The 230,686-nt window shown below is 71.4% G+C and carries 188 protein-coding genes, 3 pseudogenes and 4 riboswitches (2 of these 195 cut by a window edge); of the genes and pseudogenes, 73 read left to right on the forward strand and 118 right to left on the reverse strand.

The window, feature by feature from the left end:
- The 4 genes from BMY89_RS07110 to BMY89_RS07125 form a co-directional block, all read left to right on the forward strand.
- A protein-coding gene (locus tag BMY89_RS07110; RefSeq protein ID WP_170147743.1) for a FecCD family ABC transporter permease crosses the window boundary here: on the forward strand, positions 1-1,066 show its 3' portion. Its footprint begins 14 nt before the window's first position; only the last 1,066 of its 1,080 coding nucleotides appear in the window; the start codon falls outside the window, past its left edge; it ends in the stop codon at positions 1,064-1,066.
- Between the two features lie 35 nt (positions 1,067-1,101).
- Positions 1,102-2,088, forward strand: coding sequence for an ABC transporter substrate-binding protein (locus BMY89_RS07115; RefSeq protein WP_092376791.1), 987 nt, complete (start codon positions 1,102-1,104; stop codon positions 2,086-2,088).
- Positions 2,085-2,951: an ABC transporter ATP-binding protein gene (locus tag BMY89_RS07120; protein WP_092376794.1), complete on the forward strand. Its 867-nt coding sequence runs from the start codon at positions 2,085-2,087 to the stop codon at positions 2,949-2,951. The genes BMY89_RS07115 and BMY89_RS07120 overlap by 4 nt, the downstream gene beginning before the upstream one ends.
- Before the next feature lie 76 nt (positions 2,952-3,027).
- Positions 3,028-3,753, forward strand: a complete 726-nt coding sequence (locus tag BMY89_RS07125; RefSeq protein ID WP_092376796.1) for a class I SAM-dependent methyltransferase — start codon at positions 3,028-3,030, stop codon at positions 3,751-3,753.
- Here the strand turns inward: BMY89_RS07125 and BMY89_RS07130 are convergent.
- The 10 genes from BMY89_RS07130 to BMY89_RS07175 form a co-directional block, all read right to left on the reverse strand.
- A complete protein-coding gene (locus tag BMY89_RS07130) occupies positions 3,737-4,663 on the reverse strand; it encodes an ECF transporter S component family protein (RefSeq protein ID WP_232521102.1) in 927 nt (308 codons plus the stop codon). The genes BMY89_RS07125 and BMY89_RS07130 overlap by 17 nt on opposite strands.
- Complete coding sequence (locus BMY89_RS07135) at positions 4,660-6,291, reverse strand: ABC transporter ATP-binding protein (protein ID WP_092376799.1); 1,632 nt, start codon at positions 6,289-6,291, stop codon at positions 4,660-4,662. Before BMY89_RS07135 ends, BMY89_RS07130 begins: the two co-directional genes overlap by 4 nt.
- Positions 6,288-7,469 carry a CbiQ family ECF transporter T component gene (locus BMY89_RS07140; RefSeq protein ID WP_092377522.1) on the reverse strand — a complete coding sequence of 394 codons (1,182 nt, stop codon included), beginning with the start codon at positions 7,467-7,469 and terminating at the stop codon, positions 6,288-6,290. The genes BMY89_RS07135 and BMY89_RS07140 overlap by 4 nt, the downstream gene beginning before the upstream one ends.
- Positions 7,462-8,391, reverse strand: coding sequence for a hypothetical protein (locus BMY89_RS07145; RefSeq protein ID WP_092376802.1), 930 nt, complete (start codon positions 8,389-8,391; stop codon positions 7,462-7,464). The genes BMY89_RS07140 and BMY89_RS07145 overlap by 8 nt, the downstream gene beginning before the upstream one ends.
- Complete coding sequence (locus BMY89_RS07150; RefSeq protein WP_092376804.1) at positions 8,388-9,854, reverse strand: prenyltransferase/squalene oxidase repeat-containing protein; 1,467 nt, start codon at positions 9,852-9,854, stop codon at positions 8,388-8,390. The genes BMY89_RS07145 and BMY89_RS07150 overlap by 4 nt, the downstream gene beginning before the upstream one ends.
- A 147-nt stretch (positions 9,855-10,001) precedes the next feature.
- Positions 10,002-10,115: riboswitch (cobalamin riboswitch) on the reverse strand.
- A gap of 84 nt (positions 10,116-10,199) precedes the next feature.
- Positions 10,200-10,694: a hypothetical protein gene (locus tag BMY89_RS07155; protein WP_372433328.1), complete on the reverse strand. Its 495-nt coding sequence runs from the start codon at positions 10,692-10,694 to the stop codon at positions 10,200-10,202.
- A gap of 49 nt (positions 10,695-10,743) precedes the next feature.
- Positions 10,744-11,787, reverse strand: a complete 1,044-nt coding sequence (locus BMY89_RS07160; protein ID WP_092376810.1) for a prenyltransferase/squalene oxidase repeat-containing protein — start codon at positions 11,785-11,787, stop codon at positions 10,744-10,746.
- Between the two features lie 102 nt (positions 11,788-11,889).
- Positions 11,890-12,012: riboswitch (cobalamin riboswitch) on the reverse strand.
- Between the two features lie 116 nt (positions 12,013-12,128).
- Positions 12,129-14,378 (reverse strand): 5-methyltetrahydropteroyltriglutamate--homocysteine S-methyltransferase, encoded by a 2,250-nt coding sequence (gene metE / locus BMY89_RS07165; RefSeq protein WP_092376813.1) that lies wholly within the window; start codon positions 14,376-14,378, stop codon positions 12,129-12,131.
- Positions 14,379-14,495: 117 nt separating this feature from the next.
- Positions 14,496-14,708, reverse strand: a riboswitch (cobalamin riboswitch).
- Between the two features lie 126 nt (positions 14,709-14,834).
- Complete coding sequence (locus BMY89_RS07170) at positions 14,835-15,890, reverse strand: ribonucleotide-diphosphate reductase subunit beta (protein WP_175510318.1); 1,056 nt, start codon at positions 15,888-15,890, stop codon at positions 14,835-14,837.
- Positions 15,881-18,253: a ribonucleoside-diphosphate reductase subunit alpha gene (locus BMY89_RS07175; protein WP_175510326.1), complete on the reverse strand. Its 2,373-nt coding sequence runs from the start codon at positions 18,251-18,253 to the stop codon at positions 15,881-15,883. Before BMY89_RS07175 ends, BMY89_RS07170 begins: the two co-directional genes overlap by 10 nt.
- A gap of 146 nt (positions 18,254-18,399) precedes the next feature.
- A riboswitch (cobalamin riboswitch) is annotated at positions 18,400-18,605 on the reverse strand.
- A gap of 176 nt (positions 18,606-18,781) precedes the next feature.
- Here BMY89_RS07175 and BMY89_RS07180 point away from each other — a divergent pair.
- Positions 18,782-19,738: a LysR family transcriptional regulator gene (locus BMY89_RS07180; RefSeq protein ID WP_092377528.1), complete on the forward strand. Its 957-nt coding sequence runs from the start codon at positions 18,782-18,784 to the stop codon at positions 19,736-19,738.
- Here BMY89_RS07180 and BMY89_RS07185 read toward each other — a convergent pair.
- From BMY89_RS07185 to BMY89_RS07220, 8 genes are read right to left on the reverse strand one after another with little or no spacing between them, the layout of a single operon-like run.
- Positions 19,663-20,895 carry a vWA domain-containing protein gene (locus BMY89_RS07185; protein ID WP_092376819.1) on the reverse strand — a complete coding sequence of 411 codons (1,233 nt, stop codon included), beginning with the start codon at positions 20,893-20,895 and terminating at the stop codon, positions 19,663-19,665. The two genes, BMY89_RS07180 and BMY89_RS07185, sit on opposite strands and share 76 nt — an antisense overlap.
- Positions 20,892-21,593 (reverse strand): SRPBCC family protein, encoded by a 702-nt coding sequence (locus tag BMY89_RS07190; RefSeq protein ID WP_092376822.1) that lies wholly within the window; start codon positions 21,591-21,593, stop codon positions 20,892-20,894. The genes BMY89_RS07185 and BMY89_RS07190 overlap by 4 nt, the downstream gene beginning before the upstream one ends.
- On the reverse strand, positions 21,590-22,459 hold the full coding sequence (locus BMY89_RS07195) for an AAA family ATPase (RefSeq protein WP_092376825.1): 870 nt from the start codon (positions 22,457-22,459) through the stop codon (positions 21,590-21,592). Before BMY89_RS07195 ends, BMY89_RS07190 begins: the two co-directional genes overlap by 4 nt.
- Complete coding sequence (locus BMY89_RS07200) at positions 22,456-23,034, reverse strand: nucleotidyltransferase family protein (protein WP_092376828.1); 579 nt, start codon at positions 23,032-23,034, stop codon at positions 22,456-22,458. The genes BMY89_RS07195 and BMY89_RS07200 overlap by 4 nt, the downstream gene beginning before the upstream one ends.
- A 2-nt stretch (positions 23,035-23,036) precedes the next feature.
- A complete protein-coding gene (locus BMY89_RS07205; protein WP_092376829.1) occupies positions 23,037-23,921 on the reverse strand; it encodes an XdhC family protein in 885 nt (294 codons plus the stop codon).
- Between the two features lie 8 nt (positions 23,922-23,929).
- Positions 23,930-26,320 carry an aerobic carbon-monoxide dehydrogenase large subunit gene (locus tag BMY89_RS07210; RefSeq protein ID WP_092376832.1) on the reverse strand — a complete coding sequence of 797 codons (2,391 nt, stop codon included), beginning with the start codon at positions 26,318-26,320 and terminating at the stop codon, positions 23,930-23,932.
- Positions 26,317-26,865, reverse strand: a complete 549-nt coding sequence (locus BMY89_RS07215; protein WP_092376835.1) for a (2Fe-2S)-binding protein — start codon at positions 26,863-26,865, stop codon at positions 26,317-26,319. Before BMY89_RS07215 ends, BMY89_RS07210 begins: the two co-directional genes overlap by 4 nt.
- Positions 26,866-26,867: 2 nt before the next feature.
- Positions 26,868-27,740, reverse strand: coding sequence for an FAD binding domain-containing protein (locus BMY89_RS07220; RefSeq protein ID WP_092376837.1), 873 nt, complete (start codon positions 27,738-27,740; stop codon positions 26,868-26,870).
- A gap of 120 nt (positions 27,741-27,860) precedes the next feature.
- On the opposite strand from BMY89_RS07220, the gene BMY89_RS07225 reads away from it, so the two are divergent.
- Positions 27,861-28,934: an XdhC family protein gene (locus BMY89_RS07225; protein WP_092376840.1), complete on the forward strand. Its 1,074-nt coding sequence runs from the start codon at positions 27,861-27,863 to the stop codon at positions 28,932-28,934.
- A gap of 62 nt (positions 28,935-28,996) precedes the next feature.
- Here the strand turns inward: BMY89_RS07225 and BMY89_RS07230 are convergent, their stop codons facing one another.
- The 5 genes from BMY89_RS07230 to BMY89_RS07250 form a co-directional block, all read right to left on the reverse strand.
- The gene (locus BMY89_RS07230; RefSeq protein WP_092376843.1) at positions 28,997-29,836 is read right to left on the reverse strand and encodes a class I SAM-dependent methyltransferase; all 840 of its coding nucleotides are present in this window, start codon (positions 29,834-29,836) and stop codon (positions 28,997-28,999) included.
- Positions 29,837-30,043: 207 nt separating this feature from the next.
- Positions 30,044-30,676: an HNH endonuclease family protein gene (locus BMY89_RS07235; protein ID WP_232521103.1), complete on the reverse strand. Its 633-nt coding sequence runs from the start codon at positions 30,674-30,676 to the stop codon at positions 30,044-30,046.
- 148 nt (positions 30,677-30,824) lie between these two features.
- Positions 30,825-31,823 (reverse strand): NAD(P)-dependent alcohol dehydrogenase, encoded by a 999-nt coding sequence (locus BMY89_RS07240; protein ID WP_092377531.1) that lies wholly within the window; start codon positions 31,821-31,823, stop codon positions 30,825-30,827.
- A gap of 107 nt (positions 31,824-31,930) precedes the next feature.
- A complete protein-coding gene (locus BMY89_RS07245) occupies positions 31,931-32,605 on the reverse strand; it encodes a response regulator transcription factor (protein WP_092376850.1) in 675 nt (224 codons plus the stop codon).
- Positions 32,606-32,613: 8 nt separating this feature from the next.
- The gene (locus BMY89_RS07250; RefSeq protein ID WP_232521104.1) at positions 32,614-33,750 is read right to left on the reverse strand and encodes a sensor histidine kinase; all 1,137 of its coding nucleotides are present in this window, start codon (positions 33,748-33,750) and stop codon (positions 32,614-32,616) included.
- A gap of 167 nt (positions 33,751-33,917) precedes the next feature.
- On the opposite strand from BMY89_RS07250, the gene BMY89_RS07255 reads away from it, so the two are divergent.
- Positions 33,918-34,586: a DUF2306 domain-containing protein gene (locus BMY89_RS07255; RefSeq protein ID WP_092376853.1), complete on the forward strand. Its 669-nt coding sequence runs from the start codon at positions 33,918-33,920 to the stop codon at positions 34,584-34,586.
- A 74-nt stretch (positions 34,587-34,660) separates the two neighbouring features.
- Here BMY89_RS07255 and BMY89_RS07260 read toward each other — a convergent pair whose 3' ends face one another.
- From BMY89_RS07260 to BMY89_RS07290, 7 genes are all read right to left on the reverse strand, one after another.
- Positions 34,661-38,587: a ThuA domain-containing protein gene (locus tag BMY89_RS07260; RefSeq protein ID WP_092376856.1), complete on the reverse strand. Its 3,927-nt coding sequence runs from the start codon at positions 38,585-38,587 to the stop codon at positions 34,661-34,663.
- A 300-nt stretch (positions 38,588-38,887) separates the two neighbouring features.
- Positions 38,888-39,907, reverse strand: coding sequence for a right-handed parallel beta-helix repeat-containing protein (locus BMY89_RS07265; protein WP_092376859.1), 1,020 nt, complete (start codon positions 39,905-39,907; stop codon positions 38,888-38,890).
- Positions 39,908-39,910: 3 nt separating this feature from the next.
- Positions 39,911-40,990 (reverse strand): hypothetical protein, encoded by a 1,080-nt coding sequence (locus BMY89_RS07270; protein WP_092376862.1) that lies wholly within the window; start codon positions 40,988-40,990, stop codon positions 39,911-39,913.
- A complete protein-coding gene (locus tag BMY89_RS07275) occupies positions 40,990-42,678 on the reverse strand; it encodes a hypothetical protein (protein ID WP_092376866.1) in 1,689 nt (562 codons plus the stop codon). Before BMY89_RS07275 ends, BMY89_RS07270 begins: the two co-directional genes overlap by 1 nt.
- Before the next feature lie 149 nt (positions 42,679-42,827).
- Positions 42,828-43,442, reverse strand: a complete 615-nt coding sequence (locus tag BMY89_RS07280; protein ID WP_092376870.1) for a LutC/YkgG family protein — start codon at positions 43,440-43,442, stop codon at positions 42,828-42,830.
- On the reverse strand, positions 43,424-44,854 hold the full coding sequence (locus BMY89_RS07285) for a lactate utilization protein B (protein ID WP_092377537.1): 1,431 nt from the start codon (positions 44,852-44,854) through the stop codon (positions 43,424-43,426). The genes BMY89_RS07280 and BMY89_RS07285 overlap by 19 nt, the downstream gene beginning before the upstream one ends.
- Positions 44,851-45,624 (reverse strand): (Fe-S)-binding protein, encoded by a 774-nt coding sequence (locus BMY89_RS07290; RefSeq protein WP_092376872.1) that lies wholly within the window; start codon positions 45,622-45,624, stop codon positions 44,851-44,853. The genes BMY89_RS07285 and BMY89_RS07290 overlap by 4 nt, the downstream gene beginning before the upstream one ends.
- A 222-nt stretch (positions 45,625-45,846) precedes the next feature.
- Here BMY89_RS07290 and BMY89_RS07295 point away from each other — a divergent pair, with 222 nt between their 5' ends.
- Together BMY89_RS07295 and BMY89_RS07300 are read left to right on the forward strand one after the other, a co-directional pair.
- Complete coding sequence (locus tag BMY89_RS07295) at positions 45,847-46,362, forward strand: hypothetical protein (RefSeq protein ID WP_092376875.1); 516 nt, start codon at positions 45,847-45,849, stop codon at positions 46,360-46,362.
- A complete protein-coding gene (locus BMY89_RS07300) occupies positions 46,346-49,048 on the forward strand; it encodes a M48 family metalloprotease (RefSeq protein WP_092376878.1) in 2,703 nt (900 codons plus the stop codon). The genes BMY89_RS07295 and BMY89_RS07300 overlap by 17 nt, the downstream gene beginning before the upstream one ends.
- A 16-nt stretch (positions 49,049-49,064) precedes the next feature.
- Here BMY89_RS07300 and BMY89_RS07305 read toward each other — a convergent pair whose 3' ends face one another.
- From BMY89_RS07305 to BMY89_RS07320, 4 genes are all read right to left on the reverse strand, one after another.
- A complete protein-coding gene (locus BMY89_RS07305) occupies positions 49,065-49,313 on the reverse strand; it encodes a hypothetical protein (protein WP_092376881.1) in 249 nt (82 codons plus the stop codon).
- Between the two features lie 97 nt (positions 49,314-49,410).
- Positions 49,411-50,226: an SDR family NAD(P)-dependent oxidoreductase gene (locus BMY89_RS07310; protein ID WP_092376884.1), complete on the reverse strand. Its 816-nt coding sequence runs from the start codon at positions 50,224-50,226 to the stop codon at positions 49,411-49,413.
- Positions 50,223-51,575 (reverse strand): flavin-containing monooxygenase, encoded by a 1,353-nt coding sequence (locus BMY89_RS07315; RefSeq protein WP_092376888.1) that lies wholly within the window; start codon positions 51,573-51,575, stop codon positions 50,223-50,225. Before BMY89_RS07315 ends, BMY89_RS07310 begins: the two co-directional genes overlap by 4 nt.
- Before the next feature lie 56 nt (positions 51,576-51,631).
- Positions 51,632-52,273: a TetR/AcrR family transcriptional regulator gene (locus tag BMY89_RS07320; protein ID WP_092377540.1), complete on the reverse strand. Its 642-nt coding sequence runs from the start codon at positions 52,271-52,273 to the stop codon at positions 51,632-51,634.
- Positions 52,274-52,343: 70 nt separating this feature from the next.
- Between BMY89_RS07320 and BMY89_RS07325 the strand changes: the two genes are divergently transcribed.
- Both BMY89_RS07325 and BMY89_RS07330 read left to right on the forward strand, forming a co-directional pair.
- Positions 52,344-53,675: an MFS transporter gene (locus BMY89_RS07325; protein ID WP_092376891.1), complete on the forward strand. Its 1,332-nt coding sequence runs from the start codon at positions 52,344-52,346 to the stop codon at positions 53,673-53,675.
- 292 nt (positions 53,676-53,967) lie between these two features.
- The gene (locus BMY89_RS07330; protein WP_170147742.1) at positions 53,968-55,449 is read left to right on the forward strand and encodes a S1 family peptidase; all 1,482 of its coding nucleotides are present in this window, start codon (positions 53,968-53,970) and stop codon (positions 55,447-55,449) included.
- Between the two features lie 102 nt (positions 55,450-55,551).
- Here BMY89_RS07330 and BMY89_RS07335 read toward each other — a convergent pair whose 3' ends face one another.
- The 3 genes from BMY89_RS07335 to BMY89_RS07345 all read right to left on the reverse strand — a co-directional run bounded on the left by BMY89_RS07335 (position 55,552) and on the right by BMY89_RS07345 (position 58,829).
- Positions 55,552-56,799: a sugar ABC transporter permease gene (locus tag BMY89_RS07335; RefSeq protein WP_232521105.1), complete on the reverse strand. Its 1,248-nt coding sequence runs from the start codon at positions 56,797-56,799 to the stop codon at positions 55,552-55,554.
- A gap of 61 nt (positions 56,800-56,860) precedes the next feature.
- The gene (locus tag BMY89_RS07340) at positions 56,861-57,661 is read right to left on the reverse strand and encodes an ATP-binding cassette domain-containing protein (RefSeq protein WP_092377545.1); all 801 of its coding nucleotides are present in this window, start codon (positions 57,659-57,661) and stop codon (positions 56,861-56,863) included.
- A 40-nt stretch (positions 57,662-57,701) separates the two neighbouring features.
- Positions 57,702-58,829 (reverse strand): sugar ABC transporter substrate-binding protein, encoded by a 1,128-nt coding sequence (locus BMY89_RS07345; protein ID WP_232521106.1) that lies wholly within the window; start codon positions 58,827-58,829, stop codon positions 57,702-57,704.
- Positions 58,830-59,215: 386 nt separating this feature from the next.
- Here BMY89_RS07345 and BMY89_RS07350 point away from each other — a divergent pair, with 386 nt between their 5' ends.
- Entirely contained in the window at positions 59,216-61,462 is a 2,247-nt protein-coding gene (locus tag BMY89_RS07350) for a hypothetical protein (protein WP_092376897.1), read from the forward strand.
- Positions 61,459-62,970: a MocR-like pyridoxine biosynthesis transcription factor PdxR gene (gene pdxR / locus BMY89_RS07355; RefSeq protein ID WP_092376900.1), complete on the forward strand. Its 1,512-nt coding sequence runs from the start codon at positions 61,459-61,461 to the stop codon at positions 62,968-62,970. The genes BMY89_RS07350 and pdxR (BMY89_RS07355) overlap by 4 nt, the downstream gene beginning before the upstream one ends.
- Here the strand turns inward: pdxR (BMY89_RS07355) and BMY89_RS07360 are convergent.
- The 10 genes from BMY89_RS07360 to BMY89_RS07405 all read right to left on the reverse strand — a co-directional run bounded on the left by BMY89_RS07360 (position 62,915) and on the right by BMY89_RS07405 (position 72,458).
- Positions 62,915-64,375: a UbiD family decarboxylase gene (locus tag BMY89_RS07360; RefSeq protein WP_232521107.1), complete on the reverse strand. Its 1,461-nt coding sequence runs from the start codon at positions 64,373-64,375 to the stop codon at positions 62,915-62,917. The two genes, pdxR (BMY89_RS07355) and BMY89_RS07360, sit on opposite strands and share 56 nt — an antisense overlap.
- Positions 64,375-64,740, reverse strand: coding sequence for a chorismate mutase (locus tag BMY89_RS07365; RefSeq protein ID WP_092376906.1), 366 nt, complete (start codon positions 64,738-64,740; stop codon positions 64,375-64,377). Before BMY89_RS07365 ends, BMY89_RS07360 begins: the two co-directional genes overlap by 1 nt.
- Positions 64,737-65,084, reverse strand: coding sequence for an AraC family ligand binding domain-containing protein (locus tag BMY89_RS07370; RefSeq protein ID WP_092376909.1), 348 nt, complete (start codon positions 65,082-65,084; stop codon positions 64,737-64,739). The genes BMY89_RS07365 and BMY89_RS07370 overlap by 4 nt, the downstream gene beginning before the upstream one ends.
- Complete coding sequence (locus BMY89_RS07375; RefSeq protein WP_232521108.1) at positions 65,074-65,772, reverse strand: flavodoxin family protein; 699 nt, start codon at positions 65,770-65,772, stop codon at positions 65,074-65,076. The genes BMY89_RS07370 and BMY89_RS07375 overlap by 11 nt, the downstream gene beginning before the upstream one ends.
- A gap of 61 nt (positions 65,773-65,833) precedes the next feature.
- The gene (locus tag BMY89_RS07380) at positions 65,834-67,138 is read right to left on the reverse strand and encodes a TrpB-like pyridoxal phosphate-dependent enzyme (protein WP_092376915.1); all 1,305 of its coding nucleotides are present in this window, start codon (positions 67,136-67,138) and stop codon (positions 65,834-65,836) included.
- Positions 67,139-67,160: 22 nt separating this feature from the next.
- Positions 67,161-68,378 carry an MFS transporter gene (locus BMY89_RS07385; RefSeq protein WP_092376918.1) on the reverse strand — a complete coding sequence of 406 codons (1,218 nt, stop codon included), beginning with the start codon at positions 68,376-68,378 and terminating at the stop codon, positions 67,161-67,163.
- Positions 68,369-69,604 (reverse strand): ATP-grasp domain-containing protein, encoded by a 1,236-nt coding sequence (locus BMY89_RS07390; RefSeq protein ID WP_092376921.1) that lies wholly within the window; start codon positions 69,602-69,604, stop codon positions 68,369-68,371. The genes BMY89_RS07385 and BMY89_RS07390 overlap by 10 nt, the downstream gene beginning before the upstream one ends.
- Complete coding sequence (locus BMY89_RS07395; protein ID WP_092376925.1) at positions 69,601-70,413, reverse strand: B3/B4 domain-containing protein; 813 nt, start codon at positions 70,411-70,413, stop codon at positions 69,601-69,603. Before BMY89_RS07395 ends, BMY89_RS07390 begins: the two co-directional genes overlap by 4 nt.
- A 132-nt stretch (positions 70,414-70,545) precedes the next feature.
- Positions 70,546-71,130: an anthranilate synthase component II gene (locus BMY89_RS07400; protein ID WP_092376927.1), complete on the reverse strand. Its 585-nt coding sequence runs from the start codon at positions 71,128-71,130 to the stop codon at positions 70,546-70,548.
- The gene (locus tag BMY89_RS07405; RefSeq protein ID WP_232521109.1) at positions 71,127-72,458 is read right to left on the reverse strand and encodes an anthranilate synthase component I family protein; all 1,332 of its coding nucleotides are present in this window, start codon (positions 72,456-72,458) and stop codon (positions 71,127-71,129) included. The genes BMY89_RS07400 and BMY89_RS07405 overlap by 4 nt, the downstream gene beginning before the upstream one ends.
- Before the next feature lie 500 nt (positions 72,459-72,958).
- On the opposite strand from BMY89_RS07405, the gene pdxR (BMY89_RS07410) reads away from it, so the two are divergent.
- The gene (gene pdxR / locus BMY89_RS07410; RefSeq protein ID WP_092376930.1) at positions 72,959-74,383 is read left to right on the forward strand and encodes a MocR-like pyridoxine biosynthesis transcription factor PdxR; all 1,425 of its coding nucleotides are present in this window, start codon (positions 72,959-72,961) and stop codon (positions 74,381-74,383) included.
- Positions 74,384-74,390: 7 nt separating this feature from the next.
- Positions 74,391-75,119 (forward strand): HD domain-containing protein, encoded by a 729-nt coding sequence (locus tag BMY89_RS07415; protein ID WP_092376933.1) that lies wholly within the window; start codon positions 74,391-74,393, stop codon positions 75,117-75,119.
- 84 nt (positions 75,120-75,203) lie between these two features.
- Here BMY89_RS07415 and BMY89_RS07420 read toward each other — a convergent pair whose 3' ends face one another.
- Both BMY89_RS07420 and BMY89_RS07425 read right to left on the reverse strand, forming a co-directional pair.
- Positions 75,204-75,746: a hypothetical protein gene (locus tag BMY89_RS07420; RefSeq protein ID WP_092376936.1), complete on the reverse strand. Its 543-nt coding sequence runs from the start codon at positions 75,744-75,746 to the stop codon at positions 75,204-75,206.
- A 52-nt stretch (positions 75,747-75,798) separates the two neighbouring features.
- A complete protein-coding gene (locus tag BMY89_RS07425) occupies positions 75,799-76,731 on the reverse strand; it encodes an HNH endonuclease (RefSeq protein WP_092376939.1) in 933 nt (310 codons plus the stop codon).
- Positions 76,732-77,000: 269 nt separating this feature from the next.
- Between BMY89_RS07425 and BMY89_RS07430 the strand changes: the two genes are divergently transcribed.
- Positions 77,001-77,798: an SAM-dependent methyltransferase gene (locus BMY89_RS07430; protein ID WP_092376942.1), complete on the forward strand. Its 798-nt coding sequence runs from the start codon at positions 77,001-77,003 to the stop codon at positions 77,796-77,798.
- 22 nt (positions 77,799-77,820) lie between these two features.
- Positions 77,821-79,041 (forward strand): MalY/PatB family protein, encoded by a 1,221-nt coding sequence (locus tag BMY89_RS07435; protein WP_092376945.1) that lies wholly within the window; start codon positions 77,821-77,823, stop codon positions 79,039-79,041.
- Here BMY89_RS07435 and BMY89_RS07440 read toward each other — a convergent pair.
- Genes BMY89_RS07440 through BMY89_RS07485 form a run of 10 tightly spaced genes read right to left on the reverse strand, consistent with a single transcriptional unit; the run spans position 79,030 to position 89,197 of the window.
- The gene (locus tag BMY89_RS07440; protein WP_092376948.1) at positions 79,030-80,013 is read right to left on the reverse strand and encodes an LLM class flavin-dependent oxidoreductase; all 984 of its coding nucleotides are present in this window, start codon (positions 80,011-80,013) and stop codon (positions 79,030-79,032) included. The genes BMY89_RS07435 and BMY89_RS07440 overlap by 12 nt on opposite strands.
- Entirely contained in the window at positions 80,010-80,336 is a 327-nt protein-coding gene (locus tag BMY89_RS07445; RefSeq protein ID WP_092376951.1) for a TIGR04076 family protein, read from the reverse strand. Before BMY89_RS07445 ends, BMY89_RS07440 begins: the two co-directional genes overlap by 4 nt.
- On the reverse strand, positions 80,333-80,707 hold the full coding sequence (locus tag BMY89_RS07450; protein WP_092376954.1) for a nuclear transport factor 2 family protein: 375 nt from the start codon (positions 80,705-80,707) through the stop codon (positions 80,333-80,335). Before BMY89_RS07450 ends, BMY89_RS07445 begins: the two co-directional genes overlap by 4 nt.
- A gap of 4 nt (positions 80,708-80,711) precedes the next feature.
- A complete protein-coding gene (locus BMY89_RS07455) occupies positions 80,712-82,382 on the reverse strand; it encodes a DUF885 domain-containing protein (RefSeq protein WP_092376957.1) in 1,671 nt (556 codons plus the stop codon).
- Entirely contained in the window at positions 82,379-83,617 is a 1,239-nt protein-coding gene (locus BMY89_RS07460; protein ID WP_092376960.1) for an amidohydrolase family protein, read from the reverse strand. Before BMY89_RS07460 ends, BMY89_RS07455 begins: the two co-directional genes overlap by 4 nt.
- A gap of 10 nt (positions 83,618-83,627) precedes the next feature.
- On the reverse strand, positions 83,628-84,596 hold the full coding sequence (locus BMY89_RS07465; RefSeq protein WP_092376963.1) for an ABC transporter ATP-binding protein: 969 nt from the start codon (positions 84,594-84,596) through the stop codon (positions 83,628-83,630).
- Positions 84,593-85,573 carry an ABC transporter ATP-binding protein gene (locus tag BMY89_RS07470; RefSeq protein WP_092376965.1) on the reverse strand — a complete coding sequence of 327 codons (981 nt, stop codon included), beginning with the start codon at positions 85,571-85,573 and terminating at the stop codon, positions 84,593-84,595. Before BMY89_RS07470 ends, BMY89_RS07465 begins: the two co-directional genes overlap by 4 nt.
- A gap of 1 nt (position 85,574) precedes the next feature.
- Entirely contained in the window at positions 85,575-86,492 is a 918-nt protein-coding gene (locus BMY89_RS07475) for an ABC transporter permease (RefSeq protein ID WP_092376969.1), read from the reverse strand.
- Positions 86,489-87,580 carry an ABC transporter permease gene (locus BMY89_RS07480; RefSeq protein ID WP_175510319.1) on the reverse strand — a complete coding sequence of 364 codons (1,092 nt, stop codon included), beginning with the start codon at positions 87,578-87,580 and terminating at the stop codon, positions 86,489-86,491. The genes BMY89_RS07475 and BMY89_RS07480 overlap by 4 nt, the downstream gene beginning before the upstream one ends.
- A 9-nt stretch (positions 87,581-87,589) precedes the next feature.
- Entirely contained in the window at positions 87,590-89,197 is a 1,608-nt protein-coding gene (locus tag BMY89_RS07485; protein WP_092376972.1) for an ABC transporter substrate-binding protein, read from the reverse strand.
- Positions 89,198-89,523: 326 nt separating this feature from the next.
- Here BMY89_RS07485 and BMY89_RS07490 point away from each other — a divergent pair, with 326 nt between their 5' ends.
- A complete protein-coding gene (locus BMY89_RS07490; protein WP_092376977.1) occupies positions 89,524-90,060 on the forward strand; it encodes a helix-turn-helix domain-containing protein in 537 nt (178 codons plus the stop codon).
- A 105-nt stretch (positions 90,061-90,165) separates the two neighbouring features.
- Here BMY89_RS07490 and BMY89_RS07495 read toward each other — a convergent pair whose 3' ends face one another.
- The 4 genes and pseudogenes from BMY89_RS07495 to BMY89_RS07510 form a co-directional block, all read right to left on the reverse strand.
- Positions 90,166-90,357 carry a DUF397 domain-containing protein gene (locus BMY89_RS07495; protein ID WP_092376980.1) on the reverse strand — a complete coding sequence of 64 codons (192 nt, stop codon included), beginning with the start codon at positions 90,355-90,357 and terminating at the stop codon, positions 90,166-90,168.
- On the reverse strand, positions 90,348-90,641 hold the full coding sequence (locus tag BMY89_RS31515; RefSeq protein ID WP_408631991.1) for a Scr1 family TA system antitoxin-like transcriptional regulator: 294 nt from the start codon (positions 90,639-90,641) through the stop codon (positions 90,348-90,350). The genes BMY89_RS07495 and BMY89_RS31515 overlap by 10 nt, the downstream gene beginning before the upstream one ends.
- Before the next feature lie 124 nt (positions 90,642-90,765).
- A pseudogene (locus BMY89_RS31520) lies at positions 90,766-91,086 on the reverse strand (Scr1 family TA system antitoxin-like transcriptional regulator); the annotation flags it as partial.
- A gap of 173 nt (positions 91,087-91,259) precedes the next feature.
- Positions 91,260-91,739 carry an SRPBCC family protein gene (locus BMY89_RS07510; protein WP_092376983.1) on the reverse strand — a complete coding sequence of 160 codons (480 nt, stop codon included), beginning with the start codon at positions 91,737-91,739 and terminating at the stop codon, positions 91,260-91,262.
- Positions 91,740-91,777: 38 nt separating this feature from the next.
- On the opposite strand from BMY89_RS07510, the gene BMY89_RS07515 reads away from it, so the two are divergent.
- From BMY89_RS07515 to BMY89_RS07525, 3 genes and pseudogenes are all read left to right on the forward strand, one after another.
- Entirely contained in the window at positions 91,778-92,140 is a 363-nt protein-coding gene (locus BMY89_RS07515) for an ArsR/SmtB family transcription factor (protein ID WP_092376986.1), read from the forward strand.
- A gap of 9 nt (positions 92,141-92,149) precedes the next feature.
- Positions 92,150-92,265 (forward strand): annotated as a pseudogene (locus BMY89_RS07520) (transcriptional regulator); the annotation flags it as partial.
- 203 nt (positions 92,266-92,468) lie between these two features.
- A complete protein-coding gene (locus BMY89_RS07525) occupies positions 92,469-94,037 on the forward strand; it encodes a ricin-type beta-trefoil lectin domain protein (protein WP_092376988.1) in 1,569 nt (522 codons plus the stop codon).
- Between the two features lie 68 nt (positions 94,038-94,105).
- Here the strand turns inward: BMY89_RS07525 and BMY89_RS07530 are convergent, their stop codons facing one another.
- Positions 94,106-94,744, reverse strand: coding sequence for a hypothetical protein (locus tag BMY89_RS07530; protein ID WP_092376991.1), 639 nt, complete (start codon positions 94,742-94,744; stop codon positions 94,106-94,108).
- Between the two features lie 346 nt (positions 94,745-95,090).
- Here BMY89_RS07530 and BMY89_RS07535 point away from each other — a divergent pair, with 346 nt between their 5' ends.
- Positions 95,091-95,447, forward strand: a complete 357-nt coding sequence (locus BMY89_RS07535; protein ID WP_139217918.1) for a hypothetical protein — start codon at positions 95,091-95,093, stop codon at positions 95,445-95,447.
- 92 nt (positions 95,448-95,539) lie between these two features.
- On the opposite strand, the gene BMY89_RS07540 is transcribed toward BMY89_RS07535, so the two are convergent.
- Positions 95,540-96,469 carry an alpha/beta hydrolase gene (locus BMY89_RS07540; protein WP_092376997.1) on the reverse strand — a complete coding sequence of 310 codons (930 nt, stop codon included), beginning with the start codon at positions 96,467-96,469 and terminating at the stop codon, positions 95,540-95,542.
- A gap of 224 nt (positions 96,470-96,693) precedes the next feature.
- On the opposite strand from BMY89_RS07540, the gene BMY89_RS07545 reads away from it, so the two are divergent.
- From BMY89_RS07545 to BMY89_RS07555, 3 genes are all read left to right on the forward strand, one after another.
- Positions 96,694-98,808 (forward strand): glycoside hydrolase family 99 protein, encoded by a 2,115-nt coding sequence (locus BMY89_RS07545; protein ID WP_092377557.1) that lies wholly within the window; start codon positions 96,694-96,696, stop codon positions 98,806-98,808.
- Positions 98,809-98,939: 131 nt separating this feature from the next.
- The gene (locus BMY89_RS07550; protein WP_092377000.1) at positions 98,940-100,976 is read left to right on the forward strand and encodes a glycosyl hydrolase family 28-related protein; all 2,037 of its coding nucleotides are present in this window, start codon (positions 98,940-98,942) and stop codon (positions 100,974-100,976) included.
- 35 nt (positions 100,977-101,011) lie between these two features.
- On the forward strand, positions 101,012-101,389 hold the full coding sequence (locus BMY89_RS07555) for an MmcQ/YjbR family DNA-binding protein (protein WP_092377560.1): 378 nt from the start codon (positions 101,012-101,014) through the stop codon (positions 101,387-101,389).
- A gap of 49 nt (positions 101,390-101,438) precedes the next feature.
- Here the strand turns inward: BMY89_RS07555 and BMY89_RS07560 are convergent, their stop codons facing one another.
- Both BMY89_RS07560 and BMY89_RS07565 read right to left on the reverse strand, forming a co-directional pair.
- Entirely contained in the window at positions 101,439-103,205 is a 1,767-nt protein-coding gene (locus BMY89_RS07560) for a family 43 glycosylhydrolase (RefSeq protein WP_092377563.1), read from the reverse strand.
- Positions 103,206-103,796: 591 nt separating this feature from the next.
- Positions 103,797-104,063 carry a metal-sensitive transcriptional regulator gene (locus BMY89_RS07565; RefSeq protein ID WP_092377003.1) on the reverse strand — a complete coding sequence of 89 codons (267 nt, stop codon included), beginning with the start codon at positions 104,061-104,063 and terminating at the stop codon, positions 103,797-103,799.
- A 262-nt stretch (positions 104,064-104,325) separates the two neighbouring features.
- Between BMY89_RS07565 and BMY89_RS07570 the strand changes: the two genes are divergently transcribed.
- The 4 genes from BMY89_RS07570 to BMY89_RS07585 all read left to right on the forward strand — a co-directional run bounded on the left by BMY89_RS07570 (position 104,326) and on the right by BMY89_RS07585 (position 108,556).
- Entirely contained in the window at positions 104,326-104,916 is a 591-nt protein-coding gene (locus tag BMY89_RS07570; RefSeq protein WP_198413970.1) for a rhodanese-like domain-containing protein, read from the forward strand.
- Positions 104,913-106,676: a SulP family inorganic anion transporter gene (locus tag BMY89_RS07575; RefSeq protein ID WP_092377009.1), complete on the forward strand. Its 1,764-nt coding sequence runs from the start codon at positions 104,913-104,915 to the stop codon at positions 106,674-106,676. The genes BMY89_RS07570 and BMY89_RS07575 overlap by 4 nt, the downstream gene beginning before the upstream one ends.
- Positions 106,677-106,678: 2 nt before the next feature.
- Positions 106,679-107,095: a carbonic anhydrase gene (locus BMY89_RS30830; protein ID WP_232521110.1), complete on the forward strand. Its 417-nt coding sequence runs from the start codon at positions 106,679-106,681 to the stop codon at positions 107,093-107,095.
- 72 nt (positions 107,096-107,167) lie between these two features.
- Entirely contained in the window at positions 107,168-108,556 is a 1,389-nt protein-coding gene (locus BMY89_RS07585; RefSeq protein ID WP_092377012.1) for an MBL fold metallo-hydrolase, read from the forward strand.
- Between the two features lie 157 nt (positions 108,557-108,713).
- Here the strand turns inward: BMY89_RS07585 and BMY89_RS07590 are convergent, their stop codons facing one another.
- Complete coding sequence (locus BMY89_RS07590; RefSeq protein ID WP_092377014.1) at positions 108,714-109,094, reverse strand: MmcQ/YjbR family DNA-binding protein; 381 nt, start codon at positions 109,092-109,094, stop codon at positions 108,714-108,716.
- Between the two features lie 217 nt (positions 109,095-109,311).
- Positions 109,312-110,205, reverse strand: a complete 894-nt coding sequence (locus BMY89_RS07595) for a hypothetical protein (protein WP_092377017.1) — start codon at positions 110,203-110,205, stop codon at positions 109,312-109,314.
- A gap of 180 nt (positions 110,206-110,385) precedes the next feature.
- On the opposite strand from BMY89_RS07595, the gene BMY89_RS07600 reads away from it, so the two are divergent.
- Positions 110,386-110,616, forward strand: a complete 231-nt coding sequence (locus BMY89_RS07600; protein WP_092377565.1) for a hypothetical protein — start codon at positions 110,386-110,388, stop codon at positions 110,614-110,616.
- 193 nt (positions 110,617-110,809) lie between these two features.
- A complete protein-coding gene (locus BMY89_RS07605; RefSeq protein ID WP_092377020.1) occupies positions 110,810-112,264 on the forward strand; it encodes a cellulase family glycosylhydrolase in 1,455 nt (484 codons plus the stop codon).
- A gap of 89 nt (positions 112,265-112,353) precedes the next feature.
- Here the strand turns inward: BMY89_RS07605 and BMY89_RS07610 are convergent, their stop codons facing one another.
- Positions 112,354-113,790, reverse strand: a complete 1,437-nt coding sequence (locus BMY89_RS07610) for a glucose-6-phosphate dehydrogenase (RefSeq protein ID WP_092377024.1) — start codon at positions 113,788-113,790, stop codon at positions 112,354-112,356.
- A gap of 133 nt (positions 113,791-113,923) precedes the next feature.
- Here BMY89_RS07610 and pgi point away from each other — a divergent pair, with 133 nt between their 5' ends.
- A complete protein-coding gene (pgi, locus tag BMY89_RS07615; protein WP_092377027.1) occupies positions 113,924-115,558 on the forward strand; it encodes a glucose-6-phosphate isomerase in 1,635 nt (544 codons plus the stop codon).
- Positions 115,559-115,636: 78 nt separating this feature from the next.
- Here the strand turns inward: pgi and BMY89_RS07620 are convergent, their stop codons facing one another.
- A complete protein-coding gene (locus BMY89_RS07620) occupies positions 115,637-117,304 on the reverse strand; it encodes a sugar ABC transporter permease (RefSeq protein WP_139217919.1) in 1,668 nt (555 codons plus the stop codon).
- A 405-nt stretch (positions 117,305-117,709) separates the two neighbouring features.
- On the opposite strand from BMY89_RS07620, the gene BMY89_RS07625 reads away from it, so the two are divergent.
- From BMY89_RS07625 to BMY89_RS07655, 7 genes are all read left to right on the forward strand, one after another.
- Positions 117,710-118,756: an AAA family ATPase gene (locus tag BMY89_RS07625; protein WP_170147741.1), complete on the forward strand. Its 1,047-nt coding sequence runs from the start codon at positions 117,710-117,712 to the stop codon at positions 118,754-118,756.
- The gene (locus BMY89_RS07630; protein WP_092377032.1) at positions 118,753-119,736 is read left to right on the forward strand and encodes a DUF58 domain-containing protein; all 984 of its coding nucleotides are present in this window, start codon (positions 118,753-118,755) and stop codon (positions 119,734-119,736) included. Before BMY89_RS07625 ends, BMY89_RS07630 begins: the two co-directional genes overlap by 4 nt.
- A 76-nt stretch (positions 119,737-119,812) precedes the next feature.
- A complete protein-coding gene (locus BMY89_RS07635) occupies positions 119,813-120,763 on the forward strand; it encodes a VWA domain-containing protein (RefSeq protein WP_092377035.1) in 951 nt (316 codons plus the stop codon).
- 27 nt (positions 120,764-120,790) lie between these two features.
- On the forward strand, positions 120,791-121,729 hold the full coding sequence (locus BMY89_RS07640) for a S1C family serine protease (RefSeq protein ID WP_092377038.1): 939 nt from the start codon (positions 120,791-120,793) through the stop codon (positions 121,727-121,729).
- A gap of 7 nt (positions 121,730-121,736) precedes the next feature.
- Complete coding sequence (locus tag BMY89_RS07645; protein ID WP_092377041.1) at positions 121,737-122,432, forward strand: response regulator transcription factor; 696 nt, start codon at positions 121,737-121,739, stop codon at positions 122,430-122,432.
- Entirely contained in the window at positions 122,429-123,652 is a 1,224-nt protein-coding gene (locus BMY89_RS07650; protein WP_092377044.1) for a sensor histidine kinase, read from the forward strand. The genes BMY89_RS07645 and BMY89_RS07650 overlap by 4 nt, the downstream gene beginning before the upstream one ends.
- 251 nt (positions 123,653-123,903) lie before the next feature.
- Complete coding sequence (locus BMY89_RS07655; RefSeq protein ID WP_092377569.1) at positions 123,904-124,203, forward strand: BON domain-containing protein; 300 nt, start codon at positions 123,904-123,906, stop codon at positions 124,201-124,203.
- A gap of 60 nt (positions 124,204-124,263) precedes the next feature.
- Here BMY89_RS07655 and BMY89_RS07660 read toward each other — a convergent pair whose 3' ends face one another.
- The gene (locus tag BMY89_RS07660) at positions 124,264-124,812 is read right to left on the reverse strand and encodes an STAS domain-containing protein (protein WP_092377047.1); all 549 of its coding nucleotides are present in this window, start codon (positions 124,810-124,812) and stop codon (positions 124,264-124,266) included.
- Between the two features lie 212 nt (positions 124,813-125,024).
- On the opposite strand from BMY89_RS07660, the gene BMY89_RS07665 reads away from it, so the two are divergent.
- Together BMY89_RS07665 and BMY89_RS30270 are read left to right on the forward strand one after the other, a co-directional pair.
- Positions 125,025-126,131, forward strand: coding sequence for an L-dopachrome tautomerase-related protein (locus BMY89_RS07665; protein WP_092377050.1), 1,107 nt, complete (start codon positions 125,025-125,027; stop codon positions 126,129-126,131).
- Positions 126,132-126,235: 104 nt separating this feature from the next.
- Complete coding sequence (locus tag BMY89_RS30270; protein WP_170147740.1) at positions 126,236-126,406, forward strand: hypothetical protein; 171 nt, start codon at positions 126,236-126,238, stop codon at positions 126,404-126,406.
- A gap of 4 nt (positions 126,407-126,410) precedes the next feature.
- Here the strand turns inward: BMY89_RS30270 and BMY89_RS07670 are convergent, their stop codons facing one another.
- A complete protein-coding gene (locus BMY89_RS07670) occupies positions 126,411-128,051 on the reverse strand; it encodes a glycosyltransferase 87 family protein (RefSeq protein WP_170147739.1) in 1,641 nt (546 codons plus the stop codon).
- Positions 128,052-128,266: 215 nt separating this feature from the next.
- Here BMY89_RS07670 and BMY89_RS07675 point away from each other — a divergent pair, with 215 nt between their 5' ends.
- A complete protein-coding gene (locus BMY89_RS07675) occupies positions 128,267-129,592 on the forward strand; it encodes an extracellular catalytic domain type 1 short-chain-length polyhydroxyalkanoate depolymerase (protein ID WP_092377056.1) in 1,326 nt (441 codons plus the stop codon).
- 249 nt (positions 129,593-129,841) lie between these two features.
- A complete protein-coding gene (locus BMY89_RS07680) occupies positions 129,842-131,446 on the forward strand; it encodes an RICIN domain-containing protein (protein WP_092377059.1) in 1,605 nt (534 codons plus the stop codon).
- On the opposite strand, the gene BMY89_RS07685 is transcribed toward BMY89_RS07680, so the two are convergent.
- A complete protein-coding gene (locus BMY89_RS07685) occupies positions 131,433-131,621 on the reverse strand; it encodes a hypothetical protein (protein ID WP_092377063.1) in 189 nt (62 codons plus the stop codon). The genes BMY89_RS07680 and BMY89_RS07685 overlap by 14 nt on opposite strands.
- A gap of 33 nt (positions 131,622-131,654) precedes the next feature.
- Positions 131,655-132,275 carry a CGNR zinc finger domain-containing protein gene (locus BMY89_RS07690; protein ID WP_092377066.1) on the reverse strand — a complete coding sequence of 207 codons (621 nt, stop codon included), beginning with the start codon at positions 132,273-132,275 and terminating at the stop codon, positions 131,655-131,657.
- Between the two features lie 92 nt (positions 132,276-132,367).
- Between BMY89_RS07690 and BMY89_RS07695 the strand changes: the two genes are divergently transcribed.
- Positions 132,368-133,627 (forward strand): MFS transporter, encoded by a 1,260-nt coding sequence (locus BMY89_RS07695; protein ID WP_170147738.1) that lies wholly within the window; start codon positions 132,368-132,370, stop codon positions 133,625-133,627.
- A gap of 97 nt (positions 133,628-133,724) precedes the next feature.
- On the opposite strand, the gene BMY89_RS07700 is transcribed toward BMY89_RS07695, so the two are convergent.
- The 3 genes from BMY89_RS07700 to BMY89_RS07710 all read right to left on the reverse strand — a co-directional run bounded on the left by BMY89_RS07700 (position 133,725) and on the right by BMY89_RS07710 (position 137,541).
- The gene (locus BMY89_RS07700; protein ID WP_092377072.1) at positions 133,725-135,176 is read right to left on the reverse strand and encodes an endo-1,4-beta-xylanase; all 1,452 of its coding nucleotides are present in this window, start codon (positions 135,174-135,176) and stop codon (positions 133,725-133,727) included.
- Positions 135,177-135,448: 272 nt separating this feature from the next.
- Positions 135,449-136,489: an acetylxylan esterase gene (locus tag BMY89_RS07705; protein ID WP_092377075.1), complete on the reverse strand. Its 1,041-nt coding sequence runs from the start codon at positions 136,487-136,489 to the stop codon at positions 135,449-135,451.
- 20 nt (positions 136,490-136,509) lie between these two features.
- Positions 136,510-137,541 carry a LacI family DNA-binding transcriptional regulator gene (locus tag BMY89_RS07710; protein WP_092377078.1) on the reverse strand — a complete coding sequence of 344 codons (1,032 nt, stop codon included), beginning with the start codon at positions 137,539-137,541 and terminating at the stop codon, positions 136,510-136,512.
- A 300-nt stretch (positions 137,542-137,841) separates the two neighbouring features.
- Between BMY89_RS07710 and BMY89_RS07715 the strand changes: the two genes are divergently transcribed.
- From BMY89_RS07715 to BMY89_RS07745, 7 genes are all read left to right on the forward strand, one after another.
- On the forward strand, positions 137,842-140,241 hold the full coding sequence (locus BMY89_RS07715) for a beta-xylosidase/alpha-l-arabinosidase (protein ID WP_092377080.1): 2,400 nt from the start codon (positions 137,842-137,844) through the stop codon (positions 140,239-140,241).
- Positions 140,238-141,212, forward strand: a complete 975-nt coding sequence (locus BMY89_RS07720) for an ABC transporter permease (RefSeq protein WP_232521111.1) — start codon at positions 140,238-140,240, stop codon at positions 141,210-141,212. The genes BMY89_RS07715 and BMY89_RS07720 overlap by 4 nt, the downstream gene beginning before the upstream one ends.
- On the forward strand, positions 141,209-142,144 hold the full coding sequence (locus BMY89_RS07725) for a carbohydrate ABC transporter permease (protein ID WP_232521112.1): 936 nt from the start codon (positions 141,209-141,211) through the stop codon (positions 142,142-142,144). Before BMY89_RS07720 ends, BMY89_RS07725 begins: the two co-directional genes overlap by 4 nt.
- Positions 142,145-142,190: 46 nt before the next feature.
- A complete protein-coding gene (locus BMY89_RS07730) occupies positions 142,191-143,828 on the forward strand; it encodes an ABC transporter substrate-binding protein (RefSeq protein WP_092377085.1) in 1,638 nt (545 codons plus the stop codon).
- A 107-nt stretch (positions 143,829-143,935) separates the two neighbouring features.
- The gene (locus BMY89_RS07735) at positions 143,936-145,465 is read left to right on the forward strand and encodes a GH39 family glycosyl hydrolase (protein WP_092377088.1); all 1,530 of its coding nucleotides are present in this window, start codon (positions 143,936-143,938) and stop codon (positions 145,463-145,465) included.
- Positions 145,462-146,145, forward strand: a complete 684-nt coding sequence (locus BMY89_RS07740) for a YesL family protein (protein WP_092377091.1) — start codon at positions 145,462-145,464, stop codon at positions 146,143-146,145. The genes BMY89_RS07735 and BMY89_RS07740 overlap by 4 nt, the downstream gene beginning before the upstream one ends.
- Complete coding sequence (locus BMY89_RS07745; protein ID WP_092377094.1) at positions 146,142-148,166, forward strand: beta-galactosidase; 2,025 nt, start codon at positions 146,142-146,144, stop codon at positions 148,164-148,166. Before BMY89_RS07740 ends, BMY89_RS07745 begins: the two co-directional genes overlap by 4 nt.
- A gap of 47 nt (positions 148,167-148,213) precedes the next feature.
- On the opposite strand, the gene BMY89_RS07750 is transcribed toward BMY89_RS07745, so the two are convergent.
- Positions 148,214-148,645 carry a MarR family winged helix-turn-helix transcriptional regulator gene (locus BMY89_RS07750; protein ID WP_092377097.1) on the reverse strand — a complete coding sequence of 144 codons (432 nt, stop codon included), beginning with the start codon at positions 148,643-148,645 and terminating at the stop codon, positions 148,214-148,216.
- A gap of 93 nt (positions 148,646-148,738) precedes the next feature.
- Here BMY89_RS07750 and BMY89_RS07755 point away from each other — a divergent pair, with 93 nt between their 5' ends.
- A complete protein-coding gene (locus BMY89_RS07755; protein WP_092377100.1) occupies positions 148,739-150,532 on the forward strand; it encodes an ABC transporter ATP-binding protein in 1,794 nt (597 codons plus the stop codon).
- 38 nt (positions 150,533-150,570) lie between these two features.
- On the opposite strand, the gene BMY89_RS07760 is transcribed toward BMY89_RS07755, so the two are convergent.
- The 3 genes from BMY89_RS07760 to BMY89_RS07770 all read right to left on the reverse strand — a co-directional run bounded on the left by BMY89_RS07760 (position 150,571) and on the right by BMY89_RS07770 (position 154,260).
- Positions 150,571-151,236: a DUF6624 domain-containing protein gene (locus tag BMY89_RS07760; protein ID WP_139217920.1), complete on the reverse strand. Its 666-nt coding sequence runs from the start codon at positions 151,234-151,236 to the stop codon at positions 150,571-150,573.
- Positions 151,237-151,306: 70 nt separating this feature from the next.
- On the reverse strand, positions 151,307-151,975 hold the full coding sequence (locus BMY89_RS07765) for a class I SAM-dependent methyltransferase (RefSeq protein ID WP_232521113.1): 669 nt from the start codon (positions 151,973-151,975) through the stop codon (positions 151,307-151,309).
- Positions 151,976-152,109: 134 nt separating this feature from the next.
- On the reverse strand, positions 152,110-154,260 hold the full coding sequence (locus tag BMY89_RS07770) for an alpha-glucuronidase (RefSeq protein WP_232521114.1): 2,151 nt from the start codon (positions 154,258-154,260) through the stop codon (positions 152,110-152,112).
- Between the two features lie 176 nt (positions 154,261-154,436).
- On the opposite strand from BMY89_RS07770, the gene BMY89_RS07775 reads away from it, so the two are divergent.
- A complete protein-coding gene (locus BMY89_RS07775) occupies positions 154,437-154,841 on the forward strand; it encodes a DUF2267 domain-containing protein (RefSeq protein ID WP_092377106.1) in 405 nt (134 codons plus the stop codon).
- Here BMY89_RS07775 and BMY89_RS07780 read toward each other — a convergent pair.
- The 3 genes from BMY89_RS07780 to BMY89_RS07790 are packed head-to-tail and all read right to left on the reverse strand — an operon-like array spanning position 154,838 to position 159,068.
- On the reverse strand, positions 154,838-155,266 hold the full coding sequence (locus tag BMY89_RS07780; RefSeq protein ID WP_092377108.1) for a roadblock/LC7 domain-containing protein: 429 nt from the start codon (positions 155,264-155,266) through the stop codon (positions 154,838-154,840). The two genes, BMY89_RS07775 and BMY89_RS07780, sit on opposite strands and share 4 nt — an antisense overlap.
- A gap of 44 nt (positions 155,267-155,310) precedes the next feature.
- Positions 155,311-157,818 (reverse strand): helix-turn-helix transcriptional regulator, encoded by a 2,508-nt coding sequence (locus BMY89_RS07785; RefSeq protein ID WP_198413971.1) that lies wholly within the window; start codon positions 157,816-157,818, stop codon positions 155,311-155,313.
- Between the two features lie 5 nt (positions 157,819-157,823).
- Positions 157,824-159,068 (reverse strand): Hsp70 family protein, encoded by a 1,245-nt coding sequence (locus BMY89_RS07790; RefSeq protein WP_092377112.1) that lies wholly within the window; start codon positions 159,066-159,068, stop codon positions 157,824-157,826.
- A 298-nt stretch (positions 159,069-159,366) separates the two neighbouring features.
- On the opposite strand from BMY89_RS07790, the gene BMY89_RS07795 reads away from it, so the two are divergent.
- The 3 genes from BMY89_RS07795 to BMY89_RS07805 all read left to right on the forward strand — a co-directional run bounded on the left by BMY89_RS07795 (position 159,367) and on the right by BMY89_RS07805 (position 163,650).
- Positions 159,367-160,260 (forward strand): IniB N-terminal domain-containing protein, encoded by an 894-nt coding sequence (locus tag BMY89_RS07795; protein WP_092377115.1) that lies wholly within the window; start codon positions 159,367-159,369, stop codon positions 160,258-160,260.
- A 94-nt stretch (positions 160,261-160,354) separates the two neighbouring features.
- Positions 160,355-162,199 carry a dynamin family protein gene (locus tag BMY89_RS07800; RefSeq protein ID WP_092377118.1) on the forward strand — a complete coding sequence of 615 codons (1,845 nt, stop codon included), beginning with the start codon at positions 160,355-160,357 and terminating at the stop codon, positions 162,197-162,199.
- Positions 162,196-163,650, forward strand: coding sequence for a P-loop NTPase family protein (locus tag BMY89_RS07805; protein ID WP_092377121.1), 1,455 nt, complete (start codon positions 162,196-162,198; stop codon positions 163,648-163,650). Before BMY89_RS07800 ends, BMY89_RS07805 begins: the two co-directional genes overlap by 4 nt.
- Positions 163,651-163,671: 21 nt before the next feature.
- Here the strand turns inward: BMY89_RS07805 and BMY89_RS07810 are convergent, their stop codons facing one another.
- A complete protein-coding gene (locus BMY89_RS07810; protein ID WP_232521115.1) occupies positions 163,672-164,961 on the reverse strand; it encodes a YncE family protein in 1,290 nt (429 codons plus the stop codon).
- Between the two features lie 127 nt (positions 164,962-165,088).
- On the opposite strand from BMY89_RS07810, the gene BMY89_RS07815 reads away from it, so the two are divergent.
- Both BMY89_RS07815 and BMY89_RS07820 read left to right on the forward strand, forming a co-directional pair.
- Positions 165,089-165,583, forward strand: a complete 495-nt coding sequence (locus BMY89_RS07815; RefSeq protein WP_269766854.1) for an RNA polymerase sigma factor — start codon at positions 165,089-165,091, stop codon at positions 165,581-165,583.
- Positions 165,576-166,310: a hypothetical protein gene (locus BMY89_RS07820; RefSeq protein WP_092377127.1), complete on the forward strand. Its 735-nt coding sequence runs from the start codon at positions 165,576-165,578 to the stop codon at positions 166,308-166,310. Before BMY89_RS07815 ends, BMY89_RS07820 begins: the two co-directional genes overlap by 8 nt.
- 23 nt (positions 166,311-166,333) lie before the next feature.
- Here BMY89_RS07820 and BMY89_RS07825 read toward each other — a convergent pair whose 3' ends face one another.
- Together BMY89_RS07825 and BMY89_RS07830 are read right to left on the reverse strand one after the other, a co-directional pair.
- Complete coding sequence (locus BMY89_RS07825; RefSeq protein WP_139217921.1) at positions 166,334-166,795, reverse strand: DUF4760 domain-containing protein; 462 nt, start codon at positions 166,793-166,795, stop codon at positions 166,334-166,336.
- Positions 166,792-171,735, reverse strand: coding sequence for a DUF3710 domain-containing protein (locus BMY89_RS07830; RefSeq protein ID WP_092377133.1), 4,944 nt, complete (start codon positions 171,733-171,735; stop codon positions 166,792-166,794). Before BMY89_RS07830 ends, BMY89_RS07825 begins: the two co-directional genes overlap by 4 nt.
- Positions 171,736-172,499: 764 nt before the next feature.
- On the opposite strand from BMY89_RS07830, the gene BMY89_RS07835 reads away from it, so the two are divergent.
- The 3 genes from BMY89_RS07835 to BMY89_RS07845 are packed head-to-tail and all read left to right on the forward strand — an operon-like array spanning position 172,500 to position 175,697.
- The gene (locus BMY89_RS07835) at positions 172,500-173,795 is read left to right on the forward strand and encodes an ABC transporter substrate-binding protein (RefSeq protein WP_092377136.1); all 1,296 of its coding nucleotides are present in this window, start codon (positions 172,500-172,502) and stop codon (positions 173,793-173,795) included.
- A gap of 13 nt (positions 173,796-173,808) precedes the next feature.
- Positions 173,809-174,831: a carbohydrate ABC transporter permease gene (locus tag BMY89_RS07840; RefSeq protein ID WP_092377138.1), complete on the forward strand. Its 1,023-nt coding sequence runs from the start codon at positions 173,809-173,811 to the stop codon at positions 174,829-174,831.
- Positions 174,831-175,697, forward strand: coding sequence for a carbohydrate ABC transporter permease (locus BMY89_RS07845; RefSeq protein WP_092377141.1), 867 nt, complete (start codon positions 174,831-174,833; stop codon positions 175,695-175,697). The genes BMY89_RS07840 and BMY89_RS07845 overlap by 1 nt, the downstream gene beginning before the upstream one ends.
- A 157-nt stretch (positions 175,698-175,854) precedes the next feature.
- Here the strand turns inward: BMY89_RS07845 and BMY89_RS07850 are convergent, their stop codons facing one another.
- The 5 genes from BMY89_RS07850 to BMY89_RS07870 are packed head-to-tail and all read right to left on the reverse strand — an operon-like array spanning position 175,855 to position 181,362.
- Positions 175,855-176,172 (reverse strand): DUF4387 domain-containing protein, encoded by a 318-nt coding sequence (locus BMY89_RS07850; RefSeq protein ID WP_092377144.1) that lies wholly within the window; start codon positions 176,170-176,172, stop codon positions 175,855-175,857.
- Positions 176,169-177,530 (reverse strand): acyclic terpene utilization AtuA family protein, encoded by a 1,362-nt coding sequence (locus tag BMY89_RS07855; protein WP_092377147.1) that lies wholly within the window; start codon positions 177,528-177,530, stop codon positions 176,169-176,171. Before BMY89_RS07855 ends, BMY89_RS07850 begins: the two co-directional genes overlap by 4 nt.
- A 7-nt stretch (positions 177,531-177,537) precedes the next feature.
- Positions 177,538-179,148 carry an FAD-binding dehydrogenase gene (locus BMY89_RS07860; RefSeq protein ID WP_092377150.1) on the reverse strand — a complete coding sequence of 537 codons (1,611 nt, stop codon included), beginning with the start codon at positions 179,146-179,148 and terminating at the stop codon, positions 177,538-177,540.
- Positions 179,145-180,077, reverse strand: coding sequence for an NAD(P)-dependent oxidoreductase (locus tag BMY89_RS07865; RefSeq protein WP_092377153.1), 933 nt, complete (start codon positions 180,075-180,077; stop codon positions 179,145-179,147). Before BMY89_RS07865 ends, BMY89_RS07860 begins: the two co-directional genes overlap by 4 nt.
- 10 nt (positions 180,078-180,087) lie before the next feature.
- A complete protein-coding gene (locus tag BMY89_RS07870) occupies positions 180,088-181,362 on the reverse strand; it encodes an MFS transporter (protein ID WP_170147737.1) in 1,275 nt (424 codons plus the stop codon).
- Between the two features lie 101 nt (positions 181,363-181,463).
- Between BMY89_RS07870 and BMY89_RS07875 the strand changes: the two genes are divergently transcribed.
- On the forward strand, positions 181,464-182,153 hold the full coding sequence (locus BMY89_RS07875; protein ID WP_092377158.1) for a GntR family transcriptional regulator: 690 nt from the start codon (positions 181,464-181,466) through the stop codon (positions 182,151-182,153).
- Complete coding sequence (locus BMY89_RS07880; RefSeq protein WP_092377161.1) at positions 182,150-183,229, forward strand: tartrate dehydrogenase; 1,080 nt, start codon at positions 182,150-182,152, stop codon at positions 183,227-183,229. Before BMY89_RS07875 ends, BMY89_RS07880 begins: the two co-directional genes overlap by 4 nt.
- A 40-nt stretch (positions 183,230-183,269) precedes the next feature.
- Here the strand turns inward: BMY89_RS07880 and BMY89_RS07885 are convergent, their stop codons facing one another.
- From BMY89_RS07885 to BMY89_RS07910, 6 genes are all read right to left on the reverse strand, one after another.
- On the reverse strand, positions 183,270-183,737 hold the full coding sequence (locus tag BMY89_RS07885; protein WP_092377585.1) for an NUDIX hydrolase: 468 nt from the start codon (positions 183,735-183,737) through the stop codon (positions 183,270-183,272).
- Positions 183,738-183,990: 253 nt separating this feature from the next.
- Positions 183,991-184,698 carry a TOPRIM nucleotidyl transferase/hydrolase domain-containing protein gene (locus BMY89_RS07890; RefSeq protein WP_232521117.1) on the reverse strand — a complete coding sequence of 236 codons (708 nt, stop codon included), beginning with the start codon at positions 184,696-184,698 and terminating at the stop codon, positions 183,991-183,993.
- Between the two features lie 332 nt (positions 184,699-185,030).
- Positions 185,031-186,407: a GH1 family beta-glucosidase gene (locus tag BMY89_RS07895; protein WP_092377591.1), complete on the reverse strand. Its 1,377-nt coding sequence runs from the start codon at positions 186,405-186,407 to the stop codon at positions 185,031-185,033.
- Positions 186,408-186,442: 35 nt separating this feature from the next.
- Positions 186,443-187,282 carry a carbohydrate ABC transporter permease gene (locus BMY89_RS07900; RefSeq protein ID WP_092377163.1) on the reverse strand — a complete coding sequence of 280 codons (840 nt, stop codon included), beginning with the start codon at positions 187,280-187,282 and terminating at the stop codon, positions 186,443-186,445.
- The gene (locus BMY89_RS07905) at positions 187,275-188,306 is read right to left on the reverse strand and encodes a carbohydrate ABC transporter permease (protein WP_092377166.1); all 1,032 of its coding nucleotides are present in this window, start codon (positions 188,304-188,306) and stop codon (positions 187,275-187,277) included. Before BMY89_RS07905 ends, BMY89_RS07900 begins: the two co-directional genes overlap by 8 nt.
- A 65-nt stretch (positions 188,307-188,371) precedes the next feature.
- A complete protein-coding gene (locus BMY89_RS07910; RefSeq protein ID WP_092377167.1) occupies positions 188,372-189,667 on the reverse strand; it encodes an ABC transporter substrate-binding protein in 1,296 nt (431 codons plus the stop codon).
- A gap of 146 nt (positions 189,668-189,813) precedes the next feature.
- Between BMY89_RS07910 and BMY89_RS07915 the strand changes: the two genes are divergently transcribed.
- The gene (locus BMY89_RS07915) at positions 189,814-191,013 is read left to right on the forward strand and encodes an ROK family transcriptional regulator (protein WP_092377170.1); all 1,200 of its coding nucleotides are present in this window, start codon (positions 189,814-189,816) and stop codon (positions 191,011-191,013) included.
- A gap of 284 nt (positions 191,014-191,297) precedes the next feature.
- Complete coding sequence (locus BMY89_RS07920; RefSeq protein WP_092377174.1) at positions 191,298-193,502, forward strand: discoidin domain-containing protein; 2,205 nt, start codon at positions 191,298-191,300, stop codon at positions 193,500-193,502.
- 132 nt (positions 193,503-193,634) lie between these two features.
- On the opposite strand, the gene BMY89_RS07925 is transcribed toward BMY89_RS07920, so the two are convergent.
- The gene (locus BMY89_RS07925; protein ID WP_092377177.1) at positions 193,635-194,129 is read right to left on the reverse strand and encodes a molybdenum cofactor biosysynthesis protein; all 495 of its coding nucleotides are present in this window, start codon (positions 194,127-194,129) and stop codon (positions 193,635-193,637) included.
- Positions 194,130-194,224: 95 nt separating this feature from the next.
- Positions 194,225-195,595, reverse strand: a complete 1,371-nt coding sequence (locus tag BMY89_RS07930) for an extracellular catalytic domain type 1 short-chain-length polyhydroxyalkanoate depolymerase (RefSeq protein ID WP_170147736.1) — start codon at positions 195,593-195,595, stop codon at positions 194,225-194,227.
- 331 nt (positions 195,596-195,926) lie between these two features.
- Between BMY89_RS07930 and BMY89_RS07935 the strand changes: the two genes are divergently transcribed.
- On the forward strand, positions 195,927-196,751 hold the full coding sequence (locus BMY89_RS07935; protein ID WP_232521118.1) for an alpha/beta fold hydrolase: 825 nt from the start codon (positions 195,927-195,929) through the stop codon (positions 196,749-196,751).
- Between the two features lie 11 nt (positions 196,752-196,762).
- On the opposite strand, the gene fxsT is transcribed toward BMY89_RS07935, so the two are convergent.
- From fxsT to BMY89_RS07965, 7 genes are all read right to left on the reverse strand, one after another.
- The gene (gene fxsT / locus BMY89_RS07940; RefSeq protein WP_092377183.1) at positions 196,763-200,689 is read right to left on the reverse strand and encodes an FxSxx-COOH system tetratricopeptide repeat protein; all 3,927 of its coding nucleotides are present in this window, start codon (positions 200,687-200,689) and stop codon (positions 196,763-196,765) included.
- 5 nt (positions 200,690-200,694) lie between these two features.
- Positions 200,695-201,771 carry a hypothetical protein gene (locus BMY89_RS07945; protein WP_092377186.1) on the reverse strand — a complete coding sequence of 359 codons (1,077 nt, stop codon included), beginning with the start codon at positions 201,769-201,771 and terminating at the stop codon, positions 200,695-200,697.
- 199 nt (positions 201,772-201,970) lie between these two features.
- Complete coding sequence (locus tag BMY89_RS07950; RefSeq protein WP_198413972.1) at positions 201,971-202,771, reverse strand: AAC(3) family N-acetyltransferase; 801 nt, start codon at positions 202,769-202,771, stop codon at positions 201,971-201,973.
- Complete coding sequence (locus tag BMY89_RS07955) at positions 202,768-205,119, reverse strand: FxsB family cyclophane-forming radical SAM/SPASM peptide maturase (protein WP_232521119.1); 2,352 nt, start codon at positions 205,117-205,119, stop codon at positions 202,768-202,770. The genes BMY89_RS07950 and BMY89_RS07955 overlap by 4 nt, the downstream gene beginning before the upstream one ends.
- A gap of 12 nt (positions 205,120-205,131) precedes the next feature.
- A complete protein-coding gene (locus tag BMY89_RS30275; RefSeq protein WP_170147735.1) occupies positions 205,132-205,308 on the reverse strand; it encodes a hypothetical protein in 177 nt (58 codons plus the stop codon).
- Positions 205,309-205,550: 242 nt separating this feature from the next.
- Positions 205,551-208,994: a tetratricopeptide repeat protein gene (locus tag BMY89_RS07960; RefSeq protein ID WP_092377189.1), complete on the reverse strand. Its 3,444-nt coding sequence runs from the start codon at positions 208,992-208,994 to the stop codon at positions 205,551-205,553.
- Positions 208,991-209,311: a CU044_2847 family protein gene (locus BMY89_RS07965; protein ID WP_139217922.1), complete on the reverse strand. Its 321-nt coding sequence runs from the start codon at positions 209,309-209,311 to the stop codon at positions 208,991-208,993. The genes BMY89_RS07960 and BMY89_RS07965 overlap by 4 nt, the downstream gene beginning before the upstream one ends.
- 296 nt (positions 209,312-209,607) lie before the next feature.
- On the opposite strand from BMY89_RS07965, the gene BMY89_RS07970 reads away from it, so the two are divergent.
- Positions 209,608-212,487: a M36 family metallopeptidase gene (locus BMY89_RS07970; protein ID WP_232521120.1), complete on the forward strand. Its 2,880-nt coding sequence runs from the start codon at positions 209,608-209,610 to the stop codon at positions 212,485-212,487.
- A 135-nt stretch (positions 212,488-212,622) separates the two neighbouring features.
- Here the strand turns inward: BMY89_RS07970 and BMY89_RS07975 are convergent, their stop codons facing one another.
- The 3 genes from BMY89_RS07975 to BMY89_RS07985 all read right to left on the reverse strand — a co-directional run bounded on the left by BMY89_RS07975 (position 212,623) and on the right by BMY89_RS07985 (position 215,009).
- Entirely contained in the window at positions 212,623-213,366 is a 744-nt protein-coding gene (locus BMY89_RS07975; protein WP_092377197.1) for a cellulose binding domain-containing protein, read from the reverse strand.
- Between the two features lie 277 nt (positions 213,367-213,643).
- The gene (locus tag BMY89_RS07980; protein ID WP_092377200.1) at positions 213,644-214,162 is read right to left on the reverse strand and encodes a DinB family protein; all 519 of its coding nucleotides are present in this window, start codon (positions 214,160-214,162) and stop codon (positions 213,644-213,646) included.
- Positions 214,163-214,280: 118 nt separating this feature from the next.
- Positions 214,281-215,009 (reverse strand): DUF305 domain-containing protein, encoded by a 729-nt coding sequence (locus BMY89_RS07985; protein ID WP_232521121.1) that lies wholly within the window; start codon positions 215,007-215,009, stop codon positions 214,281-214,283.
- Between the two features lie 229 nt (positions 215,010-215,238).
- On the opposite strand from BMY89_RS07985, the pseudogene BMY89_RS07990 reads away from it, so the two are divergent.
- Together BMY89_RS07990 and BMY89_RS07995 are read left to right on the forward strand one after the other, a co-directional pair.
- Positions 215,239-216,630, forward strand: a pseudogene (locus tag BMY89_RS07990) (LVIVD repeat-containing protein); the annotation flags it as partial.
- A 444-nt stretch (positions 216,631-217,074) separates the two neighbouring features.
- The gene (locus BMY89_RS07995) at positions 217,075-218,418 is read left to right on the forward strand and encodes a glycoside hydrolase family 18 protein (RefSeq protein WP_092377206.1); all 1,344 of its coding nucleotides are present in this window, start codon (positions 217,075-217,077) and stop codon (positions 218,416-218,418) included.
- Between the two features lie 63 nt (positions 218,419-218,481).
- On the opposite strand, the gene BMY89_RS08000 is transcribed toward BMY89_RS07995, so the two are convergent.
- Positions 218,482-219,126, reverse strand: a complete 645-nt coding sequence (locus BMY89_RS08000) for a response regulator (protein WP_092377208.1) — start codon at positions 219,124-219,126, stop codon at positions 218,482-218,484.
- Positions 219,123-220,226, reverse strand: a complete 1,104-nt coding sequence (locus tag BMY89_RS08005) for a sensor histidine kinase (protein WP_092377606.1) — start codon at positions 220,224-220,226, stop codon at positions 219,123-219,125. Before BMY89_RS08005 ends, BMY89_RS08000 begins: the two co-directional genes overlap by 4 nt.
- A 110-nt stretch (positions 220,227-220,336) precedes the next feature.
- Here BMY89_RS08005 and BMY89_RS08010 point away from each other — a divergent pair, with 110 nt between their 5' ends.
- Complete coding sequence (locus BMY89_RS08010) at positions 220,337-221,074, forward strand: ABC transporter ATP-binding protein (RefSeq protein WP_092377211.1); 738 nt, start codon at positions 220,337-220,339, stop codon at positions 221,072-221,074.
- Positions 221,071-221,838 (forward strand): ABC transporter permease, encoded by a 768-nt coding sequence (locus tag BMY89_RS08015; RefSeq protein WP_092377214.1) that lies wholly within the window; start codon positions 221,071-221,073, stop codon positions 221,836-221,838. Before BMY89_RS08010 ends, BMY89_RS08015 begins: the two co-directional genes overlap by 4 nt.
- Before the next feature lie 80 nt (positions 221,839-221,918).
- Here BMY89_RS08015 and BMY89_RS08020 read toward each other — a convergent pair whose 3' ends face one another.
- Together BMY89_RS08020 and BMY89_RS08025 are read right to left on the reverse strand one after the other, a co-directional pair.
- Entirely contained in the window at positions 221,919-222,986 is a 1,068-nt protein-coding gene (locus BMY89_RS08020; RefSeq protein WP_092377219.1) for an NYN domain-containing protein, read from the reverse strand.
- Positions 222,987-223,021: 35 nt separating this feature from the next.
- A complete protein-coding gene (locus tag BMY89_RS08025) occupies positions 223,022-224,374 on the reverse strand; it encodes a PP2C family protein-serine/threonine phosphatase (RefSeq protein WP_198413973.1) in 1,353 nt (450 codons plus the stop codon).
- A gap of 108 nt (positions 224,375-224,482) precedes the next feature.
- Here BMY89_RS08025 and BMY89_RS08030 point away from each other — a divergent pair, with 108 nt between their 5' ends.
- A complete protein-coding gene (locus tag BMY89_RS08030) occupies positions 224,483-225,049 on the forward strand; it encodes a nucleosidase (protein WP_092377226.1) in 567 nt (188 codons plus the stop codon).
- Between the two features lie 63 nt (positions 225,050-225,112).
- Here BMY89_RS08030 and BMY89_RS08035 read toward each other — a convergent pair whose 3' ends face one another.
- Positions 225,113-225,916: a hypothetical protein gene (locus tag BMY89_RS08035; RefSeq protein WP_092377228.1), complete on the reverse strand. Its 804-nt coding sequence runs from the start codon at positions 225,914-225,916 to the stop codon at positions 225,113-225,115.
- Positions 225,917-226,118: 202 nt separating this feature from the next.
- On the opposite strand from BMY89_RS08035, the gene BMY89_RS08040 reads away from it, so the two are divergent.
- On the forward strand, positions 226,119-229,166 hold the full coding sequence (locus tag BMY89_RS08040) for a tetratricopeptide repeat protein (RefSeq protein WP_092377230.1): 3,048 nt from the start codon (positions 226,119-226,121) through the stop codon (positions 229,164-229,166).
- Positions 229,167-229,184: 18 nt separating this feature from the next.
- Here BMY89_RS08040 and BMY89_RS08045 read toward each other — a convergent pair whose 3' ends face one another.
- Positions 229,185-230,435, reverse strand: coding sequence for a vWA domain-containing protein (locus tag BMY89_RS08045; protein WP_092377233.1), 1,251 nt, complete (start codon positions 230,433-230,435; stop codon positions 229,185-229,187).
- Positions 230,432-230,686, reverse strand: partial view of an AAA family ATPase gene (locus tag BMY89_RS08050; protein ID WP_092377236.1) — the final stretch only. 978 nt of this gene lie beyond the right edge of the window; 255 of the gene's 1,233 nt are visible here — the last part of the coding sequence; the start codon falls outside the window, past its right edge; it ends in the stop codon at positions 230,432-230,434. Before BMY89_RS08050 ends, BMY89_RS08045 begins: the two co-directional genes overlap by 4 nt.

The following is a 230,686-nucleotide window of genomic DNA, read 5'->3' on the forward strand; positions in this document are numbered from 1 at the left end:
CCGGCCCGAGAGCCGGCCGGATCTGCTCGGCGTCGCGGCGCAGCGCCGCCGGACCGGCCTCTGGCTGCTCGCGCTGACGATCGGGCTGGTCCTCACCGGCGTGGCCGCCGTCGGCTCCGGGGCGGTCGGCATCCCGCCGACCACGGTGGCCCGGATCATCGGGCACCACCTCGTCGGCCTGCCCGCCGAGGTGACCTGGACACCGCCGCAGGAGGCCATCGTCTGGCAGGTCCGGCTACCCCGGGTGCTGCTCGGCATGCTGGTCGGCGCCGGGCTGGCCGCGTGCGGGGTGGCGTTGCAGGCCATGGTGCGCAACGTGCTCGCCGACCCGTACCTGCTGGGCATCAACTCCGGGGCCTCCAGCGGTGCCGCCGCGGCGATCCTGTTCGGGGTCGGCGCGGGGTTCGGGCAGTACGCCCTGTCCACCAGCGCCTTCCTCGGCGCGCTCGGCGCGTCACTGCTGGTCTTCCTGATCGCCCGCAGCGGCGGACGGGTGACCTCGATCCGGCTGCTCCTGTCGGGGGTCGCCGTCGGCTACGCGCTGTACGCCACCACCAGCTTCCTGATCTTCGCCTCCGGCTCCGCCGAGGGTGCCCGGTCGGTGATGTTCTGGCTCCTCGGGTCCCTCGGGTTGGCCCGGTGGAACGCCCTGCTGCTGGTGGCCGCGGTCGTGCTGGGCGCCACGATCGGCTACCTGACCGTCGTCGGCCGACGGCTCGACGTGCTGGCCATCGGCGACGAGACCGCGCAGACGCTCGGAGTGTCACCCGACCGGTTCCGACTCCGGCTGCTCGTGCTGGTGTCCCTCAGCGTCGGTGTGCTGGTCTCCGCCGCCGGCAGCATCGGGTTCGTCGGCCTCGTCGTCCCGCACCTCGCCCGGCGCATCGTCGGGGCCCCGCACGTGCGCGTGGTGCCGGTCGCGGCCCTACTCGGGGCCATCCTCCTGGTCTGGGCCGACGTGCTCGCCCGGGTCCTGCTGGCCCCGCAGGAGATCCCGATCGGCATCATCACCGCCCTGCTCGGCGCCCCGTTCCTGCTGGTCCTGATCCGTCGGCTGCACGCCTGATGCTCATGAGCCCGCCCGAGAAGTCGAGGAGAACGATGAAGGCGACACGCCTCGCGGTCACCGCCGCCGCGTCCACCCTCACGCTGCTGATCGCCGCCTGCGGCGGTACCGCCGAGAGGCCGACGGCGGCCGGCCCGGGCTACCCGGTCACCGTCACCAACTGCGGCGAGGACGTGACCTTCGACGCCGCACCGGAGCGGATCGTCCTGCTCAAGAGCGCGGCCGTGCCGTACCTGCAGGCGCTCGGCGTGATGGACCGGGTCACCGCCCGCGCCGGGCAGTACCCCAAGGAGTACTACGACGCGGAGACCCTCGCCGAACTGGACCGGATCCCGCTGCTGACCGACAGGACCGACACCAGCGGTCACCTGCAGATCTCCAAGGAAGTGGTGATCAGCCAGGAGCCCGACCTGGTGCTCGGCGAGGTCGACAACCTCTCCCGCGACACCCTCTCGGCCGTGGACATACCGCTGCTCGAAGAGCCCGCCATGTGCCCGGACAACACGGCCACGCCCAGCTTCGAGGACATCTACGCCCAACTGGAGACGTACGGCAGGGTGTTCGGCCGGCAAGCCGAGGCGACGAGCGCGGTCGACGCGCTCAGAACACGGATGACGAAGATCCAGTCGGAGGTGGGACCGTCGTCCGGACGTACCGCAGCGGTGCTCTACCCGACGATCGGCGGCGGCACCACGTACGCGTACGGCACCGCCAGCATGGCCCACCCCCAGCTGGAGGCGGCCGGCTTCCGCAACGTCTTCGGCGACACCCCGGAACGGGTCTTCGAGGTCACCGTCGAGGAGCTGCTCGGCCGTAACCCCGACGTGCTGATCCTGCTCTACGGCGACGGCGATCCCACCGCGGTCGAGCAGGGCCTGACCGGTCTTCCCGGTGCCGAGAAGCTCAACGCCGTACGCAGCGGAAACGTGATGACCCAGCTGTTCAACTTCACCGAGCCGCCGACCGCGTTGTCGATCGACGGCCTGGAGCGGATCGTGCAACGGTTCAGGGCCGCCGCATGATCCAAGCGACGAGGGTCTCCTGGCGCTACGGGTCCAACCTGGTGATCGACGGGGTCAGCGTGACCGCGCGGCCCGGCCGCGTACTCGGTCTGATCGGCCCGAACGGCAGCGGCAAGACCACGCTGCTGCGACTGCTCTACGGCGCACTGCGCAGCGGCACCGGGCAGGTCGCCGTCGACGGCGACGACCTCTCCGCCCTGCCGGCGCGGGAGGCCGCCCGCCGGCTGGCCGTGGTCGTGCAGGAGACCGGCGGCGAGACCGCCCTCACCGTGGCCGAACTGGTGCTGCTGGGCCGCGGCCCGCACCTGTCCACCTTCCAGCGCACCGGGCAGGCCGACCACGAGATCGCCGCGCATTGCCTGGCCCGGGTCGATGCCACCCAGCTGGCCTCGCGGGCGTTCGCCAGCCTCTCCGGCGGTGAACGCCAGCGGGTGCTCATCGCCCGGGCGCTGGCCCAGCAGGCCACCCACCTGCTGCTCGACGAACCCACCAACCATCTCGACATCCGCTACCAGCACGAGATCCTCCGGCTGGTACGCGACCTCGACACCTGCTCCGTCGTGGTGCTGCACGACCTGAACCTGGCCGCCCGCTACTGCGACGACCTGGTGCTGCTCGGTCAGGGCGGGGTCGCCGCCGCCGGCACCACCCACGAGGTCCTCGACCCCTACGTCCTCGAACCCGTCTACGGCATCGGCATCCAGCGCATCGAACTCGACGGCGCCATCCACCTGCTGTTCCAACCGAACGACCGGCGCACCGCCGAGAGGAGTGCCGGCATGAGCGAGCGTCAGCGAGCGAATCATCAACTCAGCGCGGTGGTGCCTCAGGACGGCACGCAGCGAAGCGGAGTGCCGGCATGAGCAAGCGTCAGCGAGCGAATCATCAACTCAGCGCGGTGGTGCCTCAGGACGGCACGCAGCGAAGCGGAGTGCCGGCATGAGCAAGCGTCAGCGAGCGAATCATCAACTCAGCGCGCAGGACCGCATCAACGCGTACTGGACCGGCCGCGCGCCCAGCTATGACGAGTACCAGCAGCGTCCCGACCGCCTCGCCGACGACCGGCGGGCCTGGTCGGAGGTCTGGGCCCAGGCCCTGCCGCCCGCGCCGCTGGACGTGCTCGACGTCGGCACCGGCACCGGGCAGGCCGCCCTGGTGCTGGCCGGACTCGGTCATCGCGTCACCGGCATCGACCTGGCCGAGGGCATGCTGGCGCAGGCCCACCGGCACGCCGCCGCGATGGCGGGCGGCCCGAGGTTCCGGCGCGGCGACGCCGTGCACCCGGACTTTCCGGCCGCCAGCTTCGACGCCGTCGTCAGCCGCTACCTGATGTGGACGCTGCGCGAACCGGCCACGGCCGTGGCGAACTGGATCCGCCTGCTGCGTCCCGGCGGCACGGTCGCGGTGGTCGACAGCACCTGGTTCCCCCACGGCCTCGACAACACCGCGGAGAACTTCGCCGACCACTACGACAGCGAGGTCCGGGCCGCGCTGCCGCTGGCCACCGCGACCTCCATCGACCAGACCGTGGCGGTGCTGGAACAGGCGGGCCTGACCAGGGTCACGGCCACGCCGCTGACCTCGATCTTCGAGCTGGACCGGCGGTTCGGTGTCGCCCCGAACCACGAGCATCAGATGCAGTACCTGGTCAGCGGCCGGGTCTGAACGTCTCCCGCGCGACGGCGGGTGTGATCGGGATCGGCGCCGGCCGGCTGAGGTCCGCCGTCGGCGGCGTCGGGCTCGGCGGCGTCGGGCTCGGCGGCGGCGTCGGGCTCGGCGGCGGCGTCGCGAAGGTGACCGGTGCGTCGAAGGCGGCCCGGCGGGCGGCCCGGCGCAGGGCGGCCAGGACGGCCGGCCCGACCAGCACGATGGCGACGGCGGTGGTGACCGCACGGCCGGTGTCCCAGCCGAAGGTGGAGGTCACGGCGGTGAACACCGCGAAGCGGTGCAGGTTCTCCAGGACCGGAGCCCCGGCCACGTAGGAGAGCTGGGTGTCCGCGCCGACGCTGAACGGCCAGAACCACAGGTTCATCAGCAGTCCGTAGGCGTAGGCGGCGACAGCGCCGTAGCCGGCCAGCACGACGATCTCGGCTCGGCCGCGCAGCCGGGCCGGCAGCAGACCGGCACCGAGGCCCACCCAGGCGGCGGCCAGCATCTGGAACGGCAGCCAGGGGCCGACGCCGGCGGTGAGCAGGGCGGAGGCGAACAGCGAGGTCGCGCCGAGCAGGAACCCGAAGCCGGGACCGAACACCCGGCCGGCGAGCACGAGCAGGAAGAACACGGTCTCGATGCCGGCGGTCCCGGCACCGAGCGGACGCAGCGCGGCGTTGACGGCGGCCAGCACGCCCAGCATCGCCAGCGCCTTGCTGTCGATGCCACCGGAGCCGAGTTCGGCCAGGACCACGGCCAGCAGCACCGGCAACACCACGATGAAGACCAGCGGCGCCTCGGTGGTGCGGGCCATCCCCTCCGGCTGGGCGGGCACCAGGAACGGCCAGGCGAAGGTCGCCAGCGCGGCGACCGAGGCGAGGACCAGGATGACGGCGGTACGCGGCGCCACCCGCAGCGCTGTCACGCGCGCTCCCCGACGCTGGTCAGCGCCGTGGTCACCTGCGCCACGGTCAGCCACGGCTGCGGCGCCAGGACCTTGGCGACCTGGGGCGCGAACGCAGGTGAGGCCAGCATGACCTCGGCGGCGGTGCCGTCGGCCACGATCTCCCCCTGGGCCATCACGATGACCCGCTCGGCGAGGCCGGCGACGAGTTCGACGTCGTGGGTGGCGACCACGACCGCCCGCCCCTCGCCGGCCAGCCGCCGGACGATCGCGGTGAACTGCCGCTTGGCCAGATAGTCCAGTCCCCGGGTCGGCTCGTCGAGCAGGACGACCGGTGGCGCGGCGGTGAGCTGGACGGCGAGCGCCAGCGCCAGCCGCTGCCCTTCCGACAGGTCGCGGGGGTGCTGGTCGGCGGGCAGGCCGGGGACCAACTGGTCGAGCAGGGCCCGGCAGGTGCCGGCCGGGGCCTCGGACTCCCGGTCGGCCTGGACGCATTCGGCGTCCACCGTCTCCAGGTAGAGCAGGTCTCCCGGGCTCTGCGGAACCAGCCCCACCTGGCGTCGGGCCCGACCGGCCGGCAACATCTTCGGATCGGTGCCGCCGTCCGGGCCGGTGACGGTGACCGTGCCGCCCTGCCGGGGGCCGCTGCCCTGAAGCGCCCAGAGCAGGCTGGACTTTCCGGAGCCGTTGCGGCCCATCAGGGCGACGATCCGGCCGGGGTGCAGGTCCACATCGACGCCGGCCACCGCGACGGTACCGGGATAGCGGACCACGATCCGGCGGGCGGTCAGCGCCGCAGCGCCGTGCGGCGACGACACGGCCGGCGGCGGTACCGCGTCGACGAGCCGCCGCCGCAGGTCCGCCGCCCGGCGGCGGGCGTCGCGTACGGACAGTGGCAGCGGTGTCCAGCCGGCGACGCGGCCCAGCTCGACCAGCGGTGGCGCGATGTCGATTCCGGCGAGTACGGCGGCCGGCTCCCCGTCTACGACGGTGCCGTCGCCGGCCAGGTACACCAGCCGGTCGGCGTACTGCACGACCCGTTCCAGGCGATGTTCGGCCACCACCACGGTGACGCCGAGGTCGTGTACCAGGCGGGTGACGGCGGCCAGCACGTCCTCGGCGGCGGTGGGATCCAGCGCGGAGGTCGGCTCGTCGAGGACGAGCACCTGGGGGTGGCTGGTGAGGACGGCGCCGATGGCGACCCGCTGCTGCTGGCCGCCGGAGAGGGTACGCAGTGGCCGGTCGCGCAGTTCGGCGATGCCGAGCAGGTCCAGGGTCTCCTCGACGCGCTTACGCATCACGGCTGCGGGCAGGGCGAGCTGCTCCATCCCGTAGGCGAGCTCCTCCTCGACGGTGTCGGTGACGAAGCCGGCGAGCGGGTCCTGACCGACGACTCCGACGACGTCCGCGAGGTCGCGTGGTGGGTGGGTGCGGGTGTCCCGGCCGTGCACGGTGACGGTGCCGTGCAGCGTGCCGCCGGTGAAGTACGGCACCAGTCCGTTGATCGCCCGCAGCAGGGTCGACTTGCCGGCGCCGGTGCGGCCGGCGACCAGGCACAGCTCCCCCTCCGCGACCCGCAGGTTCACCTCCCGCAGCGACGGCTCCCGGCTGTCGGCGTAGTGGACGGTGACCCGGTCGAACTCGATCATCGGTACGCCTCCGGCCGGATGTTGCCGCGATTCGGTGGCGGTGCCAGCCAGGCCGGCGCGACCGCGACCACGACGGCGAGCACCATCAGCGGGGTCAACTCGGGCCAGGTCAGTGGACTCACCGGCGGGTACAGGAGGACCGGGTCCACCGAGCCGGCCAGCATCGTCACGGCCGCGGTGGCCACGCCGCAGCCGGCGACGGCGAGTTCGGCGACGCGCCAGCGATCCGGCCGGTAGCGGCTGCGCCGCACCTGACGTCCGCCCGACAGCATGCCGACCACGGCAGTCGACAGCCCGATGAACAGCATCGGCAGACCCAGGTAACCGGGGACGCTGACGTCGAGCAGCCCGTAGGTGCCGACGCAGACACCGAGGAGCCCGGCGAGCACCAGCCCGCCGGTGAGGGCGCGTTGTCCGGCCGGGACCGCCGCGGTGCGGCCGTACCCACGTGAGTCCATCGCCGCGGCCAGCGCGAGGGAGCGGTCCAGGGCGTCGGCCAGCACCGGGAGGGCGACGCCACGCAGCGCCCGCAGACCGCGGCCGGTCGCGCCGCGCAACCGTCGGGCCCGCCGTACCCGCAGGACGCTCTCCACCAGTTGCGGAGCGACCGACAGCGCGACCACCACCGCCGTGCTGACCGCGTAGAGGGCTCCGGGAACCGCCTTGAGCAGCCGCCTCGGGTTGGCCAACGCGTTCGCGGCACCGAGGCAGATCAGCATCGCCGCCAACCGCAACCCGTCGTAGAACCCACCGAGGAGCTGTTCGACCGCGACCGGCCCGAACAGCCGGATGCCGGCGGCCACCGCCGGCAGTGGTATCTCCGGCAGCTGGAACAGCACGTGGTCGCCCTGACCGCCGCCGAAGACGAGCCGGAAGACGATCCGCATGGCCACGATCACCGCGCCGAGCACCAGGTACATCCGGAACGCCAGCGCCCAGGGCGCGTCGCCTCGACGGCGGACGACCACCAGCGCGGCGCCGGCGATCAGCATCGCCAGGGCGAGCGGATTCGTGGTGTGGCTGGCCGCCGTGGCCAGGCCCAGCGCCCACAGCCACCAGGCGACCGGGTGCAGGCCGCGCGGCAGGCGCGGGTACCGCGCCGAGGCGCGCCGACCGGCGGCCCACGCCTGGGTCTCCGACTCGGCGACCCGCTGGCCGGTCGCCACCCGGTCAGTCATCCGGTGCGGCGGTACGGCGACGGCGGGCCGCGACGAGCACACCGCCGGCGAGCGCCACGAGCAGGAGCAGACCGGCCAGGGTGCCCAGCGGTGGGCCCTCGGTGTCGCGGCCGGCGGTCACCTGGCTGGGGGGGACCGAATCCGTGGGGTCGGCGGGTGGTGCGGCGAGTGCCGCGGCGGTTGCCCCGGCGTCCGTCGCGCTGGGCGCCGGCGGGGTCGGGGTACCCGGACTGCCGGCCGGTGCCGAGCCGGCAGCGGTCGCCGGTGGCCCGGTCGTGCCGGCCGGTGCGGTGCCGGCGGGTACGCCGGGCGCGGCGTCTCCGCCGGGCGCGGGCGGCGCGACGACGGGCGGCGCGACCGGCGGAGGTAGCGGCGGCGAGGGACGCGGTGGCGGTGGTGCCGACGTCGGTGCGGGAGGCGGTGGCGGCGCCGGTCGGTGCGGGGCCACGGCCGGCCGGGGTGCGTTGTTGGCGGCCCGGTTCAGCGAGAAGGACCAGCCCTCGAAGCTGCCGGCCGGCGGCTTGCGGTTCGTTACGCCCTTGTCGCTGTACGCCCAGGCGCCGCCGTTGGGGGCGTGCCAGTACGACCAGTAGGCGCTGGCCGGCGGAGTGTCCACACAGTTCTCCGCGCCGGCGCCGGGTTTGCCCTCGATCCGGCAGATGAACCCCTCGCCCCAGCGCAGCGTGCCGGCGATCTGGAAGCCGGCGTTCTTCAACGCCGCCAGACCGGTGGCCTGGTCGCCCGGGGCGCACCGGATGACCGTCCCGCCGCCGAGTTCCTTGAAGTCGACCACGACGGTGACCCCGGAGGCGTCCGGGCAGTAGCCGGCGCTGCCGGCCGCCGTGGCCGGCACCGGCCCGACGAGGACACCGGCGCCGACCAGGGCGAGAACGAGGACGGTCCGGGCCCCCGCAGCGGTCATGTCGCCCGCCGGCGTCCGAGCACCAGCAGCACGGCTCCCCCACCGACCAGCAGCAGCGCGGTGAGCAGGTAGGTCACGAGCGCCGCGCCGGTGGTCGGCAGGTATCCACCGGCTGCGGGGCTGGTGGCGGGCGGGGTGGGAGTCACGGGCGGCTCGGTGGGCGTACCGCTCGCGGAGGCGCTCGGCGTGGCGCTGCCGGTGGGCGACCCGGTCGGCGCGGGTGATCCGGTCGGGGAGCTGGACACCGTGGGGGTGGCGGTCGGGGTGGGCGAAGCGGTCGGCGTGGGCGACGTGGTCGCCGACGGTGTGGGTTGGCCCGACGGCGGCGGGTCGAGGCCGATCCGACCCAGCGGCACCTGGGCCAGGCCGAGCAACGCCTGGGCGGTGGCCCGACGCCACTGGTCCCGGAAGTTGTCGGCGATGCCCTCCTGCACGGCCTCGGTGAACGCCTCGGTGTGGTAGGCGATGGCACCGGCGTCGCCGGCCGCAGCCCCGCCGGTGCTGGCCGTGAGCTGCAGGTCGGCCAGGGCCTGCGCGGCCCGCTCCGCCTCGGTGTCGCGGCCGGCGGCGGCGAGGGCCTGCCCGGCCAGGCCGGTGCTGTTGGAGTTCGCGCCGCTGGTCGGCCCGGAACCGCCGAACGAGCCGTCGGCGCGTTGCTGCGCCGCCAGCCACTCCGCGCCGCGACCGGCGGCGTCGGCCGCGCCGAGGGCGTCGGCGTCCGCGGCGGCCAGCAACGCCTGCACGGCCATGGCGGTCGAGTCGACGTCGAGCGTGGCGTCGGACTCGGCGTCGCAGGACGGCGACGGTCCGCCGGGGGCGTCCGGGTAGAGCCGGAAGCCACCGGCCGCGCACTGCTGCCGGACGAGGAAGTCGACGGTGGCCTGCGGCACGCCGCCGCTGCGGGCCAGGCCCAGCACGGTGAAGGACTGGTCGAAGGTGTTGCTCGGGTCGGGACCGGACTGCTCGGTGGTCCGGCTGGTGATTCGGCCCTGCTGGTGGCCGGTGTCCGCGCCGGCGACCAGATCCAGGGTCTCGGTGCGCAGGTCCCAGCCGCCGAAGTCGGTGGGGTCCACGCCGACGGCCGTCGCGACGAAGAGCAGCTTCGCGGTGGCTCCACCGTCGGTGAACCCCTCGATGCCCCACTGGTCGTAGCTGTTGTAGGCGCGCACGTTCGCCGCGATCCGGGTGGTCGCCTCCTGGCGGGTCGGCGCGGCCACGCCGGTGGCCGCGAGGGCGAGCACACCGTCGATGGTGAGCCCCCAGTCCTCGCCGCCGAACGGCCCGGGCAGCACGCCGTCGGCGTACTCGCCGGCGAGCCAGGTCGCGGCGTCGCGGGCGGCGGCGGTGTGGGTCGGGGAGGGTGCGGCCACCCCACCGAGGGGGGTGGCGGCGACGATGGCGAGCGCCGTGGCGGTGGCGACGCCGAGACCGGCGCCGATGCGTCGGAGAGAGGACGGGGGCATGAGGGTGCCTTTCGCAGAGCGGTCGGTGAAAGCTCCGGAAGGCACCGGTGGGACGACGTCGGCGCGTGACCGCGACCGTCGGCGTACCTCGGTTGCCCGGACTCCACCCTGTAGACCTCGACAGTGGAAGCCGCTCGTCCTGTTTGGGGCATTCCGGCTCGCGAGACAGGTCTCGCTCACGGTTGCGGGTCAGCGCCGGCTTCTACCGGCTTCCCCCCGCACAGGACGTATTCAGTTGTGGCCCGGCACGCCGGGTGTCGACACCGTACCGCCCGGTCACCTCACGGCGCCAGCGAGACGGTCGACACCCGGCATGCTCAACGGCTCGCGCAGCGTACCGGCAGGTCAGGGCGCGGTGATACCGGGTGCGGCACCGGAGCCGAAGGACCAGCCCTCGACCGTGCCCGGCGCCGGGTTGTAGCTGCCCGCACCCAGGGTGCTGTAACTCCAGGCGGCACCGCTGCCGGACGCGTGCCAGTACGACCAGTAGGCGCTGGCCGGCGGGGTGTTGATGCACGGGTCCGATGCGGCGGTCGGCTGCCCGTTGATCCGGCAGACGAAGGCAAGCCCCCACCGTTGGGTGCCGGTCACCGTGAAGCCGGCACCCTGCAGGGCGGCCAGACCGGTGGCCGGGTCGCCGAGAGCGCAGGCCACCTGCACTCCACCGCCGAGCGGGCCGTAGTCGACCACCACCGTCACGCCGGACGTGCCGGTGCAGGCAGCGGCCTGGGCGGCCCGTGGGGACGGTTCGACAACGATCAGGCCAGCCGCGACGACGGCCACGGCCAGCAGGCCGGCGAACCACCTTCGGACGGAGATCTGAGCACGGGACATGGGCACTCCTTCGGGGTGGGACGGGATTCCGGTTTGGTCAGGATGGTTCGGCTGATCAGGGGCAGCCGGGTACCGGAGCCGTCGGCGTCGCCCCGACCGAGGACAGCTCGGCGTACCCGAGGCCGGTCAGGCCGAGCACGGCCTGCGCGGTGGCCCGGGGGGCGGTGGCCGGGTCGAACGCCCCGCCGTCGAAGTCGACCGCGCCCCGGTCGGCTGCCGACCCACCGCAGCCGACCTGCAGGCCGCCGAGGAAGACCCGGGCCCGCGCCCAGGCCAACGGCCGGCCACCGGCGCGCAGCGCCTGTGCGGCGAGTCCGGTGCTGTTCGCGTTCGCCACCCCGTCCGGGCTGGCGAAGCCGCCGTCGGCCCGCTGCACGGAGACCAGCCAGCGCAGGCCGGCGGCGGCGGCGCCCGCCCGGCCGGCGGCCCGCAGCGCCTGCACCACCACGGCCGTGGCGTCCACATCGGAGACGCAGACCGGCTGGGCCGGCAGCAGCGGGTAACCGCCGTCGGGGCACCGCGTGCCGGCCAGCCATCCGGCGGCACCCGCCGGTACGCCCTGCGCGGTCCGGTCCAGCGCGAGGATCGCGAAGGACTGGCTGAACGCGTTGCTGTAGTCGCCCCAGGCGGACCGGTCGGTGAACCGGCCGTCGGGCGACTGGAGGGAACGCAGCCGGCTGATCAGGTCGACGCCGCCGACGTCGGCGGGGTCGCCGCCGCGCACCGCGACGGCGAGGGCGAGCTTGGCGGTCGCGCCCGCGTACGCCTCGGTGGTGCCGTCGCCGACGTAGCCGTCCCGGACGTCCGGCCGGGTGACCCAGGCCAGCGCCGACGCACCGAAGTCGTCGGCGACTCCGGCGGCGGCGAAGGCGAGCACCGCGTCGAGGGTCAGCCCCTGGTCGGGGTAGGCGACGCCGTCGAAGACCGTTTCGAAGCGTTCGCCGTCGACGAGTTGACGGGCCAGCCAGCCGGCGGCCGCGTCCGGGCGCACGGAACCCGCGTGGGCGGGTGCGGCGATCGCGGGGGTGGTCAGGGTGAGTGCGGCGAGTACGCCGCAGAGCAGGGCGAGCAGGCGGTGCCGGCTCAGGCGGACGACCATCGGAAGCGCCTTTCCGGCCCGGCGGTCGTCAGAACCCTTCCGGGGCACCCAGCGCGGGCGTCACCGGTCGGCCTCCGACCCGTGGGCCACGACGGGTGAGGAGCGGAAATCGCGGGTACGGCAGGTATTCGGGCTCGCCACCGGGTGTTTCCCCGGCGGCCCACCGTTGCGGGCCAGCGCCGGACTTCGACCGGACTTCCCCCGCACGTACGCGCGCCTGTTCAGTTGTCGCGCCAGTCTGTCCGCCACGCGGGCGACTGTCAATCCGTTGTCGGGCACACACGCGGCGTGACCCGCCGGTGTCCGGGTGGGCCCTGTTCAGGCCCACCCGGGCACGTACGTCAGCCGCCCCGGACCTGCGCGGCGGCGGCGAGGAGGTTGGTCAACGACGCCTCCACCTCGGCATAGCCGCGGGTCTTGAGGCCGCAGTCAGGGTTGACCCAGAGCCGCTCGGCGGGCACCGCCGCCACGGCCCGCCGCAGCGCGTCGACGACCTCGGCCTGCGGTGGCACCCGGGGCGAGTGGATGTCCCAGACGCCGGGCCCGACGCCCCGGCGGTAGCCGATCCCGGCCAGGTCGTCGAGCACCTCCATCTTCGACCGGGACGCCTCGATGCTCGTCACGTCGGCGTCGAGGGCGTCGATGGCGGTGATCACCTCGCCGAACTCGGAGTAGCACAGGTGGGTGTGGATCTGGGTGTCGTCGGCGACGCCGCTGGTGGCCAGCCGGAACGCGCCGACGGACCAGTCCAGGTAGGCCTTGCGGTCGGCCCGACGCAGCGGCAGCGTCTCCCGCAGAGCCGGCTCGTCGACCTGGATGACCCGGATGCCCGCCGCCTCCAGGTCGTGGCACTCGTCGCGCAGCGCCAGGGCGACCTGGTCGGCGGTGTCGGCGAGCGGCTGGTCGACCCGCACGAACGACCACGCCAGGATCGTCACGGGACCGGTGAGCATGCCCTTGACCGGCCGGTCCGTCAACGACTGGGCGAAGGTGGACCACCCGACGGTCATCGGTGACCGGCGCGCCACATCCCCGAAGATGATCGGCGGGCGTACGCAGCGGGAACCGTAGGACTGCACCCAGCCCTGCTCGGTGGCGGCGAACCCGTCGAGCTGCTCACCGAAGTACTGGACCATGTCGTTGCGTTCCGGCTCGCCGTGCACGAGCACGTCCAGGCCCAGCCGCTCCTGCAGCCGGATCACCTGCTCGACCTCGGCGCGCATCCGCTCGGTGTAGCCGGCGTCGTCGAGCCGGCCGGCCCGACGCTCGGCGCGGGCCCGGCGAAGCTCGGCGGTCTGCGGGAACGAGCCGATGGTCGTCGTCGGCAGCGGCGGCAGCTTCAGCCGGGCCTGCTGGGCCGCGGCCCGATCCGGATAGGCCCCGCGCTGCCGGTCGGTCGGCCGCAGCGCGGCGAGCCGGCCGCGTACGGTGTCGTCCCGCCAACCACCCGGGGCCGGCGGCAGCGGCTCCGGCAGACGCGTGGTGCCGTTACGCAGGGCTTCGCTGAGCAACACCACCTCGTCGACCTTCTGGCGGGCGAAGGCGAGCCGGCGACGCAGCTCCGGTTCGAGGGCGCGCTCGGCGGCCAGGTCGACCGGCACGTGCAGCAGCGAACAGGAGGTGGACACGGCGACGTGGTCGGCGAGCCCGGTCACGGCGGCACCCCGGGCGATCGCGGCACGCAGGTCGGTACGCCACACGTTGCGCCCGTCGACCAGCCCGGCGACGATCGTCTTGCCCTGCAACGGCCCCGCGCCGGCGAGGCGCGCGAGGTTGCCGGGCCCGGCCACCAGGTCCAGCCCGAGGGCGTCGATCGGGGTGCCGAGCAGCGCGGGCAGCGCGTCGCCGAGCTCTCCGAAGTAGCTGGCGACGAAGATCCTGGGCCGCCGCGGCACGGCGCAGAGCCGGTCGTACGCCTCCCGCAGCGCGGCGATCTCGGCCGGAGTACGGTCGGCGACGTAGGCCGGCTCGTCCAGCTGCACCCACGCCACGCCGGCATCGGCGAGTGCCCGCAGGATCTGGGCGTACACCTCCACCAGGTCGCCGAGCCGGTCGAACGGCGCTGCCCCCGGCTGCGCGGACTTGGCCAGCAGCAGCAACGTCGCCGGACCGACCAGCACCGGCCGGGTCTCGACGCCCGCCTCGCGCGCCTCGGCGTACTCGCGTACCGCCTTCGCGGGGTTGGCCGCGAAGGCGGTGTCCGGGCCGATCTCCGGAACCAGGTAGTGGTAGTTCGTGTCGAACCACTTCGTCAGCTCCAGCGCCGGTTCGCTCGCCACGCCGCGCGCCATCGCGAAGTAGGTGTCCAGCTCGGAGAGGCCGAGCCGGGCGAAGCGCGGCGGGATCGCCCCGACGGCGACGGCGGTGTCGAGCACGTGGTCGTAGTAGGAGAACGTGTTCGACGGCAACGCGTCCAGGCGTGCGTCGCGCAGCGTCCGCCACACCTCGGCGCGCAGCCTGGCCGCAATGTCGTCCAACGCCGCGGCGTCGATCTCGCCGGCCCAGTAGGCCTCCACGGCCCTCTTCAGTTCACGGTTGCCACCGATGCGCGGATAGCCGAGCACGGTGCTCTGACCGAATGCGGTACTCAACAGGTCCCCTCCCTCGAAGTCGCCGAGGACTCGCGCGAGGGCGGAGGGAAGGAAGCACCCGTGAGGTGCCGGCTTCCGCCCTGACCCTCCCGAGAGGCCGTCGGCGGCGCACACCGACCGGTGTACGCGGCGCGGGCAGGTCTTCGGACTCGTGGGCGTGACCTGTCCGGTCGCCTACTGGCCGTCGCTTCCCGGGCACAGCGGCCCAGTGCTCGTTGACGGCGGTCGTTCCCACTCACCGCTGCGGGGCAGTCCCGGACTCACACCGGGTTCCCTCTTACGACGTCCCACCCGTCACGGCTGGGACGAACCAACACCGTCCACCACCCTACCCGCCCCCACCCTCTCCCCTCCCCTCCCGCCCTCCCCACCCATCCCCGTCGATCTAGGGATTATCGTCGCTGCTGGAGATCGACTAGCGACGATTGTCCCTAGATCGACGGGGAGTGGGACTGCTCAGAAGTCGTCGTCGAACGAGACGCTGCCGCTGACACCGACCTGGTACGCCGACACCCGCCGTTCGAAGAAGTTGGACAGCTCCTGCACGTCCTGCAACTCCATGAAGGCGAACGGGTTCTTCGAACCGTACAGCGGTGCGATGTCCAGCTGCGCCAACCGGCGATCGGCCACGTGCTGGAGATACTCGCGCATGTCCGTCAGGGAGAGACCCGAGACACCCTGTTCGAGCAGGTCCTCGGCGAACTGCACCTCGCACTCGACGGCCTCGGCGAGCATGTCGCGCACCTGACCGGCCACCTCGTCGTCGAAGAGGTCGGGCTCCTCCCGGCGGACCGTGTCGACCACGTCGAAGGCGAAGGCCATGTGCATCGACTCGTCGCGGAACACCCAGTTGGTGCCGGAGGCCAGACCGTGCAGCAGCCCCCGGGACCGCAGGAAGTAGACGTAGGCGAACGCGCCGTAGAAGAACAACCCCTCGATGCAGGCGGCGAAGCAGATCAGGTTCAGCAGGAACGCCCGCCGGTCGGCCCGGGTACGCAGCTCGCGCAGCTCGTAGATCGAGTCGATCCAGCGGAAGCAGAACTCGGCCTTGCGGCGGATCGACGGGATGTTCTCCACCGCGGCGAACGCCTCGTACCGTTCCTGCTCGTCGGGCACGTAGGTGTCCAACAGGTTGAGGTAGAACTGGACGTGCACCGCCTCCTCGAACAGCTGCCGGGACAGGTAGAGCCGGCCCTCCGGGCTGTTGACGTGCTGGTAGAGGTTGAGCACCAGGTTGTTGGCGACGATGGTGTCACCGGTGGCGAAGAACGCCACCAGCCGGCCGACCAGATGCCGTTCCGCGGGCGACAGACGGGACAGGTCGGCCAGGTCGGAGTGCAGGTCGACCTCCTCGACGGTCCAGGTGTTCTTGATCGCGTCGCGGAAGCGGTCGAAGAAGTGGGGATAGCGCATCGGCCGCAGGGTCAGGTCCATGCCGGGGTCGAGCAGCATCTGCCGCTCACGCGGGCCAGTGGCGCTGGGGCGGGATCCGGGAACAGTGGTCACTGGCATGCCTCGCAGCTTTCGGGGTTCTCCACGGAGCAGGCCAACGCCTCGTCGTCGCTGACCGCGACGATCGGCTGGACCGCCGGGGTGAGGGCGACGGTGGCCTGCTGGATGCGGGTCGCGGGACGCGAGCGCAGGTAGTAGGTGGTCTTCAGCCCGGACTTCCAGGCGTACAGGTACATCGAGGAGAGCTTGCCGATGGTCGGCGCGCTGATGAACAGGTTCAGCGACTGCGACTGGTCGATGAACGGCGCGCGGGCGGCGGCCAGGTCCACCAGGGCCCGCTGCGGCAGCTCCCACGCGGTACGGAACAGCTCCCGCACCTCCGCCGGCAACTCGGCGACGCCCTGCACCGACCCCTCGGCCCGCTTGATCTGCTCGCGGATCGCTGCCGTCCACAGCCCGCGCGCCTTCAGCTCACCCACCAGGTAGGTGTTGACCTGGAGGAACTCCCCGGACATCGTCTCCCGCTTGAACAGGTTCGACACCTGCGGCTCGATGCACTCGTAGCAGCCGGCTATCGAGGCGATGGTGGCGGTCGGGGCGATCGCCACCAGTAGCGAGTTCCGCAGGCCGTGGGCGGCGATCGCCTCGCGCAGCGCGGCCCACCGCTGCGCCTGGGTCAGCTCCGCACCCCAGAGGTCCGGATGCAACTGACCGTTCGCGGCCCGCGTCTGCGCGTACGCGGGATGCGGGCCGAACCGCTCGGCGAGACCGGCCGAGGTCTCCAGCGCGGTCAGGAAGATCTCCTCCTGCACCCGGGTCGACAGCTCCCGCGCCGGCGCCGAGTCGAACGGCAGACGCAGGGTGAACAGCGCGTCCTGCAGGCCCATCAGCCCGAGCCCCACCGGGCGCCAGCGCGGGTTCGACGCCGCCGCCTGTTCGGCCGGGTAGTAGTTGATGTCGATCACCCGGTCGAGGAACACCACCGCGGTGCGTACGGTCGCGCGCAGCCGGTCCCAGTCGACGCCGTCCGCGCTCACGTGCGCACCCAGGTTGATCGACCCCAGGTTGCACACGGCGGTCTCGGTGTCGCTGTTGACCTCGAGGATCTCGGTGCACAGGTTGGAGAGGTGGATCGTGTTGCCGGGCGCGCCGGTCTGGTTGGAGAGCCGGTTCGAGGCGTCCTTGAAGGTCATCCAGCCGTTGCCGGTCTGGGCGAGGGTACGCATCATCCGCCCGTACAGGTCGCGGGCCTTGACCGTCCGGACGGCCTTCTTCTCCGCCGCCCGGTACGCCTGGTCGAAGGCGTCGCCGAACAGGTCGGGCAGTTCGGGCGCGTCGGACGGGTCGATCAGCGACCAGTCACCGTCCGCCTCGACCCGCCGCATGAACTCGTCCGGGATCCAGTTGGCCAGGTTGAGGTTGTGCGTACGCCGGGACTCCTCGCCGGTGTTGTCGCGCAGCTCCAGGAACTCCTCGATGTCCGGATGCCAGGGTTCGAGGTAGACACAGGCCGCGCCCTTGCGCCGGCCGCCCTGGTTGACCGCCGCCACGCCCGCGTCGAGCGTCTTGAGGAACGGCACGATACCGTTCGACCTGCCGTTGGTCCCCCTGATCAGCGCGCCGCGACCCCGCACCCGCGCCCAGGAGATGCCGATGCCGCCGGAGAACTTCGACAGCTTCGCCACCTGGTGGTAACGCTCGTAGATCGAGTCGAGTTCGTCGCGTGGCGAGTCGACCAGGAAGCACGACGACATCTGGGTGTGCCGGGTACCCGAGTTGAACAGCGTCGGTGAGCTCGGCAGATAGGCCAGGCTGGACATCAGCCGGTAGAACCCGATCGCCTCGCCCGGCGTCTGCGACAGCCCGCAGGCGACCCGCAGCAGCCAGTACTGCGGCGTCTCCACCACCAGGCGGGTCTCCGGATGCCGCAGCAGGTACCGATCCGCGACCGTCCGCAGGCCGAAGTACTCGAACCGCAGGTCACCGTCCAGGTCGACCGCGTCGTCCAGCTTGCGCGCGTGACGGGCCACGAACGCCGCGGTGTCGTCCCCGATCAGCCCCAGACCGTGCGCGTACCGGATCGACTGGCTGAAGCTCGCCACCTGCTGCCCACGTACCTCCTTGTCCACGTACGCGACCAGCAGCCGGGCGGCCAGCTTCGAGTACTGCGGCTCCTCGCCGATCAACTCGGCGGCCGTCTGGATGGAGAGCTTGTCCAGCTCAGCGGTGGTGGCGCCGTCGTACAGGCCGCTGATGGTCTTGGTGGCCACCCGGAGCGGGTCCACCTCGTCGAGGTCGGCCACCCACCGCTCCACCGCACGGACGATCTTGTTGACGTCCACCGGCTCGGTGGCGCCGCTGCGTTTGCGGACCTGCATCGCGTGTCGGCGCTGCTCCGACACACCTGGGCCGGACGCCGCCATCTGCTGCACGACCGTCACGTCTCTCTCCTCGCGCCGTCTGGTGAGGGCCTCGGACGCGCAGGAGAACGCCACCGGGTCCACGTCTGACGGCGCGTACCCGGTTGATGGCGTCGGCCGTCCCGCGCAGCCTGCGGCCGCCGCCCGCGAGCGCGGGCGGCGAGCTGGCAGGTCTTCGGACTCGTGGGCGTGCTCGCGCGTTCCTACTGGCCGTCGCTTCCCAGGCCGGGGCCCAGTGCTGTGTGACGGCGGTCGTTCCCACTCACCGCTGCGGGGCAGTTCCGGTCTCGCACCGGATTCCCTCTTGCCTCGGCCGCCCTGGATGGACGCCCGAACCAGCTACGGGTGACACCATATATGGGCCACCCGATAGCGCAAGGCCCCAGATGCTGTGCCGGCGTGTCCGTGCAATCGACATCACATCCGTACCTCGGCACGGGCTGGCGGCGGTGCGGCCGAACGGGGATGATCGAACGACACCGCCACCACACCCCGGATCGTTGGATCGGGGTGGAGAAGAGGTCGACGTCGATGACCCCGGCACAGCTGCGCGCATACGTCGCGGTGGTCCGGCTGGGCTCGGTCAAACAGGCCGCCACGCAGCTCGAGGTCTCCGAGTCCGCCGTCTCGCTGCACATCGGACAGTTGCGTAAGGAGTTCGGTGACAAGCTGTTCTCCCGCACCGCCGTCGGCCTGGCCTTCACCCCCGGAGGGCTGCGACTGGCCAGCCGGGCGACCGAACTGCTGGGCCTGCAGGACCGCACGGTCGTCGAGGTGAACGCCGCGGCCCGTGGTCGCCGGCTGCTGCGGGTCGCCGCCTCCAGCCTCTTCGCCGAGCTCGCCGCACCGGGGTTGATCGAGCTGTTCACCAGGCGCGCCGCCGACCTCGACGTCGAACTCAGCGTGTGCAACCCGGACTCCTTCGAGACGTTGCTGCGCAACCGGGCCGCGGACATCGCGATCGGGCCCCAGCCGCCGGTGCTGGACAAGGCGATCGCCTGTCGTCCGGTGATGAACTACCGGCTCCTGATCGTCGTCGGGCCGGACCACCCACTGGCCGGAATGCGTGCGTCGGCGGCGCAACTGCGCGAGCAGACCTGGCTGCTCGGGCCGTCGGCGGCGACCGGCCTGGGCGCGGTGCCGGCGATGCTGCGCCGGCTCGCCGTACCCGACGATCGGCAGCAGATCTTCCAGAGCCATGCGGCCGCGCTGGGCGAGGCGAAACGCGGCAAGGGCATCACACCGGCGTTGTCGTTCACCGTCGCGCCGGACGTCCGCAGCGGCCAGCTGCTGATGCTGGACGGGCCGCACGCGACGTCCGAGGCCGTCTGGCACTCGCTGGTGCTCACCGATCCGAGCGCCCCGTCGGCCGCCGCCGAGCTGTCCCGGTTCGCCTCGACGTCGCGGGCGATTCAGGCGATGATGCGCGGCGCGGGCGTCAGCGCGGGCCACTTCAGACCGGCGGTCCACGTGACGCTCTGGAGCTGACGGGCAGCGTCCATCAGATCCTGGAACGTCGCGGCCGGCAGCAACCCGTCGCAGTAGGGCAGCGCGGCGGCCATGCCCGCCACCCGGGGCACGAAGCCCGGCGTCCCGGCCCGGGGATTCAGCCACACGATCCGGTGCGCCCGGCGACGCAGTCGCGCCATGGCAGCGGCGAGCTCGCTCGCCGGGTCGCTGTCCCAACCGTCCGAGCCGATCACCACCACCGCCCCACGAAGCGCGTCACCGTGCCGGGAGGCGAGCAGGGCGCGCAGGTTCGTGGCGATCCGGGTACCGCCGAACCGGTCGGTCACCGCCGCGCCGGCCTGCTCGACCGCCTCGACCGGGGAGCTCTGGCGGAGCACGGCGGTGAGCCGGCTCAACCTGGTCCCGAACGCGAACACCTCGGCATCGGCGACCGTCGCGAACGCCCGCATCAGGTGCAGGTAGGCCGCCGCCTGTGCCCGCATGCTCTCGCTGACGTCGCAGAGCAGCACGACCCGGCGTGCTCGGCGGACCGGCCGCTCGCGGACCACCTCGACCGGCTCCCAGCCGGTGCGGCGCGCCCGGGCCATGGTGGGCCGCAGCGCGACCCGCCGGCCGGTCGGGCTGACCACGTGCCGCCGGCTGCGCCGGGTCGGCCAGTTCGCGACGGCCTGCCGCAGAGCGTCGCCGAGCTGGGCGACCTGCTCGGCGTCGAGCTCCTCGAACGGCCGGTCGGCGAGCCCGGCGAGCGCGGCGGGACGCCGTTCCGGCAGCCGCAGCGCGGCCTCGGACGCCGCCGCCTCGGCGACGGCCGGCGGCAGCGTCACCCAGGGCAGACCGCCACCCGGCCCCGGGTCGGCGCTGGACGACGGCACCGGCACGTGCACGTCGTCGCGACGACCGGGCGGGACGGCGGACCGGGTCAGCGGCAGCGGTGGCGCCTCGGCGAAGACCGCCGCGAAGACCCGGTCGAAGGTGGCGAGGTGCTCGTGCCGCCGGACCAGGCTGATCCGGGCCATCCAGTAGAGCGTGGACAGCTGCACCGGCGGGTTGACGGCGAGCGCCCGGACCAGGTCGTCGACCTGGGTGAGGCCGGCGGGCACCCCGGCGTGCCGCAGCCGGTCGGCGAGCGCCACCGCGAAGGCGGCGCGATCGGTGCCGCGCAGCACGGCGGTCACCGCCGCGCGACCAGCCAGGTGATCACCGCGCCGGCCACCACCAGACCGACGAGCACCGGCACGACCCGCTTGGTTATCGAACCGCCGGCGATGCCGAGCAGATCCAACGCCTCGGTCTCGGCGGGCGCGGTGCCGGCAGCGGCGACGGACGGCGGGACGGCGGGCGCGGTGCCGGCCGTCGCGGCGGGCGGCGGCGTCGCCGGTACCCCGGTGGCGTCCACCGGCTGCGGGGTCGGCGGGCTCGCGACATCCTGCTCGGCGGCCAGCTTCGCCTCGAGGTTGGCCGCGAACTGGGCGAGCAGCTTGCCCGACACCTCCTTGATCATGCCGCTGCCGAACTGGGCGAGCTTGCCCGAGATCCGCAGGTCGGTGTCCACACTCACCACGGTGCGCTCGCCGTCCGCGCGCAGCGCGGCGGTGACCAGCGCGGCGGCGTTGGCCGCCGAGCGGGCGTCGCGGCCCTTTGCGTCGATCACGCCCCGGTAGCGGGTGTGGTCCTTCTCGGCGAACCGCGCGGTGCCCGCGAACTCGGAGACCACCGGTCCGACCTTGACCTTCACCTTGCCCTGGTAGACATCGCCGTCGACGCCGGTGAGCTGGGCGCCGGGCAGGCAGGGCGCGACGCCCTCCAGGTCGGTGAGGACCGTCCAGGCGCGCTCGATCGGGACGTTGACCGTGAACTCGTTGCTGATCTTCATAGCTGGCTCTCCTGGTGGGTGCCGAGGGCGGTGGCGACGGCAGCACGGTCGTCGGGGGTCTTGGCGATGGCGCCGATGGTCCACCGGGCGTCGTCGGCGGCGAGGTCGGTCGCGCCCAGCACGGACAGCGCGGCGACCCAGTCGATGACCTCGGCCATCCCGGGCGCCTTGTCCAGCTCCAGGCCGCGCACCCCGCCGACGAATTCGGTCGCGGTACGGATCAGCGGCTCGGCCGCGCCCGGAACCGCCCGGCGGACGATCTCGGCTGCCCGGCCCGGCTGCGGGTACTCGATCCAGTGGTACAGGCAGCGACGGCGCAGCGCGTCGTGCAGCTCACGGCTGCGGTTGGAGGTGAGCACGACGACCGGCGGGGTGCTCGCGGTGTAGGTGCCGAGCTCGGGAATCGTGATGCCGGCCTCGCCGAGGAACTCCAACAGCAGCGCCTCGAACTCGTCGTCGGCGCGATCGATCTCGTCGATCAGCAGCACCGGCGGCACCGGCCCCGGATGGCGTACGGCCCGCAGGATCGGCCGTTCCTGAAGGAACTCGGCGCTGAACAGGTCGGCGTCGGTGAGTGGGGTGTGCTGCGCCTCGGCGAGCCGGATCGCGAGCAACTGCCGCTGGTAGTTCCACTCGTAGAGCGCCTCGCCGGCGGTCAGGCCCTCGTAGCACTGCAACCGGATCAGCGGCGTGTCCAGTGCCCGGGCCAGAGCCTTGGCGGCGGTGGTCTTGCCCACGCCGGGTTCGCCTTCCAGCAGCAGCGGCTTGCCGAGCTTCAGGGCCAGGAAGAGAGCCATCGCCAGACCGTCGTCGACCAGGTAGTCGACGGCGTCGAGGCGGCGCGCGAGCGCCAGCGGATCCTTCACCGCGCCTCGCCCGCGAGCAGCCGTTCGTAGTCGGCCCGGGTGTCCACGTCGATCGGCACCGGCCCGTCGACGGGCACCTCGGTCACCGGGTGGCGGCCGGAGTGCAGCAGCTTCCACACGGCCTTGTCGCCGTGCAGGTCGTGCAGGTCGGCGAAGACCTCGCGGCCCAGCCGGAACGGATGCCCCAGCCCGTCCTGGTAGCGGCAGACCGCCAGCGCGGTCCGCGTCGAGGCGACCCGCCGCACGTCGGCCGCGCGTACACCGGGCTGGTCGCCGAGCAGCAGGACGAGCCCGTCGGCGCGTGGGTCCACCGCCCGCACGGCGGTGCTGATCGACGACCCGCAACCGGTGCTGAAGTCCCGGTTCTCGATGACCTGGACGCCGCGCAGGTCCACCCGGTCGCGGACCGGACCGGCCGCGCCGCCCAGCGTGACGAGCAACTGGTCGAACCCGCACGAGCGGGCCACGTCCAGGGTCGCGTCGAGCAGGGTACGCCCACGGTAGGGCAGCAGCTGTTTGGCTTCCCCGAGGCGTACGGACGCCCCGGCCGCGAGCACCAGACCGGTGACGAACACGGCTAGGCCGCCGTGAAACGCGCGAGGCAACCCGGGCAGCAGAACCAGTGCTCCTGCCCGTCGACGAGGGCGTGCGGCGTCTCCGGTCCGACCAGCACGGTCATCCCGCACACCGGGTCGACGGCCGGCCGTTGCGTCGACGCGGCCGGGCCGCCCGCCGGGGCAATGTCGCCCGCCGGTGCCAGGCCGTCGACCCGGACGGCCCGGACCACCTCGGCCATGATCGACAGGGCGATCTCCGCCGGGGTACGCGCTCCGATGTCCAACCCGGCCGGCGAATGGATCCGGGCCCGTTCGACGTCGGTCAGCTCCATCTCGTCGAGCAGGGCCGCGGCCCGCCTGCGGCTGGCGACCAGCGCGACGAAGCCCACGCCGGCCTCCAGCGCGGCCCGGATCTCGTCCTGCTCACCCTTACCGAGTCCGGCCACCACGACGGCGGTCGCGCCCCGGTAGTCGCCGGGCGGGGCGAGGTCGAAGTCGCAGAACTCCGCCAGCCGCGCCACCGCCGCGCTGATCGGTGTGCTGCCGGCCAGCCCGAGCAGCAGCGCGGGCAGCACCGGCCGAAGGAAGATCTCGATCGCGCCACCCGAGTGGCACGGGTTGACCACCACCCGGGCACCCGGGGTGTCGGGGAAGGTGGCCGCGTCAACGGGCAGGACCCGCAGCAGCAGGGTGTTCCCGTCCCGTAGGGCGTCGAGCGCTGCCGCGCGTACCGAATTCTCCGCGCACGCCCCGCCGACGAAACCCTCGATCGACCCGTCCGGGAGGATCACCGCGGCGTCACCCGGTCGCGCCGACGTCGGCTCCTGGGCGCGGACCACCGTGGCGTGGACGAACGGCTCGCGCGCCGCGGTCAGCGCGCGAGCCCGGTCGGTGATCGTCGCCATGGCTGCCATCAGATCGGCGGCTGCGCGTGACCGCGCATCGCGTCCCAGACCCGCGAGGGCGTCAACGGCATGTCGGCGTGCCGTACGCCGAAGGGCTTGAGGGCGTCCACGACCGCGTTGACGATCGCCGGCGGCGAGCCGACGGTGGCCGACTCCCCCACGCCCTTGGCGCCGATCGGGTGGTGCGGTGACGGGGTGACGGTGAAGCCGGTCTCCCAGTCGGGCACCTCCAGCGCCGTCGGGATCAGGTAGTCCATCATCGACGCGCCGAGGCAGTTGCCGTCCTCGTCGAACGCGATCATCTCCATCAGCGCCATGCCGACCCCGTCGGTCAGACCGCCGTGCACCTGCCCCTCGATGATCATCGGGTTGATCCGGGTGCCGCAGTCGTCGACCGCGATGAACCGGCGCACCGTCACCTGGGCGGTGCCGGGATCGACGTCCACCACGCAGATGTACGCGCCGTGCGGGTAGGTCAGGTTGGACGGGTTGTAGCAGATCTGCGCCTCCAGCCCGCCCTCGACGCCCTCGGGCAGGTCGCCGGCGCCGTGCGCGCGCAGGGCGATGTCCTGGATGGTGACGGACTTGCCCGGGTCGCCCGTGACGTGGAACGCGCCCTTGGACCACTCCAGGTCGGCGACGGAGACCTCGAGCATGCCGGAGGCGATGATCCGGGCCTTGTCGCGGACCTTGCGGGCGACCAGCGCGGCGGCGGCCCCCGACACCGGCGTCGACCGGCTGCCGTACGTGCCGAGGCCGAACGGCGTGTTGTCGGTGTCGCCGTGCACCACGTCGATGTCGGCCGGCGGGATGCCGATCTCCTCGGCGACGATCTGTGCGAACGTCGTCTCGTGCCCCTGGCCCTGGGACTGCACGCTCAGCCGGACCACGGCCTTGCCGGTCGGATGCACGCGCAGCTCGCAGCCGTCGGCCATGCCCAGTCCGAGGATGTCCATGTTCTTGCGGGGTCCCGCGCCGACGGCCTCGGTGAAGAAGGCGATGCCGATGCCCATCAACTCACCCCGGGCCCGCTTCTCCTCCTGCTCCCGGCGCAGCTCGGCGTACCCGGCCATCTCCATCGCCAGCCGCATGGTGGGCTCGTAGTCGCCGGAGTCGTACACCCAGCCGGTCTTCGTGGTGTACGGGAACTGCTCCGGCTGGATGAAGTTCTTCAGCCGCAGCTCGGCCGGGTCCATGCCCAACTCGTCGGCGAGGCAGTCGACGATCCGCTCGACCAGGTAGACGGCCTCGGTGATGCGGAACGAGCAGGCGTACGCGACACCGCCGGGCGCCTTGTTCGTGTAGACCGCGGTCATCTTGCAGTAGGCGGCCTCGATGTCGTAGCTGCCGGTGAAGACGCCGAAGAAGCCGGCCGGGTACTTGACCGGCGCGGCGGTGCCGTTGAAGGCGCCGTGGTCGGCGAGCACGTTGGTGCGGATGGCCAGGATCCGCCCGTCCCGGGTGGCCGCGATCTCGCCGCGCATGATGTAGTCGCGGGCGAAGCCGGTGCTGATCAGGTTCTCCGACCGGTCCTCCATCCACTTCACCGGCTTACCGGTGACGATCGAGCCGACGATCGCGCAGACGTACCCGGGATAGATGGGCACCTTGTTGCCGAACCCGCCGCCGATGTCCGGCGCGATCACCTGGATCTTGTGCTCCGGAATGCCGGCCACGATGGCGTACAGGGTGCGGTGCGCGTGCGGTGCCTGGGTGGTGGACCAGAGCCGCAGCCGGCCGTCGACCGCGTCGAAGTCGGCCACCGCCCCGCAGGTCTCCATCGGCGCCGGGTGCACCCGTGGATAGACGATGTCCTCGGTGACCACCACGTCAGCACGGGCGAACACCGCCTCGGTGGCCGCCTCGTCGCCGGTCTCCCAGTCGAAGCAGTGGTTGTCGGTCTTGCCCTCCAGGTCGTCGCGGATCACCGGTGCGCCCGGCTCCAACGCGCGACGGGCATCGACCACCGGATCGAGGATGTCGTACTCGACGTCGATCAGTTCGAGCGCGTCCCGCGCGGCGTAGCGGTCCTCCGCGACCACGAACGCCACCTCCTGGCCCTGGAAGCGGACCTTGTCGGTGGCGAGCACGGCCTGCACGTCGTTGGAGAGGGTCGGCATCCAGGCCAGGTTCAGCTCGGCCAGCATCGCCCCGGTCACGACCGCCTTGACCCCCGGCGAGGCCTCGGCGGCGCTGGTGTCGATGCCGACGATGCGGGCGTGCGCGACCGGCGACCGCAGGATCGCCAGGTGCAGCATGCCGGGCAGTTGGACGTCGTCGACGTACCGGCCCCGGCCTCGGACGAAGCGCGGGTCCTCCTTGCGCAGCATCCGGCCGTATCCGACGGGCTTCTGGTCGTTGTCGTGGAAGGTGTCGACGCGTTCGTGCACCGTGGTCATGCGGGGCTCCCGGCAGGCTGGCCGGCGTTGTCGATCTCGCCGACTGCGGGTGATTCCGTGGTCTCGGTGAGCTGTGCGGCGGCGTTCGCCTCGTGCACGGCCGCCCAGCGGACCGAGCGGACGATGGTCGCGTAGCCGGTGCAGCGGCAGATCTGGCCCGAGATCGCCTCGCGGATCTCCGCCTCGCTCGGATCCGGATTCCGGTCGAGCAGCGCCCGGGCGGTCATCATCATCCCCGGTGTGCAGAAGCCGCACTGCAGGCCGTGGCACTGCATGAAGCCCTGCTGGACCGGGTCGAGTTCGGCACCCTTCGCCAGGCCCTCGACCGTACGCACCTGGTGGCCGCCGGCCATCGCGGCCAGCACCGTGCAGGACTTCACCGGCTCGCCGTCCAGCCAGACCACGCACGTGCCGCAGTTGCTGGTGTCGCAGCCCCAGTGCGTGCCGGTCAGGCCCAGCGTGTCCCGCAGGAAGTGCACCAGCAGCAGCCGGCCCTCGATCTCCCGGGTGACCTCGACGTCGTTGACGGTCATCGTGACCCGCATGCTCAGCTCCTCGCCCGCTCGGCGGCCCGACGCAGGGCCCGCTTGGTCAGCTCGGCGGCCAGATGCCGCTTGTAGTCCGCGCTGCCGCGCTGGTCGGTCACCGGGTCGCAGCTGGCCGCCGCGACCGCCCCGGCCCGCTCGAACAGACTCTCGGTGGGCTCCTGCCCGCGCAGCGCCGCCGAGACCTCGGGCATGCCCGTGGTGTTCGGGCCGACCGCGGCGAGCCCGACCCGGGCGTCGGAGATCACGCCGCCGTCGAGCCAGACCGCCGCGCCGGCCGAGACCACGGCCCAGTCGCCGGCCCGCCGCTCGACCTTCTCGTACGCGCTGCCGCCGCCCGGCCGCACCGGCAGCCGGACCTCGACGAGCATCTCCGCGTCGCCGACCGCCGTCTCGTACGGCCCGACGTGGAACTCCTCCATCGACACGACCCGTTCGGTGCCGCCCGGCCCACGGATGACGCAGCTCGCGTCCAACGTGGTGCAGACGGCGGACAGGTCCTCGGACGGATCCGCCTGGCAGAGCGAGCCACCCAACGTGCCCCGGTTGCGCACGACCGGGTCGGCGATCACCCGCTCCGCCTCGGCGAAGATCGGGAACGCGGTGGCCAGTTCGGCCGACTCGAGCAGTTCGCGGTGCCGGGTGAGGGCGCCGATCCGTATCTCGTCGCGTCCGGGCCGGATGTAGCCGAGGTCCGCGTGCAGATCGTTGATGTCGATCAGGTAGTCGAAGTTGGCCAGGCGAAGCTTCATCATCGGCAGCAGACTGTGCCCGCCGGCGATCAGTCGCGCCGTGCTGCCCAGCCGCTCCAGCAGGCCGATGGCGTGGTCCACACTGGTGGCTCGCTCGTATTCGAACGGTGCCGGAACTTGCATCTCGCACCTCCGCAGTCCCCGGCAGAATCTGGTCGCGGCGGGTGCCGAAGTCAACGCCGACCTAAGCATTTGCTTAGGTCGGCGTTGACGGTGCCGCCGCCCGCCACGGATCGTGCTGCCATGCGGGAGATCGTCGACGGACTGCGGGCCTGGCGTGCCGCCGGCGTCTCGTTCGCCGTGGCGACCGTCGTACGGACCTGGCGGTCCGCACCCCGACAGCCGGGCGCGACCATGGCGGTCTCGGCCGACGGCGAGGTCCTGGGCAGCGTCTCGGGCGGATGTGTCGAGGGTGCCGTCTACGAGCTCTGCCTGGACTCGATCGCGACCGGCAAGGCTCGCACGGAGATCTACGGCGTCAGCGACGACGACGCGTTCGGTGTCGGTCTGACCTGCGGCGGCACGGTGGAGATCCTGGTCCAACCGGATTGCGGGTTGACCGAGTTCGACGAGGTGCTCGCCGCGATCGCCGGCCGCCAGCCGGTCGCCACCGCCTCGGCCGGGGACGGGCAGTTGGTCGTCTGGCCCGACCGGGTGGCCGGCAGTCTCGGCGATCCCGACCTGGACCGCGCGGCGGCGCGGCAGGCGGCCGGGATGCTCGCGCTCGGCTCGACCGGCACCATCCACCTCGGTACGCACGGCCAGCAGCGGCTCGACGAGGTGTCCGTCTTCGTCCAGTCGTACGTGCCCCCGCCGCGGATGATCGTTTTCGGGGCGATCGACTACGCCGCGGCGGTGGCCCGGATCGGTCGGTTCCTCGGTCACCACGTCACGGTCTGCGACGCCCGCCCGGTCTTCGCCACCCGTAAGCGCTTCCCGGACGTGGACGAACTCGTCGTCCAGTGGCCCCACCGGTACCTCGAGTCGACGGCTGTCGACGAGCGCACGGTGCTGTGCGTGCTGACCCACGACCCGAAGTTCGACGTGCCGCTGCTGGAGGTCGCCCTGCGCACGCCGGCGCGCTACATCGGCGCGATGGGCAGCCGACGCACCCACTCCGACCGGCTGCGTCGGCTGCGCGAGGCGGGTGTGGACGAGGCGGCACTGTCCCGGCTCCGCTCACCCATCGGACTGGACCTCGGGGCACGGACGCCGGAGGAGACCGCGGTGGCGATCGCCGCCGAGATCATCTCCACCGCCTGGGACGGCTCGGGCCGCCCTCTCACCCACCTGAACAGCCCGATCCACCGTCCCTGACCGCCACTCCCACCGCGTCGATCTGGGGCATTTCGTCGCTGCCAAGGATCGACTAGTGACGATCACCCCTGGTGCGACGTGGCGGGCATCGCGACCGTGATCCTGATGGTCGTCCTCAGGCAGAGGCCGCCGTCGGGGGTGCGGGCACCGTCGAGCGCCCGCGCGGCGTCGGCCGTGGCGGCGTCCAGCCGCTCGGCCGGCACGCGCCCCAGCAGCGCCCGACCGGCGTGCGACCACATCCATTCCGTCCAGTGACCGACGTCGCGGAACCGGCTCTCGATCCGGTGCTTGCCGATCTCGGTCACGGTGAGCCCCGCTGCGGCCATCGTCGCGCCGATCCTCGTCTCGTCGGCGAACGGGTCGTCCGGGGGAGCCGGTCGTGCCTGGTCGGCCGGCAGATGCGCCGCCAGTGCGGCCATGGCGGCGTCGAACGCCGGATCCTGGGCCGCGAAGGTGCTGACCGCCAGGCGGCCGGCGGGTCGCAGCAGTCGCGCGTAGGACCGCAGCGCCTGCTGCGGATCGGGCAGCAGGAAGACGACCAGGCCGGCCAGGACTGCGTCGAAGCTGCGGGGCGGGAAATCGGGCCGCTGGGCGTCGTCGACCAGCACGTCGACCTGGGTCAGGCCCGCCCGGGCGGCGTCCTCGGCAGTGAGGGTGACCATGGCGGGAGCGAGGTCGGTGCCCGTCACGTGCCCGGTCGGTCCCGTCGCCTCGGCCGCCGGGAAGAGGACCGCACCCCGGCCGCAGCCGACGTCGAGGACCCGGTCACCCGGCCGGATGTCGGCACGCCGGACAAGTTCGGCACCGAGCGGGCCGAAGAAGGACACTCCCGTGCGGTCGTAGGTCGGGGCCGCCCGCTCGAACAACTCGGCGGCCGAGCCCGGCGGAGCAGAGTTCGTCATCGATTTTCCCCTCCTCGTCGTGGTGCCGGCCGGAGCGGGTCGCGGTTCGGGTGACGGGTCGGCCGTCTGGCCGCAACCCCCCGGTGGATATGAAAACCCTAACCGAAAGGCTGGACTTCCGCTCCCCGAAAGGTGGGGCGGACCGCCGATGGCGGCCCGCCCCACACCGCAGCTACCAGCCGGAGTACCCGGCGAGAAGAGTGCCCGTCAGCAGGTGTTCAGCATGCTGCTGAGCGCCGACTTCTCCGCACTCTGCACGGAGAGGCCGTAGTACCACTTCACCTGGATCCAGGCCCGCGCGTAGGTGCAGTGGAACGCGGCACGCGGTGGCTTCCAGGCAGCCGGGTCCTTGTCGCCCTTGGACGAGTTGACGCTGCCGGTGACCGCCCACAGCTCAGGGCCGCCGAGGTCGTTGGCGTAGGTCTGACGCCGTGCGGTGGTCCAGGACCACGCTCCGGACCGCCACGCCTCGGCCAGCGGCACCACGTGATCGATGGAGATCTCGGCCGGGTTCGTGCGGGTCACCCCGTCGTACGGGCTGTACCAGGATCCGGAGGTCGGGTAACAGCTCGAGTCGACGGCGACGTTGCTGCCGTCGCGCTTGAGTACCTGCTCCCGGGTGTTGCAGGTGCCGGTGATGGTGATCCAGTGCGGGAACAGGTCGCGGTTGTAGCTGGACTGGTGGGACTCGGCCGCGACGGTGAGCGAGTTCAGCCGGCTCACCGCCGTGCTGTGCGAGGGGATGTTGGGCGGGGTGGCCTGGGCCGGCGGTGGGGCCAGCATGACGGACAGGACGACGGCGGCCACCGAGGCGAGGGCGGCCTTGCGTACGCGAGCCACTGGGCGACTCCTGACTGTCTCCTGCCACGGCGGGTGGGGGATCCCGACTGGGGGCATGACAGGGACGACCTGAATTGTCACAGACATCGCGATCAATTGATCCCTGTCCAGCGAACGTCGCCGTGAACGCCGTGTGAAGACACTCGACTCAGACGGTGATGGCGACCTTGGCACGGGCGTGCTCGCCCTCCAGGTACCGGATCGCCTCGGGTACCTCGACGAGCGGGTAGGTGCGGTCGATGACCGGGGTCACCCGAGCGGATTCGGCTAGTTCACGCAGCCCCGCCAGCAGTTCGCGGCTCGGCGGGGTGCCGAGCACGACGATCCGCTCGCGGACGAAACGGGCCACCGCCTGCGCGGAGATGATCAGGCCCATCGGCCCGACGATCCCGGGACGGCCCCGGAACGTCCCCCCACCGGAGAGCACCAACGTCCCGCCGGGCGCCAACGCCCGCCGCAGTTCGCCGAGCCGGCGATTGCCCACCAGGTCGAACAGCACGTCGTAACGCCGGCCGAGGCGGGTGAAATCCTCCGTGGTGTAGTCCACGACGACGTCGGCGCCCAGGGAGCGCACCAGGTCCACGTTCCTGGTGCTGCACACCGCCGTCACCTCGGCCCCCGACGCCTTGCCGATCTGGACGGCGAACGTACCCACACCGCCCGAGGCACCGTTGATCAGGACGTGCTGGCCGGCCCGCAGGCGTCCCACGTCACGCAGGCCCATCAGGGCGGTGCTGCCGGCCAGCGGCATCGTGGCCGCCTGCGCGAAACTGAGGTTGGCCGGCTTGAACTCGATCTCGTCGGCGGCGGCGCAGACGTACTCGGCGAACGCCCCGTGGGCGTCGCCCAGGTCGCCGTACACCTCGTCGCCGGGGCGGAACCGGTCCACATCGGAGCCGACCGCTTCGACCCGCCCGGCGAAGTCGGTTCCGCGTATCCGCTGCCTGGGTCCGCGCGGGCCGAACACCGTGGGCAGGGCCAGTCGCGCGAGGTACGGGTCACCCCGCAACACGTGCCAGTCCCGCGCGTTGACCGAGGCCGCGTGCACCCGCACCAGCACCTGGTGCCGGGCCGGCACCGGCCGGTCGACCTCTTCGAGTCGCAACACGTCCGGTGCGCCGTACGTCTGCTGAACGATCGCCTTCATGTCGGCCATCTTGGCGCTTCCGGTCGATGCCGGTCGTCGGCGTACGGGCCGCAACCGCACCGGTCCGCGGCACGAGTCGCGTCGGCCGAAAGTACGGTGGCCGGTGACTACCTCGGCCGTCCGAGTCCCCTGCGGACGCGATCGGTCTCGTACGCCCACATCGCGATCTCCACCCGGTTCCGGACGCCGATCTTGCCCATCAGGCTGGCGACGTGGGTCTTCACGGTGCTGAGGCTGATGTACAGCTCGTCGGCGATCTCGGTGTTGGTACGCCCCCGCGCGACGGCGACGAGCACCTCCTCCTCCCGGTCGGTGAGCGCGTCGACCGGCTGCCTCGGCGGTGCGGCCGGGCCCGCGTCGGCGAACGCCCTGAGCAGCCGGGTGGTGACGCTCGGCGCGATCAGCGCGTCACCCGCGGCGGCGGCCCGCACGGCCTGGGTGAGCAGGGCGGTGCCGGCGTCCTTGAGCAGGAACCCGCGCGCTCCCGCGCGGAGTGCCGCGTAGACGTACTCGTCGAGGTCGAACGTGGTGATGACGACGACGGCGAGGGGTTCGGCGACGGCGGGACCGGCGAGCCGACGGGTTGCCTCGATGCCGTCCACGCCGGGCATCCGGATGTCGAGCAGACACACGTCCGGGCGCAGGCGCTGGGCCAACTCGACGGCCCGCCGGCCGTCGGCGGCCTCCCCCACGACCTCGATGTCGGGCTGGGCGTCGAGGATCATCGTCAAACCGGTACGCACGATCTCCTGGTCGTCGGCGACGACCACGCGGATGGCCATACCCGCGATTATGCGGCCGTCGGTGTGCGGGGCAACGCCACGGCCACCGTCCAACCCCGCTCGGCGTTGGGGCCGGCCTCGCAGGTGCCACCGAGCAGCCCGGCACGTTCCGTCATGCCGACGATGCCGAACCCGCCGGGCCCGGCGGGACGGATCGAACTGGGGTCGCCGTCGTCGCTGACCCGCAGGCGTACCGACCCGGCGTCGGCGGCGACCCGGACCTCGATCCGGGTCGCGTGCCGGGCATGGCGTCGCGCGTTGGTGACCGACTCCTGCGCGAGGCGGTAGATCGCGGTCCCGATGGTCGACGGGATGCCGTCGAGGTCGCCGTGCAGCTGCACGTCGACCACGGGACCGGGCGACGACCGGCTCGCCAGCCGGGCGAGATCAGGGATGCCCGGGCTCGGCGTCAGCTCCGCCGGTCGGGCCCGGCGCAGCACCCGCACCATCGTGCGCATCTCGGCCAGCGCCCGGCTCGCCTCGGCCTCGATCACGCGCAGCGCGTCGACCGCGGCGTCCGGTCGGGTCTGCGCCACCGCGATGCCGGCCTGCGCGCGGATCGCCATCGCGGAGACGTGGTGCGCCACCGTGTCGTGCAGGTCGCGGGCGAGTCGCTCCCGTTCCAGCAGCTTGGCCTGGTCCAGCCCGCGAGCCCAGAGCCGGGCCCGGTACCGGAACGCGATCGCCAGGGCGAAGGCCGCGAACATCACCACGAACCCGACGAGCATGTCCGCCAGGTCGAGGTGACCGAAGGGAACCGACAGACCGATCTTGGCGAGGATGAGCGCCGCGCCGGCCACCGCCTGTCGGCCGGAACCCCAGCGGAACAACGCGTACGGCAGGAGCAGCACGTACACCATGGTGACCAGCTCCGGCTCGTGGCCGATGAACAGCGGAGCGACACCGGTGGCGATGAAGACGATCGCCACCATCGGCAGCGGCCTGGTCCGACGCCACAACAGGGTGGGGGCCAGCGCCAGCGCGATGATCATGGACGCGGCCGGGGTCAGCAGGTCGGAGCGGAGCAGACCTTCCAGGGTGGCGAGCGCCATGACCATGGCCACGAGCACCCAGTCCCGCCAGCGCGCTGCCGGCGGGTCCGGGGCACCGGGCTCGGCCCACACGGAGCGGAGAAGCTCGCGCACAACCCGATGGTACGCAGCCCAGGCGGCGAACGGACCGGCCCAAAGTACGGCCGGCGCCACCGACCATCGGCCGAGAAGGTTGTGGCCCGCGCTGCGATGAGTCCCGGCGCAGCCGGCGCGAGGATCGATGCCGGACGAACCGAGCAACGAGAAGGGACGTCACCGCCATGAAGTCTTCCGCCAGGTCGAACTGGCTCATTCCCACCGGCCTGCTGGTGCTCAGCGCCGTCCCGGTGATCGCCGGCAGCCTCCGGCTGGCCGAGCTGGCCGGTGGTGCCCCGGTGCTGCCGGACGGCGATCGGATCGCGTCGGCACCCGTACCCGTGGTGTTGCACATCGTCAGCGTCACCGTCTTCAGCTTCCTCGGTGCCTTCCAGTTCGCGCCCCGTTTCCGCCGCCGTCGCCGGGGTTGGCACCGGGCCGCGGGACGGCTGCTCGTCCCCTTCGGGCTGCTCACCGCGCTGACCGGCCTGTGGCTGACGCTGTTCATGCCGCGCGCCGCGCTCGACGGTGATGCGCTGGCCGTCATCCGGGTGGTGGTCAGCGTGGTCATGGCCATGTCGATCGTGGTCGGCGTCGTGGCAGTCCGGCGACGCGACTTCGCCCGGCACCGCGCCTGGATGATCCGCGGCTACGCGATCGGCGTGGGTGCGGGCACCCAGTTCCTCACCCAGCTGGCCTGGATGGCCGCGGTCGGCCCGCTGACGATGTCGAGCAAGACCGGCACGATGGCCGCCGCCTGGCTGATCAACGTGGTCCTCGCGGAGTGGCTCATCCGTCGCCGGCCGATCCGCTCCGGACCCCCGGTGCGGGTGGCCCTAGCCCCGGTCGGGTGACCCCGCGCCCGGATGGCGGCGTGGCCGGCCGGCCCGGCTCCGTGCCGGCCGGCCGGCCACGCCGCCGATGCCGCTCAGCCGGCGTACGCCTCCAACTCCCAGAGCGAGTGTCCCCACACCGTGCCGCGGGCGGTGCCGTAGATCCGCAGATAGCGGCCGTTGGCACCGAGCGCGGTGTGCTCGTCCACCCCGCCGTCGGCCCCGGTCACCGACTTCACGTCGACCCAGGTGGTGCCGTTGTTCGAGGTCTGGATGACGTACGAGCTGCTGTACGCCCCCTCCCAGCTGAGCTTGACCCGGCCGATCGCCGTCGGGCTGCCCAGGTCCACCCGGATCCACTGCGGATCGGCGAACTGGCTCGACCAGCGGGTGGTGAGGCTGCCGTCCACCGCCTGGGCACCGGACAGGCCGGCTCCCTCGTCGCTGGAGGTCAACGTCGGTCTGTTCAGCAGCAGGTTGGTGCCGGTCGGGCCGCTGGTGCCGCCGTACACCTCGAACTCGAACAGGGAGTATCCCCAGGCGGTACCACGACTGGTGCCGGCGAGCCGGACGTAGCGCCCGGTGCCGCTCAACCCGGTCAGCTCGTCCACCCCACCGTCCCCGCCGGTCACCGTCCGGATCGTGGTGAAGTTGACCCCGTCCGGCGAGGTCTGGATCTGGTACCCGCTGCCGTACGCCGCCTCCCAGGTCAGCTTGACCCGATTGATGGCGTGACTGGCGCCCAGGTCCACGTCGATCCACTGCGGGTCACTGAACTCGCTGCTCCACCGGGTGCCGGGCGCGCCGTCGAACGCGTTGGCCGCGACGAATGCGCCCTCGGCACTGGATGCCCGGGCCGGCTTGCCCTGCGCCAGGTTGACGCCCGGGTCGGGATCGGGATCCGGATCGCCGCCGGGTGCGGTGGAGAGGGTGAACTCGTCCAGGTCGTACATCGCGCCGCCGCCCTTGAAGACCAGGAAGAGGGTCCGGGTGCCGGTCGGGGCGGTGACCGCGCCGGTCACGGTGGCGAACGTGGCGTACCCGCCGGTGGGTACCACGGTGGCCGAGCCGACCAGCGGCCCGGTCGGCGAGTCGACCCGTAGCTCCAGCGTGCCGCCGGCCCCGGCCGGTGCGCCGACCCGGGCGCTGAACGACCCGACGCCGGTCAGGTTGTACGGCTGGAACGAAATCCAGTCGTTGTTGTCGATGTAGCCGACGGCCGCGCCACCCTGTGCGCTGCCCGGCGTGGTGACCTGGACGCCGGACGAGTCGCCGAAGTGCTCGGCCTGGCGGGTCCGGGGTTGCAGCACCGCCTGGGTGTGCGTGGTCAGCGGCGGTTGGCCGCCACCGCCGAGGTCGGTGTACTCGGCGTCGATGATGCCGAAGATGTTCGCCGCGGTGTCGTGCTCACCGTCGACCGAGGTCTGGATGACCCCGGTGCAGCCCTGCACGCTGGCGAGTTGGTGGCCGTGCGAGTCGTGTCCGAGGACGTAGTTCACCTTCACCCGGGAGCAGTCGATCGTGCCGTCCTGGGCGTCGGTGACGGTGACGCTGAACGGCACCGCGTCACCGAAGGCGAACGTCCGCCCGTTCAACGGGGTGTTCACGGTCACCACCGGGGCGCTGTTGCCGACCGTGATGACGGTGCTCGCGGTGGCGGTCTTGCCGGTGCTGTCCCGGACCGTCAGGGTCGGGCTGCGGGTCCCGTTGGTGGTGTAGGTGTGGCTGGGGTTCGCCGCGGTCGAGTCGGTGGTGCCGTTGTTGTCGAAGTCCCAGGCGTAGGTGATCGGGTCGCCGTCCGGATCGAGCGTGCCCGCCGACGAGAACTGCACGTTCAGCGGGGCGACGCCACTGGTCGGGGTGGCGCTGACCCTCGGTACCGGGGCGCGTCCCGCGCGGGCGTACTCGATGCGGTAGAGCGCCGAGTTGGCGTCGCCGTTGAACCAGCCGGTGCCGTAGTCGAGCACGTAGAGCGCGCCGTCGGGGCCGAACTCCATGTCCATCACCTGCGTGCCGGTCCACGGGAACGGGTTGATCTTGAATGGCTGACCGGCCGCGTCGAGCTTGATGTTCTTGATCCAACGCCGGCCGAACTCACCGGCGAAGTAGGTTCCGTCGAGGTACTCCGGGAACGCCACGTCGGACTGGTTGGCCGGGTCGTACCGGTACACCGGTCCGCCCATCGGGGACAGACCGCCGCCGGTGAACTCCGGAGGCGAGCCGGAACCGCCGTACGGCAGCCACGCCGAGACGGCCGGCGGCAGCTGGGTGATGCCGGTGTTGTTGGGCGAGTTGTTCACCGGGCCGCCCGCGCAGTCGAACTTCGGCCCGGACGGTCCGGACGGGAACGTGTAGTCGTTGTAGGCGTCGTTGCGGGCGGTGCAGTACGGCCAGCCGTAGAAGCCGGGCCGGTCGACGCGGGCGAACTCCACGTTGCCCGCCGGCCCCCGGTTCGGGTCGGCGGTGCCCGCGTCCGGACCGTAGTCGCCGAGATAGACGATGCCGGTGGCCTTGTCCACGCTCATCCGGAACGGGTTGCGGAAACCCATCGCGTAGATCTCCGGGCGGGTGCGCGCGGTACCCGGAGCGAACATGTTGCCGGCCGGAATGGTGTAGCCACCTGACGCGCTCGGCCTGATCCGCAGCACCTTGCCGCGCAGGTCGTTGCTGTTCGCCGAGGTGCGCTGAGCGTCGAAGGCCGGATTGCGGCCGGCCCGCTCGTCGATCGGGGTGAACCCGGCCGAGTCGAACGGGTTGGTGTCGTCGCCGGTGGACAGGTAGAGGTTGCCGGCCGCGTCGAAGTCCATGTCACCACCGACGTGGCAACACATGCCCCGGCTGGTCGGCACGTCCAGGACCAGCGTCTCGCTGGCCAGGTTGAGGGTGTTGTCCGCGTTGACGGTGAACCTGGAGAGCCGGTTCACGCCGTCCCAGCGGGCGAAGTCGGCGGGCGTACCGGTGGCGGGTGCGCCGCCGCCGGGGGTGTCCAGCGGTGGCGCGTAGAACACGTACACCCAGCGGTTGGTGGCGAAGTTCGGGTCCGCCTTGATGCCCTGCAGGCCCTCCTCGTCCCCGGTGTAGACCGGCAGCGTTGCGGCGATCCTGGTGTTGCCGGCCGCGTCGGTGTGCCGGATCACGCCGTTGCGGGCGGTGTGCAGCACGCCCCGGTCGGGCAACACGGTCAGGCTCATCGGCTCGCCGGTCTCGGCCGCACCCCTGGCCAGCTCGACCCGTTGAAAGTTGGTGTCGACGGTGGCGCCGCACTCGGCCTCGACCGCGCCGGCCGCGCCCAGGATGCCGCCGAGCAGGTGCTGGCGGAAGTTCGGCTCGGCGTACGACTCGTCGGTGTGACCGAGGCCGGTGTACCAGGCCCGGCCGCCGGAGTAGTTGTGGCACCAGGAGATCGGGTGGTCGTACCCCATGCTCCCGCCGGTGTACGTGCTCTCGTCCAGCGTTGCCAGCACGTGCACACTGCCCCGCGGGTTGCTGCGGTAGTTGTACCACTCGTCCAGCCTGGTCCACCGCTGCGGCAGCGTCGCCGTGGACGGGTGCACCTGGTCGGCGACCTTGATGGTGGCGGTCTGGTTGGCCGGGTGTGAGGCGAAGTAGGCGCCGACCAGCCCGCCGTACCAGGACCACTCGTACTCGGTGTCGGCGGCGGCGTGCACGCCCACGTACCCGCCACCGCCGGCGATGTAGCGCTCGAAGGCGGCCTGCTGGGCGGCGTTGAGCACGTCGCCGGTGGTGGACAGCCAGATCACCGCGGCGAACCGGCCGAGATTGGCGTCGGTGAACTGGGCCGAGTCCTCGGTGGTCTCGACGGTGAACCCGTTGGCGGCGCCGAGTTGCCCGATGGCGGCGATGCCGGGGGCGATGGAGCCGTGCCGGAATCCGGCGGTCTTGCTGAACACGAGCACGCTGAACGGTGCGGCGCTGGCCGCGGAGGGCACGGCGGCGATGCCGCCCACCACGAGGATCGCGCTCAGCGCAGCACCGAGCCACGCTCTCAGGGATCTGCGCACGGTGGGTCCTTTCGCTTCGGTGGTGGAAGCGTGCGCCGATCACGCCTGGTGGGGTGCGGGAGGTGGTGGTGGTGCCGTCATGGTCGCGGCTCGCCCGACGCGCCGTCGCCGCCGCGAGCATGAGGCATGGAAGTACATCGTTGCGTCAGGATCGGGGCCAGTCAAGCGCTCCACCACTATCTGTGAGAGCGTTATCTCGGCAGCTCAGCGCGATTGCGCAGGGTGGAGATCAACCATGCGTGCCGGTGCCCGGGCTCGGGCGCCATCGGCACCGGCCGGCCCAGCTCGACCGATGAGGATTCAGCTGCTCTGTCGCGAGTCGATCCGGATCCTGTCCAGGACCACCCCGGGCGCCTGCTCGATCACGACGGGCGAGCGCGGACGTAGCGGGTCGCCGGATTCGGGCGTGGCGAGCGGCAGCGGCACCAGGGTGCACTCCTGCACCAGCACGTCCCGGTATTCGAGCACCCGGATCGAGTGGTCGATCTCGCTGCGCCCCCAGCCCGCGATACGTATCGCGTACAGCGGGCCGTTCCAGGAAACCCAGGCACCTGACACCCGGATCCGCTGGCCGACCTGGTTGCCGGTCGAGGAGTGGAAGCGGTCCGTGTTGTCGCCGGGCAGCAGCCGGAAACCGATCTCGACGTCCGACAGCCGGACCCGGTCCACCTCGACGTCGTGCACGGAGCTGAGGTAGAACCCCTCGAAGGCGTCGGAGACGTGCAGGTCGGAGATGGTGAGGTGGTGCGGGTGGTAGGAGGGTCCGACGATCGAGTCGACGCCCGCACCGACCGCTCCCCAGTGCACGGCGATGCCGGTGCAACCACCCACGATCGACACATCGGAGATGGTGATGTCGCGTACCGCCCCGACCACCGCGATGCAGTTGGCGGCCCGGGTGTCGCCGCGCTCGACCCGGACCCGCCGGATCCGGATCCCCTCGATCCACTCCGCCTCGGCCGGGTAGAGGTAGCTGCCGATGGTGATGGCGGTGCCCCGGTCACCGCCGTGCTCGCCGGGCGAGCACGGCGGCGGTCGGAAGCCGATGTCCTCGACCACCACCTGTGAGCCGAGCACCTGGACGATGGGCTGACCATCCGACGCGGACGAGGTCAGCCAGGTCGTCACGGGCCCCTCGCCGTGCCCCGCGCCGGCCAGGGTCCAGCCGGAGCCGAGGACGATTCCCCGGGCCAGTGGGAAGGTGCCCGCCGGCAGCCGTACGGTCCCACCTGGCTCGGCGGCCAGCAGCCGCTCGATCGTCTCCTGGTTGGTCGCCGCGTCCTGCGTGAGCACCAGGTCGTGACAGCTCTGGTCAGTCAACGGTCACCACTCCAACTCGACGACCTGGCAGACGATCTCGGACACCCGTCGCCGCAACGCGGTGGCCTCGGCGTCGGCCAGCCCGATCAGCACAGGTCCGGGGGCCGTACGCTCGACGACCACGTCGAGCGCGTCCTGCGCCCGAGCATTCACGCTGACCGGACAGTCGGCGCCGTCGAGCAGGTTGACCGCCCGCACCGCCAGCTGGTCCGGGTGGGGCGGCCGGGTGAACGGCGACGCCTCGAACAGGGCCTGGCCGGCCCCGCGCCGCGCCACCCGGAAGGCTTTCAGCACGGTCTGGCCCTGCCGCCGACGCAGCCAGTCCTGGCTGGGTTGACGAAACGCCGCCGGCGGCGCCGACGCGGTCGCGATCCGAAGCCCACAGCGCACGTACGCGGCGCTCGCGTTCACCACGACGAACCGGGTCCGGGCGTGGCCCTGGCCACGGCCCCGTGCCCCCACCAGTCCACCGGCGCTGACGAGGCCGGCCCACTGCGCGGGCGCGCCGGCCAGGCGCCCCGAGCCCGCCCCCGCGTCGCCGTCGGGGATCGCGGTGACCTCGACCTGGTTGAGGCGTACGCCGACCGCCGCCAGCGGGCTGAGCGAGCCGGCCGCCCAGCCCGGGAGCGAGGCGTCCGCGAGTTCGATGATCAGCAGACCGTCCTCGCCGACCTCGTCGGCGCGCAGGTCGAACTCCACCCAGGCGTGGGCCTCCACGATCCGCAGCCGCCCTCGCTGCCGGCTGATCAGGGCCGCGGCCCGATCCGTGCCCTGGGCCCGCACCATGACCAGGCGCGGCAGTTCGCGGTCGCTCCGGGTCGGCGACGCGACACGGGACCAGGCCGACTGCGAGGCCCCGTCGACATGAAGGTCGATCCGGACGCGGACGGGCCGGCCACCGGTACGCAGCTTCAGCACGACCGCACCGGCCGCGCCCTGGACGCGACCCACGATCGCGGTGCCCCGGGCCATCTGGTCGGCGAGGAGCACCTCGGGATCGCCGCCCGAGGCGAACACCGCGGGAAGCTCCCGTGTCGGGGTCGGATCGTCGAACTCCGTGGCGAACCAGGCACCGATCGCCACTACCGGACACCTCCGGGTCCGGGCGTAGCGCCCAGCGCGTCGAGGCCCGGCACCTGCAGGTCGGTCCGGGTCAGCACCGGCTCCCGCCGGTTCCACATCCGTTCGACGGCCTCGAAGAGCGGATCCGCGTCGCTCTCGATGTGCCGGAACGCGGTCCGCACCGATCTGAGCAGATAGTCGGCGGGCCAGACCTCCCAGTGCGGCACCTGCGGCGTGAAGAGGTCCGTGGCGCTGCGGTAGAACCACAGCCAGAGCCGCGCCCGCTCGACCTGCTCGGCCGAGATGATCTCCTCGCCGTTGAGCATGGCGGTGATCGCGCCGTCCAGCGCCTTCCAGTAGGTCTCCGGATCGTTGACCACGGTGGACAGCCCGCACTCGCTCCACTCGGACCACCCGGCCTGGAGCACCGGAATGCCGTACGCGGGAAGCTCGTTGCTCACGCTGCCGCGAACCGTCACGCCGAAGTCGACGAGGCTCCACAGGCCGTTCTTGCTGAGATCCTTGCTGGGCTGGAACACCATGTGCCGATGCCGGGCGTACCGCTGCGCGACCGAGGCGAAGAAGTCGGTGCTGTCGTACCGGAACTGGCTCGGGTGGTCCTGGAAGAGCCACTGCACCTCGGTCGAGGTGCTGGCGAACTGCGCCGTCTCCTCGAACCAGTCGGCCAGCGTGGGGAAGGACTGGTGGTTCGTGCCAGGGGCGTCGGACACGGCGTGGTTGAAGACCGCCACGACCGGCCGCGACGGGTCGAATCCCAGGCGCGCCGCGAAGTGGGTACGCAGCCGGGCGCGCTCGTCGCTGTTGTTGATGTCGACGGAGGCGCTGGCGCCACCCCGCCACCAGCTCGGCCGGCCCAGGTTGACCTTCGACCGCCAGGCGACCAGCTCCGCGTTGCGCCGCACCTCGCCACGGCGCGACCAGACCCGCTGCTCGAAGAAAGCGCCGATCTGGTGGGTGAGTTCACCGCGGAAGGTGTGCGCACCCGTGTCGGTCTCGGGAAACAGCGCGTACGCCTTGAGACATCCCGTCTGCTGGGTGTGCACGACGGGTACGCCGGCACGCCGGGCGGAGTCCACCGCCAACCCCCAGTGGTCGTAGTCGACGTGGCTAGTCACCAGCGCCACCGCCGACCCGCCACCGAGCAGCGCGTCGTAGACCGACGAGATCGCCCGGGCCAGTGCCTGCCGCCGCCGGTACCGCGGGTCGGCACCAGGGTCCTCGGGCGGTCGGGGCCGCTTCGTCACCCGGCAGTAGGTGGCGCTGACGAACTCTTCCAGGGTCTGCTCGCTGATCGCCGCGCCCGGGGCCAACGGCCGCCCGAACAGCTCCACCGGCGCGACGCCGGGTGTGGCGGAGCGGGCCGGGCCCTCGACGAGGCGGTAGAGGTCGATGACCTCGCTGGCGCCGTACGCCTCGGCGACCCGCTCCACCAGTTTCACGTCGAATTCGGTCCACAGCGCCTCGTGCCACATCTGCTCCACGCCGGTGACGACCACGAGCTGGGCGGGCACGATCCGCCGGATCGCGTTGGCGACCGCGAGGTTGCGCATGGCCACCCTGATGTCCTGGTGGAACACCTCGACGAGGAGGTAGTTCTGGGACTGTGTGGCCCCCAGGTTCTTACGCCAGTAAACAGAAGCGGAGTCGAGGAACGCCTCGAACTCCTTTTTGTCAGCCCCGAGCCACACCCGCAGAACCGTCCCTCTCCCGTTGGACCGTGCCGTCTGACGACACACGGAGGACCGCACGGTACCGGCGTGGGAAGGAATCCGGATTGACGGTGGGTGGACAGCAGGTTGCCGGTTGCTCGACAGGGGGGATCGACCGAATCCGCAGCTCAGGGCAGCAGGATGAGGTGCAGGGTGCGGGGGCCGTGGACGCCCTCGACCCGGTTGAGTTCGATGTCGCTGGTCGCCGACGGGCCGCTGATCCAGGTGAGCGGGCGGTGCGGGGCGAGTCGGGTGAGGGCCTGCGGCACGCCGGCGACCACCTGGGCGGCGCGGACCACGCAGATGTGCAGGTCCGGCAGGAGGGTCAGGACCCGGCGGCCCTGGTCGGGTGAGCCGTCCAGGACGACGGTGCCGGTCTCGGCGATGGCCACGGCAGCGGCGGTGACGACGCCGTCGGCGGCGGCGATCTGCTGGTTGTCGAGCCCGTCGTCGGGCAGCGCGGTCACCGTCTGCGGCAGCCAGGCCGACGGCAGCCCCGGCGGCACGACGACGGTCGCGCTCGCCGGCAGGATTCCGGCGACCGTGTCGGCGACGGCGGCTTCCGGCACCCGGTGCACGTGGGCCCGGTAGTCGGTCAGCCGCCGTACCAGCAGGTCGAGGTCGACCGTGCCCTCGCGCCGGTAGTCGCGCGGCACCGGCACCGGGGCACCGGCACCGTCCGATGCGGCGGCGCGCAGCCGGCTGAGGATCACCTCACGGCTGCTCACCGCTTCGCCCACCATTGCCGGAAGGTCTCCGCCGGCGCCTCAGGCAGGTCCCGGCTGGCGGTCCAGCCGGACAGCGGCGGCGGCAGGCCACGCCCACGGCGGCCGGTCAGCCGACTCAGCCGCGCCGCGCGCTGCGCCGCCGCGTACAGGGCGGGGTGGTCCATGGCGTACGCGGCGGCAGCCATCGCGGCCGACTCGCCGCGCGGATGCGGCACCTGGTCACGCAGGTGCACCAGCAACTCCGGAATGTTGATCTTAACCGGGCAGGCGTCGTAGCAGGCCCCACAGAGCGACGACGCGTACGGCAGCGAGGCGTTGTCCGCCACACCGGTCAACTGCGGCGAGAGCACCGCCCCGATCGGCCCCGGATACACCGACCCGTAAGCGTGCCCACCCGTACGCTCGTACACCGGGCAGACGTTCAGACAGGCCGAGCAGCGGATGCAGTGCAGCGCCTGCCGACCCACCTCGTCGGCCAGCACCGCGCTACGACCGTTGTCCAACAACACCAGATGGAACGCCTGCGGCCCGTCACCGGGGGTGACCCCGGTCCACATCGAGGTGTACGGGTTCATCCGCTCCCCCGTCGAGGCCCGCGGCAGCAACTGCAGGAACACCTCAAGATCCCGCCAGGTCGGCACCACCTTCTCCACACCCATCACCGTGATCAACGTCTGCGGCAGGGTCAGACACATCCGACCGTTACCCTCGGACTCCACCACCGCCAGCGTGCCGGTCTGCGCCACCGCGAAGTTCGCCCCGGACACCGCCACCGACGTGGACAGGAACGTCTGCCGCAGGAACCGACGCGCCGCCGCCGCCAACACCACCGGCTCGTCGGTCAACCCCGGATCCACCCCCGGCATCGCCCGCAGGAAAATCTCCCGGATCTCCGCCCGGTTCCGGTGGATCGCCGGCACCAGGATGTGACTCGGCCGATCCTCACCCAACTGCACGATCAACTCAGCAAGATCAGTCTCGACCGGCGCGATCCCGGCCGCTTCGAGCGCCTCGTTCAGGCCGATCTCCTGCGTCACCATCGACTTGACCTTGATCACCCGATCACTGCCGGTGGCACGCACCAGGTCGACGACGATCGCGTTCGCCTCGTTGGCGTCGGCAGCCCAGTGCACCACTCCCCCGGCCGCCGTCACCCTCGCCTCAAGCTGCTCCAGCAGCTCCGGCAACCGGGCCAACACGTCGGTCTTGATCGCGCTGCCGGCGGCCCGCAGTGCCTGCCAATCCGGCACCTCGGCGATCACACCGGCCGACTTGGCCCGGATCGTCGTCGTCGCGTGACCGAGATTGCGGCGCAACTGCGCATCGCCCAGCGCCCGCCGCGCCGCCACCGGAAACGACTCCTCACCACGCAGATGCCCGACCCCCGCCGGCGCGGTCGCCGGTATGCCGAGGAAGGTCCGCGTCACCACCGCACCACCAGTCCACGGTGGTCGGTTGCGCTCTCACCCTGCGCGGTCGAGGCCAGGACCTCCGCCAGATGCACCGTCCGCACCCCCGCACGCATCCGGGACAACCCACCACCGATGTGCATCAGGCACGACGAGTCCCCGGCCGTGCAGACCTCCGCCCCGGTCGAGAGCACGTGACGCATCTTGTCCGCCAACATCGCCGTCGACGTGTCCGCGTTCTTCACCGCGAACGTCCCACCGAACCCGCAACACTGGTCGGCATCCGGCAGCTCGATCAGGTCGAGGCCACGCACCGCCCGCAGCAACCGCACCGGCCGATCCCCCACCCGCAGCAACCGCAGCGAATGACAGGTCGGGTGATACGTCACCCGGTGCGGGAAGAACGCGCCGACGTCGGTCACCCCGAGCACGTCCACCAGCAGCTCGGACAGCTCGTACGTCCGCCCCGCCACCGACTCCGCCCGACCGGCCAGCCGCTCGTCACCGCCGCGGCGGGCCACCATCGCGTGCTGATGCCGCACCGACCCCACACACGACCCCGACGGCGCGACGATCACGTCGTACGGATCGAAGACCCGCACGTGCCGTCGCACCAGCGGGACCGCATCCCGCTGATACCCGGTGTTGACGTGCATCTGCCCACAACAGGTCTGCCCCGCCGGGAACACCACCTCATGCCCCAGCCGCTCCAGCAGCCGCACCGTCGCCTTCGCCGCCTCCGGAAACATGGTGTCGGCCAGACAGGTCACGAACAACGCGATCCGCATGTCACACCTCCACCCGCCGGGCGGCCACCGGGCCCGGCGGGTGGAGTCACCCGGGGGCGGGCAGCGCATGATCCGCTGAGTCTGCCGCACCGGGCGCCGGACCGCATCCAGGTCGACGCGTCCAGGTCGTCGCCGGTCAGGGAGGTAGGAGCATTTGTGGTCAGCGCACTAGCCTGGAGCCGAACAGTCGTCTATGCGTGGCGCGACTCGAGGAGGCCAGTCTTGACGGTGGAATCGGCCGATCCGTCCACGACGGTGAACGGGTCCGAGTTCGTGATCCGGCTGGCCCGGAAGGTGACCGGGCGGCTGGCGCCGGAGGAGTCGGGCGTCTTCGACGAGGTCGCCGCGGCGTGGCGGGCCGGGGCCACGCAGGGCCGGGCACCGGGCGGCGGAGTGGGCTTCGGCATCGAGGAAGCGCTGGTCAGCGCCATCGTCATCGAGGTGGTGGCCGCGTCGGTGCTGGACGTCCTGCGGCTCGCGGCCGACACCGCCAGATCCCGGTGGCGGCGGTGGCGCGCCCGCCGCCGCCCGCCCGAGCGGGAGTTGGCCGCCGCCACGCTGCCTGCGGTCGACGGCCGGATCGTGCTGACCGCAGCCCAGGTGGCCTTGCTGCGGGAGGTGTCACGGCGGCACGCGACGACCCTCGGGCTCGACGAGCCCGCCGCCGACCTCCTCGCCGACGCCCTGGTCGGTGCCGTGCACCTACCGGAGAACTCGTCGGATGACGGCCACAGCTGAGAGCCGTCCCCGCCCGCTGCGGTGGCTGTACGGCCTGATCGCCATCACCCTGGCCAGCATTGGGGTGGCGGCCGGAAACGTGTTCTTCTACGGTCCCTTGTCGCTCATCGTCCCGGAGGTGAAAGCGACGGCACGGTGCGAGGCGCTACACCGGGGATCTTCAGACGCGCTGCGCGCCTGCACGGCGGAGCAGGTCAGGCTTCGTGGGTCCGTGGTCGCCGTCGCCGTGCTCGTCCTACTCGCCGGGGCCGTGGCAGTGGCAGTGGCGGTGCCGTGGCGCGACCTGCGCCGGCTGCGCCGGCTCGGCCGACTGGACGCGCCGATGGCACAGGATCGCTTCGCCGAGCTGTGCCGGCGACACGGCCTGTCGGGGCGGCAGACGCCTCGACTGTGGGTGGCCGGTCCGGCGGTGCGGCACGCGTTCACTACGGGGCTGCCCGGCCGGCGACCCACCATCGTGGTTCCGGCACGGTTGGCGCTCGACCCCGGCGACCGGTTCGACGCCGTCGTCACCCACGAGATCGCGCACGTGCTGGCCCGCGACGTCACCTGGGTCTCTGCGGTACGCGGGCCGGCGTGGCTGTTCGTTCCCGCCCTGGCCCTGGCGAGTATGCCCGCGTTCGGACGGATCGGAGGGTCGCCGGAGCTGATCGCGGCACAGGTCGGGATCGCCCTGTTGGCGGCGGCGGTGGTGCTGCTCGCGGCGGCGCTGCTGCGGTTGCGTGAGCACGAGGCCGATCGTTATGCCGCGGGTGCGGGCATGGAACCCGCACTGGTGGCGCTGTTCTCCCGGGCGACACCCGCACGGCCCTCAGGCCCGGTGGCCTGGGCCCGCCGGGCGCTGGCCCGGCACCCCGAGGCGGCGGACCGGTCGCTCGCGCTGCGGCACACCGCACGCGCCTACGAGGGCGGGCTCGTGCAGGCGGCCGCGGTGGGCTTCGTGACCGTCGCCGCCATGAACACCGTCGTTGCGCTCACCCTCTTCTGGAATCCACGGTTGTCCAGCTGGGGCGGCGGCGTGCTCCCGACGCTGACCGGTGTCGCCGTGCTCGCCCTGTTGTTCCCGTCGCTGGTACGCCGGGCGCACGTCCATCTCGCACGTCCCCAGTGGTGGCGGGCCGTGGTGGGCGTCGGCGTCGGCGTCGGGCTCGGGTCGCTGCTCGTGCACGCCATTGCCGTGACATCGCCGCGTTACCCCCTGGTGTGGCCGGGCAGTCCGGCCCGCGCCGCGCTGGCCGTGGCCGTGTTCGCGCTCGCCGTCGCCGGAGTGGTGGCGCTGGCCGTCGGTGCGGCGGAGCTGATGGCCCGCGCCGAGCAGCCCCGCCTCGCCCGCCTCGCGGCCGGCGCGACCGCGCTGGCCGCCGTCGCCGCCCTGTGGCCGGTCGGACTGGTATCCGCGCTGCTGCACGACTCTGACGACCTGCGGTACTTCCTCACCTACGGGCTGGCCCGTTTCGCCTGGCCTGCCCTTGCCCTCGGGCTGCTGCTGGTCTATGCGCTGTCGCTACGGCGGGCTCCGCGCCGGCTCCTGCCGTGGCTGGTGGCGCTCGCCGCCGCGACGGTCGCCGGCGCCGCGGCGATCCTGGTGCAGCCCGCGACGTCCCAGCTGACCGACCAACTGCGGGCGCAGCAGCAGCGCTGGTGGATCTGCGCCGCCGCCGGCGTGGTGGTGCTCGTCGTCGTCGCGCTGGCCACCCCGCTGCCGCACGGGTGGGCGTGGGCGGTGCTCGCCGCGACCGCGACCACCGGCGCCGCCACCGCGGTGCACTACGGGTACGGGTGGCTGACGGACCGGCCCACCGAACCGGACCTGTTCGCCGCGGACGTCGCGGTCGCGCCGGTCTGGCTCGGCTACGCCACGATGCTGCTCGCCGCGCTGCTCGTACCCCTGGCCGGTCGCTGCGATGGTGTCGCGCCGCTGGCGCGGTGGCGCGCGGTGGCTCCGACGGTCGCGGCGGCGGTGCTGGTCGGCGTCGTCGCGCTGGCCCTGGTCGTCGTCGGGGTGCCCGGCGGCGTGGCCATGAACGCCGCGCAGCGCCAGCTCGCGGCCTTCGACAAGCGGTACGAGGCGGCCCGTCGGGTCCTGACCCCGCGGCAGGCCGAACGAGTTGCCCAGTCCGCGACGCTGGTGCTTCCGCTGACCTGGAGCGTTCCCGAATCAGGCCCGCCGGGGCAGGGCATCGTGTCGCCGGGCGTGGCCGTCTCCGATCCCGCCTGCGAGCCACTGGTCAGGGAGAGGTTCCTGGCCGTCGGCGAGCCCCACCTGCGGGCGACGGGCAAGCGGACCTACACCAGCGACTCCGGCGACGGCGGCCTCAAGTACACCGACCTGACCGTCACCGTCTACGCGTACGACGCCGCCGTGGGCGAGGCGGTGCTGACCGCCGCCCGCGACGCACGGCGGGCCTGCTCGTCGTTCACCCTGGGCGAACCGCCGGGCTCGCTGGATTTCCAGGTCCGGGCCGGCACTCCGCCGCCGGCCGGCGAGCTCGCCTGGCGGTACGACAGCACGATGAGCACCACGGTCGCCGGCGTGCCGTTCAGCGGAGCCAACGCCTACGTGATGCTGGCGGTCGGGTACACCGTCGTCACGGTGCACCTGTCCGCGCAGCAGGAGCCGCTCGACGAGGAGTTGCTCCGGCGGGTGCTGGCCACCACCGAGCGCACCGTGCTCTACCCGGGCTGAACGGCGCCACCGTCGGTCACCCGGCGGCTTCCGGTACCTCGGTCAGCAGGTCCGGTGCGAGGGCGGCGGCGAGGTTGCTCCACGCGGCGCTGCCGGTCGCCAGGTGACGGTCGACGGCGACCTCGGTGTCGGCGGCAACCCGGTCACCGGCCACTGTTGACAGGGCGAGCAGTGGTGGTTCCTGGGCCTCGGCTACGGCGGCGACGAGCCGGTCGTGACCGTCCAGGACGACGTAACAGTCCAGGCCGCTGATCCACCAGAGCAAGGGCCGGCGGGAGGACTCTGTCTCGGGCCTGCTTCCGGTAAGACTTCACGCGTCCGTCGTCGGGCCCCGCCAACCGGCGCAGCGGCGCGCGGGTCGGTCAGCGGCCCGCGCGGCGGCGCATTCCCTCGGCCAGCGGGGCCTGGTCGAGGTCTCCGGCGGCGATCCGCCCGGCGATGGTGCGGCGCACGAGCGCGTCCGCGACCGACGGCAGGTGCCGGGCGAGGAACAGCTCGAAGCGACCACGGCCGGTGGTGGCCACCTCGCGCGGGGCCCGGCGGGCGGTCGCCGCGCGCAGGATCGCGTCGACCACACCCTCGGCGGGCTCGTAGCGGGCGACGCCCTCCAGGGAGAGACCCGCTGCGGCCGAGGCGTCGTGGATCGGCGACGCGACCATGCTCGGGTAGACCACGCTGACCCCGATGTGGGTGCCGACCTCCAGGCGCAGCGCGTCGGCGTACGCGACCAGCGCGCGCTTGCTGACCCCGTACCCGGCGGCCAGTGGGAGCGGGAGCAGGGCCATCCGGCTGGAGACGAAGACGATCCGGCCGTGGCTGCGTTCCAGGGCCGGGACGGCCGCGGCGGTGGTGTGCCAGGCCGCCATCAGGTTGACCTCCAGCTGCCGGCGGGCAGGGTCACCGGGTGGCAGTTCGGCCGGGGCGGGTCCGCCGACACCGGCGTTGTTGACCAGCAGATCGAGGCCGCCGAGGGTCTCGATCGCCTGCCCGACCGCGGTGGGTACGGCGGCGGCGTCGGTGAGGTCGCAGGCGATCACCGGGGTCGCACCGGCGCCCTCGGTGCGCAGGTCGAGACCGACGACACCCGCGCCGGCCAGCGCCAACCGCGCGCACAGCAGCCGACCGAAGGTGCCGTTGGCGCCGGTGACGATGACGCGCCGGCCGTCGAGGGTGGTCATCGCGGGCTCTCCTGGACGTTCTCGGTGCGGTGCCAGCGCACGCCCCGGCCACGGCGGGCCCGGGCCGCGCCGTCGGACAACTCCTTCGCCGCGAGTGCGAGGTAGGCGTCGAAGTCGATGCGCATGGCGGGGCGGCGGTCCCCCCAGCGGGCGCGGGCGGTGCGCAGCTCGGCGGCGATATCGGCGGCCTGCTCGGTGGGGGTGGGCAGCGCGTACTCGCCGGCCAGGTGCGCGGCGACGAGCCGGGCCTGCGCCTCGACCACCGGCAGTGCCGAGCCGGTGGACTGCATCAGTCCGACGAACATCAGGCCCGGCGCCTGCTGGTGGAAGACGTGCCGGTACAGGGGCAGCCGGTCGGCGCCGTCGCCGAGGAGCGCCGGGTCGAGAAACGGCAGGTCGATGTCGTACCCGGTGCACCAGACGAGGAGGTCGACCTCGTCGGTGGCACCGTCGACGAAGTGGACGCGGTCGCCGTCGAGGCGTTCGATGGCGGGTCGTACGCCGATCTCGCCGTGACTGATCCGGGAGAGCAGCGAGTCCGACAGGGTGGGATGGTCCTGGAGGAAGCCGTGTCGCGGCGCGGGCAGGCCGTACTTCTCGGGACGGCCGACGGACAGCCGCAGCATGGTCTGGCTGAGGTGCTGGCGCAGCCGCCACGGCAGGCGCGTGGCCAGCGCGCCGTTGAGGGTGTCCGACGGCCGGCCGAGCAGATGTTTGGGCACGATCCACACCCCGCGACGCAGCGACAGCAGGGTGCTGGCCGCGACGTGGGAGGCGTCGACGGCGATGTCCATGGCCGAGTTGCCACCACCGACGACCAGCACCCGCCGCCCGGCGAGCTGCTCGGGGTCGCGGTAGTCGTGACTGTGCAGCTGTTCGGCGGTGAGTCGACCCGGGTGGGCGGGTGCGGGGAGCCGGGGCCGGCTGTTGTGGCCGTTGGCGACGACGACCGCCTCGACGTGTGCGGTGGTCACGCCGTGGGGGCCGGCCGCGCTGACGCGCCAGCGGGTGCCGTCGCGGGCGACCCGGGTGACCGTGTGCCGCAGCCGTACCGCGTCCAGCAACCCGAAGCGCTGGGCGTATTCGTGCAGGTAGCCGGCGATGCGGGTGTGGTCGGGATAGTCCGGCCAGTCGGCGGGCATGGGCAGGTCCGCGAACTCGGTGCGGGTCCGCGAGGTGTTCAGGTGCAGGGTGCGGTACGCCGAGGAGTGCGGCGCGCCGTACACCCACAGGCCGCCGACCTGTGCTGCGGCGTCGAAGCCGACGGCGGGCACCCCCCGGTCGGCCAGCGCCTTGAGCGTGGCCAGCCCGGCCGGGCCGGCGCCGATCACGGCGACGCGTGGCTCCATGCACCCCTCCAGAAAATCCAACGTCTGGTGGATATTGCGCCCGACCTGGGCCCACGTCAAGGGCGGGCGTACATGCGGTCGAGCCAACGGTGGGCGAAGGCACGGAACTCCCGGCGGTGCCGGGCCCCGTCGGAGCCGGCGAGCAGATTGACGACGTGAGCATGGACGGACCAGACCAGGCTGCGTACGGCCAGGTGGGGCTGGGGCTCGCTGAGCACCCCGGCCGCGTCGGCCTCGGTCAACACCTGCTCGACGGCCCGGTAGAGCGGGGCCGAGTAACGCTCGTCGAGGTCGGCGTGCCGCTCCGGTTCGAGCCAGCGCCGCAGCCACAGGCCGGTGGTCTCCGGGTGGTCCTCCAGGAAGTCGACGAACACGTCGACAAGTTCGTGCAGCGCGGCCATTGCCGCATCCGGCCCGGCGGCCAGACCCTGCCGGGCAGCGGCCACGGCCCGGGCCAACGCCTCGCTCTCCGCGGCGAACACCCGCGCGAAACAGGACTCGTACAGCGCCGCCTTGGTGCCCACGTGGTGGTGCACGGTGGCGACGTCCACGCCGCAGGCCGCGGCGATCTCGCGCATGCCGACCGCGTCGAAGCCGCGCCGCGCGAACAGGCCCGCCGCGGTGTCGACGATCAGATCGGCGGTGTGGCGCTGCTCGGCACGCCGGGGGCGACCCGGCCCCCGTCGGGGTGTGGTCATGCGCTCCATCGTGCCCTACTATCCAGCGCACGTTGGATAACGCTCCCGGGCGGCGTGGCGAGGAGACGGCATGGACGAGACGGCGCGGCTGCCCCGCGGCGGCATGCTGGCCTTCGCCGGCGGTTCACTGGGCATGGGCACCTGGGTCACCGTGCCGGGCCTGCTGCTGCTCTTCTTCCTCACCGACGTGCTGGCCGTGGCGCCGCTGGTCGCCGGCCTCGTCCTGCTGCTGCCGAAGATCGCCGACGTGCTGCTGCACCCGTGGATCGGGCACCTGTCCGACACCGACCTGGCCCGACGCGGCCACCGCCGGCTGCTCATGAAGGCCGGCTGCGCACTACCGCTCGCCTTCGCCGCACTGTTCCTGGTGCCGGGCGGGCTCACCGGCACTGCGGCGGCGGCCTGGGTGGCCGTCGCGTTCATCGCGGGCAACCTGCTGTTCGCGGCGTACCAGGTGCCATACCTGGCCACCCCCGCCGACCTCGCGATCGGCTACCACGAGCGCACCCGGCTGATGGGCTTCCGGATGGTGCTGCTCACCGTCGGTATCCTGCTCAGCGGCGTACTCGCGCCGATCCTCACCGGCCGGGAGGAACCCACTCGCGGCGGCTACGCCCTCATGGGGCTCCTGCTCGGCGCCTCGATGCTGGCCACCATGCTGCTCGGCGTCGGCGGCACCCGGCGCCTGACCACCGCCGCACCGACCCCGGTCACCTCGGCCGGGCACGGCCCGGCCGGTCTGCGTACCCTGCTCGTCGCGCTGCGCGACCCGCAGTTCCGCTGGCTGGTCGGCTCCTACCTGGCCATGTCGACCACCACCCACCTGGTGCTGGCGGCGGTGCCCTACTTCGCCACGTACGAACTCGGCCGCCCCGGCCTGACCACCGTGCTGGTCGCCGCGTTCGTCGCACCGGCGCTGGTCGCCACCCCGATGTGGGTCGTCGTCGCCCGTCGCATCGGCAAGCAGCCCGGGCTGCTCGTCGCGCAGGGTGCCTTCGTGCTCGGTTCGCTCGTGCTGGCGCTCGGCAACGCCGTCGGCCTGCCCGTGCTGATCGGCGCGGTCGCGGTGCTCGGCGTCGCTTTCGCCGCCATGCAGCTGCTGCCGTTCTCGATGGTCCCGGACGTCATCCGGACCGGCGGCGCCGACGGCACCACCAGGGCCGGCACGTACACCGGCGTGTGGACCGCGGCCGAGGCCACCGGGGGCGCGCTCGGCCCCTATGTCTACTCCGCCTGCCTGGCCATCGGCGGATTCCTCGCCAGCACCGCGGACACCCAGGTCGTGCAGCCGGAGTCCGCGCACACGATGATCCGGCTCGGATTCGGGCTCGTCCCGGCGGCCCTGATGGTCGGGGCGATGCTGCTGCAACGCAAGTACACGTTGGACCGCACGCTGCGTTGAGCCCATCCGGCCACGGGTGCGGGTGAAGCGGAGGCCGGACCACCTTGGTATGAGGCAACTGATATAGATCTTTTTCTATGAAGTCCGGTTAGGTTGACGTTGGTCCACCTGGTTTGGCCGGCGCCCGAACCGAGACAACGAGCGGCTGTGGCAGCGGCCAGGTCAGGGGAACCGGCACCCGCGGCGTCGCCGCCCAACCCCGAGCTCCGAGGGCACGGCGCAGCGGGACGTCCCCGCTCCGCCCGCGGCGCACCCCCGTTTCCGCGCCGCCGCCATTGCTCAGGAGGCAGTGATGAGACGAAGTCTCACCCTCGCGGCAGCAGTTGTCCTGCTGCCCGTCGGTGCCATCGCCGTTGCGGCAACCCCCGCCGCCGCGGCCCCGCCAGCCACCCCCGCCGCCACCGCCACCGCGGCGGCCGCATCGCCGGAAATGCTCACCGCGATGCAGCGCGACCTCGGCCTGAACGCCACCCAGGCCCGGACCCGGATCGCCCGGGACGACAAGGGCACCCGGACGGACGCCAGCCTGCGCCGGTCGCTGGGCTCGTCGTACGCCGGCGGCTGGATGACCGCCGACGGCCTGGTCGTCGCCGTCACCGCGAAGGCCGCGGCCAACCGGGTCGAGGCCGCCGGCGCGCGAGCGACGATCGTCGGTCGCAGCGGCGCCGAACTCGACCGGGTCAAGGCGACCCTGGACCGCCACGCCACCAAGGCGCCGGCCGCCTCGGTCCCCGGCTGGTACGTCGACGTCACCACCAACACCGTCGTCGTGCTCGCGAACGGCGGTACCGCCGCCGCCTCGGCGTTCGTCCGGGCGAGCCGGGTCGACCCCGCCGCGGTCCGGGTGGTCACCACCACCGAGTCCCCGCAGCCGCTCTACGACGTCCGCGGCGGCGACGCCTACTACATGGGTGGGCGCTGCTCGGTCGGCTTCTCGGTGACCGGTGGCTTCGTCACCGCCGGGCACTGCGGCCGCACCGGCACCGCCACCCAGGGCTACAACCAGGTCTCCCAGGGCACCTTCCGCGGCTCGTCGTTCCCCGGAAACGACTACGGCTGGGTCCAGACCAACTCGAACTGGACCCCGCAGCCGTGGGTGAACAACTACTCCGGCGGCAACGTCACCGTGGCGGGCTCCACCGAGGCCGCCGTCGGCGCGGCGGTCTGCCGCTCCGGCTCGACCACCGGTTGGCGGTGCGGCACCATCCAGGCCAAGAACCAGACCGTCAACTACGCCGAGGGCTCGGTCAGCGGGCTGACCCGTACCAATGCCTGTGCCGAGCCGGGCGACTCGGGCGGTTCGTGGCTGGCCGGCCAGCAGGCGCAGGGCGTGACCTCCGGCGGCTCCGGCAACTGCTCGTCCGGCGGGACCACCTACTTCCAGCCGGTCAACGAGATCCTCTCGGCGTACGGCCTGACGCTGCGCACCAGTGGTGGAGGCAACGAGCCGCCGCCGCCCACCGGGTGCAGCGGCTACGAGTCGACCTACACCGGCAGCATCTCCTCCGGCCAGAGCCGGTACCAGCCCAACGGCAGCTACTACTACTCGTCCTCCTCGGGTACCCACCGCGGCTGCCTCGACGGGCCCACAGGGGTCGACTTCGACCTCTACCTGCAGAAGTGGAGCGGTTCCGCGTGGGTCGACGTGGCCGGCTCGTACGGCGCCGGACCTGACGAGTCGCTGACCTACAACGGCACGGCGGGCTACTACCGCTTCGAGGTGCACGCGTACAGCGGCTCCGGCAGCTACTCGCTGGGCATCACCAACCCCTGATCCGCTCGGCACGACGGCGGCGGGGTACGGATTCCGGTCCGTACCCCGCCGTTCACCACGTCCGCTGACGCGATCAGTAGGCGGTGCGACCCCGACCCGGCGTCAGGCGCGACCGCTTGAGCGTCGGCCCCGGCGGGACAACGAGTCGAGGATGACCGCGGCGAGGAGCACGGCTGCGGTGATCATGAAGCGGACCGACGAGTCGAGCTGCAACAGGAACATGCCGGAGGTGATCGAACCGAGCACCAGGCTGCCGAGCAGGGCGCCGTAGGTCGAGCCGCGACCGCCGAAGAGGCTGACCCCGCCGATCACCGCGGCGGCGATGGCCACCAGCAGGGTGTCCGCGGCACCGGTCGACTGTCCGGCGGCGTACCCACGCGAGGCGGTCAGGATGCCGCCCAGGGCGGCCAGCATGGAGGTGAGCGCGAAGACGGAGATGCGGATCAGCGCGACGTTGATCCCGGCCCGCCGGGCGGCTTCGACGTTGCCGCCGACGGCGAAGATGCTCCGCCCGTACCGGGTGCGGCGCAGCACCAGGTCCATGACCACCACCAGGAAGAGCAGGATGAGCAGCGCCGCCGGTACGCCCTGCCAGGCGTTGAGCACCGCGACGGTGACCGCCACCAGCACGGCCAGGCCGGCCACCCGCAGGAGTGACCCGGTGAGGCTGCGGGTGGGCAGCCCGGCGGCGGTGCGGCGGCGGCGGTCGACCAGCACCGCCGCCGCGTACGCCAGCACGGCGAGCACGCCGATCAGCCAGCCCGTGCCCCTGCCGAGGTTGACGTGGGTGACCTCGCCGATGAAGCCGGTGTACGGCAGGTTGATGGTGCCTTCGGGCTTGAGCAGATAGAGCTGGAGGCCCTGCCAGCCGATGTTGCCGGCGAGTGTCACCACGAAGGCGGGCACCCCGAGCCGGGCGAAGACCGTGCCCTGGACGGCGCCGATCGCCGCGCCGAGCAGGAGCGCCGCGACGATCGCCGCGACATCCCCCCACCCGTGGCGCACGGTCAGCACGGCCAGCGCGGCGGCGGCCACGCCGGCCACCGAGCCGACCGAGAGGTCGATCTCACCGAGCAGCAGTACCAGCACCACGCCGACGCTGATGGTGCCGGTGGCGACGATCTGGAGGGTGAGGTTGGAGAGGTTCTGGGGGCTCAGGAACCGGTCGTTGAGCGACTGGAAGACCACCCAGATCACGATCAGTCCGATGATGACCGGCCAGGCACCCAACTCGCCGGTACGTAGCCGACGCCGCATCGCGGTCAGCGGTGAGAGTCGACCGTCGCCGCCGGGACCGGTCTGGATGCTGTCCCCGGCCGGTGGTTCGGGGCTGGTCGTCGAGGTACTCAACGGGAGACCCCCTCGGGCTGCTGATGGGCCGTGCCGGCACGGGCCGACCTCGGGCGGCTGCTCACAACTGGTCTCGCGGTGTCGCCTGGCGCGCCGAGCCCCCATCGCCGCCATCCGGCGGCGCGTCCCGGGCCCGCCGCCGGCTCACGGCGTTGTCGAGCGCCCCGGTGATCGCCTGGACGATCTCCTCCTGGCTGGTCCGATCCGGGTCGAACACGCCGGCGGTACGCCCCAGCCGCAGCACCACCACCCGATCCGCGACCGCCTTGACGTCGGCCAGGTTGTGGCTGATGAGCAGCACCCCGAGGCCGCGCTTGCGGAGCCGTTCGATCAGGTCGAGCACCTCGGCGGTCTGCGCGACACCGAGGGCGGCGGTAGGTTCGTCGAGCAGCACCAGCTTCGGTTCGCCGAGCAGCGAGCGGGCGATCGCCACCGACTGCCGCTGGCCACCGGAGAGCGCCGCCACCGCGATCCGCACCGAGGGGATCTTGACCGACAGGCTGGTGAGCAGTTCGCGGGCGCGCCGCTCCATGCCGATCTCGTCGAGCACCCCGGTCCGGGTCAGTTCCCGACCGAGGTAGAGGTTGGCGACCACGTCGAGGTTGTCGCAGAGCGCGAGATCCTGGTAGACGGTGGCGATGCCGAGGGTGCTCGCGTCGGCGGGACGCCCGATCTGCACCCGGCGCCCCTGCCAGCTGATCTCGCCGGTGTCTGCGGGGTTGACCCCGGCGATCACCTTGATGAGGGTCGACTTGCCCGCCCCGTTGTCCCCGACCAGCGCCACCACCTCGCCGGAACGGACCTCCAGCGAAACGTCGGAGAGCGCCTGCACCGCGCCGAACCGCTTCGAGATGCCCGACATCGCGAGCACCGGAGTGTCGTCTGCCACCGCACCGATCCGCTCAGGAGATGCCGGCCGCTGCGCACGGCTCGGCGAAGGCTCCGGAGCAGATCTGCGCAGGAGTGTAGAAGCCGTCCTGGATGACCGTGTCCTCGATGTTGTCGCGGGTGACCACGACCGGTTCGAGCAGCACCGAGGGGACGTCCGTGGTGCCGTTGTCGCGCTGTTCGGTCGGCCGGCCCGTGTACTGCTGACCGGTGGCCGCGGCGACCGCCATCGCGGCGGCGACCTCCGCCTCCGGTCTGATCGCCTTGTAGACCGTCATGTACTGCTCCCCGGAGACGATGCGCTGGATACCGGCGAGTTCGGCGTCCTGGCCGGTGACCGGTGGCAGCGGGCTCGGGAAGCCACTGCCCTTCATCGCGGCGATCGCGCCGCCGGCGGTGCCGTCGTTGGCGGCGTACACGCCGATGATCCGCTCCCGGCCGAGCGCGGTGATGGCCTGTTCCATCTGCTGCTGGGCCCGGTCCGGCGACCAGTCCGGCGTGTCGTACTCCTGGCCGATGTTGACCTTGCCGTCGAGAACGGAGTGCGCCCCGGCCTTGAAGTCCGCCGCGTTCGGATCCGTCGGCGATCCATTGATCATGACGATGTCGCCGCGCTTGGGGTCCTGGCCGTCCTGGCTCAACGCGTCCAACAACGCCTGGCCCTGCACCTCGCCCACCTTGCGGTTGTCGTACGACACGTAGTACGAGATCGGCCCCTCGGCCAGCCGGTCGTACGAGACCACCGGGACGTTCTGTGATCTCGCGTTGTTGACGATCGCACCCGCCGCCCTGGCGTCCACCGGATCCAGGATCATCACCTTGACGCCCTGGGTCAGCATCGCCTCGGCCTGGGACTGCTGTTTGGCCGGGTCCTGGTCGGCGTTCTGGTAGAGCACCTCACACTTGCTGCAGAGCTGCGAGAGCTGCTCCTGAATCAGCGGCCGGTCGAACGTCTCGTACCGGGTGGTCTTCGACTCCGGCAGCAACAGACCGATCTTGAAACCGTTCGCGGTGCTCTCCGTGCCGCCCGGCTGCTGCTCGTCGCCGCCGTCGTCCTCCTGCTGCCCACAGCCGGTCACCACCAGGCAGATCGCCATCAGAACGCCGACTGCCGTCGCGGTTCCGGGATGCTTGGACACCATCCGCCACCACCCTTCTGGATCGGGGCGACGGCCGCCGACGCGTCTCGCCGCCCCCTGCGCGGCCAACCTCCCCGCCAGCTTCACCCAGTTGATGGGCAAGTGCGGCAAATTCCCGAATTCTTCTCATCACCGCGGGTGCGGTCACCGCCGCCCGTCAGCGCCCGGTCCGCGCCTGCCGGCCGCGGTGGGTCGCCGGGTCGCCGTGCGCCGGACAGGCCGGCGCTGTCGTCGGTCCGCACGGCGCGGTGGTCACCGTGGGCAGCCCGCTCCCGCCGCCCGGGCGTGGATCCCCCCGGGTGGGGTACACCCGGCTGCCACGCCGCTGCGGGGACCGTCCCTCAGCCTCTCCACCGGTGGCGGAGCCGCAGAAATGTCCCGGAGGGCCGATGTCGGCTGGATCATCGGAGGCAAGCGGGCCGGCGATGCCCGGTGACGTGGTGGAACTGCGGGTGCACGGGGTTTCCGCCCCCGGCGTCGGGCAGGTGTTGGACCCGCCGCTCGTGCAGGTCGCCGGAGACCGCAGCGCGGGCTTCTACCGCCCGCGGCCCAGTTGCTGCGATGACGGCCGGGCGGGCGGGGTCACCCTGGAGGCGTACCGGTGGAGTGATCTGCCCTCCGGCACCGTGGTCCGCACCCTGTCGCTGGTGTTCCTGCTGCCGTTCATGCTGCTCAACGTGGCGGTCTGGATGCGTCCCGGCAATCCGGCCTCCGACGCGCTGGTCAGATCCCTGTGCCGGGTGCTGGGCCTCACCCTGACCGCGTTGTACGTGCTGGCCGCCGTCGGGGTCGCCCTCGACCTGGTCGCCTGGCAGTGCATGTCCTCCTCGGCTTGCCTGTCCGGCCGTACCTGGCTGTCCTGGCTGGGTGGACGTCCAACCGGTTTGCGGCTCGCGGTGCTCGCGCTGGTCCCGGCCGCCGCCATCGGCCTGATCTGGTGGGCCAGCACCCGCCCGGGGCGGTCTTTCCAGGCGTTCCGCCCGCCGGAGGAGCAAGGGTCCGGGCACCCGCTCAGCGATGTCGGCCGATGGGATGCCGAGCCGTTGATGGGGCGGTTGCGCTCCGTCCACGTCGCCGCGGCGTTCGCGACACTCGACGGCAGCCTGCTCGCCGCCCAGGCCGCGCAGGGCGCCGCCACCACCACCGTCGTGTTGGCGGTAGCGACGGGGGCGGTCCTCGCCACCTGTGTGACCCTGCTCTGCACTCCCGCACTGATCGAGCGGGCCCCCGCGGACCGGCGACTCGACGGTGCCGCCCGCACGCTGCGCACGATCGCGATCGGTCTCACCGTCGTGGTGCTCACCAATGTCCTGGCCATGCCCACCGGGTGGCGGGAAGGGGATGGCCTGCCCGGTTACGGCTCCACCCTCACCTGGCTGTTCGTCGCCCACGCCGGGCTGCTGGCCGCCCTGGCCGCCGTGCTGCTGTGGCGCCGAGGTCGCCGGCCGGATCCGCCGCTGCACGGGCTCGGCGCGCTGGCGGCCGCGACCGCGGGCGCGGGTCTCGCGGTGGCATTCTCCGCAGAGGTCGTCCGCCGGGTGGCCGACCTCCTGGACCGCGACGTACCAGCCGCAGCGGACGCGATCCCCCACCCGCCGCCGGCGTACACCTGGGCTATCTACGGCTTCTTCCGGGCGGTGCTGATCACGCTGGTCATCGCCGGCCTGACGACCCTGCTCTCCCGACGCAGCCGCTCCCGCGCGGCGGCCGCGATCGTCGAGCGCGACTTCCCGGACCCGCCCAGCGAGGCCGCGCCCCGGCTACGGCAGGTGCGGCAGGCGATCGTCCGGGCCCGGTTCTCCGACCGGCTGTTGCCGCTGGCGGTGCTCTACGCCAGTCTCGGCGGACTCGGCGCGCTGACCACCGCGATAGACCTGCTGGGGGTGGATCCCGGCGACGTCATCCAGCGGTACGCCCGGGTGCCCGCCGGCCTGGTCGAGTTCGGCATCGGGCTCGGCAGCTACGTGATCTCGGCGACCGTACTCGGCCTGGTCATCGGCGGAATCTTCGCCTACCGGAGCCTCTGGTTCCGGCGTCACGTCGGCGTTCTCTGGGACCTGGCCACCTTCTGGCCACGCGCCGCCCATCCCTTCGCGCCGCCCTGCTACGCCGAACGGGCCGTCCCGGAACTGGCACGACGCATCACCTACCTGGTCGAGGGCGGCAGCGCGGTCCTGGTCGCCGGGTACAGCCAGGGTTCGGTACTGCTCGCCGCCACCGTCCTGCAACTGCCGCCCCACGTCAGCGGGCGAGTCGCCCTACTCACCTACAACTCGCCATTGCGCCGGTTCTACGCTCGCCTCTTCCCCGCCTACGTCGACGACGACATGCTGCACGAGGTGGGGAGCCGGGTCGGCTGGCGATGGTTGAACCTGTGGCGCGACACCGACCCCATCGGGGGCTGGATCTTCTCCCCCCACCAACCCGACGCGCCCCCCGCCACCGGCCCGACGGCGGGGGTCGACCGCCGGCTCCGGGACCCCAGCGGCCTGGTCGCCCCGCCCGGTGACAGCGTCCCGCCACCGATCAAGGGACACTGGCCCTGCGAGTCCGACAGGTCGTACACCGAGGCGACGCAGGATCTGATCGAGCGACTTCGCGAGCCGACCAAAGATCGGGGGATCATACGCGGGTGAGTTCGTCCCAGCTTCTCGTCGTGCTGGACCGTGACAGTCCGGTGCCGCTGCAGCAGCAGCTCTGCGAGCAGATCAGCGGGTCCGTGCGGGCCGGCCGGCTGTGCCCCGGCGACCCGGTGCCACCCAGCCGGGAACTGGCGCACCAGCTCGGGGTCTCCCGCACCGTGGTTACCCGGGCATACGAGCTGCTGCGCGCCAACGGGGTGCTGACCTCACGGCCCGGGTCCGGCACCCGGGTCAGTGGCCACCTGCCCGAGGCGCGACGCGAGACAGGCCCGGCCGTCCGGGCGCCGCTGCGACCGGAGCCGCCGCTGCCCACCGACGCCGGCAGCCCGCTGTGGAAGCCATGGGAGCCGGCGCCGATGCAACGACCACACACGGCGTACGACTTCCGGCACGGCACCCCGGCGTTGGCCAGCTTCCCGGTCACCCGGTGGCGGCAGTCGCTGGCGGAGGCGGTGAGCCGCGCCGACACCGCCGCCCTGGGCTACGGGCCGGCCGAGGGTGCTCCGGAGCTGCGCGCCCAGATCGCCGCGCTGCTGCGGCGCAGCCGGGCGTTCGCCGCGGCACCGGAGCAGACCGTGGTGACCAGCGGAGCCACCCAGGCTATGGACATCCTGGTCCGGCTGCTCGTCGGTCCGGACGAGGTGGTGGTGATCGAGGATCCCAGCCACACGGTGCTGCGGCAGATCTTCGGCTACTCCCGGGCGGCGGTGGTGCCGGTGCCGGTGGACGAGGAGGGGCTGCTGGTCGACGAGATCAGCGACCGGGTACGCGCGCACGGCCACCATCCGGCGCGGGTACGGCTGGTCTACGTCACGCCGTCGCACCAGTTCCCCACCGGGTTCGTCATGTCGCAGCGGCGGCGGCGGGCGCTGCTGCGCTGGGCCCGCGCGCAGGGCGCCACGGTGCTGGAGGACGACTACCACAACGAGTTCAGCTTCGGCCCGGAGCGACTGTCGGCGTTGGCCGCCGACCCGCAGGACGCGGACGTGGTCTACGTGGGCAGCTTCAGCAAGACGCTCTTCCCGTCGCTGCGCATCGGGTACGCGGTGCTGCCGCCGCACCTGGTCCGGCCGTTCCTCGGCGTGAAGTGGATCACCGACCGGCTGACGCCGACGGTGACCCAGCAGGCGCTGGCCGAGTTCATCGACTCGGGCGCGTACGCCCGACACATCGGCCGGATGGACCGCCTGTACCGGAAGCGCCGGGCCCGGCTGTTGGAGGCGCTCTACGGGCACTTCGGCGCGGGCGTGCGGATCTCCGGCGCGGCGGCCGGGCTGCACGTGCTGGTGTCCCTGACCGACCTGCCCGGCACGGACGAGGCGGAGATCGTGCGCGCCGCGGCCGTGCGCGGCCTGCGGATCTACCCGGCCTCGGGCTACTTCGCCGTCCGGCCGCCGGTGGAGCCGACCTTCCTGATCGGGTACGCGGCCCTGTCCACCACCCGGATCACCGAGGGAGTGGCGCTGCTGGCCGCCGCGGTGCGGGAGCTGTCACCTCGGTGAACCGGGGCCGCCGGAACCGGGCGCGCTGCGCGTACGGGACGGTGCAGTCGAAGACCGCCTTGGCGGTCCGCCCGTCGGCGGAGAGGGCTCGGGAGTAGCCGGTGTGCTGGCTCGGGTCGAGGGCGAAGCCCTCCCGGTCGGACAGCACGACCATGTCCAGGTCGGCCTGGAACCGGGTGGCCATCGCCCACCACAGGTCCTGGTCGGACTCGACGTCGACGTCCTCGTCGACGCAGAGCACCAGCTTGGCCATGCGGAACTCCGTCAGCACCGCCTCGGCGGCGGCGCGTACCGTGGCGTCGTCCTGCGGGCCGCGCTTCGCCGGCCACTGGAGCACCACCATCAGCTGGCCGCCCCCGGCGGTGTGGCAGTGCACGGCCCTCGCCGGCGTGCCCCGGCGCTCCAGCAGATCCAGCACGGCCGCCTCCATGCCGAAGCCGAGCAGCACCGACTGCTCGTGCCCCGGGCCGGAGACGGCCTGCAGGATCGGCCGTTCCCGCGCGGTGATCGCGGTGACCCGCACCAGGGGCAGCGACGGGTGTGCCCGGCCCTGGTAGCCGAGGAACTCCGGGGTGGCCACGGTGCCGTGCCGGCTCTCCGGCGCCGTGTCGGCCAGCAGTTCACCCTCGATGACGTACTCGGCGTGCGCGATGAACTCGGCGTCCACCGTGCGGCACCGCAGCAGCTCCACCGGCTGCCCGGCCAGGGCACCGGCCACCGCCAGCTCGTCGATGCTGGGCGGCACCAGCGCGGTCGGGCAGCAGGAGGAGAGCAGCACCGCCGGGCCGAGCCCGAGATGGATCGCCACGGGCAGCGGAGCGCCCCGACGCAGGGCGGCCCGGTACGCGAGTTCGAGATCCCGCCCGGGAACCATCCAGATGGTGAGCGTGTCCGGTCCCTGCACGCACATCCGGTGCACGGAGAGGTTGCGTACCCCGGTCTCCGGATCGGTGGCGAGCACCGCGCCGAGGGTCAGGTAAGGCCCCGCGTCCTCGTCGGTGAGCACCGGCACCGGCAGGGCGGTGAGGTCCAGCGGCAGCGTCTCGCGCGGCCAGCCGGCCGGGTCGGCGGCGGGCACCGGCGGGTGTGGCGACCGGACTGCCGCGAGCAACCGGTGCGGCAGCTCGGCCGGGGTGCAGCCGAGCAGACCGGCGGCCCGGCGGCGGGTGCCGTACAGGCCCATCAGCACGGCCCGGGTGGGACCGTGGTCGGGGCGTACCCGGTCGAAGAGCACCGCCGGCCCGGGGCCGGTCGGTGGGGCGGCGGGCGCCCCCGCCCAGCGGGCGTAGTGGGCGGAGACGCCGTACCGCGCCGGCAACTCCTCGGTGACCCGGACCAGCTCGCCCGGCAGCGGGTCGAGGCAGGCCAGGGCGTGTCGCAGGTCGGTTGGCGCGCGGCCGGCCATCACTGCCCCTTCGGCGCGGCTGCGGCGCTGCGGTCGGCCAGCATGTGCAGCTGCATCCGGGTCAGCTCATCGATCAGCGCGCGGTAGGTGGCGACCGCCACCTCGGGAGGCATGTCGTGCCCGACGGCGAGGTCGTGCACCCGCCCCAGGACCTGCCGTACCCGGTCCGGGGAGCGGACGGTCGGCTCGTCGGTCTTGTGCACGGTCAGCTCGCGCACCACCCGGGTACGCTCCGCCAGCAACCCGACGATCCGCTGGTCGATCTCGTCGATGGTGGTACGCAGTTCGGCGATCCGGGCCGCACCGGCGGCGGCGCCGGCCGGGGTGGAGCCGGCCGGCGTCGCATCTCCTTGTTGCTGGCTCATGGCTGGGCGACCTCGTCGATCACGAAGACGACGGTGGGCTCGGCGTTGCTGCCCTGGGAACGGTGTTCCTCGTCGTCGGGGATGACGAAACCCATGCCCGGCCGGCAGGGCACCGAGCGGTCCCGGAAGTGGATGGTGAACTCGCCCTGGAGCACGTAGCCGGTGTGTCCCCGCAGGCACCAGTGATGCTCGTCGAAGCCGGCGGGCAGTTCGAGCAGGCGCAGCCGCTGCCCACCGACGTACGCGATCTTGACGCGCCCCTCGGCGCCCGGCTTCTCCCACTTCTCCCATTCAGCTGCCGGAAAGTCGATGCCGACCGGCGCGGTGGCCTGTTCAGTGGACATTCTCGATATCTCCTCTGGTCGGGACGAATCCGCCCGGGCGGGGGCGCGGAACGCGTTCGTTGCGGTCCAACTGCGGCAGGACGCTGCCGCCGGTGACCCGCTGGTGCTGTCTGAGCAGGTGCACCATGTCGAGCATCCGGTTGACCATCCGTTCCAACGCGTCCACGCCCTCGGTGTCGGCGAGGCCGGGTTTGCCGGTGGCGTTGCGCAGCAGCACGGGAAAGCCGCTGCCGACCAGGATCATCCGGTTGAGCAACAGGTTGTTGACGATCTGGTTGTGCACCGAGGAGTCGCTGTACCGGCGGCCGGTGACGATGACGCCGCCGACCTTGTCGGCCAGCGGCCGGTTGAAGCGCAGATACCCCACCCCCGCCCGCTCGATGAAGACCTGCATGAGATGGGCCAGGCCGAAGGCGTGCACCGGCGCGGCGTAGATCAGCCCGTCGGCGTGGATCATCTGCTCCACCAGGGCGGGCACGTCGTCGTCGAGCTGACAGAGCGTGGTACGGCTGTTGCAGTCGCCGCACGGGCTGCACGGCGAGATCTGGTGTTCGCGCAGCCGGATGGTGCGCAGGGTGGCGCCGCGTGCGGAGATCAGGCGTCCGGCGTACTCGATGGCGAGGTCGGTGTTGCCGCCGGCCCGTTCGGAGCCGTTGATGGCCAGAATGGTGGCTGCTTCGCTGTGCACTCGTACCCCCGAACACTTGTCGGGCGGCCGGGGCGCCACACCGCGGCCCGGCCGCCCGAGTTCAGTCCGTCAGCTTCCCGGCGAAGTAGTCGATGTAGGCCTGCATGTCGAAGTGGCCGTGCCCGGAGAGGGAGAAGACGATCGCCTTCGACTCACCGGTCTCCCGGCAGCGCATCGCCTCGTCCACCGCCACCCGGACGGCGTGCGTGGACTCCGGCGCGGGCACGATCCCCTCACTGCGGGCGAAGAGCACCCCGGCCTCGAAGCAGGCCGTCTGCGTCACCGCCCGCGCCTCGACCAGGTCGATCTCCCGCAGCGCGCTGACGATCGGTGCCATGCCGTGATAGCGCAGCCCGCCGGCGTGGATCGCGGGCGGCCGGAAATCGTGGCCCAGGGTGTGCATCTTGGTCAGCGGGGTCAGGCCGGCGGTGTCCCCGAAGTCGTAGTCGTAGCTGCCCTGGGTCAGCGACGGGCAGGACGCCGGTTCCACCGCGATGAACCGCACGCTCGGCCCACCCTCGAACTGCCGGCGCAGCAGCGGCAGCGCCAGACCGGCGAAGTTGGAGCCACCGCCGGCCGCGCCGATCACCACATCCGGGTAGTCGTCGGCCATCGCCAGCTGGAGCAGCGCCTCCTGGCCGATGATCGTCTGGTGCATCAGCACCAGGTTGAGCACCGAGCCGAGGGCGTACCGGGCCTCGCCGCCGCTGTTCAGCGCCGCCTCCACCGCCTCGGAGATGGCCAGTCCGAGGCTGCCGGTGGAGTTCGGGTCGGCGGCGAGGGCCGCCCGGCCAGCCGCCGTACGCTCGCTGGGGCTCGCGGTGACCGAGGCGCCGAACGTCTCCATCAGCCCTCGCCGGTACGGCTTCTGGTCGTAGCTGACCCGCACCATGAAGACCTCGCAGTCGAGGTCGAAGTACGCGCACGCCATCGACAGCGAACTGCCCCACTGACCGGCGCCGGTCTCGGTGGTCAGCCGACGTACGCCGTCCTGCTTGCTGTAGTAGGCCTGCGGGACGGCGGTGTTCGGCTTGTGGCTGCCGGCCGGGCTCACCCCTTCGTACTTGAAGTAGATCCGGGCCGGGGTGCCCAGGCTGCGTTCGAGGCGGTGGGCCCGGATGAGCGGGCTGGGCCGCCACTGCCGGTAGATGTCCAGCACCGGGCCGGGGATCTCCACGTCCCGCTGGGTGGAGAACTCCTGCTCGATGAGGCCGGCGGCGAAGAGCGGTTCGAGATCGGCCGGGGTGATCGGTTCGCGGGTGCCCGGGTGGAGCATCGGGGGCAGCCCCTTGGGCAGGTCTGGGACCACGTTGTACCAGGTCGTCGGGGTGTCGCTCTCCGGCAGGACGAACTTCGTGACGGTCATGGCCGCTCCGGTTCGAAGGTGGTCAGGGACGGGTGGTGGCCAGCTCCGTGGGGGCGGGCTGGGTCGGGGTCGGCGGCCGTACCCGCAGCACTGCGAACGCGGCGACGCCGACCACCGGGGTCAGCAACAGCAGGTAGAGCACGGGCTGATGTCCCTGGGTCTGCCAGACCAGGCCCAGGCCCATCGGCACGACCAGGCGGGCCGCACTGAGCACGAAGCCGTTGAGGGCCATGAAGGCGCTGACCCGGTCGGGCTCGACGTGGTCGGCGATGTAGGTGGGCACCACCACCGAGGCGATGATCTCCCCCAGGGTCCACACCACCGTGGAGAGCAGCACGGCCGGCAGCGAGAAGGCAAAGACCAGGATGGCCATTCCGGCCGACCAGAGCAGGCCGGCGACGATCAGCAGCGTCCTGGTCTGGTACGCCTTGATCCGCCGCTCGATCAGGATGCCGGCGGCCACCACCACCAGGCTGTTGATCGTGTAGACCGCACCGACCACCGCGACCGACGACGCCAGCACGCCGGTGACCGCCAGGGGCAGCGTGTACTCCAGGCCGATAAGCGGCGCGACGTAGCAGAACGACACCACCACGACCACGGCCACGTCGAGGTCCCGCCGCAGGCCGGTCCGCCCGCCGGTGGTGCGGGCGGTCGCCGCCGGGCGCCGGGTGTCCGCCGGTACGCAGAGCCGGATGGTGATCGCCGCGAGGACACCGAGCAGGATGTTCCCGGCGAACATCAGGTGGTACGAGTAGGCCGCCGCCAGGCCGCCGAGCAGCGGACCGACGCCCATGCCGAGGTTGTTGGCGATATAGCTGACGGTGTACGCGAAGGGCCGCTGCTCCGGCTCGGTCAGGTCGGCGATGAGGGTGTTGGCCGCCGGCGCGAACATCCCCATCCCGACGAGCGCGACGAACAGCAGCACCGCGTACGTCCACGGTGGCCCGTCGAACACGGCCAGGCCGAGGTAGCCGAGCGCGTTGAGCAGCAGGCTGGACACCAGCGCCGCGCGGCGGCCCGCTCGGGCGCAGACCGCGGCGCTGAGCAGGCTACCGGCCAGCAGACCGGTGCTGCCCACGGAGATCAGCGCGCCGGCCTCCCCGACGCTCAGCTGTCGACTCTGCACCAGATAGACCGCCAGCAGCGGGAAGACGAACATCCCGGCCCGGTTGATGAAGGAGGCGAGGACGAGCATCCGCAGCGGTCGGGGCAGGGCTCGGAAGCGGCTCACCCACATGGCGTGCCCTCCACCGGCTCGGTGCGCACCTCGAAGGTGTCCCGGATGGCCTTGAACCGGGCGCGCACCTCGTCGAAGTCACGGCCCTCGCAGACGTACCAGCCAAGGACGTCGTTGGAGGCGGTCGGTGGGGCCAGCACGTCCCCGACGCTCTTCCACACATCCGCGTCGAGCACCGAGTCGAGCGCCCGCAGCTCGTCCGCGCTGGTGATCGCCGTGATCCGGCCGAACCGATCGGAGCAGAGGTATTCGGTGCCGATCTCCGGGCCCAGCGTGGCGGCGGGCAGGTGACCCGGGTCGAGTTCCAGGCGGCACCATTCACCCGCCAGGTTGATCCCCCGCCCGGCCGCGATGGCCGGAACGATGGAGCCGCCACCGGCCCGTGCGGCGGCCTCGCCGAACAGCACCTCGCCGTCGTCGCGCAGGAAGAACTCCACGTGCGCGACGCCGGTGCGCATCCCGAAGCCCCGCAGCAGGGTGGCGTTCGCGGCCAGGACGTGCCGCTCGGCCGAGGTCAGATGATGTTTGCGGGAGATCGTGCCGCCCGGCTCGTCGCGGAACTCCAGGATCGAGTACGTGTAGCGGGAGAGCTGCTCGAAGACCGTCTCGCCGTCTCGCAGCAGCGAGTCGACGTGGTACTCGACGCCTCGGACGTACTCCTCGACCCGGTAGTCGTGCCGGCTGTCGGCGAACAGCGGCCAGATCCGGGCCAGCTCCTCGGCCGAGTCGACCCGGTAGGTGTCGCCGCAGGCCCAGCCGGCGTACGGCTTGATCACCACCGGCCAGCCCGTCTCGGCGGCGAACTCCTCGACCGCGCCCCGGGTGTCGGGGCGGCAGGAGCGGGCGACCGCCACGCCCAGCTCGGTGGCGCGGCGGTGCATGACGTTCTTGTCCCGGAAGGTCAGCGCCTGCTCCGGATCGAGTCCCGGGATGTCGTGGTCCCGCCGACAGAACGCCGCGGTCAGCACGTCGCCCTCGAAGAGCGGGAAGATCCTTTCCACCGGGTACCCGGCGACGATCTCCCGGACCGCGGACCGGACGGCCTCCCGGTCGTCGAGGTCCGCCTGGTAGCAGGGCAGGCCGGCGGCCTCGGCGGCCGGCTGCCCGGCCGGCAGCAGCACCACCACACGCACCCCGAGCCCGGTGGCCGCCGCCACCACGCTGCGGAACTGGGCGGCGTAACGACCGGCCGCGGGCCGGTAGACGACGAGAATCGCGCGGGTCATCGGCGGCCACCCCCGTGGCTGGCAGCGGGGCTGGGCACGCCGTCGCCGCCGGGCGCGTCGGCCGGGGACAGGACCACCCTCGTCGTGCCGGCGTCAAGCACCGCCGAGGAGGCGCAGTGCGGCCCGCCGATCAGGTCTTCCAGCGCGGAACCGAGCAGGGCCATCGCGATCTCGACGTCCCCCCGGCCGCCCGGGTGGGCCGCCTCGATGGTGAGCAGCAGCCGGTGTCGGCCGAGGTCGGTGCGGACCAGATGGCCCTGACGCCAGTTCCAGCGTCGCGAGTGGGCCCGGCCGGCAGAGTCGGCGTAGATCACCTCGCCGGGCTCCGGCCGCTCCGGCGCATCCGGCTCGCCGAGCGGCAGGTAGGTCTCGGTCCCGTCGGCAGGCCGCACGACGAGGTCGGTGAGGCCGGCCACGGCGCACGAGGCCACCGGCATGGCGACGCCGAGCGAGATCGCGTTGCAGAGGTCGACCAGCGAGTTGATCCTCGGCAGGCGGTCCCCTCGGGCCACCCGGCGGGCGATCGACTCGGCGGCGCACGGGAACCGGTTCGGGTTCACCCCGACCGCCCGGTACGCCGCCCGCCACCCGGCGATCTGCGGCACCTCCGCCACGCCCGCCTTGTCCAGGCCGGCGCCGTGCATCGCGTTCTCGGCCGCGGTCAGCAGCGCCGACACGCCCGGATCCGCCGGCGCGACCGCCACCACCGGTACGGCGATCAGGCCGAGCACGTAGTCCGGCACGGCCGTCAGCACCCGGTCGTCGACGCGGACCTCAAGGGCGTCCGCACCGTCTCTAAGCTGGCTCATCGTGGTCCTCGTGGAGTCGGGTCAGGAGATCGGGTCGACTGTAGGCAGCGGGCCGGGCACCGGTTGTGACCAATTCCGGGGGGATCCGGTAGGTCCAATCCGCAGGAGCGGCCGACACGGCCCGCTCCGCCATCAGGCCGGCAGCGCGGTGGGTGCGCCGCGCAGGAAGTTGTCGAACAGCCGAAAGCCCTCCTCGGTCAGCACACTCTCCGGATGGAACTGGACCCCCTCGACCGGCAGGCGGCGGTGGCGTACCCCCATCACGTAGCCGTCGTCGGATGAGCGCGCGGTGACCTCCAGCACCGGCGGCACGGGATCGGCGACGATGAGCGAGTGGTAGCGGGTGACCGTCAGCGAGGTCGGCGCCCCGATGAAGACGCCGCGCCCGTCGTGGGAGATCACGCTGGTCTTGCCGTGCATGAGATGCCGGGCGACCGCGACGGTGCCGCCGTAGGCCAGACCGATGGCCTGGTGGCCCAGGCAGACGCCGAGCAGCGGGATCCGGCCGGCGAAGGCGTGCACCAGTTGGACGTGCCCGGACGCGGCGGGATGCCCCGGTCCGGGGCCGAGGACCACCGCGTCCGGCCGCAGCGCGGCGAGTTGGTCGCTGGTCCGGCTCCGGGACCGGACCACCACGGTCTGCGCGCCGAGGGTACGCAGGTACTGGTCGATGATGTGGGTGAAGCTGTCGTACGCGTCGACGAGCAGGACCCTCACGGCAGCAACTCCTCACCGGTCAGCGCCCAGTAGCTCGCGCTCATCTTGGCCAGGGTCTCCCGCCACTCCGCCCGGGGCGTGGAGTCGGCGACCACCCCGGCGGAGGCCTGCGTGTGGTAGCGGCGGCCGTCCCGCACGACGGTGCGGATGCAGAGCGCGAGGACCGCGAAGCCGCGCACGTCGACCAGGCCGGTGGATCCGGCGTAGACCCCGCGAGGCTCGTCCTCCAACCCGTCGATGATCTCCATGGCGCGCAGCTTGGGTGCGCCGGTCATGGTGCCGGCCGGAAAGGCCGCGCAGATCGCCGCCCACACGTCGGTACCGGTGGCGAGCCGGCCGGAGACGGTGGAGACCAGATGGTGCACGTAGGCGAAGGGCTCGGGATCAAGCATCGTGTCGACGCTGAGGGTGCCCGGCGCACAGACCCGGCCGATGTCGTTGCGGCACAGGTCGACGAGCATGACGTGCTCCGCCCGCTCCTTCTCGCTGGCCAGCAGGTCCGCCACCCGCTGCCGGTCGGTCTCCGGGTCTGCGGACCGGGGCGCGGTGCCGGCGATCGGACGCATCGAGATCCGGCCGTCGTCGATACGGAGGAACAGCTCCGGACTCGCCCCGATGACCATGCGCCCGGCCCAGGGCGCCAGGTACATGTACGGCGACGGGCTGCGGTGCCGCAACCGCCGGTAGACCTGCAACGGCGTGAGGTCGCTCTCGACCTCGATCCGATGGCCGATCTGGATCTGGTAGCTGTCCCCGACCTCGATGTGCCGCAGGCACTGCTTCACCCGGGCGGCGAAGGTCTCCTCGTCCACGTTGTCGCGGACCAGGGCGGGCGGCGGGGCATCCGGTACCTCGCGGTGATCTCCGGGGAGCCCGGCGACCAGTTCGGCCACCGGCGGCACCGGCTCGTCCGGCAGGTGCGGGCCGGTGCTGGTGAGCTGGTGCACGGTGCCGGCCCGCAGGTCCCACCAGACGGTGTGCCGGAACAGCGTCAGCGTGCAGCGTGGGACGTCGTCGACCACCCGCTCGACGGTGAGCTCATCCATGTCGCGCGCGGCCTCGTAGGCAAGCGTGGTGAGGAAGCCGAAGGCGAAGCTGTCGGCGTCAGCGGCGGTCTGCACCGCGAAGGCGCGCTGAACGGCGCGCACGGCGGCCCACAACTCGGGCGGGCCGGCAACCCGCCAGACGCGCTGGTCGGCGCGGCGCTTCAGCGGCTCGCCCAGCACGGCCGAGAGGACCGCGGCGAGGGCCTCGCCGAGCGCCCCGTCGGCGGTCAGTTCGAGCCGGTCGGCGATGATTCGCAGCTCGGCCAGCCGCCCCCAACCCACTGCGGCGGCACGCCGGTCGCGGGCCGGCCCGTCCAGGCTTTCAAACAGATAAATGTCATCCTGAAAGCGATTCTCGGACAAAGCCGTGTAGAGCGACAAGGGATCGATTGACGACAGTGTGACTGCTGTCACATTAACCGGAATCACGCCCACCAGAGGCGTGGGCTGCTCCACCGACGAATGAGAACAGATGGGACGCTCACCCAGCCGGGCCGACGACGCACTCATCACGAAACCTCCTCTGAGCAGCTCGGTTCACGCGCCCGACGACGCTGTTCCCGCCGCCCGAAACGGCAGGTCGAGCCCCTCCCCCCACGCAAACGGCCACACCAACCGCACTGGCGCTCGACGTCGACCGACGGCCACCCTCGTCCCCTATGGAAGCGGACGGAAGATTGCCCCGATTCGCCGGCGGTTGAGCGGTTGCACCGCCGGGAAACACTTTCACCAATCGCGTACCACCCTGTCCATACCACTTGGACGATCACGGAGGGGACCACTTGGCGCAGCATCTAAATCTGTCAATTGATCGCGATTCACGCGAAACCCTGGCGGCGCAGCTCCGCAGCGCCGTACGGCGACAGATCGAACAGGGCACGCTGCGCCCCGGAGCCCGACTACCGTCGAGCCGCCAGCTCGCCGCGGATCTCGGAGTGTCCCGCAGTGTGGCGGTCGAGGCCTACGAACAGCTCTGTGCCGAGGGCTACCTGATCTCGCGGCGCGGCTCCGGCACCCTGGTGGCGGCGGCGGCCCGGGCCGAGATCGGCTCCGCGCTCACCCCCGACGAACGGACGGCCTCGGCCGAGGTCGTGGATCTACGTACCGGCGGCTCGGACGTCTCCACCTTTCCGCGTCAGGACTGGGTCCGCTGCCTCAGCTCGGTGGTCAGCTCCGCCGGCCGGCGGGAGCTGGGCTACGGACCGCCATCCGGACTGCCGGCGGCCCGACACACCCTGGTCGGCTACCTCGGCCGGGTACGCGCCGTCCGCACCCGGCCGGAACACCTCATGATCACCTCCGGGTTCGCCCAGGGGCTCGCGATCCTCTGTCGCGTGCTGCGCGACGCCGGCCACGACCGGTTGGGCGTGGAGGACCCGGGGCATCCCGGCGAGTGGGAGTTCATCGCCGAGGCCGGCCTTCGCCCGGTCGGGATACCGGTCGACGGTGACGGCATCCGCGTCGACGACCTGGCCGCCAGCGGCGTCCGAGCCGTGCTCACCACGCCGGCCAGCCAGTTCCCGACCGGAGCCGTGCTCAGCGCCGGCCGGCGAAAGCAGCTGGTCGCCTGGGCCGCCGCGGTGGACGGCTACATCATCGAGGACGACTTCAACGCCGGATTCGTCGCGCCGGCCCAGCGGATGCCGGCCCTGCAGAGCCTCGCCCCCGACCGCGTGGTCTACGCCGGCAGCGCCAGCAAGGTGCTCGCCCCCGCCCTCCGGCTCGGTTGGGTGGCCACCCCACCCGCGCTGACCGGGCCCGCCGAACGGATCCGCGCCGGCTGGGACATCGGCTGCTCCGGGCTCGAACAGCTCACCTTCGCGCGAATGATCGACATCGGCGCCTTCGATCGGCATCTGCGCCGGTTGCGCGCCGAGATCCAGGAACGGCGGCAGGCCGTACACCACTTCGTCAACCGGCGCCTGCCCGGCGTCACCATGCCGGGCGGGCAGAGCGGACCACAGACCCACCTGTACCTCCCGCGAGACTGCACCGAGCAGGCACTGGTCCAGGCCGCCCGACGCCACTCCGTGCTGGTACGCGGCGGCCGCTACTACGCCGTGCACCAGGACGACCGGCCGCCCGCGCTGGTGATCGGCCACGCCGGACTGCCCGGTGCGACCCTGAACCGAGGGCTGGCCGCGATCGCAGCCGCGTACCGCGACGTGACTGCCCGTCCCCCTAACGGAGGCGGAGATCGGCTATAAGAGACGGATGGAGTTGCCGCCGTACCTGGCCACCATGCCGATGCACGCGATCACCGAGATGCACGGCGAGGCCGGGCTACGAGAACGGTTCCGCCTGGAGACCGAGGCGCTCGACGCCGACAGTCGACGACGCCTCGACGACGCCCTGGAGCTGGCCGCCCGGCTGCACCGCGACGACCGGCGGTCCCGGGAGCCGTACCTCAACCATCTGCTCCGGGTGGCGATCCGGATGCTGCACCACTACCAGGTACGCGACACCGACGTGATCGTCGCCGGCCTGCTGCACGACGCCGTCGAGGACCACCCCGCCGAACTGGCCGCCGACCCATCCGTCGCCGACCCGACGGCGGCGGCGCTCACCGTGCTCGCCGACCGGTTCGGTCCCCGGGTGGCCCGCCTGGTCGCCGCCGTCACCAACCCGCCGTGGGATCCGGGCCGGGACCGCCACGAGCAGTACCACGAGCACATCGCGACCAGCCTCGACCGGGAACCGTGGGCACGGGTCATCAAGATCTCCGATTTCACCGACAACGGCGTCGGCGTGATCCACTCAGTCGGCCCGAAGGTCGAGTCGTCGGCCCGCAAGTACCGCCCCCTGGTGCCCGTCTACCGCGACCTCGTCACCCGCCCCGACACCCCGCTCTCCGCGCCGGTGAAGCAGCACATCCTGGATCAGCTCGACCTGGCCGAGGAGCGCTTCAGCGCCATCCTCGACCAGCCCGCCCACCCGGCCTGACCCGCCCACCGGCCGGCAGCTCAGCCGGCCGGCATGAGTACCGGCGTCCGGGTGCCGGCGTGCGGGTACCGGCGCGGCGTTGAGTCAGGCACCCCGTTTGCCGTGCGAGCCACGTCCCGCGTTGAGCCGGCTCACCAGCAGCGCAGCCTGGGCCACCGACCCGCCGCCGACCCCGAGACCGCCACGGGCCGCGCCGTAGAACGCATCCCGCGCCTCGTTGGCCCGGTGCAGCAGCCCGGGCAGCCCGTCGCCGGTCGACCCGGCCCGGGCGAGGCGCTCGATCTCCCAGACCGCGTCCCGCCATGCACGGGCCGCGGTCACCGTGGGGCCGTCGCCGAGCAGCAGGACACTCTCCCAGGCGAGCGTGTGCCGAAAATCGGCCTCCGCCAACGCGGTAAGTTCCTCATCCCGATCGAGATGGCCGCCGATCAACCGGCTGGCGATGGTTTGCACCTCCTTGAGCGCCCGCGCGAACTCGGCGTACGCGTCGAGCCGCCGCTCGTCCCAGCGCACCGTCTGGCTCCGCCGCCACCGCGACCGGTCGGTCAGCGACGTGGCGAGGATCGTGCCGACGGCACCGACCAGCACCCCCAGCAGTGCGGGCAACTGCCCGACGAGATTCCCCATGCCGCAAGCCTTCCAGCCGTTAACAACAGGTGCAGAACCACACGACCCCGGATCAGGCAGCTTGGAAGACTGTGTCCAGGTGCCACTCGAGGAACTCGGCGTTGGGCCGGTCGGCCCGCCGCTCCGGGAGCGCGATGGACGTCCCGGCCTTCGCGTAGAACTGGTCACCGTTGCCGAACTCGCTTCGCAACCGAGGGCTGACCATCAACCGGTGCTTCGGGTCGACGCCCAGGTATCCCCGATCAAAGAGAATGTGGACGTCCGACTTGAGCAATAGGCCGTTGTCGATCCGATGCTCCCCGCCCTGGGGGAGCGGCCGAATGTGAGCCGCCTGCAGCACGGGCTGGACCTTGTTGCCGGTGATGGCGCAACGCCGTCCGTAGGCACCCAGCACCACGGCCTTGAACGACTGTTGGCCGAGGCGCTGTGGAACGAGCCGCGGGTCACCGTACACCGGCCCGGGCCGATGCCACGGCTCGCTGAGGTCCAGCTCGATGGCCACGCCCAACAGGCGGTGCAGCAGGAGATCGAAGTACCCAGCCACGGAAGGATCGGCAATCTCATACGTCTTGCCCTGCACCACGTTGGATGCGAAATCCGGGGGTGGGCCGATGGTCGAATCTCCGGGGAAGAAGACGCTGTCACGGACGAAGATGCAGCCGATGACCGGGTCCTCGTCGAGTCCGATCCGCTGCTTGCGGTAGCGCCCGACGCTGCGGCGCATCTCGTCCAGGCTGGCGACACCATTGGCCTCGCCGAACAACTCCCACGCCTCCGAGATCCTCAACTGGGTGAAGCCGCTGAAGAAGCCTCCTCCGACGATCCGGTTGAGCGGATGGTGCGCCTTGAAGAAGAAGGGCTCGCCAGGCGTGAGAGCACGGAAGCTACCGCCGGAGGGCCGCCAGAAGTTGACCTCAGTCAGGCCGGGACGCGCGGCCAGGAACCGGTACCACTTCTCATCAGTCACGCCGACAAACGACTTCACTCCGTCAGCGTGAAACAAACTCGATCTACCCCGCCACGCCCGAACGGTCGGTTCTCGGCGGCCAGGTCTGCTACGGGAGCCATGGGGCTGAGATCTGTGGCAGTCGAGGTGGCCTCCGGCCGGCGTGTCGAGCGCGGAGACTGCCACAGATCGGCAGGCGAGCCACCCGGTCGGCGGCGCGGCGTCGAGAGTGGATGTGGTCTGAGTACCATGGGCCGATCTTGTGTAGCGCTCCCAACGTGAGCGAATCTCTCCGATTGGAGCCCGGCATGGCCAGCCCGGATGCGGAACTCACCGCGAAGCTCGAGCCCGAGGTGCCGCACGCCGCACGGATCTGGAACTACTGGATGGGCGGGAAGGACAACTTCCAGTCCGACCGGGCGGCCGGTGACGCCGTGGCCGAGGTCTATCCCGAGATCGTGGTGATGGCCCAGCAGTCCCGCAAGTTTCTCATCCAGGCCGTGCGTCACCTGGCCGCCGAGGCGGGCATCCGGCAGTTCCTGGACATCGGCACCGGCCTGCCCACCATGCAGAACACCCACGAGGTCGCCCAGGCGATCACGCCCGACGCGCGGATCGTCTACGTGGACAACGACCCGATGGTGCTGGTGCACGCCCGGGCCCTGCTGTCCAGCACGACCTCCGAGGGGGTCACCACCTACGTGCCCGCCGACTACCACGATCCGGAGACGATCCTGGCCGAGGCGGCGCAGACGCTGGACTTCGACCAGCCGATCGCCGTGATGTTCATGGGCGTGATGGGGTACGAGCCCGACCTGAACGTGGTGCGCTCCATCGTGACCACGGTCATGGGCGCCACCGCGTCCGGCAGCCACCTGGTGCTCTGGGACGGTACCGACACCAGCCCGGAGGTGGTCTTCGGCGCCAATCGGCTGGCCGAGAGCGGCGGCGTCCCGTACATCCTGCGCAGCCCGGAGCAGCTCGCCAGCTGCTTCGAGGGGCTGACTCTGGTGGAGCCCGGCCTGGTGCCGATCCCGCTGTGGCGTCCGGCGGATCCCGACGCGGTAGCGATCGACGCGTACGGCGCGGTGGGCCGCAAGCCCTGACCGGCCGACGACCGTCAACGCGATGAACCCGCTGACCCAGCTCTCCCTCGCCGAGCTGCGGCAACGCACCAGCGTCAAGTGGCGGATGTACGCCGCCGACGTGCTGCCCCTCTGGGTGGCCGAGATGGACGTGCCGCTGGCTGCGCCGGTCGCCGAGGCGCTGCACGCCGCCGTCGACCGAGGGGACACCGGCTACCAGCACGGGACGGCGTACGCCGAGGCGCTCGGTGACTTCGCCGCCCGCCGGTGGGCCTGGCCCGACCTGCGGGTCGAGCACACCACGGTCGTCCCCGACGTGATGCTCGGCATCGTCGAGGTGATCCGGCTGCTGACCGGGCCCGGTGACGCGGTCGTGGTCTGCGCACCGGTCTACCCGCCCTTCTACGCCTTCGTCGGCCACGACGGGCGGCGGGTGATCGAGGCGCCGCTCGGGCCGGACCTGCGGATGGATCTCGCCGCCCTGGACGAGGCGTTCCGTCTGGCGGGCGAGGCCGGCCGGCGGGCGGTGTTCCTGTTGTGCAACCCGCACAACCCGACCGGCGTCGTCCACCGCCGCGACGAGCTCGAAGCGGTGGCCGAGCTGGCCCGGCGGTACGGGGTCCGGGTGGTCTCCGACGAGATCCACGCCCCCCTCGTGCTGCCCGGAGCGCGGTTCACCCCGTACCTCACGGTCGCCGGTGCCGGGGACGGGTTCGCCGTGCTCTCCGCGTCGAAGGCGTGGAACCTGGCCGGGCTCAAGTCGGCGCTCGTGGTCGCCGGCCCGCAGGCGGTGGCCGACCTGCGCCGGATGCCGGAGGAGGTCGGCCACGGGCCGAGTCATCTGGGCGTCATCGCGCACACCGCCGCGTTCCGCGACGGCGGGCAGTGGCTCGACCAACTGCTCGACGGCCTGCACGCCAACCGGGAACTGCTGGCGACGCTGCTGGCGGAGCATCTGCCGACCATCGGGTACCGCCCGCCGGAGGGCACCTACCTCGCCTGGCTGGACTGCACCACCCTCGGCCTGGACAGCGGCCAGACCAACGACCCGACCAACGGCGAGCCCGGCGTGGTGACCGACCTCGCCGGGCCGGCGAGGATGTTCCTCGACCGGGCCCGGGTGGCCCTCAGCTCCGGGCACGTCTTCGGCACCGGTGGCGCTGGTTTCGTACGGCTCAACTTCGCCACCTCCCCCGCGATCCTGACCGAGGCCGTTACCCGGATGGGTCGCACCGTCGGCGAGTGCCGGCGCTCAGTCGCGTAGCAGCGGCAGCACCCGCCGGCCGAGCAGGTCGATCCCGCCCTGCGGGGTCAACCCGTGCGGTGTGCCGAACTCCACCCGGCTGGCCCCGGCGTCGAAGACCGCCGCGGCCTGCGCGGCGACCTGTTCGGGTGTGCCGGAGAAGGCGAACAGGTCGAGCAGGTCGTCGCCGATCAGCGCGCCGGCCAGGTCGTCCTCCCGCCGGGTGACGTGCTGCTGGATCCGGGCCAGCAGCTCCGGGTCCAGCTCGACGGTCGGGTCGAGGGCGGCGACCACCGCGAGGTACATGGCCACCTCGGTACGGGCCACCCGCCGGGCCAGCGCACCGTCGGAGTCGACGACGGTGACCGCGCCCAGCACCACCCCGGTGCCCGGCCCGGCCGCCGCGTCGTCCAGCCAGGCCCGCATCGTCTTGGCCATCGCCGGGTTCGCCGACCCGCCGACCTTGACCTCGCTGGCGTACCCGGCGGCGGACCGGGCGGTCTGCTGACCCCACGTGCCGACCAGCACCGGCACGTCGGCGCGGGCCGGGGCGTAGCGCAGGGCGGTGCCGGGCGCCACGGTGAACTCCCGGCCCTGGAAGCCGCCGTCGTCACCGGCGAGCAGCCGGCGGACGATCTGGACGGTCTCGGCGATCCGGCGCAACGGTCGGGCCTGCGGCACCCCGACCTGCTGCAACCAGGTGCCCCGGGCCAGACCGAGGTACGCGCGGCCGTGCGAGGCCAGGTCGAGGGCGGCGACCTGGCCGGCCACCTCCACCGGGTGCAGGGTGAAGGGGTTGAGGCAGGCCGCGCCGAGCCGGATCCGGCGGGTGTGCCGGGCCGCCACCAGCAGCGGGAAGATCGGCGGCTGGTACATCAGGTCACCGAAGACCGACAGCACGTCGAAGCCGTGCCGTTCGGCCAGCTCGGCCAGCTCGGCGTACTCGTCGGCGGACTTGTCCGACTGCAGGCCGACCCCCACCAGCCGGCTCACGTCAGCTCCTCGGTGGGGATCTGCCGCCGGCCGGTGCGTTCGATCCGCATGATGACCCGCTCGTCCGGGTCCGGGCAGGCGACGTGGCTGTCGCGGGCCATCCAGTCCCCCTCTGCGAGGGCCCGCTGCTTGGCCGGCAGCAGCGGCAGGCACGCGGCGAGCGCGTACAGGCAGAAGTGCTGGCCGTCGGGGATGCTGAGCCGGCACGACTCGGTCAGGTCGACGTGGTCCCCGGGCTTCATGCCGCACACCGAGCGTCCCTCGATGCGTTCCACCACGACCCGCAGGTCGTAGACGTCGGTGGTGGGCTGTTCGTCGCTCATCGGACGGCCTCCGCGTGGTGGTGCACGATCCGCCAGCCGGCATCGTCGCGGCGCAGCACGTCGGTGACCCGGAAGCAGGTGTCCGGCCGGTCCTCGCCGTGGCGGGCCCGCAGCACGTACCGGACCAGGCCGGTGTCGCCCCACGCGTCGGCGTGGAACTGTTCCGGCGCCACGGTGACCGGTGCCGGTCCGGCCGCCTCGGCGGCCCGGCGGTCGCGCAGCGCGTGCAGGTCGGCCAGGCCGTGCAGCAGGCGATCGGCGTCGGACTCCCAGATGGTCAGGTCGGGGTGCAGGTGGGTGTCGAAGGCGGACCGATCCCCCAGTGATCGGTACATGTCGCTGATCGTGGTGGTGAGTTCGTCGACGGTCATCGGGTCACTTCCGGTCGAGGGCGGCGGCGGGTCGGAACGTCTCGGTGAGGCGGTCACGCAGCGGCTCCAGGCCCATCGGCCCGAGCGCCAGCGCGGTGTGGTGGAAGCGTTTGCGGTCGAAGGCGGCACCGGCGCGCCGTTCGGCGTCCCGGCGGGTCTGCTGCCACAGCCGGGCGCCGACCTTGAAGGCGAGGGCCTGTGCCGGCCAGCCGAGGTAGCGGTCGACCTCGAAGCGGGCGGTCGCGGCGTCCAGCCCGACGACCCGGGTCAGGAAGTCCACGGCCAGCTCGGGGCTCCACCGTCGCGCGGCGGTGAACCCGTTGCCGGCCGGGATCGGCAGGTCGAGGTGCAGGCCCAGGTCGATGACGACGCGGGCGGCCCGCCACAGCTGTCCGTCGAGCATGCCGAGCCGCTCCGCCGGGCCGGTGTAGAGGCCGAGTTCGTCGGCGAGCCGTTCGGCGTAGTGCGCCCAGCCTTCGGCGTAGCCGTGCACGTGGCAGCGGGTGCGCTGCCACGGGTGCAGCTCGGCGGTGGTGAGGGAGATGGCGTGCTGGAGGTGGTGGCCGGGCAGGCCCTCGTGGCACAGCGTCCCGACGTGGCGCCACACCGGCACGGTCGCCTCGCCCGGCGGCACCGACCACCAGATCCCACCGGGGCGGGTCAGCCCCGAGTCGGGCGGGGTGTAGTACATGACGCCGGCGGCGGCCGGACTGATCCGGCATTCGACGTGCCGGGTGGCGGGCGGGATGTCGAAGTGGACGCCGTCGAGCAGGTCCGTGAGCTGTGCGGTCCGTTCCCGCAGCCACGCCTCCAGCGCGGTGCCGACCGGCACCCGGTACGCGGGGTCGGCGTCCAGTGCGGCCCGCGCGGTGGGCGCGTCGGGGTGGCCGCATTCGGCCGCCGCGGCGCGCAGCTCGGTGACGGTGCGCGCCAGCTCCGCCCAGCCGTACGCGTACAGCTCGTCGAGGTCGACGGTGGCGCCGAGGAAGGCGCGGGCGGTGACCTGGTAGAGGTCGCGGCCGACCCCGTCGACATCGGGCGCGGCCGGCGCCAGTTCGGTACGCAGGAAGGCAACGAACTCCGCCGTGCCGGCGGTGGCCAGCCGCGCCCCGTCGGCCAGCCGGTCACCGAGCGGGCCGCCCGGGTAGCCGGCGACGAGACCGCCGTAGAAGTCGGCGGTGATCCAGGTGGTGCACTGCTCGGCGACGGCCAGCACCTGCCGGCGGGCGACCAGCTGCCCGCGCTGCGCGGAGCGGCGCAGCGTGGCCGCGTACTGGTGCAGGGTGGTGGGCAGCCGGTGCAGGTGGGCGGCGACGACCGCCCAGTCGTCGGCGCTGGCCCGGGGCAGGTTGTCGAAGACCTGTCGGGCCAGGTGCACCGGGGTGGCCAGCGGGGCGAGCAGCCGGGTGGTGAAGCCGGCGTCGTGCAGCGCGACGTCGCTGGCCAGCCGGTCGGCCAGCGCACCGGCGAGGGCGCGTTCGGCCGGGCTCTGCGCGCTGGCCGTGGCGACGGCGGTCGCGGTCGCGCGGGCCAGCTCCGCGCGGGCGTCGAACGCCTCCGGCGACAGGTCGGCCAGCTGCGACTCGGGGGTACGCCCGGCGGCCTCGGCGGCCTCCGGGTCGAGTGCGGCCAGGGCGTGCAGGTAGTCGTCGGCGACCGCGGTGATGCCGGTCATCGGGGCGTCCGCACGCGGTGGTGGTCGTCGCGGTGGACCACGCCGCCCTTCATCACCACGTGCAGGGTGCGTAGCGCGGAGACCGAGCGGGTCGGGTCGTCGCGCAGCACCAGCAGGTCGGCGTGCTTACCGGCCTCGACGCTGCCGAGCGTGTCGGCCTGCCCGAGCCACTGCGCGGGGCGGATGGTGGCGGCCTTCAACGCGTCCGCTACCGGCATCCCGGCGTCCACCATGAACTCCAGCTCGCGGACGGTCGCGGTGGTCTCGTCGTAGCCGGCGTGCGGCGGCATGTCGCTGCCCAGCGCGATCGGTACGCCGTTGCGGATGGCGTGCTGGAGGCTCTCCCAGTGCCGGGGGCCGGCGGCGAGGGCGCGGTCCATCAGCCAGCCGGGCACCCCGGAGTCGCGGAAGAACTGTTCGCAGCGGCTGACCACGATGGTCGGTACGTACCAGACGCCCCGCTCGGCCATCAGACGGGTGACCTCGTCGGTCAGTTCGTAGCCGTGCTCGACGCAGTCGAGTCCGAGTTCGACGGCCCGGCGTACGGTGTCGGCCGGACCGGCGTGCGCGGTGACCTTGCGTCCCCAGTCGTGGGCGACGCTGATGACGGCGGCCATCTCGTCGTCCAGCAGCTGTGGGGTGTCGATCGCCTCGTACTGGCCGGCGATGCCGCCGGAGACGCACACCTTGATCAGGTCGGCGCCGGCCCGGATCTGCGCCCGGGTGAGCCGGCGGAACCCGTCGGCGCCGTCGGCCTCCAGGGCGTCGGCCTCCCAGCCGTGGCCGCCGGTGCAGCACAGCGCGTGCCCGGCGGTGAAGATCCGGGGGCCGTCCACCGCGCCGGCCTCGATGCCCCGGCGCAGCGCGAAGTCGGCGTAGCGTCCCTCGCCGACGAGCCGGGCGGTGGTGACCCCGGCGTGCAGGGTGCGCCGCGCCGAGTCGGCCATCAGCAGCACCAGCTCGGCCAGGTTGGACCGGTGCACCGTGTCGGCGAGGTGGCCGGGCAGCCCGAGCGACAGGTGTACGTGCATGTTGGTCAGGCCGGGCATCACGACGTCGCCGCCGAGGTCGACCACGGTGGCGTCGCCGGCCTCGGCGAGCACGTCGTCGACGGGGCCGACGGCGCGGATCATCCCGTCGGCGCCGACCCACACGCCCCGGTCGGGTTGCAGCCGGTCGTCGACGCCGTCGTAGAGGGCGAGGTTGACCAGGACCTGTTCGCTGGCGGAGTGCATCACGGCTTCCTCAGTGGGCGGCGGGCGCGGTGGCCGGGGTCATGGTGGGTTCGGTGAGCCAGCAGGCGGCGCTGCGGCCACCCAGCTCGACGGTGGGCGGCTCGTCGCCGCAGGGGGCGAAGGCGTGCGGGCAGCGCGGCCGGAACCGGCAGCCGGTGGGAGCGTTGGCCGGGTCGGGCACCTCGCCGGCGAGGGTGGCGGGCAGCCGTGGGGCGGGCCCGATCTGCGGCACCGCGTCGATCAGCGCCCGGGTGTACGGGTGCCGGGGGTCGCGCCACAGCTCGCGGGTGGGCGCGGTCTCGACGATCCGACCGAGGTACATCACGGCGGTGACGTCGGCGATCTCGTGCACCAGCGCCAGGTCGTGGGAGATGAACAGCATGCCCATGTCGAGGTCGCGGACCAGCCCGACGAGCAGGTTGACCACCTGGGCCTGCGACGAGGCGTCCAGCGCGGTGACCGGCTCGTCGGCGATGATCATCCGGGGTTGCGGGGCGAGCGCCCGGGCGATGGCGAGGCGCTGCCGTTGCCCGCCGGAGAACTGGTGCGGGTACCGGTCGGCGGCCGACGCCGGCATGCCGACCCGGTCGAGCAGTTCGTGCACCCGGTTGCGGCGGGCCACGCCGGTCACCGCCGCCGGTACGCCGTCGAGCAGTTGCGCGCCGATGGTGCGCCGGGGGTTCAGTGAGGCGTACGGGTTCTGGAAGACCATCTGCAGGCCGATCTCGGTGTCCGGCCGGCGACGCCAGCCCAGCGGGGTGACCGGCACCCCGGCGAGGCGGACCGTGCCGGCGCTCGGCGCGGCCAGCCCGACCGCGACCCGGGCCAGCGACGACTTGCCGCAGCCGGACTCACCGACCAGACCGACGATCTGCCCGGCCGCCACGTCGAGGCTGACCCCGACGACCGCCCGCAGCCGGCCACGTCCCCGGGACCGGTACTCGACCTCCACGTCGCTGATCTCCAGCAGGCTGTTCATCGGGTCGCCACCTCCAACTGTGGACGGACCACGCAGGCCACCGACCGGTCGACGCCCACCGGCGACAGGGGTGGCGGTGCGCTTGCGCAGGACGGCTCGGCGTACCCGCAGCGGGGTTGGAACGGGCAGCCCGGCGGTGCCTGCCCCGGTGCCGGCGGGCCGCCGGGGATGGGCCGCAGCGTGCCCACCGCCTGGGTGCCGTGCGGGCGGGCGCCGAGCAGCGCCGCCGTGTACGGGTGGGTGGGTGCGGTGAGCAGCGCGCCGGTCGGGCCGGTCTCCACCACCCGCCCGGCGTAGAAGACGTAGCCTCGGGTGGTCAGCGCGCTGAGCACCCCCAGGTCGTGGGTGATGAACGCGACGGCCAGCCCGGTCTCGGCGCGCAGCCGGTCGAACAGGGCGAGGATGCCGGCCTGGACGGTGACGTCGAGGGCGGTGGTCGGCTCGTCGGCGATCAGCAGTCGGGGGCGGGCGGCCAGGGCGATGGCGATGGCCGCCCGCTGCCGCATGCCACCGGAGAACTGGTGCGGGTAGGCCCGCAGGGCGCGTTCCGGGTCGGGGATGCGCACCTGGTCGAGCAGCTCCACCGCCCGCCGGGTCGCGGCCCGGCGGTCCAGCCGCAGGTGTACCCGCATGTGCTCGGTGAGCTGGCGGCCGATGGTGAGCATCGGGTGCAGGGCGGCGCTCGGATCCTGGAACACCATGGCGATGCCCGCGCCACGGACCCGCTGCCAGCCCCGGTTGTCCAGACCCAGCAGGTCGGTGCCGGCGAACCGGGCCGAGCCGGTGACCTGCGCGCCCTCCGGGAGCAGCCCGAGCAGGGTCTGCGCGGTGAGGCTCTTGCCGCAACCGCTCTCCCCCGCGATGCCGACGAGCTCCCCCTCCTCGACGGTGAGCGACACGTCGTGCAGGATCGGCAGCGGCCCGCGCGGGCCGGGCAGGGTGACGGCGAGGGAGTCGACGTCGAGCAGCGGCGCCATCTCAGCGTCCCTTCGCGTAGCGGGGGTCGAGCCGGTCGCGCAGCGCGTCGCCGAGCACGTTGAAGGCCATCACGACGGTGAGGATGGCCAGGCCGGGGAAGACGCTGACCCACCACATCGACAGGTCCTGGGAGCCGAGGGCGACCATGGAGCCCCACTCGGCGGCCGGTGGGCGGGGGCCCAGGCCCAGGAAGGAGAGCGCGGCGAGCAGCAGCACCGCGTTGCCGAGCTCCAGGGTGGCCAGCACGATCGCCGGGCCGATGCTGTTGGGCAGCACGTCGCGGCGCAGCGCGCGGACCGGGCCGACACCGAGCAGCCGCGCGGCGCTGAGGTAGTCGTCGCCGCGCATGCTGAGCACGGCGCTGCGGATGACCCGGGCGTAGACCGGCCAGGAGACGATGACCAGCGCGAGGACGGCGTTGCGGGTGTTCGGCCCGAAGGCGGCGGTCACCGCCATGGCCAGGATGATCTGCGGGAAGGCGAAGACCAGGTCGGTCAGCCGCATCAGCGCCTCGTCGGCGAACCGCCCGACGTATCCGGCGACCAGCCCGAGCAGGCCACCGATGAGCAGCGCCAGCGAGACGATGGCCAGGGCCAGCGGGATGGACAGCCGGGCGCCGTAGATGACCCGGCTGAGGATGTCGCGGCCCAGCGAGTCGGTGCCGAACCAGTGCGCCGCCGACGGTGAGGCGTACCCGTCGGCGCTCTGGGCGAGTGGATCGTACGGTGCGATGAGCGGGGCGAACAGCGCCACCAGCAGCCACCCGCCGAGGATGGTCAGGGCCGCCGCGGCGATCGGCTGCCGCCAGACCGGCCGGCTGGTCGGGCCGCCGCGCAGCCGGCCGAGCCAGCGACGCCGGGTCAGCGCCCGGTCCACCTTCGGGTCTCCGGCCACCGGGTCGGGTGCGATCATCGTCATGACAGGCGGATCCTCGGGTCGATGAGCCCGTACAGCAGGTCGACGGTCAGGTTGACCAGGGTGTAGACCAGCGCCACGAACAGGCTGACGCCGAGGATCGCGGGCAGGTCCAGGGCGGTGGCGCTGCGGTAGGCGTACTGGCCGAGGCCGGGCCAGCCGAAGATGCTCTCCACCAGCACCGTCCCGGACAGCAGCGAGGCGAAGGCCAGGCCGGAGACGGTGACCACCGGGACCAGGCCGGCGCGCAGCAGGTGCCGGCGCAGCACCACCCGGGTCGGCAGACCCTTGGCGTACGCGGCCCGGATGTAGTCCTGCTGGAGCACCTCCAGCATGGCGGAGCGGACGAAGCGCACCAGCAGCGCCACGGTCAGCGAGGTCAGCACCAGCACCGGCAGGACCAGGTGCTGGGCGGCGTCCCAGGCGACCGCCCACTGTCCGGCCAGGGCCGCGTCGACGGTGTACATGCCGGTGACGGTGGGCGGCGGGCTGAACCCGGTGGAGAGCCGCCCACCGCTGGGGGCCAGGCCGAGCTGGTAGAAGAAGACGTAGAGCACCACGAGGGAGAGCCAGAACGGCGGGGTGGAGAGGCCGAGCAGGGCACCGATCCGGACGAGATGGTCGGTGACCCGACCGTTGCGGACCGCCGCGAGCATGCCGATGCCGGTGCCGATCAGCAGCGCCAGCACCATGGTGGGGATGGCCAGCTCCATCGTCGCCGGCACGTACCGCACCAGGTCGTCCAGGACCGCCCGCCCGGTCTGCTGGGAGGTGCCCAGGTCGCCGTGCAGCAGGTTGCCCAGGTAGTGCAGGTACTGGGCCCAGAGCGGCTGGTCCAGCCCCCACTTCTCGCGGAAGGCGGCAACCGTGGCCGGGTCGTTGAGCGCCTGGTCGGACAGGTTGGCGGTGACCGGGTCTCCGGGTACCACGTTGACCAGCCCGAACGTCACCACCGTGACGCCCAGCAGCAGTCCGGCGGTGATCGCCAGCCGCTTGGCCAGGAAGGCCAGCAGCGGGTGCGTGCGTCGCGGCCGGGGCCGGGACGCGGTCGTGGTGACCGCGCCCGGCTCGCCGTTGTGGAGCGTCGTCATCTGGTGCGGCTACCTGCGACCGACCGCGGCCACGTCGACCTGCCAGCCGGCGGCGGAGTAGTCCGCCCCGGTCAGGTCGGCGGTCGCCACCACGGTGGAGGAGTTGCTGGCCAACACGATGTACGGCGACGACTGGTTCATCAGCCGCTGCCATTCCTGCATCGCGGTGGCCCGGGCGGCCAGGTCGAGGGTCTCGGTGACCTGCTCGCCGGCGGCCACGACGGCCGGGTCGGCCCGCTGCACGGTCCAGCCCGAGCGCAGCGCGGTGGCCTGGCCGGGCGCCATGTTGTTGATCAGTGAGTCGGCGACCGGGTAGTTCAGGCTCTGCGGGGTGAAGCCCAGGGGCGACTTCCCGCCGCGCATCTCGTCCAGGAAGGTGGTCAGCGGCTGCGGGTTCAGCTCCAGCGTGATGCCGGCCTCGGCGGCGTCGCCCTGCACCTTGGTGGCCACGGTGCCGAGATCCACCCCCTTGTAGGTGATCGCCGGGTAGTTGAACGTGACCGTCGGGTTGTCCAGCCCGGCCTCGGCGAGCAGCGCCTTGGCCTTCGCCACGTCCCGGGTGGACGCCTCGCCCTCCGGCAGGGTGCCGGGGAAGGCGGGCGCGACCAGGCCGGCGCCGGGTGCGGCGCCCTCGCCGTACAGGGCGGCGATGCCCTGGTAGTCGATGGCGGCGCGCAGCGCCTGGTTGAACTTCGCGTTCGAGGTCACCGCGGACACGGCCGGGTCGGCGTTGAGGAAGAGGAAGTAGACGGTGTCCTGCACGCCGGAGGTCTGCAGGCTCTCGGGCAGGCCGTCGAGCAGTTTGCCGGAGATGTCCAGGGAGATCTCGGCGGCCTCCGCGCGCTGCATGGTCAGCTTCTGGGTCTGTACGTCCATGTTGCGCAGCACCACCCGGTCGAACTGCGGCTTGTCGCCCCAGTAGTTCGGGTTGGCCTCCAGCACCACCTGCGCCGACGGGTCGTAGGACTTCAGCACGTACGGGCCGCTGCCGATGGAGTTGGTGTCCAGGTACTGCTGCGCGGTGTCGCCCTGCGCGGCGTCCTCGCCGTCCTTGGCGCCGTTCTCCTGGGCGACCTTGGCGTTGATCACGCCGGTCGACGGCATCGCCAGCACGACCGGCACGTTCGGGTTGGGCGTGGCCGAGGTGACCACGACGGTGCTGTCGTCGGTCTTGCTGACGCTCAACTCGCTGACGGTGACCGCCGGGCTGCCCTTGATGTTCTTCAACCGGTTCAGCGAGAAGACCACGTCGTCGGCGGTCAGCGGGCTGCCGTCGGAGAAGGTCACGCCGGAGCGCAGCTTGAAGGTGAAGGTCGTCGCGTCCGCCGACGCCTCGTACGACTCGGCGAGCGCGGGGACCGGCGTACCGACGTCGGAGCCCTCGAACGTGACCAGGGTGTCGTAGAGGGCGTGCACGGCGGTCAGGCCGGTCGCCTCGTAGACGCGGCCGGGGTCGAGGGTCTTGAGGACGAACGACGTGTTCACGGTGAGGGTCGTGGCCGCACCACCGTTCGCGTTTCCACCGCCGCCACCTGCGGTGCAGGCGGTGGTGGAGATGATGGCCAGCGTCGCCAGAGCGAGTGCTCCGGCGCGGAGCCGGCGGGGGGACACCGACATGCTGTTCCTACCTTCGTATGGCGCGGCTCGCTACGCGGGGTCCGCGGGGGCATCGACGGCCCGGCGGCACCACCACCGGTCGGGCCCTCGGGCCGGTGACGGTGTCTCGGGTTTTCGGGGTGCGTCCGGTTTTCGGGTGCGTCGGTTTCAGAACTGTGTCGTCGCAGGGTTGGATGTAGGCCGGGCTCGCGTTCGTCCGGTTCATGCCCGGACGCAGCGTGTCTACCAGTACCAAACAACGCCGGCCTCTTGTTTGACCACCCTAAACAGGCCCGTGTAGTTTGGTCAAACATTTTCAGCCACACTGTTTCGGAGCGAGGACCCCCATGCTCGGTGACCGACTGCGCGATCTGCGCCAGCAGCACTCCCTCACGCTGCGGCAGCTCGCCACAGCAGCCGACGTGTCACCCGCGCTGCTCAGTCAGATCGAGAACGGCGCGACCGACCCGAGCCTGTCCACCCTGCGAAAGCTCGCCCGGGTCTTCGACACGTCCATCGCCGAACTGTTCTCCGAACCGGAAGCGCCACCCGTACACATCAGCCGGGTCGGCACCCGGAGCCTGCTGACCGCACCCCCCGGCCAAATCACCTACGAGCGGCTCACCCCGGGCCGGGGCGACCTGGAGGTGCTCCAGGCCAATCTCGCCCCCGGTGACGCCAGCTCGGCTGAACCCTGGGCGCATCCCTCCACCGAGTGCGCCATCATCGTCAGCGGCGAGGTCGTCGCCGAGATCGGCGGCGAGTCGTACGCCCTCTGCGCCGGCGAGGCCGTCACCTTCGACTCGCGCCTGCCCCACCTCTACCGCAACGCCAGCGCCCAGCCGGCCCACCTCGTCATCGCGGTCACCCCACCCACCCCGTAACAGCGGCCCGCCCGGCGGCCCCCCGGCACAGCGGGAAGCGCCCACCCCCGGTGTGGGGTGGGCGCTTCTCGTGCGTCTGGGTCAGGGCCGCTCGGACCGGCCGGGTCAGGGCCGCTCGACGGCCCGGGCGACGAACGCCCGCCACGCCGCCGGAGCGAAGACCAACGCCGGGCCGGCCGGGTCCTTCGAGTCGCGTACCCCGACCACACCGGACACGTTGTCGGCCACCTCGACGCAGTCGCCGCCGTTGCCGCCGCTCTTGCTGCTCTTGCGCCATCGCGCGCCGGTCAGGTCCATGATGCCGCCGCTTCTCTCAACAGGTCCAGAGTCCGCCCGCGGGGAAGCGCCTCGCCGCGGATGCGTTCCCACCGCCGCTCCAGGTTAACAAGGTCCGACGGCTGGTCCAGGATCTGCGCCCGCGCCGGACCGTCCACATGCGCCACCCGCTTGCCGTCCGGCATGTCCGCGATGACGAACGGCCCGTCCAGGCCGGGATAGCTGGGCGCGTCGGCGGGCACCACGTGCAGTTGCAGGCTCGGCAGATCGGCGCAGGTCAGCAGGTGCGCGAGCTGGGCCGCCATCAGCGCCCGGTCGTCGCCCACCCGCCGGCGCAGGACCCCCTCGTCGAGCACCGCGACCAACAGGGGCCCACGCTCGCGGTGCAGGATCGCCTGCCGGCTGAGCCGCGCGGCGACGAGATCGTCGGCGGCCTCGGCCGTCAGCACCCCGCCGACCAGCGTCGCCCGGGCGTAACGCCTCGGTCTGCAACAGGCCCGGCACCCAGGCCAGCTGAAACGCGCGCAGAGTCGTGGCCTCGCGTTCGATGTCGACCCAGGGTCGGAACCAGACCGGTTCTCGCCGCCGGACGATGTCCGGCCAGAGCGCGTCGACATCCTGCTCAAGCAGGTCTGCGACCGTGGCGCGATGCCGACCTTGCGGGTCGCGTCCCACCTGGCGCTGCCGGGCGTGCGGCAGCGCCTGGCCGTGCGGTCCGGCGAAGCTGAACCTGCTCGCCGAGTACGGCACTCGGCGGACCGACCTGCTGGTCTACCTGGCGACCCGGTGGGAGGAGGCGGTACGGCAGCTCACCGACGCGGACTCCGGCGTGCGCGCGCAACAGCTGCACGACCGGTTCACGGCCTGGGTACCGACGCGCCCGCCGCACCCGGCATCCTCACCGGGGCAGGGCGGGGGACGGGTCAGACGAAGAAGCCGGCGCGCAGGTTGATGCCATGCTCCAGCCACGCTTTGAGGCAGCAGAGCATGCTGGTCCAGCCCTCGCAGTTGCCGTACGACGCGCGCTGGCCCGCTGGCGTGGGGCGCCAGCCCTCCTCGGCGATGGTGACCAGGGTGCGGTCCTCACCCAACGCCTCGAACTCCATGGTGACGGTCGTCGAGTAGGCCGCACCCGCGACCGGCGTGTCCGCCGTGGACTGCGCGCCGTCGGCCGCCTCCCAGCGCAGCACGATCCGCCGATCCTGCTCGACCTCGACCACCTCGACCGGAAACGCCCCCGGGAAGTCGGCGAAGTCCCAGGTGACGGTGGCACCGGTGACCAGCCGGCCCTTCGCGCCGCCGGTGGTGAAGTACCGCGAGAGCTGGTCCGGGTCGGCCACCGCCTCGAACACCTCGCGTACCGGACGGCTGATCCGCCCGGCGATCTTGAAACGCAGGTCCACGGTGATCTCCCCTCGCCGACATGTTGTATCTTTATAACATGTCGTCGCGCCGTGGTCAGTCACCGGAACCAGACCCGGTCGACGAGGACGGCGTCTTCAAGGCGCTGGCGTCGCCGACCCGGCGGCGGATCCTCGACCTGCTGAAGGACCACGCCCGCACCACGGGCGACCTCTGCGAACTCATCCCCGAGCTGGACCGGTGCACGGTGATGCAGCACCTCCGAGTCCTCGAGACCGCCGGCCTGGTCATCGCCCAACGCAAGGGCCGCGAGCGGTGGAACCACCTCGACCCGCTGCCGATCAAGCACATCCACGACCGCTGGATCGGCGAGTACGCCAGCGCCGCGGTCGGCATGCTCGCCACCCTCAAGACCGAGCTCGAAGGTCGGCCGCCCGAGTAGGGACGGCGCGGCACCGGCCGGCAGAACCTCTCCAACCACCTGGGCTGCCTGCGCGGCTGCGGCCTGGTCGTGGCGGTCCCGGAAGCCGCCGCTCCCGTTACGAACCGGCCGATCCCCGGCTCGCCCACCAAGGAACGCCGAGACGCCTGGCGAGGCGACGCCTGCTGCGCCCCCCAGCACCGTCGGCCCGCCGCCCGCCGAGCGTCGGCAGCCCACTGCCAACAGTCTTGACAGTTACCTACGACATCGACAAACTTCGTCGGGAGAGCGCTCTCACCGTCCGACCTCCCGCGATGCCGCGCATCGCCCCACCCCCAAGGAGGAATCCATGGCACGAGCGCCACGAACCCTCAGCGCGGCCGTCGCCGCTCTCCTGATCGCCGGCCTGTTTCCCGTCGCCGCCCCGTCGGCCGCCCTGGCGGGCGAGCCCGCCGGCTCCCCCGGCGCGACCGGCGACGCCGCGCCGGCCACCGAACTCGCTCCCGAGATGCTCCGGGCGATGCGCCGCGACCTCGGGCTGACCGACGCGCAGGTGGCCACCCGGCTCCGCGTCGAGGCGAGTGCCGCGAGCGTCGAGCGGCGTCTACGGGCCCGGCTCGGCACCGCGTTCGCCGGCGCCTGGATCCCGCCCGGCGGGCACCGCCTGACCGTGGCGGTCACCGATCCGGCGCTCGCCGCCGTCGTGCGCGCCGAGGGCGCCGAGGTCACCACGGCCGCCCGCAGCGAAGCCACCCTGGACGCGACCAGGAGGACCCTCGACCGGTACGCCGCCAAGGCGGACCCGGACGCCATCCACGGCTGGCACGTCGACGTGGCGACCAACCAGATCGTGGTGACCGCCGGGCAGCAGGCCACCGCCGAGGCGACGAAGTTCGTCGCCGCCACCGGGGTCGACGCAAAGCTGGTCCGGATCGTCGAGTCCGCCGAGGCCCCCCGAATCCGCTACGACATCCGGGGCGGGGACCAGTACGTGATCAACGGCAACACCCTCTGCTCCGTCGGCTTCGCCGTACACGGCGGCTTCGTCACCGCCGGACACTGTGGCGGGGTCGGCAGCCCGACGCTCGGCTACAACAACGTCGCCCAGGGCAGCTTCGCCGGCTCGACCTTTCCCGGCCGCGACTACGGCTGGGTCCGCACCAACAGCAACTGGACCCCGCAGCCGTGGGTGAACAACTACTCCGGCGGCAACGTGGCGGTCGCCGGTTCCCAGGACGCCGCGGTCGGCAGCTCCGTCTGCCGCTCCGGTCGGACCACCGGTTGGCGGTGCGGGACGTTGCTCGGGCGCAACCAGACCATCAACTACCAGCAGGGGGCCGTGCACGGGCTGAGCCGCACCAACGCGTGTGCCCAGGGCGGCGACTCCGGTGGCGCCTGGCTCAGCGGCAACCAGGCCCAGGGCGTCACCTCCGGCGGCTGGGGCAACTGCACCTCCGGCGGTGAGACCTGGTTCCAGCCGGTCAACGAGATCCTCGGCGCGTACGGGCTCACCCTGGTCACCACCGGTGGTGGCGGCGGGAACCGGATCATCAGCAACTGGAACAACAAGTGCATCGACGTGCCCGACGCCAACTTCGCCGACGGCGTACCGCTGCAGACCTGGACCTGCAACGGCACCTCGGCGCAGTCCTGGAGCTTCGTCAACGGCACGCTGCGTACCCAGAACAACATGTGCATGGACGTGGCCTGGGGATCGCGGGACAACGGCGCGACGATCCAGATCGCGACGTGCAGCGGCAACGCGGCCCAGCAGTTCGTGCTCTCCGGCGCGGGTGACCTGGTCAACCCGCAGGCGAACAAGTGCGTCGACATCGGCGGGTGGGTCGACGCCGACGGTGCCCGCCTGGTGACCTGGGAGTGCCTGGGCGGCGCGAACCAGAAGTGGCGGCGCGGCTGACGCCGGACGACACGGGCCGGCCCACCGCAGATCCGATGGGCCGGCCGGGTGCCGTCAGTCGATGACGATCAGTTTCCGGCGGGCGCCGGGCCGTTGTCGTTGAACCGGAAGCTGCTCGTCGGTGCGGCGTCGCCCAACTCCTCCAGGATCAGACCGGAATCCCGGGAGAACCGCAGGTACGCCGAGTTGTTGCTGATCAGGAATCCCTCGTCGGCGGTGGCCGCGGTGATGGTGAACTGTTGCCGCGACTCGCCCTCCTTGCAGGCGGCCCCCTCCACCACCAGCGACTGGCCGTTACCCGGATTCAGCACCTGCCAGCAGACCGGCTCGCCGGTGCCGGGGCCACCACCGGCCCCCCGGTACGACCTGATCAGATATTCCGGCCCGTCCAGCGGGGTCGGCACGAACAGCTGCCGGCCGCTGTCGTCGTCGACCTCGGCCAGCCCGTCGTCGGTCAGGGACAGCCCCGACTCGAACCCGTCGACCCGGGTGATGGTGACCTGCCGCGTGCCCGACAACACCGCCGGGGTCGCCGCAGCCGACCCGGTGGGCGTGGGCGTCGCGCTGGTCGTGGCGCTGGTGACGGGCGTACCGGTCGGTGTCGGAGAGGCGGAGACGTCATCGGGGGATGTCGTCTCGCCGCAGGCTCCGGTCGAGACGGCCAGTACCACCAGACCCGCGCCGGCGAACCATCTACGCATCGACATTCTCCGCTCCTCATCCTGGCCTGGGTGCCGCCGATCGCAGCATCGGCGCACCGCCCCCACGGCCGTCCTCGTGGATCCACGTACCCGGGTGGCAACGCGGATATGCGACGCCCCTCAGCCAGATCACTTACGAACGGCTCACCTGACCATCGCGGGCATCCCACCCATCCCAGGCCGGCGCACCCCCGTTGACCGGGAGGTTCAAGCTTTTCACAAGGATCACTGCCGATAGCGCCACCTACCGTCTGAGCCATCGCCTCGGGTCGTCCATCCGGAACGACCCACCAGCCTGGTGCGGCCCCGCGACCAATCCTGGAGGCCCACCAGATCGCTCACGGGAGGAATCATGAAACGTCTAGCAGGGATGGTGGCGCTGGTGGCCGTCCTCATCGTCGGTGGCGGGTGGGCTGTGCCGGCCCAGGCTGCCCCGATCGCCGCCGCCGCGAACTGCCCGACGGTCAGGGCGCTCGGATCGACGGCCACGCCGACGTGGGTGGCCAAGTCGCCGAGGGCACCGGTCTGGAGCGGCCCGGCCTCCGCGTGCGACGTCATCGACTACGTGGACTTCCACACCGTCGTCTACATGTGGTGCAGCTGGTTGAACCCGTCGACCGGCAACTGGTGGACCTACACCAACTGGGGCTGGATCTACAACGGCAATCTCGCGGGCGGACTCGACGACGACCGGTGCCGGACCTGGTGACGGCCGACGCAGGCATGCGGGGACGGTAGCTGCCACCTCATCCGGACGGGGGCGGGGCACCTGCGGGATCAGGTGCCCCGCGGGCGGGTCGGTCAGCGCAGGAAGTCGCCGACGGCCCGCCCAAGCTGAGTCAGTCCCGGTTCCTCGACGGGCAGATGGCCGGCCTGCTCCAGCAGCACCAGTTGTTTCGGGGCGGCGATGCGGTCGAAGAACGGACGGCTCAGCTCGACCGGTGTCCAGCGGTCGGCCGCCGGGTGGGTCATCAGCACCGGGCAGGCGGTGAACCTGTCCGGTTCGACCGGCGGAGCCCAGGACAGGAAGGTACGCAGGAAGCGGAGCGTGACGCGGTTTCCGCCGCCGGACGGGTCCGCTCTCACCAGCGCGTTCAGGTCGGGGTCGTTGCTCATCGCCGCCATGTTCGCCACCCAACGCATGGGAATGGGCAGCGCATCCAGCCCGCGCAGCCGGCCCAGCATCGACGGACCGGCGCGGCCCATGACCGGCAGCCGGGTCATCCGCATCCGCACGGTCACCTCGCGCGGGTCCAGCAGGCAGGTCACGACCAGTCCGGCGAGGTTGCCGCCCGCGGCCACCGAGTAGGCCAGCATGCCGCCGATGCTGGCGCCGAACAGGAACACCGGGCGGCCGTCGCGGGCCTGCTCCGCCGCGACGAGGTCGGTGACACAGTCGATCCACTCCTGGTAGCTGACCGGCCGGTTTCCCGCACTGGTCAGGCCGTAGCCGATCAGGTCCGGTGCGAGCACCTCGACCGGTGACTCGCGGGCCAACAGGCGGGCGTACGGGGCGAGCATCCGTCCGTACCCGCCCGCGCCGTGCAACAGCACGACCTTCGTGGGAGCCTCCGGCGCGGCCAGTCGGTCCAGATGGATGTCCGTCCCACGCCATCGCCACCACTCTTCGGTCGGGGCGTTGTCGAGGTCGCAGCGCAACCCCGGCGGGTAGAACGCCTGGTAGTCGAGCCACCTGGTGACGCCCTGGTAGCTACGCCGTCGAGGTTCCATGGCCCGCCCCTGCCCTCCGCATCGCGTCCGACCGCCGTCCATATCGCACACCAGCGCACGCGATCCTGCTGACCCTGACCCTCGGCGACTCGCCACTACCCGTCGATCGCTTTCTTTCACGCTTATTGCCGTCATCTTTCGGTAAGCCGTTTGAGTATTGCGTACGCGTGTCGGCCGCTGGCATGATGACCGCCAATTCCTCCTCCCCGGAAGGAGTGGTCGGCATGGCGCTCACCCGCCGTACCCTGATCGGGTCCATCGCGGCCGGCTCCGCGCTCGCCGCACTCGGCGACGCGCTGCCGACCGGCACACCGGCCCAGGCGGCCAGCCCGCCCGGCGACGTGGTCGGCAAGATCACCGTCGGTTACCAGGGTTGGTTCAGCTGCCCGGGCGACGGCGCACCGATCGGCGGCTGGTGGCACTGGAGCCGGGACCGGTTCCAGCCGCCGTCGCCGAACAACACCACGATCGTGTCCTGGCCGGACATGCGGGAGTACGCGCACAGCTACCCCACCGCGTACCCGAACCTCGGCAACGGCCAGCCCGCGACGCTCTTCTCCTCCTACGACCAGCAGACGGTGGACACCCACTTCCGCTGGATGCAGGAGCACGGCTGCGACACGGCCGCGTTGCAGCGGTTCAACCCGTTCGGCGACGAGGGACCGACCCGCGACGCGATGGCGGTGAAGGTCCGCGGCGCGGCAGAACGCTTCGGCCGCAAGTTCTACATCATGTACGACGTCACCGACTGGACCGCGATGCAGTCGCAGATCAAGCAGGACTGGACGACGAAGATGTCGGCGTACACCGCCTCGGCGGCGTACGCCCGGCAGAACGGCAAGCCGGTCGTCTGCATCTGGGGCTTCGGCTTCAACGACCCCGGTCGGCCGTTCACTGCGGCGCCCTGCCTCGACGTGGTCAACTGGTTCAAGGCACAGGGCTGCTACGTCATCGGCGGCGTGCCCACCTACTGGCGGCAGGGCATCAACGACTCCCGGGCCGGTTTCTCCGAGGTCTACCACGCCTTCGACATGATCTCGCCGTGGATGGTCGGGCGTACCGGCACCCTCGCCGGACTGGACGACTTCCACACCAACGTCAACGTCCCCGACCTGGCCGACTGCGCCGCCAACGGCATCGACTACCAGCCCTGCGTGATGCCGGGTGACCTGTCGGCCGGGCACCGCCGGCACGGCGACTTCTACTGGCGGCACCTCTACAACATGATCCGGCTCGGCGCGCAGGGTCTCTACGTGTCGATGTTCGACGAGTACAACGAGGGCAACCAGATCGCCAAGACCAGCGAGACGCAGGCGAGCACCCCCGCCGGGGTCGGCATCCGCGCGCTCGACGAGGACGGCACCTTCTGCTCCGCCGACTACTACCTGCGGATCACCGCCGACGGCGGCCGGATGCTCAAGGGACAGCTCGCGCTCACCCCGGTACGGCCGACCTCACCGGTGACCGGCGGCGGGTCGCCGCCCACCGGCAACCTGGCGGCCGGCCGCCCGGCAACGGCGAGCAGCCAGAACGGCCCGTTCACGGCCGCCAACGCCGTCGACGGCAACGGCAGCAGCTACTGGGAGGGCACCAACAACGCCTTCCCGCAGTGGTGGCAGGTGGACCTCGGCGGCGGGTACCCGGTCAACCGGGTCGTGCTCGCCCTGCCGTCCGGGTGGGAGGCCCGTACCCAGACGCTGTCCGTACAGGGCAGCGCCGACGGTGCCACCTTCGCCACACTGGCCGCGGCGGTCGGCGTCCGGTTCGACCCGGCGACCGGCAACACCGCCACCGTCACCGTGCCGGCCACGACCGTCCGCCACCTGCGGGTCACCGTCACCGGCAACACCGCCTGGCCCGCCGCCCAACTGGCCCAGGTCGAGGTGTACGCGACCACCGGCACACCCGACCCACCGGTCCAGACCGACCTGGCGCGCAGCCGGCCGACCGCCGACAGCAGCCACGTCCAGAGCTACGGCAGCGGGAACGTCGTCGACGGCGACCCCGGCAGTTACTGGGAGAGCCTCGGCAACGCGTTCCCCCAGTGGGTGCAGGTCGACCTCGGCACGGCCAGCACGGTCGGCCGGGTCGTGCTCCGGCTGCCGCCGTCGGCGGCCTGGCAGACACGTACCCAGACCTTGTCGGTGCTGGGCAGCACGGACGGCACGGCCTGGACCACGCTCGTCGCCGCCGCCGGCCGGGTGTTCGACCCGGCGACCGGCAACCAGGTGTCACTGGCCCTCACCGCCACCGCTGCCCGCTACGTCCGCGTCCGGTTCACCGGCAACACCGGCTGGCCCGCCGGCCAGCTCGCCCAGTTCGAGGTCTACTCCGCCTGACCGCGCCGACCGGCCGCACCACCCTTGTCACCTGCGCCCCGCGGTCCGCTGGACCGCACCGTCGGACCGGTACGCGAGCGCCCAGCGGTCCAGGTTGACATAGGCCCAACCGAGTAGAGATGAGTCGCCCGATGAACCGAGACATCCGCCCGGCCCGGCCGCGCTGGCACCGGCCGGTGACCGCCGCCGTGACGGCGCTGGTCACCGCGGTGGGGATCCTGGCCGCCCCACCCGCCGGCGCCGTCGGCAAGCCCGGCAGGCCGGCACCCGCACCGGTGGTCACCCGGGCCGCCCTCGACCCGGCCCTGGTCGCCGGCCGGGGCGCCAAGGTCGCCTTCCTTGAGCAGGAGGCGGAGAACGCGCTGACCAACGGAGAGGTCATCGGCCCCGACCGGACCGCGTACACGCTGCCGTCCGAGGCCTCCGGCCGGCGAGCGGTGAAGCTGCTGCCCGGCCAGCACGTCGAGTTCGTCCTGCCGGCGGCGGCCAACGCGATCACCGTGCGCTACAGCATCCCGGACGCGCCCACCGGCGGTGGCATCACCGCGCCGCTGGACGTCGCGGCCAACGGCAAGCGCCTCCGCACGATGACGCTGACCTCGCAGTACGCCTGGCTCTACAACCAGTACCCGTTCACCAACGACCCGAACGCCGACCTGCTGCACCCGGACTGGTGGATCACCGAGTGCTCCTGCGTGCCGGCGGAGACCACCCCGTACCCGAGCATCAGCAAGCCGTTCCGGCCCAGCCACTTCTACGACGAGCAGCGGCTGATGCTCGGACGCAGCTACCGGGCCGGCGACCGGATCCGGCTCACCGTGCCGGCCGGCAGCAACGCCGCCTGGACGGTCATCGACCTGCTCGACTCCGAACTGGTCGGCCCGCCCCGGGTGTGGACCCGCGCCGCGAACGTGTTGACCTTCGGTGCCGATCCGACCGGCCGCCGCGACGCCGCCCCCGCCATCGAGCGGGCGATCGCCCACGCCAAGCGCAAGAAGCTGCCGGTCTACCTGCCGCCGGGCACCTACCAGGTCAACCGGCACATCACGGTCGACGACGTGACGATCAAGGGCGCTGGCAACTGGCACACGATCATCAGGGGTCGCGAGGTGGCCCTGCCCACACCCGCCCCCGACGGCTCGGTGCACACCGGCGTCGGCTTCTACGGCCGGGACGCCGCCGACGGCGGCAGCCGCAACGTCCACCTCTCCGGTTTCGCCATCTCCGGTGACGTGCGCGAACGAATCGACACCGACCAGGTCAACGGCGTCGGCGGGGCGTTCGACGACTCCACCTTCGACGGACTGCACATCCGGCACACCAAGGTCGGCATCTGGCTCGACGGTCCGATGCGCAACGTGCGGATCACCAACAACATCATCGTCGACCAGATCGCGGACGCGCTGAACTTCCACACCGGGGTCACCGACTCGTTGGTGGCCAACAACTTCGTCCGCAACACCGGCGACGACGGCCTCGCGATGTGGTCGGAGGCGACCGCGAACGCCCGCAACACCTTCGACCGCAACACGGTGCAGTCGCCGGTGCTGGCCAACGGCATCGCGATCTACGGCGGGACGGACAACACCGTCTCGAACAACCTGATCGCCGATCCGGTACGCGAGGGGAGCGCCATTCAGGTCGGCTCCCGCTTCGGTGCGGAACCGTTCACCGGACATCTGCGGATCACCAACAACACCACCGCCCGGGCGGGCACGTACGAGCTGAACTGGAACATCGGTCTCGGCGCGATCTGGCTCTACGCGCTGGACCGCAGCATCGACGCCCGGATCGAGGTGACCGGGGACGCCTACCTGGACAGCACCTACAACGCCATCATGCTGGTCAGCGAGTGGGGGGTGAAGGACCTCTACTCGATCAGCAACGTGCACTTCCGGGACATCCGGGTGGACGGCACCGGCACCTCCGTGGTGAGCGCCCGTACCGCCGGCTCCGCGTCGTTCCAGAACGTGGACGCCCGACACGTCGGCGCGGTCGGGGTCAACAACTGCGGGTCGTTCGGCTTCACCCCGGCCGGTTCCGAGTTCCGCCTCACCGACCGGGGCGGCAACGACGGTGGCTGGCTCGCCGACTGGCAACTGCCGAACACCATCACCTGCGACGACCGCCCGCCGGTCGTGCCGCCGCCTCCGCCGGCCCGGTGGTGACGCTGACGATCACCCGCGTGACGTACGGTGAGACGATGACGGACATCGTGGCGACGATCCGCACCGTGTGCCTGGACCTGCCCGAGGTGAGCGAACGCCTGAGCCACGGGACCCCCGCCTGGTTCATCCGTGGCAAGAAGTCCTTCGCGCAGGTCTGGCCGGACGGCCACCACCAGAACGAGTTCCCCCACCTGTGGTGCGCCGCACCGCCCGGCTCGGCCGTCGAGCTGATCGCGGCCAGCCCGGAGACGTACTTCCGGCCCCCCTATGTGGGGCATCGGGGCTGGGTCGGCGTACGCCTCGACACCGGCATCGACGAGACCGAACTCGCCGAGGTCATCGAGGACGGGTACCGGACGGTGGCACCGGCCACCCTGCTCGCCCGGTTGGACGCGGCCTCGCCGACGCAGTGACCCGCTGCGGGCCCGACCAACCGGTCGGGCCCGCAGGGATGTCAACGCGTCACTGGAAGGACACGTCGTCCAGGTAGAAGCTGTCGGTGCCCGACGCCGTCTCGACGTAGAGGCGGGCGTTGGACAGTGTTCCGCTCCACGACACCGTTGCCGTGCCGGTGAGCTGCGTCCAGCCGTTCGCGTTCGCCGTCGCCGCCGGCGTCAGCTGGACGTAGTTGGTGGTGCCGTTGGCGGTGAGCGCCAGGGTCGGCCGCACCGAGGGGGTGCCGCTCTCCGACCGCACCCAGAGCGTGGTCGTGTACGTCCGACCGCTGGTCAACTTCGAGGTCATGTCCTGGCTGGGGCCGTTCCACGAACCGGTACGCCCGGTGTGCAGCAGCGACCGCGAGCCGCTGCGTACGACGCTGGTGTTGGACGACAGCGTGCCGCTGCCGAACACCGTCCACCCGGTCGTGCCGCTCTCCATGTTGCCGTTCGTCACCAGGTTCCCGCTGGTGGCGCCGGTGGCGAACCGCCAGTTGTTGATGTTGAGCAGGTAACCGCTGCCGCCGGTGAAGCGCAGGTACAGGTCGCGGGTACCGGTGGCGCCGCTGACGTTGCAGGTGGTGTTGGTCCAGTTCTGCCAGCCGCCGGTGCCGGTGACGGCGCAGGTGCCGACCAGTGGGCCGGTCGCGCTGTCGAGACGCAGCTCGATGTTGCCGCCGCTGGTGCCCGAGGCGACCCGTGCCGTGAAGGACGAGGCGCCGGTGCCGAAGGCCACGCCCTTGACCCGGATCCAGTCGCCGTTCTCGATGAAGCCGACGTTCATCCCGCCCTCGCTGGACGCCTCGGTCTCGATGCCGTTGGCCCAGTCGATGGTCTCGGCCTCCTGTGTGACGTACGGGTTGAGGGTGCCGACCTGGGGTGGGCCGGCGGTGGTCATGTTCATCTGCGGGATCGACCCGTCGGCGTTGTAGGAGAACCGTTCCACCGCGACCGACCGGGTGTAGCCACCACCACCGGGCAGCGCGCCGTTGTGGTAGAAGAAGTACGAGTTACCGGCGAAGTCGATGACGCCGGGATGGTTGGTGAAGCTACTTCCCTGCCGTGGCATGACGGTGCCCCGGTAGGTCCACGGGCCGGTCGGGCCGGGCGCGGTGGAGTAGCCGATGAACTCCGAGCAGCATTCCGCAGCGAAGACGTTGTAGTAGACGCCGTTCCGCTTGTAGACCCACGGGCCTTCCTCGTAGAGCGTCGGCCGGCTCGAGTTCCCGGTGCGGGTGCCGAATCCCGCCGTGGTCAGCGGGATCTGTGTCAGGCCGCCCGAGTAGGAGATCATGTCGGCGTTCAGCCGCACGTACCACAGGTTCGGGTTGCCCCAGTACAGGTATGCCTGGCCGTTGTCGTCGATGAACGCGTGCGGGTCGATCTCGGCGTTGCCCAGCAGCGGCCGGCCGAGCGCGTCCCGGAACGGTCCGGTCGGCGAACTCGACACCCCGACACCGATGACCATCTGCCCGTTCGACCGCTGCCGCACCGGCACGTACCAGTAGAACTGGCCGTTGCGTTCGATGACGTGGCCGGCCCAGGCGTTCGCGTCCGCCCAGCTGAACGTGCCGAGGTTCATCGGTACGCCGTGGTCGGTCCAGTTCACCATGTCCGCCGACGAGAAGACCCGCCACTCGTTCATGGTGAAGTACGTCGAGCCGTCCTCGTCGCGCCCGGTGTACATGTACACCCGGCCGTTGTGGACCAGCGGCGCCGGGTCGGCGGTGTAGACGTGCTGGACGAGGGGGTTGTCCGCCTTGGCCGGTGCGGCGAAGAACGTCACCAGCATCAGCGGAACCAGCAACCAGGCGAGCCCTCGCCTGGATCTGACGCTGCTCAGCAGCGGGGATGCGAAGTTCACAATGGACTCCTGTGGTGGTGGTCCGCTCGCGAGGGCACAGTGAATCGGGACGTGACTGCTGCGGCGAGCGGCAGGGAGGTGGTCACCCGGTGGGTGTGCGCGATCGGTCGGATCCTCGACGGGGCGAGTCCGGCGCCACCGGTGGACGGTGACCTGAGGTCGAGTCGGCGTACCGGCGCACAGCGGTTGCCACGGCCTCGATTTCCGGTGGCGAGGGAGCAGTGATGTTAGCGTGAACATCAACTCACCGGCGCCTCCCCTCGGATGCCGACACCCCCAGGGCCACCCGACGCGCACGGCGTCCCTAGTCGGCGCCTACACCTCGCCCTGGTCGAGCTGAACGCGAGGCCAACAGCCCGGGAGGCGGAGCGAACGCCCCTGCACTCCCTGCCGGCAAGCTAACATGTGAGCGATCACATGGACAAGGACGAATTGATTCGGCCAGCCGACCGGGGCCGGGCCTCAGGGCGTCCGTGAGAGATCGGCATCGGGGCGTGGGGGGCTCGTCCGGCCAGCACCTCAGGCCAGCGACAGGAAGAGCTTCTCCATCTGCTCCAGGTTGGCCTTCTGGTCCTCCCCGGGGTCGCCACTGACGCACTGCTGTAGACCGCTGGCGATGATCTTGAAGCCGGCCCGGTCCAGCGCACGCGACACGGCCGCGAGCTGGGTCACCACCTCGGCACAGTCGCGCCCCTCTTCGAGCATGCCGATGACGCCCCGAATCTGACCCTCGGCACGGCGGAGCCGCTTGACCACATCACCGACCGCATCATCGTCGACCTGCACCTCTTACCCCTCTCCACGTCACAGCCCAACGGTACACCGGGGGGTATGCCCCGACCTTCGGCTTCGCCCGGCAAGGGCACGCCCGCCCCGCCGTTTCGCCTCTGTTGTCCGGTTGGCCGGACAACCATACCGCCCGACACCTCCGTCGACGCCCGGCCGTTTGCAGATGTCCGTTCGTTCGTACATACTCGGAACCAGATACCCCCGGGGGTATACGAATCACCGCTGAACTGGACCGACGCAGCTACGGATGGAGTGTTCCGTGAACCCCAAGAACAGTTCGCCGACCATCGACGTGCCCACCGCCCGAGCCCTGCTCGCCAACAACCCGGACGTGCTGATCGTCGACGTACGCACCCCCGGCGAGTTCGAGACCGCCCACGTCCCCGCCTCGATCAACCTGCCGCTGGAGCAGGTCGACGCGCATCTGGGGCAGATCGTCAACGACGCCGGCGGGCGGATCCTGCTGATGTGCCAGTCCGGCACCCGGGCCGCCCAGGCCTGCACCAGCCTGGCGAACGCCGGCCTCGGCGGCGCCACCGTCATCACCGGCGGCATGAACGCCTGGATCACCGCGGGCGCCCCCGTCGAGCGTGGCCGCGAGCGGTGGAGCCTGGAGCGCCAGGTCCGCCTGGTCGCCGGCGGCATCGTCCTGCTCTCCGTCGTCGCCAGCATCTGGGTGCCGGCGGCACGGTTCGTGGCCGGCTTCGTGGGTGCCGGCCTGACCTTCGCCGCCCTGAGCAACACCTGCGCGATGGGTGCGCTGCTGTCCCGGCTGCCGTACAACCGTGGGGCCGGCTGCGACGTCGACCGCTCCCTCGCGCGACTGCGCAACGAGAGGCAGGAGGCGTGAACGGTACCGGCTACCCCCGGCCGGACCGCTCCGGACCGGCCCGGGTGGTGCCGCTGCTGGGGTGGCTGCGCCACTACGAGCGGGCCACCCTGCGCCATGACCTGATCGCCGGCCTGACGGTGGCGGTCATGCTGGTACCCCAGAGCATGGCCTACGCCGCGCTGGCCGGCATGCCGCCGGTGACCGGCCTCTACGCCTCGATCGTGCCGCTGCTGGTCTACGCGCTGCTCGGCACCTCCGGTTCCCTCGCGGTCGGACCGGTGGCCATCACCGCGCTGATGACCGGCGCCGCGCTGGCCCCTCTCGCCGACGGCGACCCCACTCGCTACGCGGCGCTCGCCGGCCTGCTCGCCCTCCTGGTCGGGGTGATCCAGGTGTTGATGGGCGTGCTGCGCCTCGGCGTCCTGGTCAACTTCATGTCCCACTCGGTGCTGTCGGGCTTCACCTCCGCCGCCGCGATCGTCATCGCGGCAAGCCAGGTGAAGGACCTGCTCGGGCTCGACGCCGGCCGGGCGGAGACCTTCCCGGAGATCGCCGGATCGCTCTGGCGCTCGGCGACCACCGTGCACGGCGTGACGGTCCTCGTCTCGCTGGTCAGCGTCGCCGGCCTGGTGCTGCTGCGCCGGTACGTGCCGAAGCTGCCCGGCGCCCTACTCGTGGTGGCCGGCGTCACCGTGGTCAGCGCGGCGTTCTCCCTCGGCACCCGCGGTGTGGAGATCCTCACCGAGGTCCCCGGCGGATTGCCGGCTCCCGCCCTGCCGACCCTGGCCGGTCAGGACGTCCGGGCGCTGCTGCCCGCCGCCGTGGCGATCGCGCTGGTGGCCTACATGGAGGGCATCGCCGTGGCGAAGGCCCTCGCGGCACGGACCCGCCAACACGTCAACCCCAACCAGGAACTGACGGCGGTCGGTTCGGCCAACGTCGCGGCCGGGATCTTCCAGGCGTTCCCGGTGGCCGGCGGCTTCTCCCGCAGCGCGGTGAACTTCTCCGCCGGGGCACGCACACCGCTGGCCACCGTGTTCACCGCACTGATGGTGGCACTCACCGCCCTGTTCCTGACGCCCGCCTTCCACCACCTGCCCAAGGCCGTGCTCGCCGCCATCGTGGTGGTGGCGGTGCTCGGTCTGATCGACCGGAGGGCCGCGGTCACCGCGTGGCGGACCCGCCGGTCCGACGGCCTGACGCTCGCTCTCACCTTTCTGGTCACTCTGATGTTCGGTGTCGAGCCCGGTCTGGCGGCCGGCGTGGCGTTCAGCCTCTCGGTATTCCTGTGGCGATCCGCCCGCCCGCACCTGGCCGAACTCGGGCGCGTACCGGACACGGACACGTACCGCAACCTGGACCGTTACGCCGGCCTGGTCACCGACCCACGGATCGCGATCGTCCGGGTGGACGGTCCGCTGTACTTCGCCAACGCCCAACTCCTGGAGGATCGGCTGCTCGCCCTGGCCGAGCAGCGGGACGCGCTGGAGGCGGTCGTACTCGACGCGAGCGCGATCAGCGACACCGATGTCGACGGCGCCCACGCGGTCGCCGAACTGCACCAACGCCTCGCCGCGCGGGGCGTGGCGCTGCACCTGGCGACCGTCCGGGGACCGGTGCGGGACCTGCTCGCACGGGCAGGCGTGTGGCAGCCGGTGTACGCGGCCGGCCACGTACACCGGGACGTCACCGCCGCGCTCGCGGCAGTCGGTGGGCCACCGGGGCCGGCGGCCGGTCCGCAGGTCGCGCCCGCATCCGTCCCGCAGGAGGTGCTGTAGCCGTGCCCGACCGGTTCGCCACCATGCTCACCTGCATCGACGGGCGCATCCAGCGTCCGCTCGACAGATGGGTACGAAGCCATCTCGACGTCGACTACCTCGACACGATCACCGAGCCCGGGCCGGAGGCCGTGGTGGCCACGACCGGTGAGTCGCGGCTGGACGCCCTCCTGGAGAAGGTACGGATCTCCCAGCGGGCCCACGGCAGCGAGACGCTGGTCATCGCCGCCCACTCGGACTGCGCCGGCAATCCGGTACCCGTGGCCGAGCACCACCGCCAGCTGCGCGAAGGGCTGGCCCGGCTGGCCACTCGGCTGCCCGGCACCCGGATCCTCGCCGTGCACGCCGACCGGTGCGGCGATCGGTGCTGGGATGCCGAACTCGTCGCGGAGGTCGCACCGGCGTCCGCCGCACCCTAGCCGCATGCATACCCCCGGGGGTATACATGAAACAGAAGTCCAACGGTCGCAATCGCTGAGAAGGAGCTGGCAATGCTGTTCACCCAGTACTACCTCGACTGCCTGTCCCAGGCGTCGTACCTGATCGCCGACGACACCACCGGCCGGGCCGTCCTGGTGGATCCGCGCCGCGACATCGAGGAGTACCTCGCGGACACCCAGGCTCGCGGGCTGAGGATCGAGGGCGTCATCAACACCCACTTCCACGCCGACTTCCTCGCCGGCCACCTCGAGGTCGCCGCCGCGACCGGCGCCTGGATCGGCTACGGCCAGCGCGCCGAGACCGAGTACCCGATCCGCAAGCTGACCGACGGGGAACGGATCAGCCTCGGTGACGTGACCCTGCAGATCATGGAGACGCCGGGCCACACCCCCGAGTCGATCAGCGTGCTGGTCTACGAGCACGCCGACGATTCCGTCCCGTACGGGGTGCTGACCGGCGACGCGCTGTTCATCGGCGACGTCGGGCGACCCGACCTGCTCGCCTCACTCGGTGTGACCGCCGACGAGCTGGGCAGCATGCTCTTCGACAGCGTGCATCACAAGCTCATGAACCTGCCCGACGAGGTGCGGGTCTTCCCGGCCCACGGCGCGGGTTCGGCCTGCGGGAAGAACCTTTCGACGGAGCGCCAATCCACCATCGGTGAGCAGCGCCGCACCAACTACGCCTGCGCCCCGATGAGCGAGGAGCAGTTCGTCACGCTGGTCACCGGCGGCCAGCCGGCGGCACCCGGATACTTCGCCTTCGACGCGGTGCTCAACCGCAAGGCCCGCGATCTGTTCGACCACGCCCGGCCGGCACGCCCGCTCGGGCCCGCCGAGTTCCTCGCCGCCCGCGCCGCGGGCGCCGTCGTGGTCGACACCCGCGATCCGCACGAGTACGCCACCGGGCACGTCCACGGCGCGATCAACATCCCCGCCGACGGCCGGTTCGCCGAGACCGCCGGCAGCGTCGTCGCGCCCGACCAGACCATCCTCGTGGTGGCCGAACAGGACCGCGAGGAGGAGATCGTCGTCCGGCTCGCCCGGATCGGCTTCGACCACGTCGCCGGTTACCTGCGGGACCCCGAGCACGCCTTCCTTGAGATGGTCGCCGAACTGACCCGGGCCAGTCGGGTCACCGCCACCGACCTGAGCGAGGCGCTGGCCCGTACCGAAGCGCCACGCGTGCTCGACGTCCGCAACGCCGGCGAACGCGACCAGGGTGCCATCGACGGCTCGCTGCACATCCCGCTGGCCGAGCTGCCCCGGCGGCTGGACGAGGTGCCCGACGACCGGCCCATCGTCGTTCACTGCGCCGGGGGCTACCGCTCCTCCGTCGCGGCCAGCCTGCTGCGCCAGGCCGGCCGGACCGACGTGTCGGACCTGCTCGGCGGCTACGGCGCCTGGCAGACGTTGCGGCAGCCCACCCCGGCAGCCTGAGCACCAGCCGGGCGGGCGTGGCCAGTCGGACGCCAGCCACGCCCGCCCGGCCGAACCGCGCGCTTAGACCGCCCGCTTAGTCGGCGCCAGACGGGGTCCGCGAGGTCGGCGCCAGACGGAGTCGGCACCCATCGGGCCGTCCCGGCAGGTTGCGACGTCAGGGGACGCGCGCCCCGTCGTCCAGGTCGGCGAGGAGCGCGGCCGGCGCGCGCATCCGCCAGGCGTCGGTGACCAACTCGTCGAGCCGGTCGACGGAGACCTCGGCCAGCCGCAGCATGACCAGGGGCAGCCCCTGGTATCCGGGCGTGGTGAAGAAGAGATCAGGCTCGCCGAGCAGCAGTGCCTGCTTCTCGGCCTCGTCGCCGACGTAGAGCACCGCGATGTCGGTGCGGATGACCCGCGGCCTGCCGGGTTGACGCTCCGGATAGGACCAGACGAACCCCTTGTCGGCGACCCGGAAGTCGAAGCCGTCACTGTCGATCTCCGCCGCGTGTGGCAACGCCAGGGCCAGGCGACGGACGTCCTCGGCATCAGCCACCGAAACTCCCCCGGGTCAACGACTGCGGCATGCCGACAGATTAGTCACCGGGTCCGACATCGTCCGGTGACCAACCACCGCGGCGGCCGAACCCGACCGCGTGGTGACTGGCCGGTACCGACAATCCTTCGGGTACCGCCGTGACCAGGTGCCGGCGTAGCGAGAGCGGCGGGGCGGGACAACTGTCCCGTCCCGCCGCTGGCCGGATACCGCTGCCTCAGGAGGTGAACTTCTCCAGGGCCAGTTCGATGGCGCCGCTGTCCGGCTGGGCGTACGCCCGCATGGTCTCCTTGTTGTAGGAGATGAAGCTCGGGCAACGAACCGCCGGAGCGTTGACCCGGCCGCCCTCGCCGATCTTCTCGCCGGTCCTGGCGGCGTAGAAGGTCAGCGTGTAGCGCGACGAGAGGTAGTCGACGGTGATCTTCTTGTCGTCGCGGTCCTCGTAGTTGCACTTGCGGGGCTCGCCCTCGCTGCCCTGCTCGAAGGTGAGACAGCCGACGATGGAGACCGACGCCCAATCGGCGGTCTTGGCGTAGTACGGCTTGTCGAAGCCGACCGACTTGCTCAGCCAGGACTCCGGACGGTCCGGGGAGTTGGCGAAGGTGTACACCTTGGCGCCCTTCGCGGCCGTGTACGGCGCGGCGTTGAGGATCGGACTGCCCTCGCACACCGCCGACATGTCGCTGGAGTTCCGGGCGGTCAGGGCGTTGTTGTTGTCGGGCTGCACGTCCGCGGGGGGCGCGATCGACGGCGCGGCGCTGGTGGCCGGTGCCGCACTCTCGCCGCCGGCCAGCGGCGTGGTCTCGTCGTCACCGGCCAGCACGAAGTAGCCGATCGTGCCGCCGCACGCGATCAGCACAGCCATGACGGCGGCACCGATGCCCAGGCCGAGCCAGAGGCCCTTGTTGGCGGACTTCACCGGCGCTACCGCGTACGGCGGCAGCGGCGGCGGGACCGGCGCGCCGTACGGCGACGGGTAGCCGGGCCCGCTCGGCTGGCCGATCGGGGAGCCCGGCGGCCGGGGCGGGCCGACCGGCGAGCCCGGCGGTGTCCCCCACGGGGCGTTCGGATCCGGCTGCTGCCCTCCGTACGGAGGGTGGCTGTCACTCATCTGATGCCCTTGTCAAAGTCGAGAGGTTCACTGACAGATGATCAGGGTCAGGGTAATGAGCAGCGCAAATCAGCGAGCCACCGACTCCCCGGGCCGCCGACCAGATCGGTGGGTGCCGGTTGCGGTGTGCCCGTGCCACGCAGCGGGTACCTGACAGGCAGTGGCGAGGAGGAGAAGGCGATGACCGATCCCAGGTACACACCGATCGCGATGACCGCGAACGGCAGGCTGATCGACGACCACGACGAGGCGGCTGCCGGCGAACTGATCGGCGCGGACGACGCGGCGGCCGATGCGGCCCGCGCCGGTGCCGACGTCGACCTGACCGGAGCACAGCGGGACAGCGACCCGACCCCGGTCGGCGCCGCGGACGCCGAGGCCGATCGGCGCCGCGCGGCCGGCGAGGAGTGAGACGGACCCACCAGCGAAAGCGGCCCCGGGACGGCGTCCCGGGGCCGCTTTCGACCGCGAGACTTCGACGTATCCAAATATTGCGTCATTGTTTCGACACGTCGTAAGCTGCCGTGGGAGCGCTCCCGGTAGCTCCGTCCGATGTCACCGGAGTGCCGTACCCACCACCACGAGCAGATTGCGACGGTCCACCATGAAGCATCCTCCGCGCCGCCTGCGGCGCCTGCTGGTCGCGGCCGGTGCCGTCGGCGCACTGACCCTCGGCGCACTGACGGCACTGCCCACCACCAACGCGATGGCGGCGACCGGCTGCTCCGTGACCTACTCCACGAACAGCTGGTCCGGCGGGTTCACCGCGAGCGTCACCGTCACCAACCTGGGCGACGCGGTGAGCAACTGGACCCTGGGGTTCGCCTTCCCGGACGCAGGCCAGCGGCTCACCCAGGGCTGGTCGGCGACGTGGAGCCAGAGCGGCAACGCCGTCACGGCGCGGAGCCAGAGCTGGAACGGCTCGTTGGCCACCGGGGCCAGCACCAACATCGGCTTCAACGGCAGCTTCACCGGCGCCAACCCGTCGCCGACCTCGTTCACCCTCAACGGCACGGTCTGCACCGGCTCGACCACGCCGACCACGCCCACGCCCACCACGCCGCCGCCGACCACGCCGCCGCCGACCAACCCACCGACGACCCCGCCGCCACCTGGCACCCAGACGCCGGTGGGCATCAACGGGCAGCTGCGGGTCTGCGGGGTCAACCTCTGCAACCAGTACGGTCGGCCGATCCAACTGCGCGGCATGAGCAGCCACGGCATCCAGTGGTTCGGCAACTGCTACAACCCGGCCTCACTCGACGCTCTCGCCACCGACTGGCGCTCCGACCTGTTCCGCATCGCCATGTACGTGCAGGAACAGGGCTACGAGACCGACCCGGCCGGATTCACCAACCGGGTGAACAACCTGGTCGACGAGGCCACCCGGCGGGGCATGTACGCGATGATCGACTTCCACACGCTCACCCCCGGTGACCCGATGTTCAACCTGGAGCGGGCCAAGACCTTCTTCGCGGCGGTGTCGGCGCGGCACGCCTCGAAGAACAACGTGATCTATGAGATCACCAACGAGCCCAACGGTGTCAGCTGGTCGACCATCAAGAACTACGCCGAGCAGGTCATCCCGGTCATCCGGGCCAACGACCCGGACGCAGTGATCATCGTGGGTACCCGGGCGTGGTCGTCACTGGGCGTCTCCGAAGGGTCCAACCACTCCGAGATCGCCAACAACCCGGTGAACGCCAGCAACATCATGTACGCGTTCCACTTCTACGCCGCGTCCCACAAGGACAACTACCGCGCCGAGGTGGAGCGGGCCGCCGCCCGGCTGCCGCTGTTCGTCACCGAGTTCGGCACGGTGGACTACACCGGTGACGGCGCGGCCGACCTGGCCAGCAGCACCCAGTGGCTGGACCTGCTGGACCGGCTGAAGATCGGCTACGCGAACTGGACGTTCTCCGACAAGGCAGAGGGCAGTGCCGCGTTGCGGCCCGGCACCTGCAACGGCAGCAACTACACCGGCACCTCGGTACTCACCGCCTCCGGCACCTTCATGCGGGAGCGCATCCGTACCCCGGACAACTTCCCCACCAGCTGAGCTGAGCGCACCACCACCCTGCGGCCCCGGCGGAACACCGCCGGGGCCGCGGTGCGCACACCCGTCGAACCGACCCACCGGGCAGCCACTCACCCACTCACCGGGCCGATCAACGAGTCGGCCGGTCCGGACGAGCCCGCCGGATACTCCCGCAACGGCACCGCACCCGCCTTCCAGGCGGCCAGCACCGGCTCGACGATGCGCCAGCACTCCTCGGCCACGTCACCGCGCACCGACAGGGTCGGGTCCCCCTCGAACGCGCCGCGCAGCACCTCGCCGTACGCCGGCAGCTCGCCGGGACCGAAGTCCGCCGTCAGCTGGACCTGGTCCAGGTCATAGGGGTTACCAGGGCCGTTGACGTTGAGGTCGAGGCCCAACTGGTCCGGGCCGAAACCGATCCGCAGCCGGTCGGGTTGCTCGTAGCCGGTCAACCCGGCGGGTACCCGGGCCGGCTGTTTGAAGGTGATCACCGCCTCCTTGCGCACGGCGGCCAGCGCCTTGCCGGAACGCAGCCGGAACGGCACCCCCGCCCAGCGCCAGTTGTCCACGGTCAACACGATCTCGGCGAGCGTCTCCGTGCCGCGGGCCGGATCGACGCCGGGCTCGGCGGCGTAGTCGGGCAGCCGGCGTCCGTCGACCTCGCCCGCCGCGTAACGGGCCCGCCGGCTGGCCGCCACCGGGTCGTCCTGCCACAGCCGGGTCGCCCGCAGCACCTGCGCCTTGCGGCCACGCACCTCCTCGGCGGCGAGCGTGGGCGGCGGCTCCATCGCGAGCAGGGCGAGCACCTGGAGCAGGTGGGACTGCACCATGTCCACCAGCGCGCCGGCGCCGTCGTAGTAGCCGGCCCGGCTCTCCAGGCCGAGGCTCTCGTCGAAGACGATGTCCACGCAGGCCACGTGCGCCGAGTTGAGCACCGGCTCGAAGATCCGGTTGGCGAAGCGCAGGCCGAGCAGGTTCAGCACCGTCGACTTGCCGAGGAAGTGGTCGATCCGGTGGACCTGGTTCTCCGGTACGAGGGTGCTCAGCAGTTCGTTGAGCGAGCGGGCCGAGATCCGGTCGACGCCGAACGGCTTCTCCAGCATCAGCCGGGTACCGGGCGGCACGCCGATGCGGGCCAGCGCGGCGGCCGACCGGGCGGTCACCATCGGCGGCAGCGCGAAAAAGATCACCAGCGGGCCGGAGCAGTCCCGCAGCAGCAGCCGCAGGTCCTCCTCACGTGTCACGTCGGCGGGCACGTACCGCGTCTCGCGGATCACCTCGGACTCCGCGGCACCGTCCGCGCCGACGGTGGCGAAGGCGTCGGCCACCCGGCTGCGCCACCGCTCGTCGTCCCAGTCCTCCTTGCTGCTGCCGATCAACCGCAGCCCGGGGACCGCCCCGCTGGCCACCAGCCGGCCCAGCCCGGGCAGCAGCAGCCGCCCGGCCAGGTCACCGCTGGCACCGAGGACCAGCAGCGTCTGCCGTACGACAGTGGTGGCGGGACTTCCGGGAGCGGTTGCGGAGGCGTTCGGGTCCGGCTTCGTCATGCCACCACCATGCCCTGTCCACGCGACGGGCAGACACCGGACCCCGGGCGATCCACGTATGGCAGGCTGGTCTCACCCGCTGGCCGGACGACGCCGACGGGGAAGCCGACCCTGCGAGGAGACGATCGATCCGATGGCTGCGGACGTCACCACCACCGACGAGTGGCAGGCCCTGCGCAAGCACGCCGACGAGATCCGCGGGACGCATCTGCGGGATCTGTTCGCCACCGACACCGACCGTGGCCAGCGGTTGACCGTCGAGGTGGCCGGCCTCTACGTCGACTACAGCAAGAACCTGGTGACCGACGAGACGCTGCGGCTGTTGACCGCGCTCGCCGAGCGGGTCGGGCTCACCGACCGGATCGCCGCGATGTTCGCGGGCCGTCACATCAACGGCACCGAGGACCGGGCCGTGCTGCACACCGCGCTGCGGCTGCCCCGCGACGCCGCACTCACCGTCGACGGCCAGGACGTGGTGGCCGACGTGCACGCGGTGCGGGAGCGGATGGCCGAGTTCGCCGAGAAGGTCCGGTCGGGGCAGTGGCGCGGACACACCGGCGAGCGGATCCGCACCGTGGTCAACATCGGCATCGGCGGCTCCGACCTCGGGCCGGTGATGGCGTACGAGGCGCTCAAGGCGTACCGCGACGCCGGCATCAGCTGCCGCTTCGTGTCGAACATCGACCCCACCGACATCCACGAGACCACCGCCGACCTGGACCCGGCCACCACCCTGTTCGTGGTGGTGTCGAAGACCTTCTCCACTCAGGAGACCCTGGCCAACGCCGAGCAGGCCCGACGCTGGCTGCTGGCCGGGCTCGGCGCCGACGCCGACGCGGTGGCGCGCCACTTCGTCGCGGTCAGCACCAACGCCCAGCGGGTGCAGGACTTCGGCATCGACCCGGCGAACATGTTCGGCTTCTGGGACTGGGTCGGCGGCCGGTACTCCCTGCCCTCGGCGGTCGGCCTGTCGGTGATGCTGGCCGTCGGGCCGGCCCGCTTCGACGAGCTGCTCGGCGGCTACCACGCCGTGGACGAGCACTTCCGGACCGCGCCGTCGGCCCGCAACGCCCCCGTGCTGCTCGGCCTGCTCAACATCTGGTACGTCAACTTCCTGGGCGCGCAGACCCACGCGGTGTTGCCGTACTCGCAGTACCTGCACCGTTTCCCGGCCTACCTGCAGCAGTTGACCATGGAGAGCAACGGCAAGTCGGTACGCACCGACGGCGAGTCGGTGTCGTACGACACCGGGGAGATCTTCTGGGGCGAGCCCGGCACCAACGGACAGCACGCCTTCTACCAGCTGCTGCACCAGGGCACCCGGCTGGTGCCGGCAGACTTCATCGGCTTCAGCGAGCCCAACCACGACATCGGCGACATGCACGACCTGTTCATGTCGAACTTCTTCGCCCAGACCGCCGCGCTGGCCTTCGGCCGCACCGCCGAGCAGGTCGCGGCCGAGGGCACCCCGGCGGAGCTGGTGCCGCACCGGGTGATGGCCGGCAACCACCCGACCACGTCGATCATCGCCGACCGGCTCACCCCGACCACCCTCGGCGCGCTGATCGCCCTCTACGAGCACATCGTCCTCACCGAGGGCGCGATCTGGGACATCAACCCGTTCGACCAGTGGGGCGTCGAACTGGGCAAGGTGATGGCCAACCAGCTCGCCCCCCTCCTGACCGGCGACTCGCCCGACCTGACCGACCTGGACTCCTCCACCGCCGCCCTGATCTCCCGCTACCGCACCCAGCGTCAGCGCGACTAAGGAGTTGATCAAGAGGTTTTGGTCACGACACGTCGGTCCGCGTGACCAAAACCTCTTGATCAACTTCCTGGGACAGCCTCAACACGACTGCGCCCCGCGCGGGCCGCGCGAAGACTGACGACCGACCCGGACCGTCAGCCGGTCAAGGTACGCCACCTGCAACCACACCAACGCGGCCAGGAACAGCAGCATGATCGGTAGCGGGAGGACCGCACCGAGCGCCAGGTCGTCGGCCGGGATCCGCCCCGTGGTGGCCTGCACCATGGCCTCCAGCGGCGCTGGTCGGGCCATCGGCGGCTGCGCCACGATCCACGGCCAGAGCACCTGTCCGGCGGTGACCAGCCAGGTGACCAGCCCGACCAGCACGACCATCGGCACCGAGGGGGCGAGCATGCTGGCGCCGAACCCGCCTCCGGCCCGCCATCGGGGCTCCAGCCCACGGAACAGCACGGCGAACAGGAACAACGCTGGGATGCTGACCCAGCCCGGCGGCACCGCCCCGAGGAAGCTGTTGAGCTGGTCGGCATCGCGGGTCCGCAGGTAGGACTCGATGGCCAGCGGTCCGGTGCCGACGAACAGCCACGGCGCGAACGGCAGGAGGAGCAACTCGCTGAACCGCCCGAGCGGGCGCAGACCCCCGATGGCGAAGCCGCCGGCCACCGCGACAGCGACTGTGACCAGCGCCGACAGCAGCGTCGGCAGCCACGTCGCAACCAGCATGTCGGCAAGGCTGACGGCCGGCAACGGCGCGACCTCGTTGGTGAACCGCAAGCTGCGACGCAGCCACGGCCACGCCACCCACAGCAACAGGCCGACGAAGAACACGCCCACCACCGCCAACCCGGTTCCGGCCCGACGGCTACCGCCGCCCGCCGCCCCGCCCGGACCGGCCTTCCTGATGGTTCCCTCGTGATGCTCGCCGGGGGCGGCGGCCTCGTCGACCACCTCGATCCGGGCCCGGCTGGCCAGCAGCAGTGCCGTCGCGGCCAGACCCAACAACGCCAGCGGGATCAGCAGCAGCACCGCGCCGGCCGAACCACCACCGAGATCCATCCTGCTCAGGGAGGCGACGACAACGTGCGTCAGCGGGAAGCCGGTATTGCCCGTCAGCAACGGCGCGGTGAAGCTCTGCAACGTGGCCGCGATGATCCCGAACACCAGCAGACCGGCGACGGTCGACGCCGCCGGCAACGCGTCGCGGCGGTGGGACCGGCCGCGGAGCGTACCGAGGAAGGCGGTGGTGGCGACCGCCACGACCAACCCGGCACCACCGATCGCAGTCAACTCCACAAGCGTCGCGTACTGACGGTCCGCCACCGCGGACGGCTCCATCCGGTCCAGGCGCCAACCGACGAGCAGCGCCACGGGCGCGTACCCTGCGACCGGCGCGACAACCAGGGCACGGACGGCCAGCGTGGCCCGCCGCCCGGCCCGGTCGGCGAGCAGCGCCAGCAACGGCGCGACCAGCAGGGCCAGCGCCAGTGGAACCAGCGCCAACAGCATTGCCCAGCCGAAGTCACCGAGCACCCCCTGCTGGAAGCGAGCCTGGTAGTTGGCGCCGCCCACACTGTCCGCCGGGCGGAGCAGGTCGTCACGGGTCGTCGAGCGCCACACCGCCAGCACGGTGGGGAGCAGGTACGACCAGGCGAGGGCGAGCAATGCGGGAAGCAGCAGGACGAATCCGATACCGATCCGGGCAACGCTGGACGGCCCGGTGCGGGCGGCCGTCACTGTGGGTGTTGCCATGCTCATGGTGCTCCTCGCCTCGTCGGGCCCCTGGCCGGGCCTGACGATAAGTGCAGTGATCAAGCGAGCGCCACCTCTTCCGCCAGCGCAAATCGTCGATGTCGCCACCATTGAGTGTGGGTACGTCGCCACCAGTGGGTATGGATACTCAGCGCGGGTAGGTGCGCGGCCTCAGGTGCCGCCCGTCGGCATGGACAGGGTCACGTCATGGCCCACCCGCGCCACCGTCCCGCTGCGGCGTCCGCCGTTCGGTTGGCTTTCGGTCCGCTCTGGCCCAATGGGTCACCTGCGGGTACCCGGGCTCCCCTGTTGTCCGGGTACCCGCGCCCGAGACGCGACCGAGGAGCAACGCATGCGGAGCACCATCAGGACCGGGCCGGCTGGCGTCGGCGGTCGGGCGGCGTCGTGACGACGGCCGCGGTACGCGAACCAGACGTCGTCGGTGAGCACACCGGCGCGGCACGCCTGTTGGAACAGACCCTCTTCGAGGTCAAGCGGGTCATCGTCGGCCAGGATCGACTGGTGGAGCGGCTGCTGACCGCGCTGGTCGCCCGGGGCCACTGCCTCCTTGAGGGGGTGCCCGGCGTGGCCAAGACCCTCGCCGCGGAGACCCTGGCCACGGCGGTCGGCGGCAGCTTCTCCCGGATCCAGTTCACCCCGGACCTGGTGCCCTCGGACATCCTCGGCACCCGGATCTACCGGGCCTCCAAGGAGAGCTTCGACGTCGAGTTGGGGCCGGTGATGGCCAACCTGGTCCTCGCCGACGAGATCAACCGGGCCCCGGCGAAGGTGCAGTCGGCGCTGCTGGAGGTGATGGCCGAGGGCCACGTCTCCATCGGTGGCCGGACGTACCCGGTGCCGACCCCGTTCCTGGTGCTGGCCACCCAGAACCCGATCGAGTCCGAGGGCGTATACCAGCTACCCGAGGCCCAGCGGGACCGGTTCCTGATGAAGGTCGTCGTCGGTTATCCCACCGATGACGAGGAGCTGGGCATTCTCTACCGGATGGGCACCGGTACCCCGGTCGCCCGACCGGTGCTGGACCCGGCCCGGCTGGCGGCGCTGCAGGCCCGCGCCCGGGAGGTCTTCGTCCACCACGCGCTGGCGGAGTACGTCGTCCGGCTGGTGCTGGCCACCCGGGACCCGCGCCGGTTCGGACTCTCCGACGTGGCCGATGCGCTGACGTACGGCGCCAGCCCCCGGGCCACGCTCGGCCTGGTCGCCGCGGCCCGGGCCCTGGCGTTACTGCGGGGTCGCGACTACGTGCTCCCCGCCGACGTACGGGAAATCGCCGAGGACGTGCTCGCCCACCGGCTGGTGCTCTCCTTCGACGCGGTCGCCGACGACATCGACCCGGGCGAGCTGGTCCGGCAGGTGGTCGAGGCCGTGCCGCCACCGCAGATCGCCCCCGCGCAGGAGGACCAGGGGCCGGGTCTGGGGGCAGCCGCATGAACGAGAACTCGACAAGCGTCGGGCGGTTGGCGCCGCAGCGCCGGCTGCGCCGGCTGGAACTGACCATCACCCGCCGCCTCGACGGGCTGCTGCACGGGCAGCACCTGGGGCTGCTGCCCGGCCCCGGCAGCGAGCCGGCCGGCAGCCGGGAGTACCGCGTCGGCGAGGACGAGGTGCGGCGGATGGACTGGTCGGTGACGGCACGGACCACAGTGCCGCACGTGCGTACCGTCGAGGCCGACCGGGAGTTGACCACCTGGACGCTGGTGGACGCGACGCCGAGCATGGATTTCGGCACCGCCGAACTGGAGAAGCGGGAGCTGGCGGTGGCGGCCGTCGCCGCGGTCGGCTTCCTGACCGCCGGCTCCGGCAACCGGCTGGGGGCGCACGTGCTCGGCGACGCCGGGATTCGTCGGTTTCCCGCCCGCACCGGCCGATACCACCTGCTCGGTCTGCTGCGCGCGCTGCTGGAGGTGCCGCGGGGCCGGCCGGCCACCGATCCGGTGTCGCTGGCCGACTCGATCGACGGGTTGCGCCGGTCGGCCGGCCGGCGTGGTCTCGCGGTGGTGGTCTCGGACTTCCTCGACGGGCTGCCCGACGAGGGTGTGGCCGGCGCCGAGGGCCCGCCACCGGACTGGGAAGGGCCGTTGCGGCGGCTGGCCGCGCGGCACCAGGTGCTCGCGGTCGAGGTCCGCGATCCGCGTGAGCTGGAGCTGCCCGACGTCGGCCTGATCACCCTGGTCGACCCGGAGAGCGGGCGGCGACGCGAGGTCTCCACCGGTAGCCGCCGGTTGCGCGACCGGTACGCGGCGGCGGCCGCCGCACAGCGCCTCGCAGTGGCCCGGGCGCTGCGCCGGGCCGGCGCGACGCACCTGCCGCTGAGCACCGACCGGGACTGGATCGCCGACATCGTCCGGCACGTGCACGCCCAGCGCCGGCTGGCTCGCGCCACCCGACCACACCGTGGAGGTGTCGCGTGAGCGAGCGGCAGCGAGCGAACGATCGGCACCGCGCGCCAGTGCCTCACGACGGACCGCGGCGAAGCGGAGTGCCCGCATGAGTTGGCAGTCGCCCGAACGGTTGTGGCTGTTGGCGGGGGTGGCCGCCCTGGTCGTCGGCTACCTGCTGATGCAGCGGCGACACAGCCGGTACGCCGTCAGGTTCACCAACCTGCGCCTGCTGGACAAGGTCGCGCCGGCCCGCCCGGCATGGCGCCGACACGTGCCGGCCGGGCTGTTCATCGCCATGCTGGCACTGCTGGTGGTGGGCTTCGCGCGCCCGACCGACGAGGTGCAGGTGCCGCGGGAACGGGCCACCGTCATCGTGGCGGTCGACGTGTCCCGGTCCATGCTCGCCGACGATGTGCCGCCGGACCGGCTGATCGCGGCCCGGGACGCGGCCCACGAGTTCGTGGCCGATCTGCCGGAGGAGTTCAACGTCGGGCTGGTGGCGTTCGCCGGCAGCGCGTCGGTGATGGTCGCCCCGGGCAGCGACCGGACGGCGGTCGGCGCCGGTATCGACCGGCTCGACGAGGGCGTCACCGGCATCCAGGGAACCGCGATCGGCGAGGCGATCCACGCCTCGCTGGAGTCGATCCGCACGCTGGACGCCCGGGCCGCCGAGGAGCCGCCACCGGCCCGGGTGGTGGTGCTCTCCGACGGGGCCAACACCTCGGGACGCGACCCGATGCTGGCGGCCGCCGAGGCGGTGCAGGCGGGGGTGCCGGTCGACACCATCTCCTTCGGCACGCTCGACGGGCGCATCGGCGGTGGCCAGCAGGTCCCGGTCGACGGGGAGACCCTGCGCGTCGTGGCCGAACAGGCCGGCGGCGGTTACTACGAGGCCGGCAGCGGCGACGAGCTGCGCGAGGCGTACTCCGACATCGGCTCGTCGGTCGGCTACCGCGCGGAACGGCAGGACGTCTCGGCGCGGTTCATCGGTGCCGGCCTGGTGCTCGCGCTGCTGGCCGCCGCCGCCTCGATGTTCTGGTTCTCCCGACTGCCCTGACGGCTCCCCCTACAGGAGGGACATCGAATGCCGAGCACGATTCCGGGTCTGGGCCAACCGCGCGGGCCGCGGTTCGTCTCCCCCGACCTGTCATCCGCCGACCACCCGGCCCTGACCGGCACGTCTGCCGCGCCCACGGTCGCACCGGCCGGACCGGACACGGCGGGGTACGGGCCGGACAGCGCGCCGGGGCGCTCCGGCGAACCGACCGGCGGCTCACCACGCTGGCCCCGGATGCTGCTGGCCGGGCTGACCCTGATGGCCGTGTCGGCCGGTACCGGCGGCGTCGCCGGACATCTGGCCTCGGGTGGGGCACCGGAGGCCGCCCTGGGTGCCGCACCGGCCGGCCCGGCAACGGGCCCCGGCGGCGACCTGGTCGCCGCCGCCGACCAGGTGCTGGCCGGGGTGGTGTCGGTGCGGGTCTCGACCGGCGGGCGGGGCGCCTCCGGTTCCGGCTTCCTGATCGACGAGCGCGGACACGTGGTCACCAACGACCACGTCGTGGCCCGTGGCGGCACCATCCACGTGGTCGGCCAGGACGGCCGGCGGCTCACCGCACGATTGGTCGGCCGCGACCCGGGTACGGACATCGCTGTGCTGCGCGTCGATCCGGGTAGCGGGCTGCGCCCGCTGCCGCTGGCACCGACCGGTCAGACCCAGGTCGGCGAGCCGGTGCTGGCCGTCGGTTCCCCGCTCGGGCTCTCCGGCACGGTGACCGCCGGGATCGTCAGCGCCCTGGCCCGGCCGGTACGGCTCGGCGGCGGTGCCCGGCAACCGGCGGTGCAGACCGACGCGTCGATCAACCCCGGCAATTCGGGCGGCCCGTTGGTGAACGGCCGAGGTGAGGTGGTCGGCGTCAACACGGCCATCGCCACACTGGAGGGCAGCGGCAACATCGGGATCGGTTTCGCCATCCCGGTCGACCGCGCGGCACAGGTGGCACAGGGGCTGATCGCGAGGGGATGACTGGAACATGCGGCTGCTCGTGGTGGAGGACGAGGAAGACCTGGCCGGCGCGTTGCGGGTCGGGCTGGTCCGCGCCGGTTACGCCGTCGACCTCGCCGTCGACGCGGCGCAGGCGTACGAGTTGTTGCTGGTCAACGCGTACGACCTGATGTTGCTGGACGTCAACCTGCCCGACGTCGACGGGTTCGCGGTGTGCCGGGCGATCCGCTCGGGCGAGGTGCAGGTGGCCGGCGGGCAGGACCTGCGGGTGCTGATGCTCACCGCCCGCAACGCGCTGGGCGACCGGGTCCGTGGCCTCGACGAGGGTGCGGACGACTACCTGGTGAAACCGTTCGCGCTGGTCGAGCTGCTGGCGCGGGTGCGGGCGCTGCTGCGCCGGGACACCGGCGGCACCGGGGTGGTGCTGACCGTGGGCGCGTTGACCCTGGACGTGGCACGGCACGAGGCCCGCCGGGGCAGCCGGCAGCTGCACCTGACGCGCAAGGAGTTCGGGGTACTGGAGTACCTGATGACCCGCCCCGGGCTGGTGGTGCCGGCGGAGGAGCTGCTGGAGCACGTCTGGGACGCAAACGCCGACCCGTTCACCGAGACCGTCCGGGTCACCGTGGGTACCCTGCGTCGGAAACTCACCGGTGGCGACGACGATCCGGCGATCGAGACGGTCGTCGGGCGCGGGTACCGGCTACGGGAGGTGCCGGCATGAGGCCAGGTGTGGGCATGAGCGTCTTCCGGTCTATCCGGTTCCGGCTGACGGTGCTCTACTCGACGCTGCTGTTCGCGCTGGCCGGCGCCGGCCTGGCGGTGGCCTACGTGGCGGTCGACCGGGCGGTCGATCCGAAGCCCATCACCAAGCGGTACGAGGCGCAGCTGGTCAAGCTCAAGGCCGACGGGCGTACGGTGCCGACCGGCACCACCCTGGAGGTGGCCGAGGTTCAGCAGATCGAGGACGAGGTGAACCTGCGGCTGTTGCAGACCGTCCGGGACTACTCGCTGATCGCCCTGGGCGGACTCTTCGTGGCCAGCCTCGGCATCGGCTGGGTGCTCTCCGGCCGGGCGTTGCGCCCGGCGGGTGCGATCGCCCGCACCGCGCGGGAGATCCAGGCCACCGACCTGTCCCGCCGGATTCAGCTGACCGGCCCGCGAGACGAACTGCGCGACCTCGGCGACACCATCGACTCCATGCTGGATCGGCTGGACCACGCCTTCAACGCCCAGCGGCAGCTCATCGACGACGCCTCACACGAGCTGCGCAGCCCGTTGGCGATCATCCGGGCCAACCTGGACGCCTCGCTGACCGCACCGGAGGCGAGCGAGCAGGAGCGCAGCACTGCGGTGGCGACGATCGACCGGGCCACCACACGGATGTCGCGGCTGGTCGAGGACCTGCTGGCCACCGCCCGCCGGGACGCCGACGCGATCTCCGACACCGACGTGGACCTCAGCACCGTCGCCCGCGAGGCGGGTGAGGACTTCGGCTCGCTGGCCGCCGGGCGTGGACTACGCATCCGGTACGCGCTCGGGTCTGATCTCGCGCTCATCGGCGATCCCGACGCGCTGCGCCGGGCCGCGGGCAACCTGCTGTCCAACGCGGTACGCCTCTCGCCGCTGGGCGGGGCGATCAACGTGGCGACCGGCCGGACGGGCGACTGGTTGTGGTTGGCCGTTGCTGACGAGGGGCCGGGCATCGCCGAGGCCGACCAGTCGCGGGTCTTTGACCGGTTCTGGCGCGGCGAGGCCGGTCGGGGTGGTTCCGGCGACCGGCGGACCGGGCTGGGGTTGGCCATCGTCCGGCAGATCGTCGAGTCGCACGGCGGCCAGGTAGCGGTCTTCTCCCGCCCGGGAGCGGGCAGCACCTTCGTGCTGTGGCTGCCGCCCCCAGCCCGCACCGACGACACCCCCCCACCCCCCACCTCCCCCCTCTAACCCCACCCCCCACCCCCACCCCCACCCGCGCGTCGATCATGCAGTTGTGGTTGCCGTTTCGCCCGCTTCACACCTTGTGTCAGGTGCCACAACTGCATGATCGCGCGAGAGCGGGTGGGGTCGGCGGGTTATCTGTCATGCAAATGTCACGCAACCGTGCGGGTGGCTCCAAGGTCGTTGCGCAAGGTAATGGTCGATCGGGACGGCGCGTCGGGTCACCGACGTCGACGACGAAGGAGACCGCTGTGGTGATGCCGTGGCCTTGGCCGATGCCCGACGACCACTCCTTCCGCGCGCTCTGGGACGAGCCGCAGGACCACGACGAGGACGTCCGTCTCGCCGCGCTGGTCGCCCAGCGGCTCAGCGCCGACTGGACGACCCGACGGCAGCAGATCACGGTGATGGTGCAGAACCGGGTCGTGATCCTCACCGGACTGGTCGCCGGCGCCGAGACCCGTCGGGCGGCCGGCGAGCTGGCCTGGGACATCGAGGGTGTGGTGGACGTCTGCAACGCCCTGCGGCTCGTCGGTCACCGGCGCGGACGCCGCTGAACTCCGGCCCGTTCGCAGCGCCCGGCACCGGTGCTGCGGGCGGGCCGGACAGCCGCAGCATCAACGGTCGGTTTGAAGTCCCGCGAGCGCCTCGGCCCGGCTGCCCACGACCGGGAACACCTCGTCGAGGCGGGTGACCTGCAGGACCTGACGGATCAGCGGCGAGGTCGCCACGACGCAGAGCGACGCGCCGCGTTCGGCGGCGGCCCGGTGGGCACGAACGAGCAGCCCGAGGGCGGTGGAGTCGACAAGGTCCGTCCGGGCGAGGTCCACCAGGACATGTCCGCCCATGTCGGCCGCGTGCCGCAGAGCTATCCGCAGGGTGTCGCCGGTGTCGAGGTCGACGTCGCCCGCGACGGTCACCACGGTCACGTCACCGAGGTGCTCGATGCCGAGGATGCCACCGGGCATCCCGCCCGAGGCCGGGCCGAGGCGGGTGCAGTGCGCGCAACGGTGCGGCCCGTCGGACAGCGGGGAGCCGCTCCAGCCGTACTCGGACACCAGTGGCCACACCACCTCACCATCGGAGGGCACTCGGGGCCCAGCGACGGTGTCACCGCAGTTGTCGCAGGTCAAGCTGACCAGGTGGTCATCCAGGACGACGGCCATGGCGTGCTCCTTCCCAGGTCGGAGGGGTTGATCCCCCACCTTGCCGGCGTCAGGTGGCGGGCATCGCGCGGACACGTGACGGTTGGGTGACGAATCGGCTTCCTGCTGCTGGCGGGTCGGATGGGTGACCAGAGGGCGACGTTCCTCGTCCGCTTTGAGACGATAGGCGTAGAGAGATCAACCGATCACTGCGCGCGACGGGAGGTCGCCGGATGCGAGCTGGACTGCCTACCGACGAACCGGTCGGCACGCTGGAAGTGGTACACCGCTTCCGGGGCCCGATGCCGACCGGAGTGACCGTCTCACACCGCGGGCGGATCTTCGTCAACTTTCCGCGCTGGGGCGACGAGGTCCCGGCGACCGTGGTGGAGTTGCGCCGCGGACGTGAGGTCCCCTTCCCCGACCTGGAGTGGAACACGCCGTCCGGTAATGACGACGAGTCGGCGTTCGTGTCGGTGCAGAGCGTGGTGGTCGACCCCACCGACCGGCTCTGGGTGCTCGACACCGGCAGCCCGTTGTTCCAGCCGACCTCGCCCGGCGGGCCCAAGCTGGTCCGGGTCGACCTGAGGACCGACACCGTCGCTCAGGTGATCACCTTCCCGCCCGACGTGGTGCTGCCCACGTCGTACCTCAACGATGTGCGCTTCGACCTGCGGCGCGGGGAGGCGGGGCTGGCGTACATCACCGACTCCGCCGATGGGGCCCCCAATGCGATCATCGTGGTCGACCTGGCCAGCGGGGTGTCGTGGCGGCGACTCAACGACCACCCGTCCACCAAGGCGGAGTCACTGGCGAATTTCCGCCCGGTGGTCGAGGGGCGGCCGTTCATGGTCCGCCCGCCGGACGGACCGCCTCAGCCGGTCGGCGTCGGCGCAGACGGCATCGCGATCTCCGCCGACGGTGCCCGGCTGTACTACTGCGCCCTCGCCACCCGCCGCTGGTACAGCGTCGCCACCGACGCCCTGGCCGACCGCGCACGCAGCGAGGACGCCGTCGCCGCGACCGTCGTCGACGAGGGGGACAAGGGCGGTGGCGCCGACGGCCTGGAATCCGACGACGCCGGCCGGCTCTACCTGACCAACTACGAGCACAACGCGGTGCTGCGCCGCCGCCCCGACGGCGAGTACGAGACGGTGGTGCACGACGCCCGTCTGCTCTGGCCGGACACCCTGAGCGTGGCCACCAACCGACATCTCTACGTCATCGCCAACCAGGTGCACCGCCAGCCGGCGTTCAACCGCGGTCGGGACCTGCGGCGCAAGCCGTACGCCCTGTTCCGCACCCGCATCGACGCCGGGCCCGTGCTGCTCCGGCCCTGACCACCGCCCACCTCGATCGGGTGGTCGTACCGCCCGCTCGGGGTGAGCGGCCGCGTTGCCCACGTAGCGTCGGGGAGCAATGCCGACGAGGTGAGGAGCGGGTCGTGACCGAGCCGGAGGAAGAGCGCGAGAAGAGCGCGAAGACCGATCCGGTGCTGTTCTCCCCCGACGGCGACCCGCACCACAACCTGGCGCAGGCGCCCCAGCCCGACGAACACCTCCCGGTGACGTTCTCCCACGACGGTGAGACCGACGTGATCGACGGCGACCAGTAGGACGTCAGGACGGCGACCGGGCGGCGGCCAGCTCGTCGGCGTACTCGGCCAGCGGGCGCCCGTCCGCGGCGTAGGCGACCAGCCGGCCGTGGACCATGGTGGCCGAACGGAACGAGAACGTCCGGACGCCCGGATAGGCGGCCAGCAGCGGAATCGTGCGGGGCGGGCCGCCGGGAGCGGAGTGGTAGTCGAGCCGGGCCACGTGATCGGCGACCACGCCGTTGACCCGTACCTTGGTCTTCTCGCTCCGGGTGTCGAAGGTGACCGGCGCGTCGGTGCCGTAACGGACGCACTCCACCGGCCCGCGGCACACGAAGAAGTAGCGCGGGTTGGCCACGTCCGCCAGGCGGTACGCCTTGAAGGTCGGATCCGCGCCGGCGGGCAGCGGCTGCACGGCGAAGAACGCCAGCACGCCGAGGGACGCGACGGCCGCGCGCAGCCACGCCCGGCGGCTGGTGGCCGGAGGCCCCGGTCGGCCGGCAACGACCGCGACCGCGCCGAAACCCGCCACGCAGAGCACGCCCACGCCGAGCGTACGGGCGTTCTCGAAGAGGAACTGCACCCCGGGCCGAGTCGAGACGGGACCCAGGACCGCACCCAGCGACAGCACCATGCTGGCCAGCAGGGCGACCCCGGCCAACCGCCGGGTCACCCCGACGGAACCGACCAGCAGCATCGCCGCCAGCACCGTCCACACCTGGTGGTGTGTCCAGGAGACCGGGGACGCGGCGACGGTGGCGCAGCCGACCAGCACCGCGGCGTGTCCGGGGTGGCCCTGCCCGGCCAGCCGCCGGGCCCGCAGCAGCGCCAGCGCGCAGATGCCGGCGACCAGGGCGGCCCAGACCAACGGCAGGGACCGCTCGTCCATGCCGAGCCGCAGCAGCATCCCGTGTACGGACTGGTTGCCCAACGACGCCAGGTTGCCGATCCGGGAGGTCTGCGCCACCGTGCCCGCCCAGTAGGTCAGGCTCTCCGTCGGCAGAAACACCAGTGCGAGCGCGCCGCAGGCGACGAAGGTGGCGCTCGCGCGAGCCGCGTCGCGGTAACGCCCGCAGGCCAGGAAGTAGAGCACGAACAGCAACGGCGTGAGCTTGATCGCGGCGGCCACCCCGATCAGCACCCCACGCACCCGCGAGGGCGCAGCCGTGCCGTCGAGCAGCGCCATCAGCACGATGAAGATGCTCACCTGGCCGAATCGCAGGTTGCTCTGCACCGGCGCGGAGAGCATCAGGATCGTGGCGACCGCCGCGACCAGGACGGGTGTCGACATCCGGGCGCGCGCCGCGCCCTGGTCCGGGCGCCGGGCCGGCGCCACGGTGTGACCGGCTGCCAGCGCGCGACCGACCGGTACCGCGATGGCGACCACGGCCGCGCAGGTAGCCGCCAGCCAGAGCGCCTCGACCACGCCGAGCGGCAGGGCGGTGATCGGCCACAGGACCAGGGCCGCGAACGGCGGGTAGGTGAACGGTCCCCCGTTGTCCGCCACGTACTCGTACAGCGGACGGCCGGCCCGCAGGTCGGCCAACGCCCCGTGGTAGATGTGCAGGTCGGACAGGCGGTCGGAGCGTCGGAGCACCAACGCGATGGAGACCAGCGCGGCCAGTGAGAAACCCGCCCACAGCAGTCCTACCCGACGAGCCCGCATGGACAGAGAGTAGAAGTTCGGTACCGCTCGCCGCAGCCTCGCCGCCGCTCGCCGCTGTGCCGCCGCCGCTCGGCGCGGTACTACCGCCGCGCCCTGTCGCGCGCTCCGGAACGCCACGACAATCATCAATGTTCCTGAGCCGGACGAGTTGGGGCATCGGGCAGCCCTCGATCGGAACGTCGCCCTGTCCACTCTCCGTCCGGAGGACTTGTTCAATGAAAATGGCGATCAGACTGTGGTGTGCCGCCCTCGCGGCCCTCGCCCTGACGGCGCTGGCCGCGCTGTCGGTCCCGACACCGGCGTCTGCGGCGACGCTGACCGAGGTGACCAACTTCGGCACCAATCCGAGCAACCTGCGCATGTACCTGTACGTACCGGACCGGGTCGCACCTCGACCGGGGTTGCTGGTCGCGGTGCACTACTGCACCGGCACCGGCCCCGCCATGCACTCGGGCACCCAGTTCGCGTCCCTGGCCGACCAGTACGGCTACATCGTGATCTACCCGTCGGTGACCCGCAGCAGCCAGTGCTTCGACGTGTACTCACCACAGGCGCTGCGGCGCGGCGGCGGCAGTGACCCGGTCGGCATCATGTCGATGGTGGACTATGTCCGGGCTCGGTACTCGGTCGACCCGGCACGGATCTTCGCCACCGGCGTCTCCTCCGGGGCGATGATGACCAACGTCCTACTCGGCGTCTACCCGGATGTCTTCGCCGCCGGTGCCGCCTTCGCGGGCGTGCCGTTCGGCTGCTTCGCCACCACCGGCGGCTCGGAGTGGAACAGCGAGTGCGCCAACGGGCAACTCACCCGGACCCCGCAGCAGTGGGGCGACCTGGTGCGGGGCGCGTACCCGGGCTACACCGGCCCGCGCCCGCGGATGCAGATCTGGCACGGCACCAACGACGAGATCCTGCGCTATCCGAACTTCGGTGAGCAGGTCAAGCAGTGGACCAACGTGCACGGCCTGAGCCAGACACCGACCTTCACCGACAGCCCGCAGTCCGGCTACACCCGCACCCGCTACGGCGGCTCGGGCGGCACCGCGCCGGTCGAGGCGATCAGCATGCAGGGGGTGTCGCACAACCTACCGGTCGACGCCGGCCAGGCGATCCGCTTCTTCGGACTCAACAACACCACCCCGACACCGACACCGACACCGACACCGACACCGACGCCGACGGTCACCCCCACCACTCCCCCGCCGACGACGCCGCCGCCGGGCACCGGCTGCCGGGTCGGATACACGGTCAACGCCTGGAACACCGGGCTGACCGGGTCGGTGACCATCACCAACACCGGCGGCACAGCCGTCAACGGCTGGAGTCTGGCCTTCACGCTGCCCGCCGGGCAGACCATCACCAACGGCTGGAACGCCACCTACTCCCCGACCTCCGGGGCGGTGACCGCGCGCAACGTCTCCTACAACGGCACCATCGCCCCCAACGGGTCGGTCAGCATCGGCTTCCAGGCCACCCACACCGGCAACACCGGCCGCCCGGCCTCGTTCACCCTCAACGGCAGCCCCTGCACGGTCGCCTGACCAACCTGGCGCCGCCCCCATACGACGCCATCAGTGCCGGTGCTCGCGCGGCCTCCCGCCGCACGGGCACCGGCCGCGGCAGGGCGGCCACCGCACTGGCGGCGGTGGGACGCGCGCCGACACCCGTTGGCTTTATCGAGGCATCTCGATATATTTGACCAGATCAGGAAAGCGCTTGCCCTCCGTCCGGTCGCCACGTGCCACTCCGGCAGGCGCTCCACCACCGACCCGCACCCGGAGGAACCTCTGATGCAACTGCCCACAACGAGCCGACAACCCCGCCGCTGGCTGCTCGCCGCCGCGACGACGCTGGTGCTGCTCGGCGCCGGCCTGACGGTGGCGCCGCCGAGCGCAGCGGCCGCCACCGTCGATCCCAACGCCACGTACGTGTTCGTCAATCGGCACAGCGGCAAGGCGATGGACGTGTGGAACTGGTCCACCGCGGACAACGCCCCGGTCAACCAGTACACCCGCAGTGACGCCGCGGTCCAGCAGTGGCGCTTCGTCGACGTCGGCAGCGGCTACTACCAGATCCGCTCCGTACACAGCGGCAAGGTCCTCGAACTGCCCAACGCCACCGACGGCGTCCAACTCGTACAGAACACCGCCGCCAGCGACAACACCCGGCAGCACTTCCGGCTCGCCGACGCCGACGGCGGCCACGTCCGATTCATCAACCGACACTCGAGCAAGGCCCTGGACGTGTGGGGCTGGTCCACCGCGGACGGCGGCATGATCTCCCAGTACCAGGACGTCGGCGGCGCCAACCAGCAGTGGCAGCTCGTGGTCCTCGGGGCCAGCAGCGGCTGCGGCAGCGGCGCGTTCCAGGCCGAGGCCGTGCTCAGCGGCGGCACGTGGACCGCCCGCAACGGCGGCAGCACGGTCTACACCGGCAGCGACATGCGGGCGGCCGTGCAGGCCGCGGTGAACAGCCTCAGCGCCGGCCGCACCAGCAAACAGCGGGTCGTCGTCCGCGGCTCCGGCTCGATCAGCGCCGGCTCCCGGATCTCGCTGCCGAGCTACACGACGATCGACGTCTGCGGCACGATCAACGTGACCGGCTCCGGCTCCGGTGACCAGGCGCCGATCTACTCGCGCGGCACCACCCAGGTCGAGGTGCAGAACCTGACCGTCACCGGCGCCCCGCTCTACGGCATCTTCATGCGCAACGTCACCAACGTGATCCTCGGTCAGATCGACATGCGGCTCTCCGCCGGGCTGGGCGTACGCATCGACAACCGGGGCGACACCAGCCAGTGGACCCGCAACGTCCGCATCGACAACGTGTACGTCTCCGGCGCGAGCACCCACGGCGTCGAGACGTACGGCGTGGACGGGTTGACCGTCGGCACCGTCACCGCCCGCAACGTCGGCGGATCGGGCCTGCTGCTCAACGAGACCATCAACGCCACGGTCACCACGGTCGACGCGGAGAACGCGGGCACCGGAACCGGCTACGCGGCGTTCCGGACCGCCAACCGCGCCGGACGGATCGGCTCCAGCTACCCGACCAACATCCGGGTGGGTACCGTCCGGGCACGCGGCGGCGGCCGGGGTGTCTTCTGCGTCTCGGAATCCGGCGGCGTGGCGATCAACCGGGTCGACCTCGCCAACACCGGAAACAACGCGATCCTGATCGAGAACTGCTACGGCGTGGACATCGCGGCGGGCGGCGGCACGATCAGCGGTGGCGGCGAGGTGCGGCTGGCCGCGCGTACGGAGTTCCCCGGCAACCGGGACATCACCCTGCGCAACTTCACCCTCACCAACAGCCGGATCCTGGAGAGCCCCTGCGCCACCAACCTGACCATCAGCAACGTCACCCTGTCCAACTCGACCATCAGCCGCTGCTGACCGGGTCGAAGATCAGCACCCCGTACGTCGACATCGGGTAGCCGCACCGCATGGGGAGCGAGCCGGACTTCGCCGTCGACCGCGTCGAGTCGTTCGACCGATGCCGGCTCGCCGCCCCGACATTTCGACGCCAGCCGCGGGCGCCACGGATCCGCTCGCGTTGGTGCAGCGCCACAACGGCCGCCTCGACCCGACGACGAACCGATCCTCAGCGCGCCGCACGGGTACGTCGCGCGGCGACGTAGCGCCGGATCTTCTCGGTGGTCCCGCAGTCGTCCATGCTGCACCAGCGGCGACTACGGTTCTTGCTCTCGTCGACGAAGACGGAGCGACAGCCTCCGCATCCCTTGATCCGGTCCGGCGTACCTGCGGTGAGCAGCTGGACCGCGGCGTGCACCACCGGCCGTATCGGCCGAGCGAGCGTGTGGTCGTCCCGCCAGCTCCACTCGAACCTGCCCACCCGATCGAGCCGGGCGTGGCCGAGCGCGTCCGCCTCGTCGTCACGCAGCCGGGTCAACGCCGACCGGCTCGGGCTCCGACCGGCGGCCAGCGCCCGGAATGTCGCGTCGAGATGGTCGCGGGTGCGCAGCGATCGCGCGAAGGCAACCTGAGCACCCTGCGGATCGTCGCGAGCCAGCCGACGCAACGCCGCCGCCTCCGCCTCGGTCAGGGCGCCGGCGTACACGCTCCAGGCGACCAGGTCGGGGTAGCCCGTGAGCACGTCGTCGTCCGGGGCGCCGACGGGTGGGCCAGTGCGGGTGTTGACGAAGTCCACCGCAAGGTTGCCGCCCACCAGGCGCATTCGCGTGACGTCCCCGGCCGTTTCCATCAAAACCGATTTTACCAGTTGACCCTTGCCGTGGCACGTCACTAGCCTGTTACCACCTTAGCCGCTTTAGACGGCAACACTGGGAGGGTCACGTGAAGCGTTGGCGGGCCGTAGGGGCCCTGATCGGTCTGTCCGGCGGAACGTTCCTGTACACCACCGCCGAGGCGCTGCCCATCGGTCTGTTGCTTCCGATGGCCGTGGATCTGGCCGTCCCACCATCGCAAGTAGGCATGCTGGTCACCGCGTACGGCGCGGTGGTGATGGTCGCCTCGGTCCCGTTGACGGCGCTGGTGCGGAGAGTCCCTCGCCGACGGCTGCTGTCGGTGCTGCTGGCCGGCTTCGTCGTCAGCACCGCGGTCACGGTGCTCACCGACACGTTCGCGCTGGTACTGGCGGCAAGGATGGCGACCGCGGCGACCCATGCGGTGTTCTGGGCGGTGGTGGTGCAGGCGGCCGCCGAGCTGTTCCGGCCCGGCCTACGCGGGCGGGTGGTCGCGGTCGTCTTCGCCGGCGGCAACATCGCTCTGGCACTGGGCGTGCCCGCAGGCACCTGGCTGGGCGAGCGCGCCGGCTGGCGGGCCTCGTTCCTGGCGGTGGCCGGCCTCGGCGCCATCGTGCTCGTCGTGACGGCCTCGCTGCTGCCCTCGACACGGCCCGAGGAAGGGCACGCCGCCCGAGGTGCGACACCCGACGTACACCGTTTCTGGCTGCTGGTGACGGTGGCCGTCCTGGCAACCGCCGGCGCCATCGCCGCCTACACCTATGTCGCGCTCTTCGTCACCGAGGTCAGCGGGTTCTCCGCCTCGGCGGTCGGGGCCATCCTGTTGGCCCGCGGCATCGCGAGCGTGCTCGGCATCCTCGCCGTCGGAGCCATGGTTGACCGCAGCCCGTGGCACGCTCTCACCGCGACCGTGGCGCTGCAGGCGGTCGCGCTGCTCGGGCTGTACGCGTTCGGCCAACGGCAGGCGGTGACTGTCGGCCTGATCGCGCTGTCTGGATTGGCGTTCGCCGCGTTCACCGCGGCGCTCGGTGGCCTGGTGTTGCAGGTAGCGCCCGGACGCTCAGACCTCGCCGCCGCCACGGTCTCCGCCGCCGTGAACGTCGGCATCACCGGTGGCGCCTTCTTCGGTGGCCTCGCCCTACCGAGCCACGGCGTGCGTGGCGCGGTGCTGATCGGGGCCCTGCTCGGCGTCGTGGCTCTGGTCGCAGCGCTCGGCGAACGACTCATCCGGCCCGCCGCCAGCACACCGCCTCCCGGCGTGCCCGCCACGCGCAGGCAGCCGGCCACGGCGACCCGGGGACCAGGAAGGGAGCGGGTGCGTTGGGACGCAGACTCGGCAGCTGGATCGTGAAGATCCTGACCGGGGCGAGGAGAACTGGTTGGGGCCGGTCGTTAAGAGGGGCCCCTTCCTATACGCCAGGCGTTAAGAAGGGGCCCCTCCTTTCACTTCAGCTGCCGGTGCAGGTGGGGGTGCCGGAGGGGCCGGTACCGGTGCCCTGGAAGCCGAACTCGGTACTGGTGCCGGCGTTGACAGTGCCGTTGTAGCTGACGTTGCGGAAGCTGACGCTACCGCTGCTGCCAGTGGCCTGGGCGTTCCACGTGTTGGTCACCGTGGCACCGCCCGGCAGCGAGAGGTTCACCGACCAGCCGTTCAGTCTGGTGGAGCCGGCGGTCACCCGTACCGTGGCGACGAAGCCGCCGTTCCACTGGTTCAACGACACCGACGCGGTGCAGCCGGCTCCGCCGGGCGGCGGGGTAGTCGGCGGCGGAGTCGTGGGCGGCGGGGTGGTCGGCGGCGGAGTCGTCGGCGGCGGAGTGGTCGGCGGCGGAGTCGTGGGCGGCGGGGTGGTGCCGCCCGCGTTCAGCGCCTGCAGCGTCGCGTCGTACGCGGGCTTCTTGTTGCCGTTGTTGTCGAAGAGCAGCGGGGTGCCGTAGGAGCGCCACGAGTCGCTGTCCCGGATGCCCCACACGGTGATGCCGTTGCAGCGGGGCACCGCCAGGCAGTCGTTGACCACGCTGCGGTAGGTGTTGGCCTGCGTGGTGCCGGAGCCCTCGATGTCCAGCTCGGTGATCTGCACGTCCACCCCGAGGGCGGCGAAGCTGGACAGCGTGGTGCGGTAGTTGCTGTTGTACGCCGACTGCGCGTTGAAGTGCGACTGGAACCCAACGCAGTCGATCGGCACGCCACGCTGCTTGAAGTCCTGCACCATCCGGTAGACGGCCTGGGTCTTGGCCCAGGTCCAGTTGTCGGTGTTGTAGTCGTTGTAGCAGAGCTTGGCGCCCGGGTCGGCGGCGCGGGCGGCCCGGAACGCGGCCTCGATCCAGTCGTTACCGGTGCGCTGCAGGTTCGAGTCCCGCCGCGCGCCGTTGTTGCCGTCGTCGAACGCCTCGTTCACCACGTCCCACGAGTCGATCTTCCCGCGGTAGTAGGTCGCTACCCGCGTGACGTGGTTGAGCATCGCGTTACGCAACGCGGTACCCGACATGTTCCGCATCCACTCGGGCTGCTGCGAGTGCCAGGCCAGGGTGTGACCGCGCACCTTCCAACCCCGACTCAGAGCGTGGTTGACGATCCGGTCCGCGTTGGTGTACGTGAACTGGTTCTGCTGCGGCTCGAGCGCGTCAATCTTCATTTCGTTCTCGGCCGTGACGCTGTTGAACTCGCGGTTCAGGATGCCGACGTAGGTGGAGTCGGAGAGCTTGTTCGCGGCAACGGCGGTACCGAAGTACCGGCCACTCTCGGCTGCGGACGCCCCCAGGGTGGTCGCCGCGCTGGCGCTGGAGGCCACCACCACGCTGGCGGCGACGAGAGCGAGACCGACCGTGGCCGAGACCAGCGCGGCGCGCGGTCGCCGTCGGGTAGCCGGGCGCCCGCTACCGCGGGCGAATGGGTTGTTCATGGCATGAGCCTTTCGACGAAGCCGTGATGAGGAAACCGGCCCCGACCACTGCCCAGCATGGTGGCTCTCCGTCGCCGACGCGGTCGCCCGAGAGCCGCGTCGGCCGGTGCGTTCCGCCGGCCACCATGAGTAGATCGAGACTGTTGTATCGAAAACAGTATCGAAACACGTCCGAAAGCTCAACGCGCTCCGGAACACTTTCGACGCCGGATCCGGGTCACCGCTCGGCCGCATCTTCGTCCGGTACGCCATGGAGAAGGCGGTCCCGCAGGTCAGGCCGGCCGTTCCGAAAGTTTCGGTGTCGTCGGCCGGTCGGCAGCCCTGCTCGCCGTTCCGAACAGGTCGGCCAACCAGCGCAGTTGCCGCCGCACCTGGGTCGCGTCCCCGTGCTCGTGGCCGTTGAAGGGGTAGACGTGCATCGTCCGGTCGGGCGACGGCTCGCCGGTGGCGGCACCGTACTGGTTGTACGCCGCGAACCCGGTGCTCGGTGGGCACACCATGTCACGCAACCCGATCCCGAAGTGCACCGCAGCGGTGGCCCGTCGGGCGAAGCTGACTCCGTCGAAGTAGGAGAGGGTGCGCCGGACGGCCGGCTCCGCGTCGCGGTTGACGGCGAGGTAGTTGACGATCTCGCCGTACACCCCGACGTCGGTGATCTCGATGGCCCGCTGGAAGTGGCAGAGGAACGGTGCGGTGGCGATCACGGCCGCGAGGTCGGACACCAGACCGGCGACCGCGAGGGCCAACCCGCCACCCTGACTGTTGCCCGCGGCGACCACCCGCCCCGGGTCGACGCCGGGCAGGGCCCGAGCGGCCTGGATCGCGCGCACCGCGTCGGTGATGAGGCGACGGTAGTAGTAGCCCTGCGGCGTCATGATGCCCCGGGTCACCGGCGACGGCCCGCCCGGCGCGCTGCCGTGCGGGTCCGGCGTGTCCCCCGCGCCGTACTGGCCCGACTGCCCCCGGGCGTCCATCAGCAGGTGGGCGTAGCCGGCGACCGGCCAGGTCAGGCGTTCGTGCGGCAGACCTCGGCCGCGACCGTAGCCGACATACTCCACCACGACCGGCAGCAGTTCATCCACCCCGGACGGTCGGGTGTACCAGGCCCGGACCGGATCGCCGGCGAAGCCGGCGAAGGTCACGTCCCAGCTGTCGACCAGCCGTAGGTCGGTGGGTTCCGGGCGGACGTCGACCAGCACCGGTGACGCCGCCTCATGCAGGGTGGCCTGCCAGAAGGCGTCGAAGTCGGCGGGCTCGGCCACGGCGGGCGCGTACTGCCGCAGCTGCTCCAGAGGCAGGTCGAACAGGGGCATGACACCTCGCAAAGGATCGGTCAGGGACGCGGGGGCGATGCGGTGCTCTCCCGGATCACCAACTCGGCGACCAGGTCGATCCGACTGGTGGGCAGGGCATTGCCGCGCGCGAGGTCGAGCAGCATCCGGGTGGCGGTGCCGGCCATGTCACGCAGCGGCTGGTTCACCGTGGTCAGCGCCGGGCCGATCCAGGCGGAGACCGGAAGGTTGTCGTACCCGACGACCGACAGGTCGTCGGGTACGTCGAGCCCGAGCTGGCGGGCGGCGCGCAGCACACCCAACGCCTGCAGATCGGAGCCCGCGAAGATCGCCGTCGGCCGGTCCGGCCGGCTCAGCAGCTCGATCCCGTGGGTGTAGCCGGCGTCGACATGGAAGTTCCCGTGGCGGATCAGCTCAGCATCGATCGGGACGCCGAGCTCTTCGTGGGCACAGCGGAAACCCGCCGTCCGGGCCCGGGCGCACAGCACGTCACGCGGGCCGGATATCATCGCGATCCGTCGATGGCCCAGCTCCAGCAGGTGGCGGGTGGCGAGCAGGCCACCGTTCCAGTTGTTCGAGCCGACCGCGGGCACCGAGGCCACGCTGGCGCTGTCGGTGTCGATCACGACGACGGGGATCGACTGGCGCCGCAGCTGCTGCCGCTGCTGGTCGGTCAGATTGCACATCACCAGCAGCACGCCGAGCGGACGCCGGGCGATCACCGAGTCGACCCAGGACTGCGGCGGTCGGCGCCCACCGCCCAGCTGGGACAGCACCACGTTCACCTCCCGGGGGGTGCAGACCGCCTCGACACCACGGATGATCTCCAAGGCCCAGTCGGAGCCGAACTCGTGGAACATCAGGTCGACCTGACCCGCGCCGGAGGATCGTCGGGCGCGGCGCCGGTAGCGGTTCCGCTCCAGGCTCGCCTCGACCCGCGCCCTGGTCCCGGCGGCGACGTCCGACCGCCCGTTGAGGACCTTGGAGACCGTGGCCGAGGAGACACCGACCTCTCGCGCGATGGTCGCAATGGTGGCGGAGCCGAGCACTGCCGGCGGACGCTTCTCTGCCATCCGATCCTCTACTGCAAGGAGTGCCGAAAATTTCGGGGAACTGTAACACGATCGGAACCGAGAGCCGGTGACACCGATCGATGGCGGGGAGGCAGCCGTCCGACCTGAGGCAATCGCTTACCTGCGTCGCAGTGCAGCGTGGACAGTCTCTCCCCGGACCCTTGACACGCCCTGTCGACCCCCTTAGGTTCCCGACACAGGTGACGAATGAGTTTCCGAAAATTTCGAGAATCGCCGTGCTCCACGGCGGTCGGCGTGGCCTGCCGGGACGACCTCCCGGACGCGGCCGGAGGGGTTCGCATGACAAGTCAGCTGCCCGTCGACGATCGATTGGCGTCTTCCGGCGCGGATCGGTGGCGTGACCCGAGGCTGCGACCGGACGAACGAGCCGACGCGCTCATCCCGCTGATGTCGTTGGAGGAGAAGCTCGCCCAACTGGTCGGTCTCTGGGTCGGCGCCGACGCCTCCGGCGAGGGTGTCGCCCCCCACCAGACCGACATGGTCGAGCACATCCCGCCCTGGTCGGACGCGATCCGGCACGGCCTGGGTCAGTTGACCCGGCCGTTCGGCACGGCCCCGGTCGATCCGGTTCTCGGCGCCCGGTCCCTGGCCGCCTCGCAGGCGCAGATCGTGGCGGCGAGCCGGTTCGGGATTCCGGCCCAGGTCCACGAGGAGTGCCTGACCGGCTTCGCCGCCTGGCGGGCGACGGTATACCCGGCACCGCTGAGCTGGGGCGCGGCCTTCGACCCCGACCTGGTGCAGGAGATGGCCGGGTTGATCGGCCGGTCGATGCGGGCGGCCGGCGTCCACCAGGGACTCGCGCCGGTGCTGGACGTGACCCGCGACTACCGCTGGGGGCGCACCGAGGAGACGATCGGCGAGGACCCGTACCTGGTCGGCACGACCGGCGCGGCCTACGTGCGCGGCCTGGAGTTGGCCGGGGTGGTGGCGACGTTGAAGCACTTCGCCGGCTACTCGGCCTCCCGGGGCGGACGGAACCTGGCACCGGTGCCGATGGGCCGCCGGGAGTTGGCCGACGTGATCCTGCCACCGTTCGAGATGGCCCTGCGGCTCGGCGGCGCCCGGTCGGTGATGCACTCCTACGCCGAGATCGACGGCGTACCGGTGGCCGCCGACGAGGAGCTGCTGACCGAGGTGCTGCGCGAGCAGTGGGGATTCGACGGGGTGCTGGTCGCCGACTACTTCGCCGTTCGCTTCCTCCAGTCCCTGCACGGCGTCGCCGCCGATGCCGGGCAGGCGGCCCGGCTCGCCCTGCGCGCCGGCATCGACGTGGAGCTGCCCACGGTGGACGCCTACGGCGCGCCGCTCGCGGCGGCGGTACGCTCCGGCGCGGTCCCCGAGGCGCTGGTCGACCGGGCCCTGCGCCGGGTGCTGATCCAGAAGATCGAGTTGGGGCTGCTCGACGAGCAGTGGCGTGAACTGCCCGCCGACGTCGACCAGCTGCGCCTCGACGACGAGGCAGGGCAGTCCGTCACGCTGCGGTTGGCCCGCCAGGCCGTCGTCCTGCTGCGCAACCAGGACGGACTGCTGCCGCTCGCCACCGACCAGCGGGTCGCGCTGGTCGGCCCGGTCGCGGACGACCCGATGGCGATGCTCGGCTGCTACACGTTCCCGGCTCACGTGGGCGTGCATTATCCCGAGCACGGCGTAGGGGTGGAGATCCCGTCGCTGCGCGAGGCGCTGCAACGGCTGCACCCACAGCTGCGCCACGTGGCGGGCACCGGCGTCACCGGCGACGACACCTCCGGCATCGCCGCGGCGGTCGAGGCCGCCACCGACGCCGACGTCTGCATTGTCGCGGTCGGCGACCGGGCCGGCATGTTCGGCCGGGGCACCTCCGGTGAGGGCTGCGACGCGGCCGACCTCCAGCTACCCGGGGTGCAGGCCGAGCTGGTACGCGCGGTGCTCGCCACCGGCACTCCGGTGGTGCTGGTGGTGCTCTCCGGTCGGCCGTACGCCCTCGGCGAGGAGGTCGCCGACGCGGGCGCGATCGTGCAGGCGTTCTTCCCCGGCCAGCTCGGCGGGCAGGCGCTGGCCGAGGTGCTCACCGGCGAGGTCAACCCCTCCGGGCGGCTGCCGGTCAGCGTGCCCCGGCACGCCGGTGGCCTGCCCGGCACCTACCTCGCCCCCACCCTCGGCCGCCGCACCCAGGTGTCGTCGGTGGACCCGACGCCCGCGTTCCCGTTCGGTCACGGACTGAGCTACACCACCTTCGAGTGGAGCGACGCCGAGGTGACCGGCGGGCCGGACAGCATCGGCGGCGGGCCGGTGGACTGGCCGGTCGACGGTGAGGTGACGGTCGGCGTCACGGTACGCAACACCGGCTCGCGGGCCGGCGCCGAGGTCGTCCAGCTCTACCTGCACGACCCGGTGGCGCAGACGACCAGGCCGGTGGTCCGCCTGGTCGGCTACGCCCGGGTGCCGGTACAGCCGGGTGAGGCGGCCCGGGTCACCTTCGTGGTCCCCGCCGACATCACCTCGTTCACCGGCGTATCGGGCCGGCGGGTGATCGAGCCCGGTGACGTGCAACTGCGTCTCGGCCGCTCCAGCGACGACCCGGTGGCGAGCCTGGCGCTGCGGCTGGTCGGCGACGAACGCGAGGTCGGTCACCACCGTCAGCTGGTGTCCCGGGTACGCGTCGAGCCGGCCGGCAGGGCCACCTCGGGGAGCCGGTCGTGAGCGCCCCCACCACCGCCACCTCGCCGGCCCCCGACACGACGACGCCGGCCCCGCCGGTTCGGGCCAGAAGCCAGAGCTGGCGCCGGGCGCTGCGACGGGACTGGCAGCTGTACTCGCTGGCGATCCTGCCGCTGCTGTTCTTCCTGATCTTCCGGTACCTGCCGATGCTCGGCAACGTGATCGCCTTCCGCCGGTTCCAGCCCGGCGGCAGCATCTTCGGCGAGTACTGGGTGGGCCTGCGGTACGTGAAGATGTTCCTCAACGATCCGACGTTCTGGAACGTCTTCAACAACACGCTGATCCTGGGCGGGCTGACCCTGCTGTTCTGCTTCCCGCTGCCGATCATCCTGGCGCTGCTGCTCAACGAGGTACGCACGCGCCGGCTCAAGCAATTCGTACAGTCCGTGTCGTACCTGCCGCACTTCCTGTCGATCGTGATCGTGGCGGCCATGGTGATGCAGTTGCTGTCCATGGACGGCACGGTCAACCAGCTCGTGAAGGCGGGCGACGGCGAGGCGATCCCGTTCCTGCAACGACCGGAGTGGTTCCGCACCATCTACGTCTCCTCCGAGGTCTGGCAGACGGTGGGCTGGGGGACGATCCTCTACCTGGCCGCGCTCACCACGATCGACGAGGACCTCTACGAGGCGGCCCGGATCGACGGCGCCAACCGGTGGCGGCAGACCTGGCACGTCACCCTGCCGGGCATCCGGCCGACGATGGTCACGCTGCTGATCCTCAACATCGGCGCCTTCATGGCGGTCGGGTTCGAAAAGATCCTGCTGCTCTACAACCCGCTGACCTATCCGACCGCCGATGTCATCTCCACGTACCTGTTCCGGATGGGCTTCGCGTCCAGCAACTTCAGTTATGCCGCCGCGATCGGGCTGTTCGAGGCGCTGATCGGGTTGATCCTGGTCATGTCGGCGAACCTGATCGCCCGCCGCACGGTGGGGACGAGCCTGTGGTGACCGTCGAAGCCGCCGAGCGGCCCACCGAGACCCCGCCGCGACCCCGCCGGCGGCGCGGCATCCAGGAGACCCGGGGTTACCGGGTCTTCCAGGTGGCGAACGGGATCATCCTGACCCTCGTGGTGATCGTGACGCTCTACCCGTTCGTCAACATCGTGGCCCGCTCGATGAGCGACGAGGCGTACATCATCGCCGGCCAGGTGAACCTCGTGCCGCGCGGATTCACCGTGGACACCTACCAGCTGCTGATGTCCGACTCGCTGTTCTGGACGAACTACCGCAACACGGTGTTCTACACGGTCACCGCCACGGTCGTCTCGATCGTGATGACCACCTGCTACGCCTACGTGCTGTCCAAGAAGCAGCTCAAGGGACGCGGCGCGCTGGTCGGCATCGCGGTCTTCACGATGTTCTTCAGCGGTGGCCTGATCCCCAACTATGTCCTGGTCACCAGCCTGGGCCTGAAGAACAGCGTCTGGGCCATCGCGCTGCCCAACGCGATCAACGTGTTCAACCTCCTGGTGATGAAGGCGTTCTTCGAGAGCCTGCCGGTCGAGTTGGAGGAGGCTGCCGCTGTCGACGGGCTCAACACGTACGGCATCCTGCTACGAATCGTGCTGCCGCTGTCGAAGGCCATCGTCGCCACGATGGTGCTCTTCTACGCGGTGGCCTTCTGGAACTCGTGGTTCGCGGCGTTCCTCTACATGGACCGCCAGGAGCTCTGGCCGGTCACCGTGTACCTGCGCAACCTCATCGCCGGAGCGACCGGTGCCGAGAACGTCGGCGCCATCGCCGCGGCCGACGAGGTGCAGGCCGAGGCGACGCTCAAGGCCGTGACCATCGTGCTCACCACCCTGCCGATCCTTCTGGTCTACCCCTTCGTCCAGCGGTACTTCGTTCGGGGCATCATGCTCGGCGCGGTGAAGGGCTGACCAGCGTGCCCACCACTCCCCCACCAATTAGTTGAAAGGATCCGCCATGTTCCGCAGATCGTGGCGCCATGCGGCGGCAGCCACTGCCGCGCTGCTCGCCCTCACCAGCATCACCGCCTGTAGCGACGACCCGGCCGAGTCCCAGGACCTGTCGGAGAACCGGGCCGGCGCGATGGACGGCTATGCAGTCGGTACGCAGTTCAAGGCCACCGAGCCGGTCTCCTTTCCCATCCTGTACAACAACCACCCGAACTACCCGCTCAAGAACGACTGGCTCTTCTGGTCGGAGCTGAAGTCCCGGACGAACGTCACGCTCGAACCGGTCGCCGTGCCGCTCAGCGACTACGAGCAGAAGCGCAGCCTGCTCATCGGCGCGGGCGACGCCCCCCTCCTTCTGCCGAAGACGTACCCGAGCCAGGAGGAGCCGTACGTCTCGTCGGGGGCGATCCTGCCGGTCAGCGACTACCTGAACCTGATGCCCAACCTGAGTGACAAGATCGAGAAGTGGAACCTGGGACCTGAGATCGACACCCGGCGCCAGGACGACGGCAAGTTCTACCTGCTGCCCGGTCTGCACGAGAAGGCCTGGCACGACTACTCGCTGGCGGTCCGGACCGACATCCTCGAAGAGCTGAACCTGGAGGTCCCGAAGACCTGGGACGATCTCTACCTCGTGCTCAAGGCGATGAAGGCGGCGTACCCGGACGTCTACCCGTTCTCCGACCGGTTCAGCCAGCCCAACCCGGGCGGCAACCTGCTCAACATCCTGGCCTTCTCGTACGGCCTGCAGGGCGCCGGCTGGAACTTCCAGCACACCAGTTGGAACGCGCAGGCGCAGAAGTTCGAGTACACCGGCGCCACCGAGCAGTACAAGCAGATGCTGCAGTACCTCAACAAGCTGGTGTCCGAGAAGCTGCTCGACCCGGAGAGCTTCACCCAGACCGACGACAAGGCCCGGCAGAAGCTCGCCAACAGCCAGTCCTTCGTGATCAGCGCCAACGCCCAGGCCGTGGTCAACGACTATCGGCCGGACCTGTCGCGGAACCCGGATGCCAAGATCGCCAAGATTCCGCTGCCGATCGGCCCGGCCGGCGAGATCAACCCTGCCGACCGCCTCGAGAACGGCCTGATGATCTCGTCGAAGGCCCGGGACAGCAAGAACTTCGTGGCGATGATGCAGTTCGTCGACTGGCTGTTCTACTCCGACGAGGGCCAGGAGTTCGCCAAGTGGGGCGTCGAGGGGCAGACCTTCGTCAGGGACGCCGCCGGCAAGCCCACCCTCGCTCCCGACGTCGACATCATCGGTCTCAACCCCGGCGCGCCCAAGCACCTGCAGAAGGACTTCGGCTTCTACAACGGGGTGTTCGCCTACGGCGGCAAGCCCGAGCTGGTGCAGGCGTTCTTCTCCGAGGAGGAGCAGCAGTTCCAGGAGGTCATGAACGCCCGGGCGCCGAGGGTGGTGCCGCCGCCGCACCCGTTCACCGACGAGGAGCGGGAGCAGGTGTCGCTCTGGGCGACCCCGCTGCGCGACCACGTCTACCAGGCCACGCTCCAGTTCATCCTCGGTCAGCGTGACTTCGCCCAGTGGGATGCCTACCTGGCTGAGCTGAAGAGCAAGAACATGGACTCCTACATGGAGACCGTCACCAAGGCGTACGAGCGCTTCCGGGACAAGAACAACTAGTAGACGTGGCCGGTCCGGTCGTGTCGGCGCGACCGGACCGGCCACCTTCGCACCAGCACCGAGCACGAGCACCGAGCACCGAGCACCGAGCCAGCAAGAGGACGACGATGCGCATCAGCGTTGCGGAGCAACCCAGCGGCCGGCTGACCGAAGCGTGGCGCTTCGCCGTCGGCACCGGCCGGTTCGACCTGGCGCTGCGGCGCGACTACCAGGATTCGCTGGCCCTCGTCCAACGCGAGATCGGCTTTCGGCACATCCGCGGGCACGGCCTGCTCAGCGACGGCGTCGGTGTGCACCGGCCGTACTCCTACCGTGGTCAACGACACGTCCGGCACGCCTTCGGCTACGTCGACCAGGTGATCGACGCCTACCTCGACCTGGGTATCCGGCCGTTCGTGGAGCTGGGTTTCATGCCGTCGGCCCTGGCCAGCGGCGAACAGACGGTGTTCTGGTGGCGCGGCAACGTCACCCCGCCCCGGTCACACACCGAGTGGGCCGACCTGGTCCGGGCCACCGTCGGGCACCTCGTCGACCGGTACGGCCTCGACGAGGTACGCCGCTGGCCGATCGAGGTGTGGAACGAGCCGGACCTGAAGGACTTCTGGCAGGACGCGAACCCCGACGCCTACCACCGGCTGTACGAGGTGACCGCGCACGCCGTCAAGGAGGTGGACGCCGAGCTCCAGGTCGGCGGGCCGGCGCTCTCCCCCGGCGCCGACGACGGATGGCTGCCCCGGTTCGCCGATTTCGTCACCGACCGCGCGGTGCCGATCGACTTCGTCAGCCGGCACGCCTACACCTCCGGTCCGGCCCAGCACGTGCCGTTCGGCGTACACCAGACCCTGGCACCGGCGCAGCGGTTGCTGGAGCAGTTCGCCAGCCCCCGCCGGCAGCTCGCCGGCACCGCGCTGGGGCAACTGCCGGTGCACATCACCGAGTTCAACTCCTCCTACCGGCCGGACAACCCGATCCACGACACCGCGTTCCACGCCGCGTACCTCGCCCCGGTCCTGGTCGAGGGTGGCGACCTGGTCGACTCCTTCGCGTACTGGACGTTCAGCGACATGTTCGAGGAGGTGGGGATCCCGACCACGCTGTTTCACGGCGGCTTCGGCCTGCTCACCCACCGGCAGGTCAAGAAGCCCACCTACCACCTGTACGCCTTCATGCGCCGGCTGGGCGACCAGGTGCTCGCCCGCGGCACGGACCACCTGGTCACCCGCGACGACACCGGCCGGATCGCGGTGCTGGCCTGGGCACCGGTCGACGTCACCGGCCGCGACCCGGTCGACGGCCACACCGTACGCCTGTCGCTGCCCGTCGCCTCCGCTACCGCCCGCACCGCATTCCTGCTGCGCTCCTCGGTCAGCGAGGAGGCGGGCAACGCCTGGCGGGCCTGGTGCGAGCTGGGCCGACCGCCCTCACCGACCACCGGCCAGCTGGACGTGCTGCGGGAGGCCGCCGAACCGGCCCGGCGGCACACCTCGCTGCCGGTGCTGGCCGGCCGCGTCGAGCTGGACCTGCACCTGGCCCGGCACGAGGTGACCCTGGCCGAGGTGACCCCGGTGACCGACGAGACGCCACCATGGTGGGACGAGAGCCGACTGTTCGGCCACGAACCGCCGGCGACGGCGTGAGCACCGCGGCCCGCCGCGATTTCGGCGCCGGCCCGCTGTCGCGGGGCGCCGCGCTCGTCTACACCCTTCTCGTTGTCGAGCTGCTGCTCCTGCTCTGCGCGGCCCCCGGGCTGGTCGCGCTCTTCGCGCTGGAGCGGCACGCCAGCAACCTGCCGCTGGTCGCCGTCTGTGCGGTGCCGCTCGGCCCGGCGCTCTCCGCCGCGCTGTACGCGCTGCACCACCAGCGCCTCGACCTGACCGAACTGCACCCGGGGCGACTGTTCTGGCGCGGCTACCGCACCAACCTGGCCGGCTCGCTGCTGGTCTGGATGCCGACGCTGCTGTGGCTGACCGTCATCGCGGTCAACCTGGTCAACCTGCCGGCGGCCGGTCTACCCGGCTGGTGGTCGTTGCCGCTGATGCTGGTCGGTGCCGGGGTGGCCGTGGTCGGGGTCAACGCGCTGGTGATCACCTCGCTGTTCACCTTCCGGCTGCGCGACGTGCTCCGCCTGGCCGGGTACTTCGTGCTGCGTACCCCGATGGTGGCCGTCGGGGTCGCGCTGCTGCTGGCGGCGGCGACGCTGCTGACCCTGGTCGTCTCGGAGGCGGCGCTGGCGGCGCTCGCCTCGGTGCTGGCGCTGGCGCTGGTCCGCGGCGGTGGACCGATGATCGACGTCATCCGGAGGGAGTTCGTCCAGTGAGTCTGCCGGTCACCGCCAAGGTGCCGTTCGGTGGGGACTACAACCCCGAGCAGTGGCCCGAACCCGTGTGGGCCGCCGACGACCGGCTGTTCGAGCTGGCCTCAATCGACACCGTCACCCTGGGCGTCTTCGACTGGGCGCTGACCCAGCCCGCCCCCGACGTGTACGACTTCTCCCTGCTGGACCGCATCGTGGACCGGGCCGCCCGGCAGGGCCGGATGATCTGCCTGGCCACCGGCACCGGCGCGCATCCCGCGTGGCTGGCCCGCGCCCACCCCGAGGTGACCCGGGTCGACTTCGAGGGACGCCGGCACCGGTTCGGGCAGCGGCACAACTCCTGCCCCAGCTCGCCGGTGTTCCGCCGGCTCTCCGCCGAGTTGGCCCGCCGGGTGGCCGGCCGCTACGCCGACAATCCGGCGGTGGTGGCCTGGCACGTCGGCAACGAGTTCGGCGGCGCCTGCTACTGCGATCACTGCGCGGCGGGCTTCCGGCAGTGGCTGCGCGAGCGCTACGGCACCCTGGCGGCGCTGAACGCGGCCTGGTACACCACGTTCTGGTCGCACACCTTCACCGACTGGGACGAGATCGAGCCGCCGTCGGCGCTGACCGAGCACTGGCGCGGGCCGGACCACACCGCGTTCCAGGGCATCACCCTGGACTACCGGCGGTTCACCTCCGAGGCGATGCTGACCAACTTCCGCGACGAGAAGGCGGCGATCCGCGAATCCAGCGATGCGCCGGTCACCACCAACTTCATGGGCATGTACCGGCCGATCGACTACCACCGCTGGGCCGAGCACCTGGACTTCGCCTCGTGGGACAACTACCCGCCCGAGGGCTGCTCACCGGCGTGGCTGGGGTTGAGCCACGACCTGATGCGGGGTCTGAAGGGCGGCCAGCCGTTCTGGCTGATGGAGCAGACGCCGAGCATGACAGCCTGCCGGGACGTCAACCCGCTCAAGCCGCCCGGGGTGATGCGGCTGTGGAGCTGGCAGGCGGTCGCGCACGGCGCGGACGCGGTGCTGTTCTTCCAGCTGCGGGCCGCACGGGGAGCGTGCGAGAAGTACCACGGCGCGGTGATCGGTCACGCCGGCCGTGCCGACACCCGGGTCTTCCGTGAGGTCGCCGAGCTGGGGGCGGAGCTGCGCCGGCTCGGCGACGCGAGCCTCGGTGCGCGGACCCCGGCCCGGGTGGCGCTGCTGTTCGACTGGGACAGCTGGTGGGCGTTGGAAATGTCCGACGGCCCGTCCCGGCTGGTCCGCTACCAGCAGGTCGTGCTGGCCTACTACCAGGCGCTGTGGGACGCCGGGGTGGACGTCGACGTGGTCGCGGTCACCGCCGACCTCACCGGCTACGACCTGGTCGTCGCCCCGGCCCTGCACCTGGTCGCCGGTGACCTGGCCGACCGGCTGGCCCAGGTGGCGCAGCGGGGCGGCTCGGTGCTGACCACCTTCCTGTCCGGCCGGGTGGACGTCGACGGCAACGCGTTCCTGGCGGACGTGCCGGGCCCGCTGGCGCCGCTGATGGGTGTCCGGGTCGACGAATGGGACGCCCGGGCGGCGGAGGTGGTCAACCCGGTCTGCCTGGGCAGCGGCGCCGACCGGTTCGAGGTCGCCTCGCGGCTGGTGTTCGAGCTGGTCGTTCCGCAAGGCGCGGAGGTGGTGGGCAGTTACCGGGCCGACTGGTACGCCGGCACCCCGGCGGTCACCCGCAACTCCTACGGCGCGGGCCACGGCTGGTACGTCGGCACCGCGCTGGACCAGGCCGGCGTCTCCTGGGTGGTGCGGCAGGTGCTGGCGCACCACGGCCTTCTCGGGCCGTACCCGGACCTGCCGGGCCTGGAGACAACGGTGCGGGTCGCCCCGGACGGCACCCGGCTGCTGTTCCTGCTCAACCACGGCACCGAGACGGTCGAGGTGACCGCCACCGTGGCCGGCGTCGACCTGCTCACCGGCGCCCGCACAGAGGTGGGTCGCCCGCTGCGACTCGACCCCGCAGGCGTCATGGTCATCCGCGGCTGATCGACGCTACCCGACCGAAGCGGTCGGCAGGCAGGCCGATGCCCCACCTAGCCGCGGAGGGTACGCAGGATCCGGGCCAGCTCGATCCGGTCGACGGCGTCGAGGTGACCGAAGAAGCGGTCCGCCTCGGCCCGGCGGGCGGCGCGGATGGCGGCGCCGACCCGGCGGCCCTGCTCGGTGAGCGCGACCAGGGTGGCCCGCCGATCAGCCGGGTCGGGCCGGCGTTCGACCAGCCCACGGGCCTGAAGGTCATCGACGACCTCGGTGGCCGAACGAGGCGCGATGCGCAGGTGCTCGGCGAGGGTGCTGGGGCGAGCCTCGCCGTGCCTCGCCAACACTCCGATTGCCCGGGACTGGCTGGGGGTGACGTCCCACGGCGCGAGGGACTCCCGGGTCTGCCGACGCAGTCGGGACGCCACCGCCCAGAACGTCTCGGCCAGACTCTCGTCGTCGGCGCTGTCAGCGGTGTGCTCGGTCACGGAAACACGGTAGCAGGCAATGCTGTTGTAACCTCATGATGAGGTAACCTCAGTAATTGAACCGTAGTCCCCCGACCGAAGGGCAGTGCCTCTTTGGAACCCATCCCCACGGGCCGCGACCGCGGCCACCGCCCCCTCACGGCCGAAGAGAAGGCGCAGGCGCGTCAGGTGTCGCTGCGCCGCATCGGCCGCCTGTTCACCCCGCACCGGACCGCGCTGGCCACCGTCACCGCGATCATCGTGGTCTCCTCGATCGTCGCGATGGCAACCCCGTTCCTGTTGCGGGCGGTGATCGACCGGGCCCTGCCGCAGGGCGACGTGAGCCTGCTGGCCTGGCTGGTCCTCGGCATGGTCGCCGTGGCCGCCGCCACCGCCGCCCTCGGCGTCGTACAGACCTGGATCTCCACCCGGGTCGGTCAGCGGGTCATGCACCGGCTGCGTATCGACGTCTTCAGCCACCTCCAACAGCAGTCGCTCGGCTTCTTCACCCGCACCCGCACCGGGGAGGTGCAGTCCCGGATCACCAACGACATCGGCGGCATGCAGACGGTGGTCACCTCCACCGCAACCGCCATCGCGGCCAACCTCACCACCGTGGTCGCGACCGCCGTCGCCATGCTGGCGCTCTCCTGGCAGCTCTCCCTGGTCTCGCTGGTCGTGCTGCCTCCGGCGATCTGGCTGACCCGCCGGGTCGCCCGGATGCGGCGCGAGATCACCGCCCAACGCCAGCGCGAACTCGCCGACCTGAACGTCACCGTCGAGGAGGGGCTGTCGATCAGCGGGGTACAGCTGGCCAAGACCCTCGGCACCGGGCCCGCACTGATCGATCGCTTCACCGCCTCGTCGACCCGGCTGGTCGACCTGGAACTACGCAGCGAACTGGCCGGTCGCTGGCGGATGGCCTCGATGAGCATCATCTTCGCCGCCGTACCGGCAGTCATCTACCTCGCCGCTGGCCTGCCCGGCACCGCCGGCACGCTGAGCATCGGCACCCTGGTCGCGTTCACCGCCCTACAGAGCGGCCTGTTCCGGCCGCTGATGGGGCTGCTCAACGTGGGCGTCTCACTCGCCGCGTCGCTGGCGCTGTTCGCCCGCATCTTCGAGTACCTGGATCTGCCGATCGACGTGGCCGACCCCAACGAGCCGGTCCGGCTCGATGTCGCCCGGGTACGCGGACACCTGCGCCTGGCGGACGTCACCTTCACCCACCCCGGTAGCGACACCGCCGCGCTCGCCGGGATCACCCTCGACGTGCCCGCCGGCACCAGCCTCGCCCTGGTCGGCGAGACCGGCTCCGGTAAGAGCACCCTCGCCGGGCTGATCAGCCGGCTGTACGACCCGACCGCGGGCCGCGTCACCATCGACGGCGTCGATGTGCGTGATCTGCGCCTGGCCGACCTGGCTGCGATCGTCGGCGTGGTCAGCCAGGAGACGTACCTGCTGCACAGCACCGTCCGCGAGAATCTCCGCTACGCCCGCCCGGACGCCAGCGACGCGGAGATCGAGGACGCCGCCCGCGCCGCCCAGATCCACGACCTGATCGCCGGCCTGCCCGACGGGTACGACACCATGGTCGGCTCGCGCGGCCACCGGTTCTCCGGCGGCGAGAAGCAGCGGCTGGCCATCGCGCGTACGCTGCTGCGCGACCCGCGCATCCTGGTCCTCGATGAGGCCACCAGCGCGCTGGACACCGAGACCGAACGCGCCGTACAGCGGGCCTTCGACGTGCTCGCCGAGGGGCGCACCACGATCACCATCGCCCACCGGCTCTCCACCGTCCGCGATGCCGACCAGATCGCGGTCCTCGACCACGGCCGGGTCGTCGAGGCCGGCGACCACCACAGCCTGCTGGACCGCAACGGCCGCTACGCCGCCCTGGCCAGCTGAGCGCAGCTCGCCAGCCCCGGCTGAGCTGCCGGCCGGCACTACCAGTTCTGGTCCTGGGCGCAGATCGTGGCCATCTCGCTCAGGTAGGTGGTCAGCGGCGGAAGACCTGCCGCCGCTCGCCGCTCTTCGACGCCGGCCTCGTCCCGGATCGGGGTCGCGGGGACCGGCCCGTCCGGACCGCATCGAATCTGCGTTCCGTACACCTGGGGTGCGTCCCTGGCGACGGCGACCCGGTCCTCAAGGTACGCAAGGTTGCCAGGCGACGCCTGGCCGTGCGCGGCAGCCTCGCGCAGCAGTTCGAGTGCCTCCTGCTGAAAGGCGAGGTCGAAGTCCGAGTGCTGGGCTATCGCCCAGGCCGCATTCTCGCCCTCCTTGCCGACGAGATCGAAGGTCGGCCAGCCGTACTCCTCAATGATCTCCTTCAACCGGGCGGTGCGCTGCTCGGCAGTGTCCGCCTGGGGGTGACCATTCAATTCGGCCTGGTCGCGTTCGAGCATCCCGATCAGCTCGTCGTGCAGCGCCGTGTTGAAGTTGACGGCCACATCCGATGTGGACGTCGTCGGCAGCGGTTGATGCGGCGAGGACGGCGACCCGCCCGGCGGCCCGGACGACGCGGACGGGTCGGCCGGGCCTGGCGAGGAGGAGCAGCCGACCAGAGCAGTGACGACGGCGAGCGGTAGCGAAACCCGTCGCAGAACTCTCATGGGCACCTCTCCCCGGTCCGCCGATCGTGGTAGCCGGCACCGGCACTTCACCGGCGCACAGCTTGTCCGGTCATTCGTGGCTGGCTGGTGCCGGGGCGGGCTTCGTGGCGTACACGCGCTCCACCGTGCCGGCCTTGAGCCGTTCGGTCTCGACGATCTGGAAGCCGGCGGCGCGCACGAGCGGAAGTTGGCGGCGGGTGAAGTGCTCCCCGGCGGTCCGGATGGTGAACCGCTCGACGAGCCACTGGAGGGCGTACACCGGTGGCCAGGTGCTACCAACGTGGTCGAGCAGCAGCAGCCGGCCGCCGGTGACGAGGACCCGCTTCATCTCGCCGAGTGCCGCGACCGGATCGGGGATCGTGCACAGCGACAGCGCGCACACCACGGTGTCGAAAGAGGCATCGGGATACGGCAGCCGCACCGCGTCCCCCTCCCGCAGGTCGACGGAGCGGCGGAGGGTGCTCGCGCGCTGCCGGGCGATGGCGAGCATCGCCGGGCTCAACTCGATCCCGGTGATGTCGGCGTCCGGCGGGTAGTAGGGCAGGTTGCGGCCGGTGCCGATGGCGACCTCCAGGATCCGACCGTGGGCACGGGTGGCGAGCCACTCCCGCCCGCCGCCGAACAGGCGTCGTTCGAGCAGGCCGATCTGCTGGTCGTAGCTGTCGGCCGCCCGGTCCCAGACGCGCCGTTGCCGGGCCGTCGGGTCGTCGGGTCGGTTCGTCCCTGCGGTCCCGCCCACGTGCTGTCCCCCCGGCTCGACCTGTGGTCGCCGCGTCGGTCCCGACGCCGTACGCCGACGGCCCTCAGGAACAGTAGCGTCCGACACCTGCATCGGCACGCCCCTGCGGTGAGCGCTGCGCCGGGACGGTCAGTTCAGTACAGCGTCCGACCATGGGCGTCCGGGATTCCGGACCTGCGGTAGAAGTAGGCGTTGATCTGGTCGCACCACTCCTGGGCGCAGCGCAGTTGCTCGTCGAGGCGCTCGGTGACCCGGGCGTGCAGGGCCGCGTCCACCAGCCCGGCGAGCGACTTCCACCGGCGGCACATCTCCGCCACCTCCGCCATCCCGTCGAAGTGGGTGTCGTAGATGTGCTGGATCACGGTGCCACCACTGTGCAGCAGGTGACCGTACGGCACGTGGTGGAAGAAGAGCAGCAGCTCGTCGGGGCAGGACGCCAGCGACTCGTACACCTGCGACCAGGGTGGCGGGTACTGGCCGGTGAAACCGGTGCCGGTGGCCCGGGTGCGGTCCACGCCCACGCCGTCGCGGTCGGCGAAGTGGTAGGTGCCCCAGGAGGTGTACTCGTATCCGTCGACGTCGGGGCCGTAGTGGTGACCGGGCCGCACCATGAAGCCCACGCCCAGCGGCGCGGTGTACCGCTCGTAGCTGCGCCACGAGTCGTCCATCACCTCGTGCAGGGTGCCACGTAGCAACTCCGGGTCGGCCGTGGCCGCCGGGTCGAACGTCAGGTCGATCCACTCGTCGAGCACCGCCTGCGGGGTCAGCCGTGGGTCCCAGGCGAGCCGGCCGAAGGCGTACAGGTTGGCCTGGGCCAGCGGATGGCCGGTCCAGAACGGGTCGTCGCCCACGTTGGAGACGCCAACCAGGTCGCCGCCGGCGGCGGCCACACCGGCCACGGTCCGCCCGTGCTCGCCCCAGCCGAACCGCAGCACCTCGCTCCACCAGGGGGCCAGATAGCACACGTGGCGCTGCTGGCCGGTGTACTCCTGGGTCACCTGGAACTCCACCGCCAGCCGGGTGCCGGGCATCGCGGTGATCACCGGCGAGACGGGCTCCCGGGTCTGGAAGTCCATCGGGCCGTGCTTGACCTGCACGATGACGTTGTCCCGGAAGCGGCCGTCGAGCAGGGCGAAGTGGTCGTGGGCGGCCCGGGCCCGGTCGGTCGAGCGGTCCCGCCAGTCCTGCCGGTGGTTGTAGACGAAAGCCCGCCAGTGCACCACACCGTCGTACGGATCCAGCGCCTGGGCCAGCAGGTTCGCGCCGTCGGCGTGATCGCGGCCGTAGCTGAACGGACCCGGTTGGCCCTCCGAGTCGGCCTTGACCACGAAACCGCCGAAGTCGGGAATGCGGGCGTACACCCGCCGGGTGGTCTCGGCCCACCAGGCCCGCACCGCGTCGTCGAGCGGATCGGCGGTGGGCAGGGCGTCGAGGACGACGGGTGCGGCGAAGGTGACCGACAGGTGCACCCGGATGCCGTACGGCCGCAGCACGTCGGCGATCTCGGCGACGTCGTCGAGCCGCTCGGTCAGCAGCCGCGCCTCGGTGGCGTGCACGTTGACGTTGTTCACCGACACCGCGTTGACGCCACAGGCGGCCAGCAGCCGCGCGTACGCCCGCAGCCGGGCGTGGTCGCGGCGCGGCCGGCCGTCCCGCCAGAAGATCGACCCGCCGGCGTAGCCACGCTCCACCTGCCCCATCACCGGGTGCACGTCGACGTTGTCCCAGTGGTCCAGCATCCGTCGCCGCATCGCCGGTCGGTGCGCCCGCGCCGGATACGGCGGGCCGAACGCCGCCTCGCCGAGGCGGACCACCTCGAACAGTCCGTACAGAAGCCCGGCGGGTTCCTCGGCCAGCACCACGGTGACCTCGCCGTGGCGGGCCACCGCGAACCCCTCCGGACCGAGCGGCCCCGCTCCCGTGGCGTCCAGTCCGGCCCGCGGCGCGTCGACGGGGTCGCCGTCGGGCGAGCCGGTGGCCTCGCCGCCGGGCGGGGCGACCGCGGGGATCGTCGGGACCAGGGCGAACACGAGCTGCGCCGGTGTCACGCCGGCTCCCACCGGGGCGGCATCCGGATCGCCGGCCGGCCGGGGTACGCCGTCCTGCTGACCGGTCCCCCGGCGGACGGTGCCGCCGTGCGCTGCGCAGGCCCGCTCGACCTCGTCGAACACGGTGTCGACGAGCATGCCGTCGCCGTGCACGACGGTGTGCCGCGAACCGACAGCGCGGAACGCCTCGGCCGGCAGCCAGGCCGGGTGTACGTCGGTCAGGTCCGGGATGGTCACCCAAAGAGCCTAAAAACCTCCTCGCATGCGTCAAGGTACTTCCGGAACCTTTCAGACGTACCGATCGGAGCGCGGCCGAGGTGATCCGGTCGCCGGGCCGACCCCGCGGGCGACCGTCGTTTGACCCGGCGCCCTGCGGGTAGACGCCGGTCCGTTGCGAGAAGGGGGCCGGCCAGGTGGACGATCACCAGTTCATCGACTCCGTGGCACACCGCACCGGCGCGTCAGTCGAGTTGGCGACGGCGATGGCGCGGGCCACGCTGACGACCCTCGCCGAGCGGCTCGACGGCGCAACGGCACGCGACCTCGCCGACCGGCTCCCCGAAGGACTCCGGGCGTACACGTTCGCGCCCAGCGACACCGCCGAGCGGTTCGAACTCGACGTGTTCGTACAGCGGGTCAGCAGCCGGTCGGACGTGGAGCCCGACCTGGCGGCGGCCGGCATCCGGGCGGTTCTCGACACCCTCCGCGACGCGGTCACCGTCGGGGAGCACGACGACGTCATCGCCGAGTTGCCGGCGGAGTTGTGGCAGTTGGCCAACCCGGCGCCGCAGTACGACGCCCACCGCAACCGAGGTTAGGCCGACACCGGCGTCACCGGAACGCGGGCCGGTTCCAGGTACACCGGCAGGTGGTCGCCGGCCTGCGCGACGAACATCGCGACCTCGTAGGCCATGTCACCGACCTCGGCCTCGCCGTCGATCCCGACGGCGAGGACGGCCCCGTTGCCGGTGGTGGCGTGGAACAGGAACGCCTGCGACATCTGCACGACGACCTGGTGCAGCTCGCCGTCGCCACACACCCGGGCAGCGGCCAGGCCGAGTGCCTGCAGCCCACAGACCATGCTGGACAGTTGGGTGGCGAGCTCGTCGTCGATGCCCCGGGAGGCACCCAGCAGGTGACCGTCCGGGGAGAGCACCACCGCGAACTGGGCACCCGGCACGCGGTCGACGATGCTGTCGAGCGCTCGGCCGAGGTTCTCGGCGGTGGCCGCGGCAGGAGTCATGGAAATGTCCTCTCGTTGGGGGTTGAGCCGGTCATGGATGATGCTCAGGTCGCTGCCTGTTGCGGCCAGGTCTGTCCGCTTGTGGTGTACGACGGGTCCGCCAGGATGGTTCGAAGCAGGGCCAACAGGTCGGTACGGCTGACACATCGCAGCCGGGAACGCATCCGGGCCACATGGTGCTCCACCGTCTTCGCCGAGATGAACAACCGGTCGCCGATCTCCCGGTAGGTCAGTCCGGCCACCACCAGCTCGGCCACCTCCCGCTCCCGGTCGCTGAGCCGTTGAGAGGCCGTGCCGGCCGCCGGTCGGTCCTCGGCGGCACCGCCTTGAAGCGTCCGGGCGCAGTCCAGCAGCGCCGTCATCGCCCGCCGGTCCGAGGTGCGGATGGCCGCCTGCCCGGCCAGCCGGGCACCATCCCAGCACAGGCCCGTGTCGTGCAGGCCCCGCGCGGCGGCCTCGACGCGGCCCGCGTCGACGGTGCCACGCAGCACCTCCAACCAGCACTGCGCCGCGACTGCCACCACAGCGGCGTACCGGCTGTGTCCGGCGGCGGCGACCAGGGCATCGACGTGCTCGTCCGCGGCGGCCGGGTCCTCGATGAGGATCGCCACGTGCAGTCCACTCCAGTGCAACGGCGTACGCCACAGCGGCGGGTCGCCCAGCCGGTCGAGGAGCCCGCGAGCGGAACGCAGGTAGGGCTGTAGGCGGCCGAGGTCACCCAGCCGGGCACCGGCGATGGCCAGTTCGCCGAGCGGCAGGAGCGTGAACAGGTCGACCGGGTGGCGGACCACCGCCTCCAGCGCGGGCACCCAGCCCCGTTGCAGCGCACCGAGATCGCTGGCGCGCCGGGCGATGCCCATGCTGAGCCCCGCGGCGAAGAGCATGTCCCGGGATTCCAGCGGTCGACCGGTGGTCACCTCCGCCAGCTGCTCCGTCGCGGCGGCGCTGCGTCCGCGCACCATCAGGATCCAGGCCCGGAGCAGGCGGTGTCGGCGGGCTAGCAGCGGACCGCCGATCCCGCTGGCCAAAGCCCGGTCGAGGACCCGTTCGGCGATGTCCAGCTCACCACAGTGCACGGCGGTCAGCGCCGCCAGCGCGGCGGGGCTGTCCGGCAGCAGCACCGCCCGGCCGTCCGGTTCCAGCAGCGCTGCCGCCTGCACGAGGGTGGACAGGGCGGCGGCAGGCGGGCCGTCGATGCTTTCGCGCACCCCGTCGGCCATCAGCCGGGCGGCGCTGGCCTGCATCGTCGGCGGTTCGTCGCGGCTCTCGGGCGCGGCAGCGGGGCGGGCGGTGGCGAGTGCGCCGACAGCGGCGAAGGCGTCGGCGCAGGCCCCACCGGACCAGCGGTACAGCTCCACGCTCCGGTCGGACTGCCCCCGGTGGGCCAGGGCCGTGGCGGCGACGACCGCCGCCTCGGCCCGTACTGCCGGCGGTGCGGTGGTGAGCAGCCGGCCGGACAGTCGCAGCGCGAGGTCGAGGTCGCCGGCGAGGGCCGCCGCCACCGCCTGCCGTCCGCCGGTCGGCTGCCCGGCGGCGGTGGCCGCGGCGAACAGCTGTGCCGCCAGCGCCGGTTCGGACCCGAGGGCCTCCTCCGCCGCCGCCGCCAGGGTGGCGGGCGGGCAGTCGCCCACCATGCCGGCGGAGAGCAGCGAGCGGACCAGGGGTAGCAACGGCGCGCCCCGGCTCAGCTGAAGCTCGGTGAGCCGTCGCCATACTGCGATGCGGTCGGTGGCCGGACTCAACGCGGTCACCGCCCGCCGGACGAGCGGGGTGGGCTGGCCGTCGGCACCGACGAGGCCGGCCGCCCGGGCCTCGGCAACGAGTTCGTCGATCCCCGCCGGCTCGTGCTGGAGCAGTTCACGCAGCACATCGACAGGGAGCGGCACCCCGGCCGCCAGGGCGATCAACAGCCGACGCACGTCGGCCGGCAGCGCCTCCAGGTCCGGCCCGAGTTGCAGGACGACCTGACGCGGCGGTTCCGCCGGCGCTCCGCCGGGCTCGTACTCGCCCAATCCGCCGACGAGCCAGCCGACGTGCCGTGGCACTCCGCCGGTCTGGATGTGCACGAAGTCGACCACGTCCGGACGCCGGGCGAGCCGGGGAACGGCGGCGAGGTACGCGGCGGTGCCGGCCCGGCTGAACGGGGTGAGCAGGATCAGCCGCCCCTCGCGGCGTAGTGCGTCGGCCAACGCGGTCAGACCCGCTGGCCGGGGCCATGGCCGGAAGCTGATGGCGAGGCGGTGCCGCCGGCCGCCCACCAGCCGCAGCAGCGTACGCAGTCGGGCCTCGTCGAGCAGGTGTGCGTCGTCCACCACCAGCACCGCGTCGGGATCGCAGGCGGCCTCGTCCTGCGGCACATCGGTGTGGACGGTGACGCCGGCCCGGGCGTAGCGTCCCGCCAGCTCGTGAAGGTAGCTGCTGCGGCCGTGGCCGCCGGGGCCGGTCACCCCGAGGAGCAGCGGCGCCGACGGGTCAGCCGTCACCGCGTCGAGCAGGTCGTTCGGCTCGACGTCGAGCACCAGGCGGCACTCCGCCACGCCACTCATGATCATAGAGGTCATCCTTCGTGCCCTCGACTGCCCGCCAGCTTGCGCCGGGACCGCTTGGGCAGCTCCAACGGCGCGTAGCGGATCGGGGGGCGGGGCGGCGGCTCGTCGCGGGACGACAGATCGTCGACTCCGCCACCGGGCGGGCTGGGAGCGGTACGGACCAGGCCGCCGGCCGACGGGGGTGGGCCGGGCGGCGGCGGGCGCGGGGCCAGGATCTGGGTGGCGGCGGCGGCCGCACCGGTGGCGGCGGCGGTCTGCGGATCGGGCGTCGTCTGCACCGGAAAACCGGCGGCGACGAGCAACTCGGCGACCAGCGGGACCCGACTGGAGCCGCCGTCGAGCAGGACGCCGTCGAGCCGGGCCGGGGCCAGGCCGGCGCAGCGCACGGCGCACAGCAGCAGCTCCACCGTGGTCTGCACGGCGGGACGAACAAGCTCCTCGAACTGCAGCCTGGTCACCGGAGTCCGCACCGGCCCGCTCGGCAGGGGCAGCACCACGTCGGTCTGCGATCCGGAGGTCAGGTCCCGTTTGGCTCGCTCGCACTCGGCGGGCAGGGTACGCAGCGCCTCCCCTGCCGCCGGACCCGCGGCGGCCAGTTCGCGGGCGAGCACGCTACGCACGTGCGTGGCCAACGCCTCGTCGAAGTCGACCCCGCCGAGGCGGGTGAGCCCCTGGGGAACGCCGTCGGTCTCGTACCGGCCACGGGAGTTGCGTCGCACCACCGCCGCCTCGAAGGTGCCTCCGCCGAGGGCGTACACGGCGGCCACGCCGCCCGGGAAACCGCGCGCCGCATGGCTCTCCGCCACGGTGACCGTACGGGGTAGCAGGGTCACCGAGCCCAGGCCGCTCTCCCAGAGCGCGTGGTGCAGCAGGTCGCGCCGGTACCGCCCCCAGGACGCCGGATGGCTGAGCACGATCGCCTGGGCCGGCTGGCCCTCCCCCTGGTGGACCTGGTCGACCACGTGACCGGCGAGCAGCGCGAGCAGCGCCTCCGGTCGGTACGGTTCGCCGGCGAGCAGCAGGGGAAGTTCGTCGCCGACCCGGCTGAGCACGTCGCGGGCGGTGCGGTTCGCGGCACCGACCTCACCTGCGGTGAACGTACCGTCGACCGAGAGCAACAGGGTCGACGGCAGGGTTGCCGACGCGGTGTGCAGGACGACCGGCTCGGGCCGGCTCCAGCTGCCGTCGCGGTGGCGGGCGACCGCGGCGACGGTGCTGGTGTTGCCGATGTCTATCCCGAGCACGTAGGGCATCTGCTTTCTTCCTTGACCGCGTCGGCCTTGGGGCGGGCCGGACAGGCGCCCGCCGCGCGGTGGGCCGCCCCGGGGGACCCCCGCAGGCTCCTACGTTCGTACCAGAGACGTTCCGGCATCAGGAGCCCCAACTTGAACCGACTTCGACCCCCCATTCCCCCTAACGTACGAGAGGGGGGTCGCCCCTAGTCGAACGGGTCCGGTTGCGGGATCGTCCCCGATGTCCGGTAGGGCCGAGCGAACGTAGCGTCATCTGCGATCACCGCTCGCTGACGATCCGCCGAGGAGAGACCCCCACATGGACCAGACGCTGCACGACTTCGTGCTCAACCTGCTGACCGACGCAGACGCGCGGTCGGCCTTCGACCTCGACCCGGAGGGCGCGCTGCGGGCCGCCGGGCTCGGCGACATCACGGCCGCCGACGTCCAGGATGTGGTGCCGCTGGTGGTCGACTACGCCCCGGTGCACGGGCTCGCGCCGGTCGCCCCGGCGGTCGGTCAGCTCGGCGTCGACCCGCTGCTGGGCAACACCACCGACGCGATCAGTCAGTTGCAGAACGTCGCGCAGCAGATCACCCTCAGCAGCTCGTACAACGGCGTGGACGTCAAGGCGAGCGTCCTCGGCACGGTCGCCGTCGACCCGGCGACGGTCACCGTGGGGGCGAGCGTGCTGCCCGGCATCGGCCTCGGCGTGACCCCCACCGGCGTCGGTGTGGACCTGTCCGGCGTGCACGATGTGGCGGACACCCTCGACGCGGGCGTCGGCACCGTGAGCAGCACCACGGAGCCCGCCCTCAGTGACGTCACGAGCACGGTGGGCGACCCCGCGTCCGCCGTGGACGCCACCAACTCCGGGCTGCTCGACACCTCGGCGGGCCTGCTGCCCGGCACCACCAGCCAGGTCGGCGACCTGGTCGGTTCGCTCGGTGTCAGCGACACCCTGGGCGGCCTGGGGCTGCAGCAGGGTGTCGGCGGCGTGGCCCCGCCGATCGATGTACCGTCCACGGTGGATGGTGTGACCGGGCAGGTGGACGGCCTGCTGTCCGGCGTCACCGGCACCGTCACGGGCACCGTCGGCGGCAGCGCGAACGGCGTGCTGGGCGGCGGGGTCAGCGGTTCGGCGAGCGGGGACCACGCGGAGGCCAGCACCCCGACCGGCGGTGCGCTCGGCCTCACCGACGGTCTGTTCTGACCCGGGGATGGGTGGGGTCGCCGCCGGTGGCATCGACCCCACCCACTTCTGGGCTCTTGCTATTTGATCCGGAATAAGCACACTTGATGCGGTGATGGCGGGAATCTGGCTGGACGCGCTCGACGACATCGCCCGCACGTGCCAGGAACACGGTCGCAGCGACCTTCTGCAGGCCGTTCGGCTCAAGCGCGCCCACCTGCTCGATCCGACGCTGACCGTCCTGGTCGTCGGCGAGCCGAACCAGGGCAAGAGCCAACTGGTCAACGCGATCGTCAACGCCCCGGTCTGCCCGGTGGGCGACGGACGTACGACGGTCCTGCCGACCGTGCTGCGCCATGCGGAGATCGCCTCCGCCACCGTGGTGCAGACGCCGTCGACGACGCCGGGGACGCCGCCCGGCGCCGAGCGGTCGACGGTGGAGCGGACACCGGTGCCGACCGAGCAGATCGCCGCGGGGGTCGCCGGCACGACCGGCCGTCGGCCCGGCGCAGGCCCCGCCTACATCGAGATCGGCCTGCCCCGGGCGCTGCTCGGCGCCGGCCTGGTACTGGTGGACATGCCCGGCGGCGAATCGTCCGCCACCGGCGCCAGCACCCCGGTCGCCGCGCTGACCAGGGCGGACACCGTCCTGCTGGTCTCCGACTCCACCCGGGACCTCTCCGTCACCGAGCTGAACCGGCTGCTGCACCTCACCCGGTCACACGCCAATGTGGTCGTGGTGCAGACCAAGACGGACCTGGTCCCGGACTGGCGTACGGTGGCCGACCGCAATCGGCGGCACCTGGCCGACGCCGGCATACCGGCGACGCTGGTACCCGTGTCGGCGGCCCTGCGGCTGCGCGCCGCCGCCACCGACGACCACGCGCTCAACGCGGAATCCGGCTTCCCGGCGCTCATCGCCCTGCTTCGCCGGGACCTGACCGGCAAGCCCGACGCCCTGGCCCGGGCCGCGGTGGTGCTGACCGCACGCACCGTGGTCGAGCAGCTCGCCGCGCCCCTGCGGGCGGAGTTGACCGGAGCGCAGTCGGTCGAGCAGTCCGCCCCGATGACCCGGTTGCACGCCGCGCAGCGGGAGGTCGACGAACTGCGCCGCTGCTCCACCCGATGGCAGAACACGCTGACCGACGAGATGGCCGACCTGCTCTCCGACATCGAGCACGACCTGCGGGACCGTACCCGGCACATCCTGAACACCGTCGACGAGGCGTTCGAGACCGCCGATCCGCTGGTGGCGTGGGACTCCGTCGCGCAGTGGCTGGAGCGCAGCCTGGTCGAGGCGGCCGAGGCGAACCGGCAGTGGCTGGTCCAACGCTGCGAGTGGGTTGCCCGGCGGGTCGCCGACTCGTTCGCCCGGTACGGTCACGGGACGCTGCCGCCCTGGCCGCTGGCGGTGACGTCGGAGCACGGGCAGCCGCTGCCGGAGCTGGAGCGGCCCAACGTGGACCGGTTCACCATGGGCCAGAAGATGTTCACCGGCATGAAGGGCTCCTACGGCGGGCTGTTGATGTTCGGCCTGGCGCTGACGCTCGCCGGCCTACCGATGATCAACCCGATCTCACTCGGCGCCGGCGCGCTCTTCGGCGGCAAGAGCATCCGCGATGAGGGACGGCAGTTGCTGCGCCGCCGGCAGGCCACGGTGAAATCGGCGGTCCAGCGGCACGTCGACGACTTCTTCGTCCGGGTGAGCAAGGACAGCCGGGACGCGGCCCGCCGAGCGCAGCGCCTGCTGCGCGACCACTTCGCCGCGCTGACCGAGGAGTTGCAGGCCGACATCATCGAGTCGTTGCGCAGCGCCAAGCAGGCCGCCGACACCGACGCGGTGACGCGTGAGCGGCGCCACCGCGAGATCCAGCAGCGGATGATCCGGCTCGCCCAGCTCTACGAGCAGGCACAGCAGGTGGCTGCCGCCCGCCCGGCGCCGCTGGCACCCCGGACATGACCGGTGCTCCACGGCTCGACGCGGCCGTGCGGGAACTGCTGCACCGGGCACTGCACGTCTACCGGGACAATCCACGGGCCACCGACGTCCTGCGGCACCAGTCTGCCCGGCTCGACCAGCCGTTGCGGGTCGCGATCGCCGGCGGGTGGCGCAGCGGCAAGTCCACCATGCTCAACGCGTTGATGGGCGAGGAGGTGGCCCCCGTCGACGGGAGCGCCTTCACCTGGTACGAGGACGGACCGCAGCCGGACGCCACCGCCTACTCGACCAGCCATCCGCCGCAGCGGCTGGCGGTGCTGCGGTCGGCCACCGGGATGCGGGTCGACCTCGCCGGTTGGCGGGCCGGCGAGCTACGCGACATCGTGGTGCGGTGGCCGGCCCGCTCCCTGCGGCAGGTGACGCTGCTCGACACCCCGGCGGTCGGCGCGGACGAGCAGGCACCGGATCCGGTGCTGGATCGGGTGCTGCGGGAGGCCGACGCGCTGCTGTATCTGACGCGCGACGCCCGGGGCGCCGACCTTCGGGTGCTGGAAGCCGCTCGGCAGGGCGTGGTCGGACAGGCCGCGCCGATCCACACGATCATGGTGATGTCCAGGGTGGACGAGTTCGGCGGCGGACGCGTCGACGCGCTGCTCGGTGCCCGCCAGCTCGCCCGGCGCGCCCTGCGCGACCCACAGGTGGACGCGCTGTGCGTCACGGTGGCACCGTGCAGCGGGCTGCTCGGCCTGGCCGGCCGGGTGCTCACCGAAGCCGAGTTCGCGGGGCTGGCGGCCCTGGCCCGGGTGGCTCGCGCGGAGTTGGAGCCGTACCTCCTCTCCGCCGAGCGGTTCGCCCGCGGCGAGCCGCCCGGCGGACTGGACGCGGCGGCCCGCAGCGCGCTGCTGAACCGGCTCGGCGTGGTCGGGATACGCCTGGCGACCACCCTGGTACGCACCAGCTGCGGCAGCCGCGCGGCGCTGGCCGCCGAACTGGTACGCCGCAGCGGCCTGGGCGAGCTGCGCGAGTCGATCAACCGCCTCTTCGTCGACCGGCGCGAGGTGCTCAAGGCCCGCTCATGCCTGGCGGCGGTGGAGGAGTTGCTGCGGGCCGAACCGGACGCCGGCACCGCCGACCTGCTCGGGGCGCTGGAGCGACTCCTCTCCGGGGCGCACGAGTTCTCCGAGTCGCGCCTGCTGGCGGCGCTGCGCGACGGGCGGCTCGATTTCGACGCCGACCTGGCGGCCGAGGCCCGACGGCTGGCCGGCGGTGACGGGGAGGGCCCCGCCGCCCGACTCGGCGTCGGCGACGACGCGACCCTCGGATGGTTGTGGGAGGCCGCCACCGAGGCACGGTGGCGGTGGCAGGAACACGCCGAGGATCCGGCGCTGCGGCTGGCCCAGCGGCGAGGCGCGCAGATCGTGGTCCGCAGCTGCGACGGGATGCTCGCCGACCTGGCCGCCCACTCCCGCTGACCGCATGGCGTGCTCCTGGGATCAGGCCAGCACGCCGCGCAGCCCGAGCAGGCCGGGCACGGCGGCCCGGCCGAGTTCACCGCCGGAGATGGGATCCTGCCAGGCCACCGCGGCGCTCTGGCCCACGTAGAGGTGGCTGCCGTCGGGGCTCAGCACGAGACCGGTGACCGGTTCACGCACCGGCCGCTCGGCCGCGACGTTGAGGCCCGCCAGATCCACGGCCCGCACGGCGGCACCGGTGCCGAGGAACAGCCGCTCGCCGTCGGCCGCCGCGAACGCCGGGCCGGTGCCGGTGGCGAGCCTGACGGTCCGCCGTACGGTCAGCTCCCCGGTGGAGATCTCCGCGACGGCGCCGGAGCTGACGTCGGCGACGTACAGGCGGCTGCCGTCCGGGGTGATCGCCATGGCGTGACCGTCGGCGGCACCCTCGCCGAACGGGTGCGGCAGATCCACGCAGTACGCCCACCGTTGTTGCAGGTGCAGCGTGTGCACGAAGGCGTGTACGTCGCTGCCCGGCCGGCCGCTGATCCGGTCCCGGGTGTGCTGGTGGTCGGGCTGGTGGGTGTAGAGCGTGTAGAGCACGGTGCGGTTCGGGGCGAGCACCGCCTGCCGTCCGTCGCCGCGCATCTCCTCCTCCGCGCCCGCCGGGACCGGCGCCTTGTCGCGGGTGGACAGCGGCCCGGGGACACCGGTGGCGAGGTCGACGACGCGGACCCGGTAGCGGTCCGGCGCGTTCGGCGGCAGCCACTCCAGGACGAAGAGCCCGGCCAGGTCGTGGGTGAACGCCTCGGGCACGACGTTGCCCGGCAGCCGCAGTCGTTGCCGCACGCCACCGGCGTCGGCGATCAGCACCGGCGTCACGTCGCGCCCGGCCGGACGTTCCTTGGTGGCGCTGACCCCCTCGGTGGTCAGCGCCAGTCGGGTGCCGTCGGTGGAGACGGTCTGCGGCACCCAACGGCCGGGCAGCCGGACCCGGTCGGAGGCGGTGTCTCGACCGGCGTCGATCCGCCACAGGGCGGTGTCGGCACCGTCGGGCACGCTCGCGTACACCAGCCGTCCGTCGGCGGTGGCCACCCCGTGCGGGACCGTCTGCCGGTCGGTACCGCGCAGCACCCCGAGGCCGCCGTCCACCTCCACGAGCAGCGGGTCCGGCAGCGGAGCGGCGGAGGTCGGCGCCGCCGGAGCCGCCGGGTCACAGCCGGTCAGGGCGGCGGCGCCCGCGCCGGCCAGGACGGTCAGCAGGGTACGCCGCGAGATCGTCGTCTTCGCCATCATGACCCGGTGACACCGCCGGATCGTCGGAGGTTCCATCGCGGCGAGGGTGGAACCCGGGCGGCCCGGGCGGTGTCAGTACTGGTGATCCCCACCGGAGGTTCCACTGGACGACGAGGAGTTCGTCACCCGCGCGCAGGCCGGTGACCTGGAGGCGTACGAACTCCTGGTCGCCCGGCACACCGCGTCCGCGTACCGGACCGCGGTGCTGCTCGGCGCGGGTTCGGATGCGGACGATGTCATCCAGGAGGCGTTCGTGAAGGGCTACCGGAAGCTCGACCGCTATCGCGGCGAGTCGTCCTTCCGGTCCTGGCTGCTGGCGATCGTAGCGAACGAGACCCGCAACCTGCACCGTTCGCGGGACCGGCGTCACGGGCTGACGCTGCGGGCCGCCAGGGTGGACCCGCGATCCGAGGTCGCCGACGACGACGCCGTCGCGGCGGTGCTCGCCGGGGAGCGACGCGCCACGCTGGTGCGGGCCCTGCGGTCGCTGCCCGCCAAGGATCGCGAGGTGATCGTCTGCCGCTACTTCCTCGATCTGAGCGAGGACGAGACCGTCACCATGCTGGGCTGGCCCCGGGGCACCGTGAAGTCCCGCACCTCCCGGGCCCTGGTCAAGCTGCGCGGCCTGCTCGCGGTCGAGGAGGTCAGCCGTGGATGATCTGGAACGGGAGCTACGCGAGCTGTCGCTGTTCCTGGACACACCTGCCCCGCCCGAGGTGGCGGCGCAGGTCCGCGCCCGACTGACCGCCGCGCCGCGCTCCCGCCGCATCGCGGTCCGACGCCGATGGCGGTACGCGCTCGCGGCGGCGCTCGCCGCGCTGCTGGTGGCCGTGCTGCCGCCGGGACGGGCCGCCGTCGCCGACGCGGTGACCGGTCTGCTGCGCTTCGCCGGCATCACCATCAGCACCTCGTCCGCGCCGGTGCCGCCGCCCGGTTCCCCGTCACCGCTACCGGCGCAGCGACCGGCCGCGCTGGACGAGGCGGGGCGGCTGGTGCGCTTCCCGATCCGGACGCCGGCGGCTCTGGGACCACCCGATCAGGTGCTGGTCGCCGACCCGGACGGCACCGGCAGCCACCGGGTGGCGACCCTGCTCTACCACGGTGGGACGCTGCGCCTGGACGCCTTCGACGGCCGCCTCGACCCGGTCTTCTTCAAGCAGGCCGGCGGATCCGGTACGGAGTGGACCCAGGTCGGCGGGGTGCCGGCGGTCTGGATCGGCGGCCCACACCCGGTGACCTACGTGGACCGCGACGGCACGGTACGCCAGGAGAGCGCCCGACTCGCCGCCGCGACGCTGATCTGGGAGGACGCCGGGGTGACCTACCGTCTGGAGTGCTCCCTGACCCGAGTCGAGGCCGTCGAGATCGCCGCCTCGATGAGGTGAGGTCGGATGGCGGCCCGCACGCGCTATTCGGGAACGGCCACGCCACGTTCGACCAGCCGCTGAGCCAGGCGCTCGGCGTATGGATAAGGGCGATACCCACGCTGCCCTTCGACGTGATCGAGATAAGGCTTGGCGGCCATCACCGTACTGGAATAGGAGCGCCCCATGCTCTTCTCGACCATGGCTACGTCCACATAGCCGCCCTCACAGGCAATGGCGATAGCGTTCAGGGTGGCCAGCGTGACTCCCACTTGATCGCGCACCTCCTGGTTGAGTGCAGCGAGCTCCTCCGTCGAGCGACCGGACAGCTGAGCATGGAGTAGCCGCCTGCCGCGCCGCTGCTCCGGTGAGATGTATCGCTGGTAGAGGTCGAAGAAGGCACGGACCCGGTCCGCGCGGTTGGCACGTCTAAAACCCCAGACCGCGATGGTGATTGCCACGAATGGAGAGAACAAGGCCAGCATGGCAGCACCCAGGCCGTTCACTTGGCCTCCCCCGCCACTTCCTGGGTCCTTGGCTCGTCGCCGTTGGACTCGGCGGAACCTTGAACCGGCAATTTGTCTCTCTGGATTCGCATCATCACCTTCTCGTGCCGGGTCAGGTTGGTCAGCGCCGCCTTCACGACAATGCCGCGCACCATCGCTTCCAACTCCGGCACACTGCCGCTCTCCCATGCCGCGGGCCCGGCCTGGACTATCCTCAGGAACCAGCCCGGACCATCTATACCGAATGCACGCAACTGTTGCCCGTCTTCTGTCGCGTAGTGGAGTTCGTCGCCGAACGGTCCCGCCACCTTCCGCACGGTCAGACCGTCCTGCGTGATCCGGCCGGCCATCACTGCCCGCACCTCGGGCCAGAGCGGCCCTCCAGTCGCTGCGTAAAGCTCGATGTTCATCCGCTCTGCCGCTGCCTCGGCGACAAGGACCCGAAAGTCTCCGTCAGGGCCTGCGGAGACGGAAAAACGTACGCCGTCGGCAACGGTCACGAACATGGCTCCCAGGTCCAGGTGATTGGCCGGCAACACATCGACCTCCGAGATGTCTCGCGGCCCGGAGACCACAGGCTCCTCGGCTTCTGGCTCCTCGGCTACTCGCTCCTCGGCTTCTGGCTCCTCGGCTACTCGCTCCTCGGCTTCTCGCTCCTCGGCGCCTCGCTCCTCGTCGACGCCGTCCGAGCCCGCCCGGTCGGGCTGTGGTTCCGCGGTCCCGGGATCCACGTCCAGGAACGCGCCGAGTGAGATCAGTTCGAGTGCCGCCACCTGGGTCTCCTGCCAGGCCCGAACCGCGCTCGCCACTGCTGCTGGCAGGTCCGCCACGATGGCGCGGGCGGCAGCAGACGTCACACCTGCCGCGACGAGTTGAGATGCCAGGGATCGCCGGCTCTCCGTGTCCATGAGCGCACCGACAAACCCGGCGATGAAGATCTCGACGGACATGGCTGCGATATCTGCGGCGTCTACTGGCTCCTCGTCTGTGTCAACGACACCGATCATCTGAGCCACCGCCGCAATCAGCTGCGTCGCCTGCGCCTGGTCCACCACGTCGGCAGGCAGCAACGGCCGTAGCAGTGACTCGACAAACGCATCAGCCGAGTCGGCCGAGGGCTCCGTCTGGCCGGAGAAGAGTGCGGCCAGTGCGTCCACCAACTCCTGCCTGACGGACGCCGGCGCATCGAGATGGAAGGATACGACGCCAGACAGCATATGGACCAGCACAGGCGTGCCGAACTCTGGGTGCGTCCTACCGAACTCGTTGAGCTTGTCGAAGCCGTCTCCGGGAGTCGACATCAACTCCTCGCGCAGATCTGCCCGAGCGCGGTCAGCGGCAGCCTTCGCTTGGTCACGGCGGGAGCTCAGCGCCTCCTCGAAGCGCTCAAGGTGACGCTCGACGTCGCCAGACTCATCGACCGAGACCCAGTAGCCCTGTTCGATCATCCGTTCGTTCAGCCGATCTGCGGCGGCCTTGATCCCCAGTTGCCTCCGGGAGTCGTCAACGCTCAGCGTGAAGCACGGCGTGTCGTCATGGTCGACGATGAGGCGGCAGAGGGCCTTGAACTTTGGCAACTCGTCGAACGACCTCCCCGTCGTACGAAGCACGTCGGAGAGGATCTCCGCATCCTGCGGCCCGACCCGAAAGGACACCGTCGTACCAACGTTACCCAGGATCGCGTTGAGCAACTCACGGCTCCGCCCGCCCTCGAAACGGGAGAAGGCGTAGAGCTGCTCCAGATTCTGGTGTGCCAGGACCAGGCCGCAGCCGAACTTGCGAGCCTCGGCAATCAACCCTTCGAGCCCAGCGGTCGCGAACTTCTGGAACTCGTCGATGTAGAGGGTGAACGGTAGGCGGTTGGCGACCTGCCTCCCGGTGCCCCGCTCGTAGTCGAAAACCGCTCGCTGGATGCGGCGGAGGAGCAAGCTTCCGATAAATGAGGCCGCTCCGGCGCCGAGCGTGGATTCAGGAATCTTTACGAGCAGCACCCCGTTGTTCCAGACGATCTGGTCGATGGAGAGAGGGGAGTTCCGGGTGCTGCAAAGCGACGCACGGACCCGGCTGCCGCTGGGCATGAGATCAGCCAACTTGGACAGCATCCACACGACGCGCTCGGCCCGTTCGCTCTCCGAGATGGATTCGAATACGTTCCACCGGTCACGCAGGACCGTGTTGGATTCGATCGACTGCGCGACCAGCCGGCGAATCTCCCGGTTCCGATACATTATTTCGACCAGATCCAGTGACCGCGGCACCGGGAACTCCGGCTCGAACATGGTTTCCAATGCCTGGCGAACCATGTCGTCAAATACCGGGCCGGTGAACTCGTTGTAATACCTCGACTCCAACACCCGCAGGAAGTCCGTCGTGTGCAGGATCTCGCTGCGCTCGTCATGGATATCGAGCAGGAGGGGGTTGAGCACGGGCAGGTAGTCCGAGCGGCCGAAGTCCAGAAGTACGGTTTCCCCGAGCCGGTCCTGGCAGTGCCAGGCAAGGTAGTCGACAAGGTCTCCGTGCGGGTCGATCACGACCAGGCCCCGCTTCGCGGCAGGGTCCGCTCCCCGCCGTCCTGCCAGGTCCTGCCGGCACAACTCCTTCAGGAAGTTGGTCTTGCCGGTACCCGTCTTGCCGACCACGTACATGTGCCGGACACGAGCGGTCTCGTCCAACAGCACATCGATGCTGCGGTCGACCTTCGGCCCGGCAATCTTCGCGCTGCCCAGCCGGAGACCCATCTTCGGCAACTCCGGACCCTGGTAGTGAATCAACCCGTCGTACTGGTTCTGCCGTCCGCGAGCCTGGAACTGCCCATAGGGTGGATGGAAGATCCTGATCAGCTCGCTGGGACTGAAACGGACCGGCTCATCGTGTGCCACCTCGGGCTCGACCTGCTCGACGGTGGCCGGTATGGTCCCGAAGACCTCATGACGAATCGTGTCGGCCAGAAGATCTGGTATGGGTTGCTCGCTGCTGAGCACGAGCGACATGCCCAGACCTTTGGATTCTTCTTTTGACATGTCCCTCAGGAGGCTGAAGTATGCGGCAGCCCGGCGCTCGGCCTCATCACCGACGGTCATGTACGGCATTGAGGTGAGGGTGTTCAGCAGTACGCTGTCATCATCAACCGTACGCGCCGCCCGGGTGCTGTCACCCAGCGGCGCGACCGGCGTGACCCGCATATCCATGGCAATCGGTGTGTCGTGCGTACGGATAAGGTCGAAAATCGGTGACCAGTCGTCGCGGACTGTCGGTGAGTGACTACTGAGGTCCGGTGTGATTCGTAGACAGTAGGCACCGTCCGGCAGGCCGGACGACTCGTCGGACCGCGACAACGACCAGCAGGCGACCAACATCGAACGGAGTTGCCCTTCAACCTGATCCGCCTGTACGACCGAGTCGTCCCCGGTGACAATCACGTCGAAGTAGTTGCGAAGATCCGGGCTGTGCGGGTCGGACACCGAATGGAGGCGGTAGGTGATGGAGAACGAATCGGGCGGTAGCGCACTGAGCGCGCGCAGAAAGTTCAGTTGCCGAGGCAGCGTGGACACGGCTCGGCGGCTGTCATACCTGCCGAGCCGGATGGCGAACGACCAGACGTTGCCGTCAACACGGCGAATCTCGTCTTCTTCCCGAAACTTGTCGGCTAATGCTCGGTGGGCATCCAACAGGGCACCGACTGGCGGGACTTCCACACCGGAGGCCACCAGATCGCCAATTCGACGTACGACCAGCTTGGCTTGCTTCGCCCGTACCGCTTCCTCCTCGACCATGGACGTGACGGCGAGGTGGGTGCCGAGCAGGGCATAGTGTCGATCGTCGTCGAGCCCCTGAGCCAACGCCCTACGGTACTCCTCCAGGCTCTGCCGCAGCGGGCCCTGCGTCGGCAGGTGCGTGAGCCACCTGGTCAACTGCTCGGGGAGATCCGTCGTGACCGACCCGCTCTGCCCGTCACGGCGCTCGTCCAGTGCCCGAACCACGGTCACCGCCACCTCGCTATCGGCCCTCCGTTCGATGATCTCCGAACGGAGCACCAGACGATTCTCCGTCCTCGCCAGAGAGGTCGGCTGCTGCGCGTAGCGATCGTGGTCCACCATCAGAATGGCGGCGTATCCCCTGCCGACCGGAGCGACGCCGCGCTTGTCCACGAAGGCCGAGCCCCGCAGGGAGGGCGCCACGATGGTGGACCCGCCGTGGCGGGCGCAGTTCGCAATCAGCCGGACGTAGTCGCGCGGCCGGTCCGGGACGAACGGGGCGACGGTGGCGGTGAATGCTGGAACGCACACCACATCCGGCTTCTGGGCCAGCAACTCGTCCCCGCTGCGTAGGTAGTCGAGGCACACCGCGACGCCGATCCGAACGGCGCGGCCGCGGAGCACGGTCTCGACCACGATCGGCCCGTTGCCCACTTCGGCAACCTCGTGTTCGGACGGGTAGTGCTTGGTCACCAGGTGCACACGCTCGTTCTCCACCAGCACCGACAGATTGCGCCCGATCAGGTCGCCCGCACCGAGCCGCCCGCCTGCCTGAATGGCCAGCATCTCGGCCTCTGCTCGGTTGCGCACGATACCCATGCCGGCGACCAGTGCCCGGCCACGGGAGAATCCGACCAGGACATCGAGGCAGGAGATCGGAATTACGTACTCGGGCAGCACGACTACGTCCGCCTCGCGGCTGTCGACAAACGCAAGTATCTCCGAAAGCAACTGTCGTGTTTCGGTGGAAGCGATCTCCTGGACGTCGCGGAGGATGTTCGAGGCGTTTGCACCGGCGGCGGCGGCGAAAAATGCGGTGGCAGACAGCGCCTGCGTGAAGTCAGGTTCACTTGCGAGAGGTTCCGCCGGCAGCCACAGCTTGCCATACTCGCTGAGAGCTTGCGGCGTGCCGTCGAGTTGGACAACGCACAGGCGTAATGGCCTGTTTCCTGGTGCAGTGGTCATCTAATCCTCGCGGAGATCAGCTCACCGTTATTGGACGTGTCGCCTTTCTAACACGAGTATCTGTCGCTCGCGTCAGGCAGAGTACCTCGGCACCTGGAGAGTCGACACCCGTCACTTGGGCATCGTGAAGATCCGATCTGCGGGTGCTGTCAGCAAAAGGAAAGACTTCTGCGCCGAGTGTGCAGATGGTCAGCGTCACGACCGCGTCAGTTGTGGACGATCCACCCACAGCGGCGCGCTCGAACTCGCCGTCGAAGTCGCCGACACCGTGCACCCTGCCGCCCCCCGCCACCTACCTCCACCAGCACCGACGACCGGATTTCCTACCGGGAGTTTTGCGGGAGAACGATGTCGGGCGTGCCGGACGACATCCGAGAAGGAGGTGACTGAAGACCCGGCGACGTACGATTTGCGTAGTGAACGGGCAAATGGGTGTTAGCGCGAACAGTTCGTCACGCAGAGCCACCCTCCCGCGTCCGACTGCTATCAGGTCCAGGTAGCCGGTGATTCTCCTGACCGGGCCCCGGGCAATGGATGTTTCCGGAACGTGTCTTGTCTTTTTCCGGTAAGTCTGCGACCGTTTTGGCCGTCGGTGGCCTGGGTCACCCCAAGGCCGACCGCGATGTGGCCGCGAGCCGAGCACCAGACCAGCGCCTGTCGACAGGAGGACCCCCCGCTTGCGTCCCCGGCGGGCGCCCCTGGTTGGCGGCTCCGCTCGCCGCAGCGGAGTTTCAGGTGGACAGACTCGGCAGAGAGGAAAATTGATGAGGGCGAGAAAACTACTGGCTGTGTCGGTCGCCCTGGCGACGGGCGTCCTGGCGACGGCCGGGTGCGGTGGCGGCGACTCGGAGGGCCGCAACAGCGACGGCTCGGTCACGATGACCTTCTGGCACAACGCCACCACGGGCGAGGGCAAGGCCTTCTGGGAGAAGACGGTCGCCGACTTCCAGGCCGCGAACTCGAACGTCAAGATCGAGATTCAGTCCATTCAGAACGAAGACCTGGACGGCAAGCTCCAGACCGCGCTCAACTCCGGCGACGCCCCCGACGTCTTCATGCAGCGCGGCGGCGGCAAGATGGCCGCGATGGTCAAGGCCGGCCAGCTGATGGACATCACCGGATCGATCACCGACGACACCAAGAAGGTCATCTCGGAGGGGTCGTTCACCGCGCAGACGATCGACGGCAAGGTCTACGCGATGCCGGTGGCAGTCCTGCCCGGCGGCTTCTTCTACAGCAAGGATCTGTTCGCCCAGGCGGGCATCACCCAGCCGCCGGCCACGCTTGACGAGCTCAAGGGCGCCGTCGACAAGCTGAAGACGGCAGGCGTGCAGCCGATCGCCCTCGGGGCCAAGGACGCCTGGCCAGCCGCCTTCTACTACTACTTCTTCGCGCTGCGCGAGTGCAGCTCGGACACGATCACCCAGGCCGGCCAGACGATGAACTTCGACGATCCCTGCTGGCTGAAGGCCGGTCAGGACGTACAGAGCTTCGCCGCGGCGCAGCCGTTCAACAACGGCTTCCTGACCACCTCGGCCCAGCAGGGCGCGGCCAGCTCGGCCGGTCTGCTCGCCAACCACAAGGCGGCGATGGAGCTGATGGGCGCCTGGAACCCGGGCGTCATCGCCTCACTGACCCCGGACGAGAAGCCGCTGCCCGACCTGGACTGGTTCCCCTTCCCGAGCATCACCGGCGGCGCGGGTGAGCCCGGCGCCATCCTCGGTGGCGTCGACGGTTACTCCTGCTCGGCGCAGGCCCCCAAGGAGGAGTGCGCCGCCTTCCTGAACTACATCGCGAAGACCGATGTACAGAAGGCGTACTACGCGGCCTTCCAGGCGCCGCCGGTGAACAGCGAGGCGCAGGCCGCGGTCACCGAGCCGCACCTGCAGTCGGTGCTCGCGGCCTACAACCAGGCGCCGTTCGTCTCGCAGTGGCTCGACACGGTGTACGGGCAGAAGGTCGGCAACGCCCTCAACACCGCCGTGGTGAACATGCTGGCCGGCAAGGGAGACCCGCAGAGCATCGTCGACGCGGTCAAGGCCGCCGCCGAAGGCCCGTAGAGAACTACACATCATGTCTGATCTGGACCGTGGAAACGTACGGCTCGCGCCGGAGAAGTCGCCGGATCTGACGACGGGCGGGGGTGGCACACCGGTCGTGCCGCCCCCGGCCCGGCGCCGGGCACGAAAGGGCATCGGCTGGCCCGCCCGGCTGGAGATCGCGCTGATGACAGGGCCGACACTGCTCGTGTTCCTGTCCTTCGTCATCCTCCCGGTCGCCATGGCGGCGTACTACGGCTTCTTCAGTTGGCAGGGGTACGGCCCAGCCGAGGAATTCATCGGCTTCCGCAACTACCTGTTCATCTTCAAGGACGGCACGTTCATCGACGCGCTGCGGCACAACGGCGTGATCGTGGTGCTGTCGCTGCTGCTCCAGGGGCCGGCGGCGATCCTGCTCGCCCTGCTGCTGAACCGGCGGATGCGGGGGCAGACGCTCATCCGGGTGCTCGTCTTCGTCCCCTACGTGATCGCCGAGGTGGTCGTCGGCATCGGCTGGAGCCTGATGCTGCACGGGGACGGCTTCGTCAACTCCATCCTCGCCGACCTCGGGCTGGCCTGGCTGCAGAACGACTGGCTCTCCGACCCACAGATCGCGATCTGGACGCTGATGGGCATCCTCACCTGGAAGTACATCGGCTTCGCCGTGATCCTCTTCCTGGCCGGGCTACAGGGCATCCCGGAGGAGTTGACGGAGGCCGCGGCGATCGACGGTGCGTCGTACTGGCAGATCCAGCGTCGCATCACCCTGCCGCTGCTCGGGCCGACGATCCGCATCTGGGCGTTCCTGTCGATGATCGGCGCGCTGCAACTGTTCGACCTGGTCTACATCATCTGGGGCCAGTACATCGCGGCGACGGCCGGCACGTCGACGATGGCCACCTACATGGTGGCCAACGGGCGCAACGCCGGTGAGTACGGGTACGGCAACGCGGTCGCCGTGGTGCTGTTCTTCATCTCGCTCGTCGCGGCCCTGATCTACCAGCGGTTCATTCTGCGCCGGGACACCGCTGGCGCGATCACCGGAGGGAAGAACTGATGACCGCGACTGCCGTAATCGGCCGCCGGGCACCCCGGGCCAGGCGGCGGCCGGCGTGGGGAAACCCGTCGGTGTACTTCGTCGCCCTGCTGCTGATCGCGACGATGCTGGCACCGGTCGTCTACATCATCGTCGGTGGCTTCCGCACGAACGCGCAGATCACCACCGACCCGGCCGGATGGCCGAACCCGTGGCGGTTCGAGAACTACCTCGACGTGCTGACCGGCGGGACATTCTGGCGTCAGGTGCTCAACTCCACCATCGTCGGCGTGGCCACCACGGCGGCCGTGGTCACCCTCGGTCTGATGACGAGCTTCATCCTCGCGCGCTACCGGTTCTGGGGCCGGGAGGCCATGTACTCGCTGTTCGCCGCCGGCCTGATGTTCCCGCTGACCGTGGCGATCACACCGCTGTACATCCTGATCAAGAACCTCGGCCTGATGAACACGCTGCCCGGGGTGATCCTCCCGCAGATCGGGTTCGCCATCCCGATGACGATCATCATCCTGGTCCCGTTCGTGCGCGCCATCCCCGACGAGATCCAGGAGGCCGCGTCGATCGACGGCTGCAGCCGACTGGGCTTCTTCTGGCGGATGGTGCTCCCGCTGTCCAAGCCGGGAGTCATCACGGTGGGCATCCTGACGTTCATCCAGAGCTGGAACAGCTACCTGCTGCCGCTGTTCATCCTCAACCGGGAGGAGACCTTCACGCTCCCCCTCGGCGTGCAGGCCTTCGCGTCGCAGTACTCGGTCGACACGGCCAAGGTGCTGGCGTTCACCTCCCTGTCGATGATCCCGGCACTGCTGTTCTTCAGCCTCTTCCAGCGCCGGATCGTCGGCGGCCTGACCGGAGCCGTAAAGGGCTGACCATCCCCAGCACGCACCGGGATGACCCCGCGATCATGCAGTTGTGGCACCGGAAATCAGCGGTTTCGCGGACTTTGTGAAGTGCCACAACTGCATGATCGGCGCGCGGGTCAGGGGTGCCGCCGCCGGGTCTCGAAGCGCTGGGCCGGCGGCGCTGTCAGTCGACGGGAGGGACGGCCAGCATCGCCAGCGGCACATGATGCTGGCCGGCGTGGATGTCGCGGTCGTGCAGGCTGCCCTGCACGACCGGCCGCGGGAACGAGATCTTCACGACGTTCAGCGAGGGGATCCGGAAGAACTGGACGCCCTCCGCCGCGACGTCGTAGAGGCGGGCGATCACCGAGGCGTCCAGGAACGACGGGTCGGCGAGGACCGCGTAGGCGTCGGCGTCCCGCGCGAACACCTCCATCGTCACCCAGAACGGCCCGGCGTTCTTCGACCGGACCTCCAGCGCGAGATCTGCGACCACAGTCATCGGTTGTCCTCCAGGCAGATGCGGAACAGGCTGGTCGGCGACGGCACCTCGACGACGTGGTTGAGCACGAACTCGTACACCGCTCCCCGCTCCGTCTCGGCCGGCGACGTGGCGAAGGCGAGGCTGGGCAGGTAGTCCATGTCCGGCGTGGGCAGGTGCAGCATCAGCGGGTTGGCGACCTTGGCAACCGCCGTCGCGGTCTCCTGGTCCGCCGCGCGGACCAGGAGCATCACGCCCACCTCCCGGGGCGGCCCGGCGGCCGGGTCGAGTTCGCCGAGGATCGCGTCGTATCCGTAGCGGCGGATGTCGAAGGTGTAGTCGCCCTCGCCCAGCCCGATGGTCCCGGACACCCACTCGCTGATCATCTTCCGGAGCAGCGCGGCCCACGTGTCGATCTGGCCCAGGATGTGCGGGTCGCGGATGGCGGTGAAGGACATCGTCTCGTACCCGGTGATCCGGGCGCCCTCGAGCTTGATGGTGTGCTGCGCGGCCGGCTCGAACCGGGAGCCCTCGACGCGGACGCGCCGCTCGTCCAGGGCCCGGTAGACCGCCTCGCCGACCTCGATGGTGCCGGCCGGCTCGCGCATCGTGAAGGGGTTGACCGTTTCGTAGAGCATGTGCGCCGCGACCGAGGTAGGCGTGCACGCGTTGGCCGGATCGAGCGGCTCGATGGTGAATCCGGTGGCGTCGACGGTGGCCAGCACCCCGCCGGCGCGCGGGTTCGTGGTGCACTGCCCGCCACACTCGACGATCTTCGCGGCGTGCCACACCGGCCCGGCCGGCATGCCCTTCAGCAGCGGATAGGCGGCGGCCACGGCGGTGTCGGTGGCCCGTCCGGCGAGGACCACATCGGCGCCGGCGGTCAGGGCCTCGGCGATCGGTTCATGGCCCATCATCCCGACGATGTTGGCGCAGCTCTCCAGGGTCACCCGGTCGAGTTCGCCGGCCGGCGGGAGTGGACGGATCCGGTCCAGATCGAGTTCGGCGGCCTGCTGCGAGCTGTAGATCCTGGCCAGCCGCAGGTCCAGGCCCTCTGCGGCCAGGATTTCCCGGGTGATGCCGGCGACCCAGTCGACGCCGGCGTCGGTGCCGCTGGTGCCACACGAGCCGACGATCAGCGGGATGCCGGCCGTGGCCGCCGCCCGTAGCAACAGGCGCATGTCGCGGGCGACCGCGGCGCGGGCGGTCTTGGCCGTGCCGGCACCGAGGTAGTAGGGCCCGGAGTCGGTCGAGCCACCGTCCACCGCGATCACGTCGGCGCCGAGGGCCAGGCCGCGGGCGACGGTCTCGGGCGGGAAGCCGGCGCCGAGCATGCCGACCGGCACCAGGATGCGTACGGAATCAGGGTTGGTGGCCATCGGTTCCTCAATTCTTGACGATCGCTCGGCCGGCCTGCCGGCCGGAGAACAGGCAGCCGCCCAGGAAGGTGCCCTCCAGGGCGCGGTAGCCGTGCATGCCACCGCCGCCGAAGCCGCTGGCCTCGCCGGCCGCATAGAGGCCGGGCACCGGCTGCCCGGCGACGTCCAGGACCCGCCCGTCGAGGTCGGTGTGCAGGCCGCCCAGGGTCTTGCGGGTGAGCACGTGCAGGCGCACGGCGATCAGCGGCCCGGCTTTCGGGTCGAGGATCCGGTGCGGCGGGGCGGTCCGGATCAGCCGGTCACCCCGGTAGTTCCGGAAGTTCCGGATCGCGGCGATCTGCAGGTCCTTGGTGAACGGGTTGTCCAGCTGCCGGTCGCGCGCCTGCACCACCCGCCGGACCTCGGCCGGGTCCAGCAACGGCGTCTCCGTGAGCGCGTTCATCCCCTGCACCAGTTCGTCCAGGTCGGCGGCGACCACGAAGTCCGCGCCACGGCTCTTGAACGCCTCCACCGGTGCCGGCGCGCCGGCCCGGATCCGGCCCAGCACCTGGCGGACGCTGCGGCCGGTCAGGTCCGGGTTCTGTTCCGACCCGGACAGCGCGAACTCCTTTTCGATGATCTTCTGGGTCAGCACGAACCAGCTGTGGTCGTACCCGGTGGACCGCAGGTGGGCGAGGGTGCCGAGGGTGTCGAATCCGGGCGAGAGCTCCGCCGGCAGCCGCTGCCCGCGCGCGTCCAGCCAGATCGAGGACGGCCCGGGCAGGATGCGGATGCCGTGCGCGTCCCAGATCGGGGCCCAGTTCTGCACACCCTCCACGTAGTGCCACATCCGGTCCGGATTGATCACCGCGCCGCCGGCGTCCGCGGCGATTTCGATCATCCGGCCGTCCACGTGGGCCGGCACCCCGGAGACCATCCGCGCGGGCGGCGTGCCGAGCCGCTGCGGCCAGTTGCGGCGAACCAGGTCGTGGTTGCCGCCGATGCCGCCGGAGGTCACCACCACCACGGGCGCGGACAGTTCGAAGTCCGCGACGGCCGTGCCGCTGCTGGCGGTGCCGCGCTCCGTGTCGCTCGGTGCAAGGACCTTTCCGCGTACGCCGGACACGGCACCGTTGGTGCGCACGATCTCGTCGACCCGGTGCCGGAACTTGAACGTCACCTTCCCGGCGCGTGCCTTGGCGACGAACGGCTCCAGCAGGCCCGGCCCGGTGCCCCAGGTGATGTGGAAGCGGGGCACGGAGTTGTTGGCACGCTCCGCCCAGCCGACGATCGGGAACAGTTTGACGCCGAGCTCACCCAGCCAGGCGCGTTTCTCGCCGGCGGCGAAGTCGACGTACGCCTCGGCCCAGCGCCGGGGCCATTCGTCCTCGGGCCGGTCGAACCCGGCGTTGCCCAGCCAGTCCTGCCAGGCCAGCTCGCGCGAGTCGCGGATGCCCATCCGGCGCTGCTCGGGTGAGTCGACCAGGAACAGGCCACCGAACGACCAGAATGCCTGGCCGCCGAGGCTCTGCTCGGGCTCCTGGTCGAGCAGGAGGACGCTGTGCCCGGCGTCCACGAGCTCGGCGGTGGCGACGAGCCCGGCCAGGCCGGCTCCGACAACGATCACGTCAGCGGTCATCTTCTCTGCTCCGGGGTGATCAGGTGGGCGTTGACGGAGGTCTCCGGTTTCCCGGCCAGGGCGGCGACCAGTTCGCGGGCGCCGCACAGGCCCGAGTCGCGGCGGGCCTCGGTGGTCTGACCACCCATGTGCGAGTAGACGGTGATGCCGTCGACGCCGCGCAGCACGCTGTCGGCGGGCAACGGTTCGACGTCCACGACGTCCAGGGCCGCCCCGCCGATCCGGCCGGACCGGACCGCCTCGGCCAGGGCGGCCACGTCGACGATCGGGCCGCGTGCTGTGTTGATCAGATGAGCGGTCGGCTTCATCCGGGCCAGCGCCGCAGCGTCGATCAGGTGCCGGGTGCGCGGGGTCAGCGCGGTGTGGATCGAGACGTAGTCGGCGTCGCGGAGCAGGAGTTCCAGGGGGACCTCGTGGCCCAGCACGGTCATGCCGAACGCCTCGGCGAGCGGCCGTACCCGCTGGGCCACCGCGCCACGGCCGATCAGGCCGAGGGTCTTGCCGCGCAGCTCGGACCCGTCCTGGCGCGGCCAGCCGCCGGCCGCGACCCCGGCCGCCATCGGGACCAGGTTCCGGGCCTGGGCCAGCAGCAGCGCGATGGTGTACTCGGCGACCGCGTTGGCGTTGATGCCGGGGAGGTTGCTGACGCTGATGCCGAGTCGGGTGGCGGCCGGGACGTCGACGGAGTCGTACCCGACGCCGGTGCGCACGATCGCCCGCAGCCCGGGCGACGCCGCCAGCACCTGCTCGGTCATCGGCTCGTTCGCGATCAGCGCACCGTCGGCGCCGGTCAGCGCGGCGATCAGCTCCGCCGGCCGGCGCGGCCCGCGCATCGGGTCGTACCGGGTGGTGAAGCCCTGTCCGGTGAGGTAGGAATCCACCTCGTCTCCCGGGCTCAGGTAGTCGGTGGTGATCAGGATGGTCGGCATCGGCTCTCTCTCAACGTGCGGGGGCGGGGGTCGTCTCGCGGGCCTGTTGCAGGCGGGCCAGCCGGATCACCACCACGGCGGCGAGCATGGCCAGCACGGCGATGTCGAGCAGCATCCAACTCCAGCCGACGAGGTCGACCGCGGCACCGACCAGCGCCGGCCCGGCGAAGCCGCCTAGGTACCAGGTGACCGCGTAGAGCCCGGTGTACGCGCCGAGCATCCGGCTGGACGGGGCCAGGTTCCACAACGCGACCGCCGCGTTGATCAGGAAACCGGCGGCGCCCATGGCGGCGAGACAGAACAGCACGACCGTGCCGGTGGGGGTCCGCACGACGGCGCCGGCCGCGAGCGCCCCGGCGAAGACGACGATGCCGATCAGGATCACCCGCAGCCGGCCGAAGCGCTCGGCCGCCAGCGCGGCCGGATAGGCCGCGATCAGGTAGGCGACGCCGCTGGGCAGGGTGAGCCCGCCGGCCTCACCGCGGCTGAGACCCAGGACCTCCATGCCGTACGGGGTCATCAGCGACCGGGACGCGAACCAGGCGCCGCCGAAGAGGAAGACGGTGAGCAGCAGAAGCACGCGCCGCCGGTCGCGGCTGGTGACCAGTTCGGCGACGACCCGCCACAGCGGCGACTTCGTCTCGCCGGGTCCGGCGGTCGCGTCCTCGGCCACCGCGGCCCGGTAGGCCCGGGACCGGCTGTCGCGCACCTTGACGATCATCACGACGGTGACGACCAGCATGATCGCCGCCGGGATGACGAAGGCTCCCCGGGGATGGTCGTCCACCACCAGGAGGCTGATCAGTGACGCCACGATGATGGTCAGCGAAGTGGCGATCTTGACGACGGCGTTGGTCCGGCCGCGCCGCTGCGGCGCGACGAAGTCCGGGGTCAGCGCCTCGGCGAGGGGCCGCATGGTGTTCGCGACCAACGCGTAGCAGACCATCACCGCGACCAACGTGACCAGCGAGGTGGTCCAGGGCAGGAGCAGGAAGAGCAGCGCGCCGAGGGGCATGCCCACCGCCAGGTACGGGATGCGCCGTCCCCACCGCGTCCGGGTGTTGTCGGACCGGTTGCCGATCCAGGGCTGGATGAAGATACCCAGCAGGTTGTCCATGCCCATCAGCACGCCGACGAGCGCGGCGCTCGTGACGTGTTCGCGCAGCAGGACGGGCACCTGGTTGTCGTAGAAGTTCCAGGTCGACTCCTGCGCGAACAGCGTGAGAGCGATGAAGAAGGTGATCTTCCGATACGACACCTCGTCGCGGGTCTTCATTTCGGCCATGTCGCCTCCATGTAACGTGTGCCGCGTCACGGTAGTTTGCTATAGCAAACACGTCAACAGTTGCATGCAAGTTATGCAATGGCATGCGTTAGGGTGTGGCCATGACAGTCACCGAGACGCTCGCCGACCAGGCGTACCGTCATGTCCGCGCCGCCATCGCCGCCGGTGAGCTCACGCCGGGAGAGAAGGTGACCGAGCGCGGCCTGGCCGGACGCCTGGCGATCAGCCCGACCCCGGTCCGGGAGGCGCTGCGGCGACTGGAGTCCGACGGGCTGATCGAGCGGATCGGGCCACGGACCGTGCTGGTCGCCGAGATCCGCGACGCCGCCATCGACGACCTCGCCGAGGTCGAGGTCGGCCTGCGCGGCCTGGTCGCCCGGTTCGCCGCCCGGCACGCCACCCCCGGACAGCTCGACACCCTCGACGAGATCCTCGACCGGGCCGACGACCTGCTGATCCTGCTCAAGGAGCGCCGCTCCCAGGGCCGGCCGCCCGAGCGGCACCTCACCGCGCTGCTCGACACGATGCTGGAGTTCAACGAGACGGTGAACGCCTGCGCCCACAACCCGGTCCTGATCCGGATGCTCGACCAGAGCCGGGTCTTCACCCGGCCGCAGCGGCGGGAGCTGCTGTTGCAGCGGGTGGCCGAGGACGACACGTTCGGCCTGGAGCGTTACACCAGCCATCGCGCCCTGGTCCGGGCGCTGCGCGCCGGCGACTCCGCCACCGCCGAACGCATCGCCATCGCCGACTCACAGGGCGGCCTCGACGCACTGCTGGGGGGCCGATGAGCCACCGGATCGCCGTCATCCCCGGCGACGGGATCGGCAAGGAGGTCGTACCGGCCGGCATCGAAGCCCTGGAGGCGACCGCCGGGCGCTTCGGCCTGCGGCTGGAGTTCACCGACTTCGGCTTCGCCAGCGCCGACTACTGGCAGCGGCACCAGCGCATGCTGCCGCCCGACTGGGAGGAGACGCTGCGCTCCTTCGACGCCATCTTCTTCGGCGCGGTCGGCTGGCCCGACGTGGTACCCGACCACATTTCGCTCTGGGGCAGCCTGCTGCAGTTCCGGCGGACCTTCGACCAGTTCGTGAACCTGCGCCCATGCCGGCTCATGCCCGGCGTCCGCAGCCCTCTCGCCGACCGCGAGCCCGGCGACATCGACTTCCTGGTGGTCCGCGAGAACACCGAGGGTGAGTACTCCAGTGTCGGCGGGCGCATCTTCGAGGGCACCGACCGGGAGACCGTGCTGCAGGAGACGGTGATGACCCGGATCGGCGTCGACCGGGTCCTGCGGTTCGCCTTCGAGCAGGCGCAGAGCCGCCCGAAAAGGCACCTCACCTCGGCGACCAAGAGCAACGGCATCGCCATCTCAATGCCGTACTGGGACGAGCGGGTGGCCGCGATGGGCGAGCAGTTCCCCCGGGTCCGGGTCGACAAGTTCCACATCGACGCCCTTGCCGCCCAGTTCGTGCTGCACCCTGAGTGGTTCGACGTGGTCGTCGCCAGCAATCTCTTCGGCGACATCCTCTCCGACCTCGGCCCGGCGTGCACCGGCACGCTCGGCATCGCGCCCAGCGCCAACATCAACCCCGATCGCCGCCATCCGAGCCTCTTCGAGCCGGTGCACGGCTCCGCGCCGGACATCGCCGGCCAGGGCATCGCCAACCCGGTCGGCCAGATCTGGTGCGGCTCGATGATGCTGGACCACCTCGGCCATCCCGAAGCCGCCGCCCACCTGCTCGGCGCCGTCGAGGACGTCCTGGCACTCGGACCGAAGGAGTCGCCGCTCACCCCCGACCTGCACGGCACCGGCACGACGGCGGAGCTGGGCCGCGCCATCGCCGAACGCGTCCGGGAGCGCTGAGCCCGTCCGCCCCACGCCGCTCGAACGACTGAACGTGGCCTCAGTGCTGAACGAGCCCGCCGGCCAAGACCGGAGGGACGTGCCCGGTCGCCGGGCGCGTCCGCGCCAGGGCAAGACCGATGTCCACCAGGGAGGATCGGCGCAGGTGGACCACGTCCGGTATCGGGGTCCAGACCGACTCGGCAGTTTCGCCGTTCGGCTCCGGCCGGAGGACGCCTGCCGTGATGCGAACCTGGTAGAAGATGCCAACATTCTGGTGTTCGCGCCCTGACCGCGCCTCGGCGGCGGGAATCACCCTGGAATCCACGCCCAGCAAGCGCTCGACCACCGCGTCGCAGCCGGTCTCCTCGGCAACCTCCCGGATCACCGCATCGAACGGATCCTCCGCGTGCTCCACCCTGCCGCCCGGAAGGCTCCAGTTGGTCCCGCCGGCCGGCGACACGCAACGGACAAGCAGCACCCGCTCATCCTCGAAGCACACGGCGTATGCGGCCAACCGGAAACTCATCACCAGCACCTCCCGACCGACATCGACGTCCCGACGATGACAATCTCTCGCGGGCTGCAAGCCACACCATCACGCGGGGATGGTCCCTTGAAATGGTGATGGCGCCGCGATAGTCACCCTGAGTCAGGGCATACCAGGCGCGCCATCGACCGTTCGACGGAGAGCTGAATGGACTTGATCTGTAGCGGCGTGGTCGTAACGAGGAGCGGGGTGGCGGATGCCTACCCGGCGGTGAAGGGCCGGGCGCATGGCATCATTTCGCCCAGACGCTGCCGAGCACCGCGTCCAGCGGTCGCGGCAGGGTGCCCCGTTCGGCTGCCGCCTCGACGAGCAGGCGTGCGTAGCGCAGGTTACGGCGCGAACTGCTGCGCAGGAAGCGCCATATCTGCCCGTCGACATCCCGACCACGCCAGGCTGGCTGACTCTGGAACGAACGGAACGAGCGCAGGTCACCCTGCCTGTCGAAGAGCGCTTCGACCCCGGCGATGCCGACGGCACGAATCAGCTCATCCTCCAGGTCCCGGTGGCAGACGTGGAACCCGAGGTGCTCCATGTCGGTCCGGGTGCGGGGTGAGCCGACCCGGGCCGCCTCCAGTCCGCGCCGGAAGATCTCCTCCTCAGCCAGGTCACACAGACCGGCAAGTCGCACGCCGGCACCCCGCGGCCCCAACCACGTCAGGAAGCGGCCGACAGCATGCGCCCCACCGATCGGCACTATCACGATCCGCGCGGCCGGGAGACTCCGGCCGTACACGCCGGCGGTCGTCTCCAGGGCGATCTGGTCACTGATGCCCTCGACGAGCACCACGGCCGCGGCGGACTCGGCCTGCGCCAGGGCGCGGGCCGTGGCCTGGCGCGAGGCGACATTGCCACCCAACGGCCCGTCGAGCGTCTGCCGAGGCACCGCACGGCGCTCGGCGGCGTCGGTGGTGGCGCTTGTCGGTGGGTCGTCCCGGGTCACTCCGGGCTCTGGGTGAGGCTCACGATTCGAGGTGGACATCTCGGCTCCGGGTTGTCGCCACGGTCGCCATCATCGACCATCCGCCCCGCACCGGCGAGCGATTTGGCCGCGGGACGCCGCGCCGGTGGCCGCTGCTCGGGTGCAGACAGCACTACCCGTTCGGCCGCCATCGCGTACCTCGCCCGGCCAGGGCGTCCGCTGCGGCGGGCAGGTCGTTGACAAGGGGCCCGTGCTCTACCGCAGGCGTTAACAGGGTGCCCTTCCTTAACGCACGGGTGCCCCGGGTGCCGCCCGGCGCGGCACCCGGGGCGTCCCGGGCCCCGTCGGCCCGCTTATCCGCGCACCGCGACGGTGTCGACCGTCGCGGCGCGCCGCTGGTGGGCGCGGATCGTCTCGGCGTAGCGGGTGCCGCTCGCCTTGACCGTCCGCTGTTGGGTGGCGTAGTCGACGTGCACCAGGCCGAAGCGCTTGTCGTAGCCGTACGCCCATTCGAAGTTGTCCAGCAGCGACCAGGCGAAGTAGCCGGCCACCGGTGCGCCCCGGCCGACCGCCGCCGCGCAGGCGGCCAGGTGCCGTTCCAGGTGGTCGGTGCGCTCGGTGTCGGTGACGGAGCCGTCGGCGGCGACCACGTCCGGCCAGGCCGAGCCGCTCTCGGTGACCAGGAGCCGGGTCGGCGCGTACTCCTGGCTCACCTCGACCAGTAGGTGTTCCAGGCCGGCCGGGTGCACCTCCCAACCCATCGCGGTGTGCGCCGCGCCGGGCACCGGGACCTGCCGGGCGTACGGGGCAGGACCGTCCGGATCGTCGGTCACCACCTGCCGGAAGTAGTAGTTGACGCCGAGGAAGTCGGTCGGGGCGGCGATCACCGCCAGGTCGTCGCCGCGTACCGGCGGCTCGATGCCGTAGGTGGCGACCATGTCGGCCGGGTAGCCACGGCCGTGCAGCGGGTCCAGCCACCAGCGGTTGACGTGCCCATCCATCCGGCGGGCGGCGGCGATGTCGGCGGGCCGGTCGCTGGCCGGCTCGATGGGGCTGAGGTTGAGCACTGGTCCGATCGACGCCGGCCGGGTGGCATTGGCCCGGATGGCGGCCGTCGCCAGGCCGTGACCGAGCAGCACGTGATGGGCGGCCGGCACGGCGCGGGCCAGGTCCCGCTCACCGGGAGCCATCCGCCCTTCCAGATGACCGATCCAGGCGATGCAGAGCGGCTCGTTGACGGTGCACCAGTCGGCCACCCGGTCACCGAGGCGCGCCGCGACCACGGCGGCGTAGTCGGCGAACGCCTCGGCGGTCTCCCGGCGCGGCCAGCCGCCCCGGTCCTGCAACGCCTGCGGCAGGTCCCAGTGGTAGAGCGTGACGTACGGCCGGATGCCGGCGGTGAGCAGGGCGTCCACCAGCCGGTCGTAGAAGTCCAACCCGGCGGGGTTGACCCGGCCGACGCCGTCGGGCCGGACCCGGGGCCAGGCCACCGAGAACCGGTACGCCCCGACGCCGAGGCCCCGCATCAGCGCCACGTCCTGCGGCCACCGGTGGTAGTGGTCGCAGGCGACCTCGCCGGTGTCGCCGTTGTCGATGGCTCCCGGTCGGGTGCAGAAGGTGTCCCAGATGGAGGGTTTGCGGCCGTCGGCTCGGGCGGCCCCCTCGATCTGATAGGCCGAGGTGGCAACCCCCCAGAGGAAGTCGGGCGGCAGCGTGGACAGGTCCGGCACGGGCGGTGTCTCCTCGGTAGTCGCGGTGGACGGGCTCACTTGACGGCTCCGGCGGTGAGGCCGGCGACGAAGTAGCGCTGCAACGCCAGGAAGCCGGCGACCACCGGCACGCTCACCACCAGGGAAGCGGCCATCACCTGGTTCCAGTAGACGTTGAACTGGGTGGAGTAGCCCTGCAGGCCGACCGCGAGGGTACGGCTGCCCTCGTTGGTCAGCACCGAGGCGAAGAGCACCTCGCCCCAGGCGGTCATGAACGCGTAGACGGTCACCGCCACCACGCCCGGCACCGCCGCCGGCAGCACCACCTGGAACAGGGTGCGCAGCGGGCCGGCGCCGTCGACCTGGGCGGCCTCGTCGAGGCCGCGCGGGATGGAGTCGAAGTAGCCGACCAGCATCCAGATCGAGAACGGCAGCGAGAAGGTGAGGTACGTGATGATCAGGCCGGTGCGGCTGGCGTACAGCTCGATGCCGGTGGCGTTGCCGAGATTGACGTAGATCAGGAACAGCGGCAGCAGGAACAGGATGCCGGGGAACATCTGGGTGGAGAGCACGGTGACCGAGAAGATCTGCCGGCCCCGGAACCGGTAACGGCTGACCGCGTACGCGGCGAAGATCGCCACGGAGACCGAGAAGATCGCCGCCACGCTGGCCACCAGCAGGCTGTTGAGCAGGTAGCGGCCGAGCGGAACGGTCGACCACATGTCCACGAACGCCTGCAACGTGGGACGTCGGGGCCACCAGGTGAACGCGCCCTGGACGTCCTGCAACGGTTTGATCGCCGAGCTGACCATCACGTAGAGCGGTACGAGGACGAAGCCGGCGAGCAGGGTCAGCACGATCCGGCGCGACCAGCGTTCGGCGGCGGTCTCACGCATCGTTCCTCCGTCGGTTGGTCAGCAACAGGTATCCGGCGGTGACCAGGAGCAGGAACAGCAGCAGCGCCACCGACATCGCCGAGCCGGAGCCGAAGTCCCAGGTCTGGAAGGAGCTGCGGTAGATGTGCAGCGAGATGAGGTCGGCCTCGGCCGGGGCGGAGCCACCGAAGAGGACGTACGGGGTGTTGAAGTCGTTGAAGGTCCAGAGGAACAGCACCAGCACCAGCACCAGGTTCACCGGGCGCAGCATCGGCAGGGTCACCGAGCGCAGCCGCCGCCAGAACCCGGCGCCGTCCATCGCGGCGGCCTCGTACAGCTCGTCGGGGATGTTCTGCAGGCCGGCCATCACGCAGAGGAAGGCGAACGGCCAGGTTCGCCAGATCGAGACGATCAGCAGGGCGACGAAACTGTTGTCACCGATCAGCCAGAACGGCCGGTCGTCGACGAGGTCGAGCTGGTCGACCAGGACGTGGTTGACCAGGCCGGTGTCGCGCTGGAAAAGGAAGGTCCAGGTGATGACGGCGGTGTAGACCGGCAGCGCGTACGGGGTGAGGAAGAGCGCGCGCAGCACGGCCCGGCCCCGGAAGGGTCGTTGCAGCAGTACGGCGGCGGTGGTGCCGAGGACCCAGGACAGCCCGACCGAGAGCACCGTGTAGACGACGGTGACCCGGAAGGAGCGCAGCAGTTCGGCACCGGCGGCCGAGTTGACGTCCAGCACCACCCGGTAGTTGTCCAGGCCGACGAAGGGTGCGCTGGACCAGTCGCGGATGTGGAACTGGGTCAGTTCCAGCAGGCTCATCCACGCGCCGACGAGCATCGGGATCACGTGGATCGCCAGTTCCAGCACGATGGCCGGGGCGAGCAGCAGGTACGGCAGCAGTGACCGGCGGGGCCGGCGGGCGGGCCTGCCGGCAGGCTTGTCGGCGGCGGCCGGAGGCTGGCGGGCGAGCTGACCGGCGGGCTTGCCGGCGGCGGCCGGGGACTGACCGGACGCGGTGCCGGCCGGCGGGGTGGTGGTTGCCATCAGGGTCCCTTCGCGGGGCTGGCCGTGGGAGGGTCGGCGGACCTCCCACGGCCAGCGGTCCGTGGTCAGCGCATCTGCTGCTGGGCCCGGGTCAACTTCTCCCGGACGCTGTCCTCGGTGACCGGCCTGCCGCTGGCCGCGTCGGCGAAGAGCTCTTTGATGGCGGTGCCGACCAGGGTCTCGAAGGTGCTCTCCTCGGGCACCTGCGGCAGCGGCGCCGCGCTGGTGGCCAAGGCCTGGGCGAGAACCTTCTGCTCCTCGGCGGCGAAGGCGGGGTCGGCGGCGACGGTGCCGACCGCCGGCAGCGAGCCGTACGTCTTGTTCAGCGTCACCTGCTCGGTGTCGCTGGTCATGAACTTGACGAACTCCAGCGCCCCGTCGAGGTTCCCGGTGTGCTTGAAGACGGCGATGTTGATGCCGGCGACCATGCTGTTGACCTGCTTGCCGCCGGCCGGCGGGGTGGCCAGGAACGGCACCGGAGCCACCCCGTACGCCTCGGGTGCCATGCCCTGTGACTTCAGGTTGGCGCCGGCGGCCTGCCAGAGCAGCATGGCGGCCTTGCCGTTGGCGAAGTCGGAGACGGACTGGTTCTGCGCGTACTCGGCGTTGCTGGGGTTGACCACCTTGTCGACGGCCATCAGGTCGATGTAGCGCTTGACGGCGGCGACGTTCTGCGGGGTGTCGAAGCTGGGCTTGCCGGCGGCGTCGAACCAGTCGCCGCCGTACTGCTGGCCGAAGGTGAAGGCGTGGTGGGCGTTCTCCGAGGGGTTGGCCCCCTCGACGGCGAGCCCCCACCTGCCGTCGCCGGTGAGCTTCTTGCCGACCTCGGCCAACTCCTCCCAGGTGGTGGGCGCAGCGGTGATGCCGGCGTCGGCGAAGGACTGCTTGTTGTAGTAGAGCGCGTAGGCGAGGCTGTAGAGCGGCACGGCGGCCGGCGGCTTGTCGGGGGCGCCAGCGGCGGCGAGGGCGGCGGGGACGAAACGGTCCTTGCCACCGACCTTGGCCAGCGTGGCGTCGTCGAACTCGACCAGCGCGCCGGTCGCCTGCAGCGACGCCGACCAGGTGTTGCCGATGTTCACCACGTCCGGGCCCTGCCCGGTGGTGGCGGCGGCGAGCAACCGGTTGAGCAGGTCGGACCAGGGTACGACCTCGACGTTGACCTTGATCCCGGTCTGCTGCTCGAACTTGTCCAGTTCAGGCTGGAGGATCTCTTTGTCGGCCTCCAGGCTGGCGCCCTGGTTGCTGGCCCAGTAGGTGAGGGTCTTGCTGTCGCCGCCGGCCTCGTCGCCGGAGCCGCAGGCGGTGAGTGAGGCGGCGGCCAGGACGGTCGCGGTGAGTATCGCGAGGTGTCGTCTCGACACGGGCTGCCCTTTCGATCTGGGGGTGGCGGTGCGGGGGGAGTTACATCACGGCTTAATTAATGTCGTCATTAAAATGGTTCGACGGAGGGCCGTCAAGCACGGGGTCGTACAGTCGCCCCGGGGTGGCCGACGGGATGAGGTGACACGTGGAGCTGGCGCGGGCGACGAATCGCAGCGTCCGGGTGCGCAACCGGTCGGCCCTGCTGTCCAGAATCTTTCTCGACGGCCCGCTGACCCGGCAGGATCTGGTGCGCGGCACCGGGCTGAGCCAGCCGGCGGTCAGCAACGTCGTCGGCGACCTGATCGACGAGGGCCTGGTGATGGAGGCCGGTGCCGCCGAGTCCGACGGCGGCCGGCCCAGCATGATGCTACGGGTCGTGCCGCGTTACGCCGTCGTGGTCGGGGTGGACGTGGGCGAGACCCGGGTACGCGTCGAGCTGTTCGACCTCGCGATGACCGTGCTTGCCAGCGTGGAGTACCCGCTGGAGCACGGCGGCACCGACCCGGCCACCGTGGCCGGGCACGTGCTGGCCGGCATCGACCGGGTGCTGGCCGACGCCGGAGCGGGTCGCAGCGAGGTGCTCGGCGTCGGGGTCGGCGTCTCCGGGGTCGTCGAGCAGGGCGCGCACGCGGTCGTCGACGCGCAGACCCTGGGCTGGGATCGGGTGCCGCTGCAGCGGTTGATCGCCGAGGGCACCGACCTGCCGCTGCACATCGACAACGGCGCCAAGACCCTCGGCCAGGCCGAGATGTGGTTCGGTGCCGGGCGGGGTGCCCGGCACGCGGTGTTCGCCCTGGTCGGCTCGGGTGTCGGGGCGGCCGTGGTGACCAACGGCGTCACCTACCGGGGCGCGTCCAGCAGCGCCGGCGAGTGGGGGCATACCACCCTGGTCTACGGCGGGCGGCCCTGCCGGTGCGGGGCCCGGGGATGCCTGGAGGCGTACGTCGGCGCCGAGGCGATCATCGACCGGTACCGGGAGGCCCGGCGCGGCCGGCCGGTGCCCGGCGCGGACGAGGAGTCGCAGCTCGCCGCGCTGGTGGCGGCGGCCGGTCGGTCGGAGACCGCGCGCCGGGTGCTGGACGAGACGGCCGGCTACCTGGGTGCCGGAGTGGCCAACCTGATCAACCTGTTCAACCCGGAGCGGGTGGTGCTGGGCGGCTGGGCGGCGATGGCGCTGGGCGGCCTGCTGCCGGCCGTGCGCGAGGCCGCCGCACGTCAGGCACTGCGCCTGCCGTACGCCCAAGCGTCGATCGAGCTGTGCCGCCTGGGCGTGGACGCCGTGGCGCTCGGCGCGGCCACCCTGCCCATCGCACGCCTGCTCGGCACCGGCGGCGCACGCCGCTGATCCACTGACCCGCCGACCGTCACCCCGGTCACGGACCCTCCGCCAGCCACTACGTCGAGTGACGGTCACCGAGGGTCACCGCACTGGTGGATACAGGTCGATGTCTTGACGGCACCGCAACGTCGCCGCAACACTCTTCCGCAAGCGCTCCCGATGGCGGTGCCAACCCGGCGGCATCACCTCACGGCAGCGCGAGCCCGTCCCGAATCCCCGTCGCGCCCGTCGTCAGCAGCCCTCGACCGACAGGCGACGTCATGAAACCTCCCGCACAGCTGGTACCACCCATGCCAGGCCGCCGGACGACCAGCCGGAACCTGCTCGCCGGGCTCACGGTTGCCCTGGTCGCCACACTGGTGGCCGCCCTGGCCCCGACCGTCGGGGCGGCACCCGCGCACGCCGCGCCGGTGCTGCTCTCCCAGGGGCGACCGGCCACCGCCTCCACCACCGAGGGTGGCGCCTTCCCCGCGTCGGCGGCCGTCGACGGCAACTCCGGTACCCGCTGGTCCAGTTCCTTCAGCGACCCGCAGTGGCTCCGGGTCGACCTCGGCAGCCGGGCCACCGTCACCGGAGTAACCCTGGTCTGGGAGGCCGCCCACGCCCGGGCCTTCCAGATCCAGACCTCCGACGACGGTAGCTCCTGGACCACCATCCACAGCACCACCAACGGCACCGGCGGCACCCAGACGCTGGCCGTCAGCGGCGCCGGCCGGTACGTGCGGATGTACGGCACGCAGCGGGCCACCGGCTACGGCTACTCGCTGTGGGAGTTCCAGGTCTTCGGCGAGACCGGCGGCGGACCGGTCGACCCGGTCGAGCCGACCGACCCGCGCAACCCGAACCTCGGCCCGAACACCTTCGTGTTCGACCCGTCCACCCCCACCGCCACCATCCAGAGCCGGCTGAACACCCTCTTCACCCAGCAGGAGACCAACCAGTTCGGCCCGCAGCGCTACGCCGTGCTGTTCCGGCCGGGCAACTACACCGCCGACGTCAACCTCGGCTTCTTCACCCAGGTAGCCGGACTCGGCATGTCGCCGGACGACGTGAATCTCAACGGGCACGTCCGGGTCGAGGCGTCCTGGTTCGGCGGCAACGCCACCCAGAACTTCTGGCGGGCCGCGGAGAACCTGTCGGTCACCCTGCCCGCCGGGGTCAGCGTCGAGCGGTGGGCGGTGTCGCAGGCCGCCCCGTACCGGCGGATGCACCTGCGCGGCGCGCAGAACCAGATCCAGCTCTGGGACGGCTACACCGGCTGGTCCAGCGGCGGCCTGATGGCCGACACCCGCATCGACGGCCTGGTCGTCTCCGGCTCGCAGCAGCAGTGGTACTCGCGCAACAGCGAGTTCGGCAACGGCTGGACCGGCTCGGTCTGGAACATGGTGTTCCAGGGGGTGGCCGGCGCCCCGACACCGAACTTCCCCAACCCCTCGCACACCGTCATCCCGACCACCCCACTGGTCCGGGAGAAGCCGTTCCTCTACGTCGACGGCACCGGCGAGTACCGGGTCTTCGTGCCGGCGCTGCGCACCAACTCCGCCGGCACCAGCTGGTACAACAAGACCCCGGCCGGCTCGTCCATCTCGCTGGCCGACTTCTTCGTCGTCCGGCCGGGCACCTCGGCGGCGACCATCAACAACGCGCTCGCCCAGGGCCGGCACCTGCTGTTCACCCCCGGCGTACACCGGATCACCGAGCCGATCCAGGTCAACCGGGCCAACACGGTGGTCCTCGGCCTCGGCCTGGCCACCATCCAGACCGACAACGGCACGGTCGGAATGCGGGTCGCCGACGTCGACGGGGTCAAGGTTGCCGGCCTCATGTTCGAGGCCGGCACCACCAACTCCCCCGTACTCATGGAGGTCGGACCGGCCGGCTCCGCCGCGAGCCACGCCGCCAACCCCACCTCGCTGCACGACGTCTTCTTCCGCATCGGCGGACCGGGCGTCGGTCGGGCCACCACCAGCCTGGTCGTCAACAGCGACAACGTGATCGGCGATCACATGTGGCTGTGGCGGGCCGACCACGGCGACGGCGTCGGCTGGACGGTCAACACCGCCGACACCGGACTGATCGTCAACGGCGACGACGTGACCATGTACGGCCTCTTCGTCGAGCACTACCAGAAGTTCCAGACCATCTGGAACGGCAACGGCGGACGGACGTACTTCTACCAGAACGAGCTGCCGTACGACCCGCCCAACCAGGCGGCCTGGATGAACGGCTCCACCCGGGGGTACGCCGCATACAAGGTCGCCGACTCGGTGACCAGCCACCAGGCCTGGGGGTTGGGCAGCTACGCCTACTTCAACGTGGACCCGTCGGTGGTCGCCGAACGCTCCTTCGAGGTGCCCAACAACCCCAACGTGCGGTTCACCAACATGGTGACCGTCTCCCTTGGCGGCGTCGGCACGATCAACCGCATGATCAACAACACCGGCAACACGGTCAACACCACCAACCAGGTGTCGTACCTGACCGGGTACCCGTAGGCCGGCGCACGGACGGGCCCGACCGGTGTCACCGGTCGGGCCCACGCCCGCCGCCAACGAACTGGCCGGTGGGTGAGCGGCAGGTTCCCGGCGGACGGTGGCACCGGCCGCCCGTACGCCGTGCCCGCTCGGTCAGCTCGGTAGCCGCGACGGCCCGGGATCGATCGTCACGTCGACCGGGCCGACCCGCAGGATGCCGTCGCTGACCGGCGTGCAGCGGATGCCACCACGGCCGCGCAGCCCGCGCCAGGCGCCGGGGCCGATGGTCACGTCCATCCAGGCGCAGGGGTGCGCCGGCCGGTTCACCCGCAGCCGCACCGGTCCCTGCCCCGAGTCCAGTACCAGCACCGATCCGACCAGCTCGTCCACGGCGATGCCGCTGGTCAGGATGTTGCGCCGGGCCTGCGCGAGGCCGGCGCCCGGCGGGAGCGACTCCGCCGCGATCACGGTCACGCCCGCCTCGCGGTGCGCCGCCTTGCCGAAGTACCGGTCACCCACGATGCCCAGCTCCGCCCGCACCTGGATCTCGTCCACCAACTCATCGACGGGGGCGGGTGCCGGCCCGTCCGCCGGGCGGCCCACGAAGCGGTGCGCCGGAGAGGCCAGCAGCTGGAGGATTTCCGGCATGGCGCCACTCTACGGCCAGCGCTCGCCGTGCCGCCCGGTGAAACCAGGCTCGTTGGTGCCCGCCGCTGGCGGCGGGCACCAACGAGCCGATCAGGTCAGGAGCAGGCGGCTCCGTTGAGGGTGAACTGCGTCGGCGGCGTGTTGGTGCCGTTGTGCGTGGCCTGGAAGCCGAAGCTGACGCTCTGGTTGGCGCCGATGGTGCCGTTCCAGGCGGCGTTACGGGCGGTCACCTGGTTGCCGCTCTGGCTGACCGTGGCGTTCCAGCCGCTGGTGACCTGCTGGCTGCCGGGCCAGGTCCACTGCACCGTCCAGCCGTTGACCGGGCTGGTGCTGGTGTTGGTGACGGTGAGGTTGGCGACGAGGCCGTTGTTCCACGAGTCGGCCGCGTACTGCACTCGGCAGGACGTCGAGCCGGGCGGCGGCGTGGTCGGCGGCGGCGTCGTGGGAGGAGGGGTGGTGGGCGGCGGGGTGGTCGGCGGCGGGGTGGTGGGCGGGGGCGTCGTCGGCGGCGGGGTCGTCGGCGGCGGCGTGCTGCTGGTCAGGCCGAAGAAGTCGATGGCCACGCGGGCCATGCCGGCTGACGGGAGGCTGTGCCCGGCGCCCTGGATGCTGTACGCCTCGACGCGCACCGTGCCGGAGGAGTCGGCGAAGCGACGCCGGTTCCAGTTGGTCTGCGGGGTGTCCGTCGAGGTGGGGGTCTGGCTGAGTCCGGCCACGTTCGTCCACTGCTCGACCCCCTCCTGCAGGAGCTGGAAGGGGATGAGGGTGTCGTTGGTGCCGTGCCAGAGCTGCACCCGGGGTCGTGCTCCGCTGTAGCCGGGGTACGCCTGCCGGACCGCGTCTCCCCACTGCTGCGGGGTGCGGTCCATCCGCCCGTTCACGCACTGGCTGTTGGTGGGCGGGAAGTCCGCCGCGTTGGCGAAGCAGTTGAACGGCACGCCCATGAACGCCGCGCCGGCCTTGAACACGTCCGGGTAGAGCGCCATCAGGGCCTGGGTCATCATCCCGCCGGACGAGCTGCCGGTGGCGTACACCCGCTGCGGGTCGCCGCCGTACTGGCGCTGCGCGTAGCCGACCATCGACATGATGGAGACCGGGTCGCTGCCACCGTCGCGGCGCTTGGACGCCGTCGACCACACGTCGAAGCAGTTGCCGAAGCCGGCCTGCTGGGTCGCCGTGGGATAGATGACGATGTAGCCGAACTGGTCGGCGAGCCTGGCGAACTCACTGCTCGAATAGAAGCCGGAGCCGGATCCTCCGCAGCCGTGCATCGCCACCACGATCGGCGGGTTCGACGGTCGGGAGTCCGGCACGTAGACATGCATCCGCATGTTGCCGGGGTTGCTGCCGAAGCTCGTCACCTCGACCAACGACGCGGCGGAGGCCGGCGACGGGGCCAAGGCGATGCCCGCCACGGCGAGGAGAGCGGCGGCCAGCCAGGCTAGCGCCGCTTTGGTTCGGGTCACTTCTACCTCCGAGATGCGGGAGGTGCTGCCCTGACGGAAACGTTCCGTGCACCTCGTCTTGCCAACGGCACATGTCGCACCAAACCCATGGCTCCCGCGCAACTAATTATGAACTCCTACTGTTGAGATCTACAACATGTGCACGGTCATCGATAGTTTCGGTCGGCACAGGGGGCACCGCCGTTGCGTGCCGGGCTACCCTGGTCGGCGACGGCATCGACGGCGACGACCTGGGCGCCGCCGGGTCCCGCGGTCCCCACCGAGCGGAAGGGGAACGCGCCTGGCAACGGAGCAGCGGTTCGCGAGCAGCGCCGGTGGCGGCCGGCTGACCGTGGAGATCACCGGCAATCCGGACGGGGTTCCGGTCTTCCTCCTACACGGCACTCCCGGCAGTCGCAGCGGACCGAAACCACGCAGCAGTGTCCTCTATCGCTACGGAATCCGGCTGATCAGCTACGACCGTCCCGGGTACGGCGGCTCGACACCCCGCCCCGGTCGGACCGTCGCCGACGCGGCCGAGGACATCGCGACGATCGCGAGACACCTCGGCATCTACCGCTTCTCGGTGGTCGGACGCTCCGGCGGCGGGCCGCACGCGCTGGCCTGCGCGGCGTTGTTACCCGACGCGGTGGCCCGCACGGCGGTGCTGGTGGGCTTCGCCAAGCCCGACGCGGCCGATCTCGAATGGTTCAGCGGGATGGCCGGCAGCAACGTGCGGGACTTCGCCGCGGCGTCCCACGACCGCCTCCTGCTGGTGGAGCGCCTCAAGGAACAGGCGGAACGGACCCGGCGCGACCCGGAGAGCCTGCTGACCCAGTTGGAGACCGACATGACCTGGCCGGACCGGCGCGTGGTCCGGGACCTGGCCATCCGCCGCCTGATCGCGCAGGCGTACCGGGAGGCGCTGCGCAGCGGCCCGCAGGGGTGGATCGACGACGTGCTGGCGCTGCGGCAGGACTGGGGATTCAACCTGTCGGCGATCGGCGGTCCGGTCCGCCTGTGGCACGGCGAACAGGACAACTTCGCACCGGTCAGCCACACCATGTGGCTCGCTCGGCAGATCCGCACCGCCGAGGTCCAGGTCCAGCCCGGCGCCGCCCACTTCGGCGCCGTCGAGATCCTGCCGGAGATGCTGGACTGGCTGTCGAACTGGTGACCGGCGACGGATCAGTACGGGTGCGGGTCGATGACCCGCCGCACCAGCCGGCCCCGCCTCAGTTCCAGCACCGACGGGTGGTGGCTGCCGATCCGGCCCACCACGGCCTCGATCGCCTCGTCAACCTGAGCCTGGTGGTCGACACCGTGGATCCGGCGCAGGATGAGCGCCTGGTTCGCCCGGCAGCGCAGGGTGTGCGGATGGTCCCCGCCGAGCAGCTCGGTCAGCAGGCTGGCGGCGGCGCCCATCAGGGCGAGCGCCTCGTCGTGGTCGTGCCGGTCCGCCTCGATGATCGCCACGTTGATCTGGGCGGCCACGGTGTAGGGATGACGGGGCGCCAGCACGGCCCCGAGCCCGTCCAGCGCCTCCCGGGCCAGCGACCACGCCCTGTCCAGGTCACCCCGCGCCCGTAGCGCGGCGGCGTGGTTGTTGAGGCAGGCCAGGCTGTGCGGATGCCGCTCGCCGAGGTGCCCTACGTGCGCGTCACGCACGGCGCTGGTCTCCGTGTCGGCCTGCTCCCAGTCGCCCAACTCCAGCAGGGTCACCGAGCGACTCAACCGGCAGGCCAGGGTCTCCGGGTGATCTGGTCCGATGAGCTCCGCCAGCCGGTGGTACGCGACCTCCAGCAGCTCACCGGCCTGCGGCGTACGGCCGGCGCTGCGCAGCGAGATGGCCAGGTTGGCGTTGGCCTCGTGCACGAAGCGGGTGTGCTCCCCCAGCACTGCGATGTAGACGTCGCGCACCTGGGTCAGCAGCTCGATCGAGCGCTCGTATTGTCCCGCGTCGCGCAGATCCCGCCCGAGTGAGGTGGCCGACTGCAGGGTGCTGAGGTTGTCCGCGCCGAGCAGCAGCCGGCGCTGCTCGTGGACCTCCTGGTCCAGGCGCAACGCCTCTGCCACGTTGCCGGTGAGCCGATGCGAGACCGCCAGGTTGCTGAGCGCGTTGAGGGTACGCGGATGTTCCTCCCCGAATTCCGTACGCCACGCCCGGTACGTCGCGATGTCCCGCTGCAGGGCCTCGGGGTAGCGGCCCAGCCCGCGCAGGTCACCGCCGAGGCTGCCGGCCGTCATCAGGGTGTCGGCGTGGTCGCGCCCGAGGATCTCGGCCTGCTGCGCGTGGACGGCCTGGTCCAGATCGAAGGAGTCCTGGAACGCTCCCTTGTCGCGCAGCACGTTCGCCTTGTTGAATCGCAGCTGAAGCAGTTGGACCAACAGTTCCTGACGCGCCGGCCCGGTCTCCTCCCGCTCGATCCTGCGGACCCAGCTCTGCTCGACCCGCTCGGCCACCTCCAGCCCACCGTCCGGGTTACCCCGGACGAAGAAGTAGCGGACCTGATCGACGAGCAGCTGCCGGACCGGGGCGAAATCGCAGGCCGTACCGTCGGAGACCTCGACGTGCGGCCACAGCATCCGATACTTGCGCCACTCGTCCTGCAGGTCCACCTCGCCCAGGGTGCGCGCCGCCGCCGCGAGCAGCAGGTGCACCTGGTGCTTGGCCTCCTCGATCTCGTCGGCCGACATCCGGGAGCGCACCACCGTGTGCAGCAGCCGGTGGATCACGATCCGGGCGCTCTCGCGTTCCGAGCCCTGGCTGTCGTACTCGCTCTGCTGGTCCAGGCGAAGCAGCGCCAACCGTTTGATCTGCTCCACCAGCCTGTTGATCATGAGTCGGCTGGTGACGGTCGGGTCGATCGCCCGCAGGTGTTCGGCCATCGCGGTGCTGTAGATGATGTCGAGCGACACCTCCGGAGCCATCACCGAGCAGAGCTGAAGCAGCCGGTAGGCGGCCGGCCGGTGCGTCGCCAACTGGTCGAGCGAGAGCCGCCACGCCGCCTCGACCCGACCGATGTCCGTCTCGGAACCCAGCGCGCCGAGGTTGCCGCGCTCGATCGCCGCCAGGTACTCGGAGACCGGTGAGCGGGTTTCGACCAGCCATGCGGCGGCTGCGGCCACGGCGATCGGCAGGTCGCCCAGTGCCTCCGCGATCCGGTTGGCGTCCCGCTCGCTCAGCGTGCCGAGCAGGCGGCGCAGGTGAACGACGCTCTCCTCCCGGTCGAAGACGTCGACCGCGAACACCTGCGCCTGCTCGCTCCAGCCGGGCCCCTGCGAGGTGATGATGACGTGACCCGGACCGTTGGGCAGCAGCTGCTTGATCCGGGATGGCCGCTCGGCGTTGTCGAAGACCACCAGCCAGCGCAGGCCGGCCTCCCCCCGGGACAACGCCTGCTTCACCGACTGGGCGGCCTCGGGAACGTTGCTGGAGAGGTTGAGTCCGAGTCGCCGGCCGAGATCGTAGAGGCCACCGTCCACATCCGCGGTGTCGTCCGCGTCGATCCACCAGACCACGTCGTAGGCGGCGCGGAACCGGTGCACGTACTCGGTCACGAGTTGGGTCTTGCCGATGCCACCCATGCCCTCCAGCACGACGGGCACGGCCGCGTCGTCCTGTGCCCGCAGCCGCCCGCGCAGCGAGTCGAGCAGCACCTCCCGGCCGGTGAAGAGCGGGTTGCGGGGCGGGGCCTGGAAGACGGTCTGCGGCCGGCCGGGAAAGCGCGGCGCACCGACCAGGAACTCGGCCTTCGGTGGCGGGAAACCGACCAGCCGCAGCACCTGCTCCGCGGCGGCCCGCTCCTCCAGCCGGCCCAGGCGGGTGAAGCTGGCGCTGGTGGCGGGTGTGGCGGCGGCCTGCGTCGCGCCCACGTGCACGGTCAACGGGCGGCGCGTCGCGCGCAGCGTGCCGTTGATCGGGCCCACCTCGACCTCTTCCGGCGACGTGTTGATCACCAGCGGACGGGCGACCGCGGCGAGGCCGTCGAGGCGTCCTCCGACGCCCGGGTCGTGCACCTGGACGCCGGCCTCCCGGAGGATCCAGGAGATCCACTCCGCCCAGACGACGCCCGCCAACTCGTACCGGAGCGTGACCTCCGTCTCGCGGACCGCCGCCATCCGCACGAACTGCTGCTTGACCCGCATCCGGTCGGCCTCGTCCATGCTGGGCAGGCGGGTCACCCGGCCCTCACTGATCACGTCGGTGAGCTTCTCGAAGGCACCGAGCAGATTGCCCGGCGCACCCGAACTGTCCTCGATCGTCGCCAGCGTCTCCTCGTACGCGTAGTAGGCCAGGTAGGGCACCTGGACCTCGGCCCAGTAGCGCTCACGCGCCTGGTCGGCGAGGTGCGCCGGCAGCCCGTCGAAGCGCTGCCGGGCCACCAGCCGGCCGGTGTCCGCCTTGAGCTTCTCGGCCGGGTCGATGCGCATCGCCACCGGCAGCACCCGGATGCGCCGGGGCTGGGTCTTGCGGCTGATCGACTGGGCGACCTCGGCGGCACCCTCGATGCCCTGTTCGCTGAGGGTGAAGCAGGCGACCAGCGTGTCCGGCAGGTGGACCGTGCAGATGTCCGCGACGTCGCTCAGACCCGTGCGGCTGTCAATGAGTGTGAAGTCGTAGGTGCGCTTCATGTCCGCGCGCAGCGCGTCGAAGAACTCGCCGCCGGCCAGCACCTCGTAGAAATGATCCCAGTCGAGGCCGGAGATCGACCGGCTGTAGCTGTGGTTGTGCCGGCCGGTACCCAGGAAGTCCAGCGTGCCGCCGGGCGGCCAGCGCCAGTTGATCGAGAAGGCGTGCCGCCCCACGTTGGCGTATGTGGCGTGCGGGAGTTCGCCGGGCCCGGCCGGGTCGCGACCGGCCGCTTCCTTGGCCGCGCCCTCGTAGCCCACCAGCATGTCGATCACACCGCCGGCCCCACGGAGCATCCCGTCGTGGATGAACGGCCGATAGAAGCGGTGCAGGCCCGGCGACTCCAGATCCCAGTCGACCACCAGCACGCGGTAGCCGTTCGCGGCGAGAATCCACGCCGTGTTCGCCAACGCCATCGTCCGGCCGGTGCCGCCCTTGAAGGAATAGAAGGTGATGATCTGACCGTCCCGCACGTCCGTCATGTCAGCTACTCCTCCGGATGGCTGTTCGAGCGCGGTCGAGGCGGGTACCGGCGTTCCACCAGGTGCTCGTCGTCGAAATGGCGGGTGGCCCGGTCGATCGCCGCCGTGATGACCGCGAGCGGATCGTCCGGCTCGGTCATGATGCGTGGTCGCGGCAGCCGGTGTCGGGCGGCCGGCCGGGCCGGCCGCGCACCCCACACGTCCTCCGCCGGCACCCGGACCGGCTCACCGCCCGTCGGCACCAGCAACGGCTGCATCCAGTCGGGAACCGAGCCCAGCAGCTGCCGCACCCGCGACCGGCCCTCCGGCGTGCCCAGGTTCCGCTCGTCGACCAGCAGCACACCGGGTCGCTCCCCGAGCCGGCCGGGTCCGCGCGAGACGTCGACCGTCCGCACGTCGAACCGGCTCCGGTTGACGCACTCGGCCACCTGCACCGCTACCTCACGCAGGCGGTCGTCACGGAGGTCCCCGGCGGCCGGCCGGCCGCCGTCGCCGGAGCCGGACGCCTGCGGCACGGCCAACGTGGCGATCACGAACGCCGGCCTCGCCGCGCGGGGTGGCGGCTCCGGCCAGCGGGTGTCCACGACGGTGTGCCGGCCCTCCGCCAGCTCGACGATCCAGTCGCCGAGAAACGCGAGCACCCGCTCGTACGCGGCGCGGTCCCAGTGGCGGCGGCTCAGCGCGGCCAGCCCCGTCTCGGCGTACTGCGGCACGTCCGGTAGCAGGGTCCGGGCGGCGTCCCGGGTCGCCCACGCCGCGCCGCCCGGCGGCACCTCCCACAGCACCGGCAGAAGACGGTGCCGTGGTGCACGGGGGTGCGTCGCCGCCGGCTGGCGGAGGAAGACGGCCTGCTCCGCCGTTGCCGTCTCGTCGGTGTCGTAGCACTCCGACCGTAACGCGACGAACACCGCGACGGTCGCCAACACGCGCTCGATCCGACCCGCGTCGGTCGACGATTCGGCGCACGGGCGGAACAGCCCGACGTGCACATCGTCCTGCTCCCTCGGCCGCGCGGCGACCGCCCGGGAAAGGTCTTCGAACACCGCCCGCTCGTAGTAGTCGAGTTCGACGCGCCGGTCCACCGTAGGCGGATGCGCATGGCTGAGGAAGAAACAGAATGGTTGCTGCTCGACAGGCGCTTGGCTCTCCGCCGGCCTCATCGCGACCATCCCAGGTGGGAAGTGGACGAGCCCATTCGCACCGCCACGCCCCTCACCGTCTCGCGCGTCAGGCGAACATCACGATACGTGAAAGGACCAGCACACACCAGCAGCGCAGGGCTCAGCGGTTACGGGTCATCCAGCCGACCGCGAAGTCGACCGATCGGCGCACCGACATGGTCCGTGTCACCGCGTACCCGACTCTGCCTCGGGTCACCAGCGGGTCCGCCGACTGCTCCAACGCCCGACCGATCCGACCGAAGTCGCCGTCGTCGAGATCCAGCCCCTTGAAGTCTCGCCGCACCCGCCGGTCACCGTCGCGCACGAAGCAGGAATAGCCCCGGAACTGTTGGTACGGCAGTCGATACTCCGCCAGGTGGAACGCGGTGCAGGCGGCATAGTCCACACCCAACAACAGCACCGTCGCGTCGAGCTCGTACAGCGCGCCCAGCGGCGACCGGTCCCCCAGGTGACAGTCGAGGTCGTGCACGCGCATCAACTCGACCGCGCCGTGCCCGAGGGCGGCGAAGGAGGTCTGTGGATGCCCGCTGCGGACGGCAGCCGGATCCCGCCGGACCCGCTCGGCGAGCACCCCCATCCCGGACGACGGGGTGCTGGCCGGGTCGAACGCCTCGATCCGATCGACGTGGCGGGCCACCTCGGCCGCCGTCAGTCCGTCGGTCGCCGCCTGGAACTGGGGACTGGAGGTGGAGTTGTAAGCCGTCTGGGTGGGCACCACCACCGCCGCCCGCCCGACCACCTGACGCACGGCGCAGAGCAGCGCCGACACGCCCCCGTCCACCGGGCCGACCGCCCGCATCGACGAGTGCACCAGCACGCTGCGCCCGGCGACGAGGCCGGCCGCCGCCAGCTGCGCGGTGAGCGAGTCCAGCGTGGCCGGTGCCGCCGCCACCGCGGTCACCGCGTCAACGCCTCGGCGATGCGGTGCACGAACCGCTCTCCGGCGGGGGTCAGCGCACCGCAGCGCAGCAGCGCGTCGGCGGCGTCCGCCGTCCACGTCCGGTACTGCTGGTGACGCTGGTGCGCCACGCTGCCCGGCTGTGCCCGTCGCGCCCGGTACCGCCACATCTCGGTGATCGCGAGATGCGCGTAGGTGCCCTGCAGGACGCCCTCGACCGGACGCGGATCCGCACGCCACCCGACGGTCAACCGGCCGGTGTGTTCCGGCGTGTAGAGGTCACAGAGGTCGAGCAGGGCGCCGAGAACGCTGTGCTGGAACTCGTGGACGATCATCATTGCCGTGGCGGGGCCGTCGGCCCGGGCCACGCCGACCGAGGCGAACGCCTGCCGGGCGGTGGAGCTGCGCATCGTCCCGTCCGGATCGTCCATCAGTGGCACCACCGCCCGCAGGCCCATCCGCACGGCGGTGGCCTGGTGCGGCAGGTCCGCCTCGATGGCCTGCCAGGCGGCGGCCATCGCCTCGCCCCATCGAGCGAATGCCGGGGCGGCCACCCGCTCCGCCGCCTTCCAGTCGTGGCAGTCCCGATAGGGGTCGAGATCCTCGAAGAGGATCGTCGAGCCGCCGAACGGCAGCCGGCGGCTGGGCTGCCACCGGCCACCGGACACGTGTGGCTCGGCGGTGTCGGGGTCACCGTCGAAGCGGACCAGCGTCCGGCCGTGTCCGTGGCTGATCGTCCAGGCCCCGGGGGTCACGGTCAGGGTGGCGGACCCGGTCACCGGCTCCGGCAGCGTCACCGCACCGATCGACGGCAGGGAGATCACCCCCGACCGTACCGGGACGTCGAGCTGGACGGTGACGCCGGCCCGCACCGCGGTCGCCGCGGCGACGCAGGACAGGTGGGCGCCGGTGGCCGCGTCGCTGCCGGCCTGCCGCAGCGCGTCGACGGCCCAGACCCGCACGTACGGATGGCGCAGCATCTCGGCGACCGCCTCGGGTGCTTCCTGGTCGAGCCGGGCCAGCAGATCCCAACCGGCCCGGGTGCTCGTCGGCGCGGCGTCGGCGACCGCGACCAGCAGCGCCCGGGTGATCGACAGCTGGGACTCCGCAAGGAACCGCACGGCGTCCGGATCGGTCCGGCCCGAGCCGAGCCGATCCAGCAGGCCGTCGGGCAGATCCCTGCCCTCCTGGTCAACCGGCGCCGGCACCGGTACCGGCTCGACCCCCGCCCGTGCGTTCAAAGACACGATCAGCTCCTTGAGGTCGACGCAGTACGCCGAGGGGTTGTCGAAGCCGGTGCCCGCGCGGTACCGGTGCGCGAAAAGCCCGCCACCGCACTGGCGCACCACGGGGCAGCCGCGGCACTGTGCCGCGAGTCCGGCCAGCCCGGTCTGCCGGCGGGCTATGTCGGGCAGGACCGACACGTCGTCCACGGTGTGCGTGAACACGCTCAGCCCGGTGGCCGGCGCCCCGTCGTACGCGGTCTTCAGCGAGTCGACCTTCTCCCACGTGCCATCGGTCTCGACGACCACCAGGTCTGCCGGGTCGAGGCCGACCCACTCGTTGCCGCTGCGGCCACCGGCCGCCGTGGAGCGCAGGGAGTCGAACAGCCGGATCGGCATCGGCCGGCCGTCGGCCGTCCAGCGGTCGTGCACGGCCAGCAGCCAGTCGGCGTACGGTGTGCCGCGCCCGTCCGGCCGATACGGCGGGTTCGCCCAGGTGGCGTGCGGCAGCAGCAGGTCAAGTCGGGGCGGCTGCGCGGCCCGCAACGCCTCGTACACGGCGATCGGGTCGTTGTCGACGTCGATCGTGCACAGGATTCCGGCGAACTGCCGCCGGTACGCCGTCTGGCGGAGCATCCCGATGCCCCGCATGGCCTGGGCGTGACTGCTGGCTCCGTTGGCGAATCGGCGGTGCCGGTCGTTGGCCGCGCGGTCGCCGTCCAGCGACACGCCCACCTGGACGTCGTACTCCACGAACAGGTCGCAGTACGCCTCGGACAGCCGGACGCCGTTGGACTGCATCCGCAGGTCGAGTCGGCTGACGGGCTCGATCCGCTGCCGCAGCGCCGCCAGGATCTCCCGCATGCGGGTCGGCCCGAGCAGCAGCGGTTCACCGCCGTGCAGTACCACGCTGACGCTCGGCAGGCGGTGCGCCGACGCGTGGTCGGCGATCCGCCCGGCGACCGCCGCCACGGTCCGGGTGTCCATGAACATCGGTTGGCCACGCCAGGTCTGGTCGGCGTGTTCGTAGACGTAGCAGTGGTCGCAGGCGAGGTCACACCGGCTGTGGACCTTCAGCACGTACTGGCTGATCGGCCACGCCACCCCCGGCGAACCGCTGGTCGACACGACGGCCCGCGACTACGCGACGGATCCGAACCGGGCCACCTCCACGGCGCCCGAGGTGGTGTCGCGATGCCGCATGACCTTACGGACGATGTCCGTGGCCCGGTCGACCGGAATCTGGCCCAGCGGTCTGCGCCGCATCTCGGAGAGCCGCTCGGGCATGCTGGCCCCCTGAACCTCAACGATCTCCACGATTTCGCTCTTTCTAACCGGGGGCGCTCCGGTGACCGGCCGCGCGAGGACGACTCGAACCCAGGACACCCCGAAATGGGGATTGGCAATGTGTGGGATGGGGAGACCTTGACCGGCGTGCACCCCAGAATCGGCCTGGGCCTCCAAGCAACAGCATGATTCACGGGCACCGAGGCACAACACCATCCATTTGGCCTAAAGTGCCCGCCCCGGCATGCCGACCGGGCCAGCGCCCGGAACAGTCACCAGTGCGACTCCGGGTGTGACGGTCGCAGTCTATCGAGGAGTTCCCGCGCGGAACGGCTGAGCGCGCCCGAATGTTCGAACGGCTCGATCGCCTCCCGCGCCTCGATCATCGCCGCCGCCCGTCCGGTGCCGTCGAGGACCTGGCAGAGCAGCAGCAGCGACCGCGCCAGCTCCTCGGCCAGCTCCACATTCGCCGGTTCCCTGACCCGCAGTTCACGACGCAGCTGCGCCGCAGCACTGAGCTGCGTCTCCGCGTTGGCCGGGAGCACCTCCGACGCGGTGTACAGCGCCAGCTCACCGAGCCGCTCGTAGCAGGACGCCACGTGCCGGGCGATCTGAATGCTCTCCGGCTCCGCGGCGAGCAGCCGCTCGGCCCGGGTACGGCCGAGTCGGTAGAACCGCTCCGCCTCGCGGACGTCGCCGCGCCGCTGCGCGAGCAGACCGAGGTTGGTGTAGAAGAACAACGCGCCACCGACGAACGTCGCGTTGCGCGGCTCGGTGGCGAGCAGGTCCTCCGCGACAGCCAGGCCCGACTGGTAGTGCCGCCCGGCGTCGTCGAGCCGGAGCTCCTGGACCGCGAGGTCGCCCAGTCCGCCGTGGCACACCAGCAGGTCGTAGGAGAACTCGGTGTTGCGTGGCTGCGAGTCCCGCAACCGTTGCCGGATCTCCAGCGCCAGCTCGTACCGCCGCCTCGCCTCGCCGAAGTGCGACGCCTTGGCGGCGAGATCACCGAGCCGCTCGTAGGAGACCGACAGGTCGCGGGCGAAGGTCACGTTGCCGGGATCGTCGCCCGACAACCGCTCACGAATGCCGTGGCCCCGCTCGTACAGCTCGCTCGCCTCGCTCGCGTGGTCCGCCTCCAGCGCGAGATCGCCGAGCACGTCGTAGGAGATGGACAGGTCCCGAGCGAACGTCAGGTTGGTCGGCTCCTTCTCGACCAGGCGCTCACGGATGGCCAGCACCTGCCGGTACAACCGCTTCGCCCCGGCCCGGTCGCCGGACTCGCGGGTCAGCTCGGCCAGCCGCTGCTGGGACACCGCGAACTCCCGGGCGTAGGTGCTGTTGTCCGGGTGTGCCCGGTACAGGCGCCCACGAATCGCCAGGCCCTTGTCGTACAGCCCACGGGCCAACTCCGGCTGACCGAGCCAGGACGCCAACCGGCCCAGCTTGTTGTACGAGATCGATAGTTCCCGGGCGAACTGGTCGTCGGCGGGGTGGGCCCAGGAGATCCGTTCCCGGATGCCCAGAGCACGGGTGTAGAGGGCCTCCGCGCGTTCGCTCTGGCCGGAGTCCCGGGCCAGGTCACCGATCCTGTTGTACGAGGTGGACAGCTCGATCATCCGGGTGTCGCTGGCCGGGCGGGAGCGGGCCAGATCCTCCATCCGGGCCTGCACCTCGCCGGCCAGCAGCCGTTGCAGACCGATCGCCAGATCGAGGTTGCCCGGCCGGTCGGCACTGCCGCGAGCCCGGGCCTCTGCCCGGTCGACCAGCTGACGGTGGTGATCGAAAAGGGCCGTCGCCACCCGACCCGCCGCGGTCGGGTCGGTCACGGCCAGCCGGGCAAGCAGGTCGAGGCTGCGGGCCACCTGACCGTCGTCGGCCAGCTCGAACACCGTCCCGAGCAGCTTCCGGCCCCCGTCGCGCTGCTGGCCGAGAACCTCGGCGACCAACGCCTCCCCCAGCAGGTCCGGGCGGACCGGGTTGACGTACAACGGCCCGCCGTAGAGCGCCGAGAGCCAGGCCACCGTCTCCCCCCGCAGCGCCGCCCGGCGGTCACCGCGCAGCTCGGGCAGTACCCGCAGCAGCGCGTCGGCCTGCTCGTCGTCCTCGGCGCCGGCGAGGCTGGCCAGGGCGACCGCGTCGCGGCGGGACCGCTCGGCCAGTCCGGCCGGCGCGGGCCCGTTCCAGTGGCGTGCCTCGTGGTCGAGCGCGCGGTCCACCGGGGGCCGGTCGCCGGCGGCTTCCTGCCCCGACAGGGCCCGGTCGAAGGCTTCGAGCAACACCTCCAGCGGTATCTCGTACCGCTTGCCGGTGAGCTGCGGGATCGGCGACGCCGGCGGCGACCTCTCGTCGAACCAGGCGCGCCGGAACGCCTTGAAGGCCGCGTCGTAGAGGTCCCGACGCTCGGCCGGGGGAAGACCACGGATGGCGATCGGGTCGCCGCTGCCGCTCAGGATGGTACGCAGCGCCGGCTCGGCGCCCTTGCCGATCTCCCGGACGACGTCCGCGTTGCCCGCGCCGCTGCGGGCCGCGGTACGGGTCAGCAGGACCACCCGGACCGGCGCGAGTTGGCTGGCGTTGCGGCGCAGCTTGTCGAGCAGCGCCCGCAGCGTGTCGACCGCGATCGCCTCGACGTAGTCGATCACGATCAACCGGGGCAGCGGCAGACCGGCGACCTCCTGCACGGCGCTGTCCAGCGCGGTCAGCTCCGTCCACCGTACGACCAGCCAATCGCGCCGCTCCATCACCCGGCACAGTTCGATGGCGTGGCGGGTCTTGCCGGCACCCCCCACGCCGGCGAAGCGCCACACCTCCATCGCGCTGGGTCGCTCGCACCAGCGCACGGCATGTTTGAGGTCCTCGTCCCGCTGCCGGTAGGGCACCACCCGCGAGTCGGCGAGCAGCATCTCGGCCGGCAGCGAGCCGGGCATCCGCACGAACCCCTCCCAGTCCGGCCGCAGCTCCTCGGGTACCGGCACCGGCACCACGGCGTGCCACGTCCGGCGGTCGGCCAGCACCGCCTCCGTACCCTGCCGGACCAGGTCGCGCCCGTGGTCGACCAACGAGCGGGGTACCCCGGGCAGCTCACCGAGCAACGCGGAGATCGGCGCCGCCCAGCCGCCCAGGTCGCCGTCGCGGCCCCGGGTACCGGTCATCACTCCGACAACCGCCCGGCGGGACGGGCACAGCAGCGGTGCCCCGGACAGGCCAGGGGCTGCCTGGCCCGCCTTGAGCCGGAAGAACCCGTCGCCGTCGACACCTTCGAAGGTGAACCGGGCCGGCGCGCCCGGCGACGGCGCGTTCATCTCCCGGGGCGGGAAGCCATAGGCATGGCAGTCGTCCCCGAGGGGCTCCCCGTTGGCCGCCCACACACACGGATGTCGATCCACCCACGACCGGTCGGGGCGTAGGCGAAGCAGCGCCAGGTCGGGAAACGGCCACAGGGTGGTGCGCTGCGGCGGATCGGAGTGGGCTGTCACCTCGGCCGCTACCGGCGCGTCGCCGACGTCGCCGGCCGCGGGCGTCACCTGGACCTCGTCATGGAAGATCCGTCGGCCGTGGTCGAACACCACATGCGCCGCGGTCGCCACCCAGCCGGGCGCGATGAAGAATCCGCTGCCCAGCAGCGCGCCGTCGGTGTCGCTGACCCGCACGACGTGTCGGCGGAGGTGGCGGGAGGCGACCGGGTTACCACTCGACGGCTGACCGCTCGGGGTCACGAACCGCCTTTCCAGACCAGGGTGACCTTGAATGTGGCCGCGGCGTCGCCGGCCACGATCAGCCCGGTGAGCGGGCCGCCCTTGGCGGTCAGCGACAGGCCGAACTCGACTGTCGCCTCCGCCGGCTTCGCCTGTTGCCAGGCCTGCGCCAACTCGTCGGCGATCGCCTGGATCGTGTCCCGGACACCGTCGAACGAAAGCAGCTTCGACGGCGAGATGTTCTCCGGACCGGCCCCGTCGGCCAGCTCCACGAAGAACTCGACCTCTCCGGACCTGACTTGCTCGGTATGCACCCGTCGGGGTTGATCAGGCTGCATGACGACACCCCCGGTCAACGAAGTCGGCTCACGTTCATGGTTGCACGCCCGCGCACATCGGACCGTCGCCACCGCCGCCGGCCCGGCCGGCCCGGCCACCGTGATTCGCCGGAACGAGATCTGAATATTTACATACCTAACCATTGGCCCATGGTGATCCGGAACGTAGCGTCGGAGTGATCCACCTCGCCGGGCGCTGTTCGCGGATCGCGATCTCCCGGCGGGCGTCACGGGCCACGTGGCGGTAGTGGATCGGCGCTCCGTGCTGTCCTTTCCGAACCCCCGAAGGAGCAGAAGTGCCCCGACACCCCCGCCCGTCTCGTGGACGGCGCCAACTGGCGCTGCTGTTGTCCACGATCCTGGTCGCATCCCTGACGTCGGTCGCGGCGAAACCCGCCGTGGCCGCCCCCGAGGGGGGCGACGCGACAAATCCGATCTTCCTCACCGGACCGAACGAGGGGTCTCCGGAGGAGATCGCCACCCGCTACCTGCGCGCCAACCCCGCACCGCACGGCGTGCGAACCGCGGACCTCGCGGACCTCGCCGTGGCCTCGAGCTACACCAGCCGCCACAACGGGGTCACCCACGTCAACCTGACCCAGCGTCACCAGGAGCTGGAGGTCTTCGGTGCCACCGCGACGGTCAACGTCGCCCGGGACGGCAGCGTCATCTTCGTCGGCGACACGCTCGTGTCCGGCCTCTCGGACGGCGTCTCCGGCACGGTCGAGCTCGACGCGGTCGAGGCGGTGCAGGCCGCGGCCGAGGCGCTCGACCTGGCTGACCCGACGAGCCCCCGGGTGATGAGCCGCACCGGCGACGCCGCCCGACGCACCGTGGTGAGCGGCAGCGGCATCTCCGACCAGCCGATCCCGACCAAGCTGGGGTGGCAGCCGACCGACGACGGACTGCGACTGGCCTGGCAGCTGGTGATCGACGACTCCTCCGACGTGCACCTGTGGAACGCCACGATCGACGCCGAGACCGGTGACCTGCTGGGTGCCGAGGACTGGACCACCCACGAGGACGTACACGAACTCGCCGAGACCCTGGAGCAGGTGTCCGGCCGTGGGCTGGCGCAAGGCCAGGACAGGGGCGAGGGCCACGAGCACGGCAAGGGCCACGGCCACGGCCACGGCCACGGTAAGAAGCTGGGCTCGCCCAACCCCGTCAAGGACGGGTCGAGCTACCGGGTCTACGGCTACCCGACGGAGAGCCCGAACGACGGCCCGCGCCGCCTGGTCACCAACCCGGCGGACGGGCTCGCCTCGCCGTACGGCTGGCACGACACCGACGGCGTGCCAGGCCCCGAGTTCACCACCACGCAGGGCAACAACGTCCACGCATACCAGGACCAGGACAACAACAACGCGGCGGACTTCGGCAGCAGCCCGGACGGCGGACCGAAGCTGACCTTCAACTTCCCGCTCGACCTGACCGGGCACCCGCAGAACTACCGGGACGCGGCCACCGCCAACCTCTTCTACTGGAACAACATCATCCACGACGTCTCGTACCGTTACGGCTTCGACGAGGTGTCCGGCAACTTCCAGGCGGAGAACTACGGGCGCGGCGGCGTCGGTGGTGACTTCGTACGCGCCGAGGCCGCGGACGGCGGCGGCACGAACAACGCGAACTTCTCCACCCCGGCGGTCGACGGCGTGGGCACCCCCCGGATGCAGATGTACCTGTGGCCCGGCAACCAGTTCGGCGCCCAGAACCAGGTCGTGCTCGACGGGGTGGGCTCCTTCGACGCCAGTTGGGCGCGCTACAGCCCGGCACCCACCGTCGCCGGCATCTCCGGGCACCAGTTCGTCTTCGCCGACACCGGCTGCGACGCCGCCGCGTACCCGGACACGCTGCCGGACGGCGGCTGGATCGCCGTGGTCGACGGCGGCACGACGGCCTGCACCTACCTCCTGCGTACCCAGGTCGCCGAGTCCCTCGGCGCCCGGGCGGTGGTGGTCGCGCACAACGCCGCCGGCGCCGCGCCGGTGCTGACCGGGGCGATGACGACCGCGCCGGTCACCATCCCGGCCGTCGCGGTGACCCAGGTCGACGGTGCCGCCATCAAGGCCGCGATCGTCGACGGCACCGTCACCGGCTCGCTGCGCAAGCACCCCGAGCACCCGGGCATCCGGGACGGGGACCTCGACGCCGGAATCGTCATCCACGAGTACGGACACGGCATCTCCAACCGGCTCACCGGCGGTCCGACGATCAACTGTCTGACCGGCAACGAGCAGATGGGTGAGGGCTGGAGCGACTACTTCGCGGTCACCACGTTGCTCGACCCGAAGCTCGACACCGCGGACGGCTCGCGTGGCCTGGTGCCATACATCCTCTTCCAGGACAGCCGCAGCGGCGCCGGCCTGCGGCCCCGGCCGTACTCACGGAACATGGAGATCCAGCCGTTCACCTACGACAGCATCAAGACCGGCGGATGGCTGAACGGCACCTCGCTGGCGGCGCCGCACGGCATCGGCCACGGCTGGGCCGCGGTGTTGTGGGACGTGACCTGGGACCTCATCGACCGGCACGGACTCAACCCCAACGTCTACGGCGGGTGGTCCAGCGGTGGCAACAACCTCGCCATGCAGCTGGTGATGGACGGGCTGAAGATGCAGGGCTGCGGTCCCGGCTTCGTCGTCGGCCGTAACGCCATCATCGCCGCCGACGCGGCCCTCACCGGTGGGGAGAACGCCTGCACGCTGTGGTCCTCCTTCGCCCGCCGTGGGCTCGGCTACAGCGCCGTGCAGGGCACCACCAACCGGGACGACAACACCGAGGCCTTCGACACCCACCCGTCCTGCCGCGGTGACTTCGTCGGACGCGCCGCCCAACCGGCCCTCGACACCCTGACGGCCGGCAGCGCGGCACCGATGAAGTTCAACCTGGCCACCCGGCGCGGCCTGGACATCCTCGCCAACGGATCGCCCTACTCCCGCCTGGTCGACTGCGACACCCTGCAGACCGTCAACCCGGACGGCTCGATCACCCCGCGACCCACCCCCGTCGCGGCCGTCCACCCGGGGAAGTCGAAGCTGTCGGTCAACGCCAAGGGCCAGTACAACTACGTGTGGAAGACCGACGCAAGCTGGGCCGGCACCTGTCGGGAGTTCGTCCTGACCCTCGACGACGGATTCCAGTTCCGCGCCTACTTCGCATTCGTCGCCTGACCGGGTAACACGACAACCCTGGACCGGCGGGGAGCGTTCCGGACGGCGGACGCTCCCCGCCGGTCGCCGCTCGGTCGGCCGTGGGGACCGGGCGGACGGGCCCGGCCCCCACGTTCTCCACCTGTGGTGCTCGGGTCACCGACCGCAGGTCAACACGATCCCGACCGGTGCGGCACTGGTCGCGGCGAGCAGGCCGAAGGTGGTCGTGCCGCCCGGCGCGAGGGTGCCGTTGTACGGGGCGTTGCGGACCGTCACGTCGCGGCCCGCAGCGTCGACCACCCCGCCCCAGACCGACTGCACACGCTCGTCGCCGGACCAGCGCCAGGACACCCGCCAACCATCGAGCGGCACACTGCCGGTGTTGCGCACGGTGACCGTGGCGACGAAACCACTCGCCCAACTGGAGTCGATCACGGCGGTGGCGCCGCAGGAGGACGCCGCCGCGGTCCGCGCCGGCCCCCCGATGAAGTACGGGTCCGGCCGGCCCTCGGCGTCACTGAACCGGAACCAGTACTCGGTGTCCGGCTCCAACCCGCCGATGGTGACGTTACCGCTGCGTTCCGGCCCGGAGACACTCTCGGCCACCGGATCCCGCCCCTGCACGGCGTCGTCACGGCTGGCGAAGAGGCTGACCATGATGGGCGGGTCGTAGCCACAGGGCGGGCTCATGAAGATCGAGTAGCTGACGGTCACGCTCGTGGTGGTGGCTCCGGCGACCCCGCCGGTGATCGGCAGCGCCGGCGGGCACACCAGGGTCGGGGTCGGGGTCGGCGAGGTCGGGCTGGGGACAGCTGGGGTGTCGACGGCACTGGCCGCCCCGGCCCCGGCGACCAGGGCCAGGGTCACGGCGCTCAGCGCCACACCGAACGTGCGAAGCATGATTGTCTCCCTTGGCTGCGAGCACCGGCCGCAACCACGGCGGTGCCGAAACTCGGGCTGCCCATGCCCGGTGGCGGGACGAGGCGCGCGACATCGCGGCCCGCCCCATGAATTCACCCGCTGGACCCGATCCGGTACGGACGCCGCACGATCCAGGCGTCCGCACCCGCCAAGCAGCCCGCACTGGCTCCCGAGTGCGGGTCGAGCCGAGTCTCGCATTCGAAACCCGTCGATTCAACAGTGGACGGGAGGTGCCGCCGCAGACACGGCGGTGACCTCACCCCATGGACTTGGCGCCGTCGATCGACTCCCGGATGATGTCGGCGTGCCCGGCGTGCTGGGCGGTCTCCGCGATGATGTGCAGCAGCACCCGGCGGGCCGACCAACGGGCCCCCGCCTCGAACCAGGGCGCCTCCGGCAGGGGCTGGCTGGCGTTCAGGTCGGGCAGGGTCCGAACCACGTCGTCGGTACGGCGGGCCACCTCGTCGTACCGAGCGAGGACGCCGGCCAGGGTGTCGCCCGGCAGCATCTGGAACGCCTGGGCGTACCGCTCGTAGGCGCTCGGGTCGGCGGGGCGCTCCATCGCGCCGGGACCGTCCAGGATGAAATCGACCCAGTGCTGCTCGGTCTCCGCGACATGCTTGATCAACCCACCGACGCACAACTCGCTCGCCGTGCTGCGGATGCCGGCCTGCTCGTCGATCAGGTCCCGCGCGGTGTTGCGGAGGAAGAAGCGGTGCTGCCTCAGCGCTTGCAGCAGGTCGGCGCGCTCAGCTGTCAGCGTTGCATCCTGCATGGCCTGCCCCTTTTTTCGTCGGCGGTCGGCCCGACGCTACTGGCCGCCACCGACAATCCGCGTTGCTCCGCTGGTCACCGCGTCTGAGGGGTGGCAACACTCTCCGCTTCCACCCACGTCAGTTCGGGCTGGCCAACGCCTCGCGCATCCGGTTGATCTCGACGCCCTGCTCCACCACGACGCTGCCGGCCATCTCGTTGATGATGACGTCGGCACCGAGCGTCAGCGCCTCCCTACCCATCTCGATCGCGCCCTGGTGATGGTCGGTCATCATGGCGACGAACATCTGGTCGAACTCGGCGCCCCGGGCGGCGGTGAGGCGGTTCAACGCCTCCGCCGACTGCATGCCGGACATGCTGTGCCGGTGATCACCGCCGGAGTTGCGGTCCAGGCCCCGGTCCGCCAGCCACGCCTCCAGCACCTTGATCTCCGGCTCCTGGCCCGCCAGGATCCGGTCCGCGATGCTCTTGATCTTCGGGTTCTCGCCCCGCTCCGCCACCAGCCTGGCCATCACCAGCGCCTGCTCGTGGTGCGGAATCATCATGGTGACGAAACGGATGTCGGCGTTGTTGTGCGCCGCGCGCGGCATCGCCGACATCTCGTTGGCCGGCCGGGACTGCGCCGGCTCGCCGGGACGCCCCGGCATCAGCACCGGCGCCGTGCTGTCCGGCAGGCCGGGCAGCTCGATCGGTGCCGGGCTGCCCCCCGTCGCGGCCGGCTTCGAGCCGCCGTCCGGCCACCAGAGGACGATCGCCACCCCGATGGCCAGCACCGCGAGCACGGCCAGTTCGACCAGCAGAATCTTCCGGGATCGCCGGAGAAGCGCCTGGATCCGTACACCTAGCAAAACGTGACTCCCGCCGTGTGTCCGACCTGGCGGGGATGTTAGCGCGGGACCGGCCTGCAACGAGAGGGCCCGGGGCGGCGAAACGCTCGAATGTGCCCCACCTGCGGCGGTTTGCGACCACCCGCTGCCGTTCGTGTTGCGCAACCGTGACCACGAGGGCGGCGATCGACGTACCTCCGGAGGGTTATCTTCCCGCTACCCCGCCCACCTGTGACGAAGGGTGTCCTACATGTCTCAACCAACCCCACGAGGGAGTCGAAGGCTGGCCATCAGCCTGGCCGCAACGACCGCCCTTCTCCTCGCCGGCATGGCAACGGCACCGGCGAGCAGCGCCGCCGAGACCGCCACGAACGCCATCCCCGGTGTCGACGAGATCGTCAGCTCCGCCAACCTCCAGCAGATCGCCAACATCCCGAAGTTCGGCGGGTTCGCCAGCGAGAGCGCGTACAACTCCGACCTGGCGTTCCAGGGCGACTACGTGTTCGCCGGCAACTACAACGGCTTCAACGTCTTCGACATCAGCGATCCCGCCGCGCCGCAGGTGGTCAGCCAGGTCGTCTGCCCCGGCGCTCAGGGTGATCCGTCGGTCTTCGGCGACCTGCTGTTCCTCGCGGTCGACTCGGCGCGCAGCGACGACTCGTGCAGCAGCGGCAGCGGCTCCGCGGCCCAGGAGAGCTCCTGGGAGGGCGTCCGGATCTTCGACATCAGCGACAAGGCGAACCCGCAGTACATCAAGTCGGTCCGCACCGACTGCGGCTCGCACACCCTGACGCTGGTGCCGAGCAAGGACGACCAGAGCGTCTACGTCTACGTCCAGTCGTACAGCCCGTCGAACAACGCGTTCTACTGCAAGCCGCCGCACGACAAGATCTCGATCATCGAAGTGCCGCTGGCCAACCCGACCAGCGCCTCGGTGGTGGCGACCCCGGTTCTGTTCCCGGGTACCGCCGGCAACACCAGCACCAGCGGCTGCCACGACATCACCACGTACCCGGAGCTGGATCTGGCCGCCGGGGCCTGCATGGGCGACGGCGTCCTGATGGACATCTCCGACCGGGAGAACCCGGTGGTCCTGAGCCAGGTCCGGGACACCAACTTCGCGTTCTGGCACTCGGCCACGTTCAACAACGCCGGCACGAAGGTGATCTTCACCGACGAACTCGGTGGCGGCAGCGGCGCGATCTGCACCAGCAGCTACCGGACCAACCAGGGCGCCAACGGGATCTACGACATCGTCGGTTCGGGTACGGACCGCGAGCTCGTCTTCAAGAGCTACTTCAAGATCCCACGCGAGAACACCAGCCTGGAGAACTGCGTGGCGCACAACGGTTCGCTGATCCCGGCGATGGGCCGCGACATCATGGTCCAGGCCTGGTACCAGGGCGGCGTCTCGGTGATCGACTTCACCGATTCGGCCAACCCGGTCGAGATCGCCTTCTGGGAGCGGGGCCCGCTCTCGGAGACCCGCCGCATCCTCGGTGGGGCCTGGTCGACGTACTACCACAATGGATACATCTACTCGAATGACATCCAGAAGGGCTTCGACGTCCTGAAGCTCGACGACCCACTGACCAACAACGCCCGCGCGGTGGCCTTCGCCGAGCTGAACGTGCAGACGCAGCCCAGCTACCCGGCCTGCACCACCGTCCTGCGCGGACGCCACAACGGCAGCATGACCATCAAGACCGGAATCACCTGCATGGACGGGGTGACCCAGAACGGGGCGATCAAGGTCAACCCGGGCGCGGGCCTGATCGTCTTCAACTCGAGCCTGAACGGCTCGATCCACGCGGTCAACGCCTCTGTGGTGTCGATCGTGGAGAGCAAGGTCAACGGCTCGGTGGACGCCATCGGCGCCACCATCCGGGACAGCAAGATCAACGGTTCGGTGCGGACGAACTGATCCGCACAGCCCGTTCTCGACAGCACCACAGCTCCGGCCCGGCGGACCTCCGCCGGGCCGGAGCCCGTCCCTGGCCCCTTGACCGCAGACCGTGATCGGCTTAGCTTCATCGATCAGGAAGGTATCTTTACTGATTTCGCCTCATCCCTCCTGGGAGTGCCGATGCGATCATTCCGTCCCCGTCGTCTCACCGCGCTCGTCGCCCTGACCACCCTGCTGGTGATCGCCGCACCGCCGACCGCCGTCAACGCGGCCGGCAAGCCCGGTCGCAGCACCGGCTACCACCGGGTCGGCTACTTCACCCAGTGGGGCATCTACGGCCGGGCTTTCCCGGTCAAGAAGCTCGACACCTCCGGGGCGGCGAGCCGCCTCACCCACGTCAACTACGCCTTCGGCAACGTGAGCGAGGACGGTCGATGCTATGTGGATGGTGGACCGGGTGAGGGTGACGCCTGGGCCGACTACCAGCGCCCGGTGCCGGCCCAGGAGAGCGTCGACGGCGTCGCCGACGCCTGGGGCGAGCCGCTCAACGGCAACTTCGGCCAGCTGGCCAAGCTCAAGGCCAAGCATCCCGGCCTACAGGTGATGATCTCGTTGGGCGGCTGGAGCTGGTCCACCTACTTCTCGAACGCCGCCCGCACCGACGCCTCCCGCCGGGCCTTCGTCGCCTCCTGCATCGACCTCTACCTCAAGGGGAACCTGCCCGTCCTGGACGGTGGCAGCGGCGGTCCGGGCGCCGCCGCCGGGGTGTTCGACGGCATCGACCTCGACTGGGAGTGGCCGAACTGGCCCGGCGAGCCCGGCAACGTGATCCGCCCCGAGGACCGGGAGAACTTCACCAAACTGCTCGCCGAGTTCCGCCGGCAACTCGACGCGTACGGCCGGCAGACCCGCCAGCACCACCCGTTGACCGCGTTCCTGCCGGCGAACCCGGCCACCATGGACGCCGGCTACGAGGGGCGCAAGATCTTCAAGTATCTCGACTTCGCCACCGTGCAGGGGTACGACTTCCACGGCACCTGGGAGACGGTGACCAACCAGCAGTCGGCCCTGCGGGTGCCGAAGGGTGCGCCGGACGACCCGGACTTCTCCGTCGAGGTGGCGGTCGACGGCTGGATCGCCCGTGGGGCACCCCGACACAAGCTGGTCCTCGGCATTCCGTACTACGGCCAGGGCTGGACCGGCGTCACCGGCGGCGGCAACGGCCTGTTCCAGCCCGCGGCAGGGCCGGCACCGGCCACCCACGCCGCCGGGTACGAGGACTACAAGCAGCTGAAGAACCTGGCCGGCAACGGGTTCACCGTGCACCGCGACCTCCGTGCCGGGCACGCCTGGCTCTTCGACGGCACGACCTTCTGGACGTACGACGATCCCGCGGTCGTGCTGCAGAAGACGCTCTACATCCGGCGGGCCGGCCTGGGTGGTGCGATGATCTGGTCGCTGGACGGCGACGACGACAACGCCACGCTCACCAGGACGATCGGCCTCGGCCTGACCACCTGGTAGCCGTACCGCGTAGCCAACCGGCCGCCCGCCGTGGACCGAGGCCCCGGCGGGCGGCTCCGGCCGTCAGTCCAGGATGCCCTCGTGCAGCGCGCGCAGCACCGCGTTCGTCCGGTCCCGGGCGCCGAGCTTGGTGAGGATCATGGATACGTGGTTCTTGACGGTGCCTTCGGCGAGGAAGAAGACCTCGGCGATCTCGCGGTTGCTGTAGCCCCTCGCCACCAGACGCAGCACCTCCTGCTCCCGTTCGGTGAGGCTCTGCACGGACGCCGCCTCCGGGCCGAGGGGGGACGGTCCGGAGCGGATCGCCCGCAGCATGCGGTCGGTGATCGACGGTGCGATCAGCGTTCCGCCGTCGGCGAGCGCCCGGATGGCCCTGGTGAGCTGGTTCAGCGTCACGTCCTTGAGCAGGTAGCCGCGAGCGCCCGCGCGAAGGGCACCCAGCACGAGTTCGTCGTCGTCGAACGTGGTCAGCACGAGCACCGGAATGTCGATGTCGCCGGCGCGCAACTGTTCGAGGGTCCAGATGCCGTCGAACCGGGGCATCCGCAGGTCGAGCAGGATCACGTCCGGGGAGGTCTGCGCGACGACCGCGAGCGCGGTCCGACCGTCGTCGGCCTCACCGACGACGTCGATCTCGGCGACCTCCAGCAGCCCGCGGATGCCCTGCCGGATGAGGGTCTGGTCGTCGACGATCACCACGCGGGTCATGACGCTGGCACCCGGGCGGTTACCCGGAATCCGTCGCCGCCGTCGACGGCCAGGTCGCCACCGAGGGCCTGGAACCGCTCGCGGAGCCCGCGCAGCCCGTTGCCGAGCGAAGGGTCACGTGCGCCGCGCCCGTCGTCCCGGGCGTCGAGCACCGTCGCGTCGTCGTCGGCCGTCACCGAGATCCGCAGCGCGCGTGCGTCGGCGTGCCGGATGGTGTTCGTGACGATCTCCTGGGTGGCGCGGACGAATGCGGCGCTCCGCTCGTCGTCGAGGCGCACGGTGGGTGAGACGTGGATCGTCACGTCGAGACCGGGCAGGTCGCGCGCCATCCGGCGGAGCGCCGCTTCGAGGTCGGGAGTCTCGGCACGCAGCTGTCCGACCGTGGCGCGCACGTCGCCGAGCAGGTCGCGGGCCACCCGGTCGGCGCGCTCCACGTGGTGGCGGGCGGCCGAGCCGTCGAGGTGACGGGCCGTCTCCAACTCCAGGGTCAGCACGGTCAGCTGGTGGCCGATCAGGTCGTGCAGCTCTCGGGAGATCCGCAGCCGTTCCGCGGTACGGGCCGACTCCGAGAGCTGAACGCTGGCGGCCTGTAGCTCGACGTGTGCCTCGGCGAGTTCCCGGCGCATCCGCTGTTCGCTCAGCAGGGTGACCGAGCTGAGCAGCGACGCCAGCTGGATGAGCAGGTAGAAGCCGGTGAGGATGACGATCTCGGTCCGGTCGGCCGCGCCCGACGCGACGCCGAAAATGATCACCAAGGTGTTGAGGCCGACGACGGACAGGCCCACCGGCACCGGCAGCACGTACACGCTCATCGCCGCGGTGAGCACCAGCAGGACCGGCAGGAGTCCCAGACCCGGCGTCGTGAGCACGACCACCCAGGCGGCGACGACGGCCGCGGCGAAGGCCGCGCAGCGGAAGATCCAGGGCACGCGGGTGGCGACCGCGGCGAGCAGGCAGAGCAGGAAGACGACGAAGACGGCGATCCACCAGCCACGCGGGATCCTGGTCTCGGCGGCGCCGAAGAGCCCTGGACCGGCGACGGCGACCGCCACCACGAGCATCGCGAGGCCGGACCACTCCTCCGTTCCGACGCGTCGCATGATCTCCACTCTAGGTCGAGGTCCGGTACGGCACCGGTGCCGAAAGTAATGCGCCCAGGTGGTGACTTCTGGGACAGGTACGCGCCCGGTGCCGCTCGTAGCGTCGAGACATGACCAGTGTCGAACCGGCGATCCTCGCCGAGAACCTTGCCAAGCGCTACGGCCGCATCCAGGCGGTGGCCGACGTCAGCCTTCGGGTCGAGGTCGGCGAGGTGGTCGGTGTCGTCGGCACCAACGGCGCCGGGAAGACGACGACTATCGAGTTGATCGCCGGGATGCGGGTACCCGACCGGGGGCGGGTAGTCGTGCTCGGTCTCGACCCACGCCGGGACCGGGCCCGTCTCCGGCAGGTCCTCGGCGTGCAGTTGCAGCACGCCCACCTGCACCACGCGCTGCGCGTCACGGAACTACTCGACCTCTACCGCAGCTTCTACCCCGATCCCCGCCCCACCGACGAGCTGCTGGACCTGGTCGAGCTGACCGATCAGCGCCGGAGCATCTTCGAGAAGCTCTCCGGCGGCCAGCAGCAGCGACTTTCGATCGCCATCGCCCTCGCCGGGCGACCACGGGTGGCGATCCTCGACGAACTGACCACCGGCCTGGACCCGAAGGCCCGGCGCCGGATGTGGGGCACGATCGAGCGGATCAAGTCCTCCGGCGTCACCATCCTGCTCGTCAGCCACGCCATGGAGGAGGTCGAGCGGCTCTGCGACCGGGTCGCCGTCCTCGACGCGGGCCGTGTGATCGCGCTCGACACTCCGGCCGGCCTCGTCGACCGGGCCGGCGCCACCACCCTTGACGACGCGATCGTCACGTTGACCGGGAAGAATCTGGAGGACGCCGCATGAGCACCCTCGTCGAGGCACGCCGGCCCGGGATGCGATCCCTGCTCACGCTCATCAGGTGTGAGGCGAAGATGGTCGTCCGGGACACGGCCGGGCTGGTGGTCCCCCTCTGCCTGCCGCTGCTGATCATGCTCACCAGCGCCTCCGGCGCGAGTCAGACGGTCGTCGCCAACGGACGCACGGCGCTGGACCTCTACGTCCTCCCACTCGTGTTCACGATGGTCATCGCGATCATCGGCATCATCAACATGCCGAGCTTCCTGGCCTACTACCGGCGCTCCGGGATCCTCCGTCGGCTCGGGGTGACCCCCGCGTCGCCGGCCATGGTTCTCGTCGCCCAGGCGACCGTCAGTGTGCTCCAGGCGACCATCGGCATCACGACCGCGGTGCTGGTCGCGTTCCTCGCCTTCGGCGCGAACCCGCCCGTCGACATCGGCGCCGCACTCGGCGTGCTGGCGCTCGCGACGGCCGCGCTGTACAGCACCGGCATGATCGTCGCCGCCGTCGCACCCACCCCGAACTCCGCCGTCGCCATCGGCCTGGTCGCCTTCTTCGTCCTCGGTGCCCTCGGCGGCATGTTCGGCGGACGAGACGCGCTGCCCGAGGGGCTCGCCGAGATCGGTGGATGGCTCCCCTTCGGCGCGGCCGTCGAAGCCCTCTCGTCCGCCTGGGCCGGCACGGCGGTCGAGGCCCCACAGCTGCTCGGCCTCGCTACCACTATCGTCGTCGGCGCTCTGGTCGCGAGCATCCTGTTCCGGTGGGAGTGACCGTCGGCCTCCGGTGGGAGTGACCGCCGGTACGCCCGACCGCCGGCGGCGCCGGTTGGTCGGGCGTACCGGGCCGAAGGTCAGGCCGGCTGGGCGGTGAGCAGGTAGTCGTCCGCCTCGGCACTCCACCGCAGGCCCACCGCGCCACTGGTCGCCGCCGCCTTGCAGAACTGGAGGAAGCTGCGGTAACCCAGCTTCTTCTCGCTGAAGTCCGGCCGCACCCGCCGCAGCTGGTTCTTCAACCCGGACAGCGCCACCTCGCCGCCGAGATCCTGCACCACGGAGCGGAGCAACGCGAAGGCCACCTCACGGTCGCCATGCTCCGGCAGGGAGACCTCCGGGTCGCCCTTGGCGGGGCCTTCCGCCAGCTCGATCACCCGCTGCTCGGCGAGGTGACGCAGCATCTCACCGAAGGTGCGGTACCCGTAGTCCGACTCGCTGAAGGTCGGATCCTTGCGCAACAGGGTGCGCTTCAACCTCGACGCGGTCAGCGCCCCGCCGGAGCCGCCCTGCAGACCGGCCACGGTCTGGGCCACCAGCACGGCGAGCGCGTCGACGTCACGTGCCGGCTCCTCGGCCGGCCGCGTCTCGGGCTCCACCTGCTCGGCCGGCTGCGGCTCCGGACCGGAGAGCCGGGCCGGACGGGCGCGCCGAGCCCGCGTCGGCGGGATGTCGACCCCCTCGAGGCGGTCGTAGTAGAGGAACTCGTCGCACGCGGGCGGCAGCAGAGCCGAGGTGGAGTTCTCCACGCCGACGCCGATGACCTGCTTGTTGAGTTCGCGGAGCTTGTGGACCAACGGGGTGAAATCGCTGTCGCCCGTACCGAGCACGAACGTCGAGATGTAGTCGCGTTCGAAGGCCAACTCGATCGCGTCGACCGCCATCTTGATGTCGGCGGCGTTCTTGCGCGTGGCACCCATCCGTTGCGGAATCTCGATCAGCTCGACGTGCGAGCGGGTCAGCATCCGCCGGTCCTCGTCGAAGAACGACCAGTCGGCGTACGCCCGCCGCACCACCACCCGGCCGCGCTCGGCCAGGGCGTCAGCGATGGGTCGAAAGTCGAAGACGGCTCCGCCCCGGTGGTCGCGCACCCCCAGGGCCAGGTTCTCGTAGTCAAGGAACAGCGCGATCCGATCTTCATGCTCCACCCGAGCAGCCTACGTCGCTCCGGCGGTCACGACGGCTAGGTGGCGACGCGCAGGGCGAGGATGGCCGTGTCGTCGGTGCTCCGCTGGCCGCTGAACTCGAACACGGCATGCTCGATGGCCGCCGCGAGGTGGTCGGCGGACTCGGCGTCCGCGTCGGCGAGTACCCGGTGGAGGCGTTCGATGCCGAACATGGCACCGTCTCCGGGGCGACGGGCCTCGGTCACCCCATCGGTGTAGAGCAGCAGGCTGTCACCCGGACGCAGCTGCACGCGTTGGTCGTGCAGAGTCGGCTCGGGCAGCCAGCCGAGGATGAGCCCGTGCCGGCCGACCGGCTCGACCGTACCCTCGGCCCGGCGGACCAGTGCCGGATCGTGACCGCCGCAGCTGACCTGGACACTGGCGCCGGCGCCGTTGACCCGGATCGTGGCGTAGACGGCAGTGAGGTACTGGCTGTCATCGGTGTACCACTCGCGCAGGGCGGTGTTCAGGGTAGCCAGGTTCTGACTGGCGACGGAGCTGAGCACCGCGGCGGCGCGCAGGGTGTAGCGGGCCAGAGCGGTGGTCTTGGCGGCCTTCGGGCCCTTGCCGGAGACGTCGCCGACGACGGCTGCCCAACTTCTGCCGGTGGAGGGGAAGACGTCGTAGAAGTCGCCGAGGACGTCCTCCCCGCCCGCCCCACGGCGGTAGCGCGCGGCGACCTGGACGCCGGGGATCTGCGGGAGCCGGGGTGGCAGCAGGCTCTCCTGCAGCGTCAGGGCCAGATTCGACGCCTGCACCGCGACCAGCTCGGCGCGCTGCGCCGCCGCCTGCGCCTCGTGCAGGGCGTCCCGCAGCGCGATCTCACCGGAGGCCGCGTGCGAGAGGGTACGCAGCACCTCGATGTCCTGCTGGCTCCACTGCCGGGGAACCGTGTCGACGGCGCAGAACGTGCCGAGCACCTGACCGGCGGGCGACCGTACCGGGAAGCCGGCCCAGGCCACGACGCCCATCAACTCGATGGAGGGATTGCCGCGGGTGCGGGCGTCGACGCGAGCGTCGGTGACGATCAGCTCGGCGTCGGTCCCGATGACGTACTGACAGAACGACTGCTCGACCGTGTTCTGTCGGTCGGCGGGATCGGCGCTGTCGACGCCGATGCAGCTCTTCCAGAACGAGCGGGTGTCGTCCACGATCGTGACGAAGGCGAACGGGGTGCCCAGCATCGTGGCCGCGAGCCGGGACAACCGGTCGAAGGGCTCTTCCGGGCCGGTGTCCAGCAGCCCGGTGCGGCGCACCGCGGCCAGCCGGACCGGGTCGAAGACCGTCGCAGGCAGGGCCGCGCCGTCGTCCGCGGGCCGGATGCCGCCGGTGGCCGGGCGGCTACCGACAGGTTCTGGTGGCGGCCTCACCTCGCCTCGACCGCCATGTGGCCATTCTGACCACAGTATTTGTCGCCAAGCAAATTCGAGCCCCCGCACTGTGCGCAGGGTCGCCACGGCGGCGGCTACCATCGCCCGATGGATCTTCGAGGAACGATCAGCCCGGACCGTCCGCTCCTCGTCCTGGCTATCGCGGAGGAGGCCGCCTACCTCGATCCCGATCTTCCGGTGCTGCTCACCGGCATGGGAAAGGTAAACGCCGCGGCCGCAGTCGCGGTGACGCTGGCCCACTCCCCGCTGCCGTCAGCGGTGATCAACCTCGGCACCGCTGGTGCGCTGCACCCCGGCTGGGCCGGCATCCACGAGGTGGGCAGTGTCCTACAGCACGACCTGGACACGGAGTTCATCCGCAGGCTCACCGGCCAGACCGTCGGCGCGCCGCTGGCCCTGGGCGACGGCCCGACATTGGCCACCGGCGACCAGTTCATCGCCGACGACGACGTACGCGCCGCGCTGGCCCAGCGAGCCCAGTTGGTGGACATGGAGGGCTATGCGGTGGCCTCGACGGCACGGCGGTTCGGCGTGCCGGTGCGTCTGATCAAGCAGGTCAGCGACGAGGCCGGCGCCGGGGCGGAGCGCACCTGGAAGGAGTCGGTCGACGCCTGTGCCCGGCTGCTCGCCGGATGGGTGCGGGACCAGCTCTGAGGTTCCGGGTACAGCTGGACGGGCCGCCCCGGCCCGGTGGACGAGGCGGCCCGGCCGGCGCTGTCAGCTGTACTTGCCGTTGCGGGTATCGCCCGACGTGGCGTCGTAGTGCACCTTGCGGTAGCGGTGCACCGAGCCCTTCTTCACCGCCTGCCAGTGCCAGTCCGGCACCTCGTAGTCGTGGTGCTTCTTGTACGAGCCGAACGACTTGTAGTAGATACGGTGGCGGGCGTACCCGCCGCAGTTGGCCAGGTAGCTGTGCGAGTACCGGGCCATCCCGCCGAAGCTGGACGAGTAGTAGGTCTTCGCCGGGTGGAACACCGAGCCCGGGTTGGGGTGACCGGGTAGCTCCAGCCAGTGGTGCCAGTTCCAGTACAGGTCCCAGCAGGTCGACACCGCCGCGGTGGCCGCACCGCCCGACGGCACGGCGAGGTTCTCCGCGACCACCGGGGATGGTGCGATGGTCCGGCCGGCCAACTCCGGCGGGGTCGGCGTGCCGGCCGGAGGCTCCGACAGCAGCTCCCGTGGGACCGGCACGTCCTTCGGCGTGATGCGCAGGTACGCCTCCAGCATGGTGCGGTCGTCGTCGTTCACCAGCGGCGCGTTCCGGTCGATCTGCCCGTCCTGCCGCAGACCCCAGTCACCGGATTCCTCGTCGCGGGAGAACACCACCCGTACGCCGTTGCGGTAGCCGAGTCGCGCCAGCTCGATCTCCCGGTCCACCGGCTCGTCGCTGTACACCCCCGGCGTCGAATCACCCGCGGCGTCCGCCGGCGCGGCCGAGGCCGGCGCGGCGGTCACCGCGGCCAGCGTCGGCGCGACGACCAGCGCGGCGAGCAGGGCGCGTCCGGACAGCAGTCTTGTCATGGCAGCTCCTCATCCCGATCGATCGGTACGCGGGCCGCACGGACCCGCTGACCCTGGCCATCGTGGGCGGCCGGGGTCAGAGCGCCGTCAAAGTGGCATCAATTCCGCCGGTCCCAGGTGTCGCAACGGCGACGTTGGCGTACGCACCGTGGCCGGCAGGGCGCCAAATGGAGGTGGACCAGCTTCCACCGGAAGGCGTCGAATGAGCGTGACGGAGGACCGGCTGCTGAACCGACGGTGCACCCTCGTGGTCGCCGCAGCCGGCTACGGCAAGACCAGCGCCGTACGCGGCTGGTTGGTGGACCGTCCGGTGCGCTGGTGCGACGGCGCGGAAGCCATTCCCCTGGCCACCTCCGCTCCGGAGCGGCTCGCCGTCCTGGGCGCCCGGTGCGCCGTCGACCCGGCCGGAGACGAACCGGCCTGGCTGGTCCTGGACGACGTGCCACGGCTGTCCCACCGGCAGCTGCGGACGCTGCTGGACGCCGTGGAGCTGCTTGCACAGCGGCTGCGGATCGTGCTGCTGACCCGGTACCCGCCGGCAACGCACCGGATACCGGCGGGGCTGCTGACCGAGATCGGGCCGGCCGAGCTGACACTCTCGCCCGAACAGGTGTCGGCCCTGCTGGCCACCGATCACGGCCTGACCGACCCGACCCTCGCGACCCGGATCCACACCGCGACCGCCGGCTGGCCGGCGCTGGTCACGCTGGCCGCGAAGACGGCCAGCGCCAGCGGCGCGGACGGTGAGGACCTGGCCGGCCCCGGAACGCCGCTGGAGTCCTATCTGATGCGCGAAGTCCTGGCGGAGCTGCCGTCGCAGGCGCGCCAGCTGCTGCGGGACGCGGCGCACCTCGACCCGGTCCACACCGACCTGTGCCAACTCCTCGGGCACCGGCGGGCCGGTCAGCTCCTGACCCAGCTGGTGCGCGCCGGTGTTCTCGGCCCGCTGACGGCGGGTGGCCCGCAGTACCGACTGGTGCCGGTCGTCGCCGACGTCGTCCGCCGGTGTCTGCCGATGGGCGCGCCCCAGACGCGACGCCTGCATTCGCGGGCGGCGACGTGGTACGCCGGGCACGGCCTACTGATGCCGGCCCTGCGGTCGTTCGGGCGATCCGGTGCCGGCCAGGCCACGGCGGGCCTGCTCGCCGAGCACGGCACCGCCCTGCTCGCCTCGGGCGGCGCCGAGACCATCGTCGAGGCCTGCCGGTCGCTGCCGGAGCAGGCACTCACGGCCGACCTGCGGATGCTGCGCGGCGAAGCCCTGCAGATCCGGGGAGACTTCGACGCCGCGATCGCCGGGTACGGCACGCTGGCCGAGGACCGGGAGCACCTCGCGGCCGGACTCGCCTGGCGGTACGGACTCGTGCACTATCTGCGCGGCGATCCTCGGGCCGCCCTCGACGTCTTCCGACGCGGGCGGCTCGACGCGCAGCCGTCCACCGACAACGTGCGCCTGCTGGCGTGGGCCGCGGCGGCGTACTGGACGACCGGGGACGCCACCGCGTGCCGGGACCACGCGCACGGGGCATTGGCGGCGGCGGTCGCGGTCGGCGGCGACGACGCGCTCGCCGCCGCGCACGCGGCGTTGGCGCTGGAGGCCAAGCTGCGCGGCGACCGACCGGCCGCCGACGAGCATCACGAGAAGGCGCTGCGGGCCGCCGAGGCGGCCCGCGACACCGTGCAGGTCACCCGCATCCGAGCCAACCGTGCCTCCGCGCTGGTGGGTGAGGGCCGGTACGCCGAGGCGCTGGCCCAGCTACGGCCCGCGGTGGAGTTGGCCGACGCCAGCGGCAACGCCGCGATGCTCGCGCTGGCGCTCTGCAACGAGGGCACAGCCTACTTCCATCTCGGTCAGCTGGCCGAGGCGACGGCGTGCTACGAACGGGCCGTGCCGATCCTGCAACGGATGGGCTCGCACAAGGTGGCGTACGCCCTGGTGGGTCTGGGGGAGATCCACGCGTTGCGGGGTCGCGCCAGCCTGGCCCGGGCGGCGTTCGAGGAGGCGCTGCGGGCCAGCGAGCCCTTCAACGACCAGCAGGTTCAGCTGCCCGCCCTCGCCGGTCTGGCCCGGGTGCTGGTCGCCGAGGACGCCGGCGCGGCGATCGCCCTGGCCCAGCGGGCCGTCGATCTGGAACGCGGGCCGGACTCCGCCACCGCCCGGCTCGCGCTCGGCTGGGTGGCGCTGGAGACCGGTGACCGGGCCCGGGCGGCCGAGGTGGCGGTGACCGCCTCGGACGCCGCCCGCCGGCACCGCGACCGCGCGGCGCTGGCCGAGGCGCTGGAGCTTCGCGGGGCCGCCGCCACCGACCTGGCCGCCACCCGCCGCGCCTGGCGGGAGGGGGCGGCGATCCTGCGGGACATCGGCGCGCGGGTGGCGGCGGATCGGGTCGCGGTGCTGCTCGGTCGGCTGCCTGGGGCGGACCCGTCGGAGCGCCTCGGGGCCCACCTGGCCGCCGACCGGCTGGCGGCGCTCGGGGTACCGCCGCCCGGCCCGCGGCCCGCCGGCCCACGGGCGCGCATCCGCACCCTCGGCCGGTTCGAGCTGTACCTGGACGGCACGCCCGTGCCGGCCACGGCGTGGCAGTCGCGCAAGGCACGGGACCTGCTCCGGATCCTCGCGGCCCGGCGTGGTCGGGCGATCTCCCGGGAACAACTCGGCGAGCTGCTCTGGCCCGACCAGGACCCGGGTCGGGTCGGTCACCGGCTCTCCGTGGCGCTGTCCACCCTCCGCGCCGTGCTCGATCCCGAGCGGCGCGCGCCGACGGACCACTTCGTCGTCGCTGCGCACGCGAGCCTGGCCCTCGACCTCGGTCACGTGGAACTCGACATCGAGGAGTTCCTGACCGAGGCGGCGCACGGCCTGCACCTGACCGCGCAGGGCGAGACCGCCCAGGGGCGGGCGGCACTGCTGCTCGCCGAGCGGCGCTACCGGGGCGAGTTCCTGGAGGACGAGCCGTACGACGACTGGGCTGCGTCGACGCGCGTCGAGGCGCGTCGGGTCTACCTGCGGGTGGTGCGTGAGCTGGCGCGTGGCCGGCACGACATCGACGAGACGGTCCGCCTGCTCGGCCGCGCCCTGGAGCTGGAGCCCTACGACGAGGGGGTGCACGGCGAGTTCATCAGGACGCTGGTGGCGGCGGGCCGGCACGGCGAGGCCGCACAGGCGTACCGGCGCTACGCGGAGGCGATGCGCGCGATCGGGGTACGGGCCCGCGCCCGCGACGAGCTGCCCGAGGCGCCGCCGAGCTGATCATCCGCAGCATCGGCGTCACCGGGCGGCGGGGGTGGATCCGATGGTCACCACCCGCACCCAGTCGGGTGGCGAGTCCGGCAGGTAGTCGGGATCGTCCTCGTGACACCGGGACTCGCGGGGAAACAGCCCCACCACCGTGCGGCAGGGTGGTCGCGAGGTCGGCCACGGCGTCTGCCCGTCGGTCAGCGCGACGATGACGTCCGGGCAGCGTCGGCTCCGCAACGCACGGGCAAAACCGGCGCGCAGGTCGGTGCCGCCCCCGCCGACCAGCGGGATGTCCTCGGCCCGGCACAGCGGACGGACGACCCGGGCCGCCGCGTCGCAGGGCAGCACGGTCACCAGGTCACGCCGACCGCCCACGGCCCGGGAGATGGCGGCGACCTCGAGCAGCGCGCTGCCCAGTTCGGCATCGCTGACCGAGCCGGAGGTGTCGACGATGACGCAGACCTGTGGCGGTCGGCGTCGCAGCGCCGGCAGGACCACGCCGGGCAGGCCGGCGGCGCGCCGCGACGGTCGGCCGTAGGTGTAGTCCTCGCCCACGCCGGACGCGGAGACCGCCGAGCGGACGGCCGCGCCCAGCAGCTCCCGCCACGGTTGCGGGGGATGGAACGCCTGCTCCGCCCACCGCCGCCAGCCCTGGGGCACGCTTCCCGGGCGGCCGTTGATGCCCTCGGCCACCCGGAACCGCACCGCGTCGCGTTCCTGCGCGCTGAGCCCGTCCGCTCCGTCCGGCCCGAGGTCCCACCCCCGCTCCAATCCGTCGGCGCCGCTGCCACAGTCCAGCCAGGCCAGGTGCTGGGTACGCGGCCCGAGCCGGAACTGCCGCAGGTAGTCCTCCATCAGCTGCCCCTCGGGCAGTTGCAGGCTGCCGGGGTCGACGGCGCCGTCGGGACGGGCCAGCCCGTCGCCGAAGATGTCGTCGTTGATCTCGCAGTCCGCCGCGATGTTCATCCGCAGCCGCTCCCCCGGCCCGGTCAGGCCGCGTTCCCTGGCCACCCGGTCACCCCGCCCGTGGTGGTCCCGGAGCAGGTGCGTGACCTCGTGCACCCACACCCCGGCGAGCTCCTCCACCGGGGTCCGGTCCACGAACATCGGCGAGACGTAGCACCGCCAGTGCCGGTCCACCGCCATGGTCGGCACCCGCCGGGACTCGACCACGTGCAGGGCGAACAGCGCCGTAGCCAGGTAGGGCCGGACCCGGGCGGCGTGCAGCCGGGCGGTGAAGAGCTTGTCCCGGTCCAGCGTCCGGGTGAGCTCGGCGCTCATCGGCGGGCACCGGCCGCGATCCGGGCTGCCACCTGGTCCGCCCGACGCGACAGGGAGACCACCCCGGCGAGTCGCTCGATCGACGCGGGCACGTCCCAGTCGTCCCGGCGCAGCCCGGCCAGGGTGGACGCGGGGACGACCACCACGTCCGGGGCACCCGTCTCCAGCGCCCGGACCAGCAACGCCCAGGCCGCATCCCAGCGCGACCGTTCCGGCCGCCGGCGTACCGCCTCCACCACGCCGTCCAGCAC

This window comes from Micromonospora phaseoli (genome assembly GCF_900109115.1).
In the GTDB taxonomy this organism is placed as follows: domain Bacteria; phylum Actinomycetota; class Actinomycetes; order Mycobacteriales; family Micromonosporaceae; genus Micromonospora; species Micromonospora phaseoli.

Bases quoted from the DNA above. Each gene is read 5' to 3' on its own strand.
- BMY89_RS07600 (WP_092377565.1), top strand. From the start codon at position 110,386: ATGACCGATCCCAGGTACACACCGATCGCGATGACCGCGAACGGCAGG.
- BMY89_RS07215 (WP_092376835.1), bottom strand. From the start codon at position 26,865: ATGCGGGTCACGATGACCGTCAACGACGTCGAGGTCACCCGGGAGATC.
- BMY89_RS07365 (WP_092376906.1), bottom strand. From the start codon at position 64,740: ATGAGCCAGCAACAAGGAGATGCGACGCCGGCCGGCTCCACCCCGGCC.
- BMY89_RS07900 (WP_092377163.1), bottom strand. From the start codon at position 187,282: ATGCGTGAGACCGCCGCCGAACGCTGGTCGCGCCGGATCGTGCTGACC.
- BMY89_RS07540 (WP_092376997.1), bottom strand. From the start codon at position 96,469: ATGGAACCTCGACGGCGTAGCTACCAGGGCGTCACCAGGTGGCTCGAC.
- BMY89_RS07710 (WP_092377078.1), bottom strand. From the start codon at position 137,541: ATGGCAGAGAAGCGTCCGCCGGCAGTGCTCGGCTCCGCCACCATTGCG.
- BMY89_RS07675 (WP_092377056.1), top strand. From the start codon at position 128,267: ATGAAAATGGCGATCAGACTGTGGTGTGCCGCCCTCGCGGCCCTCGCC.
- fxsT (WP_092377183.1), bottom strand. From the start codon at position 200,689: ATGACGGACGTGCGGGACGGTCAGATCATCACCTTCTATTCCTTCAAG.
- BMY89_RS08035 (WP_092377228.1), bottom strand. From the start codon at position 225,916: ATGACAAGACTGCTGTCCGGACGCGCCCTGCTCGCCGCGCTGGTCGTC.
- BMY89_RS07395 (WP_092376925.1), bottom strand. From the start codon at position 70,413: ATGAGCCAGCTTAGAGACGGTGCGGACGCCCTTGAGGTCCGCGTCGAC.
- BMY89_RS08045 (WP_092377233.1), bottom strand. From the start codon at position 230,435: ATGAGCGCCGAGCTCACCCGGACGCTGGACCGGGACAAGCTCTTCACC.
- BMY89_RS07340 (WP_092377545.1), bottom strand. From the start codon at position 57,661: ATGTCGGGCATCTCGAAGCGGTTCGGCGCGGTGCAGGCGCTCTCCGAC.
- BMY89_RS07645 (WP_092377041.1), top strand. From the start codon at position 121,737: ATGCGGCTGCTCGTGGTGGAGGACGAGGAAGACCTGGCCGGCGCGTTG.
- BMY89_RS07455 (WP_092376957.1), bottom strand. From the start codon at position 82,382: ATGACCGGCATCACCGCGGTCGCCGACGACTACCTGCACGCCCTGGCC.
- BMY89_RS07205 (WP_092376829.1), bottom strand. From the start codon at position 23,921: ATGGCGACGATCACCGACCGGGCTCGCGCGCTGACCGCGGCGCGCGAG.
- BMY89_RS07640 (WP_092377038.1), top strand. From the start codon at position 120,791: ATGCCGAGCACGATTCCGGGTCTGGGCCAACCGCGCGGGCCGCGGTTC.
- BMY89_RS07650 (WP_092377044.1), top strand. From the start codon at position 122,429: ATGAGGCCAGGTGTGGGCATGAGCGTCTTCCGGTCTATCCGGTTCCGG.
- BMY89_RS07865 (WP_092377153.1), bottom strand. From the start codon at position 180,077: ATGCCGACCATCCTGATCACCACCGACTACCTGAGCCCGGGAGACGAG.
- BMY89_RS07490 (WP_092376977.1), top strand. From the start codon at position 89,524: ATGCTCGGTGACCGACTGCGCGATCTGCGCCAGCAGCACTCCCTCACG.
- BMY89_RS07680 (WP_092377059.1), top strand. From the start codon at position 129,842: ATGCAACTGCCCACAACGAGCCGACAACCCCGCCGCTGGCTGCTCGCC.
- BMY89_RS07610 (WP_092377024.1), bottom strand. From the start codon at position 113,790: ATGACGAAGCCGGACCCGAACGCCTCCGCAACCGCTCCCGGAAGTCCC.
- BMY89_RS07850 (WP_092377144.1), bottom strand. From the start codon at position 176,172: ATGACTGTGGTCGCAGATCTCGCGCTGGAGGTCCGGTCGAAGAACGCC.
- BMY89_RS07190 (WP_092376822.1), bottom strand. From the start codon at position 21,593: ATGAAGATCAGCAACGAGTTCACGGTCAACGTCCCGATCGAGCGCGCC.
- BMY89_RS07920 (WP_092377174.1), top strand. From the start codon at position 191,298: ATGCCAGGCCGCCGGACGACCAGCCGGAACCTGCTCGCCGGGCTCACG.
- BMY89_RS07145 (WP_092376802.1), bottom strand. From the start codon at position 8,391: ATGACCGCTGCGGGGGCCCGGACCGTCCTCGTTCTCGCCCTGGTCGGC.
- BMY89_RS07980 (WP_092377200.1), bottom strand. From the start codon at position 214,162: ATGCAGGATGCAACGCTGACAGCTGAGCGCGCCGACCTGCTGCAAGCG.
- BMY89_RS07830 (WP_092377133.1), bottom strand. From the start codon at position 171,735: ATGACCACTGCACCAGGAAACAGGCCATTACGCCTGTGCGTTGTCCAA.
- BMY89_RS07665 (WP_092377050.1), top strand. From the start codon at position 125,025: ATGCGAGCTGGACTGCCTACCGACGAACCGGTCGGCACGCTGGAAGTG.
- BMY89_RS07150 (WP_092376804.1), bottom strand. From the start codon at position 9,854: ATGCCCCCGTCCTCTCTCCGACGCATCGGCGCCGGTCTCGGCGTCGCC.
- BMY89_RS07210 (WP_092376832.1), bottom strand. From the start codon at position 26,320: ATGACCACGGTGCACGAACGCGTCGACACCTTCCACGACAACGACCAG.
- BMY89_RS07315 (WP_092376888.1), bottom strand. From the start codon at position 51,575: ATGGAGCCACGCGTCGCCGTGATCGGCGCCGGCCCGGCCGGGCTGGCC.
- BMY89_RS07360 (WP_232521107.1), bottom strand. From the start codon at position 64,375: ATGGCCGGCCGCGCGCCAACCGACCTGCGACACGCCCTGGCCTGCCTC.
- BMY89_RS08030 (WP_092377226.1), top strand. From the start codon at position 224,483: ATGGATCTTCGAGGAACGATCAGCCCGGACCGTCCGCTCCTCGTCCTG.
- BMY89_RS07390 (WP_092376921.1), bottom strand. From the start codon at position 69,604: ATGACCCGCGCGATTCTCGTCGTCTACCGGCCCGCGGCCGGTCGTTAC.
- BMY89_RS07345 (WP_232521106.1), bottom strand. From the start codon at position 58,829: ATGGTGTCCAAGCATCCCGGAACCGCGACGGCAGTCGGCGTTCTGATG.
- BMY89_RS07730 (WP_092377085.1), top strand. From the start codon at position 142,191: ATGTTCCGCAGATCGTGGCGCCATGCGGCGGCAGCCACTGCCGCGCTG.
- BMY89_RS07670 (WP_170147739.1), bottom strand. From the start codon at position 128,051: ATGCGGGCTCGTCGGGTAGGACTGCTGTGGGCGGGTTTCTCACTGGCC.
- BMY89_RS07790 (WP_092377112.1), bottom strand. From the start codon at position 159,068: ATGCCCTACGTGCTCGGGATAGACATCGGCAACACCAGCACCGTCGCC.
- BMY89_RS07225 (WP_092376840.1), top strand. From the start codon at position 27,861: ATGCGGGAGATCGTCGACGGACTGCGGGCCTGGCGTGCCGCCGGCGTC.
- BMY89_RS07125 (WP_092376796.1), top strand. From the start codon at position 3,028: ATGAGCAAGCGTCAGCGAGCGAATCATCAACTCAGCGCGCAGGACCGC.
- BMY89_RS07840 (WP_092377138.1), top strand. From the start codon at position 173,809: ATGTCTGATCTGGACCGTGGAAACGTACGGCTCGCGCCGGAGAAGTCG.
- BMY89_RS07545 (WP_092377557.1), top strand. From the start codon at position 96,694: ATGGCGCTCACCCGCCGTACCCTGATCGGGTCCATCGCGGCCGGCTCC.
- BMY89_RS07595 (WP_092377017.1), bottom strand. From the start codon at position 110,205: ATGAGTGACAGCCACCCTCCGTACGGAGGGCAGCAGCCGGATCCGAAC.
- BMY89_RS07835 (WP_092377136.1), top strand. From the start codon at position 172,500: ATGAGGGCGAGAAAACTACTGGCTGTGTCGGTCGCCCTGGCGACGGGC.
- BMY89_RS07450 (WP_092376954.1), bottom strand. From the start codon at position 80,707: ATGACCGTCGACGAACTCACCACCACGATCAGCGACATGTACCGATCA.
- BMY89_RS07310 (WP_092376884.1), bottom strand. From the start codon at position 50,226: ATGACCACCCTCGACGGCCGGCGCGTCATCGTCACCGGCGCCAACGGC.
- BMY89_RS08010 (WP_092377211.1), top strand. From the start codon at position 220,337: ATGACCAGTGTCGAACCGGCGATCCTCGCCGAGAACCTTGCCAAGCGC.
- BMY89_RS07805 (WP_092377121.1), top strand. From the start codon at position 162,196: ATGACCGGTGCTCCACGGCTCGACGCGGCCGTGCGGGAACTGCTGCAC.
- BMY89_RS07880 (WP_092377161.1), top strand. From the start codon at position 182,150: ATGAGCCACCGGATCGCCGTCATCCCCGGCGACGGGATCGGCAAGGAG.
- BMY89_RS07475 (WP_092376969.1), bottom strand. From the start codon at position 86,492: ATGACGATGATCGCACCCGACCCGGTGGCCGGAGACCCGAAGGTGGAC.
- BMY89_RS07430 (WP_092376942.1), top strand. From the start codon at position 77,001: ATGGCCAGCCCGGATGCGGAACTCACCGCGAAGCTCGAGCCCGAGGTG.
- BMY89_RS07170 (WP_175510318.1), bottom strand. From the start codon at position 15,890: ATGCCAGTGACCACTGTTCCCGGATCCCGCCCCAGCGCCACTGGCCCG.
- BMY89_RS08015 (WP_092377214.1), top strand. From the start codon at position 221,071: ATGAGCACCCTCGTCGAGGCACGCCGGCCCGGGATGCGATCCCTGCTC.
- BMY89_RS07620 (WP_139217919.1), bottom strand. From the start codon at position 117,304: ATGGCAACACCCACAGTGACGGCCGCCCGCACCGGGCCGTCCAGCGTT.
- BMY89_RS07870 (WP_170147737.1), bottom strand. From the start codon at position 181,362: ATGGCCGAAATGAAGACCCGCGACGAGGTGTCGTATCGGAAGATCACC.
- BMY89_RS07690 (WP_092377066.1), bottom strand. From the start codon at position 132,275: ATGGAAACGGCCGGGGACGTCACGCGAATGCGCCTGGTGGGCGGCAAC.
- BMY89_RS07415 (WP_092376933.1), top strand. From the start codon at position 74,391: ATGGAGTTGCCGCCGTACCTGGCCACCATGCCGATGCACGCGATCACC.
- BMY89_RS07135 (WP_092376799.1), bottom strand. From the start codon at position 6,291: ATGATCGAGTTCGACCGGGTCACCGTCCACTACGCCGACAGCCGGGAG.
- BMY89_RS07240 (WP_092377531.1), bottom strand. From the start codon at position 31,823: ATGAAGGCGATCGTTCAGCAGACGTACGGCGCACCGGACGTGTTGCGA.
- BMY89_RS07245 (WP_092376850.1), bottom strand. From the start codon at position 32,605: ATGGCCATCCGCGTGGTCGTCGCCGACGACCAGGAGATCGTGCGTACC.
- BMY89_RS07515 (WP_092376986.1), top strand. From the start codon at position 91,778: ATGTCGTCGCGCCGTGGTCAGTCACCGGAACCAGACCCGGTCGACGAG.
- BMY89_RS07525 (WP_092376988.1), top strand. From the start codon at position 92,469: ATGGCACGAGCGCCACGAACCCTCAGCGCGGCCGTCGCCGCTCTCCTG.
- BMY89_RS07905 (WP_092377166.1), bottom strand. From the start codon at position 188,306: ATGGCAACCACCACCCCGCCGGCCGGCACCGCGTCCGGTCAGTCCCCG.
- BMY89_RS07420 (WP_092376936.1), bottom strand. From the start codon at position 75,746: ATGGGGAATCTCGTCGGGCAGTTGCCCGCACTGCTGGGGGTGCTGGTC.
- BMY89_RS07280 (WP_092376870.1), bottom strand. From the start codon at position 43,442: ATGGTGGGCGAAGCGGTGAGCAGCCGTGAGGTGATCCTCAGCCGGCTG.
- BMY89_RS07175 (WP_175510326.1), bottom strand. From the start codon at position 18,253: ATGGCGGCGTCCGGCCCAGGTGTGTCGGAGCAGCGCCGACACGCGATG.
- BMY89_RS07635 (WP_092377035.1), top strand. From the start codon at position 119,813: ATGAGTTGGCAGTCGCCCGAACGGTTGTGGCTGTTGGCGGGGGTGGCC.
- BMY89_RS07965 (WP_139217922.1), bottom strand. From the start codon at position 209,311: ATGCAGCCTGATCAACCCCGACGGGTGCATACCGAGCAAGTCAGGTCC.
- BMY89_RS07380 (WP_092376915.1), bottom strand. From the start codon at position 67,138: ATGACCGTCACGAAGTTCGTCCTGCCGGAGAGCGACACCCCGACGACC.
- BMY89_RS07445 (WP_092376951.1), bottom strand. From the start codon at position 80,336: ATGAGCGACGAACAGCCCACCACCGACGTCTACGACCTGCGGGTCGTG.
- BMY89_RS08005 (WP_092377606.1), bottom strand. From the start codon at position 220,226: ATGCGACGCGTCGGAACGGAGGAGTGGTCCGGCCTCGCGATGCTCGTG.
- BMY89_RS07555 (WP_092377560.1), top strand. From the start codon at position 101,012: ATGACGGACATCGTGGCGACGATCCGCACCGTGTGCCTGGACCTGCCC.
- BMY89_RS07810 (WP_232521115.1), bottom strand. From the start codon at position 164,961: ATGGAACCTCCGACGATCCGGCGGTGTCACCGGGTCATGATGGCGAAG.
- BMY89_RS07995 (WP_092377206.1), top strand. From the start codon at position 217,075: ATGCGATCATTCCGTCCCCGTCGTCTCACCGCGCTCGTCGCCCTGACC.
- BMY89_RS07140 (WP_092377522.1), bottom strand. From the start codon at position 7,469: ATGACTGACCGGGTGGCGACCGGCCAGCGGGTCGCCGAGTCGGAGACC.
- BMY89_RS07925 (WP_092377177.1), bottom strand. From the start codon at position 194,129: ATGCCGGAAATCCTCCAGCTGCTGGCCTCTCCGGCGCACCGCTTCGTG.
- BMY89_RS07860 (WP_092377150.1), bottom strand. From the start codon at position 179,148: ATGACCGCTGACGTGATCGTTGTCGGAGCCGGCCTGGCCGGGCTCGTC.
- BMY89_RS07350 (WP_092376897.1), top strand. From the start codon at position 59,216: ATGTCGGCTGGATCATCGGAGGCAAGCGGGCCGGCGATGCCCGGTGAC.
- BMY89_RS07975 (WP_092377197.1), bottom strand. From the start codon at position 213,366: ATGCTTCGCACGTTCGGTGTGGCGCTGAGCGCCGTGACCCTGGCCCTG.
- BMY89_RS07550 (WP_092377000.1), top strand. From the start codon at position 98,940: ATGAACCGAGACATCCGCCCGGCCCGGCCGCGCTGGCACCGGCCGGTG.
- BMY89_RS07495 (WP_092376980.1), bottom strand. From the start codon at position 90,357: ATGGACCTGACCGGCGCGCGATGGCGCAAGAGCAGCAAGAGCGGCGGC.
- BMY89_RS07760 (WP_139217920.1), bottom strand. From the start codon at position 151,236: ATGAGAGTTCTGCGACGGGTTTCGCTACCGCTCGCCGTCGTCACTGCT.
- BMY89_RS07885 (WP_092377585.1), bottom strand. From the start codon at position 183,737: ATGAGTTTCCGGTTGGCCGCATACGCCGTGTGCTTCGAGGATGAGCGG.
- BMY89_RS07460 (WP_092376960.1), bottom strand. From the start codon at position 83,617: ATGCACTCCGCCAGCGAACAGGTCCTGGTCAACCTCGCCCTCTACGAC.
- BMY89_RS07290 (WP_092376872.1), bottom strand. From the start codon at position 45,624: ATGCGGATCGCGTTGTTCGTGACCTGTCTGGCCGACACCATGTTTCCG.
- BMY89_RS07115 (WP_092376791.1), top strand. From the start codon at position 1,102: ATGAAGGCGACACGCCTCGCGGTCACCGCCGCCGCGTCCACCCTCACG.
- BMY89_RS07230 (WP_092376843.1), bottom strand. From the start codon at position 29,836: ATGACGAACTCTGCTCCGCCGGGCTCGGCCGCCGAGTTGTTCGAGCGG.
- BMY89_RS07630 (WP_092377032.1), top strand. From the start codon at position 118,753: ATGAACGAGAACTCGACAAGCGTCGGGCGGTTGGCGCCGCAGCGCCGG.
- BMY89_RS07845 (WP_092377141.1), top strand. From the start codon at position 174,831: ATGACCGCGACTGCCGTAATCGGCCGCCGGGCACCCCGGGCCAGGCGG.
- BMY89_RS07320 (WP_092377540.1), bottom strand. From the start codon at position 52,273: ATGACCACACCCCGACGGGGGCCGGGTCGCCCCCGGCGTGCCGAGCAG.
- BMY89_RS07735 (WP_092377088.1), top strand. From the start codon at position 143,936: ATGCGCATCAGCGTTGCGGAGCAACCCAGCGGCCGGCTGACCGAAGCG.
- BMY89_RS07480 (WP_175510319.1), bottom strand. From the start codon at position 87,580: ATGACGACGCTCCACAACGGCGAGCCGGGCGCGGTCACCACGACCGCG.
- BMY89_RS07875 (WP_092377158.1), top strand. From the start codon at position 181,464: ATGACAGTCACCGAGACGCTCGCCGACCAGGCGTACCGTCATGTCCGC.
- BMY89_RS07220 (WP_092376837.1), bottom strand. From the start codon at position 27,740: ATGCAAGTTCCGGCACCGTTCGAATACGAGCGAGCCACCAGTGTGGAC.
- BMY89_RS07715 (WP_092377080.1), top strand. From the start codon at position 137,842: ATGACAAGTCAGCTGCCCGTCGACGATCGATTGGCGTCTTCCGGCGCG.
- BMY89_RS07700 (WP_092377072.1), bottom strand. From the start codon at position 135,176: ATGAACAACCCATTCGCCCGCGGTAGCGGGCGCCCGGCTACCCGACGG.
- BMY89_RS07120 (WP_092376794.1), top strand. From the start codon at position 2,085: ATGATCCAAGCGACGAGGGTCTCCTGGCGCTACGGGTCCAACCTGGTG.
- BMY89_RS08000 (WP_092377208.1), bottom strand. From the start codon at position 219,126: ATGACCCGCGTGGTGATCGTCGACGACCAGACCCTCATCCGGCAGGGC.
- BMY89_RS07485 (WP_092376972.1), bottom strand. From the start codon at position 89,197: ATGTCGGTGTCCCCCCGCCGGCTCCGCGCCGGAGCACTCGCTCTGGCG.
- BMY89_RS07530 (WP_092376991.1), bottom strand. From the start codon at position 94,744: ATGTCGATGCGTAGATGGTTCGCCGGCGCGGGTCTGGTGGTACTGGCC.
- BMY89_RS07435 (WP_092376945.1), top strand. From the start codon at position 77,821: ATGAACCCGCTGACCCAGCTCTCCCTCGCCGAGCTGCGGCAACGCACC.
- BMY89_RS07660 (WP_092377047.1), bottom strand. From the start codon at position 124,812: ATGGCCGTCGTCCTGGATGACCACCTGGTCAGCTTGACCTGCGACAAC.
- BMY89_RS07655 (WP_092377569.1), top strand. From the start codon at position 123,904: ATGCCGTGGCCTTGGCCGATGCCCGACGACCACTCCTTCCGCGCGCTC.
- BMY89_RS07585 (WP_092377012.1), top strand. From the start codon at position 107,168: ATGCTGTTCACCCAGTACTACCTCGACTGCCTGTCCCAGGCGTCGTAC.
- BMY89_RS07705 (WP_092377075.1), bottom strand. From the start codon at position 136,489: ATGCCCCTGTTCGACCTGCCTCTGGAGCAGCTGCGGCAGTACGCGCCC.
- BMY89_RS07800 (WP_092377118.1), top strand. From the start codon at position 160,355: ATGGCGGGAATCTGGCTGGACGCGCTCGACGACATCGCCCGCACGTGC.
- BMY89_RS07785 (WP_198413971.1), bottom strand. From the start codon at position 157,818: ATGATCATGAGTGGCGTGGCGGAGTGCCGCCTGGTGCTCGACGTCGAG.
- BMY89_RS07325 (WP_092376891.1), top strand. From the start codon at position 52,344: ATGGACGAGACGGCGCGGCTGCCCCGCGGCGGCATGCTGGCCTTCGCC.
- BMY89_RS07535 (WP_139217918.1), top strand. From the start codon at position 95,091: ATGAAACGTCTAGCAGGGATGGTGGCGCTGGTGGCCGTCCTCATCGTC.
- BMY89_RS07385 (WP_092376918.1), bottom strand. From the start codon at position 68,378: ATGTGGGTGAGCCGCTTCCGAGCCCTGCCCCGACCGCTGCGGATGCTC.
- BMY89_RS08040 (WP_092377230.1), top strand. From the start codon at position 226,119: ATGAGCGTGACGGAGGACCGGCTGCTGAACCGACGGTGCACCCTCGTG.
- BMY89_RS07605 (WP_092377020.1), top strand. From the start codon at position 110,810: ATGAAGCATCCTCCGCGCCGCCTGCGGCGCCTGCTGGTCGCGGCCGGT.
- BMY89_RS07470 (WP_092376965.1), bottom strand. From the start codon at position 85,573: ATGGCGCCGCTGCTCGACGTCGACTCCCTCGCCGTCACCCTGCCCGGC.
- BMY89_RS07330 (WP_170147742.1), top strand. From the start codon at position 53,968: ATGAGACGAAGTCTCACCCTCGCGGCAGCAGTTGTCCTGCTGCCCGTC.
- BMY89_RS07560 (WP_092377563.1), bottom strand. From the start codon at position 103,205: ATGCTGGTGACGTTCTTCGCCGCACCGGCCAAGGCGGACAACCCCCTC.
- BMY89_RS31515 (WP_408631991.1), bottom strand. From the start codon at position 90,641: ATGGCGGCCCAGCTCGCGCACCTGCTGACCTGCGCCGATCTGCCGAGC.
- BMY89_RS07795 (WP_092377115.1), top strand. From the start codon at position 159,367: ATGGACCAGACGCTGCACGACTTCGTGCTCAACCTGCTGACCGACGCA.
- BMY89_RS07465 (WP_092376963.1), bottom strand. From the start codon at position 84,596: ATGAACAGCCTGCTGGAGATCAGCGACGTGGAGGTCGAGTACCGGTCC.
- BMY89_RS07370 (WP_092376909.1), bottom strand. From the start codon at position 65,084: ATGTCCACTGAACAGGCCACCGCGCCGGTCGGCATCGACTTTCCGGCA.
- pgi (WP_092377027.1), top strand. From the start codon at position 113,924: ATGGCTGCGGACGTCACCACCACCGACGAGTGGCAGGCCCTGCGCAAG.
- BMY89_RS07300 (WP_092376878.1), top strand. From the start codon at position 46,346: ATGACGGCCACAGCTGAGAGCCGTCCCCGCCCGCTGCGGTGGCTGTAC.
- BMY89_RS07160 (WP_092376810.1), bottom strand. From the start codon at position 11,787: ATGGTCGTCCGCCTGAGCCGGCACCGCCTGCTCGCCCTGCTCTGCGGC.
- BMY89_RS07855 (WP_092377147.1), bottom strand. From the start codon at position 177,530: ATGGCCACCAACCCTGATTCCGTACGCATCCTGGTGCCGGTCGGCATG.
- BMY89_RS07255 (WP_092376853.1), top strand. From the start codon at position 33,918: ATGAAGTCTTCCGCCAGGTCGAACTGGCTCATTCCCACCGGCCTGCTG.
- BMY89_RS07780 (WP_092377108.1), bottom strand. From the start codon at position 155,266: ATGACTCCTGCCGCGGCCACCGCCGAGAACCTCGGCCGAGCGCTCGAC.
- BMY89_RS07180 (WP_092377528.1), top strand. From the start codon at position 18,782: ATGACCCCGGCACAGCTGCGCGCATACGTCGCGGTGGTCCGGCTGGGC.